Source organism: Nitratireductor sp. StC3, from assembly GCF_003015025.1.
Taxonomy (GTDB): domain Bacteria; phylum Pseudomonadota; class Alphaproteobacteria; order Rhizobiales; family Rhizobiaceae; genus Mangrovimarina; species Mangrovimarina alexandrii.
In genome coordinates this window covers 336,019-559,027 of record NZ_PYBP01000001.1, presented here as the reverse complement: position 1 = coordinate 559,027, position 223,009 = coordinate 336,019, and the positions used below count along the sequence as shown (strand labels likewise).

Annotated in this window: 233 protein-coding genes, 2 tRNA genes and 1 pseudogene (1 of these 236 cut by a window edge); 170 read left to right on the top strand and 66 right to left on the bottom strand. The window is 65.2% G+C overall.

Translation table 11 applies throughout. The annotated features are described in order from the left end of the window. Both rnr and topA read right to left on the bottom strand, forming a co-directional pair. Positions 1–605, bottom strand: the 5' end (the start) of a protein-coding gene (rnr, locus tag C7T96_RS02830) for a ribonuclease R (RefSeq protein WP_106569625.1). It extends 1,684 nt beyond the left edge of the window; 605 of the gene's 2,289 nt are visible here — the first part of the coding sequence; it begins with the start codon at positions 603–605; its stop codon lies beyond the left edge, outside the window. Further along, complete coding sequence (gene topA, locus C7T96_RS02825) at positions 602–3,223, bottom strand: type I DNA topoisomerase (RefSeq protein WP_106569624.1); 2,622 nt, start codon at positions 3,221–3,223, stop codon at positions 602–604. The genes rnr and topA overlap by 4 nt, the downstream gene beginning before the upstream one ends. Positions 3,224–3,583: 360 nt before the next feature. Between topA and C7T96_RS02820 the strand changes: the two genes are divergently transcribed. After that, positions 3,584–3,808, top strand: coding sequence for a hypothetical protein (locus C7T96_RS02820; protein ID WP_106569623.1), 225 nt, complete (start codon positions 3,584–3,586; stop codon positions 3,806–3,808). Between the two features lie 215 nt (positions 3,809–4,023). After that, positions 4,024–4,437, top strand: coding sequence for a DUF6481 family protein (locus C7T96_RS02815; RefSeq protein WP_275068993.1), 414 nt, complete (start codon positions 4,024–4,026; stop codon positions 4,435–4,437). Between the two features lie 131 nt (positions 4,438–4,568). Here the strand turns inward: C7T96_RS02815 and C7T96_RS02810 are convergent, their stop codons facing one another. Then, on the bottom strand, positions 4,569–5,771 hold the full coding sequence (locus tag C7T96_RS02810; RefSeq protein ID WP_106569975.1) for a winged helix-turn-helix domain-containing protein: 1,203 nt from the start codon (positions 5,769–5,771) through the stop codon (positions 4,569–4,571). A 345-nt stretch (positions 5,772–6,116) separates the two neighbouring features. Here C7T96_RS02810 and C7T96_RS02805 point away from each other — a divergent pair, with 345 nt between their 5' ends. The 22 genes from C7T96_RS02805 (at position 6,117) to C7T96_RS02700 (ending at position 25,985) form a co-directional block, all read left to right on the top strand. Beyond that, the gene (locus C7T96_RS02805) at positions 6,117–6,482 is read left to right on the top strand and encodes an NADH-quinone oxidoreductase subunit A (RefSeq protein WP_106569622.1); all 366 of its coding nucleotides are present in this window, start codon (positions 6,117–6,119) and stop codon (positions 6,480–6,482) included. Next, positions 6,473–7,054, top strand: a complete 582-nt coding sequence (locus C7T96_RS02800; RefSeq protein ID WP_106569621.1) for an NADH-quinone oxidoreductase subunit B — start codon at positions 6,473–6,475, stop codon at positions 7,052–7,054. Before C7T96_RS02805 ends, C7T96_RS02800 begins: the two co-directional genes overlap by 10 nt. A 16-nt stretch (positions 7,055–7,070) precedes the next feature. Then, positions 7,071–7,670: an NADH-quinone oxidoreductase subunit C gene (locus C7T96_RS02795; protein ID WP_106569620.1), complete on the top strand. Its 600-nt coding sequence runs from the start codon at positions 7,071–7,073 to the stop codon at positions 7,668–7,670. 15 nt (positions 7,671–7,685) lie between these two features. Beyond that, the gene (locus tag C7T96_RS02790; protein WP_106569619.1) at positions 7,686–7,871 is read left to right on the top strand and encodes a hypothetical protein; all 186 of its coding nucleotides are present in this window, start codon (positions 7,686–7,688) and stop codon (positions 7,869–7,871) included. Positions 7,872–7,878: 7 nt separating this feature from the next. Next, entirely contained in the window at positions 7,879–8,310 is a 432-nt protein-coding gene (locus tag C7T96_RS02785) for a GFA family protein (protein WP_106569618.1), read from the top strand. Then, entirely contained in the window at positions 8,307–9,497 is a 1,191-nt protein-coding gene (locus C7T96_RS02780) for an NADH-quinone oxidoreductase subunit D (RefSeq protein WP_106569617.1), read from the top strand. The genes C7T96_RS02785 and C7T96_RS02780 overlap by 4 nt, the downstream gene beginning before the upstream one ends. Then, the gene (locus C7T96_RS02775; RefSeq protein WP_106569616.1) at positions 9,497–10,693 is read left to right on the top strand and encodes an NADH-quinone oxidoreductase subunit E; all 1,197 of its coding nucleotides are present in this window, start codon (positions 9,497–9,499) and stop codon (positions 10,691–10,693) included. The genes C7T96_RS02780 and C7T96_RS02775 overlap by 1 nt, the downstream gene beginning before the upstream one ends. A gap of 10 nt (positions 10,694–10,703) precedes the next feature. After that, positions 10,704–12,008 (top strand): NADH-quinone oxidoreductase subunit NuoF, encoded by a 1,305-nt coding sequence (gene nuoF, locus C7T96_RS02770; RefSeq protein WP_106569615.1) that lies wholly within the window; start codon positions 10,704–10,706, stop codon positions 12,006–12,008. Positions 12,009–12,087: 79 nt separating this feature from the next. Beyond that, positions 12,088–12,771 (top strand): NADH-ubiquinone dehydrogenase, encoded by a 684-nt coding sequence (locus C7T96_RS02765; protein WP_106569614.1) that lies wholly within the window; start codon positions 12,088–12,090, stop codon positions 12,769–12,771. Between the two features lie 65 nt (positions 12,772–12,836). Further along, on the top strand, positions 12,837–14,918 hold the full coding sequence (nuoG, locus tag C7T96_RS02760) for an NADH-quinone oxidoreductase subunit NuoG (protein WP_106569613.1): 2,082 nt from the start codon (positions 12,837–12,839) through the stop codon (positions 14,916–14,918). Between the two features lie 9 nt (positions 14,919–14,927). Continuing rightward, entirely contained in the window at positions 14,928–15,974 is a 1,047-nt protein-coding gene (gene nuoH / locus C7T96_RS02755) for an NADH-quinone oxidoreductase subunit NuoH (protein ID WP_106569974.1), read from the top strand. A 1-nt stretch (position 15,975) separates the two neighbouring features. Next, the gene (locus C7T96_RS02750; protein ID WP_106569612.1) at positions 15,976–16,167 is read left to right on the top strand and encodes a hypothetical protein; all 192 of its coding nucleotides are present in this window, start codon (positions 15,976–15,978) and stop codon (positions 16,165–16,167) included. A 2-nt stretch (positions 16,168–16,169) separates the two neighbouring features. Then, complete coding sequence (nuoI, locus tag C7T96_RS02745; protein WP_106569611.1) at positions 16,170–16,661, top strand: NADH-quinone oxidoreductase subunit NuoI; 492 nt, start codon at positions 16,170–16,172, stop codon at positions 16,659–16,661. A gap of 115 nt (positions 16,662–16,776) precedes the next feature. Further along, positions 16,777–17,397 (top strand): NADH-quinone oxidoreductase subunit J, encoded by a 621-nt coding sequence (locus C7T96_RS02740; RefSeq protein ID WP_106569610.1) that lies wholly within the window; start codon positions 16,777–16,779, stop codon positions 17,395–17,397. Positions 17,398–17,408: 11 nt separating this feature from the next. Next, positions 17,409–17,717, top strand: coding sequence for an NADH-quinone oxidoreductase subunit NuoK (nuoK, locus tag C7T96_RS02735; protein ID WP_106569609.1), 309 nt, complete (start codon positions 17,409–17,411; stop codon positions 17,715–17,717). 1 nt (position 17,718) lies between these two features. Further along, a complete protein-coding gene (gene nuoL, locus C7T96_RS02730) occupies positions 17,719–19,719 on the top strand; it encodes an NADH-quinone oxidoreductase subunit L (RefSeq protein WP_106569608.1) in 2,001 nt (666 codons plus the stop codon). A gap of 3 nt (positions 19,720–19,722) precedes the next feature. Continuing rightward, entirely contained in the window at positions 19,723–21,240 is a 1,518-nt protein-coding gene (locus C7T96_RS02725; protein ID WP_106569607.1) for an NADH-quinone oxidoreductase subunit M, read from the top strand. Positions 21,241–21,252: 12 nt separating this feature from the next. After that, complete coding sequence (nuoN, locus tag C7T96_RS02720; RefSeq protein ID WP_106569606.1) at positions 21,253–22,689, top strand: NADH-quinone oxidoreductase subunit NuoN; 1,437 nt, start codon at positions 21,253–21,255, stop codon at positions 22,687–22,689. A 4-nt stretch (positions 22,690–22,693) separates the two neighbouring features. After that, positions 22,694–23,524: a biotin--[acetyl-CoA-carboxylase] ligase gene (locus tag C7T96_RS02715; protein ID WP_106569605.1), complete on the top strand. Its 831-nt coding sequence runs from the start codon at positions 22,694–22,696 to the stop codon at positions 23,522–23,524. Positions 23,525–23,541: 17 nt separating this feature from the next. Continuing rightward, entirely contained in the window at positions 23,542–25,215 is a 1,674-nt protein-coding gene (locus C7T96_RS02710; RefSeq protein WP_106569604.1) for a ribonuclease J, read from the top strand. A 65-nt stretch (positions 25,216–25,280) separates the two neighbouring features. Next, positions 25,281–25,685, top strand: a complete 405-nt coding sequence (mce, locus tag C7T96_RS02705; RefSeq protein ID WP_106569603.1) for a methylmalonyl-CoA epimerase — start codon at positions 25,281–25,283, stop codon at positions 25,683–25,685. Between the two features lie 30 nt (positions 25,686–25,715). Further along, a complete protein-coding gene (locus C7T96_RS02700) occupies positions 25,716–25,985 on the top strand; it encodes a DUF1467 family protein (protein ID WP_106569602.1) in 270 nt (89 codons plus the stop codon). Between the two features lie 232 nt (positions 25,986–26,217). On the opposite strand, the gene C7T96_RS02695 is transcribed toward C7T96_RS02700, so the two are convergent. After that, complete coding sequence (locus C7T96_RS02695) at positions 26,218–26,406, bottom strand: hypothetical protein (protein WP_106569601.1); 189 nt, start codon at positions 26,404–26,406, stop codon at positions 26,218–26,220. 20 nt (positions 26,407–26,426) lie between these two features. On the opposite strand from C7T96_RS02695, the gene proS reads away from it, so the two are divergent. Genes proS through C7T96_RS02680 form a run of 3 tightly spaced genes read left to right on the top strand, consistent with a single transcriptional unit; the run spans position 26,427 to position 29,718 of the window. Then, positions 26,427–27,755, top strand: coding sequence for a proline--tRNA ligase (gene proS, locus C7T96_RS02690; protein ID WP_106569600.1), 1,329 nt, complete (start codon positions 26,427–26,429; stop codon positions 27,753–27,755). Then, positions 27,752–29,035: a lipoprotein-releasing ABC transporter permease subunit gene (locus C7T96_RS02685; RefSeq protein WP_106569599.1), complete on the top strand. Its 1,284-nt coding sequence runs from the start codon at positions 27,752–27,754 to the stop codon at positions 29,033–29,035. The genes proS and C7T96_RS02685 overlap by 4 nt, the downstream gene beginning before the upstream one ends. After that, on the top strand, positions 29,035–29,718 hold the full coding sequence (locus C7T96_RS02680; RefSeq protein WP_106569973.1) for an ABC transporter ATP-binding protein: 684 nt from the start codon (positions 29,035–29,037) through the stop codon (positions 29,716–29,718). The genes C7T96_RS02685 and C7T96_RS02680 overlap by 1 nt, the downstream gene beginning before the upstream one ends. Before the next feature lie 507 nt (positions 29,719–30,225). On the opposite strand, the gene ggt is transcribed toward C7T96_RS02680, so the two are convergent. Further along, positions 30,226–31,986 carry a gamma-glutamyltransferase gene (ggt, locus tag C7T96_RS02675; protein ID WP_106569598.1) on the bottom strand — a complete coding sequence of 587 codons (1,761 nt, stop codon included), beginning with the start codon at positions 31,984–31,986 and terminating at the stop codon, positions 30,226–30,228. Further along, positions 31,987–32,730, bottom strand: a complete 744-nt coding sequence (gene lipB / locus C7T96_RS02670) for a lipoyl(octanoyl) transferase LipB (RefSeq protein WP_106569972.1) — start codon at positions 32,728–32,730, stop codon at positions 31,987–31,989. Between the two features lie 271 nt (positions 32,731–33,001). Between lipB and C7T96_RS02665 the strand changes: the two genes are divergently transcribed. After that, positions 33,002–33,086, top strand: a tRNA-Leu gene (locus tag C7T96_RS02665). A 160-nt stretch (positions 33,087–33,246) separates the two neighbouring features. Beyond that, positions 33,247–33,873: a LysE family translocator gene (locus C7T96_RS02660; RefSeq protein ID WP_106569597.1), complete on the top strand. Its 627-nt coding sequence runs from the start codon at positions 33,247–33,249 to the stop codon at positions 33,871–33,873. Between the two features lie 360 nt (positions 33,874–34,233). Here the strand turns inward: C7T96_RS02660 and C7T96_RS02655 are convergent, their stop codons facing one another. Both C7T96_RS02655 and C7T96_RS24525 read right to left on the bottom strand, forming a co-directional pair. After that, positions 34,234–34,578 (bottom strand): transcriptional regulator, encoded by a 345-nt coding sequence (locus tag C7T96_RS02655; protein WP_199190393.1) that lies wholly within the window; start codon positions 34,576–34,578, stop codon positions 34,234–34,236. Between the two features lie 13 nt (positions 34,579–34,591). Further along, on the bottom strand, positions 34,592–35,176 hold the full coding sequence (locus tag C7T96_RS24525; RefSeq protein ID WP_348627219.1) for a type II toxin-antitoxin system RelE/ParE family toxin: 585 nt from the start codon (positions 35,174–35,176) through the stop codon (positions 34,592–34,594). A 106-nt stretch (positions 35,177–35,282) separates the two neighbouring features. On the opposite strand from C7T96_RS24525, the gene C7T96_RS02645 reads away from it, so the two are divergent. Both C7T96_RS02645 and mgtE read left to right on the top strand, forming a co-directional pair. Next, a complete protein-coding gene (locus tag C7T96_RS02645) occupies positions 35,283–36,056 on the top strand; it encodes a hypothetical protein (protein ID WP_106569596.1) in 774 nt (257 codons plus the stop codon). 271 nt (positions 36,057–36,327) lie between these two features. Beyond that, a complete protein-coding gene (gene mgtE / locus C7T96_RS02640; RefSeq protein WP_106569595.1) occupies positions 36,328–37,746 on the top strand; it encodes a magnesium transporter in 1,419 nt (472 codons plus the stop codon). 24 nt (positions 37,747–37,770) lie between these two features. On the opposite strand, the gene C7T96_RS02635 is transcribed toward mgtE, so the two are convergent. After that, positions 37,771–38,181: a DUF6455 family protein gene (locus tag C7T96_RS02635; RefSeq protein WP_127598315.1), complete on the bottom strand. Its 411-nt coding sequence runs from the start codon at positions 38,179–38,181 to the stop codon at positions 37,771–37,773. A 197-nt stretch (positions 38,182–38,378) separates the two neighbouring features. On the opposite strand from C7T96_RS02635, the gene C7T96_RS02630 reads away from it, so the two are divergent. Further along, entirely contained in the window at positions 38,379–38,765 is a 387-nt protein-coding gene (locus C7T96_RS02630; RefSeq protein WP_106569593.1) for a MerR family DNA-binding transcriptional regulator, read from the top strand. 23 nt (positions 38,766–38,788) lie between these two features. Here the strand turns inward: C7T96_RS02630 and C7T96_RS02625 are convergent, their stop codons facing one another. Both C7T96_RS02625 and C7T96_RS02620 read right to left on the bottom strand, forming a co-directional pair. Further along, positions 38,789–39,265 (bottom strand): isoprenylcysteine carboxylmethyltransferase family protein, encoded by a 477-nt coding sequence (locus C7T96_RS02625; RefSeq protein WP_106569592.1) that lies wholly within the window; start codon positions 39,263–39,265, stop codon positions 38,789–38,791. Then, complete coding sequence (locus C7T96_RS02620; RefSeq protein WP_106569591.1) at positions 39,262–40,239, bottom strand: heparan-alpha-glucosaminide N-acetyltransferase; 978 nt, start codon at positions 40,237–40,239, stop codon at positions 39,262–39,264. The genes C7T96_RS02625 and C7T96_RS02620 overlap by 4 nt, the downstream gene beginning before the upstream one ends. 146 nt (positions 40,240–40,385) lie before the next feature. On the opposite strand from C7T96_RS02620, the gene C7T96_RS02615 reads away from it, so the two are divergent. From C7T96_RS02615 to C7T96_RS24460, 4 genes are all read left to right on the top strand, one after another. After that, positions 40,386–41,336: a fatty acid desaturase gene (locus tag C7T96_RS02615; protein ID WP_106569970.1), complete on the top strand. Its 951-nt coding sequence runs from the start codon at positions 40,386–40,388 to the stop codon at positions 41,334–41,336. A 3-nt stretch (positions 41,337–41,339) separates the two neighbouring features. Then, a complete protein-coding gene (locus tag C7T96_RS02610; RefSeq protein WP_106569590.1) occupies positions 41,340–42,188 on the top strand; it encodes an aldo/keto reductase in 849 nt (282 codons plus the stop codon). A 90-nt stretch (positions 42,189–42,278) separates the two neighbouring features. Further along, a complete protein-coding gene (locus C7T96_RS02605) occupies positions 42,279–42,608 on the top strand; it encodes a hypothetical protein (RefSeq protein WP_106569589.1) in 330 nt (109 codons plus the stop codon). Between the two features lie 217 nt (positions 42,609–42,825). Beyond that, entirely contained in the window at positions 42,826–42,960 is a 135-nt protein-coding gene (locus C7T96_RS24460; protein ID WP_275068994.1) for a hypothetical protein, read from the top strand. A 29-nt stretch (positions 42,961–42,989) separates the two neighbouring features. Here C7T96_RS24460 and C7T96_RS02600 read toward each other — a convergent pair whose 3' ends face one another. Then, on the bottom strand, positions 42,990–43,805 hold the full coding sequence (locus C7T96_RS02600; RefSeq protein WP_238719812.1) for a DUF72 domain-containing protein: 816 nt from the start codon (positions 43,803–43,805) through the stop codon (positions 42,990–42,992). Between the two features lie 420 nt (positions 43,806–44,225). Next, positions 44,226–45,077, bottom strand: coding sequence for a hypothetical protein (locus tag C7T96_RS02595; protein WP_106569587.1), 852 nt, complete (start codon positions 45,075–45,077; stop codon positions 44,226–44,228). An 866-nt stretch (positions 45,078–45,943) separates the two neighbouring features. Here C7T96_RS02595 and C7T96_RS02590 point away from each other — a divergent pair. Together C7T96_RS02590 and C7T96_RS02585 are read left to right on the top strand one after the other, a co-directional pair. Beyond that, a complete protein-coding gene (locus tag C7T96_RS02590) occupies positions 45,944–46,312 on the top strand; it encodes a DUF559 domain-containing protein (RefSeq protein WP_106569586.1) in 369 nt (122 codons plus the stop codon). Positions 46,313–46,561: 249 nt separating this feature from the next. Further along, positions 46,562–46,930, top strand: a complete 369-nt coding sequence (locus C7T96_RS02585) for a DUF559 domain-containing protein (RefSeq protein ID WP_106569585.1) — start codon at positions 46,562–46,564, stop codon at positions 46,928–46,930. Between the two features lie 441 nt (positions 46,931–47,371). On the opposite strand, the gene C7T96_RS02580 is transcribed toward C7T96_RS02585, so the two are convergent. The 3 genes from C7T96_RS02580 to uvrA are packed head-to-tail and all read right to left on the bottom strand — an operon-like array spanning position 47,372 to position 50,836. Further along, positions 47,372–47,617, bottom strand: coding sequence for a hypothetical protein (locus C7T96_RS02580; RefSeq protein ID WP_106569584.1), 246 nt, complete (start codon positions 47,615–47,617; stop codon positions 47,372–47,374). Beyond that, the gene (locus tag C7T96_RS02575; RefSeq protein ID WP_106569583.1) at positions 47,586–47,909 is read right to left on the bottom strand and encodes a DUF4258 domain-containing protein; all 324 of its coding nucleotides are present in this window, start codon (positions 47,907–47,909) and stop codon (positions 47,586–47,588) included. The genes C7T96_RS02580 and C7T96_RS02575 overlap by 32 nt, the downstream gene beginning before the upstream one ends. 2 nt (positions 47,910–47,911) lie before the next feature. Next, a complete protein-coding gene (gene uvrA, locus C7T96_RS02570) occupies positions 47,912–50,836 on the bottom strand; it encodes an excinuclease ABC subunit UvrA (RefSeq protein WP_106569582.1) in 2,925 nt (974 codons plus the stop codon). 1,009 nt (positions 50,837–51,845) lie between these two features. On the opposite strand from uvrA, the gene C7T96_RS23810 reads away from it, so the two are divergent. From C7T96_RS23810 to C7T96_RS02560, 3 genes are read left to right on the top strand one after another with little or no spacing between them, the layout of a single operon-like run. Continuing rightward, positions 51,846–52,373 carry a hypothetical protein gene (locus C7T96_RS23810; protein WP_158264291.1) on the top strand — a complete coding sequence of 176 codons (528 nt, stop codon included), beginning with the start codon at positions 51,846–51,848 and terminating at the stop codon, positions 52,371–52,373. After that, complete coding sequence (locus C7T96_RS02565; RefSeq protein ID WP_146149131.1) at positions 52,354–52,761, top strand: helix-turn-helix transcriptional regulator; 408 nt, start codon at positions 52,354–52,356, stop codon at positions 52,759–52,761. Before C7T96_RS23810 ends, C7T96_RS02565 begins: the two co-directional genes overlap by 20 nt. Then, positions 52,751–53,146 (top strand): hypothetical protein, encoded by a 396-nt coding sequence (locus tag C7T96_RS02560; RefSeq protein WP_146149130.1) that lies wholly within the window; start codon positions 52,751–52,753, stop codon positions 53,144–53,146. Before C7T96_RS02565 ends, C7T96_RS02560 begins: the two co-directional genes overlap by 11 nt. 569 nt (positions 53,147–53,715) lie before the next feature. Here the strand turns inward: C7T96_RS02560 and C7T96_RS02555 are convergent. After that, positions 53,716–53,994, bottom strand: a complete 279-nt coding sequence (locus C7T96_RS02555) for a hypothetical protein (protein ID WP_106569969.1) — start codon at positions 53,992–53,994, stop codon at positions 53,716–53,718. 266 nt (positions 53,995–54,260) lie between these two features. Here C7T96_RS02555 and C7T96_RS02550 point away from each other — a divergent pair, with 266 nt between their 5' ends. Genes C7T96_RS02550 through C7T96_RS02540 form a run of 3 tightly spaced genes read left to right on the top strand, consistent with a single transcriptional unit; the run spans position 54,261 to position 55,611 of the window. Further along, positions 54,261–54,755 carry a single-stranded DNA-binding protein gene (locus tag C7T96_RS02550; RefSeq protein ID WP_106569579.1) on the top strand — a complete coding sequence of 165 codons (495 nt, stop codon included), beginning with the start codon at positions 54,261–54,263 and terminating at the stop codon, positions 54,753–54,755. Positions 54,756–54,765: 10 nt separating this feature from the next. After that, on the top strand, positions 54,766–55,182 hold the full coding sequence (locus tag C7T96_RS02545; protein ID WP_106569578.1) for a VOC family protein: 417 nt from the start codon (positions 54,766–54,768) through the stop codon (positions 55,180–55,182). An 18-nt stretch (positions 55,183–55,200) separates the two neighbouring features. Next, positions 55,201–55,611, top strand: a complete 411-nt coding sequence (locus C7T96_RS02540; RefSeq protein ID WP_348627218.1) for a hypothetical protein — start codon at positions 55,201–55,203, stop codon at positions 55,609–55,611. A 133-nt stretch (positions 55,612–55,744) separates the two neighbouring features. Here C7T96_RS02540 and C7T96_RS02535 read toward each other — a convergent pair whose 3' ends face one another. After that, positions 55,745–56,374 carry a MarC family protein gene (locus C7T96_RS02535; RefSeq protein WP_106569967.1) on the bottom strand — a complete coding sequence of 210 codons (630 nt, stop codon included), beginning with the start codon at positions 56,372–56,374 and terminating at the stop codon, positions 55,745–55,747. Positions 56,375–56,725: 351 nt separating this feature from the next. Between C7T96_RS02535 and gyrA the strand changes: the two genes are divergently transcribed. Then, positions 56,726–59,536 (top strand): DNA gyrase subunit A, encoded by a 2,811-nt coding sequence (gene gyrA / locus C7T96_RS02530; protein WP_106569577.1) that lies wholly within the window; start codon positions 56,726–56,728, stop codon positions 59,534–59,536. A gap of 131 nt (positions 59,537–59,667) precedes the next feature. Here gyrA and C7T96_RS24125 read toward each other — a convergent pair whose 3' ends face one another. Then, on the bottom strand, positions 59,668–59,808 hold the full coding sequence (locus C7T96_RS24125; protein ID WP_164749818.1) for a hypothetical protein: 141 nt from the start codon (positions 59,806–59,808) through the stop codon (positions 59,668–59,670). A gap of 198 nt (positions 59,809–60,006) precedes the next feature. Between C7T96_RS24125 and coaD the strand changes: the two genes are divergently transcribed. The 7 genes from coaD to C7T96_RS02495 all read left to right on the top strand — a co-directional run bounded on the left by coaD (position 60,007) and on the right by C7T96_RS02495 (position 64,802). Next, the gene (gene coaD, locus C7T96_RS02525; RefSeq protein WP_106569576.1) at positions 60,007–60,507 is read left to right on the top strand and encodes a pantetheine-phosphate adenylyltransferase; all 501 of its coding nucleotides are present in this window, start codon (positions 60,007–60,009) and stop codon (positions 60,505–60,507) included. A gap of 80 nt (positions 60,508–60,587) precedes the next feature. Beyond that, entirely contained in the window at positions 60,588–61,106 is a 519-nt protein-coding gene (locus tag C7T96_RS02520) for a peptidylprolyl isomerase (protein WP_245414055.1), read from the top strand. Positions 61,107–61,139: 33 nt separating this feature from the next. After that, complete coding sequence (locus C7T96_RS02515; RefSeq protein WP_106569575.1) at positions 61,140–61,649, top strand: peptidylprolyl isomerase; 510 nt, start codon at positions 61,140–61,142, stop codon at positions 61,647–61,649. Then, positions 61,649–62,044 carry a hypothetical protein gene (locus tag C7T96_RS02510; RefSeq protein WP_106569574.1) on the top strand — a complete coding sequence of 132 codons (396 nt, stop codon included), beginning with the start codon at positions 61,649–61,651 and terminating at the stop codon, positions 62,042–62,044. Before C7T96_RS02515 ends, C7T96_RS02510 begins: the two co-directional genes overlap by 1 nt. Further along, entirely contained in the window at positions 62,041–63,120 is a 1,080-nt protein-coding gene (gene queA / locus C7T96_RS02505) for a tRNA preQ1(34) S-adenosylmethionine ribosyltransferase-isomerase QueA (protein ID WP_106569573.1), read from the top strand. The genes C7T96_RS02510 and queA overlap by 4 nt, the downstream gene beginning before the upstream one ends. A 55-nt stretch (positions 63,121–63,175) precedes the next feature. After that, positions 63,176–64,306, top strand: a complete 1,131-nt coding sequence (gene tgt / locus C7T96_RS02500) for a tRNA guanosine(34) transglycosylase Tgt (protein ID WP_106569572.1) — start codon at positions 63,176–63,178, stop codon at positions 64,304–64,306. Positions 64,307–64,394: 88 nt separating this feature from the next. Then, positions 64,395–64,802, top strand: coding sequence for a DUF2177 family protein (locus C7T96_RS02495; RefSeq protein WP_158264290.1), 408 nt, complete (start codon positions 64,395–64,397; stop codon positions 64,800–64,802). A 12-nt stretch (positions 64,803–64,814) separates the two neighbouring features. Here C7T96_RS02495 and C7T96_RS02490 read toward each other — a convergent pair whose 3' ends face one another. After that, positions 64,815–65,234: a DUF4864 domain-containing protein gene (locus C7T96_RS02490; RefSeq protein WP_106569570.1), complete on the bottom strand. Its 420-nt coding sequence runs from the start codon at positions 65,232–65,234 to the stop codon at positions 64,815–64,817. 264 nt (positions 65,235–65,498) lie between these two features. Here C7T96_RS02490 and C7T96_RS02485 point away from each other — a divergent pair, with 264 nt between their 5' ends. From C7T96_RS02485 to C7T96_RS02410, 16 genes are all read left to right on the top strand, one after another. Next, positions 65,499–66,914, top strand: coding sequence for a circularly permuted type 2 ATP-grasp protein (locus C7T96_RS02485; RefSeq protein ID WP_164749820.1), 1,416 nt, complete (start codon positions 65,499–65,501; stop codon positions 66,912–66,914). A 17-nt stretch (positions 66,915–66,931) separates the two neighbouring features. Then, positions 66,932–67,873 (top strand): alpha-E domain-containing protein, encoded by a 942-nt coding sequence (locus C7T96_RS02480; protein WP_106569569.1) that lies wholly within the window; start codon positions 66,932–66,934, stop codon positions 67,871–67,873. Positions 67,874–67,888: 15 nt separating this feature from the next. Then, positions 67,889–68,683, top strand: coding sequence for a transglutaminase family protein (locus C7T96_RS02475; RefSeq protein WP_106569568.1), 795 nt, complete (start codon positions 67,889–67,891; stop codon positions 68,681–68,683). A 36-nt stretch (positions 68,684–68,719) separates the two neighbouring features. Continuing rightward, the gene (locus tag C7T96_RS02470; protein ID WP_106569567.1) at positions 68,720–69,448 is read left to right on the top strand and encodes a peptidase; all 729 of its coding nucleotides are present in this window, start codon (positions 68,720–68,722) and stop codon (positions 69,446–69,448) included. An 89-nt stretch (positions 69,449–69,537) separates the two neighbouring features. After that, positions 69,538–70,302, top strand: coding sequence for a DeoR/GlpR family DNA-binding transcription regulator (locus tag C7T96_RS02465; RefSeq protein ID WP_106569566.1), 765 nt, complete (start codon positions 69,538–69,540; stop codon positions 70,300–70,302). 109 nt (positions 70,303–70,411) lie between these two features. Next, a complete protein-coding gene (gene glpD / locus C7T96_RS02460) occupies positions 70,412–71,941 on the top strand; it encodes a glycerol-3-phosphate dehydrogenase (protein WP_245414042.1) in 1,530 nt (509 codons plus the stop codon). Positions 71,942–71,955: 14 nt separating this feature from the next. Continuing rightward, complete coding sequence (locus C7T96_RS02455) at positions 71,956–73,062, top strand: ABC transporter ATP-binding protein (RefSeq protein ID WP_106569564.1); 1,107 nt, start codon at positions 71,956–71,958, stop codon at positions 73,060–73,062. Next, positions 73,049–74,140, top strand: coding sequence for an ABC transporter ATP-binding protein (locus tag C7T96_RS02450; protein WP_106569563.1), 1,092 nt, complete (start codon positions 73,049–73,051; stop codon positions 74,138–74,140). The genes C7T96_RS02455 and C7T96_RS02450 overlap by 14 nt, the downstream gene beginning before the upstream one ends. Beyond that, on the top strand, positions 74,137–75,003 hold the full coding sequence (locus tag C7T96_RS02445; RefSeq protein WP_106569562.1) for a sugar ABC transporter permease: 867 nt from the start codon (positions 74,137–74,139) through the stop codon (positions 75,001–75,003). The genes C7T96_RS02450 and C7T96_RS02445 overlap by 4 nt, the downstream gene beginning before the upstream one ends. Before the next feature lie 22 nt (positions 75,004–75,025). Continuing rightward, on the top strand, positions 75,026–75,880 hold the full coding sequence (locus C7T96_RS02440; protein ID WP_106569964.1) for a carbohydrate ABC transporter permease: 855 nt from the start codon (positions 75,026–75,028) through the stop codon (positions 75,878–75,880). Positions 75,881–76,020: 140 nt separating this feature from the next. After that, positions 76,021–76,287: a DUF2160 family membrane protein gene (locus C7T96_RS02435; protein WP_338036300.1), complete on the top strand. Its 267-nt coding sequence runs from the start codon at positions 76,021–76,023 to the stop codon at positions 76,285–76,287. A gap of 68 nt (positions 76,288–76,355) precedes the next feature. Further along, positions 76,356–78,077 carry an ABC transporter substrate-binding protein gene (locus tag C7T96_RS02430; RefSeq protein WP_106569560.1) on the top strand — a complete coding sequence of 574 codons (1,722 nt, stop codon included), beginning with the start codon at positions 76,356–76,358 and terminating at the stop codon, positions 78,075–78,077. 110 nt (positions 78,078–78,187) lie between these two features. Beyond that, positions 78,188–79,678: a glycerol kinase GlpK gene (gene glpK, locus C7T96_RS02425; protein ID WP_106569559.1), complete on the top strand. Its 1,491-nt coding sequence runs from the start codon at positions 78,188–78,190 to the stop codon at positions 79,676–79,678. Between the two features lie 184 nt (positions 79,679–79,862). Next, the gene (locus C7T96_RS02420) at positions 79,863–80,810 is read left to right on the top strand and encodes a glycine betaine ABC transporter substrate-binding protein (protein WP_106569963.1); all 948 of its coding nucleotides are present in this window, start codon (positions 79,863–79,865) and stop codon (positions 80,808–80,810) included. Further along, positions 80,795–81,484, top strand: coding sequence for a L,D-transpeptidase (locus C7T96_RS02415; RefSeq protein ID WP_106569558.1), 690 nt, complete (start codon positions 80,795–80,797; stop codon positions 81,482–81,484). The genes C7T96_RS02420 and C7T96_RS02415 overlap by 16 nt, the downstream gene beginning before the upstream one ends. Positions 81,485–81,590: 106 nt before the next feature. After that, positions 81,591–81,923 (top strand): hypothetical protein, encoded by a 333-nt coding sequence (locus C7T96_RS02410; RefSeq protein ID WP_106569557.1) that lies wholly within the window; start codon positions 81,591–81,593, stop codon positions 81,921–81,923. 21 nt (positions 81,924–81,944) lie between these two features. Here the strand turns inward: C7T96_RS02410 and C7T96_RS02405 are convergent, their stop codons facing one another. Further along, positions 81,945–82,472 (bottom strand): GNAT family N-acetyltransferase, encoded by a 528-nt coding sequence (locus C7T96_RS02405; protein ID WP_158264289.1) that lies wholly within the window; start codon positions 82,470–82,472, stop codon positions 81,945–81,947. A 301-nt stretch (positions 82,473–82,773) separates the two neighbouring features. Between C7T96_RS02405 and C7T96_RS02400 the strand changes: the two genes are divergently transcribed. Then, positions 82,774–82,983, top strand: coding sequence for a hypothetical protein (locus C7T96_RS02400; protein ID WP_106569555.1), 210 nt, complete (start codon positions 82,774–82,776; stop codon positions 82,981–82,983). A 237-nt stretch (positions 82,984–83,220) separates the two neighbouring features. Then, complete coding sequence (locus tag C7T96_RS23805) at positions 83,221–83,406, top strand: hypothetical protein (protein WP_146149129.1); 186 nt, start codon at positions 83,221–83,223, stop codon at positions 83,404–83,406. On the opposite strand, the gene C7T96_RS02395 is transcribed toward C7T96_RS23805, so the two are convergent. From C7T96_RS02395 to C7T96_RS02380, 4 genes are read right to left on the bottom strand one after another with little or no spacing between them, the layout of a single operon-like run. Further along, entirely contained in the window at positions 83,388–84,266 is an 879-nt protein-coding gene (locus C7T96_RS02395) for a metal ABC transporter permease (protein ID WP_106569554.1), read from the bottom strand. The two genes, C7T96_RS23805 and C7T96_RS02395, sit on opposite strands and share 19 nt — an antisense overlap. Beyond that, positions 84,263–85,126: a metal ABC transporter permease gene (locus C7T96_RS02390; RefSeq protein ID WP_106569553.1), complete on the bottom strand. Its 864-nt coding sequence runs from the start codon at positions 85,124–85,126 to the stop codon at positions 84,263–84,265. The genes C7T96_RS02395 and C7T96_RS02390 overlap by 4 nt, the downstream gene beginning before the upstream one ends. Continuing rightward, positions 85,123–86,070: a manganese/iron ABC transporter ATP-binding protein gene (locus C7T96_RS02385; protein WP_106569552.1), complete on the bottom strand. Its 948-nt coding sequence runs from the start codon at positions 86,068–86,070 to the stop codon at positions 85,123–85,125. Before C7T96_RS02385 ends, C7T96_RS02390 begins: the two co-directional genes overlap by 4 nt. Further along, on the bottom strand, positions 86,067–86,960 hold the full coding sequence (locus tag C7T96_RS02380) for a metal ABC transporter substrate-binding protein (protein WP_106569551.1): 894 nt from the start codon (positions 86,958–86,960) through the stop codon (positions 86,067–86,069). Before C7T96_RS02380 ends, C7T96_RS02385 begins: the two co-directional genes overlap by 4 nt. 157 nt (positions 86,961–87,117) lie before the next feature. On the opposite strand from C7T96_RS02380, the gene C7T96_RS02375 reads away from it, so the two are divergent. Further along, entirely contained in the window at positions 87,118–87,549 is a 432-nt protein-coding gene (locus C7T96_RS02375) for a Fur family transcriptional regulator (RefSeq protein WP_106569550.1), read from the top strand. A 124-nt stretch (positions 87,550–87,673) separates the two neighbouring features. Beyond that, positions 87,674–88,327: an OmpA family protein gene (locus C7T96_RS02370; RefSeq protein ID WP_106569549.1), complete on the top strand. Its 654-nt coding sequence runs from the start codon at positions 87,674–87,676 to the stop codon at positions 88,325–88,327. Positions 88,328–88,538: 211 nt separating this feature from the next. On the opposite strand, the gene C7T96_RS02365 is transcribed toward C7T96_RS02370, so the two are convergent. Beyond that, positions 88,539–89,003 (bottom strand): hypothetical protein, encoded by a 465-nt coding sequence (locus tag C7T96_RS02365; RefSeq protein ID WP_106569548.1) that lies wholly within the window; start codon positions 89,001–89,003, stop codon positions 88,539–88,541. Between the two features lie 2 nt (positions 89,004–89,005). After that, a complete protein-coding gene (locus C7T96_RS02360; RefSeq protein ID WP_106569547.1) occupies positions 89,006–89,272 on the bottom strand; it encodes a hypothetical protein in 267 nt (88 codons plus the stop codon). A 52-nt stretch (positions 89,273–89,324) separates the two neighbouring features. Here C7T96_RS02360 and C7T96_RS02355 point away from each other — a divergent pair. After that, positions 89,325–90,271, top strand: a protein-coding gene (locus C7T96_RS02355) for an IS630 family transposase (protein ID WP_245414041.1) whose coding sequence is annotated in 2 segments (ribosomal slippage) — positions 89,325–89,664 and positions 89,664–90,271 — 948 coding nt in all. Because the reading frame shifts where the segments join, the coding sequence is not laid out codon by codon here. Here C7T96_RS02355 and C7T96_RS23800 read toward each other — a convergent pair. The 5 genes from C7T96_RS23800 to C7T96_RS02330 form a co-directional block, all read right to left on the bottom strand. Next, the gene (locus C7T96_RS23800; RefSeq protein WP_146149128.1) at positions 90,216–91,124 is read right to left on the bottom strand and encodes a hypothetical protein; all 909 of its coding nucleotides are present in this window, start codon (positions 91,122–91,124) and stop codon (positions 90,216–90,218) included. The genes C7T96_RS02355 and C7T96_RS23800 overlap by 56 nt on opposite strands. Before the next feature lie 143 nt (positions 91,125–91,267). Next, positions 91,268–92,398 (bottom strand): DNA-processing protein DprA, encoded by a 1,131-nt coding sequence (gene dprA / locus C7T96_RS02345; RefSeq protein WP_106569545.1) that lies wholly within the window; start codon positions 92,396–92,398, stop codon positions 91,268–91,270. Next, complete coding sequence (gene plsY, locus C7T96_RS02340; RefSeq protein WP_106569544.1) at positions 92,398–93,012, bottom strand: glycerol-3-phosphate 1-O-acyltransferase PlsY; 615 nt, start codon at positions 93,010–93,012, stop codon at positions 92,398–92,400. Before plsY ends, dprA begins: the two co-directional genes overlap by 1 nt. A gap of 30 nt (positions 93,013–93,042) precedes the next feature. Next, complete coding sequence (locus tag C7T96_RS02335) at positions 93,043–94,326, bottom strand: dihydroorotase (protein ID WP_106569543.1); 1,284 nt, start codon at positions 94,324–94,326, stop codon at positions 93,043–93,045. Further along, positions 94,323–95,285: an aspartate carbamoyltransferase catalytic subunit gene (locus C7T96_RS02330; RefSeq protein WP_106569542.1), complete on the bottom strand. Its 963-nt coding sequence runs from the start codon at positions 95,283–95,285 to the stop codon at positions 94,323–94,325. Before C7T96_RS02330 ends, C7T96_RS02335 begins: the two co-directional genes overlap by 4 nt. Before the next feature lie 273 nt (positions 95,286–95,558). Between C7T96_RS02330 and C7T96_RS02325 the strand changes: the two genes are divergently transcribed. Further along, positions 95,559–97,187 (top strand): acyl-CoA dehydrogenase family protein, encoded by a 1,629-nt coding sequence (locus tag C7T96_RS02325; protein ID WP_106569541.1) that lies wholly within the window; start codon positions 95,559–95,561, stop codon positions 97,185–97,187. Here the strand turns inward: C7T96_RS02325 and C7T96_RS02320 are convergent. Continuing rightward, on the bottom strand, positions 97,169–98,107 hold the full coding sequence (locus C7T96_RS02320; RefSeq protein WP_106569540.1) for an AEC family transporter: 939 nt from the start codon (positions 98,105–98,107) through the stop codon (positions 97,169–97,171). The two genes, C7T96_RS02325 and C7T96_RS02320, sit on opposite strands and share 19 nt — an antisense overlap. A 186-nt stretch (positions 98,108–98,293) precedes the next feature. Here C7T96_RS02320 and C7T96_RS02315 point away from each other — a divergent pair, with 186 nt between their 5' ends. Both C7T96_RS02315 and C7T96_RS02310 read left to right on the top strand, forming a co-directional pair. Beyond that, complete coding sequence (locus C7T96_RS02315) at positions 98,294–98,875, top strand: hypothetical protein (protein WP_127598399.1); 582 nt, start codon at positions 98,294–98,296, stop codon at positions 98,873–98,875. Then, complete coding sequence (locus tag C7T96_RS02310; RefSeq protein ID WP_106569538.1) at positions 98,875–99,186, top strand: DUF6105 family protein; 312 nt, start codon at positions 98,875–98,877, stop codon at positions 99,184–99,186. Before C7T96_RS02315 ends, C7T96_RS02310 begins: the two co-directional genes overlap by 1 nt. Here C7T96_RS02310 and ruvX read toward each other — a convergent pair. Further along, positions 99,153–99,638 carry a Holliday junction resolvase RuvX gene (gene ruvX, locus C7T96_RS02305; protein ID WP_106569537.1) on the bottom strand — a complete coding sequence of 162 codons (486 nt, stop codon included), beginning with the start codon at positions 99,636–99,638 and terminating at the stop codon, positions 99,153–99,155. The genes C7T96_RS02310 and ruvX overlap by 34 nt on opposite strands. A gap of 84 nt (positions 99,639–99,722) precedes the next feature. Between ruvX and C7T96_RS02300 the strand changes: the two genes are divergently transcribed. From C7T96_RS02300 to C7T96_RS02280, 5 genes are all read left to right on the top strand, one after another. After that, the gene (locus C7T96_RS02300; RefSeq protein WP_106569536.1) at positions 99,723–100,430 is read left to right on the top strand and encodes a metal-dependent hydrolase; all 708 of its coding nucleotides are present in this window, start codon (positions 99,723–99,725) and stop codon (positions 100,428–100,430) included. Positions 100,431–100,542: 112 nt separating this feature from the next. Next, a complete protein-coding gene (gatC, locus tag C7T96_RS02295; protein ID WP_106569535.1) occupies positions 100,543–100,830 on the top strand; it encodes an Asp-tRNA(Asn)/Glu-tRNA(Gln) amidotransferase subunit GatC in 288 nt (95 codons plus the stop codon). 5 nt (positions 100,831–100,835) lie between these two features. Continuing rightward, a complete protein-coding gene (locus C7T96_RS02290) occupies positions 100,836–101,306 on the top strand; it encodes a GNAT family N-acetyltransferase (protein ID WP_106569534.1) in 471 nt (156 codons plus the stop codon). Beyond that, the gene (gatA, locus tag C7T96_RS02285; protein WP_199190390.1) at positions 101,303–102,790 is read left to right on the top strand and encodes an Asp-tRNA(Asn)/Glu-tRNA(Gln) amidotransferase subunit GatA; all 1,488 of its coding nucleotides are present in this window, start codon (positions 101,303–101,305) and stop codon (positions 102,788–102,790) included. Before C7T96_RS02290 ends, gatA begins: the two co-directional genes overlap by 4 nt. A gap of 99 nt (positions 102,791–102,889) precedes the next feature. After that, positions 102,890–104,350, top strand: coding sequence for an amidase (locus C7T96_RS02280; RefSeq protein WP_106569533.1), 1,461 nt, complete (start codon positions 102,890–102,892; stop codon positions 104,348–104,350). A gap of 23 nt (positions 104,351–104,373) precedes the next feature. Here C7T96_RS02280 and C7T96_RS02275 read toward each other — a convergent pair whose 3' ends face one another. The 3 genes from C7T96_RS02275 to gloA all read right to left on the bottom strand — a co-directional run bounded on the left by C7T96_RS02275 (position 104,374) and on the right by gloA (position 107,068). Next, positions 104,374–104,877 (bottom strand): Gmad2 immunoglobulin-like domain-containing protein, encoded by a 504-nt coding sequence (locus C7T96_RS02275; RefSeq protein WP_238719816.1) that lies wholly within the window; start codon positions 104,875–104,877, stop codon positions 104,374–104,376. Positions 104,878–104,959: 82 nt separating this feature from the next. Further along, positions 104,960–106,492: an acyl-CoA carboxylase subunit beta gene (locus tag C7T96_RS02270; RefSeq protein WP_106569532.1), complete on the bottom strand. Its 1,533-nt coding sequence runs from the start codon at positions 106,490–106,492 to the stop codon at positions 104,960–104,962. A 135-nt stretch (positions 106,493–106,627) separates the two neighbouring features. Beyond that, on the bottom strand, positions 106,628–107,068 hold the full coding sequence (gloA, locus tag C7T96_RS02265) for a lactoylglutathione lyase (protein WP_106569531.1): 441 nt from the start codon (positions 107,066–107,068) through the stop codon (positions 106,628–106,630). A 301-nt stretch (positions 107,069–107,369) separates the two neighbouring features. Here gloA and C7T96_RS02260 point away from each other — a divergent pair, with 301 nt between their 5' ends. Genes C7T96_RS02260 through C7T96_RS02245 form a run of 4 tightly spaced genes read left to right on the top strand, consistent with a single transcriptional unit; the run spans position 107,370 to position 110,139 of the window. Next, positions 107,370–107,966, top strand: coding sequence for a cold-shock protein (locus C7T96_RS02260; RefSeq protein ID WP_106569530.1), 597 nt, complete (start codon positions 107,370–107,372; stop codon positions 107,964–107,966). Positions 107,967–107,981: 15 nt separating this feature from the next. Continuing rightward, positions 107,982–108,491 (top strand): DUF192 domain-containing protein, encoded by a 510-nt coding sequence (locus tag C7T96_RS02255; protein ID WP_106569529.1) that lies wholly within the window; start codon positions 107,982–107,984, stop codon positions 108,489–108,491. 26 nt (positions 108,492–108,517) lie between these two features. Further along, complete coding sequence (locus C7T96_RS02250) at positions 108,518–109,273, top strand: alpha/beta fold hydrolase (RefSeq protein ID WP_106569528.1); 756 nt, start codon at positions 108,518–108,520, stop codon at positions 109,271–109,273. Continuing rightward, positions 109,270–110,139 carry an alpha/beta hydrolase gene (locus C7T96_RS02245; protein ID WP_106569527.1) on the top strand — a complete coding sequence of 290 codons (870 nt, stop codon included), beginning with the start codon at positions 109,270–109,272 and terminating at the stop codon, positions 110,137–110,139. Before C7T96_RS02250 ends, C7T96_RS02245 begins: the two co-directional genes overlap by 4 nt. Before the next feature lie 9 nt (positions 110,140–110,148). Here the strand turns inward: C7T96_RS02245 and C7T96_RS02240 are convergent, their stop codons facing one another. After that, on the bottom strand, positions 110,149–110,961 hold the full coding sequence (locus C7T96_RS02240; RefSeq protein WP_106569526.1) for a dienelactone hydrolase family protein: 813 nt from the start codon (positions 110,959–110,961) through the stop codon (positions 110,149–110,151). Between the two features lie 147 nt (positions 110,962–111,108). On the opposite strand from C7T96_RS02240, the gene C7T96_RS02235 reads away from it, so the two are divergent. The 13 genes from C7T96_RS02235 (at position 111,109) to C7T96_RS02175 (ending at position 123,078) form a co-directional block, all read left to right on the top strand. Next, positions 111,109–112,101, top strand: a complete 993-nt coding sequence (locus C7T96_RS02235) for a 2OG-Fe(II) oxygenase family protein (protein ID WP_245414040.1) — start codon at positions 111,109–111,111, stop codon at positions 112,099–112,101. Positions 112,102–112,243: 142 nt separating this feature from the next. Then, positions 112,244–113,518 (top strand): phosphopyruvate hydratase, encoded by a 1,275-nt coding sequence (eno, locus tag C7T96_RS02230; protein WP_106569525.1) that lies wholly within the window; start codon positions 112,244–112,246, stop codon positions 113,516–113,518. Between the two features lie 89 nt (positions 113,519–113,607). Further along, on the top strand, positions 113,608–113,934 hold the full coding sequence (locus tag C7T96_RS02225) for a septum formation initiator family protein (RefSeq protein ID WP_106569524.1): 327 nt from the start codon (positions 113,608–113,610) through the stop codon (positions 113,932–113,934). Between the two features lie 181 nt (positions 113,935–114,115). After that, entirely contained in the window at positions 114,116–115,168 is a 1,053-nt protein-coding gene (gene pdhA, locus C7T96_RS02220) for a pyruvate dehydrogenase (acetyl-transferring) E1 component subunit alpha (protein WP_106569523.1), read from the top strand. 12 nt (positions 115,169–115,180) lie between these two features. Continuing rightward, a complete protein-coding gene (locus C7T96_RS02215; protein WP_106569522.1) occupies positions 115,181–116,629 on the top strand; it encodes a pyruvate dehydrogenase complex E1 component subunit beta in 1,449 nt (482 codons plus the stop codon). Positions 116,630–116,642: 13 nt separating this feature from the next. Next, the gene (locus C7T96_RS02210; protein ID WP_106569521.1) at positions 116,643–118,046 is read left to right on the top strand and encodes a pyruvate dehydrogenase complex dihydrolipoamide acetyltransferase; all 1,404 of its coding nucleotides are present in this window, start codon (positions 116,643–116,645) and stop codon (positions 118,044–118,046) included. Positions 118,047–118,103: 57 nt separating this feature from the next. Beyond that, positions 118,104–118,661: a DUF308 domain-containing protein gene (locus tag C7T96_RS02205; RefSeq protein WP_106569520.1), complete on the top strand. Its 558-nt coding sequence runs from the start codon at positions 118,104–118,106 to the stop codon at positions 118,659–118,661. A 15-nt stretch (positions 118,662–118,676) separates the two neighbouring features. Further along, complete coding sequence (locus tag C7T96_RS02200) at positions 118,677–119,315, top strand: SGNH/GDSL hydrolase family protein (RefSeq protein ID WP_106569519.1); 639 nt, start codon at positions 118,677–118,679, stop codon at positions 119,313–119,315. Between the two features lie 81 nt (positions 119,316–119,396). Continuing rightward, positions 119,397–119,666 (top strand): YdcH family protein, encoded by a 270-nt coding sequence (locus C7T96_RS02195; RefSeq protein ID WP_106569518.1) that lies wholly within the window; start codon positions 119,397–119,399, stop codon positions 119,664–119,666. Positions 119,667–119,761: 95 nt separating this feature from the next. Beyond that, on the top strand, positions 119,762–121,207 hold the full coding sequence (gene lpdA / locus C7T96_RS02190) for a dihydrolipoyl dehydrogenase (RefSeq protein ID WP_106569517.1): 1,446 nt from the start codon (positions 119,762–119,764) through the stop codon (positions 121,205–121,207). Positions 121,208–121,299: 92 nt separating this feature from the next. Then, positions 121,300–121,584: a GlsB/YeaQ/YmgE family stress response membrane protein gene (locus tag C7T96_RS02185; protein WP_106569516.1), complete on the top strand. Its 285-nt coding sequence runs from the start codon at positions 121,300–121,302 to the stop codon at positions 121,582–121,584. A 39-nt stretch (positions 121,585–121,623) separates the two neighbouring features. Continuing rightward, entirely contained in the window at positions 121,624–122,595 is a 972-nt protein-coding gene (lipA, locus tag C7T96_RS02180) for a lipoyl synthase (RefSeq protein WP_106569515.1), read from the top strand. 6 nt (positions 122,596–122,601) lie between these two features. Further along, positions 122,602–123,078 (top strand): type II toxin-antitoxin system RatA family toxin, encoded by a 477-nt coding sequence (locus tag C7T96_RS02175; protein WP_106569514.1) that lies wholly within the window; start codon positions 122,602–122,604, stop codon positions 123,076–123,078. On the opposite strand, the gene C7T96_RS02170 is transcribed toward C7T96_RS02175, so the two are convergent. Together C7T96_RS02170 and C7T96_RS02165 are read right to left on the bottom strand one after the other, a co-directional pair. After that, positions 123,053–123,541, bottom strand: a complete 489-nt coding sequence (locus tag C7T96_RS02170) for a CinA family protein (protein ID WP_106569513.1) — start codon at positions 123,539–123,541, stop codon at positions 123,053–123,055. The genes C7T96_RS02175 and C7T96_RS02170 overlap by 26 nt on opposite strands. Continuing rightward, entirely contained in the window at positions 123,538–124,749 is a 1,212-nt protein-coding gene (locus C7T96_RS02165; RefSeq protein ID WP_106569512.1) for a bifunctional 2-C-methyl-D-erythritol 4-phosphate cytidylyltransferase/2-C-methyl-D-erythritol 2,4-cyclodiphosphate synthase, read from the bottom strand. The genes C7T96_RS02170 and C7T96_RS02165 overlap by 4 nt, the downstream gene beginning before the upstream one ends. A gap of 251 nt (positions 124,750–125,000) precedes the next feature. Here C7T96_RS02165 and dusB point away from each other — a divergent pair, with 251 nt between their 5' ends. The 10 genes from dusB to C7T96_RS02115 all read left to right on the top strand — a co-directional run bounded on the left by dusB (position 125,001) and on the right by C7T96_RS02115 (position 137,913). After that, positions 125,001–126,026, top strand: coding sequence for a tRNA dihydrouridine synthase DusB (gene dusB / locus C7T96_RS02160; protein ID WP_106569511.1), 1,026 nt, complete (start codon positions 125,001–125,003; stop codon positions 126,024–126,026). Next, positions 126,023–127,156: a nitrogen regulation protein NR(II) gene (locus C7T96_RS02155; RefSeq protein ID WP_106569510.1), complete on the top strand. Its 1,134-nt coding sequence runs from the start codon at positions 126,023–126,025 to the stop codon at positions 127,154–127,156. Before dusB ends, C7T96_RS02155 begins: the two co-directional genes overlap by 4 nt. Further along, a complete protein-coding gene (ntrC, locus tag C7T96_RS02150) occupies positions 127,153–128,622 on the top strand; it encodes a nitrogen regulation protein NR(I) (RefSeq protein WP_106569509.1) in 1,470 nt (489 codons plus the stop codon). Before C7T96_RS02155 ends, ntrC begins: the two co-directional genes overlap by 4 nt. Before the next feature lie 117 nt (positions 128,623–128,739). Further along, complete coding sequence (locus tag C7T96_RS02145) at positions 128,740–131,019, top strand: PAS domain-containing sensor histidine kinase (RefSeq protein WP_106569508.1); 2,280 nt, start codon at positions 128,740–128,742, stop codon at positions 131,017–131,019. Continuing rightward, positions 131,009–132,370 carry a sigma-54 dependent transcriptional regulator gene (locus C7T96_RS02140; RefSeq protein WP_106569507.1) on the top strand — a complete coding sequence of 454 codons (1,362 nt, stop codon included), beginning with the start codon at positions 131,009–131,011 and terminating at the stop codon, positions 132,368–132,370. Before C7T96_RS02145 ends, C7T96_RS02140 begins: the two co-directional genes overlap by 11 nt. A 22-nt stretch (positions 132,371–132,392) precedes the next feature. Further along, positions 132,393–133,769, top strand: a complete 1,377-nt coding sequence (gene trkA, locus C7T96_RS02135; protein WP_106569506.1) for a Trk system potassium transporter TrkA — start codon at positions 132,393–132,395, stop codon at positions 133,767–133,769. A 43-nt stretch (positions 133,770–133,812) separates the two neighbouring features. Further along, on the top strand, positions 133,813–134,676 hold the full coding sequence (locus C7T96_RS02130) for a D-amino-acid transaminase (protein WP_106569505.1): 864 nt from the start codon (positions 133,813–133,815) through the stop codon (positions 134,674–134,676). 138 nt (positions 134,677–134,814) lie between these two features. Continuing rightward, positions 134,815–135,063 carry an RNA chaperone Hfq gene (hfq, locus tag C7T96_RS02125; RefSeq protein WP_106569504.1) on the top strand — a complete coding sequence of 83 codons (249 nt, stop codon included), beginning with the start codon at positions 134,815–134,817 and terminating at the stop codon, positions 135,061–135,063. A gap of 6 nt (positions 135,064–135,069) precedes the next feature. Next, entirely contained in the window at positions 135,070–136,410 is a 1,341-nt protein-coding gene (hflX, locus tag C7T96_RS02120) for a GTPase HflX (RefSeq protein WP_245414054.1), read from the top strand. Positions 136,411–136,647: 237 nt separating this feature from the next. Further along, a complete protein-coding gene (locus C7T96_RS02115) occupies positions 136,648–137,913 on the top strand; it encodes a Glu/Leu/Phe/Val dehydrogenase (RefSeq protein ID WP_106569502.1) in 1,266 nt (421 codons plus the stop codon). Between the two features lie 112 nt (positions 137,914–138,025). Here the strand turns inward: C7T96_RS02115 and mazG are convergent, their stop codons facing one another. Together mazG and C7T96_RS02105 are read right to left on the bottom strand one after the other, a co-directional pair. After that, the gene (mazG, locus tag C7T96_RS02110; RefSeq protein ID WP_106569501.1) at positions 138,026–138,862 is read right to left on the bottom strand and encodes a nucleoside triphosphate pyrophosphohydrolase; all 837 of its coding nucleotides are present in this window, start codon (positions 138,860–138,862) and stop codon (positions 138,026–138,028) included. 75 nt (positions 138,863–138,937) lie between these two features. Further along, entirely contained in the window at positions 138,938–139,381 is a 444-nt protein-coding gene (locus C7T96_RS02105; RefSeq protein WP_158264288.1) for a MarR family transcriptional regulator, read from the bottom strand. Positions 139,382–139,739: 358 nt separating this feature from the next. Between C7T96_RS02105 and C7T96_RS02100 the strand changes: the two genes are divergently transcribed. From C7T96_RS02100 to C7T96_RS02075, 6 genes are all read left to right on the top strand, one after another. After that, complete coding sequence (locus C7T96_RS02100) at positions 139,740–141,128, top strand: hypothetical protein (RefSeq protein ID WP_106569499.1); 1,389 nt, start codon at positions 139,740–139,742, stop codon at positions 141,126–141,128. Between the two features lie 158 nt (positions 141,129–141,286). After that, a complete protein-coding gene (locus C7T96_RS02095; protein WP_106569498.1) occupies positions 141,287–142,591 on the top strand; it encodes an ABC transporter substrate-binding protein in 1,305 nt (434 codons plus the stop codon). Between the two features lie 139 nt (positions 142,592–142,730). Further along, positions 142,731–143,612: a branched-chain amino acid ABC transporter permease gene (locus C7T96_RS02090; protein WP_106569497.1), complete on the top strand. Its 882-nt coding sequence runs from the start codon at positions 142,731–142,733 to the stop codon at positions 143,610–143,612. Then, positions 143,612–144,574 carry a branched-chain amino acid ABC transporter permease gene (locus C7T96_RS02085; protein WP_106569496.1) on the top strand — a complete coding sequence of 321 codons (963 nt, stop codon included), beginning with the start codon at positions 143,612–143,614 and terminating at the stop codon, positions 144,572–144,574. Before C7T96_RS02090 ends, C7T96_RS02085 begins: the two co-directional genes overlap by 1 nt. Beyond that, positions 144,571–145,323: an ABC transporter ATP-binding protein gene (locus C7T96_RS02080; protein WP_106569959.1), complete on the top strand. Its 753-nt coding sequence runs from the start codon at positions 144,571–144,573 to the stop codon at positions 145,321–145,323. The genes C7T96_RS02085 and C7T96_RS02080 overlap by 4 nt, the downstream gene beginning before the upstream one ends. Next, complete coding sequence (locus C7T96_RS02075; RefSeq protein WP_106569495.1) at positions 145,316–146,023, top strand: ABC transporter ATP-binding protein; 708 nt, start codon at positions 145,316–145,318, stop codon at positions 146,021–146,023. The genes C7T96_RS02080 and C7T96_RS02075 overlap by 8 nt, the downstream gene beginning before the upstream one ends. Before the next feature lie 21 nt (positions 146,024–146,044). On the opposite strand, the gene pncA is transcribed toward C7T96_RS02075, so the two are convergent. Further along, on the bottom strand, positions 146,045–146,644 hold the full coding sequence (gene pncA / locus C7T96_RS02070) for a bifunctional nicotinamidase/pyrazinamidase (RefSeq protein WP_106569494.1): 600 nt from the start codon (positions 146,642–146,644) through the stop codon (positions 146,045–146,047). A gap of 173 nt (positions 146,645–146,817) precedes the next feature. Here pncA and C7T96_RS02065 point away from each other — a divergent pair, with 173 nt between their 5' ends. From C7T96_RS02065 to C7T96_RS02040, 6 genes are read left to right on the top strand one after another with little or no spacing between them, the layout of a single operon-like run. Then, on the top strand, positions 146,818–147,675 hold the full coding sequence (locus C7T96_RS02065) for an FAD binding domain-containing protein (protein WP_106569493.1): 858 nt from the start codon (positions 146,818–146,820) through the stop codon (positions 147,673–147,675). A 5-nt stretch (positions 147,676–147,680) separates the two neighbouring features. Then, positions 147,681–150,431, top strand: a complete 2,751-nt coding sequence (locus C7T96_RS02060; RefSeq protein WP_106569958.1) for a molybdopterin cofactor-binding domain-containing protein — start codon at positions 147,681–147,683, stop codon at positions 150,429–150,431. Then, complete coding sequence (locus tag C7T96_RS02055; protein WP_106569492.1) at positions 150,428–151,957, top strand: 6-hydroxynicotinate reductase; 1,530 nt, start codon at positions 150,428–150,430, stop codon at positions 151,955–151,957. Before C7T96_RS02060 ends, C7T96_RS02055 begins: the two co-directional genes overlap by 4 nt. Continuing rightward, on the top strand, positions 151,954–152,832 hold the full coding sequence (locus tag C7T96_RS02050) for a UPF0280 family protein (RefSeq protein WP_106569491.1): 879 nt from the start codon (positions 151,954–151,956) through the stop codon (positions 152,830–152,832). Before C7T96_RS02055 ends, C7T96_RS02050 begins: the two co-directional genes overlap by 4 nt. Beyond that, positions 152,825–153,409 carry an amino acid synthesis family protein gene (locus C7T96_RS02045; RefSeq protein WP_106569490.1) on the top strand — a complete coding sequence of 195 codons (585 nt, stop codon included), beginning with the start codon at positions 152,825–152,827 and terminating at the stop codon, positions 153,407–153,409. The genes C7T96_RS02050 and C7T96_RS02045 overlap by 8 nt, the downstream gene beginning before the upstream one ends. Further along, complete coding sequence (locus C7T96_RS02040; protein WP_106569489.1) at positions 153,406–153,861, top strand: MarR family transcriptional regulator; 456 nt, start codon at positions 153,406–153,408, stop codon at positions 153,859–153,861. Before C7T96_RS02045 ends, C7T96_RS02040 begins: the two co-directional genes overlap by 4 nt. 26 nt (positions 153,862–153,887) lie before the next feature. On the opposite strand, the gene C7T96_RS02035 is transcribed toward C7T96_RS02040, so the two are convergent. Both C7T96_RS02035 and C7T96_RS02030 read right to left on the bottom strand, forming a co-directional pair. Then, positions 153,888–155,600: a hydantoinase B/oxoprolinase family protein gene (locus C7T96_RS02035; protein WP_106569488.1), complete on the bottom strand. Its 1,713-nt coding sequence runs from the start codon at positions 155,598–155,600 to the stop codon at positions 153,888–153,890. Positions 155,601–155,603: 3 nt separating this feature from the next. Further along, a complete protein-coding gene (locus C7T96_RS02030) occupies positions 155,604–157,676 on the bottom strand; it encodes a hydantoinase/oxoprolinase family protein (RefSeq protein WP_106569487.1) in 2,073 nt (690 codons plus the stop codon). A 210-nt stretch (positions 157,677–157,886) separates the two neighbouring features. On the opposite strand from C7T96_RS02030, the gene C7T96_RS02025 reads away from it, so the two are divergent. The 4 genes from C7T96_RS02025 (at position 157,887) to C7T96_RS02010 (ending at position 161,460) form a co-directional block, all read left to right on the top strand. Beyond that, positions 157,887–158,714: a ferredoxin--NADP reductase gene (locus tag C7T96_RS02025; protein ID WP_106569486.1), complete on the top strand. Its 828-nt coding sequence runs from the start codon at positions 157,887–157,889 to the stop codon at positions 158,712–158,714. Next, positions 158,707–159,147, top strand: a complete 441-nt coding sequence (locus C7T96_RS02020; RefSeq protein ID WP_158264287.1) for a hypothetical protein — start codon at positions 158,707–158,709, stop codon at positions 159,145–159,147. Before C7T96_RS02025 ends, C7T96_RS02020 begins: the two co-directional genes overlap by 8 nt. 460 nt (positions 159,148–159,607) lie before the next feature. Next, on the top strand, positions 159,608–160,987 hold the full coding sequence (locus tag C7T96_RS02015) for an integrase family protein (RefSeq protein WP_106569484.1): 1,380 nt from the start codon (positions 159,608–159,610) through the stop codon (positions 160,985–160,987). A gap of 77 nt (positions 160,988–161,064) precedes the next feature. Beyond that, positions 161,065–161,460, top strand: a complete 396-nt coding sequence (locus tag C7T96_RS02010) for a hypothetical protein (protein WP_106569483.1) — start codon at positions 161,065–161,067, stop codon at positions 161,458–161,460. A gap of 825 nt (positions 161,461–162,285) precedes the next feature. Here the strand turns inward: C7T96_RS02010 and C7T96_RS02005 are convergent. Beyond that, positions 162,286–163,884 carry a hypothetical protein gene (locus C7T96_RS02005; protein ID WP_106569482.1) on the bottom strand — a complete coding sequence of 533 codons (1,599 nt, stop codon included), beginning with the start codon at positions 163,882–163,884 and terminating at the stop codon, positions 162,286–162,288. Positions 163,885–164,003: 119 nt separating this feature from the next. Here C7T96_RS02005 and C7T96_RS02000 point away from each other — a divergent pair, with 119 nt between their 5' ends. From C7T96_RS02000 to C7T96_RS01990, 3 genes and pseudogenes are all read left to right on the top strand, one after another. Beyond that, a complete protein-coding gene (locus tag C7T96_RS02000) occupies positions 164,004–164,876 on the top strand; it encodes a WYL domain-containing protein (RefSeq protein ID WP_106569481.1) in 873 nt (290 codons plus the stop codon). 20 nt (positions 164,877–164,896) lie between these two features. After that, positions 164,897–165,754, top strand: a complete 858-nt coding sequence (locus C7T96_RS01995; protein WP_158264286.1) for a cyclic nucleotide-binding domain-containing protein — start codon at positions 164,897–164,899, stop codon at positions 165,752–165,754. Positions 165,755–165,802: 48 nt separating this feature from the next. After that, positions 165,803–165,970: pseudogene (locus C7T96_RS01990) on the top strand (transposase); the annotation flags it as partial. Between the two features lie 174 nt (positions 165,971–166,144). On the opposite strand, the gene C7T96_RS01985 reads toward C7T96_RS01990, so the two are convergent. Beyond that, positions 166,145–167,185, bottom strand: coding sequence for an NAD(P)-dependent oxidoreductase (locus C7T96_RS01985; RefSeq protein WP_158264285.1), 1,041 nt, complete (start codon positions 167,183–167,185; stop codon positions 166,145–166,147). A gap of 179 nt (positions 167,186–167,364) precedes the next feature. Then, the gene (locus tag C7T96_RS01980) at positions 167,365–167,967 is read right to left on the bottom strand and encodes a hypothetical protein (RefSeq protein WP_106569478.1); all 603 of its coding nucleotides are present in this window, start codon (positions 167,965–167,967) and stop codon (positions 167,365–167,367) included. A 1,061-nt stretch (positions 167,968–169,028) separates the two neighbouring features. On the opposite strand from C7T96_RS01980, the gene C7T96_RS01970 reads away from it, so the two are divergent. The 15 genes from C7T96_RS01970 to C7T96_RS01895 all read left to right on the top strand — a co-directional run bounded on the left by C7T96_RS01970 (position 169,029) and on the right by C7T96_RS01895 (position 181,853). Beyond that, positions 169,029–169,898 carry a phage integrase N-terminal domain-containing protein gene (locus C7T96_RS01970; protein WP_106569476.1) on the top strand — a complete coding sequence of 290 codons (870 nt, stop codon included), beginning with the start codon at positions 169,029–169,031 and terminating at the stop codon, positions 169,896–169,898. After that, complete coding sequence (locus C7T96_RS01965; RefSeq protein ID WP_106569475.1) at positions 169,898–170,200, top strand: hypothetical protein; 303 nt, start codon at positions 169,898–169,900, stop codon at positions 170,198–170,200. Before C7T96_RS01970 ends, C7T96_RS01965 begins: the two co-directional genes overlap by 1 nt. 379 nt (positions 170,201–170,579) lie before the next feature. Beyond that, the gene (locus tag C7T96_RS01960) at positions 170,580–171,110 is read left to right on the top strand and encodes a hypothetical protein (protein ID WP_146149127.1); all 531 of its coding nucleotides are present in this window, start codon (positions 170,580–170,582) and stop codon (positions 171,108–171,110) included. Positions 171,111–171,192: 82 nt separating this feature from the next. Next, complete coding sequence (locus C7T96_RS01955) at positions 171,193–171,423, top strand: hypothetical protein (RefSeq protein ID WP_106569473.1); 231 nt, start codon at positions 171,193–171,195, stop codon at positions 171,421–171,423. Next, positions 171,420–172,874 (top strand): TolC family protein, encoded by a 1,455-nt coding sequence (locus tag C7T96_RS01950; protein WP_106569472.1) that lies wholly within the window; start codon positions 171,420–171,422, stop codon positions 172,872–172,874. The genes C7T96_RS01955 and C7T96_RS01950 overlap by 4 nt, the downstream gene beginning before the upstream one ends. Before the next feature lie 17 nt (positions 172,875–172,891). Further along, positions 172,892–174,250, top strand: coding sequence for a copper oxidase (locus C7T96_RS01945; RefSeq protein WP_106569471.1), 1,359 nt, complete (start codon positions 172,892–172,894; stop codon positions 174,248–174,250). 38 nt (positions 174,251–174,288) lie between these two features. Beyond that, positions 174,289–174,765, top strand: coding sequence for a cupredoxin family protein (locus C7T96_RS01940; RefSeq protein WP_106569470.1), 477 nt, complete (start codon positions 174,289–174,291; stop codon positions 174,763–174,765). A 19-nt stretch (positions 174,766–174,784) separates the two neighbouring features. Continuing rightward, a complete protein-coding gene (locus C7T96_RS01935; protein WP_106569469.1) occupies positions 174,785–175,069 on the top strand; it encodes a copper-binding protein in 285 nt (94 codons plus the stop codon). A 188-nt stretch (positions 175,070–175,257) separates the two neighbouring features. Next, positions 175,258–175,935, top strand: a complete 678-nt coding sequence (locus C7T96_RS01930; RefSeq protein ID WP_106569468.1) for a response regulator transcription factor — start codon at positions 175,258–175,260, stop codon at positions 175,933–175,935. After that, positions 175,922–177,325, top strand: coding sequence for a HAMP domain-containing sensor histidine kinase (locus C7T96_RS01925; protein ID WP_106569467.1), 1,404 nt, complete (start codon positions 175,922–175,924; stop codon positions 177,323–177,325). Before C7T96_RS01930 ends, C7T96_RS01925 begins: the two co-directional genes overlap by 14 nt. Before the next feature lie 825 nt (positions 177,326–178,150). Continuing rightward, the gene (locus C7T96_RS01920) at positions 178,151–179,245 is read left to right on the top strand and encodes a porin (protein WP_158264284.1); all 1,095 of its coding nucleotides are present in this window, start codon (positions 178,151–178,153) and stop codon (positions 179,243–179,245) included. A gap of 114 nt (positions 179,246–179,359) precedes the next feature. Next, positions 179,360–179,722 (top strand): hypothetical protein, encoded by a 363-nt coding sequence (locus C7T96_RS01915; RefSeq protein ID WP_106569465.1) that lies wholly within the window; start codon positions 179,360–179,362, stop codon positions 179,720–179,722. A 570-nt stretch (positions 179,723–180,292) separates the two neighbouring features. Further along, positions 180,293–180,568 (top strand): metal-sensitive transcriptional regulator, encoded by a 276-nt coding sequence (locus tag C7T96_RS01905; protein WP_106569957.1) that lies wholly within the window; start codon positions 180,293–180,295, stop codon positions 180,566–180,568. 20 nt (positions 180,569–180,588) lie between these two features. Continuing rightward, positions 180,589–181,329 carry a glutaredoxin family protein gene (locus C7T96_RS01900; RefSeq protein WP_106569956.1) on the top strand — a complete coding sequence of 247 codons (741 nt, stop codon included), beginning with the start codon at positions 180,589–180,591 and terminating at the stop codon, positions 181,327–181,329. 14 nt (positions 181,330–181,343) lie between these two features. Next, positions 181,344–181,853 (top strand): DUF305 domain-containing protein, encoded by a 510-nt coding sequence (locus tag C7T96_RS01895; protein ID WP_106569463.1) that lies wholly within the window; start codon positions 181,344–181,346, stop codon positions 181,851–181,853. Positions 181,854–181,937: 84 nt separating this feature from the next. Here the strand turns inward: C7T96_RS01895 and C7T96_RS01890 are convergent, their stop codons facing one another. Further along, positions 181,938–182,483 (bottom strand): recombinase family protein, encoded by a 546-nt coding sequence (locus C7T96_RS01890; protein ID WP_106569462.1) that lies wholly within the window; start codon positions 182,481–182,483, stop codon positions 181,938–181,940. 275 nt (positions 182,484–182,758) lie between these two features. Here C7T96_RS01890 and C7T96_RS01885 point away from each other — a divergent pair, with 275 nt between their 5' ends. The 4 genes from C7T96_RS01885 (at position 182,759) to C7T96_RS01870 (ending at position 184,966) form a co-directional block, all read left to right on the top strand. Then, positions 182,759–182,941, top strand: coding sequence for a hypothetical protein (locus C7T96_RS01885; RefSeq protein WP_106569461.1), 183 nt, complete (start codon positions 182,759–182,761; stop codon positions 182,939–182,941). Next, entirely contained in the window at positions 182,938–183,408 is a 471-nt protein-coding gene (locus C7T96_RS01880; protein ID WP_106569460.1) for a hypothetical protein, read from the top strand. Before C7T96_RS01885 ends, C7T96_RS01880 begins: the two co-directional genes overlap by 4 nt. Positions 183,409–183,514: 106 nt before the next feature. Then, on the top strand, positions 183,515–183,817 hold the full coding sequence (locus C7T96_RS01875) for a hypothetical protein (protein WP_106569459.1): 303 nt from the start codon (positions 183,515–183,517) through the stop codon (positions 183,815–183,817). Positions 183,818–184,019: 202 nt separating this feature from the next. Then, positions 184,020–184,966 (top strand): IS630 family transposase gene (locus C7T96_RS01870; protein ID WP_245414039.1). Its coding sequence is split into 2 segments (ribosomal slippage): positions 184,020–184,359 and positions 184,359–184,966, totalling 948 coding nucleotides; the frame shifts between segments, so codons are not numbered across the junction. 28 nt (positions 184,967–184,994) lie between these two features. Here C7T96_RS01870 and C7T96_RS01865 read toward each other — a convergent pair. Beyond that, positions 184,995–186,911, bottom strand: coding sequence for a ParB/RepB/Spo0J family partition protein (locus C7T96_RS01865; RefSeq protein ID WP_106569458.1), 1,917 nt, complete (start codon positions 186,909–186,911; stop codon positions 184,995–184,997). 1,497 nt (positions 186,912–188,408) lie between these two features. Further along, positions 188,409–189,233, bottom strand: a complete 825-nt coding sequence (locus C7T96_RS01860; RefSeq protein WP_106569457.1) for a TIGR02391 family protein — start codon at positions 189,231–189,233, stop codon at positions 188,409–188,411. A gap of 400 nt (positions 189,234–189,633) precedes the next feature. Between C7T96_RS01860 and C7T96_RS23795 the strand changes: the two genes are divergently transcribed. The 5 genes from C7T96_RS23795 (at position 189,634) to C7T96_RS01840 (ending at position 193,618) form a co-directional block, all read left to right on the top strand. Beyond that, positions 189,634–189,861 carry a hypothetical protein gene (locus tag C7T96_RS23795; RefSeq protein ID WP_146149126.1) on the top strand — a complete coding sequence of 76 codons (228 nt, stop codon included), beginning with the start codon at positions 189,634–189,636 and terminating at the stop codon, positions 189,859–189,861. Between the two features lie 127 nt (positions 189,862–189,988). Further along, positions 189,989–190,963 (top strand): endonuclease/exonuclease/phosphatase family protein, encoded by a 975-nt coding sequence (locus tag C7T96_RS01855; protein ID WP_106569456.1) that lies wholly within the window; start codon positions 189,989–189,991, stop codon positions 190,961–190,963. Positions 190,964–190,981: 18 nt separating this feature from the next. Further along, entirely contained in the window at positions 190,982–191,638 is a 657-nt protein-coding gene (locus tag C7T96_RS01850) for a hypothetical protein (protein WP_106569455.1), read from the top strand. Continuing rightward, positions 191,635–192,291, top strand: a complete 657-nt coding sequence (locus C7T96_RS01845) for a hypothetical protein (protein ID WP_106569454.1) — start codon at positions 191,635–191,637, stop codon at positions 192,289–192,291. Before C7T96_RS01850 ends, C7T96_RS01845 begins: the two co-directional genes overlap by 4 nt. 154 nt (positions 192,292–192,445) lie before the next feature. Beyond that, positions 192,446–193,618: a Fic family protein gene (locus C7T96_RS01840; RefSeq protein ID WP_106569453.1), complete on the top strand. Its 1,173-nt coding sequence runs from the start codon at positions 192,446–192,448 to the stop codon at positions 193,616–193,618. 15 nt (positions 193,619–193,633) lie between these two features. Here C7T96_RS01840 and C7T96_RS01835 read toward each other — a convergent pair whose 3' ends face one another. The 3 genes from C7T96_RS01835 to C7T96_RS01825 all read right to left on the bottom strand — a co-directional run bounded on the left by C7T96_RS01835 (position 193,634) and on the right by C7T96_RS01825 (position 195,278). Continuing rightward, on the bottom strand, positions 193,634–194,233 hold the full coding sequence (locus tag C7T96_RS01835; RefSeq protein WP_146149125.1) for a hypothetical protein: 600 nt from the start codon (positions 194,231–194,233) through the stop codon (positions 193,634–193,636). Between the two features lie 410 nt (positions 194,234–194,643). Then, the gene (locus C7T96_RS01830; protein ID WP_106569451.1) at positions 194,644–194,991 is read right to left on the bottom strand and encodes a DUF2958 domain-containing protein; all 348 of its coding nucleotides are present in this window, start codon (positions 194,989–194,991) and stop codon (positions 194,644–194,646) included. Next, a complete protein-coding gene (locus tag C7T96_RS01825; RefSeq protein ID WP_245414038.1) occupies positions 194,988–195,278 on the bottom strand; it encodes a hypothetical protein in 291 nt (96 codons plus the stop codon). Before C7T96_RS01825 ends, C7T96_RS01830 begins: the two co-directional genes overlap by 4 nt. A 283-nt stretch (positions 195,279–195,561) precedes the next feature. Here C7T96_RS01825 and C7T96_RS01820 point away from each other — a divergent pair, with 283 nt between their 5' ends. Continuing rightward, complete coding sequence (locus tag C7T96_RS01820) at positions 195,562–195,771, top strand: hypothetical protein (protein WP_106569450.1); 210 nt, start codon at positions 195,562–195,564, stop codon at positions 195,769–195,771. Positions 195,772–195,826: 55 nt separating this feature from the next. On the opposite strand, the gene C7T96_RS01815 is transcribed toward C7T96_RS01820, so the two are convergent. Then, positions 195,827–197,281, bottom strand: a complete 1,455-nt coding sequence (locus C7T96_RS01815) for a MobA/MobL family protein (protein WP_106569449.1) — start codon at positions 197,279–197,281, stop codon at positions 195,827–195,829. Positions 197,282–197,551: 270 nt separating this feature from the next. On the opposite strand from C7T96_RS01815, the gene C7T96_RS01810 reads away from it, so the two are divergent. Then, complete coding sequence (locus C7T96_RS01810; protein WP_106569448.1) at positions 197,552–199,183, top strand: type IV secretory system conjugative DNA transfer family protein; 1,632 nt, start codon at positions 197,552–197,554, stop codon at positions 199,181–199,183. Next, positions 199,180–200,145, top strand: a complete 966-nt coding sequence (locus C7T96_RS01805) for a M48 family metalloprotease (RefSeq protein ID WP_106569447.1) — start codon at positions 199,180–199,182, stop codon at positions 200,143–200,145. The genes C7T96_RS01810 and C7T96_RS01805 overlap by 4 nt, the downstream gene beginning before the upstream one ends. On the opposite strand, the gene C7T96_RS01800 is transcribed toward C7T96_RS01805, so the two are convergent. Together C7T96_RS01800 and C7T96_RS01795 are read right to left on the bottom strand one after the other, a co-directional pair. Continuing rightward, the gene (locus tag C7T96_RS01800; protein ID WP_106569446.1) at positions 200,081–201,262 is read right to left on the bottom strand and encodes an integrase; all 1,182 of its coding nucleotides are present in this window, start codon (positions 201,260–201,262) and stop codon (positions 200,081–200,083) included. The genes C7T96_RS01805 and C7T96_RS01800 overlap by 65 nt on opposite strands. Before the next feature lie 85 nt (positions 201,263–201,347). Beyond that, a tRNA-Lys gene (locus tag C7T96_RS01795) sits at positions 201,348–201,423 on the bottom strand. Positions 201,424–201,663: 240 nt separating this feature from the next. Here C7T96_RS01795 and C7T96_RS01790 point away from each other — a divergent pair. Next, on the top strand, positions 201,664–202,410 hold the full coding sequence (locus C7T96_RS01790; RefSeq protein WP_106569445.1) for a cytochrome c biogenesis protein CcdA: 747 nt from the start codon (positions 201,664–201,666) through the stop codon (positions 202,408–202,410). A gap of 88 nt (positions 202,411–202,498) precedes the next feature. Next, positions 202,499–203,890 carry a bifunctional UDP-N-acetylglucosamine diphosphorylase/glucosamine-1-phosphate N-acetyltransferase GlmU gene (gene glmU / locus C7T96_RS01785; protein ID WP_106569444.1) on the top strand — a complete coding sequence of 464 codons (1,392 nt, stop codon included), beginning with the start codon at positions 202,499–202,501 and terminating at the stop codon, positions 203,888–203,890. A 22-nt stretch (positions 203,891–203,912) separates the two neighbouring features. On the opposite strand, the gene C7T96_RS01780 is transcribed toward glmU, so the two are convergent. From C7T96_RS01780 to C7T96_RS01755, 6 genes are all read right to left on the bottom strand, one after another. After that, a complete protein-coding gene (locus C7T96_RS01780; RefSeq protein WP_106569443.1) occupies positions 203,913–204,461 on the bottom strand; it encodes an alpha/beta hydrolase in 549 nt (182 codons plus the stop codon). A 90-nt stretch (positions 204,462–204,551) separates the two neighbouring features. Continuing rightward, on the bottom strand, positions 204,552–205,859 hold the full coding sequence (purB, locus tag C7T96_RS01775; RefSeq protein ID WP_106569442.1) for an adenylosuccinate lyase: 1,308 nt from the start codon (positions 205,857–205,859) through the stop codon (positions 204,552–204,554). Positions 205,860–205,916: 57 nt separating this feature from the next. After that, positions 205,917–206,447: a hypothetical protein gene (locus tag C7T96_RS01770; protein ID WP_106569441.1), complete on the bottom strand. Its 531-nt coding sequence runs from the start codon at positions 206,445–206,447 to the stop codon at positions 205,917–205,919. Next, positions 206,444–207,172: a DUF2259 domain-containing protein gene (locus C7T96_RS01765; RefSeq protein WP_106569440.1), complete on the bottom strand. Its 729-nt coding sequence runs from the start codon at positions 207,170–207,172 to the stop codon at positions 206,444–206,446. The genes C7T96_RS01770 and C7T96_RS01765 overlap by 4 nt, the downstream gene beginning before the upstream one ends. A 189-nt stretch (positions 207,173–207,361) precedes the next feature. Continuing rightward, a complete protein-coding gene (locus tag C7T96_RS01760; RefSeq protein ID WP_106569439.1) occupies positions 207,362–208,366 on the bottom strand; it encodes a P1 family peptidase in 1,005 nt (334 codons plus the stop codon). Beyond that, positions 208,363–209,427: a branched-chain amino acid ABC transporter substrate-binding protein gene (locus C7T96_RS01755; protein ID WP_245414037.1), complete on the bottom strand. Its 1,065-nt coding sequence runs from the start codon at positions 209,425–209,427 to the stop codon at positions 208,363–208,365. Before C7T96_RS01755 ends, C7T96_RS01760 begins: the two co-directional genes overlap by 4 nt. Before the next feature lie 170 nt (positions 209,428–209,597). Between C7T96_RS01755 and C7T96_RS01750 the strand changes: the two genes are divergently transcribed. From C7T96_RS01750 to C7T96_RS01715, 8 genes are all read left to right on the top strand, one after another. Continuing rightward, positions 209,598–210,092 (top strand): flavin reductase, encoded by a 495-nt coding sequence (locus tag C7T96_RS01750; RefSeq protein ID WP_106569437.1) that lies wholly within the window; start codon positions 209,598–209,600, stop codon positions 210,090–210,092. A gap of 50 nt (positions 210,093–210,142) precedes the next feature. After that, the gene (locus tag C7T96_RS01745; protein WP_106569436.1) at positions 210,143–211,072 is read left to right on the top strand and encodes a MoxR family ATPase; all 930 of its coding nucleotides are present in this window, start codon (positions 210,143–210,145) and stop codon (positions 211,070–211,072) included. A 14-nt stretch (positions 211,073–211,086) separates the two neighbouring features. Further along, positions 211,087–212,346 (top strand): VWA domain-containing protein, encoded by a 1,260-nt coding sequence (locus C7T96_RS01740; protein WP_106569435.1) that lies wholly within the window; start codon positions 211,087–211,089, stop codon positions 212,344–212,346. A 28-nt stretch (positions 212,347–212,374) separates the two neighbouring features. Beyond that, complete coding sequence (locus C7T96_RS01735) at positions 212,375–212,713, top strand: XdhC family protein (RefSeq protein WP_106569434.1); 339 nt, start codon at positions 212,375–212,377, stop codon at positions 212,711–212,713. Positions 212,714–212,725: 12 nt separating this feature from the next. Further along, positions 212,726–213,436: an XdhC family protein gene (locus C7T96_RS01730; RefSeq protein WP_106569433.1), complete on the top strand. Its 711-nt coding sequence runs from the start codon at positions 212,726–212,728 to the stop codon at positions 213,434–213,436. Beyond that, positions 213,433–215,055 (top strand): molybdopterin-binding/glycosyltransferase family 2 protein, encoded by a 1,623-nt coding sequence (locus C7T96_RS01725; protein ID WP_106569432.1) that lies wholly within the window; start codon positions 213,433–213,435, stop codon positions 215,053–215,055. Before C7T96_RS01730 ends, C7T96_RS01725 begins: the two co-directional genes overlap by 4 nt. 61 nt (positions 215,056–215,116) lie before the next feature. After that, positions 215,117–215,983, top strand: coding sequence for an alpha/beta hydrolase (locus C7T96_RS01720; RefSeq protein ID WP_245414053.1), 867 nt, complete (start codon positions 215,117–215,119; stop codon positions 215,981–215,983). A 31-nt stretch (positions 215,984–216,014) separates the two neighbouring features. Next, a complete protein-coding gene (locus C7T96_RS01715) occupies positions 216,015–216,434 on the top strand; it encodes a DUF1330 domain-containing protein (RefSeq protein WP_106569431.1) in 420 nt (139 codons plus the stop codon). Between the two features lie 12 nt (positions 216,435–216,446). Here C7T96_RS01715 and C7T96_RS01710 read toward each other — a convergent pair whose 3' ends face one another. Next, a complete protein-coding gene (locus C7T96_RS01710; protein WP_106569430.1) occupies positions 216,447–217,487 on the bottom strand; it encodes a DUF1176 domain-containing protein in 1,041 nt (346 codons plus the stop codon). Positions 217,488–217,695: 208 nt separating this feature from the next. On the opposite strand from C7T96_RS01710, the gene C7T96_RS24295 reads away from it, so the two are divergent. From C7T96_RS24295 to C7T96_RS01695, 3 genes are all read left to right on the top strand, one after another. Beyond that, the gene (locus C7T96_RS24295; protein ID WP_238719820.1) at positions 217,696–218,160 is read left to right on the top strand and encodes a hypothetical protein; all 465 of its coding nucleotides are present in this window, start codon (positions 217,696–217,698) and stop codon (positions 218,158–218,160) included. Positions 218,161–218,251: 91 nt separating this feature from the next. Continuing rightward, positions 218,252–218,551 carry a DUF2218 domain-containing protein gene (locus tag C7T96_RS01700; protein WP_106569429.1) on the top strand — a complete coding sequence of 100 codons (300 nt, stop codon included), beginning with the start codon at positions 218,252–218,254 and terminating at the stop codon, positions 218,549–218,551. Positions 218,552–218,635: 84 nt separating this feature from the next. Next, positions 218,636–219,691, top strand: coding sequence for an aldo/keto reductase (locus tag C7T96_RS01695; protein WP_106569428.1), 1,056 nt, complete (start codon positions 218,636–218,638; stop codon positions 219,689–219,691). 50 nt (positions 219,692–219,741) lie between these two features. On the opposite strand, the gene C7T96_RS01690 is transcribed toward C7T96_RS01695, so the two are convergent. After that, on the bottom strand, positions 219,742–219,999 hold the full coding sequence (locus tag C7T96_RS01690) for a YjhX family toxin (protein ID WP_106569427.1): 258 nt from the start codon (positions 219,997–219,999) through the stop codon (positions 219,742–219,744). 273 nt (positions 220,000–220,272) lie between these two features. Between C7T96_RS01690 and C7T96_RS01685 the strand changes: the two genes are divergently transcribed. Both C7T96_RS01685 and C7T96_RS01680 read left to right on the top strand, forming a co-directional pair. After that, positions 220,273–220,899 carry a hypothetical protein gene (locus C7T96_RS01685; RefSeq protein ID WP_106569426.1) on the top strand — a complete coding sequence of 209 codons (627 nt, stop codon included), beginning with the start codon at positions 220,273–220,275 and terminating at the stop codon, positions 220,897–220,899. Positions 220,900–220,937: 38 nt separating this feature from the next. After that, positions 220,938–221,759, top strand: coding sequence for a YdcF family protein (locus tag C7T96_RS01680; RefSeq protein WP_106569425.1), 822 nt, complete (start codon positions 220,938–220,940; stop codon positions 221,757–221,759). 113 nt (positions 221,760–221,872) lie between these two features. Here the strand turns inward: C7T96_RS01680 and C7T96_RS01675 are convergent, their stop codons facing one another. Continuing rightward, positions 221,873–222,565 (bottom strand): DUF599 family protein, encoded by a 693-nt coding sequence (locus tag C7T96_RS01675; protein ID WP_106569952.1) that lies wholly within the window; start codon positions 222,563–222,565, stop codon positions 221,873–221,875. 284 nt (positions 222,566–222,849) lie between these two features. On the opposite strand from C7T96_RS01675, the gene C7T96_RS24455 reads away from it, so the two are divergent. After that, positions 222,850–222,978: a hypothetical protein gene (locus C7T96_RS24455; protein WP_275069001.1), complete on the top strand. Its 129-nt coding sequence runs from the start codon at positions 222,850–222,852 to the stop codon at positions 222,976–222,978. Positions 222,979–223,009 lie beyond the last annotated feature (31 nt).

Here is a 223,009-nt window from a genome sequence, read left to right as displayed (position 1 = left end):
AGGTCGCCGGTTTGGGCGCCGTTCAGGAAGGACGCGTCGATCTCGACTTCCGGCTGGCGCCGTTCGACCGGCTGGGCGACAAAACCCCCGTCCTCGCGCTTGGCGATCACGCCCAGGATGGCGTCGCGGCGCTTGTCGAACACCTTCATCACCCGCGCGGTATAGGCGGGCCCGTCCGGCCGCTCGCGCATGAAAAGACGCGCCAGAACGCGGTCGCCGACGCCTGCCGTGGTCGCCTTGCCGCCGCGCGCCTGACCGACCGAGATCACCACGGGCTCCCCGTCTTCCTCGCGGCTTTCCGACGGGCGGGCCAGCAGGCCGCCATCGGCATCCCGGCCAAAGATGTCGAGCACGGCGACCGGCGGCAGCGCGCCCGGCCGGCTCAGATTCTTGCCCTGCTTGGCCAGCAGGCCCTCGGCCTCGAACTCGCGCAGCAACTGCTTCAGCCAGATCCGGTCCTGGCCCTTGAGCTTGAAGGCCTTGGCGATATCGCGCTTGGTCGCCCGTTCGGGATTGTCGGCGATGAAGCGCAGCACGTCCTCGCGCGCCGGGCGGGCGACGTCCTTGCCGCCGCCTGGTTGGGATCCTTTCGCGCCGCGGCTCACGAAGCGTCCGAGAGGCCGCCCGCCTTGGCGGTTTTCTTGGTCTTCGCGCCGGTCTTGCCGGCGGCGGGCTTCTTGGCCTTGCTTGTCTTCTTCGCGCCGCCCGACTTTGTCTTGCCGGCCCGTTCGGCGATCAGCGCGACCGCCTCCTCGAGCGTGACGCTGGCCGGATCCTTGCCTTTCGGCAGGGTGGCGTTGACCTTGCCGAAATTCGCGTAAGGCCCGTAGCGCCCGTCGCGCACGGTCACCTTGCCGCCGCCGTCTGGATGGTCGCCGAGATCCTTCAAAACCGTGGCCGCGCCGCGCCGCGCGCCGCCCTTGGCCTGCTTTTCGGCCAGCACCGTGACGGCCCGGTTGATGCCGACGCTGAAGACGTCCTCGACCGATTCGAGATTGGCATAGGTGCCGTCATGCAACAGGAACGGCCCGTAACGGCCGATTCCGGCCGAGATCATTTTTTGCGTCTCGGGGTGTTGGCCGACATCGCGCGGCAGCGACAGCAGCGCGAGCGCGCGCTCCAGGTCGATCGTGTCCGGCGTCCAGCCCTTGGGCAGGCTGGACCGTTTGGCCTCCTTGCCTTCGCCGCGCTGGACATAGGGGCCGAACCGGCCCGATTTCAGCGCGATCGGCTCATCCGTGTAGGGATCGACGCCCAGCGCCTTGTCGCCGGTGTCGCCGCTCGCGCCGTTGCCGTCGGCGCCGTCGCCGAGCTGGCGCGTATAGCCGCATTCGGGATAGTTGGAGCAGCCGACGAAGGCGCCGTAGCGTCCGAGCTTCAGCGAAAGCTGGCCTGTGCCGCAGCGCGGGCAGGCGCGGGGCTCGCCCCCGTCCTCGCGGGCCGGAAACACCAGCGGCGCCAGTTCCTCGTTGAGCGCGTCGAGCACCTCGGTGACGCGCAGTTCCTTGATGTCGGCGACCGCGGCCGAAAAATCGCGCCAGAATTCGCGCAGCACGTCCTTCCAGGCGAGCTTGCCGTCGGAAATCTCGTCGAGCTTTTCCTCCAGCGCGGCGGTGAAGTCGTATTCGACGTAGCGCTCGAAAAAGCTTTCCAGAAAGGCGATCACCAGCCGCCCCTTGGCCTCCGGGATCAGCCGGCGCTTGTCGATCTCGACATAGCCGCGATCCTCCAGCGTCTTCAGCGTCGCGGCATAGGTCGAGGGCCGGCCGATGCCGAGCTCTTCCATCTTCTTGATCAGCGAGGCTTCCGAATAGCGCGGCGGCGGCTCGGTCGTGTGCTTGGTGACATCGATTTTGTCGCGGGCGACGCTCTCGCCGGCCTCGATCTGCGGCAGCCGGCGGTCCTCGTCGTCGTCGCTGTCCTCGTCGCGCCGGTCGGCATAGGCGGCCAGGAACCCGTCGAACTTGACCACCGAGCCGACGGCGCGCAGCCCCGCCATGCGGGCGCCCTCGCGCGCCTCGATCTCCACGGTCGTGCGCTCGATCTCGGCGGCGTTCATCTGGCTGGCGATGGCGCGTTTCCACACCAGGTCGTAAAGCCGCGCCTGGTCGCTGTCCAGGATCGCGCGCATCTGCTCCGGCGTGCGCGAGAAATCCGTTGGGCGGATCGCCTCGTGCGCCTCCTGGGCGTTCTTGGCCTTGGTCGAATAGACCCTGGGCTTGTCGGGCACGTAGGAGGCGCCGAACGTGTCGGTGATCGCGCCGCGCGCGGCCTCGATCGCCTCCGGCGCGATCTGGACGCCGTCGGTTCGCATATAGGTGATCAGGCCGGTGGTTTCGCCGTCGACGTCCAGACCTTCATAAAGCCGTTGGGCGACCTGCATGGTGCGCGAGGCCGAAAATCCCAGGCGCGAGGAGGCCGCCTGCTGCAGCGTCGAGGTGGTGAAGGGCGGCGGCGGGTTGCGGCGGGTGGGTTTGGCTTCGACGTCGGCGACCGTGAACGAGGCCGCGTCCAGCATCGCCTTGATGGTGTCGGCCTGCTCCTGGCTGTCGATGTCGAGCTTTTGCAGTTTTTTGCCGTCGAACGCGGTCAGCCGGGCCTCGAAACCTTCCTGGCGCGGCGTCGTCAGGCTGGCGGCGATCTGCCAATAGTCCTGGCGCACGAAACGCTCGATTTCCGCCTCGCGGTCGCACACCAGCCGCAGCGCCACCGACTGCACGCGCCCGGCCGAGCGGGCGCCGGGCAGCTTGCGCCACAGCACCGGCGACAGCGTGAAGCCGACCAGATAGTCGAGCGCCCGCCGGGCGAGATAGGCGTCGACCAGCGGCACGTCGATGTCGCGCGGATTGGCCATCGCGTCGAGCACGGCCTTTTTTGTGATCGCGTTGAAGACCACGCGCCGCACGGGCTTGTCCTTCAGGGCGCGTTTCTGGCGCAGCACCTCCAGCACGTGCCACGAAATGGCCTCGCCTTCGCGATCCGGGTCGGTGGCGAGCACCAGGCCGTCGGCCTCCTTGACCGCCTTGGCGATATCGCTCAGCCGCTTGGAGGCGGGGCCGTCGACTTGCCAGGACATCGAAAAATCCTCGTCCGGCAGCACCGAGCCGTCCTTGGCCGGCAGGTCGCGCACATGGCCGAACGACGCCAGAACCTTATAATCCCGACCGAGATATTTGTTGATTGTTTTCGCCTTGGCCGGCGATTCGACGATGACGACGTCCATATCTATGCGATGTCCCTGTGGCGCCGCCGGCGCCGGAATGTGTCCGTGCACGCCGTTCTTGGGCCAAATCAGTGCGTCACATGGCGGGGCTTTCGGGCGGGGTCAAGTCCCGGCACCCAAATTGGAGCTTCGGCAACCAGGGATTTGCATCGGGGTGCGCGCATGGAGATTTACAACCCAAAGTGACGATGCTAAGTGTAGTTGTAGAAGTGCAAAAAGGGCGACAAGTCGTCGCCAGGCAGGTCCTGCCGGGGCGGATCGCCCTTGTGCCGACGCATACTTCAACGCACGGATCAACGACTATCGAAACGGACCAACGATTATCGAATAAGAAAAACAAAAGGTGCTGGCCATTTCGCAATGACGCAGAACCGGACCTACCGCAGAACCGAGACGCTGGACTTCATGCAGTCTATGCTGGCACAGTTGCGGACCATGGCCGAGGCGGAACAGTTGGAAATGCTCGCATATCTGATCGAAATGGCCTATGTCGAAGCCAGCGACATCAATCGCGGCGAAAGATCCCGGCGCAACAATGGCGGCGACGACCCCTATTCGAGCCCGCACGGCACGCGCCGGCAATAATCCCGCAATAGTTTTGTCGAGGCGCCGTCGCGCCGCCGGGCCTGTCCTTCCGGATTGACGGCCGGCCGGCTTGTGTCGCCGTGACGCGGCGGCGATAGGCGGTGTTTCGCCGTCCAAATCGGTGGAGCGGTCAAAAAGATCGCCTTGGGGGCTTGATCCGGAGTTCCCCTCGCAGCATGTATGCGCCGCAATCGGATCAGCAGAAAGATTAAAGGTTGGAATTGAAGAAGCAGGACAAGGATTTCGTCCAAAGACGCAACGACGCGATGGCCGCCAAGGCCGCGCTTCTGGAAAAGTTCAAGAACAGACCCAGCGAAGACGACCCGGCCGTGCAGGCGCGTATCGCCGAGCGCAAGGCGATTGCGGAGGCGCGTGAACAGCGCCGCAAGCAACGTGAAGCCGAGCGGCAGGCCAAGCGCGCCGAGGAAGCGCGCCTGAAGGCCGAGCGCGAGGCCGCGCTCGAGGCCGAGCGACTGGCGCGCGAGGAAGAAGAGCGTCGTCTGGAGCAGCAACGCCGCGCCGAGGAATTGGCCAAGCGTGCCGAGAGTCTCGTCGACGACGCCGCCCTCAAGGCCAAGCGTGACGCGCGTTACGCCGCCCGCAAGGCGCGGGTGCGCAAGATCGGCTGAGGTCCGCTCTGCGGCGGCTCCCCGCTGTCGCGGTCGACTATCCCCGTCGTTTGGCGCACGGTCCGAAGACCGGCGTGGCGATCACGGTCGCCGCGCGTCTTGGCGTTGCCGCGGGCTCGGCCGAGCCGGCCTCAGCCTGACCGCAGCGCGTCGGCAAGCGGGCCGGCCAGGTCGCCCTGCGCCCGTGTTTCGACGCGCTCCAGGCCCAGCCAGTGCGCCAGGCTGCGCAGTTCGCCGGCCAGCGCCTCGGCGGTATGGGCCGGCGCGTGCGGCTCTGCGAAGGCGGTATTGACCCGCAGCGTCGACGCCGCGCGGTCGGCCTTGACGCACAGGCGCGCCACGATCGCTTCGCCGAGCCGGAACGGCAGCACGTAATAGCCGTGCACCCGCTTGTCGGCGGGGGTGTATATCTCGATGCGGTAGCGGAAGCCGAACAGTCTTTGCGCACGCCCGCGTTCCCACACAAGCGGATCGAACGGCGCCAGCAGTGCCTGGCCGCCGACCCGTCGCGGCGTGCGCGCATCCTTGGTCAGGAAGGCTTTCTGCGACCAGCCCTCCACGCGCACCGGCAACAGGTCGCCGGTCTCGACCAGTTCGTCAAGCCGCGGGTCGGCGTCTTTGGGCGACAGCCGGAAATAGTCGCGCAGATCGGCGGCCGTGGCCACGCCGAGCCCGCGCGCCGACACGCGCAGCAGATGGCGTATCGCGTCGGCCGGCTCGGGTGTTTTGGCGTCGTGGATCGCGGCGGGAATGACCCGTTCGGGAAGGTCGTAGCAGCGCTCGAACCCGCGACGCGTCGCGGTCGTGATCCGGCCGACCCAAAAAAGCCATTCCAGCGCCTGTTTGACCTCGCTCCAGCCCCACCAGCCGCCGCTGCCCTTCTGGTCCTCGAAATCGGACGCCGCGATCGGTCCGCGCGCGGCGACCTCCTGGTAAATGCGCTCGATATAGGCGCGGTTTTCCCGCGCGAACGCGGCCAGGCCTTTGTAGATGCCCTGGTTGCGGCGCGCCTTGTCCATCCGCCACTGCATATAGGGCCACATCTCCACCGGCAGCAGCGAGGCTTCGTGCGCCCAATATTCGAACAGCCGGCGCGGCCGCTTCCAGGCGGCCCGATCGATCAGCGCCATCGGGTAGGGGCCGAGCCGCGAGAAGGCGGGCATGTAGTGCGCCCGCACCACGGCGCTGACGGAATCGATCTGCAACAGGCCGGTATGGCGCAGCACCCGGCCTATTGGCCGGAAGTCGCCGACCTGTGGCGGTCGCGAATCGGCAAAACCCTGGGCGGCGAGTGCGATGCGCCGGGCGGCGGCGAGCGACAGGCTGTCTTTCATGATGCGCGGCATGGTTTCCGGGGGCGATGACGGTTCGTGCGACGAGACGACGCGTATGCCCTCCCGTCAACCCGAAAGCGGCGGCGGCGCGGCCGTCTGCTGCCAATCCTGTCATCAGGCCCGGTGCGGGCTTGTGGCGCGCCCCGCCGTCCGCCTCGCGGTTGGGGGGCGAGGCGGGCTACCGCGATTTTGCCAAGGTTTGACTTGCTTCGCTGTGATGGCTGCGCTAACCGTCGCCGCGTTGCAACATGAGCATGAACTCCGTCGCGTCGCCCGACGATTTTCGGCGCCTTGAGCGCGCCGAAGGGCGGCAAAAGGCGCGGAAAGGCTCCGGAAGGCTGGGCAATGAACGAACTCCTCGTTTCATATCTCCCGATCGTGATTTTCATCGGCGTGGCGCTTGTCATCGGCATTGCCCTGCTGGCGGCGCCCTTCATCGTCGCCTACCAGAACCCGGATCCCGAAAAGCTCTCTGCCTATGAATGCGGCTTCAACGCCTTCGACGACGCGCGCATGAAGTTCGACGTGCGGTTCTATCTGGTATCGATCCTGTTCATCATCTTCGACCTCGAGGTCGCGTTCCTGTTTCCCTGGGCGGTGTCGTTCGGCGAGATCGGCTGGCTCGGCTTCTGGTCGATGATGGTCTTCCTTGCCGTCCTGACGATCGGCTTTATCTACGAATGGAAAAAGGGAGCGCTGGAATGGGATTGACCTCCGGTTCAGACACCCTCGTCGCCCCGCGGCCCAAGGGCATCATCGATCCGAACACGGGCAAGCCGATCGGCGCCGACGACGCGTTTTTCGGCGACATCAACAGCGAGCTGGCCGACAAGGGTTTTCTCGTCACCTCTTCGGAATCGCTCGTCACCTGGGCGCGCACGGGGTCGCTGATGTGGATGACCTTCGGCCTGGCCTGCTGCGCGGTCGAGATGATGCATGTGTCGATGCCGCGCTACGACGCCGAGCGCTTCGGCGTCGCCCCGCGCGCCAGCCCGCGCCAGTCCGACGTCATGATCGTGGCCGGCACGCTGACCAATAAGATGGCGCCGGCGCTGCGCAAGGTCTATGACCAGATGCCCGAGCCGCGTTACGTCATCTCGATGGGCTCGTGCGCCAATGGCGGCGGCTACTACCATTATTCCTATTCGGTGGTGCGCGGCTGCGACCGGGTGGTGCCGGTCGACATCTACGTGCCCGGTTGCCCGCCCACGGCGGAGGCGCTGCTTTACGGCATCTTGCTTCTGCAAAAGAAGATCCGCCGCACCGGCACGATCGAGCGCTAGATTTCGGGATCGGCAAATGAGCGAAGCGCTGAAAGACCTGGCCGCCTACGTGTCCGAACGCCTCGACGGGCGTATCGAGGATGCTGTCGTGGCCTTCGGCGAACTCACGCTGACGGTGGCGCCGGGCGACGTGCTGGAAGTGCTCGCCTTCCTCAAGCGCGACGTCCAGTGCCAGTTCGTCTCTATGATCGACATTTGCGGCGTCGACTATCCGGCGCGCGAAAAGCGCTTCGACGTGGTCTATCACCTGTTGTCGCCGCGCCAGAACCTGCGCGTGCGCCTTCGTGTCATGACCGACGAGGACACGCCCGTTCCCTCCGCCACCCCGGTCTATCCGGGGGCGGACTGGTTCGAGCGCGAGGCCTACGATCTCTACGGCATCCTGTTTTCGGGCCATCCCGACCTGCGCCGCCTGTTGACCGATTACGGCTTCGAGGGCCATCCCCTGCGCAAGGATTTTCCGCTCACCGGCTTTGTCGAGGTGCGCTACGACGACGAGGCCAAGCGCGTCGTCTACGAGCCGGTCGAATTGAAGCAGGAATTCCGCAATTTCGACTTCCTCTCGCCCTGGGAAGGCACCGACTACGTGCTGCCCGGCGACGAGAAGGCCAAATGATGGGGATGAACCGCCATGGCGCGCCTTGTAGTCCTTATCCTTCTCGCGGCGATCGTGGTCGGCGCGGTGTGGTATGTGTGGACGCGGATCGCGGGTCGGCCGTTCGTCAACGACACGGTCGGCAAGATTTTGGTGGCGTTGACCGTCGCCGGTCTGGCGCTGTGGCTGTTTGGCGGCGGCGCGCTGTTCGGGCAGGGGTGATCGGCCGATGACGACGCTCAGCGGACAATGTCTTTGCGGCGCGGTGCGTTTTACCGCCACCCCGGTCGGTGAGACCATGGGCGTGTGTCATTGCGGCATGTGCCGGCGCTGGACGGGCGGTACCTTCATGTCGACCGACTGCGGCTCGAGCGTGCGCTTCGAGGCCGAAGAGGCGCTCGGCCGTTATCGCGGCTCGGATTGGGGCGAGCGGCTTTTCTGCCGGTCCTGCGGCGCGACCCTTCTGTGGCAGACCCAGGACGGCGCCAACCAGCACGTGTCGATCCACGCTTTCGACGATCCGGAGGCGTTCCGCTTCGACAGCCAGATCTTTATCGATCGCAAGCCCGCCAATTACAGTTTCGCCAACGAGACGCGCACCATGACCGAGGCCGAAGTTTTCGCGCTGTTTGCGCCGAATTCCAGCGAGGGCGCGCAATGACCGAGCATTCCGTCCGCAACTTCAACATCAATTTCGGCCCGCAGCATCCCGCCGCGCACGGCGTTCTGCGCCTGGTGCTGGAGCTCGACGGCGAGGTGGTCGAGCGCGTCGATCCGCATATCGGCCTTTTGCATCGCGGCACCGAAAAGCTGATCGAGCACAAGACCTATCTGCAGGCCGTGCCTTATTTCGACCGGCTCGACTATGTCGCGCCGATGAACCAGGAACACGCCTTCGCGCTCGCCGTCGAGCGGCTGCTCGAGATCGAGGTGCCCAAGCGCGGGCAGGTGATCCGGGTGCTGTTTTCCGAGATCGGCCGCATCCTGTCGCATCTGTTGAACGTCACCACCCAGGCGATGGACGTCGGTGCGCTCACCCCGCCTCTGTGGGGCTTCGAGGAGCGCGAGAAGCTGATGGTGTTTTACGAGCGCGCCTGCGGGGCGCGCATGCATGCCGCCTATTTCCGCCCCGGTGGCGTGCATCAGGACATTCCCGACCAGCTCGTCGAGGATATCGGCAACTGGATCGATCCGTTCATGACCACGGTCAAGAATCTCGACGATCTCCTGACCGACAACCGCATCTTCAAGCAGCGCAATGTCGACATCGGCGTGGTCAAGCTCGACGACGCCTGGGACTGGGGTTTTTCCGGCGTCATGGTGCGCGGGTCGGGCGCGCGCTGGGACCTGCGCAAGGCGCAGCCCTACGAATGTTATTCGGAGATGGAGTTCTCGATCCCGATCGGCAAGAACGGCGATTGCTACGATCGCTATCTGATCCGCATGGAGGAGATGCGCCAGTCGGCCGCCATCATGCGCCAGTGCGTCGACCGGCTGCTCGGCACGCAGAAGACCGGACCGGTTTCCAACACCGACGGCAAGGTCGTGCCGCCCAAGCGCGCCGCCATGAAACGGTCGATGGAAGCCCTGATCCATCATTTCAAACTGTATACCGAGGGCTACCGGGTGCCCGAGGGCGAGGTTTATGCCGCCGTCGAGGCGCCGAAGGGCGAGTTCGGCGTCTATCTCGTCTCCGACGGCTCCAACAAACCCTATCGCTGCAAGCTGCGCGCGCCGGGCTTTGCCCATTTGCAGGCGATGGATTTTCTGTGCCGCGGCCACATGCTGGCCGACGTCTCCGCCGTTCTCGGTTCCCTCGACATCGTTTTCGGAGAGGTCGACAGATAATGAGCGTCCGCCGTCTCGCAGAGCCAGCCGTTCAGCCAGCCGCCTTCGCCTTCAACCGGGCGAACGCGGCGGAGGCGAAGAAATGGGTCAAGAAATATCCCAAGGGGCGTGAGCAGTCCGCCGTCATCCCGCTTTTGATGATCGCCCAGGAGCAGGAGGGCTGGGTCACGCGCGCCGCGATCGAGACGATCGCCGACATGCTCGACATGCCCTATATCCGCGCGCTCGAGGTTGCCACCTTCTACACTCAGTTCCAGTTGAAGCCGGTCGGCACCCGTGCCCATATCCAGGTCTGCGGCACGACGCCGTGCATGCTGCGCGGCTCCGAGGCGCTGATGCAGGTGTGCCGCGACAAGATCCACCCCGAGCCGTTCCACACCAATGCCGACGGCACCTTGTCGTGGGAAGAGGTCGAGTGTCAGGGCGCGTGCGTGAACGCGCCGATGATCATGATCTTCAAGGACAGCTACGAGGATTTGACGCCCGAGCGGCTCGGCGAGATCATCGACGCCTTCGCGGCCGGCAACGGCAAGGACGTCAAGCCCGGCCCGCAGACCGAGCGTTTCTTCTCCGCGCCCGAAACCGGTTTCACCAGCCTGACCGACGAGAAGGCGGTTTTGAAGGCGACGCGCGCCAAGCCGTCCGCGTCGCGCAAGGCCAAGGGCGATCCGGTGCCGCCGTCGAAGTCGGCAAAGCCGAAGACCGACGCCATCGAGACCAGCCCGGCGGTCAAGACCCCGTCCAGGGTCAAGGCGAGCGCCAATGGCGAGAAGGCGGCCAGCGTGTCGGCGCCGAAGGCCGATCGGCGCGCGGCCAACAAGGCCGAACCCGCCGTGGAGGGGGCCGACAAGCCGCGCAAGGCCCGCACGGCCCCCGCCAAGTCGGCGAGCGCCAAGCCGCAAAAACCGTCTCTGCTCGACAAGGACCGCCCGATCGGCATGGAGCGCCCGGCCGCCCCCGACGATCTGCGCCTGATTTCCGGAGTCGGACCGAAGATCGAAAAGACCCTGCACGAGCTCGGCATCTTCACCTATGGCCAGGTCGCGCGCTGGACCAAGGCCGAGCGCGCCTGGGTCGACGGGTTCCTGAAGTTCCACGGCCGCATCGAGCGCGAGGAGTGGATCAAGCAGGCCAAGGCGCTCGCCAAGGGCGGCGAGGCCGAATATGTCCGCGTCTTCGGCAAGAAGCCGAGGTGAGGAGACAGTCATGCTGCAAGACAAGGACCGCATCTTCACCAATATTTACGGCCGCTTCGACACCTCGTTGAAGGGCGCGATGGCGCGCGGCCACTGGGACGGCACCAAGGGCCTGATCGCCAAGGGCCGCGACTGGATCATCGACGAGATGAAGGCCTCCGGCCTGCGCGGCCGCGGCGGCGCCGGCTTCCCGACCGGGCTGAAATGGTCCTTCATGCCCAAGCAGTCGGACGGCCGGCCGCATTATCTGGTCGTCAATGCCGACGAGTCCGAGCCCGGCACCTGCAAGGACCGCGACATCATGCGCCACGACCCGCATACGTTGGTCGAGGGCTGCCTGATCGCCGGCTTCGCCATGGGCGCGCATGCCGCCTACATCTATGTGCGCGGCGAGTTCATCCGCGAGCGCGAGGCGCTGCAGCGCGCCATCGACGAGGCCTATGACGCCGGCCTGCTCGGCAAGAACAACAAGAACGGCTGGGATTTCGACGTTTTTGTCCATCACGGCGCCGGCGCCTATATTTGCGGCGAGGAAACGGCGCTGCTGGAAAGCCTCGAGGGCAAGAAGGGCCAGCCCCGGCTGAAGCCGCCATTCCCGGCCAATGTCGGTCTTTATGGCTGCCCGACGACCGTCAACAATGTCGAATCGATCGCGGTCGCGCCGACCATCCTGCGCCGCGGCGCGGCCTGGTTCTCTTCCTTCGGCCGCCAGAACAATGCCGGCACGAAGCTGTTTTGCATCTCGGGTCACGTCGAGACGCCCTGTACGGTCGAGGAGGAGATGTCGATTTCCTTCCGCGAGCTGATCGAGACCCATTGCGGCGGCATTCGCGGCGGCTGGGACAATCTGCTCGCCGTCATTCCCGGCGGCTCGTCGGTGCCGCTGGTGCCGGCGCACGAGATCGTCGACGCGCCGATGGATTTCGACGGGCTGCGCGACCTGAAATCCGGTCTCGGCACCGCCGCCGTCATCGTCATGGACAAGTCGACCGACATCGTGAAGGCGATCGCGCGGCTGTCTTATTTCTACAAGCACGAAAGCTGTGGCCAGTGCACGCCCTGCCGCGAGGGCACCGGCTGGATGTGGCGCGTGATGGAGCGGCTGGTGCGCGGCGAGGCGCAAAAGCGCGAGATCGACATGCTGCTCGACGTCACCAAGCAGGTCGAGGGCCACACGATCTGCGCGCTGGGCGACGCCGCCGCCTGGCCGATCCAGGGCCTGGTGCGTCATTTCCGCCCCGAGATCGAGCGCCGCATCGACGAGTTCTCGCGCAATGCCGATCGCGCCCGCCCGGCGCTGGCGGCGGCGGAATAAGGATCGACAAGACGTCACGGACACGCGCAGGAAGGGACGGGAAACGACCGGGGGAAACCGAAACGGAAGGAGACAGGCCATGTCGCCCTATTTCATGCCCCACGCGTTGCTGCCTGATGTGAAGGAAGTGGAAGCCGGATTGGAAAAGATGTCGCAGGATTTTTCCGAGCTGATGCCGAAGGAATTTCGCGGTGCCGTCAATCTGGCCGCGCATCCGCTGGCCGCCGGCGCGGCGATGACGGCGATCGGCATCGGCGTTGCCGGACAGGCTTTCGGCCTGTGGATGGGCGCTGTCGCCGGCTCGATGGAGGCGGCCAGGCGGATGTCCGAGCACGGCCTTGCCGGCGATGACGGGTCTGCCGGCGAACCGGCCTATAAGGCGCCGGCCTCGCCGCGCGCGCGCATGCGCGCCGCCGTCGAGACGCTGGCCGCCGATGTCGAGCATGTGGCCCGCGACCTTGCCGAAACCAGCGGCAAGGTGGCGCGCGCGATCGCCGACGACACGGCGCGGGTGAGCGAAGCCGGCACGGATGCGGCGTCGCCGGGCCGGGCGGCCGCCGACGATCTCAAGGCGATTTCGGGCGTCGGCCCGAAACTCGAGCAGGTCTTGAACCGGCGCGGCATCCGCAGCTATGCGCAGGTCGCCGCGCTGACCGACGACGAGATCGCGCGCCTCGACGAGGCGCTCGGTTTCAAGGGCCGCATCGAGCGCGACGACTGGCGCGGCCAGGCGAAGAAACTGTCTGCCGGCAACGGCAACTAGGCGAAGGGCCGGGCTTTGCCCCGGCGATTGAAAGGCGAAACGGCGCTCGGCGTCGGGGGCACGAGATGACGAAACTCAAGGTCGACGGCAAGGAAATCGAGGTGCCCGATCACTACACGCTGCTTCAGGCGGCGGAGGACGCGGGCGCGGAAGTGCCGCGCTTCTGCTTCCACGAGCGGCTGTCGATCGCGGGCAATTGCCGCATGTGCCTGGTCGAGGTGAAGGGCGGGCCGCCCAAGCCGGCCGCCTCCTGCGCCATGGGCGTGCGCGACCTGCGTCCGGGCCCGAACGGCGAGCTGCCGGAAGTGTTCACCAACACGCCGATGGTCAAGAAGGCGCGCGAGGGGGTGATGGAGTTCCTGCTCATCAACCACCCGCTCGATTGCCCGATCTGCGACCAGGGCGGCGAATGCGACCTGCAGGACCAGGCCATGGCCTTCGGCGTCGATTCCTCGCGCTTCAAGGAAAACAAGCGCGCCGTCGAGGACAAATATATCGGCCCGCTGGTCAAGACGATCATGACGCGCTGCATCCACTGCACGCGCTGCATCCGCTTCACCACCGAGGTCGGCGGCATTTCCGAGCTCGGCCTGATCGGCCGCGGCGAGGATGCCGAGATCACCACCTATCTCGAAAAGGCGATGACCTCGGAGCTTCAGGGCAACGTCATCGATCTGTGTCCGGTCGGCGCGCTGACCTCCAAGCCCTACGCTTTTCAGGCCCGGCCGTGGGAATTGTCGAAGACCGAATCGATCGACGTCATGGACGCGGTCGGCTCGGCGATCCGGATCGACACGCGCGGCCGCGAGGTGATGCGCATTCTGCCGCGCGTCAACGAGCAGGTGAACGAGGAGTGGATTTCCGACAAGACCCGCTTCGTGTGGGACGGCATCCGCACCCAGCGCCTCGACCGGCCCTATATCCGCCGCGACGGCCGGCTCGCGCCGGCGTCGTGGAACGAGGCCTTCGCCGCGATCGCCGAAAAGGTCGCCGCCGCCCCGGCCGAGCGCATCGGCGCGATCGCCGGCGATCTGTCGACGGTCGAGGAGATGTTCGCGCTCAAGCAGCTCATGGCCGCGCTCGGCTCGGGCAATATTGACTGCCGCCAGGACGGCGCCGCGCTCGATCCGAAAAAGGGCCGCGCCGGCTATCTGTTCAACCCCACCATCGAGGGCATCGAACAGGCCGACGCGCTGTTGATCGTCGGCGCCAATCCGCGTTTCGAGGCCTCCGTGCTCAACGCCCGCATCCGCAAGCGCTGGCGCATGGGCGGCTTTCCCGTCGGCGTCGTCGGCGAGGTCGGCGATCTGCGCTACGATTACGAGGCGCTCGGCTCCGGCGGCGAGGCGCTCAAGGAGCTTGCCGGCGGCAAGGGCAAGTTCTTCCAGGTTTTGAAGAAGGCCAAGCGGCCGATGGTGATCGTGGGGCAGGGCGCGCTTTCCCGTTCCGACGGCGCGGCCCTGCTCGGGCTCGCCGCCAGGGTCGCCGACCAGTGCGGCGCACTCGGCGCGGACTGGAACGGGTTTGGTGTGCTCCACACCGCCGCCGCGCGCGTCGGCGGGCTCGATCTCGGCTTCGTGCCGCAGGCCGGCGGCAAGAGCGCGGCCGAGATGATGGGCGCGCTCGACGTCCTGGTCCTGCTCGGCGCCGACGAGTTCGACATGAACCGGATCGGCGACGCCTTCACCGTCTATATCGGCAGCCACGGCGATGCCGGCGCGCATCGCGCCGACGTCATCCTGCCGGGCGCGACCTATGCCGAAAAGTCCGGTACCTATGTCAACACCGAGGGTCGGGTCCAGATGACCAATCGCGCCGGCTTCGCGCCGGGCGAGGCGAAGGAGGACTGGGCGATCCTGCGGGCGCTGTCCGACGTGCTCGGCAAAAAGCTGCCGTTCGATTCGCTGCAGCAATTGCGCGCCGCGCTCTACCGGGATCATCCGCATTTCGCCGAGATCGACCGGATCGCGGCCGGCGACCCGGCCGATGTCGCCAGGCTGGCCTCGGCCGGCGGGCGCCTCAACAAGAGCGCGCTCACTTCCTCGGTGGCCGATTTTTATCTCACCAACCCGATCGCCCGCGCCTCTGCCGTGCTGGCGGAATGTTCCGCCATGGCCAGGGGCGGCTTCAAGCAGGCGGCTGAGTAAGGCATGACGATGGACCTCTTCTTCACCACCTACGTACTGCCGGGGCTGATCATCGTCGGCCAGTCCCTGCTGGTCATCGTCGCGCTTTTGGTCTTCATCGCGTTCATCCTCTACGCCGACCGCAAGATCTGGGCGGCGGTGATGCTGCGGCGCGGTCCCAATGTCGTGGGCCCCTGGGGGCTGCTCCAGTCCTTCGCCGATCTGCTGAAATTCGTCGTCAAGGAGCCGGTGATCCCGTCGGGCGCCAACAAGGGCGTGTTCCTGCTGGCGCCGCTCGTTACCACCGTGCTGGCGTTGGCCACCTTCGCGGTGGTGCCGTTCGACGAAAACTGGGTGATCGCCAACATCAATGTCGGCATTCTCTACATCTTCGCCATCTCCTCGCTCGAAGTCTATGGCGTGATCATGGCCGGCTGGGCCTCGAACTCCAAATATCCCTTCCTCGGCGCGCTGCGCTCGGCCGCGCAGATGGTGTCCTACGAGGTCTCGATCGGTTTCGTCATCGTCACCGTGCTTCTGGCCGTCGGCTCGCTCAACCTGACCGACATCGTCCTGTCGCAACGCGACGGCCTGGGCACCATGGCCGGCCTGCCCAACAGTTTTCTGGACTGGCACTGGCTCGGCCTGTTCCCGATGTTCGTGATCTTCTTCATCTCCGCCCTGGCGGAGACCAACCGGCCGCCCTTCGACCTGGTCGAGGCCGAATCGGAGCTCGTCGCCGGTCACATGATCGAGTATTCCTCGACGCCGTACCTGCTGTTCATGCTCAGCGAATACGTCGCCATCATGCTGATGTGCGCGTTGATGACGATCCTGTTCCTGGGCGGGTGGCTGCCGCCGTTCGATTTCGCGCCCTTCACCTGGGTGCCCGGCATCGTCTGGTTCATGCTCAAGATCTGCTTCGTCTTCTTCTTCTTCGCCATCGTGAAGACGATCGTGCCGCGCTATCGCTACGACCAGCTGATGCGGCTCGGCTGGAAGGTGTTTTTGCCGATTTCGCTGTTCATGGTGGTCGCCACCGCCGCCTTCCTGAAATTCACCGGACTGGTGGCTTAGGATGGGCGCGGGTCTCATCGGCGCCCTTGTCGGGCTCGTGATCGCGGTGGCCGACCTCGTGCTGCTGCGGCTTCTGGCCCAGCGCGTCGATCTGCCGGAGACCAAGCGCGTCTTGAACATCACCGGCCTGAGCCAGCTCGTGCTCTTGCCGATCGTGGGCTTTTTCATCGCCCCGTTGATTGCTGGAGAATAGTCATGTCAGCGCTCGCCCAAGCTGCAAAGTCGCTGCTCTTGAAGGAATTCGTCGGCGCGTTCTTCCTGGCCATGCGGCAGTTCTTCGCGCCCAAGCACACGCTCAACTATCCCCACGAGAAGGGGCCGGTGTCGCCCCGCTTTCGCGGCGAGCATGCGCTGCGCCGCTATCCCAACGGGGAGGAGCGCTGTATCGCCTGCAAGCTGTGCGAGGCGATCTGCCCCGCCCAGGCGATCACCATCGAGGCCGGGCCGCGGCGCAATGACGGCACCCGGCGCACCGTGCGCTACGACATCGACATGGTGAAGTGCATCTATTGCGGCTTCTGCCAGGAGGCCTGCCCGGTCGACGCGATCGTGGAGGGACCGAATTTCGAGTTCGCGACCGAGACGCGCGAGGAACTCTACTACGACAAGGACAAGCTGCTCGCCAACGGCGACCGCTGGGAACGCGAGATCGCGCGCAACATTGCGTTGGACTCGCCCTACAGATAGCCATTCGACATGGACGGGCGCGGACGGCTGGTCTAAGGACAACGCGGTTTTCGCCTGGCGCGAAAGGCCGGAATGATGCGGGGCGTTTCCCCGCTGCGGAGAATTGGGGGAACCCATGCTGACAGGACTCGAGGCGATCTTTTTCTATCTGTTCGCCTTCATCGCGGTGGCGGCGGCCTTCATGGTCATCGCCGCGCGCAATCCCGTGCATTCGGTGCTCTATCTGATCCTGACCTTTTTTAACGCCGCCGGGCTGTTCCTGCTCACCGGCGCCGAATTTCTCGCCATGATTCTGCTGGTGGTCTATGTCGGCGCGGTGGCGGTGCTGTTCCTGTTCGTCGTCATGATGCTCGACGTCGATTTCGCCGAGATGAAGCGCGGCGCGCTGCAATATGCGCCGATCGGGGCGCTTGTCGGGTTGATCCTGGCCGCCGAGATCGTCGTGGTGGTCGGCGGCTACGCCTTTGTACCCGAGCTCGCCACCGCGGTCGCGCAGCCGACGCCGGCGCCGGACGTGCGCCACAACACGGCCGCGCTCGGCGACATTCTCTACACAGACTACATCTATTTCTTCCAGATCGCCGGCCTTGTCCTGCTGGTGGCGATGATCGGCGCGATCGTGCTGACGCTCCGCCACAAGGAGGGCGTCAAGCGCCAGTCGGTCCCGGCTCAGGTGGCACGCACGCCAGAGACCGCGATCGAGGTCGTCGACGTGGAAACGGGCAAGGGCATCTGACGGGGGCAGTCATGACGATCGGTATCGCGCATTTCCTCACCGTCTCGGCCGTGCTGTTCACGCTCGGCGTGTTCGGCATCTTCCTCAACCGCAAGAACGTCATCATCATCCTGATGTCGGTCGAGTTGATCCTGTTGGCCGTCAACATCAATTTCGTCGCCTTCTCGGCGGTGCTCGGCGACCTCGTCGGTCAGGTCTTTGCCCTGTTCGTGCTGACGGTGGCCGCCGCCGAGGCGGCGATCGGGCTTGCCATCCTTGTCGTTTTCTTCCGCAACCGCGGCTCCATCGACGTCGAAGACGTCAACATGATGAAGGGCTGACATGTATCACGCCATCGTCTTTCTTCCGCTTTTCGGCTTCCTGATCGCCGGCCTGTTCGGCCGCTCGATCGGCGCCAAGGCGAGCGAATACATCACCTCCGGCTTTCTGGTGATCGCGGCCGTCCTGTCCTGGGTCGCGTTCTTCACCGTCGGCTTCGGCGATGGCGAGGCGTTCACCGTGCCGGTGATGCGCTTCATCCAGTCCGGCACGCTCGACGTGGCCTGGTCGTTCCGCATCGACACGCTGACCGTGGTCATGCTGGTCGTCGTCAACACGGTCTCGGCGCTGGTCCACATCTACTCGATCGGCTACATGCACCACGACCCGCACCGGCCGCGCTTCTTCGCTTATCTGTCGCTGTTCACCTTCGCCATGCTGATGCTGGTGACGTCCGACAATCTGGTGCAGATGTTCTTCGGCTGGGAGGGCGTCGGCCTCGCCTCCTATCTGCTGATCGGCTTCTGGTACAAGAAACCGACCGCCAACGCCGCCGCCATCAAGGCCTTCGTCGTCAACCGGGTCGGCGATTTCGGCTTCATCCTCGGCATTTTCGGCGTCTTCGTACTGTTCGGCTCGGTCAATTTCGACACCATCTTCGCCAACACCCAGTCGTTCATGCCGGCCGCCGAGTCGGCGGGCGAGGCGGGCGCGCAGGCCGGTTCGGTGCTGAATTTCTTCGGCTACGAACTCGACCGGCACGCCGCGCTGACGGTGGTCTGCCTGCTTCTGTTCCTGGGCGCGATGGGCAAGTCGGCCCAGGTGCCGCTGCACACCTGGCTGCCGGACGCCATGGAAGGCCCCACGCCGGTCTCCGCTCTGATCCATGCCGCCACCATGGTCACGGCCGGCGTGTTCATGGTCGCGCGCCTGTCGCCGATCTTCGAATTGTCGCACACCGCGCTCCTGGTGGTCACCTTCGTCGGCGCCTTCACCGCCTTCTTCGCCGCAACCGTCGGCCTGGTGCAGAACGATATCAAGCGCGTCATCGCCTATTCGACCTGTTCGCAGCTCGGCTACATGTTCGTCGCGCTGGGGCTCGGCTTTTATTCCGCCGCGATCTTCCATCTGTTCACGCACGCCTTCTTCAAGGCGCTGCTGTTCCTCGGCTCCGGCTCGGTCATCCACGCCGTCTCCGACGAACAGGACATGCGCAAGATGGGCGGGCTCAGGAAGCTGATCCCGACCACCTACTGGATGATGATCATCGGCACGCTGGCGCTGACCGGCGTCGGCATTCCCGCGACCGTCATCGGCACGGCCGGCTTCTTTTCCAAGGACGCCATCATCGAGGGTGCCTTTGTCGGCCACAACGCCATGGCCACCATCGCCTTCACGCTGCTGGTCGTGGCCGCCGTCTTCACCAGCTTCTATTCCTGGCGGCTGATCTTCATGACCTTCCACGGCAAGCCGCGCGCGTCTGCCGACGTCATGCACCACGTGCACGAATCGCCGCCGGTCATGCTCCTGCCGCTGTTCCTCCTGGCGGTCGGCGCGCTGTTTGCCGGCGTGGTCTTTTACGGGGCCTTTGTCGGCGACGGCTACGACGCGTTCTGGAAGGGGGCGCTGTTCACGCTGCCCGACAACCACATCCTGCACGACTTCCACGAGGTGCCGCTGTGGGTGAAGCTGTCGCCCTTCGTGGCCATGCTGTTGGGGCTGCTGGTCGCCTACCAGTTCTACATCCGCTCGCCGGAGACGCCCAAGCAGCTCGCCGCGCAGCACCGGGGCCTCTACGCCTTCCTGCTCAACAAATGGTACTTTGACGAGCTCTACGATTTCGTGTTCGTCAGGCCGGCCATGCGGCTCGGCCGCTTCCTGTGGAAGACCGGCGACGGCAAGGTGATCGACGGGCTCGGGCCCGACGGGGTCTCGGCCCGCGTCATCGACGTCACCAACAAGGTGGTCAAGCTGCAGACCGGCTATCTCTACCACTACGCCTTCGCGATGCTGATCGGCGTCGCCGCCCTCGTCACCTGGATGATGCTCGGGAGCTCGTTCTAAATCATGACCGAATGGCCCATCCTCACCACGGTCACGTTCCTGCCGCTGGTCGGCGCCTTCCTCATCCTGATGATCCGGGACGAGGGGGCGTCCGCGCGCCGTAACATCCGCAACGTCGCCCTGTTCACGACCGGCTTCACCTTTTTGCTGTCGCTGTTCATCTGGGCCGGTTTCGACAATACCAATCCCGGTTTCCAGATGGTCGAGAAGACCGAATGGCTGGGCGGCGGCATCGCCTATCACATGGGCGTCGACGGCATCTCGATGCTGTTCGTCATCCTCACGACCTTCCTGATGCCGCTGTGCATCCTGGCCTCGTGGGAATCGGTCGACAAGCGCGTCAAGGAGTACATGATCTCCTTCCTGATCCTGGAGACGCTGATGATCGGCGTGTTCTGCGCGCTCGACATCGTCTTGTTCTACGTCTTCTTCGAGGCCGGCCTGATCCCGATGTTCATCATCATCGGCGTGTGGGGCGGCAAGCGGCGCGTCTATGCCAGCTTCAAGTTCTTCCTCTACACGCTGCTCGGCTCGGTGCTGATGCTTCTGGCCATCATGGCGATGTACTGGCAGGCCGGCACGACCGACATCCCCACGCTGCTCGCGCACGATTTCCCCGCCGGCATGCAGACATGGCTGTGGCTCGCCTTCTTCGCCTCCTTCGCGGTCAAGATGCCGATGTGGCCGGTTCACACCTGGCTGCCCGACGCGCATGTCGAGGCGCCCACGGCGGGCTCGGTCATCCTGGCCGGCATCCTGTTGAAGATGGGCGGCTACGGCTTCCTGCGCTTTTCGCTGCCGATGTTCCCGCTCGCCTCGGCCGATTTCGCGCCCCTCGTGTTCGCGCTGTCGGTGGTGGCCATCATCTACACCTCGCTGGTCGCGCTGATGCAGGAGGACATCAAGAAGCTGATCGCCTATTCCTCGGTCGCCCATATGGGCTACGTCACGATGGGCATCTTCGCGCTCAACCAGGAGGGCATCCAGGGCGGCATTTTCCAGATGCTGTCGCACGGCTTGGTCTCCGGCGCGCTGTTCCTGTGCGTGGGCGTCATCTACGACCGCATGCACACCCGCCAGATCGAGGCCTATGGCGGGCTGGTCAACAACATGCCGAAATACGCGGTGGTGTTCCTGATCTTCACCATGGCCAATGTCGGCCTGCCGGGCACGTCCGGTTTCGTCGGCGAGTTTTTGACGCTGCTCGGCGTGTTCAAGGTCAATACCTGGGTGGCGCTGTTTGCGGCCACCGGCGTCATCCTTTCGGCGGCCTACGCGCTGTGGCTCTACCGCCGCGTCATCTTCGGCAAGCTGACCAAGGAAAGTCTGAAGGGCATGCTCGACCTGTCGATGCGCGAGAAGATGGTGATCTATCCGCTGGTGATCTTCGTCATCTTCTTCGGCGTCTATCCGGCGCCGATCTTCGACGCCACCGCGGCCTCCGTCGAGGCTCTCGTCAACAACGTCACCGCCTCGATCGAGGCGGGACAGTCCACCGCAGCGGCCGGGCTGGCGCAGTAGGGGTTTCACACGATGTCGGCTGAACTTTCCCAAAGCCTGATCCTCGCGACGCCCGAACTGTTTCTGGCGGTGGCGGCGATGGCGCTGTTGATGGTCGGCGTCTTCGGCGACGAGCGCTCCAACACGCTGGTCACCGGCCTGGCGGTGGCCGTTCTGGCCGGCGCGACCGCCTGGATGCTGTTTTTCGGCGGCGACGGCGCCGCCTTCAACGGCGCCTTCGTCAGCGATCCGTTCGCCCGCTTCATGAAGTTCCTCACCTTCGTCGGCGCCATCCTGACGCTGATCATGTCGGTCGGCTTCGCCAAGGCGGAAAAATTCGACAAGTTCGAATTTCCGGTCCTGATCCTGCTGGCAACGCTCGGCATGGCGCTGATGGTGTCGGCCAACGACATGATCGCGCTTTATCTCGGCCTCGAGCTGCAGTCGCTGGCGCTTTACGTGATCGCGGCCATCAACCGCGACAATGTCCGCTCCACCGAGGCCGGCCTGAAATATTTCGTCCTCGGCGCGCTGTCCTCCGGCATGCTGCTTTACGGCATGTCGCTGGTCTACGGATATACCGGCCACACCGGCTTCGACGAGATCGCGGCCGTCCTGTCGGGCGGCGAGCGCCAGCTCGGGCTCGTCTTCGGCCTGGTCTTCGTGCTGGCCGGCCTCGCCTTCAAGATCTCCGCCGTGCCGTTCCACATGTGGACGCCCGACGTCTATGAAGGCGCGCCGACGCCGGTGACCGCGTTCTTCGCCGCAGCACCCAAGATGGCGGCGATGGCGCTGATCGTGCGCGTCACCGTCGGCGCCTTCGAGCCGGTCGCCCCCGACTGGCAGCAGATCATCGTCTTCGTGGCCATCGCCTCGATGCTGCTCGGCGCCTTCGCCGCCATCGGCCAGCGCAACATCAAGCGGCTGATGGCCTATTCCTCGATCGGCCATATGGGCTACGCGCTGGTCGGGCTTGCCGCCAACACCGAGGCCGGCGTGCGCGGCGTGGTCATCTATATGCTGATCTACCTGGTGATGACGCTCGGCACCTTCGCCTTCATCCTGGCCATGCGCCGCAAGGAGGGCAATGTCGAGCAGATCGACGAGCTCGGCGGCCTGGCCTCGACCAATCCGGTCATGGCGACCATCCTCACCATCTTGATGTTCTCGCTCGCCGGCATCCCGCCGCTCGCCGGCTTCTGGGGAAAATGGTACGTGTTCCTGGCCGCGATCGACGCCCAGCTCTACGCGCTCGCGGTGATCGGCGTGCTCGCCTCGGTGGTCGGCGCCTATTATTATCTACGCATCATCAAGATCATGTGGTTCGACGAGCCGGTCGGCGCCTTCGTGCCGATGGCGGGCGAGTTGCGGCTGGTCCTGGGGCTTTCCGGCGCCTTCGTCCTGTTTTACGTGCTGATCGGCGGTCCGGTCGGCACCATGGCCGAAGCGGCGGCAAAGACCTTTTTCTGACCGGATGAGCTTCGTTCTGTCTCCGCCGGCCGCGGCCGCCGGATTTCGCCTCGAAGCGTTCGACACGATCGGCTCGACCAACGCGACCGCGCTCGAGCGGGCGCGGGCTGGCGATCCGGGCCGGCTGTGGGTCGTGTCGTCGCAACAGGAGACCGGGCGCGGCCGTCGCGGACGGGTCTGGGCGACGCCGCGCGGCAATCTCGCCGCGACCCTGCTTCTGGTCGATTGCTGCCCGCTGCCGCAGGCCGCCACGCTCGGCTTCGTCGCCGGCCTGGCGCTCGGCGATGCGCTGGAGGCGTGCGTGCCCGCAGCCGGGCGGATCGCGATCGGCGCCGATGGCGGCGATGCGCGCGGCGGGGGGCGCTTCGAGCTCAAATGGCCCAACGACGTGCTTGCCGGCGGCGCCAAGCTTGCCGGCATCCTGCTGGAATCGACCATGCTTGAGACGGGCGGCTTCGCGGTCGCGATCGGCATCGGCGTCAATGTGGTTGCCCATCCCGCCGAGGTGCCGTATCCGGCGACGTCGCTTGCGGCGCTCGGCGCCGGCTGCGACGCGCACACGCTGTTTCTGGCGCTGTCGGACGCCTGGCTCGCGGCCGAACGGATCTGGGATGCGGGCAGGGGCCTCGACGCCGTGCGCCGGACCTGGCTCGAGCGCGCCGCCGGGCTCGGCAGCGAGGTGGCCGTTCGCGTCGACGGAGAGATCGTGCGCGGGGTTTTCGAGACCATCGATGCCGAATGCCGCTTCGTGGTGCGCGACCGGCACGGTAAACAGTGGAAGATAGCGGCCGGCGACGTCCATTTCGGAGTGATCGCCTCGGCTGCCGCGGATTAAGCGGAAGGACGCAACGCATGGCGAAAAAAGACAAGAACGAGCTCGTCTTCCTGCCTCTCGGCGGCGTCGGCGAGATCGGCATGAATTTCGGTCTTTACGGCTACGGTCCGCCGCATGCGCGCGAGTGGATCGTCGTCGATTGCGGCGTTACCTTTCCCGGCCCGGATCTTCCCGGCGCCGACCTTGTCCTGCCCGACATCAGCTTTCTGGAAGGCCAGAAGGACCGCCTGCGCGGCATCGTCATCACCCATGCCCACGAGGACCATTACGGCGCGCTGCTCGACCTGTGGCCGCGGCTCGGCGCGAAAGTGTGGATGACGCCGTTCGCCGCCGGCCTGCTGGAAGCTAAGCGCGACTATGAACAGGGCCGCCAGCCGAAAATCCCGATCGAGATCTACCGCGCTGGCGACCGGTTTACGGTCGGCCCGTTCGACATCGAGGCGGTCACCGTCACCCATTCGATCCCCGAGCCGGTCTCGCTCGCCATCACCTCGCCGCTCGGCACGGTGATCCACACCGGCGACTGGAAAATCGATCCGGCGCCGACCATCGGCGAAAAGACCGACGAGGCGCGGTTCAGGGCGCTGGGCGACGCGGGCGTGCTGGCGCTGGTCTGCGATTCGACCAATGCCATGCGCGAGGGCGACTCGCCGTCCGAGGAGGCCGTCGGCGACGGTCTGCGCGACCTGATCGTCAAGGCCGAGGGGCGCGTCGCCGTCACCAGCTTCTCCTCCAATGTCGGGCGCATCCGCTCGGTCGCCGAGGCCGCCCACGAGGCCGGCCGCCGCGTCATCGTCATGGGCTCCTCGATGAAGCGCGTCATCAACGTCGCCACGGAGCTCGGCTATCTCGACGGTCTGCCCGACTTCGCCGACGAGGAGGAATACGGCCAGATCGCGCGCGACAAGCTGGTCATCCTGTGCACCGGCAGCCAGGGCGAGCCGCGCGCCGTTCTGGCCAAGCTCGCCCGCGAGGAACTGCGCAACGTCGCCTTGGCGCCGGGCGACACGGTGATCTATTCCTCGCGCACGATTCCGGGCAACGAAAAGGCGATCTTGGACATCAAGAACCGGCTGATCGACCAGGGCATCCGCATCATCGAGGACGACGACGCGCTCGTGCATGTGTCGGGCCATCCCCGGCGCAGCGAGCTCAAGCGCATGTACGAATGGGTCCGGCCGCAAAACCTGGTGCCCGTGCACGGCGAGGCCGCCCATCTGGTGGCGCAGGGTTCGCTCGCGGCCATGGCCGGCGTGCCGTCGGTCTCGCAGATCCGCAACGGCGACATGCTGCGCCTGGCGCCTGGCGCGCCCGAGATCGTCGACGAAGTCGAGGCCGGCCGCATCTACAAGGACGGCTATCTGCTGGGCAGCGAGGAGGCGGTCGGCATCCGCGCCCGGCGCAAGCTGTCCTTCGTCGGCCATGTCGCCATCAATGTCGTGCTCGACGAGCGCTACGAGCTTGCCGGCGATCCCGACATCGTCTCCTACGGCGTGCCGGGGGAGGACCGCAACGGCGAGCTCCTTGAGGATGTGATGCTCGACGCGGCGATCGGCGCGGTGGAATCGATCCCGCGCGTGCGGCGTAAGAACCTCGACCAGCTTCAGGAATCGGTCCGCCGCGCGGTACGCAACGCCGCCCGCGACGGCTGGGGCAAAAAGCCCGTGGTGACGGTGTTCGTCACGCGCTAAACCATGGCGTGCGAAAAAGGCCGTCGCCTTCGGGGCGACCGGCCGGGGCCAAAAGGACGAAGCGGATGCTGGGAAGACTGAACCACGTCGCCATTGCCGTGCCGGACCTTGCCGCCGCCAGCGCGGTCTATCGCGACACGCTCGGCGCGAAGCTGTCCGAGCCGCGGGCGCTGCCCGATCACGGCGTCACCGTCGTCTTCGTCGACCTCGGCAACACCAAGGTGGAGTTGCTGGAACCGCTCGGCGATGCGTCGCCGATCGCCGCGTTTCTGGCCAAGAATCCCGCCGGCGGCATGCATCATCTGTGTTACGAGGTCGACGACATCGTCAGCGCGCGCGACCGGCTGAAGGCCGACGGCGCGCGCGTGCTGGGCGATGGCGAGCCGAAGACCGGCGCCCACGGCAAGCCGGTGCTGTTCCTGCATCCGAAGGATTTTGCCGGAACGCTGGTCGAGCTGGAGCAGGCCTGAGCCGCCGGTCGCTGGAAAGGAATTTTGACGATGAGCTGGGTTTCCGGATTCGCGGTCTATTTCATCATCTGGTGGGTGACGCTGTTCGTCGTCATGCCGTTCGGCCTGAAGACCCAGGAGGAGGACGGCGACGTCACCTTGGGCACCACCGCCAGCGCGCCCAAGGGGCCGCATATGCGCCGCGCCGCCTTGCGCGCCACGGTGATCTCGCTGCTTGTCTTCGCGCTGCTTTACGTGCTCACCCGGCAATTGGGCTACAGTTTCGAAGACATCCCCTCATTCATTCCGGACTTCCAATAGGAAAAGCTTGCGCGCTGCGATAATTTCGGCAGTCAAACTTCTGTTTTTCCAAAAAAAATGCAAGGCCGAAGCCTTGCAATTTTATCACGCGTCCGATCTGTTTCCGGTGTTCGGCGGCTGCGGAAAATCGCGCCTAGATCGCATCCTCCCAAGACTTTGACCGCGCAGGAAAGCGGTTGAATTTCCGCTCCTCTTTATGCGGCCGCACACTAACCCAACGGTGTTTGCGATGTCACGATTTTTTTTGCACTGAAACGATCAATCCTTTGCTGCAACGCACAATGAAAAGCTGGTCGCGAACTTCCGTTACATGCGGCGATCTTGCGCCGGTCGCCTCGGGTTTCCAACCTGCCTTGAAATGGCTATGAAACGCGTGCAGACGAGCCAGCGTCATGCGGCCGATTCCGGCGCCCGTGTCCATTCCATCCAGCGGAAGATTTCATGCGACTGTCGCGCTTTTTCCTGCCCATCCTGAAAGAGAACCCGCGCGAGGCCGAGATCGTCTCGCATCGCCTGATGCTGCGTGCCGGCATGATCCGCCAGCAGGGGCAGGGCAGCTTCTCCTGGCTGCCGCTCGGCAAGCGCGTGCTCGACAAGGTCAACCGCATCATCCGCGAGGAGCAGGACAGAGCCGGCGGACAGGAAATCCTGATGCCGACCATCCAGTCGGCCGACCTGTGGATCGAGAGCGGCCGTTACGAGGATTACGGCAAGGAGATGCTGCGCATCACCGACCGGCACGAGCGCAATATGCTTTACGGGCCGACCAACGAGGAGATGGTCACCGACATCTTCCGTGCCTACGTCAAGTCGTACAAGGATCTGCCGCTCAACCTCTACCACATCCAGTGGAAGTATCGCGACGAGGTGCGGCCGCGCTTCGGCGTGATGCGCAGCAGAGAGTTCCTGATGAAGGACGCCTATTCCTTCGATCTCGACTACGAGGGCGCAAAGGCGGCCTATAACCGCATGTTCGTGGCTTATCTGCGCACCTTCGCGCGCATGGGCCTGCAGGCGATCCCGATGCGCGCCGACACCGGGCCGATCGGCGGCGATCTCAGCCACGAATTCATCATCTTAGCCTCGACCGGCGAGAGCGAGGTGTTCTGCCGCAAGGATTTTCTCCAGTTCGAGGTACCCGGCGCGGATGTCGATTTCGGCGATGACGCGCAGATCGCCGACATCGTCGCGACCTGGACGACGCCCTATGCGGCCACCGACGAGATGCACGACGAGGCCGCCTGGGCGGCGATCGCCGACGACGAGAAAGTGTCGGCGCGCGGCATCGAGGTCGGCCACATCTTCCATTTCGGCACCAAATATTCCGAGCCGATGAACGCGCGCGTCACCGGCCCGGACGGCAAGGAGCATTTCGTCTCGATGGGCTCCTACGGCATCGGCCCGAGCCGGCTTCTGGCGGCGATCATCGAGGCGAGCCACGACGACAACGGCATCGTGTGGCCCGAAAGCGTGGCCCCGTTCGACATCGCGCTGATCAACATGAAGGCGGGCGACGCGGCCTGCGACCGGGTCTGCGAGGAGCTCTACGAGAAGCTGCGGGCGGCCGGCCTAGACGTGCTTTACGACGACACCGACCAGCGCGCCGGCGGCAAGTTCGCCACCGCCGACCTGATCGGCCTGCCCTGGCAGGTGATCGTCGGCCCGCGCGGGGTCGCCGCCGGCGAGGTCGAGGTCAAGAACCGCAAGACCGGCGAGCGCCAGGCGCTTCCGGTCGCGGACGTGCTGGCACGGTTCGGTAGCGACCGATGAGCAGCGCCGCCGACATCAAGCCGGGCGCGGGTCCGTTCTCGCCCTTCGAGCGGATGGTGGCCTGGCGTTACCTGCGCTCGCGGCGCAAGGAGGCCTTCATCTCGGTGATCGCCTCCATCTCCTTCGTCGGCATCATGCTCGGCGTGGCCACGCTGATCATCGTCATGGCGGTGATGAACGGCTTCCGCGCCGAACTGCTGACCCGCATTCTGGGCGTCAACGGCCATGTCGTCGTCCAGCCGATCGACCGGCCGCTCGACGACTACGCTGAGGTTGCCGCGCGCATCAACGATGTCGACGGCGTGCGCTACGCCATCCCGATGGTCGAAGGCCAGGTCCTGGCTTCGGGCAATGTCGGGCGCGGCACCGGCGCGCTGGTGCGCGGCCTGCGGGCGGAGGATCTGGGAAAGATCGAGCTGGTGGCCGGCAATGTGCGCAACGGCACGCTCGACGGCTTCGACGGGGGCGAGGGCGTTGCGATCGGCGTGCGCATGGCCGAAACGCTGGGGCTGGTCGTCGGCGACGCGATCACGCTGACCTCGCCGGAGGGCGACGTCACCCCGTTCGGCACGGTCGCGCGCCAGAAGGCCTATCCCGTCACCGCGATCTTCCAGGTCGGCATGTCGGAATACGACGCCACCATCGTGTTCATGGCGCTGTCGGAGGCGCAGCTTTATTTCAATGCCGAGGGCCGCGCCCAGACCATCGAGGTGTTCGTCGACGACCCCGACGCGATCGACGCCCTCAAACCGGCGATCGAGGCGGCCGCCCGGCGCCCGCTTTTTCTGATCGACTGGCGCCAGCGCAACGAGACCTTCTTTTCCGCGCTCGAGGTCGAGCGCAACGTCATGTTCATGATCCTGACGCTGATCGTTTTGGTCGCCGCGCTCAACATCATCTCCGGCCTGATCATGCTGGTGAAGGACAAGGGCCACGACATCGCCATCCTGCGCACCATGGGCGCGACGCGCAACGCCATTTTGCGCATCTTCGTCATGACCGGCGCGGCGATCGGCATCACCGGCACGCTCGCTGGCGTGGTCCTGGGCGTCGTCGTGTGCCTCAATGTCGAATCGATCCGGCAGTTCTTTTCCTGGCTGTCGGGCACGACCCTTTTCAACCCCGAACTCTATTTCCTGAGCCAGCTTCCGGCCAAGATGGATGTCGGCGAAACCGTGTCGGTGGTCGTCATGGCGCTGGTGCTGTCGTTCTTCGCGACGCTGTTTCCGGCCTGGCGGGCGGCCCGGCTCGATCCCGTCGAAGCGCTGAGGTACGAATGATGGCGCAGACCGCCGTGCTTGTGCTGAAGGGCGTCGAACGGCGCTACCAGCAGGGAACGAAGACGCTCGTCATCCTCAACGGTGCCGAATTCGAGCTGAAGCGCGGCGAGACGGTGGCGCTGGTCGCGCCGTCGGGGGCGGGCAAATCCACGCTCTTGCACACCGCCGGCCTGCTCGAGCGGCCCGATGCCGGCGAGGTCATCTTGAACGGGCGCGCCTGCGGGCGCCTCGGCGACGACGACCGCACCGCCATCCGGCGCAACGATGTCGGCTTCGTCTATCAGTTCCACCATCTGCTGCCGGAATTTTCGGCGCTGGAAAACGTCATGATGCCGCAGCTCGTGCACGGGCTTGCGCCCAAGCAGGCCGAGGAGCGCGCGCTGCAGCTTCTCGACTATATGAAGATCGGCAAGCGCGCCCATCATCGTCCGTCGGAACTGTCCGGCGGCGAACAGCAGCGCGTGGCGATCGCGCGCGCGGTCGCCAACGCGCCGCTGCTTCTGCTCGCCGACGAGCCGACCGGCAATCTCGATCCGACCACGGCGTCTTATGTCTTCGACGCGCTCGAGGCGCTGGTGCGCCATTCCGGCCTGTCGGCGATGATCGCCACCCACAATCACGATCTGGCCGCGCGCATGGACCGTCGCGTCACCCTGGTCGACGGCAAGATCGCGCCGCTGTGATCCGGCAGGCCGCGCGCCGCTGAACGGGGCCGGCCGTCCCCGATCGCCTTGCGGCGGCCGGCATCGGCCGGCGGGGCGGACACGACCGAAAACGGCGTAGAACGCCGAACCGGCGCCGCGCCCGTTCTTTCCAACACACGTTTACCGTTGATTCACCGAAACTGGCAGCAGCCGGCGGCATGGTCGCCGGCGCCGGTTGAGCGGGCTTGCAAACAGAACAAAAATAGAACATAAAATAAACATAAGCGGAATAGGAGAGATCGTGATGACCGACATGCTTCAGGATGTGGCCGCCCTGGTTTCCGTCAGTGTTTTTGTCGTGTCGCTGGCGATGTGGATCGGCGCCTATTGATCGCCGCGGCGGTCGGGCCGCCGCGTCGCGGAAAATCGCGCAGAGAAGTGTTTTTTTTTCCGGCAACGCGTCGGTCCGGCCGTCTTGGTCGGCACCGGCCGGATCGGGCTTTGGCACAACAAGCGGGACGGCGGTCGGCCTTGCCCGCGCCTGTCTCAGTCGCCAACGGCGACGCCCTCGCGGCGCGGGTCGGCGCCGCCCGCCAGCGTGCCGTCCTCGTTGAAGGTGATGCCGTGTAGGCCCGAATTCAGCGCGCCGATTTCGACCGTGTAGCCGAGTGCCTCCAGCGGGGCGGCAAAGTCTTCGGCCGCCGTGCCGGCCTCGAGCTGGAACGTGCCGAACCGGTTGGTCAGATGCGGCAGCGCCACCGCCTCTTGCATGTCCATTTCCCAGTCGATCAGCGCGATCAGCGTCTTGGTGACATAGGGAATGATGTTGCTGCCGCCGGGCGAGCCGAGCGCGTAGAGCGGCTTGCCGTCGTGCAGCACGATGGTCGGCGACATCGACGAGCGCGGCCGCTTGCCGCCCTGCGGGCGGTTGGCCACCGCCGCGCCGTCGCGCTGCGGGACGAAGGAAAAATCGGTAAGCTGGTTGTTGAGCAGGAACCCCTCCACCATCAGCCGCGCGCCGAAGGCGTTTTCGATCGAGCTGGTCATCGAGGCGATATTGCCGTCGTCGTCGACGATGACGAAATGCGATGTCGATTGCCTTTCCAGCGTTATGCCGTCGCGGCGCAGCGCCGCCTTTTTCCAGGGCGGCTCACCGGGCGCGACATCGGAAGCGGGCAGGGCGGTCGGCCGCCGCAAAAGCGCCGCGCGCGCGGCGAGATAGGCCCGGTCGAGCAGACCTTCTGGCATGCGGGTGAAGTCGCTGTCGGCGACATAGCGGCCGCGATCGGCGAAGGCGAGCCGGGTGGCGTCGCCGATCAGGCGCCAGCTTTCGGGCGCCTCGGGCCCGAGCGCGGGCAGGTTGAACCCTTCCAGCAGGCCGAGAATCTGGCCGACGGCGAGCGCGCCCGAGGACGGCGGGCCCATGCCGCATACGTCGTGGCCGCGATAGGAGATACACACGGGCGCCCGCTCCCTGGCCTGGTAGGCGGCGAGGTCGGCGCGCGACAGCGCGCCCGGATTGTCGTCATGGCCGGTTACCGCCGCCACGATCGCCGCCGCGATCGCGCCCTCGTAAAAGGCGTCGGCGCCCTCGCGCCCGATCCGGCGCAGCGTGCGCGCATAGGCGGGATTGGCCAGCCTGTCGCCTTCCTTCAGCGGCGTGCCGTCGTCGTGGAAGAAATAGGCACGGGTCGACGCCTGTCCGGCGAGCCGGTCGGCGTCGTCGGCGATCAGCGCCGCAAGCCGCGGCGAGACGGCAAAGCCCTGTTCGGCGAGCGCCGCGGCCGGTTCGAACAGCCCGGCCCAGTCCTTGCGGCCGTAGCGGCCATGCACCGTCTCCATCAGCCGCACCACGCCCGGCACGCCGACCGAGCGGCCGCCGACCACGGCCTCGAAAAAACCCATCGGCGCGCCGTCCGGCTTCACGAACAGCGTCTCGGTCGCCGCTTCGGGCGCCGTCTCGCGCCCGTCGAACGTCGTCACCGTGCCGCTTGCCGCGTCGTACCAGACCAGGAAGGCGCCGCCGCCGATGCCCGAGGATTGCGGCTCGACCAGGCCGAGCACGGTCTGCACCGCGACCAGCGCGTCGGCGGCCGTTCCGCCCGCGCGCAGCACCGCCAGTCCGGCCTCGGCCGCCAGCGGATTGGCCGCCGCCACCATGCGCCGGCTGGCCGCCGCCGCTGCGCGCGCCTTGGTGCCGCTGGCGATTTCCGGGGCGACCGTGTCGGCCGCCTGCTGGGCGATGGCCGCGCCGGGCGCGGCGGCCATGGCTAGGGCGAGAACATAGCCGGCGAGGCGGGTTTTCATCTATGCGCTCCTGGTCTCGGCGGTTGCCGCCGCCGTCTCCACCGGCCCGAAAATCTCGACAAAGGCCGCCTTCAGCGCCACGTCGAGATCGGCCATCGTCACCGGCAGGCCGAGATCGACCAGGCTGGTGACGCCGTGGCCGGCGATCCCGCACGGCACGATGCCGGAAAAATGCGACAGGTCCGGTTCCACATTGATGGCGATGCCGTGAAAGCTGACCCATTTGCGCAGCCGGATGCCGATCGCGGCGATCTTGTCCTCGGCCGGCGACCCGTCGGCCAGCGGCGGCTTGTCGGGGCGGGCCACCCACACCCCGACCCGGTCTTCGCGGCGTTCTCCGCGCACGTTGAAGCGCGTGAGCGTGCGGATGATCCAGTCCTCCAGCGCGCCGACGAACACGCGCACGTCCGGCCGCCGCCGCTTCAGGTCGAGCATCACATAGGCGACCCGCTGGCCGGGGCCGTGATAGGTGTATTCGCCGCCCCGGCCGGCGTCGAAAACCGGAAACCGCCCCGGCTCGAGCAGGTCTTCGCGCCGGGCGCTGGTGCCGGCGGTATAAAGGGGGGCGTGTTCGACCAGCCACACCAGCTCGCTTTCCCGGCCGTCGCGAATCGCCGCCGCGCGGTCTTCCATGAAGGCGAGCGCGTCGGGATAGGAGACCGGGCCGGGCGCGATCTCCCAGGCGACCGGCCCCGCGCCGGGCAGGGCCAGAAAGGTGGTGTCGAGGCTTTGGCGTTCGGCCATGACGGGATCCTTGCCGCGAAAAACCATGCCCGCCGGGCGCTGCCGACCGGCTCCGGCGCAGGGGCGTTGGGAAACGACTCTAAAGCGCGCGCGGCGAATCCGAAAGATCGCCGCGCGTTTTCCCGTGCCGCACGCGGGCGCGGCGCAGCCGGCGCCCGGCCGTGCTCGCGCCCGGCCGCCGAAGCCCGCAAAATGCCGTCTCACGGCACTTGTTTCCCGACAGGCGATTTGCTACACGCGCCGAGCCGGTCGAAACCGGCTTCTACCACGTGCGGTCGTGGCGGAATTGGTAGACGCGCAGCGTTGAGGTCGCTGTGGGGCAACCCGTGGAAGTTCGAGTCTTCTCGACCGCACCATCCGACCCGGGGAGTTTTCCCGGGCGACAAAGAGACTTTTCAAAAAGAGTGCAGGCGTCCGGAGCGACAGGCTCTTTGCGACAGGTGTTGGATCGCGCTTGCTTTTTCAATGGCGTTCGCTTTCCATTGGCGGCGAATACCATCGGAATGGCAGCACCACATGACGGACGGTCTGAATCTCTGGTTGATCTTGGGGGGTGCGTTCATCGCCGTCGCCAGTCCCGGTCCAGGCACCCTGGCAATTGCCGGTGCGTCGATGCGTGCGGGGCGGCGGAGCGGTCTGGCGCTTGCGTCGGGCATGACGACGGGCTCGTTCGTCCTGGGAACTTCAGCTGCCCTCGGACTGGGGACCCTGTTGGCAGCCAATCAGGTGTTTTTTGAGATATTCCGATACGTTGGTTCGGGCTATCTGCTCTATCTGGCCTATCGGTCCCTCAGGGCGTTCCTTTCCGCGGGACCAAGCGAATATCGAGGCAGAACATCGACCTCCTTGCGCTCCGCTTATCTTACTGGTTTGGCGGTCCACCTCACCAATCCGAAGGCCATCCTGTTCTTCGGTGCACTTTACGCGATAGGAGTTCCGGCAGACGTCACGGCACCGGGGCTGGCGATCGTGGTCGTTGCGGTCAGCTTGCAGACCATGCTCATTCTCCACGCTTACGCGCTGTTGCTTTCCATGCCGAAGGTGATGAATACATATCTCAGAGCAAGGAAGTGGTTCGAAGGCTTGTTCGCTTTGACCTTCGGGGCCGCCGGTCTGCGGATTTTTCTTTCGAGGTTGAATTAGCGGCGTCCGGAAGACGATCCTAGCAGGTCGAATATGCCTACGCTCCTCTGTCGGCTCTGTCCGCCCGGCAACGGTTCCACGAAAGCCTTGGCGGTGTGTCGCGTGGGCCACGCGAGGGGGGCGGCCTATCGTGCCGGTCTCTCCCCTCAGGCGAGCACGATGCGGCACAGGGCAACATGCGCCGCGTGCCGGATTTTCCAAGGGTTTGCGAGAGAGGCGAGGGCCGGTTCCAGCTCTTGCTTGAATTTCCCTCTTGCACGGGGGCGTAAGCCTGCTTGCCAAGGTGGATTCGTGTCACGAAACACGACTTGCCTTTTGGCGTGAATGACCTTGCTCTCCGGCAGGTCTTCTTGAAGCAGCCTATAGGATCGGAGCGCGATCCGCCGCACCCGGCCGGATCACGCGCGCGGCCACGGTGACGCCTTCGGCCTTCATGCAGGCCTGGATGATCTGGAACAGATTGGCGGCGGTCGGGCTTCCGCTGGGACCGAGCGTGCGCATCAGGTTCTTGTCGGCCTTGCCGGTGCGGCGGGCCAGTTCGGGAAAGCCGATGGTCGCGTTGACGTACTGGCGGAGCAAAAGCCGCCCCTCGTCCAAATCGCCCGCCAGCAAGGCGTTGATGGCATCTTCGAGCATTTCGGTTGCCATGTCGGGATTGCGTTCCACCATGGCCCTCATACTGTCTTTGTAGAGTGTTGTTGGCATTTTCACTTTTCCTTCAACGGTTGCGCTCCACCTGACACATGCGCCAAAGCCGCTTGGCTTTGGCAATGTCGTCGCTTTGGCGTTTTTTTGTGCCGCCGTGGAGCAGGATCACAAGGCGGTGGCCTTCCCGGCCGAGATAAACCCGGTATCCGGGGCCGTAAATCAGCCTGATCTCGTGAACACCTTCGCCCACGGATCTGAGGCTTCCGGTGTTGCCTTCTTCAAGGCGTGCCAGAGCGATGTTGACCCGACGCCGTGCTTCCCGATCGATGGCCTCGAGCCATCTGATGAATGGCTGTCTTCCGTCCGGCGTCGTGTAGACTTCGATCTCGAGCAGCAGAGATATGGTATCAAATTTGATACCATATACAATAGTTTTTTCCTTTCTCCGCTTTCTTTCGATCCGCGTTGGCGGACCTGACGCAAGAGCCGGGCCGTGTGGCAGCGTCTGGCAATGCGCGGGGCGCGCGCGCGGAGCCCGCTCTGCAAAGATGCGCTCCGCGCGTGCCGTGCTGCCGGCGAACCGGCATTGAAGACCGCTCGACGACCGCGGTCCCGTGTTGCACCTGTCAGCTGCACCATCCGGATTTCGGCACACTCCCCAACTTTCCGGCCATCGGGCCCGCCGGCTTTGCGATTCGCCTTGCCCTCTGCCGGGCCGGCGGTCGAAAATGGATCGAGGATCAGGGGCCGGGGAGGAACGCATGCGGTTGGCATGGCGCGGGGGACTGCTTCACGCTGTTCTTGTTTTTGCGCTGGCGGGCTGCGCGAGCCTGCCGGACTTCGCCGACGACGACTACGTCAAGGTCGAATCGCTGTTCTACACGGTCGAGCAGGAACTGTGCGAGGCGCTGGTTCTGATCAAGGCGGAACCCCGCCTGGCCGAGCGGCTGCGCGAGGCCGGCATCACCGTCGGTCGGCAATACGCCAAGGCGACCGCCGGGTTGAAACTGGTCCGGATCGTCGATGGCGGCGGCAACGCCAATTTCGTCATTCCCGTCACCAACGGCACCGCCGCTCTCGGCCTCGGGGCGAGCCGGCGTCACGTCAACTCCGTCGACACCACGGTCTCGGTCTATTACCCGTTCACCGAACTGGCCTGTTCGGGCGAGATCGCCAACCCGCCCGAACGTATCGCCGGCGGGCTCGGCCTGAAGGAGTGGATCCTGCAGACCACGGTGGCGCTGATCAATGTGCGCGAGACCCCGGCCGCCTATTCCTACGACGTCGCCTTCCAGGTCACCCAGGACGGCCGCGCACGGCCGAGCATCGCCGTCGCCACGCCGGGCCTGAGCCTGCTCGGCGCCGATATTTCGTTCGGGGCCGCCAGGCAGGTCACCCACACGCTGAGCGTGACGATCCGCGACGTCGCGCTCGACGCGGCGGCGGGCAAGGGCGGGGCCGGCGTGCCCGACGTGGTGCGCGACGCGCTCGACCGCGAGGAGAGCCTGACCATCCTGCGGCGCATCCGCGACTGACCGCGCGCGGCGCGCCGCCCGCCTGGAGCGCCCTTTGCTCGCGCCGCCTGTCGCGCATCCGGCCGACCGCGTGGCGCGCCGAGATTGCCGCGTCGGTGACGAAAATCCGTATGGCCCCGCTTCCATTTGGCGCGCAACGGCTCTAGGTCGGGGGCGGGGAGAACGTCGTTCGCGCGGGGGGCACATGTTGCTTCGTGTCGCGGCACATACGCGTCCCCGTGCGAGATCCGGATAAGGCAGACATCACGAAACACGATTGCGGAGTTGGTCGGTGGTCGGTCCTCAAAACGAAAGCGTCGGCGAAACCCCGCAGGAACCGGTCGAGATCGGTCTCTACAGCGATGACGGTTTCATCCGGCCCTCCTTCCTGACCCATATCGGCGCGGCGATCGCCGATCGCGACGTCCTGACGCTGAAACGGGATGTGGCGGGGCTTCACCAGTCCGAGCTCGGCGACCTGATCGAGGCGCTGTTGCCGGACCAGCGCCGGGCGCTGGTCGACCTGCTGGGCGAGGATTTCGATTTTTCCGCGCTGACGGAGGTCGACGACGCCATCCGCATGGAGATCGTCGACGATCTGCCCAACGAGCAGATCGCCCTGGCGATGCAGGAGCTCGATTCCGACGACGCGGTCTATATTCTCGAGGATCTCGACGCGCAGGACCAGGACGAGATCCTGGCCAAGCTGCCGTTCACCGAGCGTATCCGGCTGCGCCGCTCGCTCGACTATCCCGAAGAGACCGCCGGCCGGCGCATGCAGACGGAGTTCGTCGCCGCGCCGCCGTTCTGGACCGTGGGCCAGACCATCGACTACATGCGCGACGACCAGAACCTGCCGGACGAGTTTTCGCAGATCTTCGTCGTCGATCCGACCTTCAAGCTGCTCGGCGCCGTCCATCTCGACCAGATCCTGCGCACCAAGCGCGCGGTCAAGATCGAGGACATCATGCACGAGACGCGCCACGCCATCCCGGCCACGATGGACCAGGAAGAGGCGGCGCGCGAATTCGAGCAATACGACCTTCTCTCCGCCGCCGTCGTCGACGAGAACGAGCGCCTGGTCGGGGTTCTGACCATCGACGATGTCGTCGACGTCATCCAGCAGGAGGCCGAGGAAGACCTGTTGCGCATGGGCGGCGTCGGCGACGAGGAACTCTCCGACACGGTGGTGGCGACCTCGCGTTCGCGCGCACCCTGGCTGCTGGTCAATCTGGCCACCGCCATCCTGGCCTCGCTGGTGATCGGCCTGTTCGACGCCACGATCTCCGAGATGGTGGCGCTCGCCATCCTGATGCCGATCGTCGCCTCGATGGGCGGCAACGCCGCCACCCAGACGATGACGGTGACGGTGCGCGCGCTCGCCACCAAGGATCTCGATATCTACAATGCCGCGCGCATCGTGCGCCGCGAGACCCTGGTCGGCATCATCAACGGCGCGCTGTTTGCCGTCGTCATGGGCGTGGTCGCCGCCTTGTGGTTCGGCAGCACCGGCCTCGGCGGGGTGATCGCGGTGGCGATGGTGGTCAACATGCTGGCCGCCGCCCTGGCCGGCATCCTGATCCCGTTGCTGCTCGACAAGCTCGGCGCCGACCCGGCGATCGCCTCGTCCGTCTTCGTCACCACCGTCACCGACGTCGTCGGCTTCTTCGCCTTTCTCGGCCTGGCGACGCTGTGGTTCGGCTTCGGCTAGGCCGCCCCGCTGCCGCGCCCGGACCTAGCGCGTGTCGGCCAGGCTGAGCTCGGCGAACTGCTCGGCATTGGGGCAGAAGCCGCCGGCCTCGGCGCGTGCGGTGACCCGCTTGAGCGTGCTGGCGCAGCGCCTCTTGGCGCCGCAATTCGAACAGGCGAGCTCGATGTCGCGCATCAGCTCCGGGCTGTCATGCGCCAAAAGCTCCGGGTCGAGCCCGTAGGCCGCCATCATGCGCTGCATCAACGCGTCGGAGCCGGTACCCTTGGCCACCACCTGTTTGAGCTCGCGCGTCGACAGCCCGCATTCGCCGGCCGTGCGCGCCAGCGCCTCGGGATGGCGCGCGGCGAGGTCGCGCAGCTCCGCCATCGCCAGCCGCCTTTGACGCCATCCGTAAAAGGCTGTCGACAGGGTTTGAAATACCGCTTGCCTGGTCATCGCATCGTCCTCCATGGCCGCATGCTAGCCCGCGCCGCGGCAAGAACGTTGATGCAGGTCAAACAAAACGCCGATCGCCGCGGCGCCGGCCTGCGCCCGCAAGCGCCTCGCCGCCCGGGCCGGAAGGGCGAATAATTGACTTTTACGTAAACGCCGTGTCACATCCTGATCCAAGGAATCGACGGCGGGACCACGGGATGCGCGACTATTATACGATCACGGAACTGACTCGTGAGTTCGGAATTTCGACGCGGACCTTGCGTTTCTACGAGGACGAGGGGCTGATCCATCCGCTGCGCCGCGGCCGCACCCGGCTGTTTCGTCCCTCCGACCGGGTTCTGGTGCGCCAAATCATGCGCGGCAAGCGGCTCGGCTTCTCGATCAGCGAAATCCGCCAGATCATCCAGATGTACAAGGAGCCGCCGGGCGAGGTCGGCCAGTTGAAGATGATGCTGACGCGGATCGAGGAAAAGCGCGGCGATCTGCGCCAGAAGCGCAGGGACCTGGAGGAGACGCTGGCCGAACTCGATCAGGCCGAGGAATCCTGCCTGGAACGGCTCGCCGAGCTCGGCGTGACGACCTGACGCGACCCTTTTGCGCCCGCCCGTCAGATCCAGCGCCGGACCTTTTTGGCGTAATCGCGATATTTCTTGCCGAAACGCGCGGTAAGGTGGCGTTCCTCCCGCTCGATCGCAAGTTTCTGCGTCGCGAAGGCGGCGACCACGGCCAGCACCAGGAACCACACGATCCCCGTCATCAGCCCGATGCCGATCATCAGCAGCGTGTTGGCGAGATAGATCGGGTTGCGCGTGAAGGCGAACGGTCCGCCGGTGACGAGATGGTCGCTGCCGCGATGCGGCATGATCGTCGTCTTGGCCCGCGCCAGAGTGCGCATCGCCGACACGTCGATCAACACCACCCCGATCAGCGTGACCGCGCCGACGGCGAACAATATGTCGGACAGCGGCGGCCCGATCCACGGCAGCGGCACCAGCCAGGCCAGCACCAGGCTGGCGCCGATCGCCGCCAGATAGAGGACGGGCGGCCAGGGAAAGCGGTTCGGTCTCGTGTCCAGTTCGCTCATCGCACATCACTCCCGCCTGAATTGGATTGCGTCTCGGCCGTACAGCTTTCCGCCATCGCCGCCATCGCCTGTTCCATGGCGGCGTCGGCCCGCCCGGCCAACAACGGGTCGAGCATCCCGTTTTCCTCGACCGCGTCCAGCATGCACAGGCAATAGGCCGTGCAAAACGCCGCGTCGCGCTCTTGCGTGCAGCGGACCTCGCAGGCTTGTTGAAACCGCATCTCGGCGGTCTGGCTCGCGGCCGGAAAGAACTGCGAGAACAGGAACACGCAGGCGATCAGCACCGGCTGGTGCAGCAGGTAGACGGACAGGCTGTAGCGCCCGGCAAGCGAAAGCACGCCGCTCCAGCGCGGCATCGCGATGGCGGCGAGGCCGGCCAGCGCGCCGGTTCGCAGGCCGAGCTGGGCCAGTGCCATGCCGGCCAGGCCGGCGCCGAACCAGGGAAAGACCGGCACGTAGTCGTTGGAGCGCGGCAGGGTCTCCGACAGGCCCGTCCACCACCAGGCCGGATGATCGAGCAGCGGCGTCGTGAGCACGCTCGGCGCGGCGATCACCAGCGCGGCCGCGACCGCGGTCACGAACCATGGCACGCGCAGAAAGGCGAGGCCGAGCACGCTGGCGACGGCGATCTGATGCAGGATACCGAAAAAGATGAAGCTCTCCGGCATGGCCAGATAGGTCGCGACGCTGATCGCGGCGGCGGCGGCGCCGACCTTGGCCAGCCGGCGCGCGAAGGACGGCCAGCGGATGCCGCGGCTGTGGGCCAGAACCAGGCTGAAGCCGGCCAGGGCCAGGAAGGACGAGGCGATCGACCGGGCAAAGAGCTTCCACCCGCCCACCGCCGTCATGCCGGGCTCGGCATAGCCGAAAAATTCCAGATCCCAGGCGAAATGATAGATCGCCATCGCCACCAGCGCCGCGCCGCGCAAAACGTCGATCAGGGCGATGCGGGCAATCGTGGGGGGCTGCGTCATCGAGCGTGCTGCCACGGACAGGCGGCGGCGGCCCCGGCAAAAACCGCATGGCGGTTTTTCGGCCGGCGCCGGTGGGCTGGATTGACATCAAACGGGCTGTGCTGGACTTTGTTGCGGTGTCGCGTCGGGCAAGGGGGGCAATCGTCATGCAAGCAGGCTCGCCGTCGAGCGGACGGATCGTCCGGCCGCCCTACGAACTCAACTGGCTCAACATCGTCAGCATCGGGGTCTTCCATCTCGTCGCCCTGCTCGCCTTCGTTCCCTATTTCTTCGACTGGCGCTCGGTCGTCGTGTGCATGGCGGGCACGGTCGTCTTCGGCACGCTCGGCATCCAACTCTTCTATCATCGCTGCCTGACTCACAAGGGCTTCCAGTGCCCGAAATGGCTGGAACGCTGCCTCGCCGTGCTGGCGGTATGCTCGTTTCAGGACACGCCCGCCCACTGGGTCGCCGTGCATCGCAAGCATCACGAACACGCCGACGACGCGCCCGACCCGCATTCGCCGATCCGCAGTTTCCTGTGGGCCCATATCGGCTGGCTGCTGGTCAAGGCGCCGGACATGTCGCGCTACGAGATCTATGCGCGCTATGCCAAGGACGTGCTGCGCGATCCGTTCTACCGCCGGCTGGAAAGCCAAAAATACTATCTCGGCATCATCGGCGCGCAGATGGTCGTGTTCCTGGCGGCGGGGTTTGCGATCGAGTTTTTTGCCGGCGGCACCGTTTCGCAGGCGCTGCGCTTCGCGCTCAGCCTGCTGGTGTGGGGCGTGTTCGTGCGCACGGTGCTTTACTGGCACAATTCCTGGGCGATCAACTCGGTCACCCATCTGTGGGGCTACCGCAACTACGAGACCGGCGAGCACAGCCGCAACAACATCCTGTTCGGCCTGATCGCGCTCGGCGAGGGCTGGCACAACAACCATCACGCCGATCCGCGCTCGGCCCGCCACGGCCATCGCTGGTGGGAGATCGACGGCACCTATCTGATCATCCGCCTGCTCGGCGCGCTCGGCCTGGCCTGGCGCATCACCGAGCCCAATATCAGTCCGAACCCGACCATGACGCCGCGCCCCGTGCGCGCGGCGCGCGAGGGCTGAGCCGTGACCGAGCCTGTCGAAGCCGCCACTATCCAAGCCAACGGCGCGTCGATCCCGGCGATCGGGCTCGGCACCTGGACGCTGCGGGGCCGGGCCTGCGCCGATCTGGTCGCCGAGGCCCTGGCGCTCGGCTACCGCCATGTCGACACCGCGGCCATGTATGAGAACGAGGCCGAGGTGGGGGCGGGGCTGCGCGCCGCCGGCCTGCCGCGCGGCGACGTGTTCGTGACCACCAAGGTCTGGTACACCGACATCGCGCCCGGCGCGCTGGAGCGCTCGGCCGAGGCGAGCCTGCGCCGGCTCGGCCTCGATCATGTCGATCTGCTGCTGATCCACTGGCCCAACCCGGCCGTGCCCGTCGAGCACAGCATGCGCGCGCTGGGGGCGGTGCGCGAGGCCGGCATGGCGCGCCATATCGGCGTGTCGAACTTTCCCACCGGCCTGCTGCGCCGGGCGCTGGCGGCCAGCGCCCATCCGCTTGTCGCCAACCAGGTCGAACACCATCCCCGCCTGGCGCAAGACAAGCTTCTGGCGGCGTGCCGGGCCGCGGGCATGGCGATGGTGTCCTATTGTCCGCTCCATCGCGGCGGCGCGCTGCTGGACGAACCGGCCATCCGCCAGGCCGCCCGGCGCCACGGCCGCAGCCCGGCCCAGATCGTGCTGCGCTGGCATGTCCAGCAGCCCGGCGTGGCCGCGATCCCGCGCACCACGCGCCGGGACAGGCTGGCGGAAAACCTGGCCGTGTTCGATTTCGCCCTGTCGGATGCGGAGATGGCGGCGATCTCGGCGCTGGGACGGGCGGGCGACCGCCTGTGCGACTACGCCTTTTCGCCGCAATGGGACGAGGCCTGAGGCCGGGCCTGGGGCGGAAGCAATGGTTAACGGCGCGTTAACCGAATCGGGCGGATGATTTTTCACGGGAGGAAACCTTGGAGAACCGCGATGTTCTTTGCAGGAAAACCTCTGCTGGCCGCCGCCGCGCTGTGTACCGCCGGCACCGCGCTCGCCCATGACGCGCTGCCGAGCGCGGCCCAGCCGCAAGGCTGGAAATATCCCTTCGCCTGCTGCTCGGGCTTCGACTGCCGCATGGTGCCGACCAAGGCCGTGAGCGAGCGCCCGGAAGGCTATGTGATCGCCACCACCGGCGAGGTGGTGGGATATGGCGACACAAGGGTGCGCAATTCGCCGGACGGCGATTTCCACTGGTGCTCGGTCGCCGGCAGGAATGACGGCCGCACGATCTGCCTGTTCGTACCGCCGCGGGCGTTTTGACCGGCCGGTCACGGAAGGTAACCGCTTCTTGAACGCAAGTGCGCGGCCCGCGCCGCGCGCGGGCTTGAAGCGCGGCCCGGCCGTGCCCATGTGATCGCGACCGGCACGATGTGGCGCGCGCCGGACCGGCGGCGGCCCGAGCACGGGCCCCGGCGGCGGACGGAACAGGGGACGGGTGAAGCCAGGGCCCGCGGGCCCGCAGCAAGGAGTGCCTGTCGTGACCCATGCGCAGATTGCGTCGAGACGAAACCGCAGCGCCTATCCGAGAAGCCCGGCCCGGCCGGTGCGGCCGGGCGAGGCCGCGTTCGGCGGCATCCTTGCGGCCATCGCCCTGGTGCTGGTGCTGGTCTAGCGCCCGGGGCCGCCGGCGGGCCGGTTCGCTCATGCCCCGCCGTCGACCCGCCGCATCAGCGCCATGGCGCCGAACGGCGCGCGCAGCTTTCCCTCGGTGATGAAATAGACGAACACGTCGCGCGGTTTCTTCTCCGGCGCGAAGGCCGGGTCGGCGCGCGGCAAATCGTCGGGCACGCCGCCGGCGGCCCAGATCTTGGCGCGCGCGGCCCAGCCGTCGAGCGCGGTCTCGGGATAGCAGTGCGCATTGTCGTCGGCGCCGGTCTGCAGCCTTGCATAGACGAAATCGCCGGTGACGTCGGCGATCGCCGGATATTTGGCGTGGTCGGCGAAAACGATCGCCACCTTGTGGCGGTGCGCCAGCGCGACCAGCTCCGGCACAACAAAACTCGGATGGCGCAGCTCGATCGCGTGGCGCAGCGCGACCCCGTCATGGGTTGCCGGCAGCAGGGCCAGAAACGCGGCGAAATCCTCCGGGTCGAATTTCTTGGTCGGCGCGAACTGCCACAAAAGCGGCCCGAGTTTTGGGCCGAGCGCGGCGACGCCGGAGCCCAAAAACCGCGCCAGCGACTCGCCCGCCTCGGCCAGCACCCGGCGATTGGTGATGAAGCGGTTGCCCTTCAGCGACAGGACGAAATCGTCGGGCGTCTCGGCCGCCCATTTCATGAAGGTCGGCTCCTTGAAGCTCGAATAATAGGTGCCGTTGACCTCGATCGTCGGCACCTGGCGCGCGGCGTATTCGAGCTGGCGCTTCTTGGCGAGTTTTTCGGGATAGAACGTGCCCTCCCAGGGCGCGTAGGTCCAGCCGCCCATGCCGGCGCGGATTGTTCCCATGGCCGAACTCATGGCGCGGGGCTCCGGTTTTGTTGTCCGGCCCCGCGCGCCGGCGGGCGCATCCGCGCGCTTGGCTTTCCGCGCCGGGAGGCGCGATACCGGTTCAAGCCCGGGGCGGGCCGGCCGGCCGGCCTTGCGCTCGCTGCGCGACCGGAGCCGGAGAGAAGAGGGATCACGGCGTGCATTATTCCGTTCCTGAGAGTTTTGCCCGGCGAAGATGCGGGCTTTGCCGGCGCCTGTCCATCCGAAAGCGGCGGTCTGCTGACAGGGGCAGGCGGGAATAGGGAATAGGGGTGCCGGGTCCCGGCTGTGGTGGCGCCGCCGTGGCTGCCGCCGTTTTGCGGGGCGCGGCAAGGCGAAGGCGCGCGAAGGCGGGCGCGGCGAAGGGGTTTTCGCCGCGCGAAGCGCTGCCGGGGGGGGGCGGGAGACCGGTCACGACGTGTCGGGCGCCTCCAGCGCCCAGAAGGCGAGGCCGTGGACGTCGGTCAAAATTGTCTGGATTTCGTGCGAGGGCCGGCGGCGCTCGGCCCGGCTCTGGCCGGGCGGCCGCCCGGTGCGCAACGGCCAGACGCGGCGGTTGCGGTGTCGTGGGGCGCGTTGAGGATCCCCAGCCCGGCGCGCCGGGCTCGGCTGCGTCTCGGGGCCGCGCCGATCCTGCCCGAAAACCGGCGGGCAAGCCGCGGGAGCGGCCGTGGGCGCGCTGTCGCCGCGCGCGTCGCGGGCCTCGCGGGTCGCGCGCCAGCGGGCGAAGCGGCGGGCCTGGGCCGGGATGTCGTCAAGGGCTGCGGCAAGGGCTTCCAGCCGCAGGCGAAGCCGGGTGGCGTCGATCGGGTCGTGGCGCGACGGCGGCCGGCGTTCGGCAAGCGCAAACGGCGCCGCCGCGCCCGGCACCCAGATGCGCGGCACGAGGCTTTGCGTCGGCCGCGCCGGGCGCGGCAGCCGTCGCGGCGGGTCGAGCAGCCGGAAGGCGGGGCGGCGGGGCAAGCCGGCGCCGCACGCAGCGCAGGCCTTGCCCGGCGTCGTGTCCCGGCCGGCGGCGGAGGCTGCGCGGCCGTCTTCGGCGCCGGTGTGGACAGGAGGGTGGGGCGGCAGGGACGCGAGGCGCGAGGGCTGGCGGCACCCGCGCCGTATCCACACACCGGTGCCGCCGGGGCGGCGCAGGATGGTTGGCGCCGGCTTCGGCCGGCGCGGGCGCGGCGCCGGCGGCGGCACGACCAGGCCGCGCGCGGCGACGATGATAAGCCGCCGCACGGCCGCTTCGGCCGGGCGCAGCACGCGCAGCACCGCGCGGTGGCGATGGCGGGGCAGGGTGAGGCCGGCTTTTCTTTCCCTTTGTTGGGGCGATGGCCGGCAGGCCAGAGCGCGGGGTGGCTGTCGCCGAGCCCGGCCATGGCCACAAGTGCTGAAAGCACCCGCCGCAGCGCGTCGCGATGTTTGTCGATCGCAGCCTGCCAGTCCATCGCCGCCTCCGTTTTCGGGTGGCGGGAGTGTGGGCGAGGTTGGGAGGGGGGTGGATCGATTTTTGCGCCGGCGGGGCTATTTCCCGAAACCGATCCCCCCTCTTGCAAAATCTGACACTTGGCTGCGCCAAGATATCGATTTTGCTTTCTCCCCCGCATGGGGGGAGACGAAGCCGGTGTCCGCGTTTGTGCGAATCGCCGAGGTCGAAGACTGGGTGCTGCGTCGCCGCCGCGCGCCCTATCTCCCCCCTTTGCGGGGGAGAAAGCGAAGTCTTGGCCCTGGCGAAGCCAGGCCTTAGCTTCGCAAGAGGGGGGAACGGCGCGGTGTTGCAGGATCAAGCGACAGCCGGCCGCGCCTCCGTCCGATCCCCCCTCTTGCAAAATCTGACACTTGGCTGCGCCAAGATATCGATTTTGCTTTCTCCCCCGCAATGGGGGGAGATGAAGCCGGTGTCTCCGCTTGTTGCAAATCGCCGAGGTCGAAGACTGGGTGCTGCGTCGCCGCCGCGCGCCCTATCTCCCCCGCAATGGGGGGAGATGAAGCCGGTGTCCGCGTTTGTGCGAATCGCCGGGGTCGAAGACTGGGTGCTGCGTCGCCGCTGCGCGCCCTATCTCCCCCCTTTGCGGGGGAGAAAGCGCAGTCTTGGTCCTGGCGCAGCCAGGCCTTAGACTGCGCAAGAGGGGGGATCGATGCAGGGGGAGCCCGTGCGTTACCAGCCGCCGGCAAGCCACCGCAGCCATGCGCGGGAAATGCGCAAGGATGCCACCAAGGCGGAAAACCTGCTTTGGCAAGCGGTGCGCCGGAGCCAGCTCGAGGGGCTGAGCTTCCGCAGGCAATATCCGCTCGACGGCTATATTCTGGATTTCGTCTGTTTCCGGCCGAAGCTGATCGTGGAGGTCGATGGCGGCCAGCACGCGGGGTCGGCCTCGGATACAAGGCGCGACGCGCATTTTCGCCAAAACGGGTTCACGGTGCTGCGGTTCTGGAACGACGACGTGGTGCGAAATATCGATGGGGTGTGCGCGCAGATCCTGGCGGCGGTGGGGAAGCGACGGTGATCGGTGGGAGCGGGCCTCCGATCCCCCCTCTTGCAAAATCTGACACTTGGCTTCGCCAAGACGTCGATTTTGCTTTCTCCCCCGCAATGGGGGGAGATGAAGCCGGTGTCCGCGTTTGTGCGAATCGCCGGGGTCGAAGACTGGATGCTGCGTCGCCGCTGCGTGCCCTATCTCCCCCCTTTGCGGGGGAGATAGCGCAGTCTTGGTCCTGGCGTAGCCAGGCCTTAGACTGCGCAAGAGGGGGGATCGATGCAGGGGAAGCCCGTGCGTTACCAGCCGCCGGCAAGCCACCGCAACCGCGCGCGGGAGATGCGCAAGGATGCCACCAAGGCGGAAAACCTGCTTTGGCAAGCGGTGCGCCGGAGCCAGCTCGAGGGGCTGAGCTTCCGCAGGCAATATCCGCTCGACGGCTATATTCTGGATTTCGTCTGTTTCCGGCCGAAGCTGATCGTCGAGGTCGATGGCGGCCAGCACGCGGGGTCGGCCTCGGATACAAGGCGCGACGCGCATTTTCGCCAAAACGGGTTCACGGTGCTGCGGTTCTGGAACGACGACGTGGTGCGAAACATCGATGGGGTGTGCGCGCAGATCCTGGCGGCAGCGGGCAAGCGGTGGTGATCGGCGGGAGCGGGCCTCCGATCCCCCCTCTGGCAAAATCTGACACTTGGCTTCGCCAAGACGTCGATTTTGCTTTCTCCCCCGCATGGGGGGAGATAGGGGGCTGCGGCCTTGGCGCCGATCGCCGGCGTTGGCGGTCGGTCACGGTATCGATGCGGGGTTTTTTCTCCCCCCGATGCGGGGGAGAAAGCGAAGTCTTGGTTCTGGCGCAGCCAGGCCTTAGACTGCGCAAGAGGGGGGAACAGCGCGGTGTTCCTGGAGCACGCGAAGACCGGCCGCGCCTCCCGTCCCCTGATAGTTTCTTGGCCCCTCTACTCCGCAGCCACCCGCTTGCGTCCCCCCGGCCGGCGTTCCAGGAGTTCCTTCAAAAACTGGCCGGTATAGCTGCGCTCCTCGGCGATGATGTCGTCCGGCGTGCCCGAGGCGACCAGTTCGCCGCCGCTACGCCGACACCGGTAACAGCTCGAAAATCTCACCGTGGCGGGCAGCGCCGGCTATGTCGCCGCGCCTCAACGCGCTGCGCACCGCGTCGAGCTTGAGCGCGTCATCGGCCGACAGATACGGGCCCCAATTGGTCGGGTCGTCGGTTTCGTAGATCAGCGTGACGCGAATCTTGGCGACATAGCCGCCTTCCTCAACGAGCCGCGTTACTTCCTCACGCCTTGCGTCGGATCGTGAACTGCTCATCCCACAGCTCCTTGTCAGGCAGATAGACCGTCACGAGAACGGCATGAACCGCATTTTCGTTTATCATACCCCAGACAGCATGGATCGGACCACCCGGCAACACGTGCCTTGCGAGGAGGGACGGTCCCATGCGGCCGCTTTCATATGTTTCGATGACAGACCACGACGCGACGCTTGCCAGAATATCCGAAAGCAGCAGGCGTCTTTCATCCAACCGCCCCTGCGCGTGATCCGAGATCCTGAACGCGCCGCTCGCGATCCGGTTGCGTATCCGATCGGCGAGATCGTCCATCCCTACTCCGCAGCCACCCGCTTGCGTCCCCCCGGCCGGCGTTCCAGGAGCTCCTTCAAAAACCGGCCGGTATAGCTGCGCTCCTCGGCGATGATGTCGTTCGGCGTGCCCGAGGCGACCAGTTCGCCGCCGCCGTCGCCGCCTTCCGGGCCGAGATCGAGGATCCAGTCGGCGGTCTTGATCACCTCCAGATTGTGCTCGATGACGACCACGGTGTTGCCCTGGTCGACCAGCTCGTGCAGCACGTCGAGCAGTTTGGCCACGTCGTGGAAATGCAGGCCGGTGGTCGGCTCGTCGAGAATGTAGAGCGTCTTGCCGGTCGCCTTGCGCGACAATTCCTTGGCGAGCTTGATGCGCTGCGCCTCGCCGCCCGACAAGGTGGTGGCCTGCTGGCCGATATGGACGTAGCCGAGGCCGACCTTGGCGAGCGTCTGCAGCTTGTCGCGCACCGCCGGCACGGCGGCGAAGAACTCCGCGCCTTCCTCGACCGTCATGTCGAGCACGTCGGCGATCGATTTTTCCTTGAACGTGACCTCGAGCGTCTCGCGATTGTAGCGCTTGCCGTGGCACACGTCGCAGGTGACGTAGACGTCGGGCAGAAAATGCATCTCGATCTTGATGACGCCGTCGCCCTGGCAGGCCTCGCAGCGCCCGCCCTTGACGTTGAAGGAGAAGCGGCCCGGCTGGTAGCCGCGCGCCTTGGCCTCGGGCAGGCCGGCGAACCAGTCGCGGATCGGGGTGAAGGCGCCGGTATAGGTGGCCGGGTTGGAGCGCGGCGTGCGGCCGATCGGCGACTGGTCGATGTCGATCACCTTGTCGAGGAATTCCAGCCCCTCGATGCGCTCGTGCTCGGCCGGATGCTCGCGCGACCCCATGATGCGGCGCGAGGCGGCCTTGTAGAGCGTCTCGATCAGAAAGGTCGACTTGCCGCCGCCCGACACGCCGGTGACGCAGGCAAACGTGCCGAGCGGGATCTCGGCGGTGACGTCCTTCAAATTGTTGCCGCGCGCGCCGACGACCTTGATGCGGCGGCCCTTCTTCAGCGGCCGCGGCGCGTCGCGCGTCGGGATCGCCAGCGCGCCCGACAAATATTGCCCGGTCAGCGAGCCGGGGTCGGCCAGAATGTCGGCCGGCGTGCCCTTTGCGACGACGCGCCCGCCATGGATGCCGGCGGCCGGGCCGATGTCGACCACGTGGTCGGCGGTCAGGATGGCGTCCTCGTCGTGCTCGACCACGATCACCGTGTTGTCGAGGTCGCGCAGATGCTTGAGCGTGTCGAGCAGGCGGGCATTGTCGCGCTGATGCAGCCCGATCGAGGGTTCGTCGAGCACGTAGAGCACGCCGGTCAGGCCCGAACCGATCTGCGAGGCGAGCCGGATGCGCTGGCTCTCGCCGCCCGACAGCGTGCCGGAATTGCGCGACAGGCTGAGATAGTCGAGCCCGACATCGTTGAGGAAGGCGAGCCGCTCGCGGATTTCCTTCAGGATGCGCCCGGCGATCTCGTTCTGCTTGTCGGTGAGCCGGGCCGGCAGCGCCTCGAACCAGGCGCCGGCCTTGCGGATCGAAAGCTGGGTGACCGCGCCGATATGCTGCCCGTCGATCTTGACCGCCAGCGCCTCCGGTTTCAGCCGGTAGCCCGAACAGGCCGGGCAGGGGCTGGAGGCCATGTAACGCTCGATCTCCTCGCGGCTCCAGGCCGACTCGGTCTCCTTCCAGCGCCGTTCCAGATTGGGGATCACGCCCTCGAAGGTTTTTGTCGTCTGGTAGGAGCGCAGCCCGTCATCGTAGGAAAAGACGATCTGGCGCTCGCCGGTGCCGTGAAGGATCGCCCGGCGCGCCGGCTCGGGCAGGTCGCGCCAGCGCTGGCCGATCTTGAAATCATAGGCCTTGCCGAGCGCCTCCAGCGTCTGGGCGTAATAGGGCGAGGTCGAGCGCGCCCAGGGCGCGACCGCGCCGTCGCGCAGGGTCAGCCCGTCATCGGGCACCACCAATTCGGGATCGATGGCGCGCTGGCTGCCGAGCCCGTCGCAGGACGGGCAGGCGCCGAACGGGTTGTTGAAGGAGAAAAGCCGCGGCTCGATCTCGGGAATGGTGAAGCCCGACACCGGGCAGGCGAATTTTTCCGAAAACAACAACCGCTCGTGGGTGTCGTTCTTCGACTTGTTGGCGGCTTCGCCCGACTGGGTTTCCGGCGGCAGCGGCCGGTCGGCGAACTCGGCCACGGCGAGCCCGTCGGCGAGCCGCAGGCAGGTCTCCAGACTGTCGGCCAGCCGCGCGGCCAAATCGTCGCGCACCACGACGCGGTCGACGACGACGTCGATATCGTGCTTGAACTTCTTGTCGAGCGCCGGCGCCTCGGCGATCTCGTGGAAGACGCCGTCGATCTTGACGCGCTGAAAGCCCTTTTTCTGCAGCTCGGCCAGTTCCTTGCGGTACTCGCCCTTGCGCCCGCGCACGATCGGCGCCAGGAGGTAGAGCCGCGTGCCTTCCTCCAGCGCCAGCACCCGGTCGACCATCTGCGACACGGTCTGGCTCTCGATCGGCAGGCCGGTGGCCGGCGAATAGGGCACGCCGACGCGCGCGAACAACAGCCGCATATAGTCGTAGATCTCGGTCACCGTGCCGACCGTGGAACGCGGATTCTTCGACGTCGTCTTCTGCTCGATCGAGATCGCCGGGCTCAAGCCGTCGATCTGGTCGACATCGGGCTTCTGCATCATCTCCAGGAACTGGCGCGCATAGGCCGACAGGCTTTCCACGTAGCGGCGCTGGCCCTCGGCGTAGATCGTGTCGAAGGCGAGCGACGATTTGCCCGAGCCCGACAGGCCGGTCATCACGGTGAGGCTGTTGCGGGGAATGTCGAGGTCGACATTTTTGAGATTGTGCTCGCGCGCGCCGCGAATGGAGATGAATTTCTGATCGGCCATGCCGCAATGCCGTTCCGTGTTGCGATGGGAAGGCGCGGACGGGAATCCGCGCCAGCCTCCAAGCTAGGTCGCCGCGCCGCCATGTCGAGGGGCTTTTCGTCAAACCGAGTTAGACTCCTTTGCCGGGCGAGGGCAAGGGTAAAGAACAAACATCGAACGCATTCCTGACATGGCTGGCGCCCGGCCTGACATTGGCTGGCGCCCGGCGCGGCGGCCCCGGCCGCCCGCGATCACATTTTGCCCATCGCGCGCCGCCGATATTGACAGCGGCACCGGCCGGGGCGCAGACTTGAAACCGTTCCGAGGGCGGCCTCGAAATCATCCCCGGAGGCGGGATTTTCGCGAGGCGCCGCGAAGGCGAGGCTGCGGACGGAACGGTGTCGGTGCAACCAGCAGAGGAGGGAGGCATGACCCCGCCGGACAGTCCCTGCCGGCTCCGCTTGCACAGCGGAGCCACGGTGAGGCCGATCGGACGCTGAGCGGCTGATCGCGCGCGCCGTCAAATCAACTTACATCGCTGACCAATGCGAAGGGTGCCATCCTTGAGTGGATGTCCCTTGACGATCACCTGATATCCTCGGAGATCGGGGAAACCCAAAGGCCTCGCGCGCTCGAAACGGTAGCGGCGAGGCCGTTCTCTTGCGAGCGTGGCGGCGGGCGGACGAAGGCGTGCAGTTTGACGGGTCACGCGTCGAACCGCGGCGTCGTGTCGGCTGGCGCAGCGGGGCCGGGTGGCGTGTGCGTGGCTGGAGGCGGTTCAGCCTGTGATCGCAATTTATCAGGTCTCAGCGCTTGGCGACCGGCCTTTGAACTGCCGACGATGGTTCGCTCGACCTCAGGGCTGCCCCCCTTCACTCAACGCGCTCCATTGTCCCGGGACCGCTTCTGGTCTGGGAGCGGAAAATCGACCTAATCATTCAGGTTTCGCAGGCCACCGATGGGAATTCCTTGCATTTGCGTGACGAATTTATCAGCCTTGATCACTTTAACCCATCGGCTATTGACTTATATGTCAATTCGAGACGAAATTAACATCGCAGTCAATGCAGGCTGGCTCGTCAACATGCAGCCGACGCTGCCGTCGATACCTCATCGTAGAATCATATTGGTAAGCAGTTCGCTGCAGTATGAATTGGAGACAGAACTTCAGGACCAGGCCACCGCGCATAGGGCGGGTCTTCTACTCAACACGCTGGACACTTTCATAGGCGGAGGGCTGATAACCGTCGGTGGTAGGAATGACGACGCTTACATAAAGCTGCTGGAACCAGAAGATCGGCAAGTGTGGGAGATTCGCAGCGTCGATCCAAAACCCAGCATCAGAGTCTTTGGCCGGTTTGCAGAACCGAACGTTTTTGTAGCGACAAACAAAGGTTTTCGACGTGACTTAGGTGCCTTTGGATCAGCGGCATTCCAGCGAGCGATGACTGATTGTACGAGAGAATGGGTAAAATGCTTTCACACACGGCCAGCGCATACGGGAAAAAGAGTCAATGACTTTATCACCGAGAACGTTGTTGACCTGCGCGATCTCTGAGGACGAGCCGCTTACGATTGCGCAGTGCTCCTATTTTCGTGCTCGATTTCGCTCGCGTATTCACGAAGCGATGTTGCGCATCTTTCTGGATGAGAAATCCAAGGGGCTGACGAAAGCCACGCTCGCTCGTCGGCTCGGAAAAGCACCCGAGCAGATAACGCGCTGGCTGGCTTCACCCGGCAATCTGCGCCTCGATACGGTGAGCGATATCCTGCTGGCGATGAGGCACGAGTTATCGTTTGACGTAACACCGATCGAGCTCGGGGTGAGGCGAAATGAATTTCATGAACTGGCTTCGTTGAAACCCACTGTTGCTGGCAATCAAGAGAATGCAACCATAACCATCCGTCACGCTTCACAATCTGTCGAGGCGTTACATGCAAATTAAGGTCGAGTCTGTTATCGTATGCGAAGATATACGAAAAGAGATAAATAACAAAGAGATATTGATAGGCGTATACAGCGGAAATATTGTTGTTGCGTCCTATCCGGCGATGCTGAAGCTTGCTTTTTGGGTGGAGTTGGTTCCAGATTCAATGGATGTCCATCATTTAGGTTTAAAAATAGAAAGCCCTTCAGTCAATCCGCCGATTGAAGTGGAATTCGACCTGAGCGTGAAGGAAGCGAATACTGCCGCGACAATCGCCTTCGGCAACTTGCCAATCGCCATCGAGAGGGATGGCGAACTCAAAGTGAGCTTTAAAGAGGGCGACGGCGACTGGTCCGTGATAAAACAGAAAAAAGTTCTACGAGGACCGGTCCCATCTGCGTAGTGCAGCCTTCCTAGCACACTACGCGCGCAGCTGTGGCGAAAGATTGGCAGCGCGCTCTTGCCCGCCTTCGCGCGGAATTCCTTCGCAGCCGCGTTCTTCTTCTCGCGCCTGTCGCAGCCTAAATGAGGCGCATTCCAAATCGTCCTTTGAGAACTCTTCTGGAAACTTCTCGACAGCAGCTTCGATGGTCCAATCGAGCAGATCGAGCTTGTTGAAGCGCTTGAATCCGCTTTGCAGGTCAGCGCTCTGAACAAGCTTGGAGATAGCTGGAATCGTGCCGTTTGACTATCTCATGCCGATGAAGACAGTCGGGTGATAGCCCTTAACTGCACCGCGCTTGATCGTTTCGTCGATGAATGTCTCTAACCGATTGCTGGCTTTGTTCACGTGATTAATCCGATGCCTTTCCCATAAGCATATGGAGGAGCGACTGCCTACACAACAGGAGTGTCACGAGCAGAGGCTTCAATGGGACATCACCACCGGCGCAGGGGCCGTGCGATGTTTTATGATCGGCGTTTTTAGCATTCTGCCCGAACGACCGGACGAGGGCGCCCGTTGCCGGTGCCTCAGCGGCCGTTGCGGTAGCCGCCGGTGCCGATCTCGTAGGAAATGCTGCCGGAGATGGTCACGTCCCAGTCGCCGACCTTGAACGAGCCCGGCGTGGAGCCGACCGGCAGCCGCTCGTCGGGTTCGGGCAACGGCGCGTCGGTGGCGCCGGTGCCGAGCGTGCGGTCGACGCCGGGCAGGCCGTCATCGGCCTTGCCCGCATCCGGTCCGGCCAGGGCCGGCAGGCCCGCGGCGGCGACAAAAGCCGCCAGAACGGCGATCATCAGGGGTCGCGACATGATTTCGGCTCCGATCACGCTTCGTCCCGACATAAGCGCGCGCGCCGCCGCTGCCAAGAGCGCGCCGCTTCACATTTTGCGCACGGCTTGCGATCCGCACCGCTCGCGGTTGAAATCGAACCGGAAACCGAATAGAACAAAAAAAGAACAAAACCCTTGTGGACAGCGCAAGGAATCTGCCCCGCCGGGGCGCGTCGGCCGGGGCGATCGGATAGAATGCGCGCCGATCAGAAATGTCCCGGGCGGACGAGCGTGGAGATAATGTGATGGCGGGAAGCGTCAACAAGGTGATTTTGGTCGGCAATCTGGGCGCCGATCCGGAAATCCGCCGCCTGAATTCCGGCGATCCGGTCGTCAACATGCGCGTGGCGACCTCCGAGACCTGGCGCGACCGCCAGTCCGGCGAGCGCCGCGAGCGCACCGAATGGCACAATGTCGTGATCTTCAACGACAATCTGGCCAAGGTCGCCGAGCAATATTTGAAAAAGGGCATGAAGGTCTATCTTGAGGGCCAGCTGCAGACCCGCAAATGGCAGGACCAGACCGGCAACGACCGCTACACGACCGAGATCGTGCTGCAGAAATTCCGCGGCGAGCTGCAGATGCTGGATTCGCGCGGGCAGGGCGAGGGTGGCGGCCAGTACAACGCCCCGGCCGCGCGCGGCTCCGATTTCGGCGCGTCCGGCCCGAACGAAAGCCAGGGCGGCGGCGGTGGGGGCGGCGGTTTCTCGCGCGATCTCGACGACGAAATCCCGTTCTGATCGGCCGCCGATGCAGCGCATCGCGCATGTCATGGTCGTGGTGCGCGATTATGACGAGGCCATCGCCTTTTATTGCGGCAAGCTCGGTTTCGAGCTTGTGGCGGATACGCACCAGCCCGAGCAGGACAAGCGCTGGGTGGTCGTCGCGCCGCCCGGCGGCGGTACCTCGCTGGTGCTTGGTCGCGCGGCGGACGAGGCGCAGGCGGCGGCGATCGGCAACCAGACCGGCGGCCGCGTCTTCCTGTTCCTGCAGACCGACGATTTCGCGCGCGACCATCGGCGCTTTCTCGGCCAAGGGATCGATTTCGTGCGCGCGCCGACGGTAGCGGAGTACGGCACGGTCGCCGTGTTCGCCGACCTCTACGGCAATCAGTGGGACCTGATCGAGTTCGCGCCCGGCCATCCTCTGGCCGTGGCGAACACCTGACGCGTTCGTGACTGGTACGTGAGCGCGCGCTGGCGCAAGAACGTCGCCATGCCGACGATCGAACGTGTTTTGGCCGCGTGTTGCGTGGCCCTGCTGGCGGCGGCCGGGCCCGCCCATGCCGGCGAGGCCGACGTGACGGCGGTCGACATCTCGCCGCGCGCCGACGGCACCTATCGCTTCGACGTCACCGTGCGCCATGCCGATACCGGCTGGGACCATTATGCCGATCGCTGGGAGGTGGTCGGCGAGGACGGCGCGGTGCTGGCCACGCGCGTGCTGGCCCATCCCCATGTCGACGAACAGCCTTTCACCCGCAGCCGGGACGGGGTGACGGTGCCGCCCGGACTGCGCACGGTGACGGTGCGCGCGCATGACAGCGTGCACGGTTTTGGCGGGCGCGCGATGACGGTGGTCCTGCCGGACCGCTAAGCCGTTCCGCTTTTCACGGCTGCGCAGACCGGCTCCACCTGGCTGTTTTGACGCGTTTTTCGCATGGCGAGCCGGCGTCCACTTTGCCTGCGAACGCTTTGGCGCGGCGCGCCGAGGCGCTCGCGAGGGCCGTTTACGCCGCCATCAGCGCCTTGACCCCGTCGGCGACGAACTGGACGGCGAGCGCGGCCAGGATCACGCCCAAAAGCCGGGTCAGGATCGAGCGCCCGGTCTGGCCCAAAAATCCGTCGACGCGCTCGGCCAGCAGAAAGACGAGATAGGTCGCCACGATCGCCGCCAGGATGACGGCGACCAGCGTCGCCTGGCCGACCGGGCCCGAAAACGAGCCCGACAACAGCACCGTGGCCGAGATCGCGCCGGGCCCGGCGATCAGCGGGATGGCCAGCGGAAAGGCGGCGATGTTGTGGATCATGTCGCGGGTGATCGCCACGTCGGCGCTCTTTTCCTTGCGCTCCTGGCGGCGCTCGAACACCATTTCGAAGGCGATGAAAAAAAGCAGCAGCCCGCCGGCGACCCGGAAGGCGGGCAGGGTGATGCCGAACACCGACAGGATCGCCGCGCCGGCGAGCGCGAACAGCGCCAGAAGCAGGAAGCCGATGATGGAGGCGCGCAGGCCGACCTGCTGGCGCTCCGAGCGGTTCATGCCGCGCGTCAGCGCCAGAAACAGCGGCGCCAGGCCGGGCGGGTCGATGGTGACCAAAAGCGTCACGAAGGCGTTGAAGATCTGGTCCAGGCTCGGCATCGGCGCGTCCTCGTCGGCCGGCAACCTAGCGCCGCGCGCCGGACAAGGCCAGCGGGGGCTGGGAAAGGCGCGGACGATCGCCCTGACGCCGCGCCGGCCGGCCCGGTTGCGGCGGCGCTTGCCGCGCGGTCAACGGCATGGTCGGGGCACGGTCAGCCGCACGGTCGGGGGCGCGATTCGCGCCGTTGCGGGCCGGTTGCCGGGCAACATTCGGCCGGGAAAATCATTTATCCGGTAAGATATTGTTTTCAATGCGATATCGGCGGTCGAAAATCGACCGGACGGTTTGGCGAATTGTGCCGGCATCCTATATAAGGAGCGACATGATTCCTCTATCGAACGTGATCCGTTTTGACTGACCAGACGACCCCGCGCGCGCCAGACGATCCCAACGGTATCGAGCCGGTTTCCATCATCGAGGAAATGCAGCGCTCCTATCTCGACTACGCGATGAGCGTGATCGTGAGCCGCGCGCTGCCGGACGTGCGCGACGGGCTCAAGCCAGTGCATCGGCGCATCCTGTTCGCCTCGCACGAGAGCGGCTACCACTGGAACCGCAAATACGTGAAATCCGCGCGGCCGGTCGCCGACGTGATGGGTAAATACCACCCGCACAGCGACGCCTCGATCTACGACGCCCTGGTGCGCATGGCCCAGGACTGGTCGATGCGCCTGCCGCTGATCGACGGCCAGGGCAATTTCGGCTCGATCGACGGCGATCCGCCGGCGGCGATGCGCTACACCGAGGCGCGGTTGACCAAGGCCGCGCACGAGTTGCTGGAGGATATCGACAAGGAAACGGTCGATTTCCAGGACAATTACGACGGCTCGGCCAGCGAACCGAAAGTGCTGCCGGCGCGGTTTCCCAACCTGTTGGTCAGCGGCTCGGGCGGCATCGCGGTCGGCATGGCGACCAACATCCCGCCGCACAATCTGGGCGAGGTCTGCGACGCCGCCATCGCCCTGATCGACAATCCGGCCATCGAGCTGCCGGCCTTGATGGAGATCGTGCCCGGTCCGGACTTTCCCACCGGCGGCCTGATCCTCGGCCGCGCCGGCATCTACAGCGCCTACGACACCGGCCGCGGCTCGATCCAGATGCGCGGCAAGGTGCATGTCGAGCCGGCCCGCAACGACCGCGAGGCGATCATCATCACCGAGGTGCCCTATCAGGTCAACAAGGCGACGATGATCGAGAAAATGGCCGAGCTGGTGCGCGACAAGCGCATCGAGGGCATTTCCGACATTCGCGACGAAAGCGACCGCCAAGGCTACCGGGTGGTGATCGAGCTGAAGCGCGACACGGTCGCCGACGTCGTGCTGAACCAGCTCTACCGCTATACGCCGCTGCAGACCTCGTTCGGCGCCAACATCGTCGCGCTCAACGGCGGCAAGCCGGAACTGATGACCCTGCGCGACATCCTGCGCGCCTTCGTGTTCTTCCGCGAGCAGGTGGTCAGCCGGCGCACCAAATATCTTTTGAAGAAGGCGCGCGAGCGCGCCCACGTGCTGGTCGGCCTGGCGATCGCGGTCGCCAATATCGACGAGGTCATCAAGCTGATCCGCACCGCGCCGGACCCGCAGACGGCGCGCCAGCAATTGATGGAGCGGCGCTGGCCGGCCGCCGACGTGGAGGCGCTGATCCGCCTGATCGACGATCCGCGCCACCGCATCAACGAGGACGGCACCTACAATCTGTCGGAAGAACAGGCGCGCGCCATCCTCGAACTGCGCCTGCAGCGGCTGACGGCGCTCGGCCGCGACGAGATCGGCGACGAGCTCAACACGATCGGCACCGAGATCAAGGACTATCTCGACATCTTGTCGTCGCGCCTGCGCATCCAGCAGATCGTCAAGGACGAGCTGACCGCCGTGCGCGACGAGTTCGGCACGCCGCGGCGCACCCAGATCGTCGAGGGCGGTCCGGACATGGACGACGAGGACCTGATCCAGCGCGAGGACATGGTCGTCACCGTCACCCATGAGGGCTATCTCAAGCGCGTGCCGCTGTCGATCTACCGGGCCCAGGCGCGCGGCGGCAAGGGCCGCTCGGGCATGGCGACCAAGGACGACGATTTCGTCACCCGGCTGTTCGTGGCCTCCACCCACACGCCGATCCTGTTCTTTTCCTCGCGCGGCATCGTCTACAAGGAAAAGGTCTGGCGCCTGCCGATCGGCACGCCGCAATCGCGCGGCAAGTTCCTGCGCAACATGCTGCCGCTGGAGGAGGGCGACCGCATCACCGCGATCATGCCGCTGCCCGAGGACGAGGAGCGCTGGGGCGAACTCGACGTGATGTTCGCCACCACCCGCGGCACGGTCAGGCGCAACAAGCTGTCGGATTTCGTCCAGGTCAACCGCAACGGCAAGATCGCCATGAAGCTCGACGCCGACGACGCGATCCTGAACGTGGCCACCTGCACCGAAAACGACGACGTGCTTTTGACCGCCGACAGCGGCCAGTGCATCCGCTTCCCGGTCACCGACGTGCGGGTGTTTGCCGGGCGCAACTCGGTCGGCGTGCGCGGCATCGCCATGGGCGAGAACGATCGGGCGATCTCGATGACGATCCTGGAAAGCGTCGAGGCGAACGCCCCGCAGCGGGCGGCCTATCTGCGCCGCGCCGCCGCCGAACGGCGGCTCGCCACCGGCGAGGACGAGGAGATCAGCCTGACCAACGAGGAGGTCAGCGAGGTCGAGGAGCTTTCCGACGAGTTCTACGAGTTCATGAAGCAGCACGAGCAATTCGTTCTGACCGTGACGGAATTCGGCTACGGCAAACGCTCGTCGTCCTACGATTTCCGCGTCACCGGCCGCGGCGGCAAGGGCATCCGCGCCACCGACGTCTCCAAGGCCGAGGAGATCGGTCGGCTGGTGGCGACCTTCCCGGTGGCCGACGACGACCAGATCATGCTGGTCTCCAATGGCGGCCAGGTGATCCGCGTGCCGGTTGGCGGCATCCGCATCGCCAGCCGCGCCACCAAGGGGGTGAAAGTGTTCAACACCGCCCAGGGCGAGCGCGTGGTGTCGGTCGAGCGCATTTCGGAAGCCCAGGACGAGGCCGTTGACGACATCGACGCGGAGGCCCCCGACGTCGAGGCGGCGACGGCCGCGCCGGCCAGCGATGGACCGGCTCCCGAGACACCCGACGGCGAGGCCTGAGGCGCTCAATCCGCGCGCCGGACAAGAACCTGCGTTTAAAAAGCCGAAAGCCGCCCCAGGGGCGGCTTTCGGCATCATGGTGTCGAAGACAGACGTGGCGTTTCGCCCGCCGCGAAACCGGCGCCGGACGGTCAGCGGCGCGAGAGCTGGAACGAGTTCTTTTCGGCGGTGCGCAGCTCGATCTTGGCCCGCTGAGCTTCCTCGTAGAATTTGAACGCGGTGGCGATCAGCATGGCAATGGTCATCGCTGCGGCAAGCAAGGTGATCAGCATGGTATCGTCTCCTTCGTCCTTAACAACGAACCAAAGCGGGTTTGGTTTCATCCGTCTGTGCGCTGTCTTACACAGGCCCGTTTGAATGCCGGCTGATCGTTGCGTTCATATTCGGTTCATGTTGGGGTGAGGCGGCCTCGATCGGCGTCCTCCCAGCCGATTGCCTTTGCCAACCAACGGACTTAAAAGCCTGCATCCATGACCCAGCACGTCGCCATCTACGCCGGTTCCTTCGACCCCCTGACCAACGGGCATCTCGACGTGCTCAAGGGCGCCTTGTCGATCGTCGACCGCGTCATCGTCGCCATCGGCATCCAGCCGGGCAAGAAGCCGGTGTTTTCCTTCGACGAGCGCCTGGAACTGATCCACAAGGTCGCGGCCAGCGAATTCGACGGCGACAGCGCGCGCATCGAGGTGGTGTCGTTCGACCGGCTGCTGGTCGACGCCGCGCGCCGCCACGGCGCCACGATCATGATCCGCGGCCTGCGCGACGGCACCGATCTCGACTATGAAATGCAGATGGCGGGCATGAACGAGACCATGGCGCCGGAACTGCAGACCGTGTTCATTCCCGCCAGCCCGTCGGTGCGCACCATTACCGCCACACTCGTGCGCCAGATTGCCTCCATGGGCGGCGACATCAGCGCGTTCGTGCCGGACGTGGTGAAGGCGGCCCTGGACGAAAAATTCCCCCGTTGAAGGAACATCTTATGCTGCGAACGATCTTTTCTCGCACGCTGGCCGCAGCCCTGCTGGCCGGCGGACTTTCCTCCGGCGCCATGGCGGCCGAGCCGGAAAACACCATGATCATCACGCTCAAGGACGGCGACGTGACCATCGCGCTCAAGCCCGAGATGGCGCCCAAGCATGTCGAGCAGATCAAGGCGCTGGTGCGCGAGGGCGCCTATGACAACGTCGCCTTCCACCGCGTCATCGACGGTTTCATGGCCCAGACCGGCGATGTCGAGTTCGGCGACATGAAGGACGGGTTCGATGCCGCCCGCGCCGGCACCGGCGGTTCGGCGCGCAGCGACCTGCCGGCCGAATTCTCCGACGCCAATTTCGTGCGCGGCACGGTCGGCATGGCGCGCGCCCGCGATCCGAACTCCGCCAATTCGCAGTTTTTCATCATGTTCGCGCCGGCCCCCAATCTCGACGGCGCCTATACGATCGTCGGCGAGGTCGAGGACGGCATGGACAAGGTCGACGCCATCAAGCGCGGCGACCCGGCGCAGAACGGCGTGGTGGCAGAGCCCGACCGGATGCTGAAGGTTCGCATAGCCGCCGACGGCGAGTGATCGCGGCGACAATAACCAAGGAAAGGACGACTTATGGCCGAGATCAAGGATCCGGAAAACACCATCGTGATGGAGACCACCCAGGGGCAGGTGGTGATCGAGCTTTTGCCCGACCTGGCGCCCGGCCATGTCGGCCGCATCAAGGAGCTGACGCGCGAGGGCGCCTATGACGGCGTCGTCTTCCACCGCGTCATCGACGGTTTCATGGCCCAGACCGGCGACGTGCGCTACGGCAAGTCGGGCGGCGCGTCCTTCGACCCGTCGCGCGCCGGCATGGGCGGCTCCGACAAGCCGGACCTGAAGGCGGAGTTCTCCAACGCCAACCATGGCCGCGGCGCCTGCTCGATGGCCCGCTCGCAGAACCCGAACTCGGCCAATTCGCAGTTCTTCATCTGCTTCGGCGACGCCTCGTTCCTGAACCGGCAATATACGGTCTGGGGCCAGGTCATCGAGGGCATGGACAATGTCGACAAGATCAAGCGCGGCGAGCCGGTGCAGGATCCCGACAAGATCGTGTCGATGAAGGTCGCGGCGGACGCGTGATGAAGACCGGCGCCGCCGCCCTCGCGCTCCTTGCCGCCGCGACGGCCACGCCGGCCGTGGCCAGCGGCGGGATCGCGTGCACGGGCGACGGCGTTGCGGTCGATCTGTCGGTCGGCCGGCTCGCGGTGATCTCGGTGCTGCGGGCCACGGTCCGGATCGGCGACACGGTCTGGTCGACCGATCCCGAAATCGTGCCCGGCACGCCGATCGCCGTCGGCCAGGCGTTCGAGGACGAAAGCCGGTTGCTGGTCGACTTTACCGACGAGGCGGTCAACGCGATCGTCGGCCGCCTGCGCGTGTTTTTTCTGACGGAGGGCGACGGTTACGCCGCCGGAGGCGTGGTCTCGTTCAAGGACGAGGGCGCCTTCGTCGTCGACTGTTCCGAACGCGGATGAAGGTCGATCAGTTCGATTTCGCGCTGCCCGAAGAGCGCATCGCCTTGCGGCCGGCCGAGCCGCGCGACGCGGCCCGCATGCTGGTGGTGCGGCCCGGCGCCGGGCTCGACGACCGCGGCGTCGGCGAGCTGCCCTCCTTCCTGAAGCCGGGCGACGTCGTCGTCTTCAACGACACCAAGGTGATCCCGGCCAGGCTCAGCGGCATCCGCCGGCGCGGCGAGAACCAGGCGCATATCGAGGCGACGCTGCATAGGCGGGTCGGACCCGATCGCTGGAAGGCGTTCCTGAAACCGGCCAAGCGCGTCGAGGCGGGCGAGCGCATCCAGTTCGGCCATGACGGCGCGGTATGCCTGACCGGCAGTCTCGACGCCACCGTGGCCGAAAAGGGGCAGGGCGGCGAGGTGCTTTTGACCTTCGACCTGTCCGGACCGGTGCTGGACGAGGCCCTGGAGGCGGTCGGCCACATTCCGCTGCCGCCCTATATCGCGGCGCGCCGGCCCGACGACGCGCGCGACCGGCACGACTACCAGACGATTTTCGCACGCGAGGAGGGGGCCGTGGCCGCCCCGACGGCGGGGCTGCATTTCACCCCGGCGCTCTTGTCGGCGCTCGACGCGGCCGGCGCGGAACGGCACTGCGTGACGCTGCATGTCGGCGCGGGCACGTTCCTGCCGGTCAAGACCGACGACACCGACGACCACGTGATGCACGAGGAGTGGGGCTCGATCTCGGCCGAGACGGCGGCAGCGCTCAACCAGGCGCGGGCGCGCGGCGACCGGATCGTGGCGGTCGGCACCACCACGCTCAGGCTTTTGGAAAGCGCGGCCGGTGCCGACGGGCGTTTCGCCGAATGGGCGGGCACGACCGACATCTTCATCACCCCGGGCTACCGCTTCCGCGCCGTGGACGTGCTGATGACCAATTTCCACCTGCCGCGCTCGACGCTGGTCATGCTGGTGTCGGCCTTTGCGGGCGTGGAAACGATCCGCGACGCCTATCGCCACGCCATCGAGAGCGGCTATCGGTTCTATTCCTACGGCGATGCGTGCCTGTTGTTCCGGGCGCGCGCAGAATGATCCACTACTGCGGCGCATTCCAAGACGCCTGCCTTTCAGCCGGTTGAAGATCGCGATGACGCAAAGCTTTGAGTTTTCCCTGCTCGCCACCGACGGCGCGGCGCGACGCGGCGAAATTTCCACGCCGCGCGGCACGATCCGCACGCCCGCCTTCATGCCGGTCGGCACCGCCGGCACGGTCAAGGCGATGTATATGGACCAGGTGCGCGCGCTCGGCGCCGACATTATCCTGGGCAACACCTATCATCTGATGCTGCGCCCGGGCGCCGAGCGGGTCGCCAGGCTCGGCGGACTGCACGCATTCGCCCGCTGGCCGCATCCGATCCTGACCGATTCGGGCGGCTTCCAGGTGATGTCGCTGGCGCAATTGCGCAAACTTTCCGAAAAGGGCGTCACCTTCAAGTCGCATATCGACGGCGCGGTGCACGAGATGTCGCCGGAGCGCTCGATCGAGATCCAGGGCCTGCTCGGCTCCGACATCCAGATGCAGCTCGACGAATGCGTGGCCCTGCCGGCCGAACGCGACGTGATCGAACGGTCGATGGAACTGTCGCTGCGCTGGGCGGAACGCTGCAAGACGGCCTTCGGCGACCAGCCCGGCCGGGCGATGTTCGGCATCGTGCAGGGCGGCGACGACGAGGCGCTGCGCGTGCGCTCGGCCGAGGCGCTGACCGCGCTCGACCTGAAAGGCTATGCCGTGGGCGGGCTGGCGGTCGGCGAGCCGCAGCCGGTGATGCTGGCCATGCTCGACGCGGTGTGCCCGGCGCTGCCGCACCAAAAGCCGCGTTACCTGATGGGCGTCGGCACGCCCGACGACATCGTCAAATCGGTGCAGCGCGGCATCGACATGTTCGACTGCGTCATGCCGACCCGCGCCGGGCGCCACGGGCTCGCCTATACCCGGCACGGCAAGATCAATCTGCGCAATGCCCGCCATGCCGAGGATCCGCGCCCGCTCGACGCCGAAAGCGACTGTCCGGCCGCGCGCGACTATTCCCGCGCCTATCTGCACCACCTGGTCAAGGCGGGCGAGGCGCTGGGCGGCATGCTCCTGACCTGGAACAACCTGTCCTACTACCAGACGCTGATGCAGGGTCTGCGCGACGCGATCGAGGCCGGCCGGCTTGCCGACCACGCCGCCGGGCTGGCCGAAGGCTGGGCGCGGGGCGACCTGGCGCCGGTGTGAACCGCCGCCGGCCGGCCTGCGTAGGAAGAGGAGACGCCCAGGGCGTCGCCCGCCGCCGCGCGGGAAACCCTTATCCTTCGAGGTTCTCTTGGCCGACCATCTCGTTGCCTATGGTGTCGCGCTCGTACTGTTCCTGATCGCCGACGGGCTGTGGCTCGGCATCGTCGGCCCGCGCGTCTACCGCCCCCGCATCGGCGCGATCCTGCGCGACAGCCCGCTGATTGCGCCGGCGGCGGTGTTTTACCTGCTCTACGTCGCCGGGCTGGTCTATTTCGCCGTTGCCGGCAACCTTGCCGGCGGCACGGTCCTCGCCGGCGCCCGCGACGGGGCGCTGTTCGGTTTTTCCTGCTATCTCACCTTCAACGCCACCAGTCTCGCCCTCATTCGCGGCTACGACCGGACGATCGCCGTCCTGGACACGGGCTGGGGCGCCGTCCTCGGCGCGCTGGTCGCCGGCGCGACGCTGGCGATCCTCAACGCGGCCGGTTTCGCGTGAGCCGGCCGGGCCTCAGGTGCTGAGCGCGTTCGAGGCCCGCAGGCTGCAGCCGGAAATGCGAAAGACGCCGTCCGCCTGCAGTTCGAGCGTGTAGACGGCGACATAGTTGCGCCCGTCGGGGCCGACCAGATGGACCTTTTGCAGGATCGTGGTCCGATCGAGTTCCTTCGCGGCGCCGAAGGCATAGCTTTGCGGCTGCCGCACGGGCGCGTAGCCGCGTTCGACCATGGTCATGAAGGCGCCGACCGTGGGGTAGAGTTTCTTGATCGTCGGAGAGGCATGGCTGTAGGCGGCCGCGCCGTCATCGGCCAGAAACGCCTGCAACTGCTTGTCGATCGTCGACTGGGCGGCCTGGATCTCGGCCTCGCCGGCAAGCGCCGGACCGGCGCCAAAAAGGGTCAGGATGAGGGCGATTACGCGATAGTCGGGCATTGTTTCGCTCCGGGCTTGGGCCGTCCGGGCGGCGGTGGCGGACCGGGCGGCCGTCTTGGCTATAAAACCATATACGGTTTCAGGCCGTTTGCGGTTTCACGGCGCCGGCGGCCGGGCTGTGACCCGTGCGACCCCGACATATCGACCGCTGGAAAAGACCGGTTGCCGCGTTTGCCCGGCAGCGACGGGAAAGGCTTTTTCCCGCCCTGCGCTTGATTTCGTCCGGCGAACCCTTTGTTATGCAAGCCACAGGGGAATTGTTGCGTGGTTGCATTCGATGAGATGCGGCCCGACGGCACCACGGTCCGCGGGCCATATGCGAACTACAATGACTGGCTGAAAGCGCAGGACGCGGCGCGTCTGGCGGAAAAGGCGAGCGACGCCGAACAGGTCTTTCGAAAAACCGGCATCACCTTCGCCGTCTACGGCGAGGCCGAGGCGGCCGAGCGGCTGATCCCGTTCGACATCGTTCCGCGCATCATTTCGGGCGCCGAGTGGCGCCGCCTGACCCAGGGCATCGAGCAGCGCGTGATGGCGCTGAACGCCTTTCTCGACGACATCTACCACCGCCAGGAAATCCTGCGCGCCGGGCGCGTGCCCAAGGAGCTGATCGCCAACAACGAGGCGTTTCAGCCCGAAATGATCGGCGTGCGCCCGCCGGCCGGCGTCTACACCCACATCATCGGCGTCGACATCGTCAGGACGGGCGAGAACGAGTTCTTCGTGCTGGAGGACAATGCGCGCACGCCGTCGGGCGTGTCCTACATGCTGGAAAACCGCGAGACGATGATGCAGCTCTTTCCCGAGCTGTTCCAGTCGATCAGCGTGCGGCCGGTGGAAAACTATCCGCACTTGCTGCGCCAATCGCTGGCGCGCGTCAGGCCGCAGGGCTGCCGCAAGGACACGCCGCGCGTGGCGGTGCTGACGCCGGGCATCTACAACTCGGCCTATTTCGAGCATGCTTTTCTGGCCGACCAGATGGGGGTCGAGCTGGTCGAGGGCTCCGATTTGAGGGTCGTCGACGGCCGGGTCGCCATGCGCACCACCGAGGGCTACAAAGAAATCGACGTGCTCTACCGCCGCGTCGACGACGCCTTCCTCGACCCCTTGACCTTCAGGCCCGATTCCGCGCTCGGCGTGGCCGGCATCATGGACGTCTACCGCGCCGGCAACATCACCATCGCCAACGCGCCCGGCACCGGCATCGCCGACGACAAGGCGATCTATTCCTACATGCCCGAGATCATCGAGTTCTACACCGGCCGCAAGCCGCTTCTGGGCAATATTCCGACCTGGCGCTGCTCGGAAAAAGACAGTCTCGCCTATGTGCTGGACCATCTCGACGAGCTGGTGGTCAAGGAGGTGCACGGCTCCGGCGGCTACGGCATGCTGGTCGGGCCGGCGGCCTCGAAAAAGGAGCGCGAGGCGTTCGCCAAAAAACTCGTCGCCAGGCCGGGCAACTATATCGCCCAGCCGACCCTGTCGCTGTCGACCTGCCCGGTCCTGACCGGAGCCGGCCTGGCGCCGCGCCATGTCGACCTGCGCCCGTTCGTGCTGGTCTCCGACAGGATCCAGATCGTGCCCGGCGGGCTGACGCGGGTGGCGCTGAAGGAGGGCTCGCTGGTGGTCAACTCCTCCCAGGGCGGCGGCACCAAAGACACCTGGGTGCTCGATGATTGAGGCGCGAAAGGGCTGCCATGCTGCTCGGTAGAACCGCCAACGGGCTCTACTGGATGAACCGCTATATCGAGCGGGCCGAAAACATGGCCCGGCTCGTCGATGCCGGCCTGCGCCTGTCGCTGACGCGCACCACCACGCCGGCCGAGGAATGGGCCTCGGTGATCGGCAGCGCCGGCCTGCAGGCGGATTTCCAGGCCCGTCACACCGAATCCACCGTGGAGACCGTGTCGGAATTCCTGCTGCGCGACCTGACCAACCCGTCGAGCGTGATGGCGTCGATCGAGACGGCGCGCAACAATGGCCGCATGGTGCGCACCGCGCTGACGCGCGAGACCTGGGAAAGCCTCAACGAGGCCTGGATGGCGATGAAACGCATGCTGGCGCGGCCGGTCGACGCGCGCGAGCTGCCCAAGGTGCTGGGCGCCATCAAGCGCGAGACGGCGCTGATCCGCGGCGCCTTCTACGGCACCATGCTGCGCAACGAGATTTTCGATTTCGCCCAGATAGGCACGTTCGTGGAGCGCGCCGACAACACCGCCCGCATCATCGACGTGAAATATTACGTGCTGTTGCCGTCGCTGTCCTGGGTCGGCTCGACGCTCGACAATTACCAGTGGGAATCGATCCTGCGCTCGGTGGCGGCGCATCGCTCCTATGGCTGGGTCTACGAGGGCGAATACAAACCCAGCAACATCGCCGATTTCCTGATCCTCAACAGCCGCATGCCGCGATCGCTGGCGTTTTGCTACCGCAACATCGCCGAAAGCCTGAACTATCTGGCGGCCGAATACGGCGCCCGCCATGCCTGCCACGACATCGTCGAGACCACGCTCGGCAAGATCAAGGGCAACACGATCGAGCGCATCTTCGATATCGGGCTGCACGAGTTTTTGTCCGACTTCATCGTCGAGAACAACCGGCTGGGCAACGAGATCGCCCGCGACTACCGGTTCTACTGAACAGGGGCGGGCCGAATGCGTCTGAAAATCAGCCACCACACCGAATATCGCTACGATACGCCGGTGGGCTACGCGCTGCAGCGGCTGCGGCTGATCCCCAAGCAGGGGCCGGTGCAGACCGTGCACGGCTGGGACCTGTCGATCGACGGCGCGCGCGAGGAGGTGCGTTTCCGCGACCAGTTCGCCAACGACACCGTGCTGATCAGCGCCGAGGGCGGCCAGCACGCCATCACCGTTGAAGCGCGCGGCGAGGTCGAGACCAAGGACACGGCCGGCGTGGTCGGCGAACATCGCGGCTTCGCGCCGCTATGGCTGTTTCGCCGCGAAACGGCGCTGACCAAGGCCGGGCCCGGCGTGGCGCGCCTCGTCGAGCAGATGGGCGCGGCCTCCGATGTGGAGCGCCTGCACGCGCTGATGGCCGCGATCGCCGACACCGTCGCCTACCAGACCGGGACCACCGACGCCGAAACGCCGGCCGAAGAGGCGATCAAGCGCGGCACCGGGGTGTGCCAGGACCATGCGCATATCTTCGTGTCGGCGGCGCGCCGCACCGGCTTTCCGGCCCGTTATGTCAGCGGCTACCTGCATATGGACGGCACCGACGTGCAGGCGGCCAGCCACGCCTGGGCCGAGGTCCATGTCGACGGCCTGGGCTGGGTGGGCTTCGACCCGGCAAACCGCGTCTCGCCCGACGCGCGCTACGTGCGCGTGGCCACCGGCCTCGACTATCGCGATGCCTGCCCGGTTTCCGGCATCCGGCACGGCAGCGGCGAAGAACTGCTTGCGGTTCGTGTCACTGTCGAGCAGTAATCGCAGCGCATCGATTTTTCCGGGCGGATTCTCCCCATGACCTATTGCGTCGCCCTCAGCATGGATTGCGGGCTAGCCTTCATGTCCGACACGCGCACCAATGCCGGCGTCGACAGCATCTCCACCTTCAAAAAAATGTTTTCCTGGACGAAGCCGGGCGAGCGGGTGATCGTCCTGCTGGCGGCCGGCAATCTGGCGACCACCCAGTCGGTCGTCAGCCTGCTCGACGAGCGCGCCAAGGCGCCGCACGACCGTTCGCCCTCGCTTCTGGAAACGCCGTCCATGTACCAGACCGCGCGCGTGGTCGGCGATCTGCTGAAGGAGGTCATCACCGGCTCCGCGCCGGCCGGCCAGAGCCAGGACGCGTTCGGCGCCTCCTTCATCCTCGGCGGCCAGATCCGCGGCACCGAACCGCGGCTGTTCATGATCTATCCCGAGGGCAATTTCGTCGAAGCCGGCGCCGACACGCCGTTTTTCCAGATCGGCGAGATCAAATACGGCAAGCCGATCCTGGTGCGCGCCTTCGACGCCGGCATGAGTTTCGCCGAGGCCGCCAAGCTGTTGCTGGTTTCGTTCGATTCCACCGTGAAATCCAACCTGTCGGTGGGATTGCCGCTCGACATGCAGTTCTACGAGCGCGACAGTTTCGCCCTCGGCAAGCAAATCCGCATCACCGCAGACGATGCCTATTATCGCAGGATTTCAGACGGCTGGTCGGACGCGCTGAAGACGGCCTTTCGCCAATTGCCCGACTTCCCGCTCTAGGCGCGGGCGGCAGCGGCCAAAAATTCCTTGCAATCGGCTGACTTTCGTTTTTCTTTATTCGAAAGGAAAACGAAAGAGACGAAACGCCGATGTATCTGACCCCGCGCCACACCGCCATCATCGACCGGGCCAAGCAGGACGGGCGGGTCACCGTGGAGGAGCTGGCGGCGGAATTCGGCGTCACGCCGCAGACGATCCGCAAGGATCTCAACGATCTGTGCGATCAGCGCCATCTCACCCGCATCCACGGCGGCGCGCTCTACCCGTCGGGCATCGAGAACATGCAATACGAGGCGCGGCGCAAGATCGCGGCCGACGAGAAAGCGGCGATCGGCCGGGCTGCCGCGCGCCTGATCCCCGACAGCGCCTCGCTGTTCATCAATATCGGCACCACGACGGAGGCGGTGTCGCGGGCGCTGCTCGATCACAACGGATTGATGGTCATCACCAATAATATCAACGTTGCCAACAGGATGCGGGTCTATCCCTCGATCGAGGTGGTGATTGCCGGCGGCGTCGTGCGCGGCTCGGACGGCGGCATTGTCGGCGAGGCGGCGGTCGATTTCATCCGCCAGTTCAAGGTCGACTATGCCGTGATCGGCACGTCGGCGATCGATCAGGACGGCGCGCTGCTGGATTTCGACTTTCGCGAGGTCAAGGTCGCGCAGGCGATCATCGCCAATGCGCGCCACGTCATCCTGGTCGCCGATTCGACCAAGTTCGAGCGCACCGCGCCGGTGCGCATCGGCCATCTGTCGCAGGTCGACACCTTCATCACCGACCAGTGCGGCTTCAAGGCGATCCGCGCCATCTGCGCCGAAGCCGAGGTGCGGCTGATCGAGTCGGGCCAATAGCGGCACGCTGACGGCAACTTTCGTTTGACACGCGCTTTTATTTCGATTTAGTTCTTTTTAACGCTTTCGTCTCGCGTCTATGTTGCATTGCGAAAGCCGGGAGGATTTCTTGAGCGACGACCGGCTCTACGACATCGCCGTCATCGGCGGCGGCATCAATGGCTGCGGCATCGCCCGCGACGCGGCCGGGCGCGGCTATTCGGTGTTTCTGGCCGAAATGAACGATCTCGCCAGCGGCACCTCGTCGTGGTCGACCAAGCTCATCCATGGCGGCCTGCGTTATCTGGAGTTTTACGAGTTCCGGCTGGTGCGCGAGGCGCTGATGGAACGCGAGGTGCTGTGGCGGCTGGCGCCGCACATCATCTGGCCGATGCGTTTCGTGCTGCCGCACCACAAGGGCCTGCGCCCGGCCTGGCTGCTGCGGCTCGGCCTGTTTTTGTACGACCACATCGGCGGGCGCAGATTGCTGCCGGCGACCAGGACGCTCGACATGCGCCACGACGCGGCCGGCAAGCCGCTGAAGCCGCTGTTCTCGCGCGCCTTCGAATATTCCGACTGCTGGGTCAACGACGCCCGCTTCGTGGTGCTCAACGCCCGCGACGCGGCCGATCGCGGCGCCGACATCCGCACCCGCACCAAGATCGCGCGCGCCGCCCGCGACGGCGCGGTCTGGCGCATCGAGGCCCAGGATCGCGACACCGGCTTCAAGCAGACGCTGCGCGCGCGCATGCTCGTCAACGCGGCCGGGCCCTGGGTCGACGAGGTGCTGGCGGGCGCGCTCGGCAAGAACGGCGTCGCCAATGTGCGGCTCGTCCAGGGCAGCCACATCGTCATCAAGCGCAAATTCGACGATCCGCGCGCCTATTTCTTCCAGAACCGCGACGGCCGCATCATTTTCGCCATCCCCTACGAGGAGGATTTCACGCTGATCGGCACCACCGACCGCGATTATGACGGCGAACCCGGCAAGGCGGCGATCAGCGACGAGGAAATCGACTATCTGTGCGCGGCGGCCAGCGAATATTTCGCCGAGCCGGTTCGCCGCGCCGACATCGTGTGGACCTATTCGGGCGTGCGCCCGCTCTACGACGACGGCGCCTCCAAGGCCCAGGAGGCGACCCGCGACTACGTGCTGAAGGGCGAGGGCGGCGACGGCCAGGCGCCGCTGGAGAATATTTTCGGCGGCAAGATCACCACCTATCGCCGGCTCGCCGAGGCGATGCTGGAGCGGATCGGCGAGCGGATCGGCAAGAAGGGCGCGCCGTGGACGGCCGACGCAAAGCTGCCCGGCGGGGATTTTCCGGTCACGGGGTTTGCCGAGGAGGTCGAGCGGCTGCGCGCGGATTACGGCTTTCTGGAAGCCGCGCACGCGCGCCGCCTGGTGCGTCTTTACGGCACGCGCGCGCGTGTCATACTCGGCGCCGCGCGCACGCAGGCCGATCTGGGCCGCTGTTTCGGGGCGGACCTTTACGAGTGCGAAGTGCGCTACCTGATGGAAAACGAATGGGCGTTCAGCGCCGAGGACGTGCTGTGGCGCCGGACCAAGCGGGGGCTGCGGCTGTCGGGCGAGGAGGCGGCCGCGCTGGAGGCGTTCATGCACGAGGCCGGCGGCCGGGCCGGCAGTGCGGCCGCGGGCTAGGCTGGAGCGGACGGATGCTTGAACTGAGGAACGTGTCCAAGATCGTCGGCGGCGACACGCATATTCGCGACGTGTCGCTGGCGATCGAGCGCGGCACGCTCAACGTGCTGCTCGGCCCCACGCTCGCCGGCAAGACGACGCTGATGCGGCTGATGGCCGGGCTCGACGTGCCGACCGCCGGCAGCGTGTGGTTCGACGGCGCCGACGTGACCGGGGTCGCGGTGCAAAAGCGCAACGTCGCCATGGTCTACCAGCAATTCATCAACTATCCGGCGATGACGGTCTACGAAAACATCGCCTCGCCGCTGAGGGTGGCCGGCGCCGCCGCCGACCGGATCGACAAGGAGGTGCGCCGCGCGGCCGAGCTGTTGCGTCTGTCGCCCTATCTCGACCGCACCCCGCTCAATTTGTCGGGCGGGCAGCAGCAGCGCACCGCGCTGGCGCGCGCGATGGTCAAGAATGCCGGCCTGGTGCTGCTCGACGAGCCGCTCGCCAACCTGGACTACAAGCTGCGCGAGGAACTGCGCGACGAACTGCCGAAGATTTTTGCCGAATCCGGCGCGATCTTCGTCTACGCCACCACCGAGCCGCACGAGGCGCTGCTTCTGGGCGGCAACACCGCCACGCTGTCGCAGGGCCGGGTGACGCAGTTCGGCCCGACGATCGAGGTGTTCCGCAACCCGGTCGACCTCGTCACCGCGCAAACCTTTTCCGATCCGCCGCTCAACACGATCGACGTGGTCAAGACGGGCGCGGCCTTCGAACTCGGCGACGGCGTGCGCCTGAAAGCCGTCGACGGGTTTGCAGCACTCGCCGACGGCGCCTATCGCGCCGGTTTCCGTCCCCACCATCTGACGCTGCAAAGCCCGTCGCCGGAGGCCGGCGAACTGACGGCGACGGTGACGGTGACCGAACTCACCGGCTCGGAAAGCTTCGTGCATCTCGATTTCGCCGGCCAGAGCTGGGTGATGCTGGCGCCCGGCATTCATGATTTCGAGGTCGGCAGCCAGATCAGGGCGTTCATCGACACGCGCCACGTGATGATCTTCGACGCGCACGGCCGCACGGTGGCCGGCGTCGACACAGGGGCGGGGCGGGGAGGACACGATGGCCAGGATTGAACTCGACCATATCCGCCACTCCTATCTCGCCCAGCCGGCGAGCGACGACGACTACGCGCTGAAGGAAGTGCACCACGTCTTCAAGGATGGCGGCGCCTACGCGCTGCTCGGCCCGTCGGGCTGCGGCAAGACGACCTTGCTCAACATCATCTCCGGGCTGCTGCACGCGTCCGAAGGCCGGCTTCTGTTCGACGGCGAGGACGTCTCGCACTACCCGACCGAAGCGCGCAACATCGCCCAGGTGTTCCAGTTCCCGGTCGTCTACGACACGATGACGGTCTACGACAATCTCGCCTTTCCGCTGCGCAATCGCGGCGTCGGCGAGGCCGAGGTCGAGCGCAAGGTGCGCGAGACGCTCGACATGATCGACCTGAACGACTGGGCCCACCGCAAGGCCCAGGGCATGACCGCCGACCAGAAGCAGAAAATCTCGCTCGGCCGCGGCCTGGTGCGCTCCGACGTCAACGCCATCCTGTTCGACGAGCCGCTAACGGTGATCGACCCGCATATGAAATGGGTGCTGCGCTCGCAGCTCAAGCTGCTGCACAAGCGGTTCGGCCACACCATGGTCTATGTCACGCACGACCAGACCGAGGCGCTGACCTTCGCCGATTCCGTCGTGGTGATGTATGAGGGCGAGATCGTCCAGATCGGCACGCCGGCCGATCTGTTCAAGCGGCCCAGGCACACCTTCGTCGGCTATTTCATCGGCTCGCCGGGCATGAACGTGATGCCGGTCTCGGTGGCCGGCCGCCAGGCGCGCTTCGGCGACGAAACCATCGAGCTGCCCGGCATCCCGAAAACGCCGATGGGCGGGGCGATCGAGCTCGGCGTGCGGCCCGAATTCGTCCGCATCGGCCGCCAGGGCATGCCGGCGACGATCCAGAAGGTCGAGGATATCGGCCGCCAGAAGATCGTGCGCGCCGTGGTCGACGGCCACGCGTTGGCGGCGGTTCTGCCGGAGGACGGCGAGATTCCGGCCGAGCCGCGCGTCAGCTTCGCGCCCGAGGGCATCAACATCTATGCCGGCTCCTGGCGCGTCGACTACGACAACGCGGCCGAGGGAGAAACGGCATGAACAAGCCCTGGAACAACAAGGCCTGGTTCCTGGTGCTGCCGGTGCTGGCGCTGGTGGCGTTTTCTGCCGCGATCCCGCTGATGACGGTGGTCAATTATTCGGTCCAGGACACGTTCGGCGGCAACCAGTTCTTCTGGGCGGGCACGGAATGGTTCGAGGAAATATTGTCGTCGGACCGGTTCTGGGCCGCGATGGGCCGCAATCTGGTGTTTTCGGCGATCATTTTGGCCATCGAGGTGCCGCTCGGTATCCTGATCGCGCTCAACATGCCGCGCCGGGGCTGGGGCGTGTCGGTGTGCCTGGTGCTGATGGCCTTGCCGCTGCTCATTCCCTGGAACGTGGTCGGCACGATCTGGCAGGTCTTCGGCCGCATCGATATCGGCCTTCTCGGCCGGGCCACCTGGGCGCTGGGCATCGACTACAATTACGTCAACGACCCGTTCGACGCCTGGATCACGGTGATCGTGATGGATGTGTGGCACTGGACCAGCCTGGTGGTGCTGTTGTGTTATGCCGGCCTGGTCTCCATTCCCGACGCCTATTACCAGGCCGCGCGCATCGACGGCGCCTCGCGCTGGGCGGTGTTCCGCTACATCCAACTGCCGAAGATGAAGCGGGTTTTGACCATCGCCATCCTGCTGCGCTTCATGGATTCCTTCATGATCTACACCGAGCCGTTCGTCGTCACCGGCGGCGGGCCGGGCAATTCGACGACGTTTTTGTCGATCGACCTGGTCAAGATGGCGATCGGTCAGTTCGACCTCGGACCGGCAGCGGCGATGTCGCTGATCTACTTCCTGATCATCCTGCTTTTGTCGTGGGTGTTCTACACCGTCATGACCAATTACGACGCGGAGAAGTGAGATGGCCGCGACCGACAACACGATGACCGCAAGCCGCGCCCCGGCCGCGGCCGCGCGCATCCGCCGGCGCGGCGAGCGCGCGCGCTTCGCCTGGCTGGTGCCCACGCTCTACATCGTCTTTTTGATGCTGCCGATCTACTGGCTCGCCAATATGAGCTTCAAGACCAACCAGGAAATCCTCGGCGCGTTTTCGCTGTGGCCGCAGGAGCCGACGCTGCGCAACTACGCCGTGATCTTCACCGATCCGTCCTGGTATTCGGGCTACATCAACTCGATCATCTACGTGGTCTTGAACACGGTGATCTCGGTCACCGTGGCGCTGCCGGCGGCCTATGCGTTCTCGCGCTACCGCTTCCTCGGCGACAAGCACCTGTTCTTCTGGCTTTTGACCAACCGCATGGCGCCGCCGGCGGTGTTCGCGCTGCCGTTCTTCCAGCTCTATTCGGCCTTCGGCCTGATCGACACCCATATCGCGGTGGCCATCGCGCACTGCCTGTTCAACGTGCCGCTGGCGGTGTGGATCCTGGAGGGTTTCATGTCCGGCGTGCCCAAGGAGATCGACGAGACCGCCTATATTGACGGCTATTCGTTCCCGCGCTTCTTCGTCAGGATCTTCATGCCGCTGATCGCCTCGGGCATCGGCGTGGCCGCCTTCTTCTGCTTCATGTTTTCGTGGGTCGAGCTGCTGATCGCGCGCACGCTGACGACCACCGACGCCAAGCCGATCGCCGCGACCATGACGCGCACCGTGTCGGCCTCCGGCCTCGACTGGGGCGTGCTGGCGGCCGCCGGCGTGCTGACCATCATCCCGGGCGCGCTCGTGATCTGGTTCGTGCGCAACTATATCGCCAAGGGCTTCGCCCTGGGGAGGGTGTGATGGAGCGCACGCGCAACTGGAAACTGCCGCTGGCCGGCGTGCTCGCCGCCTATGCCGCGACCGCCTGGCTGCTGGCCAACCGGCTGCCGGTCAAGGACGGCGCGATCGACTGGCAGGCCTCGCTGTTTCCCGGCTCGTGGATGGCGTGGTCGTTTCCGACCGCCTTGTTCTTCCTGAGCATCTTTCTGTTTCTGGCGCTGATGGCGATCTGGGAATATGCGCGCCCCGGCGGCCATCCGCGCGTCGGCATCCTGCGCTTCGAGACGACGCGCGGGGACCGGCTTTTCGTTTCGCTGCTCGGCAGCGCCTTCATCCATCTCGCTTGGCTGGGTCTTGTCGGACCCGGCCTGTGGTGGGCTCTCGCCCTGTCGGCGGTCTACGCGATCGGCGTATTCCGTTTCGTCTAGGGCGGGGAACTGACCGGCCGGGCGCAAGGCCCGCGTTCGGATTTCATCGGTAACCTTGGGAGGAATTGATGAGACGCCATTTGATGACATCGACCGCGGCGCTGGCGCTGCTTTTGACGGCGGGGCCGGCTTTCGCCGACATGGAGGCCGCCAAGGCCTTCCTCGACGCCGAGATCGGCGACATGTCGACGCTCGACCGCGCCGGGCAGGAAGCCGAGATGCAATGGTTCATCGACGCCGCCGAGCCGCTGGCCGGCATGGAGATCAAGGTGGTGTCGGAAACGATCACCACGCATGAATACGAATCCAAGGTGCTGGCGCCCGCCTTCACCGCCATCACCGGCATCAAGGTCACGCACGACCTGATCGGCGAGGGCGACGTGGTGGAGAAGCTGCAGACGCAGATGCAGTCGGGCGAGAACATCTATGACGGCTACATCAACGATTCCGACCTGATCGGCACCCATTGGCGCTACCAGCAGGCGCGCAATCTGAGCGACTGGATGGAAAACGAGGGCAAGGACGTCACCAACCCGAACCTCGACATCGACGACTTCATCGGCAAATCGTTCACCACCGCGCCGGACGGCAAGCTTTACCAGCTTCCCGATCAGCAGTTCGCGAACCTCTACTGGTTCCGCTACGACTGGTTCAACGACGAGAAGAACCAGGCCGATTTCAAGGAGAAATACGGCTACGATCTCGGCGTGCCGGTCAACTGGTCGGCCTATGAGGACATCGCCGAGTTCTTCACCGGCCGCGAGATCGACGGCAAGAAGGTCTACGGCCATATGGACTATGGCAAGAAGGACCCGTCGCTGGGCTGGCGGTTCACCGATGCGTGGCTGTCGATGGCCGGCAACGGCGACAAGGGCATCCCCAACGGGCTGCCGGTCGACGAATGGGGCATCAAGGTCGACGAGAATTCGCGTCCGGTCGGCTCGTGCGTGGCCCGCGGCGGCGACACCAACGGCCCGGCCGCCGTCTACGCCATCCAAAAATATCTCGACTGGATGGAGGCCTACGCCCCGGCCGCCGCGCAAGGCATGACCTTCTCGGAGTCCGGTCCGGTGCCGGCCCAGGGCGAGATCGCCCAGCAGATGTTCATGTACACCGCCTTCACCGCCGACATGGTCAAGGACGGGCTGCCGGTGGTCAACGAGGACGGCACGCCGAAATGGCGCTTCGCCCCGTCGCCGCACGGCGTCTACTGGAAGGACGGCATGAAGCTCGGCTATCAGGACGCCGGTTCCTGGACGCTGATGAAGTCGACGCCCGACGACCGCGCCAAGGCGGCCTGGCTCTACGCCCAGTTCGTGACCTCGAAGACCGTCGACGTGAAGAAGAGCCATGTCGGCCTGACCTTCATCCGCCAGTCGACGCTCGATCATGAGAGCTTCACCGACCGCGCGCCCAAGCTCGGCGGCCTGATCGAGTTCTACCGCTCGCCGGCGCGGCTGCAATGGTCGCCGACCGGCACCAACGTGCCCGACTATCCCAAGCTGGCGCAGCTCTGGTGGCAGGCGATCGGCGATGCCTCGTCGGGCGCCAAATCGGCCCAGGAGGCGATGGATTCGCTGTGCGCGGAGCAGGAGCGGGTTCTGGAACGCCTGGAACGGGCCGGCGTGCAGGGCGAGTTCGGCCCCAAGCTCGCCGAGGAGCACGATCTCGAGTACTGGAACAAGGACGCGGTCGAAAAGGGCAACCTGGCGCCGCAGCTCAAGGTCGAGAACGAGAAGGAACAGCCGCAGACCGTCAATTACGACGATCTGGTCAAGAGCTGGCAGTAAGTCCGGTCCAGCCGGCGGACGGGGGCGGCATGGCCGCCCCCGTTCCTGTCCCGCGCCGGGCGACCCGGCGGGGGCTGCGTCCTTCAACTTGCATGTGATACGACCGTTCCATGAGCAGACATATTCTCGCCATCGACCAGGGCACCACCTCCTCGCGCGCCATCGTCTTCGACGCCGACATGAAGATCGTCGCGATCGGCCAGGAGGAGTTCGCCCAGCATTATCCGGCGTCGGGCTGGGTCGAGCACGACCCCGAGGACATCTGGGCGACCGTGGTGTCCACGGTCAAGACGGCGCTGGAAAAGGCCGGGCTCGCGGCCGGCGACATCGCCGCGATCGGCATCACCAACCAGCGCGAGACCGTGGTGGTGTGGGACAAGGCGACCGGGGAACCGATCCACAACGCGATCGTGTGGCAGGACCGGCGCACGGCGCCTTTATGCGCGCGGCTGAAGAAGAAGCGGCTGGAGCCGACATTCACCCAAAAGACCGGGCTGCTGCTCGACCCCTATTTTTCCGGCACCAAGATCGCCTGGCTGCTCGACAAGGTGAAGGGCGCGCGCGCCCGCGCCGAGCGCGGCGAGCTTCTGGCGGGCACGATCGACAGTTTCCTGATCTGGCGGCTGACCGGCGGCACCGTGCACGCCACCGACGCCACCAACGCCTCGCGCACGCTGGTCTACAACATCGCCGACAATCGCTGGGACGACGAGCTGCTCGAAATTCTGGGCATTCCCGCCGCCATGCTGCCGACCGTCAAGGACTGCGCCGACGATTTCGGCGCGACGCGCAAGGATTTGTTCGGCGCCGAAATCCCGATCCGCGGCGTGGCCGGCGACCAGCAGGCGGCGACGATCGGCCAGGCCTGTTTCGAGCCGGGCATGATGAAGTCGACCTACGGCACCGGCTGTTTCGCGCTGCTCAACACCGGCGCCGACATGGTGCGCTCGAAGAACCGGCTCCTGACCACCATCGCCTACCGGCTCGACGGCCGTACCACCTATGCGCTGGAGGGCTCGATCTTCATCGCCGGCGCGGCCGTGCAATGGCTGCGCGACGGGCTAAAAATCATCGACAAGGCGGAGGAGACCGGAAAACTCGCCGCGCAGGCCGACCCGACCCAGCACGTCTATGTGGTGCCCGCCTTTGTCGGGCTCGGCGCGCCGCACTGGGACGCCGACGCGCGCGGGGCGATTTTCGGCCTGACGCGCAATTCGGGACCGGCGGAACTGGCGCGCGCGGTGCTGGAATCGGTCGCCTACCAGACCCGCGACCTTTTGCAGGCGATGCGCAAGGACTGGAAGGCGGGCGCCTCGCAGACCGTGCTGCGGGTCGACGGCGGCATGGTCGCCTCCGACTGGACGATGCAGTGTCTGGCCGACATTCTCGACGCGGCCGTCGACCGGCCGCAGATCCTGGAAACCACCGCGCTCGGGGCGGCGTGGCTGGCCGGCTCGCAGGCCGGCGCGTGGCCGAACGCGCAGGCCTTCGCCGCCAGTTGGGCGCTCGACCGCCGTTTCGAGCCGCGCATGGAGGCGGCCGAACGCAAGCGCAAGATCCGCGGCTGGACGGACGCGGTCAAACGCACGCTGTCGCGCTAGGGGCAGGGCCCCCGACCCTCGGCCCGCGCGCGGCGCAGCCGTCACAATTGCTGTTTCGGAACAAGCCCGAGGCGATCTTTTCCGCTACCAAAGGCAAAACCCCGCCATCGCCGCAAGCGGCTTGACATGCCGCGTCCCGAACCTACCCTTTGGGGATCGGAGGATGGAGCAGATGCGGATTGGCATGTCGGCTGCGGCGGTTTCGGCCCTGGCCTCGTTTTTCGCACTCGCCGGGCCCGGCCTGGCGGCGGATTTGGTGGTCGCCGAACCCAACTGGCCGTCCGGGCGGGCCACCGCCCATATCGTGTCGGCGGCGATCGAGCGCGAGTTCGGCCTCGATGTCGAGACTCGCGAACTCGGCACGCTGACGGCGTTTGCCGGGCTGGATTCGGGCGAGGTCGACATTCACCCCGAAGTCTGGCGCCCCAATCTGGACGATCTGATCAAGCGCTACGCCGCCGATCGCGGCAGCGTGACGGTGAGCCTTTTCGGCGTGCCGGCCTGGCAGGGCCTGTGCGCCACGCCCGATGCGGCGGCGGCCGGCCTGCGCGACGTCAAGGATCTGAGCGACCCCGAAAAGACCGCGATCCTCGATACCGACGGCGACGGGCAGGGCGAGATGTGGGTCGGCGCGGCGACCTGGTCGTCGACCGGCATCGAGAAGGTACGCGCCAACAGCTACGGCTATGCCAAGAACCTGACGCTGGTCGAGGCCGAGGAGGATGTCGGCATGGCCGCCGTCGACGCCGCGGTCGCGACAGCACGGCCGATGGTGTTTGCCTGCTACGCGCCGCATCACGTCTTCAAGCTGCACGATATCGTGCGGCTGAGCGAGCCGGATTTCGACCGGACGAAATGGAACATCGTCTCGCCGGCCGAGGACCCGCTGTGGATTTCCAAATCGAGCGCGCCGGTCGCCTGGAACATCGCCCATTTCCACATCGCCTACGCCACGGCGCTGGCAACGCAGCGGCCCGAGATCGCCGCGTTTCTGGAAAAGATCGATTTCACGCCGGCCGAGATCACGGCGATGACCTATGCGCTGCAGGTCGACCGCGTCGAACCGCAGGCGCTGGCCGCGCAGTGGATCGGCGCGCATGAGCAGCGGGTGAAGGGATGGGCCAAACCATGAGCGTGAGCAGAACCTTTTCCCGGCGCCCGGTGGCGGTGGCGCTGCTGGCGGCCGCGCTCGGGCTGGCCAGCGTGGCCGTGGTCGCCGCGCAAACCCAGATCTTCGATCCCATCACCCGCAAATGGATCGATTACGACCGCAAGAAGGCGCATAAATATTATGCCGCGCACAAGCAGGTGCCGGAAGCCTTCCGGCGCCAGGTGGTGAAATTCCGTACCGCCGAGAGGCCAGGCACCATCATCATCGACGGCAACCAGCATTTTCTCTATCTGGTCCAGCCCGGCCACCAGGCGATCCGCTACGGGATCGGCGTCGGCCGCGAGGGGTTCGGCTGGGCGGGCATCGTCAAGATCGGGCGCACTGCGGAATGGCCGACCTGGACGCCGCCGGCCGAGATGGTGGCGCGCGACCCGAACGCGGCCAAATGGGCCGGCGGCATGCCCGGCGGACCGAACAATCCGCTCGGCGCGCGCGCGCTCTATCTCTATGAGGGCGGCCGCGACACGATCTACCGCATTCACGGCACGCCGGAACCGTGGACGATCGGCCTCGACGTGTCGTCGGGCTGCATCCGCATGAACAATGACGACATCGTCCATCTGCACGAACGGATCGAAGTCGGCGCCAAGGTGATCGTGCTGATGCAGGGGGCCGCGCTCTACAAGGGCGTGTGAGGCCGGGTTCGCGAGACGGGTTGTGCCGTGCGGACCCGACACGGCGGAGCGCCATGCAGAAGGCGGCCGCAAGGCAGACAGGCAAAACAGGCCGCGAGAGGGGACAATGCAGCACACAGCAAGATCGGGCCGGGCGAGGTCGGTGTCGGCGGCGCTGGCGACAGCCGCCCTGGCGGTTGCGCTTTCGGCATGCGCGACCAGCGATCCCGAACCCGACCAGCGCGCGCGCACCACGCTCAACACCGCACCGGCCGATTTGCAGTTGCTGTGCGCGGGGGCGGCCGCCGAGGCCACCGGCGCGCCGGGCGACAAGGTGTTGCCGGTCTCCTCGCGCCAGCTCGATTCGCAGAATTATCAGGTCGAGGTCGACGCCAACGGCCAGCGCACGAGCTGCATCGTCGACAGCGACGGCAACGTGAAATCCGTGCAGCCGGTGTGATCGGCGCCTGCGGCGGGACGCTCAGGCGATCGCGGCCCGCATCAGCACGCCGGCAAATGCCGTGCCGTCCGGCAGTACGATGGTGCTCGCCGCGACGCGCGCGAAGCCGAGCCGGCGGTAGAACGCCTCGGCCGGCAGGCTCGACTGGCATTCCAAGCGCGTGAAGCCGCGCGCGCGGGCCTCGTCGCGGCAGCGCCGGTAAAGCGCGCGCCCGAGACCGCGGCGCATCGCTGCCGGGTCGACGGCGAAATGGCGCAGATGCGCCGTGCCGGCCCGTTCCCGTCCGTCGGGCGCGCAGGGCGACCAGCCGCCGCAGCCGGCAAGCCGCCCGTTCAAAAAGGCGACATGGAAGGTGCCGGACGCGATCAGGCCGGGATTGGCGCGGGTCATGAAGGGCAGGGCGCGGGCAAGCAGACCCGCTTCGTACCAGCCGGCATAGGCGGCAGGGTAGGAGCGCGCCAGGAGATCGGATATCGCCGCGCTGTCGGCCGCCGTTGCCGGGCGCACCGTGACCGTGCCGCTTTCCTCGTCGCGCCGCTTCTCGCCCATCGTTTCGTCCCGCTGGCCGGCGGCGATGATAACGCGCCTTTGCCGCGCCGGCATCACGCCTCTTCGCCGCGCGGCCCGTACGGAGTTGTGCACGGGGGACCGGCAGCGCCGCGAGGGGGCGAATGGCGCTGCCGGCCGTTGCCTGTCCTGACAAAAAGAGGCCAGACGCGATCCAACGCGCGACCGGCGCGTAAAGTTCCCGACAGGCCCGCCGGCAGCCGCTTTGACGGACAGGCCTTGGTAACGATGCGCGCGCGGCCTATCTTAACGCCGTAGCCGCGTCGTTGCGAAGGAGAGGCCCATGTCCGGCAAGAAGCCCGTCCGAAAACCCGAAACGCCGCGCGCCTCGCCGGCCGCCGACGCCTTCCGCAAGGCGCGCGCCGCCGGCGGCAACGATCTTGCCGAAAATCTGGAAGAGGAACTGCAGGAAGGGCTGGAGGACACGTTTCCCGCCAGCGATTCCATTTCCGCGATTTCCTCCTCGGTGGCCGGCGGACGTCGCAAGACGTAGAGCGCCCCGTCCCAGGTCGGCGCTGAAGGCGGTTTGCCGTACTCGGGGAGATGACTATACTTCGCCGGGTCCGGTACCGGCGCGCGACCCCGACCGGCCGCGCGGCAAGCCCGGGTGCCGGAGCCGTCCTGCTTTTCGCGGATTTGCGGACCGGTTCTGACTTGTTGTTTTGACGCGTTTCCGAGCGGCGAACCGGCTTCCACTTCGAGGGGAACGCACCAGGCGGGAGAGTGTGCGTTGACGTTCGACATCCCTCATATGATCGCCACGGGGGCGATCGTCTTTCTCGTTATCTGGATCACCGATCACACATCCGCATGCGACGGCATGAGCAAGGGACGCAAAACCCTGGTCAAGACCGTCGCGATCTTCGTTCTCGTGGTCATGCTGAACATCTTCTGGCCCTACGGGTCCGGTGTGTGAACCGAGCCGTGAGCGCCCTGGCCGCGGGCGGCCGCGCGCTCGGTGCGCGCCGCCGCAAGACGGGTGCGCACGAAGGCGGCGAGGAAGGACGCCGTCATCAACAGCACGATGGTCGGGGCCGGCGCGCTGTCGATGAAAAACGACAGATAGACGCCGAAAAAGCTCGACAAGACCCCCACCAGGGCCGCGATCGCCATCATCGGGCCGAAGCGGCGCGCCAACAGGAAGGCGGTGGCGCCCGGCGTGATCAGCATCGCGATCGCCAAAATGATGCCGACGGCCTTGAGCGCGCCGACGATGGTCAGCGACAGCACCGCGAGCAGCCCGTAATGCAGCAGACGCACCGGCAGGCCGATGGCGCGCGCGTGCTGTTCGTCGAAGGACAAAAGCAGCAGGTCGCGCCGGCGCAGCATGAGCAGGCCGCACACCAGCGCGGCGATCACCGCGCTTTCGGCCACGTCGGCCCACACCACACCCAGCATGTCGCCGAACAGGATATGGTCGAGATGCACGTCGGTCTCGATCGACAGATAAAGCACGATGCCGAGGCCGAACATGCCCGAAAACACCACACCCATGACGGTGTCTTCCTTGACGCGGCTGTTTTCCTTGAGGAAACCGGTGGCAATGGCGCAGACCATGCCGGCGGCGAACGCGCCGACGGCCAGCGAAATACCGGCCATGTAGGCCAGCACGACGCCCGGCAGGACGGCGTGCGAGACCGCGTCGCCCATCAGCGACCAGCCCTTGAGCACCAGGAAGGTCGACAACAAGGCCATCGGCAGCGCCACCAGCACGGCGATGACGAAGGCCTGTTGCATGAAGGGAAAGGCGAACGGCAAAAGCAGCGTGTCGATCATGACGGCGTGGCCTCCAGGACGGCGCGCGCCTTGCGGCGGGCGGCCAGCATGCCGTGCTTGGGCGCGAAGACGAAGGCGGCAAGAAAGACCAGCGTCTGCAGGACGACGATGATGCCGCCGGTGGCGCCGTCGAGAAAATAGGACAGATAGGCGCCGGTCAGGCTGGTGAGCGCGCCGATGGCGACCGAGACCAGGATCAGGCGCGGAAAGCGGTCGCACAGCAGATAGGCGGTGGCGCCGGGCGTGACCACCATGGCGATCACCAAAAAGGCGCCGACGGTCTGCAGCGCGGCGACCGTGGACGCCGACAGCAGGGTGAAAAACACCGCCTTGAGCCAGAACGGGTTGAGGCCGATCGAACGGGCGTGGTTTTCGTCGAAAAACACCACCATCAAATCCTTCCACTTGGCCAGGAGCACGGCCAGCGAGACGCCGGAGATCAGGACGAGCTGCAGCGTGTCGCCGGGCGTGATCGCCAAAATATTGCCGAGCACGATGGTCTGGATGTTGACCGAGGCAGGCGACAGCGAGACCATGAACAGGCCGAGGCCGAAGAACGAGGTGAAGATCAACCCGATGACGGCGTCCTCGCGCAGCTTGGTGCGCTGGTTCAAGAACAGCATCGCGCCGGCGGCGAGCCCGCCCGACAGGAACGCGCCGAGCGAAAACGGCAGGCCCAGCATATAGGCGCCGGCCACGCCGGGCACGATCGAGTGGGACAGCGCGTCGCCGATCAGCGACCAGCCTTTCAGCATCAGATAGGCCGACAGGAAGGCGCATACACCGCCGACCAGCGCGCTGACCCAGATGGCGTTGATCATGTAGCCGTAGGAAAACGGCTCGAGCAGGGTCGCGATCATGATTTCGCCTGCCCGGTCGTGTCGTCGGCTTCGGTTTCGGCGTCGAGCGCCGTCGGCCGGCTCGGCGCGCCGTCCTCGCCCTTTTCTCCGTAAAGCACGAACGGGCGTTCGTCGTCGGTGATGACGGTGACCTGGCGGGTATCGGCGTCGTCGTGCAGGTCGGCGCCGCCAAGCACGAAATGGCGCAGCACGCCGCCGAAGGCGGCTTCGAGGTTGGCCCTGGTGAAGACTTTTTCGGTCGGTCCGGCGGCCAGAACCGTGCGGTTGATCATGATCGCGCGGTCGCAGAATTCCGGCACGCTGCCCAGATTGTGGGTCGACACCAGCATGACGCGGCCCTCGTCGCGCAGTTCCTTCAACAGCGTGACGATGGTGGCCTCGGTGGTGACGTCGACGCCGGTAAACGGCTCGTCGAGCAGGATGACCTCGCCCTCCTGGGCGAGCGCGCGCGCCAGGAAGACGCGCTTTTTCTGCCCGCCGGAGAGTTCGCCGATCTGGCGCTTGCGAAAGGCGCTCATGCCGACGCGCTCGAGCGCGGCGTCGACCAGGCGGCGGTCCTGGCGCGAGGCGAGGCGCAGAAAGTTCATGTGACCGTAGCGGCCCATCATGACCACGTCCTCGACCAGGACCGGAAAATTCCAGTCGACCTCCTCGGATTGCGGCACATAGGCGACCACGTTGCGCTTGAGCGCCCGGCCGGCCGGCTCGCCCAGGATGGAGACCGAGCCCCGGGCGAGCGGCACGAACCCCATGATCGCCTTGAACAGCGTCGACTTGCCGCTGCCGTTGACGCCCACCAGCGCGGTGATCGTGCCCCGGGGGATGGCGAAATCGACGTCGAACAGCGCGGTGTGGCCGTTGCGGTAGGTCACGGTGACCTTGTCGGCGACAAGACCGCTTTGGCCGGCGCGTGTCCTGGTTTCGGGCAGTGCGGCCAGATTCATTCCGAAAGCCCCTCGGCGATCGTCTCGGTTGTCACCCGCAACAGGTCGAGATAGGTCGGCACCGGCCCGTCCGGTTCGCTGAGCGAATCCACGTACAGTACCCCGCCATAGGCCGCGCCGGTCTCGCGCGCCACCTGCCTGGCCGGCTTGTCGGAGACGGTGTTTTCGGAAAAGATCGCGGGCACGTTGTTGTCGCGCATGATGTCGATGACCTTGCGGATCTGCTGCGGCGTTCCCTGGCTGTCGGCGTTGATCGGCCAAAGATAAAGCTCTTTGAGATCGAAATCACGCGCCAGATAGCTGAACGCGCCTTCGCTGGAGGCCAGCCAGCGCCGCTCCTCGGGAATCTGCTGCAGTCGCTCGCGGATCGGCGTGATGGTGGCGGTGATTTCGTCGGCATAGGTTTTCGCGTTGGCGTCGTAGGTCGCCGCGTTCTGCGGGTCGCGTTCGACCAGCGCCTTGCGGATATTGTCGACATAGATCAGCGCGCTGGTCGGCGACATCCAGGCATGCGGGTTCGGCTTGCCGGAATAGGGGCCCTCGGCGATGCCCATCGGCTCCACGCCCTCCGACACGATAACGCCGGGCACGTCGCGCAGATTGCGGAAGAAGCGTTCGAACCACAATTCGAGATTGAGGCCGTTCCACAAGATGAGATCGGCGTCCTGCGCCTTGAGGATGTCGCCCGGCGTGGGCTGGTAATTGTGGATTTCGGCGCCCGGCTTGGTGATCGACACCACGTCGGCGGCCTCGCCGGCGACGTTGCGGGCCATGTCGGCGATCACCGTGAAGGTGGTCACGACTTTCAGGCGTTCGGCGGCGGCGGCCGCGCCGGGCAGGGCGCCGGCGATGGAAATAAACGTGGTAAAGGCCAGGGCGGTCAGACGCATTCATGTCTCCAGTTCGGATCGGCAAGCGTGATGTCGGCCGCGACAATAGCGTCCCGATTTCGCCTGTCAATGCAAATGCAAATCGTTTGCAATAAAAAACATGGGACGGTGCCGCGTGCCATTTGCAACTGATTGTCATCTGGACCATAGTCCGGCCATGACGAAGAACGCGACAGGACGGATCGACCACGAGGCGGAGCTGCGCAAGGCCGGCATCCGCATCACGCGCCCGCGCCGCATCATCCTGCGAATCGTTTCCGAAACCGACGACCATCCCGACGCCTACGAGATTTTTCGCCGCGCGGTGCAGGAGGACAAAAACATCTCCCTGTCGACCGTCTACCGGACGATGAAGCTTTTGGAGGAGCACGGCACGATCCAGCGCCACGCCTTCGCCGGCGGGCCGTCGCGGTTCGAACATGCCGGCGAGGAGCATCACGACCATCTGATCGACGTCGAGACCGGCGACGTGATCGAGTTCCGCTCCGACAAGATCGAGAAACTGCAGGACGAGATCGCGCGCGAACTGGGCTACGACATCCTGCACCACAAACTGGAGCTTTACGGCCGCAAGAGGCGCTCCGCATGAGTTTTCCGCCCGTGGTCCAGCACCCGTAAAACCAGCCGAGGCCGGGTTTTCGCCGTAATTTGGCGGTACCGGCCACACTTGAAGCATCGACCGTCACAGGCGGTCGACGAGGAGAGGGATTTTGATGATCAACAAGAAAATCGTGGCCGCCACCTTTGTCGCGGCCTTCGCGGCCAGCGCCTGCACCACCGACCCCTATACGGGCGAGCGCAAGGTCTCCAACACCGCCGGCGGCGTCGCGCTCGGCGCGCTCGCCGGCGCGGGCCTGGGAACGCTGGCCGGCGGCAACGACCGCCGCAACGCCCTGATCGGCGCCGGCATCGGCGCGCTCGCCGGCGCGGCCGTCGGCTCCTATATGGACCAGCAGGAAGCCCAGCTGCGCGCCGATTTGCGCGGCAGCGGCGTCAGCGTCACCCGCCAGGGCGACCTGATCGTGCTCAACATGCCCTCCAACATCACCTTCGACAGCGACCAGGATGCGGTCAAGCCGGCCTTCTACGGCACGCTCAATTCGGTGGCGCTGGTGCTGAAGAAATACAACCGCACCATTGTCGACGTTTACGGCCACACCGATTCGACCGGCGACGACAATTACAATTTGAACCTGTCGCAGCGCCGCGCCTCGTCGGTGGCCGGCTATCTGAGCGGCCAGGGCGTCGATCCGCGCCGCTTCGCCATCGTCGGCCTCGGCGAGACCCAGCCGATCGCCTCGAACGCCTCGGCGGCCGGCCGGGCGCAGAACCGGCGCGTGGAAATCCACCTGGCGCCGATCACCTGACGCCGCGCCGCACGGCGCTTTTTCCGACGACAAGAGGGCCGCTCCGCGCGGCCCTTTTTCATGGCCGCCGGCGGCAGGGATTCGCTACGCCTCGTAAAGCATCGAAACCCGGTTGCCGGTAGCGCGCCGACGTTCAACAGGCATCTGGAGCAGGCGGCGAGACCGTGGTCTGCGGCGGTCAGGCGCGCGCAACCGGCCGAAACCTAGTTGATCAATCCCCGGCGGCTTTTTCCGTCGTGCCGGTACCAACCGGGCGGTCGCCGCTTCCCGCAAGGAGCAGCGCGAGTATCAGAAGCCCGGATGAAAAAAACACCGCAATATAGGAAAGAACCCAAGCTGCCCGAACAAGCCATTGGATAGCCAAGCTTGGAAAAAAGTCGACTCCGACCCTGATATTCAAGACAAAGCATACAGCGAAAGTGGCAACGAATACCAACAAAGCCCGCAGCGCCCACCTGCGTTGCGTTCGTCTTGGCTGGTCATGTAGGAAGGCATACGCGAACATTGCCCCCAGCGCACCAGACACCGAACAAAATGCGTTCAATGCGGGTTGCCAATAATCTGAGATCAATTTCAGCCCTGTCAGGGCATCCTGCCAGGGTGCCAAGAGTTCAACGAGTGCGGGAATTCCCCAGATTTTCCAGCCCGCGAAGACTTCCTTGACTGAAAGCGCCATGGTCAGTTTCCGCTGGCCATTCCGAACGGCAACGCCAGTCGGGCCAAGCCATCACCGAATTCAACGACCAGAACGCCTTCCGTCCGTTTCGCCGGGAAAAGGACTGGAACCGGAGACGACTCCTCCGCGACAAGTCTCGGTTCGGAGAGTTGGAGGTCGCTCAAGCCCAAGCGCTTGGTCAGGCTTTCCATCTCGGTGCTCAGAACGATTTCGGGCAGCTTGTAGCCTAGAGCATCTTCGAAGAACGCAGAGTCGGTTTTGGGATTCACGCGGTCGTGTTTGTCTGATTCACTGACGCTGGTGATTTGCCAGGAGGTGAAGATGACGAGGAGCCTGAGCGGCGACCTTCGCGGTCGGGTGATTGCGGCGATCGAGGATGGGGTTTCGACGCGGGAGGCGGCGCGTCGCTTCCGCATCGGGATCTCGACGGCCGGGGCCTGGTATCGCCGCTATCGCGAGACTGGCGAGACCGAGGCGCGCAAGCAGGGCCAGCCGTCGCGCTCGAAGCTCGATGCGCACGAGGCTTTCATTGTGGGCCTGATCGAGGCGGCGCCGGACATCACGCTTGCCGAGATCGGCGAGCGCCTTGCCGCCGAGCGCGGCGTGCGGGCTGCGCCCTCGACAGTCTGGCTGTTCCTCGACCGGCGCGGCGTCACGTTCAAAAAAAGTCGGCGCATGCCGCCGAACAGCAGCGCCCCGATGTCCTGCGTCGCCGCATAGCCTGGTTCGACGGCCAGCTCGATCTCGATCCCGAGCGGTTGATCTTCATCGACGAGACCGCGGCATCCACGAAGATGGCCCGGCTGCGAGGGCGAGCGCCTTGCGGCGAGCGATGCCGAGCGGCCGTTCCCCATGGCCATTGGAAGACGACCACCTTCACCGCCGGCCTGCGACTGTCCGGCATGTCCGCAACGATGCTGCTCGACGGTCCGATGAACGGTGCAGCCTTCCTGGCCTATGCCGAGCAGGTTCTCGCGCCCGAGCTTCGCCCCGGCGATGTCGTGGTCATGGACAATTTGCCGGCCCACAAGATCAGCCGTGTGCGCGAGGCCATCGAGAAGGTCGGAGCGCGGCTCCTGTTCCTGCCGCCATACTCGCCGGACTTCAACCCCATCGAGATGGCCTTCTCCAAGCTCAAGGCCCTGCTCAGAAAGGCCGCCGCGAGAACCGTTGACGAATTGTGGTCAGTTGTCGCCGATTGCCTATCCGCCTTCACAGCCGAGGAATGCCGGCACTATTTCGAGGCAGCCGGATATGACCCGGATTAAGTCGAATCTGCTCTAGTTCAAGCATTCTGGAGAACTCGGGACCGTCGACGCTTGCGACGAACCTCAGGCGGGCGACGGGCTCTTGATTTTCGTCGAGAGAGAATATCTCGGCAATAGACACGTTTACGGAGACGAAGTCGTCATTGGTAACCTGACTTTCTGAATCAACAAGATCCGACAACGCATCGTCTCGCACCGGGACCGCAATTCTTCCCCCAGAGCTCAAGGTCAACAACCCGTCTGCGGCAGACTGTGTGAGGTAGCCGACAAACAGCTCCTTATCAGCGAAAGCCTGCACCAGCCCGTCAGACTGGCGAACCTGAGCCTTCCAGACCACCGCGCCGTCAACAGGCATCCAGCTGATCTCCGACGGTCGCAACACGGTCGTCGGCTCTATTTTTTCGGGGCGTGGCCCATACCAGAATTCCGTTGCTCGGTCGTCCTTGTCTTGAAGCACTTCATCGAAATAGATTCGGCTAGCGTCATCCCCTTTCACAACACCTGCGGAAAATCCCGCCGATTTCCATGTGAACCAAAGCGGCCGGACGTGACTGTTGCGAACGCATCTCTCGAAGCGCCATTTGCCAGTGTCCGTCCGCTCCTTGATCCATGACTCATAGGTGAAATCGAAACCACCGCTTGTCACTCCCCCGGTTTCAGGCCCTTCACATGTTTCTCCGGCCCACCCGAGGGAGCAAAAGGCAGACATCAAAAACCCCGAGAAAGCAAGTATTTTTCCGATCATGGCATTCACCGAATGGATCGTCCGGATAATAATATCAATCAGAAAATTAAAAATTTCAAGATGCTTTGAGTTTCTTACGGAATGATATGTTTTGTATTTTGATGTCAATCATAGAAATATTGAATGTCGCCAATCAAGTGAATGATGACACCAATTCGGTTTCGGCAAAAGGGTCTGGAGTCGCGACCGGCGGCGTTTCTCAAATAGTCCCCGGATTTTACGCAAGTTGTAGAGCAGGCAGCGGCGAACCGCTACGCCTCGTAAAGCATCGAAACCCGGTTGCCGGGATGGCGTTCGATGCGGCCGGCGAGGTCGAGCTCCAGCAGGATCATGAACACCTGGGCGGCGTGCAGGCCGGTATGGCGGATGATGTCGTCGACGCCGGTCGGCGTCGGCCCGAGCGCCTCGACAACCCGGGCGCGGTCGGCGTCGCCGGGCGGCGGCGTGGCGGCGAAATCGGGCGGTTCGTCGAGCGCGTCGGCCGGCGGGACGGCGCGGCCGAGCAGCGGCGCGACATGGGCGAGAATGTCGTCGGCGTCGGTGACAAGCAGCGCGCCGTCCTTCAAAAGCCCGTTGGTGCCCGCCGCGCGCGGATCGAGCGGCGAACCGGGCACGGCGAAGACCAGCCGGCCCATCTCGCCGGCGAGCCTGGCCGAAATCAGCGAGCCGGAGCGCCGCGCCGCCTCGACCACGACCAGGCCGTGGGCGAGCCCGGCGATCAGCCGGTTGCGGCGGGGAAAGTCGCGCGCCCGCGGCTCCCAGCCGAACGGCATTTCCGTCATGACCGCGCCGCCATGGACGGGGATGGCCTCGTAGAGCCCGCGATTTTCGGGCGGGTAGGGCTTGTCGATGCCGCCGGCCAGAACCGCGATCGTGCCCGTCGACAGCGCGCCCTCATGCGCGGCCGCGTCGATGCCGCGCGCCATGCCGGAGGCGACCGCGTAGCCTTCGCGGCCGAGCGCGGCGGCAAACGCGCGGGCGAGCTTGACGCCGGCCAGCGAGGCATTGCGGGCGCCGACGATGGCGACCGTGGGCAGGGCGAACACAGCCGCCACGCCGAGCATCGTGATCAGCGGCGCGGGATGTTCCATCACCCGCAGCAGCGGCGGATAGTCGGGTTCGCCGACGGCGATCATGCGCGCGCCATAGGCGGCCGTCGCCTCCATCTCGGCCTCGGCCGCCGCGACCGTGCACACCGCCACCCGGCGCGCGCCGCCACTGCGCATCAGCTCCGGCAGCGCCTCGAGCGCGCGCTCGGCCGAGCCGAACCGGTTGATCAGGTCGCGGAACGTGGCCGGTCCGACATTGTCGGTGCGGATCAGGCGCAGCCAGGCGAGGCGCTGGCGGTCGCTCAGGCGACCGGCACCAGCGCCGCCGGCCATTACCCCTTGGCCCCGATGCGCGTTTCGGTGCCCTTGAACAGGCGGGCGATGTTGGCGCGGTGCTTGAAAAACACGATCACGCTCATCAGCGTGAACAGTTCGGCGGCCTGGACGTGGTTGGTGAGGTAGAGGGCGACCGGCACCACGATCGCCGCGACCAGCGCCGCCAGCGAGGAATAGCGGGTGAGGAAAGCGACCGACAGCCAGGCAAGCGCGAAGGCGAGCGCCCCCTGCCAGGCGAGCGCGATCAGCACGCCGAGATAGGTCGCGACGCCCTTGCCGCCCTTAAAACCGAGCCAGACGGGAAACAGATGGCCCAAAAAGGCCCCGAGCCCGGCCGCGACCGCCTGGTCGGGCCCGTAGAGCCCGGCGACGAGCACGGCGACGACGCCTTTCAGCGCGTCGGCCAGCAGGGTGAGCGCCGCCAACCCCTTGCGGCCGGTGCGCAGCACATTGGTGGCGCCGATATTGCCGGAGCCGATCTTGCGCACGTCGCCGAGGCCGGCGAGCCGGGTGATCACAAGGCCGAACGGGATCGAGCCGAGAAGATAGCCGAAGACGAGCGCGGCGACGAGATAGGGAAGGGCCAATTGCCAGCTGATCGGGTCGGGCATGACGGTTCCTGTGAGGGGCAGCGCCCGATGTCAGGCTGCAAACACTGTGCGGCCTGCCACCATGGTTTGCAAGACCCGGCCCTGCATGCGCGCGCCCTCGAACGCGGTGTTCTTGGACTTGGAGCTTATGTCATTTTCGCGCACGATCCACGGCGCGTCCAGATCGACGACGATCAGGTCGGCCGGCGCGCCGGGCGCGAGCCGCCCGCCGGGCAGGCCGAAGCGCCGCGCCGGGGCGCTCGACAGAAGCTCGGCCAGGCGCAGGAGCGGCACCTCGCCATTGTGGTGAAGCCGCAGCGCCGCCGCCAGCAGCGTTTCCAGGCCGATGGCGCCGTCGGCCGCGTCGGCGAACGGCAGCCTTTTGGTGTCGACGTCCTGGGGATCGTGCGAGGACACGATCATGTCGATCGTGCCGTCGCGCACCGCCTCGACCATGGCCAGCCGGTCCTCCTCCGCGCGCAGCGGCGGCGACAGGCGGAAGAAGGTGCGGTATTCGCCGATATCGAGCTCGTTGAGCGAAAGATGATTGACGGTCACGGCCGCCGTCACGTCGGCGCGGTCGTTCTTGGCCCGGGCGACGGCGTTGGCCGACAGGGCGGTGGAAATCGCGGCGGCGTGATAGGCGCCCCCGGTCAGCCGCGCCAGATAGAGGTCGCGCTCGAGCGGGATCACCTCGGCCTCGCGCGGGATGCCGGGCAGGCCGAGCCAGCTCGCGAACAGGCCCTCGTTCATCACCCCCGACGAGGCGAGGTCGACATCGTGGGTGTGATGCGCCAGCACGATGCCGAAATCGCGCGCATAGGTGAGCGCGCGGCGCATCACCAGCGCGTTGGCGATCGTGCGGCGTCCGTCGGTCAGCGCGACCGCGCCGGCCTGGCGCAGCAGGCCGAATTCGGTGATCTCGCGCCCGTCGAGGCGCCGCGTGACGGCGGCGGCCGGCCACACATTGACCATCGCCGTGTCGCGCGCCGTGCGCAGCACGAACTCCACCAGCGACACGTCGTCAATCACCGGGTCGGTGTCGGGCATCATCACGATCGAGGTGACGCCGCCGGCCGCCGCCGCCGCGCTTGCCGAGGCGATGGTTTCGCGGTGCTCGGCACCCGGCTCGGACACGAACACCCTGGCGTCGACCAGCCCGGGCATGACGACGTGGCCGCCGCAATCGACGGTTTTCGCCCCTTCGGGCAGGCCCTGGTTGCGGGCCTCGGCGCCGGCGGCGGAAATCACGGCGCCGTCGACGATCACCGTGCCCGGCTCGTCGAGGCCGCGCGACGGATCGACGACCCGTGCGTTGGTGAAGGCGGTGATCATGCCGCCTCGTCCCGGTTGCGGCGCGGGTCGAGCAGCGCCTCCATCACCGCCATGCGCACCGCGACCCCCATCTCCACCTGTTCCTCGATCACGCTTTGCGGGCCGTCGGCGATCTCGGAGGCGATCTCGACGCCGCGATTCATCGGGCCGGGATGCATGACCAAGGCGCCCTCGGCCGCGCATGCCAGTTTTTCGGCGTCGAGGCCGAAATAGCGGAAATATTCGCGCACCGACGGCACCAGCGCCCCGGCCATGCGCTCGCGCTGCAGCCGCAGCATCATGACCACGTCGGCGCCGGCGAGGCCTTCCGCCATCGAGCGATGCACCTCCACGCCCATCCGCGCGATGCCGGCCGGCAGCAGCGTCGACGGCGCGACGACGCGCACGCGCGCGCCGAGCGCGTTCAAGAGGATGATGTTGGAGCGGGCGACGCGCGAATGCAGCACATCGCCGCAGATCGCCACCGTCAGGCGGGCGATGCGCCCCTTGGCGCGGCGGATGGTGAGCGCGTCGAGCAGCGCCTGGGTGGGATGTTCGTGCGCGCCGTCGCCGGCATTGACCACCGAGCAGCCGACCTTTTGCGCCAAAAGCGCGGCCGCGCCGGCCGAGCCGTGGCGGATGATCAAGATGTCGGGCCGCATGGCGTTGAGCGTCATCGCCGTGTCGATCAGGGTTTCGCCCTTTTTGACCGAAGAGCTGGCCACCGCCATGTTCATGACGTCGGCGCCGAGCCGCTTGCCGGCGAGCTCGAACGAGGACTGGGTGCGGGTCGAGGCCTCGAAGAACAGGTTGATCTGGGTGCGCCCGCGCAGGCTCGAGGTCTTTTTTTCCGGCTGGCGCGAAATCGCCACGGCGCGGTCGGCCCGGTCGAGCAGCAGCTCGATATCCTGCGGCGACAGCCCCTTGATGCCCAACAGATGGCGGTGCGGGTAAAGCGGAAGGGCCGGGTGCTGGGTCATCTCAAGGCGCTGCTATAGGGCCGGGCGCGGCCTGCCGCAAGCCGCCGCCGCCGCGCCGACGGCTTCTCCCCAGGGAATCGACCGGGAAGGGGGCGGGGCGGGCTTGCGTTGGCGACGGAATAGTGTTCGCGTAAAAGACGATGCCTACGCTATAACAGCCTGACCGGTGTCGCGAATCCGCAAAGCGCCGTCCGATCCGGGGCGACGGTCGGGTTCAGGCGACCGGGTCAACGGCGCCATGCGCGCCGCGCCGCATATGAAGGGGATTCGTCGTTGACGCATGAGGTGACCAACCAGCCTCCGCCCTTGTCGGGCGCCAATGCCTGGCGCGGCGACCCGCTGCTGGTGCAGCTTTGCGAGGATTTCTCCGCCGAAGTGCGCAAGGATCTCGACGCCGTCGGCCGCTTCGCGCTGTCGGCCGAGGCGCAGGATCTGGCGCGGCTGGCCAATTCGGAAGCGCCGCGGCTGCGCACCCACGACCGCTACGGCCACCGGCTCGACCAGGTCGAGTACCACCCCGCCTTTCACGCGCTGATGCGCCGGTCGGTCGCCAACGGGCTGCATGCCTCGATCTGGGAGAACGGCCAGGCCGAGACCGGCCAGCGCCACCAGGTGCGCGGCGTGCGCTTTTTCATGACGGCGGGCCTGGAATGCGGCCATCTGTGCCCGATCACCATGACCAGCGCCTCGCTGGCCGCGCTGATGGCCTCGCCAAAACTGTTTCGCGAATGGGCGCCGCGCGTCACGACGCGCAAATACGACCAGTCGCACCGTCCGCCGGTGGAAAAGGCCGGCCTGACGCTCGGCATGGGCATGACGGAAAAACAGGGCGGCACCGACGTGCGCGCCAACACCACCAAGGCCGAACCGGTCGGCAAGGGGTTTTACCGCATCACCGGCCACAAATGGTTCATGTCGGCGCCGATGTGCGACGCGTTCATGGTTCTGGCGCAGGCGCCGGAAGGCCTGTCCTGCTTCCTGGTGCCGCGGCTGCTTGGCGGCGGCGAGGGCAACGGCTTCCGCTTCCAGCGCCTGAAGGACAAGCTCGGCAACCGCTCCAACGCCTCCTCGGAGGTCGAGTTCGTCAATGCGATCGGCGAGCTGGTCGGCGAGCCGGGCGGCGGCGTGCGCACGATCATGGACATGGTCACCATGACCCGGCTCGATTGCGCCCTGGCCTCGGCCGGCATCATGCGCGCGGCGGTGAGCGAGGCCGTGCACCATACGCGGCACCGCGCCGTGTTCGGCGAAAAGCTGGTCGAGCGGCCGCTGATGATTCGCGTTTTGGCCGATCTCGCCCTCGACGTCGCCGCCGCGACGGCGCTGTCGTTCCGCCTGGCCCGCGCCTTCGACGAGGCGGCCGAGGATCGCGGCGCGGCCGCCTTTGCCCGCGCCATGACGCCGGTGGTCAAATACTGGGTGTGCAAGATCTGCCCGAGCATCGTCTACGAAGCGATGGAGTGTCTGGGCGGCAACGGTTATGTGGAAGAGGCGCCGTTGGCGCGCCATTACCGCGAGGCGCCGATCAACGCCATCTGGGAAGGGTCCGGCAACGTCATGGCGCTCGACCTTCTGCGGGTGATCCAGCAGGCGCCGAGCCTGCTGGAAGCGGTTCTCGACGGCATCGCCGCCGATCTGGGGCCGAGTGGGCCGGGCACGACCGAGGTGCTGCGGGCGGCGATCGGCGTGGCGCGCTCGGACGAGGGGGCGGGCCGGATCCTGGCCGAGCAGCTCGCGCTCGCCGCCGCGGCCGCCGAACTGCGCCGGCTGGGCGCCGGCCACATCGCCGACGCCTTCGTGGAAACGCGGCTCGCCGGCCAGTGGCGCAGCACCTACGGCATGCTCGATGCCCGCCACGACGCGCGCATGATCGTCGATACGCTTTATCCCGAGCCGATATAGTCGGCCGCCGCCAGAACGGCCGGGATCGACAGGAACGACACCGCCGTCTGCATCGTGGTGACGGTGGCGTAGAGTTCTGCGTCGCCACCGAGCTGGCGCGCCAGCAGGAACCCGTTCATCGCCGTCGGCACCGCCGCGCACAGCGCCAGATAACGCAGCTCCGGCCCGGTGACGCCGCACAGTATCGCCAGGCCGAGCAGCAGCGCGGGATAGACGGCGAGTTTCAAGACGACCGGCACCCAGACCGCCACGCGCAGGCGCAGCAGGTCGGCCGGACGCAGGCCGGCGCCGATCGTCAGCAACCCCATGCCCAGCGCGGCGCGGCCGACCAGATCGAAGGTCTGGTTGAGCGGGCCGTAGAGCTCGAACGGCAAGACACGCAGCAAGAGCGCCGCCGCCGAGGCCAGAATCAACGGGTTGCGCGCCATCGAGCGCACGACATAACCCCACGGCGCGCCGCGCTCGGCGAAACGCGTCACCACCACCACCGACTGGACATTGATGGGAATGATGATCGCCGCCATCACCAGCGCGACCACGGCAACGCCGGCGGCGGGAAAGATGCGCTCGGCGATCGCCAGCGCCATGAAGCCGTTCCAGCGCACCGAGGTCTGGAAGATGGAGGAAAATTCCGGCGCCGTCGCCAGGCCGCGGGCGCGTAGCGCCGGCCACAGCGCCAGCGTCAGCGCGCCCATCGCCACGATCGACAGGATCAGCGCGGCGATCATGGCGTCGAGCTGCAGGCCGGCAAAGTCGGCGTTCAAGATGGTGACGAACAGGAGCGCGGGATAGAGGAACCAGAAGCCGAGCTTCTCCAGCCCCGGCCAGGCCGCCTCGTCGACCAGCGGCAGCCGGCGCAACACATTGCCGGCGACCAGAAGCAGAAAGATCGGCAGGGTGCTTTCGAAGGTGGCGAGCATGGGGGCAGGGGCTTTCGGTGGGTATCCCCGGCTTTTAGAGAGGTTGATCGCGAAATGGAAACGCCCGCCGGCGGGCGGGCCCGTCCCGATCGATACGCGCGCCACCGTCGCCGTTAACCTTAACAATTGGTTTGCGTTGCGGCCGCGCGGCCGGCCCGGCACTGTGCCGGGACGGAACGGATGACGATGAAGAAGATTCTCTGCCTTTTTGTTCTGGCCTTCTGGTCGGCCTTTTTCGGCGCCCTGGCCTTTATCGCGCTCACCGATGACGGCGGCGCGGCCGCGCTCGTCCATCGTGCGCTCGATATCGACCCGAGGGTGGCCGGGCCGACGCCGATCGATTCGCCGTTTTACGCCAGCGTGCTCGCTTTCGGCCTGATCCTTGCCGCGGTGCTGTTCGTCTGGGCCCTCCTGTCGGCGCTGTTTGAAAGGGCCGAGGGCACGCGCGATGCCGACGAGCTGGCGCGGCTGGCCTTCGGCGCGGGAACCGGCATGATGATGGTGCTGATGGCGGCAGGTGCCGCGATCGGCGGGCAGGGCGCGTTCGTTGCCGCCTCGATCCACGTCGCCGCGCTGACAGTCTCCTATATCGCCATGCGCGCGGAGGCGCGCCGTGCCGCCGAAGCCGCCATGCCCAGCCCGCAGACCCATCCCGACGGCCTGTCGCAGCAGCCGGCCGTGCGCCTGATGGCGCTGGGCGCGGCCCACAATTCCATGCTTTCGAAACTCTCAGGACGCTCCGAGGCGGGCGGGGAACGGCAGAGCTGATGCGCTACATCCTGGGATTCTGGGCCGTGCCGATGGGACTGTTCTGGTCCTGGTTCCTGCTCGCCTATAATGACTGGAATTTCGGCATGCTGTTTTTCAGCCGCGTGCTCTACGACCATGTCTTTTCGATCTATGGCGAGATCACCGGGATCGCGCCGGACCAGTTGCCGGTGCTGATCGCCCGCGCCTGCATCGTCGACACGTTCTTGATCTTCGGCATCCTGGCCTTCCGCCGCAGGAAAAAGATCGCCGCCTGGATCGCGGCCCGGCGCGCCGCTCAGCCGCAGGAAGCGGCCGCGCCCAGGGCCTGAAGCCTGTCGAGCACGCCCTGCAGGATGAAGGCGGCCGCGGCCGAATCGATGCGCCCGCCGCGTTTCTTGCGCGACACGTCCATTTCGATCAGCGCGCGCTCGGCCGCCACCGTCGACAGTCTCTCGTCCCAGAACACGAACGGCAGCACGCTCACCCGCTGCATGTTGCGCACGAAGGCCCGGCTTGCCTGCGCGCGCGGTCCCTCGCTGCCGTCCATGTTGATGGGCAGGCCCATGATCACCGCGCCGACATCGTCGGCGGCGAAGGCGCGCGCCAGCGCCTCGGCGTCGCGGGTGAACTTTCCCCGCGCCAGCACCTGACGCGGATGGGCAAAGGACAGGCTCTTGTCGGACACGGCGAGCCCGATCGTCTTTTCGCCGAGATCGAGCGCGGCGAGCGTGCGCCCCGGCGAAAGGGCGGCGGGCAGGTCGTCGATCGAAATTATCGGCATCGGGCCGAGCCTCCTTTTCTCCGCGCGCCATCATGGTCTAAACCCTAAGCGGCGCGACAATCATAGTCATAGTGGAGAGGTTCGATGAAAATCACCTGGTACGGTCATTCGGCGTTTCGCGTCGAGGCGGGCGGGGCAACAATCCTGATCGACCCGTTCCTGACCGGCAACCCGTCCTGCAACGCAACCGTGGACGATGTCAGCGAAGGGGTCAGCCACGTGCTGTTGACCCATGGCCACAACGACCATGTCGGCGACGCACTCGCCATCCTGGAAAAGACCGGCGCGATGCTGGTCGCGAATTTCGAGATCTGCATGTATCTGGTCGGCCAGGGCGTCGACGACGGCAAGATCAACCCCGGCAATCACGGCGGCACCGTGGATTGCGGCGGTTTCACCACCACCTTCGTCAACGCGCTGCATTCCTCGTCCTTCGGCGGCGAGGGCGGCACCAACACCTATCTGGGCAACCCGGCCGGCCTGGTGCTGCATTTCCCGGACGACAAGACGCTCTATCACATGGGCGACACCGACATCTTTTCCGACATGGCGCTGATCAACGAGCTGCACGCGCCGCAGGTCGGCCTGGTGCCGATCGGCGACCGTTTCACCATGGGCGGGGCGGTGGCCGCGCTCGCCTGCCAGCGCTTTTTCAAGTTCGAGACCGTGATCCCGTGCCATTACGGCTCCTTCCCGGTCATCGACCAGACGCCGGACAAGTTCGTCGCCGGCATGGACGGGTCCGGGGTCAAGGTCGTCGTGCCGCAGAGCGGCGAAGCGGTGCAGCTTTAACGGCCGTTCCGGCGCCGGCGCACGCGGTTGCACCGGCCGGCGCCGACGGCTATAGCGCGGCTGGTGCCGTGCGCCGCGAGGCGGGCGGCTCAGGTCCGTTGAGGAGAACAGAATGTCCGTCGATCCCGACACCGTCAAACGCGTGGCGCGCCTTGCCCGCATCGCCGTGACCGGCGAGGAGGCCGAACGCATGACCGGCGAGCTCAACACGATCCTGGGTTTCGTCGAGCAGTTGAACGAGGTGGACGTGAGCGGCGTCGAGCCGATGACCTCGGTGATTCCGATGACGATGAAAAAGCGCCGCGACGTCGTCACCGACGGCGACCGCGCCGAGGACGTGGTCGCCAACGCGCCGGCCTCGGAGGAAAATTTCTTCCTGGTTCCGAAGGTCGTCGAGTAGCGCCGATGGAGGTGTCGATCGCCGTCGAAACCCCGCTCCAGGACGATGTGCGCGCGCTGGTCGCCGAACTCAACGCCTCCATGATGCCGCTGACGCCGCGCGAGTTCCAGTTCCAGCTCACCGTCGAAGAGATGGCGGCCTCCGACGTCACGCTGTTCGTGGCCCGGGACGCCGAGGGCCGGGCGGTCGGCATGGGCGCGCTCAAGGATCACGGCCAGGGGCTGGGCGAGGTGAAGCGCATGTATACGCTGCCGCACCTGCGCGGCCAACGGCTCGGCGCCCGGCTGCTGGAGGCGATCGAGGCGCTGGCGCGCAAAAAGCGGATCGGGCGGCTCGTGCTGGAGACCGGCGACGCGGCGGGCTTCGAGCCGGCCTGGCGGCTTTACGAGCGCGGCGGGTTCGCGCCCTGCGGCGCGGTGCTCGACTATCCCGATTCCGGCTATTCGAAATTCTATCAGAAAAGCATTGGCCAATGACCGTGAGCGAACTGACCCGACTGACCATTGCCGAGGCGCGCGCCAGGCTGCGCGGACGCGACGTCTCCGCCGCCGAGCTGACCGAGGCCTATCTCGAAGCGATCGACGCCGCCAACCCGGCGCTCAACGCCTATGTGGTCGTCACGCACGACAAGGCGCGCGCCATGGCGGCCGCCTCCGACGCGCGGCTGGCCGCCGGCGAGGGCGGCGCGCTGGAGGGAATCCCGCTCGGCATCAAGGACCTGTTCGCCACCGAGGGCGTGCACACCCAGGCCTGCAGCCATGTTCTCGATTCCTTCAAGCCGCGCTACGAATCCACCGTGACGGCCAATCTGTGGGCCGACGGCGCGGTCATGCTCGGCAAGCTCAACATGGACGAGTTCGCCATGGGCTCGTCGAACGAGACCTCCTATTACGGCCCGGTCAAGAACCCGTGGCGGGCCAAGGGCTCCAATCTCGACCTGGTGCCGGGCGGTTCGTCGGGCGGCTCGGCATCGGCGGTGGCCGCGTTGTTGTGCGCCGGCGCGACCGCGACGGACACCGGCGGCTCGATCCGTCAGCCGGCCGCCTTTACCGGCACGGTCGGCATCAAGCCGACCTATGGCCGCTGCTCGCGCTGGGGCACGGTCGCCTTCGCCTCCTCGCTCGACCAGGCCGGTCCGATCGCCCGCGACGTGCGCGACGCGGCGATCCTGCTCGGCTCGATGGCCTCCGTCGACGACAAGGACACGACCTCGGTCGACCGGCCGGTGCCCGACTACGAGGCCGCGATCGGCAAGTCGGTGAAGGGCATGCGGATCGGCGTGCCGAAGGAATACCGCCTCGACGGCATGCCCGAGGAGATCGAGGCCCTGTGGCAAAAGGGCATAGACTGGATGCGCGATGCCGGCGCCGAGATCGTCGACATCTCGCTGCCGCACACCAAATACGCGCTGCCGGCCTATTATATCGTTGCCCCGGCCGAGGCCTCGTCGAACCTGGCGCGCTACGACGGCGTGCGCTACGGGCTGCGCGAGGCCGGCACCGACATCACCGCCATGTACGAAAAGACGCGCGCGGCCGGCTTCGGCCGCGAGGTCAAGCGGCGCGTGATGATCGGCACCTATGTGCTGTCGGCCGGCTATTACGACGCCTATTACGTGCGCGCGCAAAAGGTGCGCACGCTGATCAAGCGCGATTTCGAAATCGTGTTCGCCGACGGCGTCGACGCCATCCTGACGCCGGCGACGCCGTCGGCCGCCTTCGGCATCGCCGACCAGGACATGGCCGCCGATCCGGTGAAAATGTATCTGAACGACATTTTCACGGTGACGGTCAACATGGCCGGCCTGCCGGGCATCGCCGTGCCCGCCGGTCTCGACGCAAGCGGCCTGCCGCTCGGCCTGCAACTGATCGGGCGGCCGTTCGAGGAGGAAACGCTGTTTCAGGCCGGCCACGTCATCGAGCAGGCGGCGGGCCGGTTTTCGCCCGAGCGCTGGTGGTAGGGCCGGTAGGGCCGGCCTGAACCGGTCCGGTCGCCGCGATCGCGGCCTCTTCAATCCGGCACGGAAAGGTTTTAGCGTGCCGGCGAGGGAGGATCGCCGATGCCGAAAAACACCGCGCCGCAACCGGGCGAGGGGCGCTTTGCGCCCGTGGACGAGATCTGCCGGCTGGGCGTGGCCGATCTGGTCAAAAAAATCCGCGGGCGGTCCGTGTCGGTCGCCGAGGTCGCGGCCGCCTATCTCGATCGCATCGAGACCGTCAACGGCCACGTCAACGCGCTGGTCTCGCTGCGCCCGGCCGGCGACGTCCTGCGCGAGGCGGACCGCGCCGATGCGCGGCTGGCCGCCGGCGAGAGCGTCGGCGCCCTGTTCGGCGTGCCGCTCGCGGTCAAGGATCTCGCCCAGACCAAGGGGCTGCGCACCACCTTCGGCTCGCCGCTTTTTTCCGCCCACGTGCCGGATGTCGACGACTATTTCGTCGAGCGACTGCGCGCGGCCGGCGCGATCCTGATCGGCAAGACCAACGTGCCGGAATTCGGTTTTGGCTCCAACACCTACAATCAAGTCTTCGGCGCGACGGCGAATGCCTACGATCCCGCGCTGACGGCCGGCGGGTCGAGCGGCGGCGCGGCGGTGGCGCTGGCGCTGCACATGCTGCCGGTCGCCGACGGCAGCGACATGGGCGGCTCGCTGCGCAACCCGGCCGCCTACAACAATGTCTACGGCTTTCGCCCCTCGCAGGGCCGGGTGCCCGGCGGCCCGGCGCCGGACGCCTTCGTGGCCCAGATGGGCGTCGACGGGCCGATGGGCCGCAGCGTGCGAGACATGGCGCTGCTGTTGTCGGTGCAGGCCGGCCACGACCCGCGCGCGCCGCTGTCGCTCGGCGGCGACGGCGATTTCGCGACCGGGCTCGCGCCGCGGGTCGAGGGTGCGCGGATCGCCTGGCTGGGCGATCTGGGCGGGCATCTGGCGCTCGAGTCCGGGATTGCCGAACTGTGCACGGCCGCGCTGCGGCTTTTGCAGAACGAAGGCGCGCAGGTCGATGAATTCACGCCGAAATTCGATTTCGAGGCGCTGTGGCAGGCCTTCGTCACGCTACGCCATTTCACCAGCGGCAGCGCGCTCAAGATCCACTATGACGACCCCGAAAAACGCGCCCTGATGAAGCCGGAGGCGATTTTCGAGGTCGAGGGCGGGCTCGACCTGCGCGCCGAGCGGATTTTTGCCGCCTCGCAGCGGCGCACGGAGTGGTACCGCCATGTGGTCGGCCTGTTCGAGCGCTTCGATTTTTTGGCCGCGCCGACGGCGCAGGTGTTTCCGTTTTCCCTGGAGCGCCACTGGCCCGACGCGATCGCCGGCCGGGCGATGGACAGCTATCATCGCTGGATGGAGGTCTGCGCGCTCGCCACCATGGCCGGCTGTCCGGCCGTCAACGTGCCGGTCGGCTTCGACGCGCGGGGACGGCCGATGGGCATGCAGCTGATCGGGCGCCCGCGCGGCGACCAGGCCGTGCTCGACCTCGCCGCCGGCTACGAGCGCCTCACGCCCTGGGGCGTGCGCTGAGGCGCTTCGGCAACGGGCGCGGCTCAGGCGCCGATCGGCACTTTCAGCTCCTGGCCGACGACGATCAGGTCGGGGTCGCCGATCAGTTGCGGATTGGCGCGCGCGATCCGTTGATAGAGGCCGGCGTCGCCATAAGCGTCGCGGGCGATCTTCGACAAGGTGTCGCCGGCTTCGACGACATGCAGCCGGTAGCCGACATAGTTGGCCACGATGCGCGGGCCGTAGATCACCGGCACGATCACCTTGTTGATCTCGGCGCCGTCGCGCGCGCTCGTCTCGAACAGTTCGACGAACAGCCGGTCGAGCTGGAAGGCGGCGTCGCCGATCGCGGCCGCGACCTGGAACTGGCCGTGTTCGCCGGTGCCGCCGCCGACGGTGACGAAACCCGTGCGTTCGTCGTGGCCGTCATGGACGCGCCAGTCGAGCGTCGCCTCGAAGCCGCTGCCCGTGCCCGCGATCAGCACCGGATCGCCGACGAGGTCGAAGGGCTGCGGTTGCTGGACGCGATTCTTCACGATCAGGGACATGGCGATACCTCCATGCCCCGACCTTAAAACCCGGCGTGCGTCCGTCTGCGACAAACTTCACGCATGGCGGCGGCGAAGCCGCTCACAGCGGGATGTTGTCGTGTTTCTTCCAGGGATTTTCGAGGTCCTTGTTGCGCAGCATCCTGAGCGCGCGGGCGACGCGCTTGCGGGTCGAATGCGGCATGATCACCTCGTCGACATAACCGCGCTCGGCGGCCACGAAGGGCGACAGGAACCGGTCCTCGTACATTTTGGTGTGGGCGGCGATCTTGTCGGGGTCGCCGAGATCCTTGCGGAAAATGATCTCCACCGCGCCCTTGGCGCCCATCACCGCGATCTGCGCCGTCGGCCAGGCATAGTTGATGTCGCCGCGCAGATGCTTCGAGGCCATCACGTCGTAGGCGCCGCCGAAGGCCTTGCGGGTGATGATGGTGATCTTGGGCACGGTCGCCTCGGCATAGGCAAACAGGAGCTTGGCGCCGTGCTTGATCAGCCCGCCATATTCCTGGCTGGTGCCGGGCAGGAAGCCGGGCACGTCGACGAAGGTGACGATCGGAATCGAGAAACAGTCGCAAAACCGCACGAAACGGGCCGCCTTGCGGCTGGCGTCGCTGTCGAGCACGCCGGCCAGCACCAGCGGCTGGTTGGCGACGAAGCCGACCGTGCGGCCCTCGACGCGGCCGAAGCCGGTGACGATGTTTTTGGCGAAGGCTTCCTGGATTTCGAAGAAATCGCCCTCGTCGCAAGTTTTCAGGATCAGTTCCTTGATGTCGTAGGGCTTGTTGGCGTTGTCGGGCACCAGCCGGTCGAGCGAATGGTCCGGCTCGTCGATCGGCTGATGGACCTCGATCTCCGGCACGGGCGCGGTGTTGGAGGCCGGCAGAAGGTCGATCAGGCGGCGCATCTGCAACAGCGCCTCGACATCGTTGTCGTAGGCGCCGTCGGCGATCGAGGATTTGACCGTGTGGACCGAGGCACCGCCGAGTTCCTCGGCCGTCACCGTCTCGTTGGTGACGGTCTTGACCACGTCGGGACCGGTGACGAACATATAGGCGGTGTCGCGTACCATGAAGATGAAGTCGGTCATCGCCGGCGAATAGACGTCGCCGCCCGCGCACGGGCCCATGATCACCGAAATCTGGGGGATGACGCCGGAGGCCAGCACGTTGCGCTGAAAGATCTCGGCATAACCGCCGAGCGCGGCCACCCCTTCCTGGATGCGCGCGCCGCCGGCGTCGTAGATGCCGACGATCGGCGCCCGGTTGCGCAGCGCCATGTCCTGGACCTTCTGCACCTTCTCGGCATGCGCCTCCGACAGCGAGCCGCCGAACACGGTAAAATCCTTGGCGAAGATGAACACCGTGCGGCCGTTGACGGTGCCCCAGCCGGTGACCACGCCGTCGCCGGCGATTTTGGTCTTTTCCATGCCGAAATCGGTCGAGCGGTGTTCGACGAACATGTCGAACTCCTCGAACGAGCCCTCGTCGAGGAAAATGTCGATGCGTTCGCGCGCCGTCAGCTTGCCGCGCTTGTGCTGGGCGTCGATGCGCTCCCGGCCGCCGCCCTGGCGGGCGATGCCGCGACGACGCTCGAGCTCTACCAGGACTTCCTTCACCGACGATCCTCCCCTCACGAATGGTCCTGGCCTTCGTCTAGCATGCGCACCGCCATTGGCAAGCGCACAGCCGGTGGGCGACCAACGAAAACCCGGCCGGGCGGGCCGGGTTGGGAACGGGATGCGGGGCGTTTGCTACCAGGTGCCGGTGTTGGGCATCGACGCCCACGGCTCCTTCACCGGCAGGGGCGCGCCCTCCTGCAGCAATTCGATCGAAATTGCGTCGGGCGACTTGACGAACGCCATGTGGCCGTCGCGCGGCGGGCGGTTGATCGTCACGCCCTTGTCCATCAAATGCTGGCAGGTCTGGTAGATATCGTCGACCCGAAAGGCGAGATGGCCGAAATTGCGCCCGCCCTGATAGGTCTCGGGATCCCAATTATAGGTCAGCTCCAGCAGCGGCGCGCTGGTTTCGGCCGCCTGTGCCTTGTCCTTCGGCGCGGCCAGGAAGATCAGGGTGAAGCGGCCCTTGTCGTTGTCGATCCTGCGCACTTCCTCCAGTCCGAGCTTGTCGCAATAAAAATCCAGCGATCGATCGATGTCGGAAATCCGGACCATCGTGTGCAGATAACGCATGGCGTGCTCTCCTGTGGCGGTTGAAGGCGATGCCGCTGATATGGGCCGGACCGGCCGGCTTGGCAACACGCCGCGCGCCAGGGCGAGCGGCGGCGCCTTGTCGCCGCGGCGGTCGAACGTTCGACCGACAAACGTTCGACCGGGGCGCGCCGTCAAGGACGAAATCTTGGCGAAGCTTGCGCGGAGCTTGTAAGAACTGGCGATAACTTCAAAAAAATGATGCCAAGCTGCTGACAGCGGCCGGCAGGGTGGTATCCTTTCATCAAGAATCAGTCGGGTCTGTGATGGAAGGTGCGTTCGGATGGGGGACAAGTCCTCTTCTCGGGAGAGGGATGCGGTCAGGTCCGCGGCGCTCGGCGCAGCGGATAGCGGACAGGCCACCGACCTTGTCGAAATTGCCGGATCGATTAAATGGTTCGATGTCGCCAAAGGCTATGGCTTCATCCTTCCCGACGAAACCCGTTACGGCGACGTTCTCATCCATGTGACATGCCTGCGCCGGGACGGCTACAGCACCGCCATGGAGGGCGCGCGCGTGGCCTGCCTGATCAGGCGCGGCGAGCGCGGTTTCCAGTGCTTCAAGGTCCTGTCGATGGACGTGAGCACCGCCACGCATCCCCAGGACCAGGAGAGCGCGCGCACGCGCACGACGGTGACGCCGGAAAGCGGCATCGAGCGCGCCATCGTCAAATGGTTCAACCGCACCAAGGGCTTCGGATTCCTGACCCGCGGCGAGGGGACGGAGGACATTTTCGTCCACATGGAGACGCTGCGCCAATACGGCATTGCCGAGTTGCGGCCGGGCCAGGTGGTGCTGGTGCGCTACGGGCAATCCGACAAAGGCCTTATGGCTGCCGAAATCTACCCGGATGTTGGGACGCTTCCGCTCACCAACTGATCGGGTCCGAACCAAATGACACTGTTTTTCCGGCTGGCGCTCGCGGTGGCGTTGCTCGCCTTTTCGGCGCTGGCGGCGCCGATCTACCGCCCCGCCACGGCCCAGACCGGCGGCCGGGCCCAGCAGCTCGCCGTCCACCCGTCGCCGCTGCTCGTCGAGGCGGCCGGCGGCGAGCGGGCGTTTTCGGTCGAGATCGCGGCCCGTCCCGACGAGCGCAGCCGGGGGCTGATGTATCGCAAGACGATGCCGGCCGACCGCGGCATGCTGTTCGTGTTCGAACAGACCCGCCCGGTCGGGTTCTGGATGCAGAACACCAGCCTGCCGCTCGACCTCTTGTTCATCTCCGAGCGCGGCCGTATCCGGGCGATCCTGCCGGGCCGGCCGTTTTCCACCGATCTGATCTCGGCGGACGAGCCGGTCCGATTTGTGCTTGAACTCAATGCCGGCATTGCGCAAAAGACGGGGATCAAGGTCGGCGATCGTGTGCGGCACCCGGTGATCGAGTCGGTTACGCGCGGGCGTTGACCGCACGCACGGAAGCCGGATCGCGCATGCAGCATTTTTCCCATGACGGTTTCGATCTGGCCTTTCTGGACGAGGGGGCGGGCGACCCGGTCCTGCTCATTCACGGCTTCGCCTCCAATATGCGCGTCAACTGGGTCTCGCCCGGCTGGGTCAAGACGCTGACGGACGCCGGCTACCGGGCGATCGCGCTCGACAATCGCGGCCATGGCGCCTCCTCAAAGAGCCATCGCCCCGCCGACTACCATCCCGACAGGATGGCCGCCGACGCAGCCGCGCTGCTCGACCATCTCGGTCTCGAGCGCGCGCATGTGATGGGCTATTCGATGGGCGCGCGCGTCGCCGCCTTCATGGCGCTGGCCTTTCCCGACAAGGTGGCCACGCTGGTGCTCGGCGGGCTGGGCAGCGGCATGGTGGAGGGCGTGGGCGCTTGGGATACGATCGCCGCCGCGCTGACCGCCCCCGATCCGGCGACGATCACCGATGCACGCGCCAAAATGTTCCGCAGCTTCGCCGACCAGACCAAGAGCGACCGCCAGGCGCTGGCGGCGTGTATCGAGACCTCGCGCCAATTGCTGGCGCGCGAGGATGCCGCGCGCATCGCCCAGCCGACCCTGGTCGCGGTCGGCACCACGGACGACATTGCCGGCTCGCCCGAGGCGCTGGCCGGTCTGATGGCGAACGCCAGCGCCTTTGCGATCGAGGGCCGCGATCACATGCTGTCCGTCGGCGACCGTACGTTCAAGAAACGGGTTTTGGCGTTTTTCGAGGAGAATGCGCTGTGAGCGAACCGCATCGGCTGGAATTTTCCGGCGTCGAGAACAACCGGCTCGTCGCCGATTTCTGGGACGGGCGCGGGCACCCGGTGCTGTTTTTCCACGGCGGCGGCCAGACCCGCCGGGCCTGGGACCTGACCGCGCGCCGCGTCGCCCAGGCAGGCATGCGCGCCATCACCGTCGACCTGCGCGGCCATGGCGAAAGCGCCTGGGTGAACAGCGGCAAATACCGTTTCTCCGATTTCGCCGACGACGTCGCCGCCGTCATCCGCCAGACGGCGGAGCGTTTTCACGCCGCGCCCTCGGCGGTCGGCGCCTCGCTGGGCGGCCTGTCGGCGCTTGCCGCCGAGGTCCGCAGCGGGCCGCTGCTGGAGGCGCTGGTGCTGGTCGACATCACCCCGCGCATGGACCCCGACGGCGTGGCCAAGATCCAGGGTTTCATGGCCGAGCGCATGGACGAGGGGTTCGCCACGCTGGAGGACGCCGCCGACGCCATCGCCTCCTATCTGCCGCACCGCAAGCGGCCGCGCTCGCTCGAGGGGCTGCGCAAGAATCTGCGCCTGGGCGAGGACGGCCGCTATCGCTGGCACTGGGACCCGGCCTTCATGCGCGGCGACAACACCATCAACGACAATGCGCGCGAATTCGCCGAAGGCCTGATCGGCGCGCTGCCGCAACTGCACCTGCCGGTGCTTCTGGTGCGCGGCATGAATTCGGAACTGGTGCAGGAGGATTTCGCGCGCGAATTCGTCGAGCAGGCGCCGAACGCGTCCTATGTCGACGTGTCGGGAGCCGGCCACATGGTGGCGGGCGACAAGAACGATCTGTTCTGCAGCGCGGTGCTGGAGTTCCTGACCGACCGCGAGGCGGCCTGAGGGGTTTCCTCAGCGTCGGTCTTCCAGCCTCTCTTTCAGGAATGCGAGATAGCGCCGGCGGCTGTCGGCGGCCGCCGCCGGATTGCCGCCGACAGTCTTCGCGCCGCCCACGCCGGGAACTTTTTGCCGCGGCAGGCCGGGCAGGTCGAAAGAATGATGCGCGCCGCGATAGGCAACGATGCGCGCCGGACGGGAGCCCGAAACCGGGCGCAGGCGCGTGCAGCGTTCGGCCGGCGTCCAGTCGTCGGCGAGGCCGGCCAGGATGAGCACCGGCGCGGCGAAACGGCTTTTGCCGTTCCCGCCATAACCGTCGGCGCACCAGGGATAATAGGCCACGATCGCCGCGAAGCGGCCGCCGGCGCCGGCCGCGATCTCGAGCGCGACCGAACCGCCAAAACTCTGGCCGAGAAAGGCCAGCCGCCGGGCATCGATGCGCCGAAGCCGTCCGAGCCGCGCCGCCGCGTCGGCGATGTCGGCTGGAACCGCTTGCGTCAACCGCGCCAGCAGGGCCGGGCGGGCGCAGATCGTGTCGAGCCCGCGCGGCGACAACACATCGACGATCGCCGCCGCGAGGCCGGCCGCATTGAGCGCGCGGGCATGGGCGCGCAGACCGCGCGCGACGGCCGGCGGGCGGTTGCCGCTGCAGCCCGGCATGACGATCACGGCCGGAACCGTGCCGTCGCCGGCTGGATAATGCACCGTCATCGCCCAGCCGTCGCCAGCGATCCGTTCCGACGCGGCCGCAGCCGGCGGCATTGCGGCGCCCAGCCCCAGAACAACGACCAGGATGAAAAACGATGTCAGGCGTTCGGGTCTGCTCATGCGGTTTTAAACCACGGTTTGCCTCCTGGCGCACGCCGTCCCGGTAGAGCCGGGTCGCGGACGCTTTTCGGCTTGGACCAAGCACCGATGCTTTCGCGACGTCGGTCCGGGTTCTAAACTCACGCCAACACTCGCAAGAAGGATGACATGATGCCCGCTCCCGATTTTCCCGTCTTCGACCTGTCGCGGTTCGAAAACGCCGCGCCGGACGAGCGCCGGCGGCTCGGCGCCGAGGTCGACGCGATCTGCCGTAACACCGGCTTTCTGGCCGTCAGCGGCCACAGCGTTCCGCAGGCGATTATCGACAAGGCCTGGAACGCGGCCCGCGATTTCTTCGACCGCCCGGCCGAGGAAAAGAACCGGGCGCGCGCGCCCTATGCCGGTTATCCCTACGGCTATCTCGGGCCGCAATCCGAGGCGCTCGCCAAGTCGCGCAATGTCGACACGCCGCCCGACCTGAAGGAGAGTTTCAACGGCGGTCCGGCCGCGGTGCCCGGCGGGCTGACCGACAAGGACGCACTCGCCTTCTGCTATGCCGAGACGATCTGGCCGGTGGCGCCGGACGGGTTTCGCGACGCCTGGCAGGCCTATTACGCGGCGATGGAGGATCTGGCCGCGCGCATCATGCGCGTCTTCGCCGTGGCGCTCGACCTGCCGGAAAGTTTTTTCGCCGCCGCGATCGACCGGCCGATCAGCGCCCTGCGCGCGCTCAACTATCCGGACCAGGAGACGCCGCCGGAGCCGGGACAATTGCGCGCGGGCGCCCATACCGATTACGGCAGCCTGACCATCCTGCTGCCGCAGGCCGGTTCGGGCGGGCTGGAGATCTTTACGCCGGAAGGCGAGTGGCGCGCCGTGCCGCCGGTGCCGGGCGCCTTCGTCATCAATATCGGCGACCTGATGGCGCTGTGGACCAACGATCGCTGGGTCTCGACCCTGCACCGGGTGGTCAACCCCGAGCCGGACGGGTCGGGCTCGTCGCGCCGCCAGTCCTTCGCCTTTTTCCACCAGCCGAACTGGGACTACGAGATCGCCTGCATCCCGTCCTGCCTGGAACCCGGTACGACGCCGAAATACGAGCCGGTTCTGTCGGGGCCCTATCTGATGGGCAAGTTCAAGTCGACGGTGAAGGCGGCCTGACGGAGGCTGTCCGGGGCCGGCCAGTCCCGCAGCCGCAGGCGGGGACCGTTTCGGACCCGGCGGTGGCGCGCCGCGCATTGCCTTTTGACCGGCTTGCGTTAAGACAAGCGCGATTTTCCGCCGCAGCGAGGGATACCCGACCATGACCGCCATCATCGACATTATCGGCCGCGAAATTCTCGACAGCCGGGGCAATCCGACCGTCGAGGTCGACGTGGTGCTGGAGGACGGCTCGATGGGCCGCGCCGCCGTGCCCTCGGGCGCCTCGACCGGCGCGCACGAGGCGGTCGAGCTGCGCGACGGCGGCCCGCGTTATCTCGGCAAGGGCGTCGAGCGCGCCGTGGACGCGGTCAATGGCGAGATTTTCGACGCGCTGTCGGGAATGGAGGCCGAACAGCAGCTCCATCTCGACCAGATCATGATCGAGCTCGACGGCACGCCCAACAAAAGCCGGCTGGGCGCCAACGCCATTCTGGGCGTGTCGCTGGCGCTGGCCAAGGCGGCGGCCGAGGCGTCCGGCCTGCCGCTCTACCGCTATGTCGGCGGCGCCGGCGCGCATGTTTTGCCGGTGCCGATGATGAACATCGTCAATGGCGGCGCGCATGCCGACAATCCGATCGACTTTCAGGAATTCATGATCATGCCGCTCGGCGCCGACAGTTTCCGCGAGGGGCTGCGCTGGGGCGCGGAGATCTTCCACACGCTGAAAAACGCCCTCAAGGACGCCGGCCACAACACCAATGTCGGCGACGAGGGCGGGTTCGCCCCCAACATCAAGAACGCCCAGGCCGCGCTCGATTTCGTCATGGCCTCGATCGAGAAGGCCGGTTACCGGCCCGGCGAGGACGTGGCGATCGCGCTCGACTGCGCGGCGACCGAGTTCTTCAAGGGCGGCGACTATGTCTATGCCGGCGAGAAAAAGACCCGCACGCCCAAGGCGCAGGCCAAATATCTGGCCAAACTGGTGGCCGACTATCCGATCATCTCGATCGAGGACGGCATGGCCGAGGACGACTGGGAGGGCTGGAAGCATCTGACCGATCTCGCCGGCAAGAATTGCCAGCTCGTCGGCGACGATCTGTTCGTCACCAATTCGGCGCGGCTGCGCGACGGCATCAAGATGGGGGTCGCCAACTCGATCCTGGTCAAGGTCAACCAGATCGGCACGCTGTCGGAAACGCTTGACGCGGTCGAGACCGCGCACAAGGCGCGCTACAGCGCGGTGATGTCGCATCGCTCCGGCGAGACCGAGGATTCCACCATCGCCGACCTGGCCGTGGCCACCAATTGCGGACAGATCAAGACCGGCTCTCTGGCCCGCTCCGACCGGCTGGCCAAATACAATCAGCTGCTGCGCATCGAGGAAGAGCTGGGCCGCCAGGCGCGCTACGCCGGCACGTCGATCCTGCGCGGCTGACCCGTGTTTTTGCGCGGCGCGGGCCGCGCCGCGTAACCGGGTGTTAAGCACGCCGGGGGCATGGTGCGGGGGAAAGGATTCCCCCGCCCATGTGGACGCGTCAGCACAAGAAGCGCAACAGCGGCAAGTTGATCGTGCCGGCGCTGACCGCGCTGTTTTTGAGCTATTTCGGCTATCATGCCTTCAACGGCGAATTCGGCATCTATGCCAAATATCGCCTGGAGGCGCGCACCGCCGAGATGCAGAAGACGCTCGCCGAAACCACCGCGCGCCGGCTGGCGCTGGAGGAGCGCGTGGCGCTGATGCGCGACGGCACGCTGGAGCGCGACATGCTCGACGAGCAGGCGCGCCGCGCGCTCAACATGTCGGCCGCCGACGAGATCACCATCATGCGGCCGTTCGGCGGCCTCAATTAACTTGAATTCAGTTAATTGATAAGAGTGTCAAGAATTAGAACGGTTTAGCTGCATGTCAGCCATGCGCTTTTCCGCATGGCTGTTTTCGTTCGCGCGTGATAGCCTCCCTTCAAGAATGTGGGAGGTAGGATCATGCCGCCTCCCGTGTGTCCGCCAAAGAGACGCCATCAGGGAGTGATGCATGACCGCAGCGCCGAAACGGACCAAGCGCGGCCCCTCGAAATCCAAATCCGAAAGCGGCCTGGCCCCGGCCATAAGCGTGCCCAAGCCCGCCAATTTCTCCAAGCAGGACGAACTCGATGCCTATCGCGGCATGCTGTTGATCCGCCGCTTCGAGGAAAAGGCGGGCCAGCTTTACGGCATGGGCTTCATCGGCGGCTTCTGCCACCTCTATATCGGTCAGGAGGCCGTGGTCACCGGGCTGAAGATGGCGATGGAGGACGGCGATCAGATGATCACCGCCTATCGCGACCACGGCCACATGCTGGCCATGGACATGTCGCCGCGCGGGGTGATGGCCGAGCTCACCGGGCGCCGCGGGGGCTACTCCAAGGGCAAGGGCGGCTCCATGCACATGTTCTCCAAGGAAAAGAACTTCTACGGCGGCCACGGCATCGTCGGCGCGCAGGTCTCGCTCGGCACCGGGCTTGCCTTCGCCAACCGCTACCGCGACCTGAAAGCGGTGTCGCTGACCTTCTTCGGCGACGGCGCGGCCAATCAGGGCCAGGTCTACGAAAGCTTCAACATGGCCTCGCTTTGGAAGCTGCCGGTGATCTACGTCATCGAGAACAACCGCTACGCCATGGGCACCTCGGTGGCGCGCTCCTCGGCCGAGACCGATTTTTCCCATCGCGGCATTTCCTTCAAAATCCCCGGCATCCAGGTCGACGGCATGGACGTGCGCGCCGTCAAGTCGGCCGGCGAGATGGCGCTGGCGCATTGTCGCGACGGCAAGGGGCCGATCATCCTGGAGATGATGACCTATCGCTATCGCGGCCATTCCATGTCCGACCCGGCAAAATACCGCTCCAAGGACGAAGTGCAGAAAATGCGCTCCGAGCACGATCCGATCGAGCAGGTCAAGGCGCGTCTCGTCGACAAGAAATGGGCCGACGAGGACGAGCTGAAGGCGATCGACAAGGAGGTGCGCGAGATCGTCGCCGACGCGGCCGAATTCGCCCAGACCGATCCGGAGCCGGACGTGTCCGAGCTCTATACCGACATCGTGATCTGAGGGAGGGGCGCCATGCCGATCGAAATTCTCATGCCGGCCCTGTCTCCGACCATGGAAGAGGGCAATCTGGCCAAGTGGCTCAAGAAGGAAGGCGACGCCGTCAGCGCCGGCGACGTGATCGCCGAGATCGAGACCGACAAGGCGACCATGGAGGTCGAGGCGGTCGACGAGGGCACGCTGGGCAAGATCCTGATCGAGGAAGGCGCGGAGGGCGTCAAGGTCAACACGCCGATCGCCGTGCTGCTTGAAGAGGGCGAAAGCGCCGACGATATCGGCAAGGCCGGCGGCGCCAAGCCGGACGGCAAGGCCGAGCAAGAGGCCTCCGCGCCGGCCGAGGCCGAAAAACCGGCCGCCGCAGCCGGCGATGACGCCGTCGCCGACATGGACGCGCGCCGCGTGCCCGGCGAAGGCAAGGTGCATCCCGAGCCGAAAAAGGTGGATGTGGCCTCCGATCCCGACATTCCAGACGGCACGGAGATGGTCGCGACCACCGTGCGCGAGGCGTTGCGCGACGCCATGGCCGAGGAGATGCGCCGCGACGAGGAGGTCTTCGTCATGGGCGAGGAGGTCGCCGAGTACCAGGGCGCCTACAAGATCACGCAAGGGCTCTTGCAGGAATTCGGCGCGCGGCGTGTCGTCGACACCCCGATCACCGAACACGGTTTTGCCGGCGTCGGCGTCGGCGCGGCGATGGCCGGCCTGAAGCCGATCGTGGAATTCATGACCTTCAACTTCGCCATGCAGGCGATCGACCAGATCGTCAATTCCGCCGCCAAGACGCTTTACATGTCGGGCGGGCAGATGGGCGCGCCGATCGTGTTTCGCGGCCCGAACGGCGCCGCCGCGCGCGTCGCCGCCCAGCATTCGCAGTGTTATGCCGCCTGGTACAGCCACATACCCGGGCTGAAAGTGGTGCAGCCTTACACCGCCGCCGATGCCAAGGGGTTGTTGAAGGCGGCGATCCGCGATCCGAACCCGGTGATCTTCCTGGAAAACGAGATCCTCTACGGCCAGACCTTCGACGTGCCCAAGCTCGACGATTTCGTGCTGCCGATCGGCAAGGCGCGGATTCAAAAGCAGGGCACGGACGCCACCATCGTCTCGTTCGGCATCGGCATGACCTATGCGGTCAAGGCGGCCGAGGAACTGGCGGGCGAGGGGATCGACGTCGAGGTGATCGATTTGCGGACCATCCGGCCGCTGGACCTCGATACGGTGATCGAGTCGGTCAAGAAGACCAACCGCCTGGTGACGGTGGAGGAAGGGTTTCCGCAATCCTCGGTCGGCGACCACATCGCCAGCCAGGTCATGCAGCGCGCCTTCGACTGGCTCGACGCGCCGGTGGTGACGATCTGCGGCAAGGACGTGCCGATGCCCTATGCCGCCAATCTGGAAAAGCTGGCCCTGCCCAACGTGGCCGAGGTCGTCCAGGCGGTGAAGGCCGTCAGCTACAAGGCCTAGGGAGGGCGAGACGATGCCGATCAACATCACCATGCCGGCGCTGTCGCCCACCATGGAAGAGGGCAATCTCGCCAAATGGCTGGTCAAGGAGGGCGACCAGGTCGCCCCCGGCGACGTGATCGCCGAGATCGAGACCGATAAGGCGACCATGGAGGTCGAGGCCGTCGACGAGGGCACGGTGGCGAAAATCGTCGTGCCGGAAGGCACCGAAGGCGTGAAGGTCAACGCGCTGATCGCCGTGCTGGCCGGCGAGGGCGAAGACGCCGCCGACGCGGCCAAGGCCGCCGGCAACGGCAAGGACAAGGCCGAAGCCGCGCCGGAGCCGAAATCGGACGCCAAGGCCGAACCGAAGGCGGAAAAATCCGACGCGGCGCCGTCAAAACCGGCCGCCGACGCCGGCGGGGCCAAGGAAGCCGAAGCCAAAGCCGCGATCCCCGACGACGTAAAGGCCGGCCCGGCGCCGAGCAGGAACGGCGAGCGCGTCTTCGCCTCGCCGCTCGCCCGCCGCATCGCCCAGAACGAAGGGCTCGATCTGGCCGCCATCAAGGGGTCGGGGCCGCACGGGCGGATCGTCAAGGCGGACGTGGAAGCGGCCGCCGCCGACGGTGGCGCCCGGAAGCCGGCCGAGGCCAAGGCCGCGCCGGCCGCCGCTCCGGCGGCCAAGCCGATGTCGGACGACGCGGTGCTGAAACTGTTCGAGGACGGCTCCTACGAACTCGTCCCGCACGACAATATGCGCAAGACGATCGCGCGCCGGCTGGTCGAGGCGAAGTCGACGATCCCGCATTTCTACCTGACGATCGACTGCGACATCGACGCGTTGCTGGCGCTGCGCAAGCAGCTCAACGACGCCGCGCCCAAGGTCAAGACCGACAAGGGCGAAGAGCCGGCCTACAAGCTGTCGGTCAACGACATGGTCATCAAGGCGATGGCCCTGGCGCTGAAGGCGGTGCCGGAGGCGAACGTGTCGTGGACCGACGCCAACATGGTCAAGCACAACCATGCCGATGTCGGCGTGGCTGTGTCGATCCCCGGCGGGCTGATCACGCCGATCGTCAGACACGCCGAGCAAAAGACGCTGTCGACCATTTCCAACGAAATGAAGGACATGGCCGCGCGCGCCAGGACCCGCAAGCTCAAGCCAGAGGAATATCAGGGCGGCACCACGGCAGTGTCCAATCTGGGCATGTTCGGCATCAAGGACTTTTCCGCCGTCATCAACCCGCCGCACGCCACGATCCTGGCGGTCGGCGCCGGCGAAAAGCGCGCGGTGGTCAAGGACGGGGCGGTGGCGGTGGCCACGATCATGTCGGCGACCTTGTCGACCGACCATCGCGCCGTCGACGGCGCGCTGGGCGCCGAATTGCTGGCCGCCTTCAAGGGGTTCGTCGAAAATCCGATGTCGATGCTGGTCTGACAACGTTCCTCTCCCGAGCGGGGAGGGGCGCCGTTTCAACCATCCGGGGAGACGATCATGAGCGAGACGAAAACACACGGCGCGACGGCCGGCCGCTCGTGGCTATGGATGGCGGTGTTCGCCGTCATCTCGCTGATCGGCGGCGTGATGGCGCTGTTCAACCCGTTCGCCGCGACGATGGCGGCGACGCTGCTGGCCGGCTGGACTTTCGCGCTGGTCGGCATCCTGCAGATCGTTCAGTCCTTCCAGGACAAGGGCTGGGGCGGGTTCGTCTGGGCGCTTTTGTTCGGTATCCTGACGCTGGTCGTTGGCCTGTCCCTGATCTTCAATCCGCTCGCCGGCATGGTGTCGCTGACCCTGCTGGTCGCGGTGCTGTTTCTGGTCATGGGCGCGATCAAGCTGATGTACGCGTTTTCGCTGCGGCCGCTCTCGGGCTGGGGCTGGGTGCTCGCCTCCGGCCTGCTGGCCCTGGCGCTCGGCATCATGATCCTGGCCGATTTCCCGTCCTCGGCCGCTGCGATCCTCGGCATCCTGCTCGGCGTCGAGCTGGTGTCGAACGGCATCCTGTTCCTGTTCGTCGCGCTCGGCCTGCGCCGGCTGCGCCAAATGGCCTAGAGGAGCGGGAGCCGCGTGAAAACGATCCTTGCCTACGGCGATTCGCTGACCTGGGGCTACGACCCCGACGGACCCTGCCGCCATGCGCTTGCCGATCGCTGGCCGAGCGTGCTGGAAAAGGCGCTCGGCGGCAAGGCGCAGGTGATCGCCGAGGGGCTGAACGGACGCACGACGGCCTTCGACGACCATGTCGGGCCGGCCGACCGCAACGGCGCGCGCCTGTTGCCGAGCCTGCTCACCACGCACGCGCCGGTCGATCTCGTCATCATCATGCTCGGCACCAACGACATGAAGCCGTTCCTGGCCGGGGCCGCGATCGCCGCCAAGCAGGGCATGGAACGGCTGGTCGACATCGTGCGCGGCCACGCCTGGCCGCTCGACCAGGAGACGCCCGAAATCCTGATCGTGGCGCCGCCGGCGATCCGCGAGACCGGCGATCCCGATTTCGCCGCGCTGTTTGCCGGCGCCATACAGCAGTCGCACATGCTGGGCAGTCTCTATGCGGATCTCGCCGACGTCGCCGGCTGCGGTTTCTTCGACGCCGGATCGGTGGCCGAGACCTCGCCGCTCGACGGGGTCCACCTCGACGCCGCCAACACCCGCGCCATCGGGCGCGGCCTGGAGCCGCTGGTGCGCATGATGCTGGGGCTGTGACGGGCGTGAGACTTGTTCGAAATCAAAGAAAGAGGCAGCAGACGCGGTAGCGTGAGGCCATTCCAACCAAGGAGAAACGGAATGTCGCACACGCCGCACGAATTGGCCGAGGAGTTTCCCGAGTTCGTCGCAGTCATCCGCCATTTGCGCGAGAAGGACGGGCATTTTCACCGGCTGTCGAACGCGTATCACGACGTCAACAAGGTGATACACCGCGCCGAGACCAATATCGAGCCGCTCGACGACCTGCACGTCGCCGATCTGAGGAAGGAACGCCTGCGGCTGAAGGACGAAATCTACGGGATGCTGGTCAGGCACGAGCCGGTGCCGGCATCCGTGGCGAAGGAGTAGAGCCGGCCGGCTTGCACGCCTTCGCCGTACGCCGGCCGGGCGGTCCGCACGGGCCCCGGCCGGCATAGGAACGCCGCAAAGGAGTGGAAGCAGCAATGTCGGAAAGCTATGACGTCATCATCATCGGCGGCGGTCCGGGCGGTTATGTCACGGCCGTGCGCGCCGCGCAGCTTGGCTTCAAGACCGCGCTGGTGGAACGCGAGCACCTGGGCGGCATCTGCTCCAACTGGGGCTGCATTCCCACCAAGGCGCTGCTGCGCTCGGCCGAGGTGATGCATCTGGGCGAGAACGCCGCCGATTACGGGCTGAAGCTGGAAGGCAAGCTGACCGCAGACCTGAAGGCGGTGGTCGAGCGCGCGCGCGGCGTTGCCGGACGGATGAACAACGGCGTCGGCTTCCTGATGAAGAAAAACAAGGTCGACGTCATCTGGGGCGAGGCCAAGCTGAAGGGGCGCGGCGAGATCGTCGTGTCGAAACCGACCAAAAAACCGATGGAGCCGCAGCATCCCGCGCCCAAGAACACCAAGGGCGAGGGCACCTACACCGCCAAGCACATCATCGTGGCCACCGGCGCGCGCCCGCGCGCGCTGCCGGGCATGGAGCCGGACGGCGAGCTGATCTGGACCTATTTCGAGGCGATGGTGCCCAAGGCGATGCCGAAATCTTTGATCGTGGTCGGCTCCGGCGCGATCGGCATCGAGTTCGCCTCCTTCTACCGCACGCTCGGCGTCGAGGTGACCGTTGTCGAGCTGATGCCGACAATCCTGCCGGTGGAAGACGCCGAGATTTCGCAGCTGGCCAAGAAGCGTTTCGAAAAGCAGGGCATGAAATTCCTGCTCGAGGCCAAGGTGGTCAAGGTCGACAAGGCCAAGGATGCCGTCACCGCCCATGTCGAGACCAAGGGCGGAAAGGTGGAAAAGATCACCGCCGAGCGGATGATCTCGGCCGTCGGCGTCACCGGCAATATCGAAAATCTCGGGCTGGAGGAGCTCGGCGTGAAGACCGATCGCGGCTGCATCGTCATCGACGATTACGGCCGCACCAATGTCGAGGGCGTCTACGCGATCGGCGATGTCGCCGGCCCACCGATGCTGGCCCACAAGGCCGAGCACGAGGGCGTGATCTGCGTGGAAAAGATCGCCGGCGAGAAGGGCGTGCACCCGCTCGACAAGAACCTGGTTCCCGGCTGCACCTATTGCCACCCGCAAATCGCCTCGGTCGGGCTGACGGAGGCCAAGGCCAAGGAAGCCGGCCGCGACATCCGGGTCGGACGGTTTCCGTTCGTCGCCAACGGCAAGGCGGTCGCGCTCGGCGAGGACCAGGGGCTGGTCAAGACCATCTTCGACAAGAAGACCGGCGAACTGCTCGGCGCGCACATGATCGGCGCGGAAGTGACCGAACTCATCCAGGGTTTCGTGGTGGCGATGAACCTGGAGACCACCGAGGCCGAGTTGATGCACACCATCTTCCCGCATCCGACCCTGTCGGAGATGATGAAGGAAAGCGTGCTCGACGCCTACGGCAAGGCGCTGAATGCCTAGGCGCGGGCGGTTCAATCGGCGCGCAAATGCCTTATATGCACAGTGTGATGCAAAGGCCCGGACGGGCGAAGGCCGACTGACGGGATGAAAGAATGCAGGAGATGCAAGGTTTGATGGGCATGCCGGGCGTCGGCTTCTTCGGCATGCTTCTGGTCGGGTTCCTCGCCGGCTACGTCGCCGAGCGGACGATGAACCGCGATCACGGCCTGTTCACCAACGTCTTGGTCGGGATCGCCGGCTCGTTCGTCGGCGGCACGCTGGCGGGCTTGCTCGGCATCCAGTATCAGGGCTTTCTCGGCAATCTGGTCGTCGCCATTGCCGGCGCGATCCTGATTCTTTGGATTTTCGGGCGCTCCCAAGCCCGCCCGCGTCGCTAATGCCCGGTAACGTCGCCCAATAAGTCGCAAGGACAAGCAATGGTCACCGTCATCGACACCCTCGCCAACCGGCCGCGCCCGCGCCATCCCGAAAAGGCGCACCGCCCGGACCAGGATGTGGCGCGCAAGCCGGACTGGATCCGGGTCAGGGCGCCGACCTCGCCCGGCTATCTGGAAACCCGCGACATCGTGCGCACCAACAAGCTGGTGACGGTGTGCGAGGAGGCCGGCTGCCCCAATATCGGCGAGTGCTGGGACAAAAAACACGCCTCCTTCCTGATCATGGGCGAGATCTGCACGCGCGCCTGCGCGTTTTGCAACGTCACCACCGGCCTGCCCAACGCGCTCGACGCCGACGAGCCGCAAAACGTCGCCTCCGCCGTACGGCAGATGGGGCTCAACCATGTCGTCGTCACCTCGGTGGACCGCGACGACCTGGCCGATGGCGGCGCGCGCCATTTCGCCGAGGTGATCCGCGCGATCCGCGCCGAATCGCCCGAAACCACCATCGAGGTGCTGACGCCCGACTTCCTGCGCAAGGACGGCGCGCTGGAGATCGTGGTCGAGGCCAAGCCCGACGTCTTCAACCACAATCTGGAGACCGTGCCGTCGCACTATCTCACCGTCAGGCCCGGCGCGCGCTATTTCCATTCGATCCGGCTGTTGCAGCGCGTCAAGGAGCTCGACCCGACCATGTTCACCAAGTCGGGCATCATGGTCGGCCTCGGCGAGGAGCGCGCCGAGGTGCTGCAGCTGATGGACGATCTGCGCACCGCCGATGTCGACTTCTTGACCATCGGCCAGTACCTGCAGCCGACGCGCAAACACCATCCGGTCAAAAAATTCGTCACCCCGGAGGAGTTCAAATCCTACGAGACGGTCGCCTACACGAAAGGCTTCCTGCTCGTCTCGGCCAGCCCGCTGACGCGCTCGTCGCACCATGCGGGCGAGGATTTCGCCCGGCTGCAGGCGGCGCGCGCGGCGCAACTGGCGAAAACCGCCCACCAGTAGGTCGCCATGCCGAAATACGAAACCGTCCGCAACGTCGCCCACGCGCCGCAGCAGATGTTCGCGCTGGTCGCCGATATCGAGCGCTATCCGGAATTCCTGCCGATGTGCGAGGCGCTTTCGGTGCGCTCGCGCAAGCAGGCGCATGGCGTCACCGTGTCGGTCGCCGACATGACGGTGGGCTACAAGGCGATCCGCGAGACCTTCACCAGCCAGGTGATCGCGCGCGAGGCCGACAACGCCATCAACGTCAAATATCTCGACGGGCCGTTCCGCTTCCTCGACAATCGCTGGCGTTTCGAGCCGGACGGCGCGGGTGGCACGAACATCAATTTCTACATCAACTACGAGTTCAAGAGCCGGATTCTCGGCGCCATGATGGGGGCGATGTTCGACCGCGCCTTCCGCATGTTCGCCGGCGCCTTCGAACAGCGCGCCGACCAGATCTACGGCAAGCCGGTCAGCGCCTCAGCCTCGCAAGGATGAGTTCGAGCGCGGTCCCGACGGTGTTCTGGCGCACCGCGTCGCGATCCTGGCCGGCGAATATTTTCCGGTGCGTTTCCGTCTCCCGACCCTTTTCCGCGACCCCGAACCAGACCAGCCCGACCGGTTTTTCCGCCGAGCCGCCGCCGGGACCGGCGATGCCGGTGACCGATAGGGCGAGACCGGCCCGCGAGCGGGCGAGCGCGCCGGCCGCCATTGCGCGCGCGGTTTCGGCCGAGACCGCGCCGTGGGCGGCGAGGGTCGCGCCGGTCACGCCGAGCATCTCCATCTTGGCCTCGTTGGAATAGGTGACGAAACCGCGATCGACCACCGCCGAGGAGCCGGCGATGTCGGTCAAGGCGGCCGCGATCATGCCGCCGGTGCACGATTCGGCCGTGGCGAGCATCAGGCCCCGCCGCTTGCAGGCCGCCAGCACCGCCTCGGCCAGCGCGTTGTGCGGGCTCATGCCGGTACCGCGCCCGGATAGACCACGCTGGCCGTGGCGATGGCGGCGATGCCCTCGCGCCGGCCGACGAAGCCGATCCGCTCGTTGGTGGTGGCCTTGACCGACACCCGGCCGGCCTCGAGACCGAGCATCGCCGCCATCGCCGCCACCATCGCCGCGCGATGCGGGCCGATCTTCGGCGCCTCGCAGATCAGGGTGACGTCGACATTGGCGATGCGGCCGCCCTTGTCGCGCACCAGCCGGGCGGCGTGTTCGAGGAAGATGTGCGAGGCGGCACCCTTCCACTGCATGTCGGAAGGCGGAAAATGCGTGCCGATATCGCCGGCCGAACAGGTGGCAAGCAAGGCGTCGGTCAGCGCGTGCAGGCCGACATCGGCGTCGGAATGTCCCGACAGCGCCCTGTCGTGCGGGATCGCCACGCCGCACAGCGTGACGTGGTCGCCCGGGCCGAAACTGTGCACGTCGTAGCCATTGCCGGTCCGGACGTCGGGAAAGCCGGTTCGAGCCGTGCCGAGGCGTTCGTCCGCCATCGCGATCTCCCGTGCGAAAGTGAGTTTGACGTTGTCGGGCGCGCCGGCCACGATCCGCACCGGGATCCTGGCCCATTCGGCGATCGCCGCGTCGTCGGTGAAGTCGGCGAGGCCCGCCGCGTCGGCGCGCCGGTGCGCGGCCAGGATCGGCGCGAAGGAAAAACCCTGCGGCGTCTGGGCCGAAAACAGGCCCGCGCGCGGCACGGTCTCCACCACCAATCCGGCGCCGTCGGCCTTCTTCAACGTGTCGGCGACGGCGAGCGCCGGCAGCACGGCGTCGCACTCGGCCAAGCCGCCCACGACCCGGTCGATCAGGGCGGCATCGACGAACGGGCGCACGCCGTCATGGATCAGGACATGGGCGGGCGCGGCCTCGGCCAGGTTTTCCAGCGCCAGGCGCGTGGAGGCCTGACGGCTGGCGCCGCCATGCACGAGCGAGACCTGGCGGCCGGGATCGGCGACGGCGTCGCGAAACAGCATCCGGTCGTCGGGGTGGATCGCCACCACGATGCGGCCGACCGCCGGATGGTCGCGAAACGCGGCAATAGTGCGGTCCAGCACCGCGCGGCCGCCGATACGGCGATATTGTTTCGGCCCCTCGGCCGATTGTCCGGCGCGCTCGCCGCGTCCGGCCGCCACGATCACGACGGCGACGCCGTCGGTCTGCGGATCGAGCATGACCCTTATCCCTGTTCGTTCGCGCGAGGCGCAAAGCCCGGTCTGCCGAAACCGGAAGCGCCGGACCTCCGGGCAGTCGCGGTCCCGACCGTCGCACTGCTAGCATCCCGAGACGAACGGCTCTAGCGAGCGGGTCGGACAATGGCCAGCGATTTGTACGGCCCGACGTCCGCCGCGCGCGTTTTGCATTGCAACATGGTGGGTGTTTGTCTAAAGAATATGCAGATTGATTGACTGCGTGGAAATTGTGCATGTCGAGTTTCGAGGCCCTGGCGCGACCGCTGGCGATCGGTGCGGTGGAACTCCGCAACCGGGTGTTCCTGGCGCCGCTGTCGGGGGTCAGCGACAGCGCCTTTCGCGCCCGGGCGGCCGCGCACGGCGCCGGGCTGGTGGTGTCGGAAATGATCGCCAGCGGCGAGCTGGCGCGCGGGCGGTCTGAATCGGCGCGTCGGCTCGCGCCGGCCGGCGACGGGCCGCATGTGGTGCAACTGGCCGGCCACGAGGCGCGCTGGATCGCCGAGGGCGCGCGCATCGCGGCCGGCGAGGGGGCCGAGATCGTCGATATCAATATGGGCTGCCCGGCCAAGAAGGTGACCGGCGGTTATTGCGGCTCGGCGCTGATGCGCGACCTCGATCATGCCGAGGCGCTGATCGCGGCGGCCGTCGAGGCCGTGCCGGTTCCCGTCACCGTCAAGATGCGGCTCGGCTGGGACGACACCGAACGCGTCGCGCCCGAGCTAGCGCGCCGGGCCGAGGCTGTCGGCGCGCGCATGGTGACCGTACACGGGCGCACGCGCTGCCAGTTCTACAAGGGCAAGGCCGACTGGCGCGCGATCGGTGAGGTCAAGCAGGCGGTGACGATCCCGGTGGTGGCCAATGGCGACGTGGCGAGCGCCGCCGACGCTGCCGGCATCCTCGAACAATCGGGCGCCGACGCGATCATGATCGGCCGCGCCCATTACGGGGCGCCGTGGACGGCCGGCGCGATCGCGGCGGCGGCCGCGGGCGGCACCGCTCCCGCCATTCCGGCGACGCCGGCCGCGCTCGTCGACTATGTCGGCGCGCATTACGAGGCGATGCTGTCGCTCTATGGCAGCGCCCGCGGCGTGCGCCACGCCCGCAAACATCTCGGGTGGTATTTCGACCGGCACGCGCCCTCCCTGCGCGCCACCGACCGGCAGGCGATCATGACCGCCGACGATCCGGCCGCGGTGCTGGCGCGGCTTGGGAACCTGTTCGAGGCCGGCGCCGATCGCGGCGCGCGGATCGCGGCATGAGACCGGCGCCGACGCCACAGCCCGACCTGGCCGAGATCGTGCTCAACACGATCCGCCATCCCGTCATCATGCTCGATGCCGACGGCCGGATCGTGTTTGCCAATGCCGACGCGGAGGTGTTTTTCCGCTCCAGCGCGGTGATCCTGGCGCGCAACACGCTCGATCATTTCGTGCCGTTCGGCAGCCCGCTGCTGACCCTGGTCGAAGAGGTGCGCGCGCGCCAGTCGCCGGTCAACGAATACCGCGTCGACATTTCCTCGCCGCGGCTCGGCACAGACAGGCTGGTCGACATCCTGGTCGCGCCGGTGCCCGAAAGGCCGGGCGCGGTCGTGGTGATGTTCCAGGAACGCTCGATGGCCGACAAGATCGACCGCCAGATGACCCATCGCGGGGCGGCGCGCTCGGTGACCGGCCTGGCGGCGATGCTGGCGCACGAGATCAAGAACCCGCTTTCGGGCATACGCGGCGCCGCCCAGCTTCTGGAGACCGCCGCGTCCGACGAGGACCGCGCGCTGACGCGGCTGATCACCGACGAGACCGACCGCATCGTCGCGCTGGTCGACCGCATGGAGGTGTTTTCCGACGAGCGGCCGATCGAGCGCGGCGCGGTCAACATCCATGTCGTGCTCGACCACGTCAAGGCGATCGCCCGCAACGGCTTCGCCCGCGACATACGCCTGGTGGAGGATTACGATCCCTCGCTGCCGCCGGTATTCGGCAATCGCGACCAGCTCGTCCAGGTGTTCCTGAACCTGGTCAAGAACGCGGCCGAGGCGATCGCGGCGCGTCCGGACGGCGAGATCACGCTGTCGACCGCCTTCCGGCCGGGCATCCGGCTGGCCGTGCCCGGCACGCGCGACCGGGTGTCTCTGCCGCTCGAGTTTTGCGTGCGCGACAATGGCGCCGGCGTGCCGGACGATATTCTGCCGATCCTGTTCGACCCTTTCATCACCAGCAAGCCGAACGGCTCCGGCCTCGGGCTCGCCCTGGTCGCCAAGATCGTCGGCGAGCACGGCGGTGTGATCGAATGCGATTCCTCGCCGCGCGGCACCACCTTCCGGGTGCTGATGCCGGCCTGGAAGGGCGAGGCGCGGCGGGGCGACGAACACCGCACGGGAGAGACGCCATGACGCAAGGCAGCATTCTCGTCGCCGACGACGACGCGGCGATCCGCACCGTGTTGAGCCAGGCGCTGTCGCGGGTCGGCCACACCGTGCGCGTCACCTCGAACGCGGCCACGCTGTGGCGCTGGGTGTCGGCGGGCGAGGGCGACCTGGTGATCACCGACGTGGTGATGCCGGACGAAAACGCCTTCGACATGCTGCCGCGCATCAAGAAGGCGCGGCCGCAGCTTCCCGTCATCGTCATGAGCGCGCAAAACACCTTCATGACCGCGATCCGTGCCTCGGAGAAGGGCGCCTACGAATATCTGCCGAAGCCGTTCGACCTGACCGAGCTGTTGGCGATCGTAAACCGCGCCCTGGCGGAGCCGAAACAGGCGGCGCAAAAACCGCGCGCCGACGACCAGCCCGAGACGATGCCGCTGGTCGGCCGCTCGGCCGCCATGCAGGACATCTACCGCATGCTGGCGCGGATGATGCAGACCGATCTGACGGTGATGATCACCGGCGAATCGGGCACCGGCAAGGAGCTGGTGGCGCGCGCGCTGCACGAATACGGTCGCCGCCGCAACGGCCCGTTCGTGGCCATCAACATGGCCGCGATCCCGCGCGACCTGATCGAATCGGAACTGTTCGGCCACGAAAAGGGCGCCTTCACCGGCGCCCAGCACCGCTCCACCGGCCGCTTCGAGCAGGCCGAGGGCGGTACGCTGTTCCTCGACGAGATCGGCGACATGCCGATGGAGGCGCAGACCCGGCTGCTGCGCGTGCTGCAGCAGGGCGAATACACCACCGTCGGCGGGCGCACGCCGATCCGCACCGACGTGCGCATCGTGGCCGCGACCAACAAGGACCTGAGCACGCTGATCCATCAGGGCCTGTTTCGCGAGGATTTGTTTTACCGCCTCAACGTCGTGCCGCTGCGGCTGCCGGGCCTGCGCGAACGGGCCGAAGACGTTCCCGACCTGATCCGCCACTTCTTCGCCATCGCCGAACAGGAAGGCCTGCAGGCCAAGCGCATCCTGCCGGCCGGGATGGAGCTGCTGAAGACCTATGCCTGGCCGGGCAATGTGCGCGAGCTGGAAAACCTCGTGCGGCGGCTGGCCGCGCTCTATCCGCAGGAAGAAATCGGCGCCGAGATCATCGAGGCCGAGCTGAACGGGTCAGGCAGCCCGCAAGGCGATGCCGGCCCGCACCTGACCACCGAAACCGTCACGATCGGCCAAGCCGTCGAGGACCATTTGCGGCGCTATTTTTCGTCCTTCGGCGAAGATCTGCCGCCGGCCGGGCTCTACCAGCGCGTGCTTGCCGAGGTCGAGTATCCGCTGGTTCTGGCCGCCATGACGGCGACGCGCGGCAACCAGATCCGCGCCGCCGAACTGCTTGGCCTCAACCGCAACACGCTGCGCAAGAAGATCCGCGAACTCGGCATCAACGTCTACCGCACCTCGCGCGGCGGCAGCGCCGCGTCCTGATCGCGCCTCTGATGGCGGGCCGGCGGCGCGCGGTGCAATAAATTTCCGCGCGCCCCGATTTTGTTGCAGAATCGCCACAATGCGTTGCATCATTGCCACGCAACCGCGTGGCAGGGAATGACGACTCAAAGCGAAATCATGCCGGCCGGCACCATGCTGGAGCCGGCGGCGCCGGAAGGGCGCAGGCTGATGGCCTTGCCCGGCATCGTCGCCGTCGCGGCGGCGCTGATCTGCGCGGCCGTCTCCTTCACCATTCTCGTCGGGCTGGGGCCGATCGCGCCGACCAAACAGGTCACGCTGACGCTGATCGCCATCAACGTGCTGCTGATTCTGGCGCTGGTGCTGCTGATCGGCCGCGAGGTGCATCGCATCGTCGCCGCCCGGCGGCGCGGCAAGGCGGCCTCGCGGCTGCACGTGCGCATCGTGGCGCTGTTTTCGCTGGTCGCGGCGGTGCCGGCGCTGGCGGTGGCGATCGTGGCCTCGATCACGCTCGATATCGGTCTCGACCGCTGGTTCGAGATCAAGACCAAGGCGATCGTCAATTCCTCGCTGTCGATCGCGGAGGCCTATGTCCAGGAAAACGCCCGCAATCTGCAGGGCACCGCCTTGTCGATGGCGATCACGCTCGACCAGAACCGCACGCTCTACGGCCTCGACCGCACCGGTTTCCTGCGGCTGATGACCCAGCAGGCGGTCGGGCGCGGACTGGCGCACGCCGCCCTGATCCGCGACGACGGCAGCGTCATCCTGCAGGCCGACACACGCGCCGAGTTTCCCATGCCCGAGCCGCCGGCCGGCGCAGTGCGCGACGCCTCCGGCGGCGATCCGGTGCTGATCGAACCGCGCACGCGCAACATCGTCGGCTCGATCATCAAGCTGCGCGACATCGAGGGCAGTTATCTCTACACGATCCGCCTGATCGATCCGCAGGTGATCCGCGCGCGCCAGATCGTGCGCGCCAATTCCAGCGACTACCGCGAGCTGGAGGTCAGCCGCACCACCGTGCAGGTGGCGTTCGCGCTGGTCTATCTGGGGCTGACGCTGATCATCGTGCTGTCGGCGATCTGGACCGGCATCGCGGTCGCCGACCGGCTCGTGCGTCCGATCCGCCAGCTGATCGGCGCGGCCGACGAGGTGGCGACCGGCAATCTCGACGTGGCTGTGCCCGTGCGCGCCTCCGACGGCGACGTCGCCTCGCTCGGCGATACGTTCAACAAGATGCTGCAGCAGCTCAAATCGCAGCGCAACGAACTGATTTCCGCCAAGGACCAGATCGACGAGCGCCGCCGCTTTTCCGAAGCGGTGCTGGCCAGCGTGACCGCCGGCGTGATCGGCGTCGACCCCGACGGCATCATCACCATCGTCAACCGCTCGGCCGAAACCATGCTTGCCCTGAAGGCGCAAAAGGCGCTCGGCCAGAAACTGTCGACGGTGCTGCCGCATATCGGCCGCGCGTTCGAGATGGCGCGCAGTTCCGGGCGCCCTGTCTATCGCGAACAGGTGACGTTTTTCCGCACCGGCGCCGAGCGCACCTTCAACGTCCAGGTGACGATCGAGGAAGGCGACAAGAATTCCGAGCTTCCCGCCTATGTCGTCACCATCGACGACATCACCGACCTGATGCAGGCGCAGCGTGCCTCCGCCTGGGCCGACGTCGCCCGGCGGATCGCGCACGAGATCAAGAACCCGCTGACGCCGATCCAGCTTTCGGCCGAACGCATCCGCCGGCGCTACGGCAAGGTGATCACCGACGACCGCGAGGTCTTCGACCAGTGCACCGACACCATCATCCGCCAGGTCGGCGATATCGGCCGCATGGTCGACGAGTTCTCCGCCTTTGCGCGCATGCCCAAACCGCTGATGGAGGTCACCGATCTGCGCGAGGCGCTGCGCGAGGCGACTTTCCTGGTCGAGGTCGGCCATTCCGAGATCAAGTTCGAGCACGATTTCGGCAAGCGGGCCCTGACCGGGCGTTTCGACATGCGCCTGATGAGCCAGGCCTTCGGCAATATCGTCAAGAACGCGGCCGAGGCGATCGAATCCGACGCCGATGCGGGCGGAAGCGACGGCGGGGGCGAAATCCGCGTCACGGCGAGCAAGGCCGGCGACTGGATCACGGTCGACGTGGTCGACAACGGCAAGGGCCTGCCGCGCGAGAACCGCCAGCGCCTGCTGGAGCCCTATATGACGACGCGCGCCAAGGGCACCGGTCTCGGCCTGGCGATCGTGCGCAAGATCGTCGAGGACCACGGCGGGCGGCTGGAACTGCACGACGCACCGAAAGATTTCCACGGCGGCAAGGGGGCGCTGGTCCGCATCGTCCTGCCCGCGCTGGAGGAAGGCGCCGCCAAGGGCGACGCGAACACGACGCAAAAGAAGGTCGACCATGACGTCTGATATTTTGGTCGTCGACGACGAAGAAGACATCCGCGAACTCGTCGCCGGCATTCTGGAAGACGAGGGCCACGACGCGCGCACCGCCCACGACAGCGACAGCGCGCTGGCCGCGATCGCCGAGCGCGTGCCCTCGCTGATCTTTCTCGACATCTGGTTGCAGGGCTCGCGGCTCGACGGCCTGGCGCTGCTCGACGAGATCAAGACCATCCACCCGCACGTGCCGGTGGTGATGATTTCCGGCCACGGCACGATCGAGACCGCGGTGTCGGCGATCAAGCGCGGCGCCTACGATTTCATCGAAAAGCCGTTCAAGGCGGACCGGCTGATCCTGATCTGCGAGCGGGCGCTGGAAACGCTGAAGCTGAAGCGCGAGGTGAGCGAGCTGAAGAAGCGCACCTCCGACACGTTCGACCTGATCGGCATGTCGGCGGCGATGAACCAGCTGCGCCACGCCATCGACCGGATCGCGCCCACCAACAGCCGGGTGATGGTGATCGGGCCGTCGGGTTCGGGCAAGGAGGCGGTGGCGCGCGCCATCCACGCGCTGTCGGCGCGCAAGGAGGGGCCGTTCATCTCGCTCAACGCCGCCACGATCACGCCGGAGCGCATGGAGATCGAGCTGTTCGGCACCGAACCGAACGGCGCCGAGCGCAAGGTCGGCGCGCTCGAGGAGGCGCATCGCGGCACGCTCTACATCGACGAGATCGCCGACATGCCGCGCGAGACCCAGAACAAGATCCTGCGCGTGCTGGTGGAACAGAAATTCGAGCGCGTCGGCGGCGCCAAGCGCGTCAAGGTCGATGTGCGCATCATTTCCTCGACCGCGCAGAACCTGGAAGCTATGATCGCCGAGGGGCGGTTCCGCGAGGATCTCTACCACCGTCTGGCGGTGGTGCCGGTGATCGTGCCGGCGCTGTCGGAGCGGCGCGAGGACATTCCCTATCTGGTCGACCATTTCATGAAGCAGATGGTGCGCCAGTCGGGGATCAAGCCGCGGCGGATCGGCGACGACGTGCTTGCGGTGCTGCAGGCGCACAACTGGCCCGGCAATGTTCGCCAGTTGCGCAACAATGTCGAGCGGCTGATGATCCTGGCGCGCGGCGACGAGGCCGACATGCCGATCACCGCAGAGCTTCTGCCGGCCGAGATCGGGGACGTTATGCCACGGGCGCCAAATCAGTCCGACCAGCACATTCTGGCACTGCCGCTGCGCGAGGCGCGCGAGCATTTCGAAAAGGAATATCTGATCGCCCAAATCAACCGTTTTGGCGGCAACATCTCGCGCACGGCCGAGTTCATTGGTATGGAACGGTCCGCACTGCATCGGAAGCTGAAATCGCTCGGCGTTTGAGGCCGGCTGGACGAGATAGACTATGCGCGTGATCATCTGCGGCGCCGGCCAGGTCGGCTACGGCATTGCCGAGCGGCTCGCCGCCGAGCAAAACGACGTCTCCGTCATCGACACCTCGCCCGAGCTCGTGCGCACGATCCGCGACCAGCTCGACGTGCGCGGCTTCGTCGGCCACGGCGCCCATCCCGACGTGCTGGAAATGGCCGGCGCCCAGCAGGCCGACATGCTGATCGCGGTCACGCTCTACGACGAGGTCAACATGACCGCCTGCCAGGTGGCGCATTCGATCTTCAACGTGCCGACCAAGATCGCGCGCATCCGCGCCCAATCCTATCTGCTGCCGCATTATCAGAACCTGTTCTCGCGCGAGCACCTGCCGATCGACGTCATCATCTCGCCGGAGATCGAGGTCGGCGAGATGGTGCTGCGCCGCATCGCGCTGCCGGGCGCCAACGACGTGGTGCGCTTCGCCGACAGCAAGGTGGCGATGGTGGCGATCGAGTGCCTGGAAGAGTGTCCGGTGATCGACACGCCGCTGTCGCAATTGACCGAGCTTTTCCCGGACCTGCCCTCGACCGTGGTCGGGGTGTCGCGCAACGGACGCCTGTTCATTCCCCATTCGGCCGACCAGCTGGTGGCCGGCGACCTTGCCTATGTGGTGACGACCACCGACCAGGTGCGCCGCACGCTCGGCCTGTTCGGCCACGAAGAGGTCGAGGCGATGCGCATCGTCATCGGCGGCGGCGGCAATATCGGCCTTTACGTCGCCCAGGCGCTGGAGGCGCGCCAGTCGCGCACCAAGGTCAAGATCATCGAGGACACGCGCGAGCGCGCGGTGGCGATCGCCGACAAACTGCGCCGCACGATCGTCCTGAACGGCAGCGCGCTCGACCAGAAAGTGCTTCTGGAGGCCGATATCCAGGACGCCGACCTGATGGTGGCTTTGACCAACAACGATCAGGTCAACATCCTGTCGAGCGTGATGGCCAAACGGCTGGGATGCAAGTCGAACCTGGCGCTGATCAACAATCCGACCTATCAGGATTTCACCCGCACGCTCGGCATCGACGCCCACGTCAACCCGCGCACCGTCACGATCTCGCGCATTCTCCAGCATGTGCGCCGCGGCCGCATCCGCGCCGTGCACAGCGTGCAGCGCGGTTCAGCCGAGATCATCGAGGCCGAGGCGCTCGACACCTCGCCGCTGGTCGGCTCGCCGCTGCGCGACCTGGACCTGCCGGACGGCATGCGGCTGGGCATCGTCTATCGCGACGGCCGGGCGATCAAGCCCAGCGGCGCGTTCGTGGTCCGGCCCGGCGACCGGATCGTGATTTTTGCGCTCGCCTCGGCCGTGCGCCAGGTCGAACAGATGTTCCGGGTCAGTCTCGAATATTTCTGAAATTGCAAAGACCGGCCCGCGCCGGGGCGAAACGAGGGGAACCATGCCGCGTATTTCCTATGTCAACGGGCGCTATCTGCCCCACGCCGACGCCAAGGTCCACATGGAGGATCGCGGCTACCAGTTCGCCGACGGCGTCTACGAGGTGTGCGAGGTGGCGCGCGGCCACATCATGGACATGAGCGGCCATCTCGACCGGCTCGACCGCTCGCTGCGCGAACTGGCGATTGCCTGGCCGCTCGAGCGCCGGGTGCTGCCGGCGATCATGCGCGAGGTGGTGACGCGCAACCGGGTGCGCGACGGGCTGGTCTATCTGCAGGTCACGCGCGGCGTGGCCCCGCGCGACCACGTCTTTCCCGCCGCCGGCACGCGTCCCTCGCTGGTGGTGACCGCCAAGCGCTCCGATCCGCAGGCCGCGCGCCGGCGCGTGGAGAGCGGCATCGCGGTCGTCACCGTGCCCGAGAATCGCTGGGAACGGGTCGACATCAAGACCGTGGGCCTGCTGCCCAACGTGCTGGCGCGCCAGAAGGCCAAGGAGGCCGGCGCCCAGGAAGCCTGGTTCGTCGATCCCGACGGCACGGTCAAGGAGGGCGCCGCGACCAATGTGTGGATCGTCACCGCGGACGGACATCTGGTCACGCGCCCGGCCGACAAGGGCATCTTGCGCGGCATCACGCGCGCGACGGTGTTCCGGATCGCCGAAAAACTGGGTTACACGGTGGAGGAACGCGCCTTTACCGTCGCCGAGGCGCTGAAGGCGCGCGAAGCCTTCGTCACGGCGGCCACGACGGTGGTGATGCCGGTGGTCAGGATCGACGACAAGCCGGTCGCCAACGGCCATCCCGGCACGGTCGCGCTTTCCCTGCGTGAGGCCTTTTTTGACGTTGCGGAAAAAACCCAAGCCTGATAACCGCTGAGGGACATGCAATTCCATGCATGCGGGACAGGTCGGTTCCGGCGCCCGGTTTGTGCGTGTTGCGAACGATGAGGTTCGTCCACGGCGCCCCATTTGACCGACGACAGGGTACGGCGGAAGAGAAGAACAATGGCGGAAAGATCGCAAAACCTTCAGGACCTCTTCCTGAATACGGTTCGCAAAAGCAAAAACCCCCTGACGATATTTCTGATCAATGGCGTGAAGCTCACCGGGGTGGTGACGTCGTTCGACAATTTCTGCGTGTTGCTGCGGCGCGACGGGCACTCGCAGCTCGTCTACAAACACGCCATCTCCACCATCATGCCGAGCCAGCCGGTTCAGATGTTCGATGGTGAAGACAATGGCCGGGACGGTTGATTGGACATAGCCGAGCCGGGCGGCGGCGCTAAGGCCGTCCAAGCGCAGGCCGAAGGCGAGGGGGCGGCGACGCGCGCGGCCGTGATCGTTCCGGTCCTGTCGCGCCAGCAATCGCTTGCCCCCGCCGATCCGTCGAGCCGGCCGCGCACGCCGCGCGTGCCCGAGGCGCGCCTGGCCGAGGCGATCGGCCTGGTGCGGGCGATCGACCTCGATCCCTGCCATACCGAAATCGTCACCCTCGCCGCGCCGCGCCCCGGCACGCTGCTGGGCAGCGGCAAGATCGAGGAGCTGGCCGCACGGCTGCATGACGACGCCATCAAGCTGGTGATCGTCGACCATCCGCTGACGCCGGTGCAGCAACGCAATCTCGAACGCGCGCTTAGCGCCAAGGTGCTCGACCGCACCGGTCTCATCCTGGAGATTTTCGGCCGCCGGGCCCGCACCAAGGAAGGCGCGCTGCAGGTCGAACTGGCCCATCTGAACTATCAGCGCGGCCGCCTGGTGCGCAGCTGGACCCACCTCGAACGCCAGCGCGGCGGCGCCGGATTTTTGGGCGGGCCGGGCGAAACCCAGATCGAGGCCGACCGCCGGCTTCTGCAGGAGCGCATCACCCGCCTCAAGCGCGAGCTGGAAACGGTGCGTCGCACCCGCGACCTGCATCGCGCCAAGCGCAAGAAGGTGCCGTTTCCCGTGGTCGCCATCGTCGGCTATACCAATGCGGGAAAGTCGACCCTGTTCAACCGTATGACCGGCGCCGGCGTGCTGGCCGAGGACATGCTGTTTGCCACGCTCGATCCGACCTTGCGGCGCGTGCGTCTGCCGCACGGCACGATCATGATCCTGTCGGACACGGTCGGCTTCATCTCCGACCTGCCGACCCATCTGGTCGCCGCCTTCCGCGCCACGCTGGAAGAGGTGGTCGAAGCCGACCTGATCATCCATCTGCGCGACCTGTCCGATCCCGACGCCGCCGCCCAGGCCGAGGACGTGGAGGAGATCCTGCGCGACCTGGGCATCGACGCGTCCGACGAGACCAGGGTTCTGGAAGTCTGGAACAAGCTCGACGCGGTTGAAACGCAGCCCGCCGGCGGCGGCGGCGCGATCGTCATTTCGGCGCTGACCGGGGCGGGGATCGAGACGCTGACGGCCGCCATCGAGGAACGCCTGTCGGGACATTTGCGTGAAACCATGATCGTGCTGCGGCCTTCGGAGATGAGCCAGCTCGACTGGCTCTACCGCAACGGCGCGGTGCTGGGCCGCGAAGATCTCGACGATGGCGGCGCCAGATTGACCGTACGCCTGACGCAAGCCGCCGCACGGGAACTGGCGCGCCGCCGCGAAGACTGACGCCGGTCGCCGCCATCCAGATTCGTCGCCCGGCCGGGCCCTTGGCAAACATACGAACGCGCGAAAAGGCCGGTTTTGGGTTTGCCCCGATATTCACATGGGCCAGCCAAAGGCTTGTATTTGCAACCTAAAACCGTCATTGCCCGATATGACGGCCGTTCTGACGCCCCTGGCCGGTCCCACCCGCCCGGGCATTCGCCACCCGCTTCACAATCGCAACGATCCGAAGGAGAGATAATGTCCGAAGACAGCCTGCTCGACCACGCGCTGGTTCGCCTAGATCAGGCCGCGAGCCATCTCAACATTGATCCGGACGTGATCGAGAAACTGAAATATGCGCGGGAGACCACCAAGGTGCGTCTGATGATCCGCATGGATGACGGCTCGCGCAAATCCTTCCTCGCCTGGCGCTGCCGTTACGACGACACGCGCGGCCCCACCAAGGGCGGCATCCGCTTCCATCCCGAATCCACCGCCGACGAGGTCGAGACGCTGGCCTTCTGGATGACCTTCAAATGTGCGGTGATGAACCTGCCTTACGGTGGCGGCAAGGGCGCCGTCCAGGTCGATCCGCGCACCCTGTCGAAGGCCGAGCTCGAACGCCTGTCGCGCGCCTATATTCAGGCGTTTTCCCGCATTATCGGGCCCGACCGGGACATTCCGGCTCCCGACGTCTACACCAATTCCATGATTATGGGCTGGATGGCCGACGAGTACGCCCAGATGGTCGGGCAGGCAGAGCCTGCGGTGATCACCGGCAAGCCGATCGCGCTCGGCGGTTCGCTCGGGCGCGGCGACGCGACCGCGCGTGGCGGCTTTTATCTCGTGCGCCATCTGGCGGAGAATCTGGGGCTTGGGCAGACCATGCGCGTCGCCATCCAGGGCTTCGGCAATGCCGGTCAGCACATTGCGCGCCTTTTGGCCGGCGACGGCCACAAGATCGTCGCGGTGTCGGATTCCGAAGGCGCGGTCTATTCGGAGGCCGGGCTGCATGTCGACATGCTGTTCGACGCCAAGGCCGCGGGCCACTCGGTCGCCAGCACCGCCGGGCAGGGTGGGCACGAATGCATGCCGGCGGCCGATCTGGCCGGGGTCGACTGCGATCTTCTGGTTCCGGCGGCGCTGGAAAACATGATCCACACCCGCAACGCGGCCTCGGTCAAGGCAACGTTGGTCCTGGAACTCGCCAACGGCCCGATCACGCCGGAAGCCGATGCGATCCTGGCCCAAAACAACGTCATCGTGCTGCCCGACATCCTTGCCAATGCCGGCGGCGTGACCGTCTCCTATTTCGAATGGGTGCAAAACCGCCAAGGTTATTACTGGACGGAAGAGGAGATCCACGACAAGCTGCGCGGGATCATGGAGCGCGAGGGCCGCGCCGTCTGGGACGTGTCGCGCGCCAAGGACGTGACCATGCGCACGGCGGCCTATGTCCACGCGCTCGGCCGGCTCGCCGAGGCGATCGAGGCGCACGGCACGCAGAACTTCTTCACCAGCTAAACCGTTCGCGCATCATTCCCGCGGCCGCGCGTCGCGGGAATTTCTCACCGCATGGCGACGGCGGCGCCATGCGTCGCCGTGCAAGACCCGAAAGACCCGGCGCAGGCGCGCTTCAGGGCCCGGTTTCCTCGCCGGCCTTGGCCTCCTGCCAGAGGGCTTCCATTTCCTCCAGCGAGGCCGCGTCGAGCGTTCGTCCGCGCGCGGCGAGCGATCGTTCGACATGGTGGAAGCGCCGGCGGAACTTGTCGTTGGTACCGCGCAGGGCGGTTTCGGCGTCGGCGCCGACATGGCGGCCGAGATTGACCAGCGCGAACAACACGTCGCCGAACTCGTCTTTCACCCGCGCCTGATCCCCGCGCTCCAGCGCCTCCCGCAGCTCGCCGATCTCCTCGCCGATCTTTTCGAGCACCGGACCGGCCTCCGTCCAGTCGAAGCCGACCCTGGCCGCCCGCTGCTGCAGTTTCAGCGCGCGCGTCAACGCCGGCAGGCCGAGCGGCACGTCGTCGAGATAGCCGCCGCCGGCTTCCGACGCCTCCAGGTTCCGGGCGTCGCGCCGGCGCTTGCGCTCGGCCTTTTCCTCGGCCTTGATCGCTTCCCACATGCCTTTGGCCGCACCGGCCGCGCGCGCCTCGGCGTCGCCGAACACATGCGGATGGCGGCGGATCATCTTGGCGGTGATGGCCTCGACCACGTCGCCGAACGAAAACGCTTCCCGTTCCTCGGCCATACGGGCGTGGAACACGACCTGCAAGAGCAGGTCTCCCAGTTCCTCGCGCAGATCGTCGAGATCGCCGCGGGCGATCGCGTCGGCGACCTCGTAGGCTTCCTCGAGCGTATAGGGCGCGATGGTGGAAAAATCCTGCTCGATGTCCCACGGGCACCCGGTATACGGGGTGCGCAGCGCGGCCATGATCTCGATCAGGCGCGAAATGTCCTTGGAGGCTTGCATGGCGCCGAGACTACGCCGCCGGGCGCGAAACGCCATCGGCGCGGCCACGCCGCTGCGGATTATCCACAGACGGGACTATTGCTCGGTCAGGCCGAGCCGGACTTTTTCCAGCAGGCGACGAAATTCCTGCTGTTCGGCCTCGCTGAGATTCGAGCCGATGGTGCGGTCGCCGTCCTGTACCGCCGGTATCGCGCCGGCAAGCACCTCGCGGCCGCGTTCGGTGATCCAGATCGTGCGGATGCGCCTGTCGGTCGCCAGCGGCCGGCGCTCAACCAGGCCGTCGCGTTCGAGCCGGTCGATCATCGGCACCAGCGTCGATTTGTCGAGCCCGCGCGCCTTGGCCAACAGGCTCTGACGCGAACCGGGATTGCGCTCGACGATGGTCAGAAGCGAAAATTGCTGCGGCGTGATGCCGAAGGCGGCGAGCCGGTTTTCCACCAGCCGGAACGCGGCCAGATAGGTCAGCCGGATCTGGCGGCCGAGCAGGCCAGGCAGAATGCCCTGATCCAACTCTTCCATGACACTCTCAGGAGCGGTGGTGTCGTGCGGTGCGCCGAACATGATGCCTCAACCGTTGTCGTCCAAGGAATTGGATAGCCATTTTTACGTGTAATGACCATCGCTTATTTAGCAATCTCTTGCATTCATCCCCAGTCCGAATGCATTGCGATCATATTTGCGGCCATGGGACGGTGGGCACATCGCAAAAGACCGGACACGCCCCATGCTTTCCGTTTAAGATAGGTATCTTCAGTGCAGCCGACAAATCATGCCAATCAGCCACACCGACCGAGATGATCGGCCACGCGCCGGGCGACGGGGCCAATTCCTAGCCGGCTTTGCACGCCCGCGCCGGGGCGCGTTCGCGGCGGCCGCCTTGCTGCTTGCCGCGACCGCGGTGCCGGCGCTGGCTCATGTCTCGGACCGGGCCTATGTGCTGTTGCTGCCGACCGGGTATTATCTGATCGGCGGCGGGCTGGCCGTGTGGCTGAGTTTCGCGGTGCTGGCGCTGGTGCCGCCGGCGCCGCTCGACCGGCTCGCGCGCTGGCGATCGGCCGGCGCGGCAACGTGGCTCGATCTGCGCGCCGTCACCAGCACCATCTCCTTTCTCGTGCTGCTTGCCTTGCTGACGGCCGGATTTTTCGGCAGCCGCGACCCGCTCTCCAATCCGCTGCCGCTGGTGTTTTGGGTGTTCGTGTGGATCGGCGTGGTGCTGGTCCAGGGGCTTTTCGGCGATCTGTGGCGATGGATCGAGCCCTGGTACGGGCCGTGGCGCCTGGTCATGCGCCTGCTCGGCCGCCCCGACGCGCGGCCGTTTTTGCCCTATCCGCGACGGGCTGCGAGCTGGCCGGCCTTTGCCGGCTTCGCGGCCTTCGTCTGGTTCGAACTGGTCTATATCGCGCCGGCCGATCCCGAAAAGCTGGCGCGCGCCATGGCCGTCTACTGGGCGGTCGCCTTTTGCGGCATGGTCGTGTTCGGACACCGCCGCTGGAGCCGGCGGGCGGAGTTCCTGTCGCTGCTGATGACGATGGTGGCGCGCATGGCCTTTGTCGACATCCGCCGCCACCGCTCGGGCCGGGTCTCGCTGCGGCTTTGTCTGCCCGGCGCCCGGCTGGTGACCGCGCCGGCTTTGTCGGCAAGCGCGGCCGCCTTCCTGCTGCTGGCGTTGAGCGCGATATCCTTCGACGGGCTGATGCGCACCTTTTTTTGGCTCGGTCTGTTCGGCGTCAATCCGCTGGAATTTCCGGGCCGCTCGGCGGTGGTGTGGTCGAACAGCGTCGGGGCCGCCGGGGCCTTCGTCGCCTTGTGGGCGCTGTTTCACGGCGCGGTGCGGCTCGGGGCGCGCATGGCCGGGCAGGGGCCGGACCAGGCCGTTCTCTCCGGGCGGCTGGTCTGGTCGCTGATGCCGATCGTGCTCGGCTATCACTATTCCCACCACCTGCCGGCGCTGCTCGTCGATGGACAATACGCGCTGGCGGCGATTTCCGATCCGTTCGCGGCGGGCTGGAACCTGTTCGGCACCGCCGGGCTGCACGTGGCGGCCGCGCTGACGGCCGGCGCCGACACGGCCTGGCTGATCTGGAATATTCAGTCGGCGGCGATCGTCGGCGGGCATCTGCTGGCCGTGGCCGCAAGCCACGTCATCGCCTGGCGCTGCTACGGCTCGGCCCGACGCGCGGCCATCAGCCAGATACCGCTTGCCGGGCTGATGGTGGCCTACACGGTTTTCGGGCTGTGGCTTTTGTCGACACCGACCGGCTATTGACATGCGCGCCGACTCCTTCCTTACGCAGGGTGAGCGGCAGTTGCCATGCCCAGGGATTGATGATTTGATTTGTGTACAATCGAGTTTCCATCCGCGTCGCGGCCCGGCTCCGGCAAGCGCCGCTGTCGAACGAAACCGGAAATCATGAGGGATACGGCATGAGCGAAAAACGCAGCAAAACCAGCATTCTGACGGGTAATGTCAGCCGCCGGACCGCCCTCAAGGGGCTCGGCGCGTCCGCCGGCCTGACGCTGGCACCGGGTTTCGTGCGCTATGCCCAGGCGCAGTCGTCGGAACCGATCCGCATCGGCTTTCAGGCCCATCGCACCGGTATCGGCGCCGCCTATGGCCGCTGGTACGAGCGCACCACCATGGCGGCCGCCAAGGCGATTAATGCGGCCGGCGGCATCAACGGGCGTCCGCTGGAGATCGTGACCGAGGACGACGGCACCGATCCCAAGCGCGGCGCGGAAGTGGTGGAGAAATTCGCCAATCAGCACAAGGTCGACGTCGTTTACGGCACCTTGTTCAGCCATGTCGTTGTCGGCGCGGCGCCGACGGCGGGCGAGTTGAAAATGCCCTATTACGTCGTCAGCGAGGGCTATCACGTCGCCTCCGGCAAGCTCAATCGCTACGTCTTCCAGCCCGGCATCACCGACGTCAAGGCGCAGGTCTCCTCGATGGCGCCATGGGTGACGTCCAATCTCGGCAAGAAGGTCACGATGATCTTTCCCGACTACGCGTTCGGTCACGATCACCGCGATTTCTTCACCGAAGCGGTCAAGGCGCAGGGCGGCGAGGTGATCAAGCACGTGCCGATTCCGCCGACGGAAAGCTCGTTCACCCGCTATTTCCCGCAGATCCCGTCCGACACCGAGGTGCTCTACCACGTCATGGTCGGCCCGGCCGTTTTGACCTTCGTCAAGGAACTCGGCGAGTTCTACGGCGGCGGCGGCCCGAAACTGTTCGGCTTCATCGATTCGCTCGAGGCCGTCGACATGGCCAGCCCTGGCCTGGAATTCCTCGACGGCAGCCATTTCTGGGAAGGCATGCCGCGCTACCTGCAGGCCGACGCGCCGGACTACGTCAAGGCCTATCGCGACGCGGTCGGCATCGACCAGAACGGCGCGTCCGTCGACGATCCCAAGGACGTGTCGACGGCCGCCCACATGTTCGGCTGCTGGGAGACGCTTTACGTGATCAAGGCGGCGATGGAGGCGGCCGGCTATCAGGGGCCCGGCGACCGCCAGAAACTGATCGAGGCGACCGAGGCGATGACCGAGTTCGCGGCCGGCCCCGAGCATCCGCAGGGCAAGAAGATCTTCAACGGCAAGCTGCACCAGTGTTTCGGGCACCAGTACATCTCGCAGGTTTCCGGCGGCAGGCTGGAGGTCGTGCACCGCACCGAGATCGAGGACAGCATGTACGAGCCGGAAGGCGACTACACCACGCAGTCGCTCTGACGCCGCGCCCGGCGCCCCGCTGCACGCCGCACGGGGCGCCGGAAGACGGCGGCGATCGCGAAAAGCCCGTCCTTTTCCGCCGCGCCCGCCCTTCTTCAAAACGCACCGCAACCCTCGCAGGTGCCGAGACCGGTTCGTCATGTCCTTTGGCCCCCATCTTCTTCTAGCCACCCTGGAAGGCCTGGTGACCGCCGCCGTGCTGGCGCTGACGGCGCTCGGCCTGTCGCTGGTGTTCGGCGTTATGCGCGTGGTCAACGTCGCCCATGGCGAGTTCTTCATGCTGGGCGCGGTGCTCGCCTGGTTCTTTTCCACCCTGGTGACCGGCAGTCCGGCGACGGGGTTCCTGCTGGCGCTGGTGCTGTCGCCGCTGGTGGTCGGGCTGGTTGCGCTGGTTTGCGAGCGGACGGTGCTGCGCCGGCTCAATTACGATCCCGAGGCCACGATCGTGGCCACGATCGGCATGCTCTACATCATCCAGCAACTGGCGCTGACCTTCTACGGGCCGGAAGCGCGGCCGGTGCAGGCGCCGTTCAGCCTGCGCATCGCGCTGCCCTGGTTCGGGTATTCCGGTTACAAGCTGGCGGTGATCGCCGCCTCGATCGGGCTGATCCTGGCCACCTGGCTGGTGCTGACGCGCACCCGCATCGGGCTGATCATGCGCGCGACCCAGTTCGACCGCGAGACGGCGCAGAATTTCGGCATTCCCGTCGACAAGGTCTATGCGGCCGTGTTCGCGCTTGGCGCCATGCTGGCGGCCGTCGCCGCGGTGCTGATCGTGCCGATCCAGCAGGCGCATTACCTGATGGGGCTCGACCCGCTGCTTCTGTCCTTCATCGTCGTCATCATCGGCGGGCTGGGCTCGCTGCGCGGCACGGTGGTGGCCGCGGTGCTGATCGGCCTGTCGGACGGCATCATCTCGGTGTTCTTTTCGCCGACGCTCGCTAAGATGATCGCCACGCTTCTGGTCGCCCTGGTGCTGGTCTTCCGACCGCAGGGCCTGTTCGGCCAGGCCGCGCGCTGATGGCGGGCCGGGCGACGACGCGCGCGCTGCTTTTGCACCTGGCGGTGCTGGCGGCCCTCGTGGTGCTTTACTGGCTTTTGCCCGACTATCATCGCGGCGTCCTGGCCAGGGTGCTGGTGCTGGCGGTGTTCGCCGCCGGCTACAATATCGTGTTCGGTTATGCCGGGCTGCTCAGCCTCGGCCATGCGATGTTCTTCGCCGCCGGCATCTACGGCGCCGGATTGCCCGTCTACCATCTCGACTGGGGCGTCGGCGCGGCCTTCGCCACCGGCGTCGGCGCCGGCGCGCTGCTGGCGCTGGTGGTCGGCATGCTGGCGCTGCGCACGACCGGCGTCGCCTTCATGATCGTGACGATGATGTTTTCGCAGGTGTTTTACCTGACCACGCTCTATTTCACGCAATGGACCCGCGGCGAGGAGGGGCTGGTGCTGCCGCAAGCCGCGCGCCGGCTGGCGCTGCCGGGCCTGGAGATCGACCTGAGCGACCCCGCAAGCCGCTATTTCATCGCCGTGGCGCTGTTTTCGGTCGTGCTGATGGCAAGCTTCGCCATCGTGCGCGCGCCGTTCGGGCGCGTGCTGGTGGCGATCCGCGAAAACGAGGAGCGGGTGCGCATGCTCGGCTACGACGTGTTTTCCAACAAGCTCGCCGCCATGGTGATTTCCGGCGCGTTCTGCGCGGCCGCCGGCGCCGCCTATGCGGTGCTGTTCGGCTATATCGGTTCCACCTTCGCCACGATCCAGTATTCGATCCTGCCGCTTTTGTGGGTGCTGCTCGGCGGTGCCGGCACGGTGCTGGGCCCGCTTCTGGGCACTGTGTTCATGTTCTACGTGGTCGACATCACGTCGGGCTACACCTCCGCCTATCTGCTGATCGTCGGCGTCGCGCTGATCGTTCTGGTACTGTTTTTCCCCAAAGGCGTGCTCGGCACGATCCGCGAAAGGTGGCTTAGATGGCTGCCGTGAGCCCATTGCTGCAGACGCGCGGCCTGAGCCGGTCCTTCGGCGGGTTGCGCGCCGTCGACGGTGTCGATTTTTCGCTCAACGCCGGCGAGATACGGGCGATTATCGGCCCGAACGGCGCCGGCAAGACGACCTTCGTCAGCCTTGTGTGCGGCCGGAGCGCGCCGAGTGCCGGCACGATCCTGTTCGAGGGCGTCGACGTGACCCGGCTGCCCGCCCATCAAAGGGTCAAGCGCGGCATCGCCTACACGTTCCAGATCACCTCGATCTTCGCCAATCTGAGCGTGTTCGACAATGTGGCGCTTGCCGCCCAGCGCCGGCTGATCGACCATGCCGAGCGCGGCGGCAGCCGGTTTTCGCCGGCCGATCTGCGCCGGGGCGTGGCCGAGGCGCTGGAGCGCGTCGGGCTGGCCGACCGCGCCGAGCAGGCCGCCGGCAAGCTCGCCTACGGCCACCAGCGCCTGCTCGAGGTCGCCATGGGCCTGGCACTCGAACCGCGGCTGTTGATCCTGGACGAGCCGACGCAGGGCCTGTCGGATGCCGAGATCGACGGCTTCATCGCGCTGGTGCGCGACATCGCCCGCTCGGCGACCGTGCTTCTGATCGAGCACAACATGCCGGTGGTGATGGCGCTCGCCGACCGGATCACGGTGATGAACAATGGCGCGGTGCTGGCCGAGGGCACGCCGGCCGAAATCCGCGCCGACAGCGCCGTCCAGCATGCCTATCTCGGGACACCCGACGATGACTGACATCCTCATCATCAACAAGATCAATTGCTTTTACGGTGATGTTCATGTGCTGCGCGATTTTTCTCTGACCCTGCGGCAAGGCGAGGTCCTGTGCCTGCTTGGCCGCAACGGCGCCGGCAAGACCACCGCGCTAAAAGCGGTCATGGGGCTGGTGCCGGTGCGTTCGGGCGAAATCCTGCTCGGTTCGGACGATCTCGCGCGCCTGCCCGCGCACGAGGTGCCGCGCCGGGGCGTGGCCTATGTGCCGCAGGGAAGGCGGCTGTTTTCGGAACTGACGGTGGCTGAAAATCTCGAGATCGGCCTGATGACGCGCGGCCGCGGCGGCGACACCCGCGAGGCGGTTTTGGCGCTGTTCCCGGTTTTGCGCGAGCGGCTGGCCCAGCGTTCGGGCACGCTGTCGGGCGGCGAGCAGCAGATGCTGGCCATGGCGCGCGCGCTGTGCGTGGAGCCCTCGGTGCTCCTGCTCGACGAGCCGACCGAGGGGCTGATGCCGTCGATGATCGCGCGCATCCGCGAAACGGTGACGCGGCTGCGCGAACAGGGCGTGTCGACGATCCTGGTCGAGCAGCGGGTCGACGCGGTGCTGCCGGTCGCCGACCGCGTTGCCTTTATCGAAAACGGCGTCAACCGCGACGTGGTCGAGGTCGAACGGCTGCGCACCGAGCCGGAACTGGTACGCCATTATGTCGGGCTGGGATAGGGAGCTGCCGCTGAAACCGGCTCAGACCAGGCGTACCCCGGCCTCCTTCATCATGCCGGTCATCGCCGCCAGCGAGCCGCCGAGATCGATCGCCCGGCAGGCCTCCAAGATCACGGTGACCGAAAACCCTTCCTGGACCGCATCGAGCGCGGAATAGGCGACGCAGAAATCGGTCGCCAGCCCGACCATGGTCAGATCGGCGATGTTGCGCTCGCGCAGATAGCCGGCAAGCCCGGTCGGCGTTTCGTGATCGTTTTCGAAAAACGCCGAATAGCTGTCGATCTCGCGGCGGAACCCCTTGCGCACGACGAGCTCGGCCTTGGTCCAGTCGAGCCCGGCGTGAAAGGCGGCGCCATCGCTGCCCTGCAGGCAATGGTCCGGCCACAAGGTCTGCTCGCCATAAGGCATGGCGACCGTCTCGAACGGCGCCTTGCCGGCGTGCTCGGAGGCGAAGCTGGAATGGCGCGGCGGATGCCAGTCCTGGGTCATGACGACGTGATCGAAGGTCTCGATCAGCCGGTTGACTACCGGCACGATCTCGTCGCCGCCGGTAACGGCGAGCGCGCCGCCCGGGCAGAAATCGTTTTGCAGATCGATCACGAGCAGGGCTTTGTCGGCCATTTCCGTCCTCTTGTGGCTGGGCTGGAGCGGCGCGCGGCAGGCGCGACCGGCGCCATGGTGACGGCAGCGGCCGGCTTTGACAAGTCACGGCGGACTGATATCATTTGCATACGAATGAATTTGCCGCGTCGGAAACGCCTGTTCGAAACCGGCGGAAATGAGGGAAAACCCCGTTGGCAAACTACGCTCGACCGCAGGGTCTGGAGGAGGCTCTCGATCTGCTCGCCGAGGGGCGGTGGCGGGTCCTGGCCGGCGGCACCGATTTCTATCCGGGGCAGGGCGCGCGCCCGATTCGCGAAAACATTCTCGACATCAACCGGCTCGATGCATTGCGCGGCATCTCCCGGACGGACGATGCCTATGTCGTGGGCGCCCGAACCACATGGTCCGAGCTGATCGCCCACGATCTGCCGCCGTCCTTCGACGCGCTGAAGGCGGCCGCCCGCGAGGTCGGCTCGGTCCAGATCCAGAACGCGGCCACGGTGGCCGGCAATCTGTGCAACGCCTCGCCGGCCGCCGACGGCGCGCCCCCGCTGCTGGTGCTCGACGCCAGCGTGGAGATCGCGGCCAGGGCCGGCCGCCGCCGGGTGCCGCTCGGCGCCTTCGTGCGCGGCAATCGCGAGACCGCGCTGGCGCCGGACGAAATGGTGGTCGCCCTTGTCGTGCCCAGAACCGCGACGGCCGGTGGGAGCGGTTTCGTCAAGCTCGGCGCGCGCCGCTATCTGGTGATCTCGATCGCGATGGCGGCCGCGCGCGTCGCGTTTGCCGAAGACGGCACGATCGGCGAGATCGCGCTGGCGCTCGGCGCCTGCTCGCCCGTCGCCCGGCGCATGACGGGGCTCGAACACGCGCTGCGCGGCCGCCGCCCGGAGACCGCGCTCGATTTCGGCCCCGACCAGCTTGTCGAACTGACGCCGATCGACGACGTGCGCGCCAGCGCCGCCTATCGGCGCGAAGCGGCCGCCGAGATTTTGCGCCGGGCGATCCGGCAGGCCTGCGACGATGGCGCGGGCAAGGAGAAGGCAGCGTGAGCCCGGTGCGCGAAACGATCGGCTTTACCCTCAATGGCGCGCCGGTTTCAGCCGAAGTCTCGCCGGTGGCCCGGCTTTCCGCCGTGCTGCGCGACGAATTCGGCGCGACAGGCACCAAGCTCGGCTGCGACGCCGGCGATTGCGGCGCCTGCACGGTGCTTGTCGACGGCGCGGCGGTCTGCGCCTGCCTGATGCCGGCCGCGACCGCCGCGGGCCGGCGCGTCACCACGGTGGAGGGGCTCGCCAACGGCCGGCTGTCGGCCCTGCAAGCCTCGTTCCTACGCCATGGCGCGGCCCAGTGCGGCATTTGCACGCCGGGCTTTCTGGTCGCCGCGACCGCGCTCCTGGACCGCAATCCCGCCCCGAGCGAGGAAGAGGTGCGCGACGCGCTCGGCGGCGTGTTGTGCCGCTGCACCGGCTACCGCAAGATCATCGCCGCCGTGATCGACGCCGGTCTGCCCGAAACCGGCCGCGACAGCCCGCCGCCCGAAACCGGCCGCGCGGTCGGCGCGGCGGTCATGCGCCTCGACGGGGTGGCCAAGGTGACGGGCACCGACAGGTTCGGCGCCGATGAACGGCCGGCCGACGCGCTTTCGGTGCTGGTGATCCGCTCACCGCACTGGCATGCGCGTTTTTCCTTCGGCGACCTCGACGGGTTCGTGGCCGCGCGCCCGGGCCTCGCCGCCGTCTTCACCGCCGCCGACATTCCCGGCCGCAACCGCTTCGGCGTCATCGGCCCGTTTGCCGACCAGCCGGCACTGGCCGAGGGCACCGCGCGGTTTCGCGGCGAGGCGGTGGCGTTGGTCGCCGGCGAGCCGGCGGCGATCGCGGCCCTCGACCCGGCCGAGTTCCCGGTTGAATGGCACGAACTGCCGCATGTGCTCGCTCCGGCCGAAGCCGTCGCGGAAGGGGCCGGCCTCGTGCACGAGGATCGTCCGGGCAATATCCTGACGCAGGGCCTGGTCGCACGCGGCGACGCCGAGGCCGCGATCGCGGCCGCGGCGGTGTCGGTCTCAGGCACGATCGAAACGGCCTATGTCGAGCACGCCTATATCGAGCCGGAAGCAGGATATGCCGTGTTCGACGGCGACACGCTGGTCGTCAGGGCCTGCACCCAGGCGCCCTATATGGACCGCGACGACACCGCCGCCGTGCTCGGCCTTCCGCCGGACAAGGTGCGCATCGTGCCGGCGGCGACCGGCGGCGGGTTCGGCTCCAAGCTCGACGTCTCGCTGCAGCCGCTGGTCGGGCTGGTGGCGCTGAAGACCGGGCGGCCGGCGGTGCTGGCCTATACGCGCGCCGACTCGATGGCCTCGACCACCAAGCGCCATCCCGCCTCAATGCGCGCCACGCTGGCCGCCAATGCCGAGGGACGCATCGCCGGGCTGGCATTTGCCGGCGATTTCAACACCGGCGCCTATGCGAGCTGGGGCCCGACAGTCGCCAACCGCGTGCCGGTGCACGCCTGCGGGCCCTATCTGACGCCCAATTACCGCGCCAGCGCGCGGGCGATCCACACCAACGGGCCGGTCGCGGGCGCGTTTCGCGGTTTTGGCGTGCCGCAGGCCACGATCATGCTGGAAACGCTCTACGACGCGCTCGCCGCGAAGCTCGGCATCGACCGGCTGGAACTGCGGCGCCGCAACGCGCTTGCCGACGGCGACAGGACCGCGACCGGGCAGGTGCTGGCGTCCGGCGTCGGCATCGGCGCCTGCCTGGCCGCGCTCGAACCGCATTGGCGGCGCGCGCTGGCCGACGCCGAAACGGCCAACGCGGCGGCCGGCGACGGGACGGTGCGGCGCGGCGTCGGCATCGCGTCGTGCTGGTATGGCTGCGGCAACACCTCGCTGCCCAACCCCTCCACGATCCGGGTCGGCATTTCGCCCGCCGGCCGGGTTGTCCTGCACCAGGGCGCGGTCGATATCGGCCAGGGCTCCAACACGGTGATCGCCCAGATCTGCGCCGACGCCGCCGGCCTGCCGCTGGCCGCCTTCAGCCTCGTCGACGGCGACACCGCGCATACCCCCGACGCCGGCAAGACCTCGGCCTCGCGCCAGACCTATGTCAGCGGCAAGGCGGCCGAAAAGGCCGGCCGCGCCCTGCGCGACGAAATCCTGCGTTATGCCAATGTCTCCCCGCAGGCCCGCATCGAGATCGAGCCCGGCCTGCTGGTCGTGCGCGAGGGCGAGGCGCGCCGGCAGATCGCGCTCGACACGCTGCCGCTCGATGGGCGCGGTTACGTGTTTTCGGCCGAGGAGAGCTACGACCCGCCGACGACGGCGCTCGACGAGAACGGGCAGGGGGTGCCCTATGCCGTTTACGGTTACGGCGCGCAGATCGTCGAGCTCGCTGTCGACCGCAGCCTCGGCACGGTCGCGCTTTTGAAAATCACCGCCGCGCACGATGTCGGCCGCGCCATCAACCCGCAGCTCGCCGAAGGCCAGATCGAGGGCGGCATCGCGCAGGGGATCGGCATGGCGCTGATGGAGGATTACGTGCCCGGCCGCACGGAAAACCTGCACGATTATCTGATCCCGACCATCGGCGACGTGCCGCCGATCGAGACCATTCTGGTCGAAATCGCCGACCCGGAAGGCCCGTTCGGCGCCAAGGGGCTGGGCGAGCATGTGTTGATCCCGACCGCGCCGGCGATCCTGAACGCCATTCGCGACGCCACCGGCGTTTTGGTCGACAGGCTGCCGGCGACGCCGAGCCGGGTTCTGGCGGCGATCCGGGCGGCGGAGGCGGGGCGATGAGCGAATTGTCGGAACGGTTCGAGCCGTCGCCGGAAAGGCCCGACCCCACCGGCGAAAAGGTCCGCTGCGATGCCTGTCCGGTGATGTGCTACATCGCCGACGGGCGCACCGGCGCCTGCGACCGCTACGGCAATGTCGGCGGCAAGATCGTGCGCACCGATCCGCTGACCATCCTGCACCACGCCGCCGAGGAGGGCACGCCGCTGGTGCCGTTCCTCGACCCGGAGGAGCCCTGGGACGGCGAACTGGTCAATACCGGCCGCCGCTTCGTCTCCGCCATCGGGGCCGGCACCACCTATCCCGACTACAAACCCGCCCCCTTCATCGTCAGCCAGGAGGTCGAGGGCGTCGACCTGGTGACCGTGGTGACGGAAGGGATTTTTTCCTATTGCGGCGTCAAGGTGAAGATCGACACCGATCGCCATATCGGGCCCGAGACGGCGACTGTGCGGGCCAACGGCGAGCCGGTCGGCCACGTCACGACCGCCGAATACGGTTCGCAGATGCTCTCGCTCGGCGGCGTGCGCCACCTGACCGGCGGCTCCAAGGCCGAGGGACGGGTGACCTGCGACACGCTTTTGGCGCTGTGCAATCGCCAGCCGGTCGAACTGACGATCGACGACGGTGCGACGCTGGTGGTGGAGGCCGGCAAGGCGCCGGTGATCGACGGCCGCCAGGAACAGCGCATGCGCGTCGGCTGCGGCTCGGCGACGATCGGCATGTTCGCCACCCAGTGGCGCGACCTGGTCGACGAGGTGGTGGTGGTCGACGACCACATCACCGGCGTGGTGTCGGAACATCAGGCCGGCAAGGTGCTTGGCTGGCCCGACACCGGCATCAAGATCATCGGCCGACGCTCCACGCCCGGGCGCTATTTCAAAGTCTCCGAACCCGGCCTCGGCTGGGGCGGCACCACCATCGCCGACCCGCTGGAGATTCTCGGTCCCTTCAACGCCAACAAGGGCGCCCGGCCCGGCCTGTCGCTTTTGATGGTGTCGACCACCGGCGAGCAATTCGCCTATTACGAGCTCGACCAGGATTTAAAGCCGGTTGCGAAGCCTTTTCCGGATCGCTTGAAGAAATCTGTCGATCTTATTGAAGATAATTGCGAACCGGCTTTGTGTACGGTGCTGTTCATGGGCGGTGCCGGCGGGTCGCTCCGCGCCGGCGTGACAGAAAACCCGGTCAATCTCACCCGCTCGGTCCAGGGTCTGAACACCTATGTCACCTGCGGCGGCGCGCCGGTCTATGTCTGGCCGGGCGGCGGCATCACCATCATGGTCGACGTCACCCGCATGCCGCAAAACGCCTTCGGCTACGTGCCGACCCCGGCGCTGGTGGCGCCGGTCGAATTCACCCTGCGCCGCGACGACTATCTCCGGCTCGGCGGTTATGCCGAGGAGATCCGTTCGGTCGACGACATCGCGGCGCGCGGCGGCGCGTATCACAATCCGCGCCGGGATAGGCCCGCGCCGGGCGGCAATCCCTGGCCGCCGCTCCGCCAGCGGCGGCGGGAACGGCCATGAGCGGGCCGCGGATCGCCTGGCTGCCGGACGGGCGGCGCCTGCACATGCAGCACGGCCCGATCGACCTGATCGTCGAGGCGTTCGGCGTGCCGGCCGAGCGCGCGGCCGGCTACCGGCAGGCGGCGGCCCGCTTTTCCACCGTGCTCGACGAGCTGGTCGGCGAGCTCGGCGCCCTGCGCGCGCCGTCAACAAACATCCCGCGCCATTTCGCCGGCGCCACCGCGCGCCGGATGGAGCAGGCGGCGTGCCGGCATGCCGGCCGTTTCGTCACCCCAATGGCCGCCGTCGCCGGCGCGGTCGCCGACGAGGTGCTGACCGCCCTGGTGACCGGGCGCGAACTGGAGCGGGCTTATGTCAACAATGGCGGCGACAGCGCCATTTTCCTCGCGCCCGGGCAAATGATCCGTCTTGCCGTCGCCGGCACCGGGCACGGTTTTTCCGACCGGGTGACGATCGACGCCGACGATCCGGTGCGCGGGATCGCGACCTCGGGCTGGCGCGGCCGCAGCCATTCGCTGGGTATCGCCGACGCCGTCACCGTTTTGGCCGCCGACGCGGCCGCGGCCGACGTCGCCGCGACGCTGATCGCCAACGCCGTCGACCTGCCGGGACATCCCGCGATCGCGCGCGCGCCGGCCAATACGCTGTCGCCCGAGAGCGATCTCGGCGCGCGGCCGGTCACGACCGGGGTCGGCGCGCTGGATGCGGTGGAGATCGACACGGCGCTGGCGCGCGGTCTCGCCGAGGCGGAGTCCTGCCGCGCGCGCGGCCTGGTTGTCGCGGCGGCGCTTTTTCTTCGCGGCGCCCGCCGCCTGTCCGGTTCCTTCGGCGCGATGCCGGCCGGGACCTTTCAAGGAGATTTGCTCGATGCCTGACTTTCCAATCCGCAAGCTGGCGGTGTTTTTCGAGGAGATCGTCCACGACGGCGGCCCGGCGGCGGCCGAACCGCGGCGGCGCGCGGCGGCAATGGCGCTGGTCAAGAACCCGTTCGCCGGCCGTTATGAAGAAGACATCGAAGCAGCGATGGACGACCTGAAACCGCTCGGGGCGACGTTGACGGAACGGTTGATCGCCGCGCTCGGCGGCGACGCGGAGAAGATCGACGGCTACGGCAAGGGCGCGATCGTCGGCACGCAGGGCGAGATCGAGCACGGCGCGCTGTGGCACGTGCCGGGCGGATACGCGATGCGCGAGCGGCTGCCGAAATCGATGGCGATCGTGCCCTCGGCGATGAAGGTGGCAGGCTTCGGGGCGACGCTCGACATTCCGCTCGGCCACACCAACGCCGCCTATGTGCGCAGCCATTTCGACGCCATCACCGTCAGCGCGCCCGACGGGCCGCGCCCCGACGAAATCCTGTTCTGCCTGGGGATGAGCCGCGGCGGGCGCGTCCACGCCCGCATGGGCGGGCTCACCGCCGGCGAGGTCAAGGGACTGGACGGGTTGCGATGAGCATTGCGGCGAAGGCGGCCCGACCGGAAAGGGCGGCGGCGGAAGAAGACTACAGGCTCGAAGACCATATCGGCTTCGTGCTGCGCAAGGCCAACCAGCGCCATCTGGCGCTGTTTTCGGCCCGCATTTCCGACCTGACGCCGCCGCAATTCGCCGCGCTCGCCAGGCTGGAGGAGGTCGGCGAGACCTCGCAGAACCAGCTCGGCGCCCTGATCGCCATGGACGCGGCCACGATCAAGGGCGTCATCGACCGGCTGAAGGCGCGCGGCCTGGTCGAGCTCGACACGCACAAGCAGGACCGTCGCCGGCTGGTGGTGCGGCTCACCGGCGAGGGGCGCGAGACGCTGGCGCGGCTGCGGCCGCTTGCCTTTGCCATCACCGAGGAGACGCTGGCGCCGCTGACCGGGCGCGAGCGCGCCAGCCTGATGCGGCTTTTGGCCAAGATCGGCTGAACGGGCGACGGCACGCCCGCCGCGCTTCAGGCCTCGTCGTCGGCGAGCAATTGGGCCGTGACGCCGAATTTCTCCATCGCTTCGGCTTCGGTGTAATAACCGAGCGCCACGTCGCGGCGCACCAGGGCGGGATGGCGTTCGCGCGGGTTCCCGTAACCGCCGCCGCCCGGCGTGCCGACACTGACGCGGTCGCCGGGTTTGAGCGCGATGTCCTGTTCCTTCGACAGATGTTGCGGCACGTGGGCGATCCCGTCGCGCCACACGGTGACGGTGTTGACGCCGCCGTCGGCGCCGCCGAGCACGCCCTGCGGGCCGAACCGGCCATGGTCCATGACGAAGGAGGCGCGCGCCTCGCCGCGCAGGAGCTCGACCTCGTAGGCGAGCCCGAAGCCGCCGCGATGCCGACCGGCGCCGCCGGAGCCCTCGCGCAGCGCGTAGTGGCGGTAGAGGATCGGATAGGCCTGCTCCATCACCTCGATCGGCGGCGATTTGGAGATGCCGATGGTCGAACAGCCATTGCTGAGCCCGTCATGGTCGCTGTTGCCGCCATAACCGCCGCCGGAAATCTGGTACATGACGTAATCGCGCCCGCGCGCCGGATCGTGGCCGCCAAGCGCAAAATTGCCGGACGAGCCGGCCGGTGCGGCCGTCACGTGTTCGGGCAGGGCCTGGACCAGGGCGGCGAACACCGCTTCGGCGATGCGCTGCGAGACCTCGGCCGCGCAGCCGGAGACCGGGCGCGGATAATGCGCGTCGAGAAACGTGCCTTCGGGGCGGCGGATCTCCAGCGGCTCGAACGCGCCGGCGCTGAGCGGCACGTCGGGGAAGATGTGGCGCATGGCGAGGTAGACCGACGACAGCGTGGTGGCGAGCACGCTGTTCATCGGCCCCGCGCAGGGCGGGCTCGAGCCGGCAAAGTCGAACACCAGCCGGTCGCCGGTTTTTTCGACCGCCAGCGCGATGGTCAGCGGCCGGTCGACGACCCCGTCGGAATCGACATGGGCCGTCGCGCGATAGACGCCGTCGGCGATGTCGGCGATACGCGCACGCATCTGCTCGGCCGCGCGCCGGCGCAATTCGGCGATCGCGGCCAGAACGGTGTCGTCGCCATAGCGGTCGAGCAGGGCGCAAAGCCGCTCCTCGCCGACCATCAGCGCGGCGGCCTGGGCCTTGATGTCGCCGATGCGCTGGTCGGCGACGCGGATATTGGAGGCGATGATGGCGTGGATTTCGGGATCGAGTTCGCCGCGCTTGAAAAGCTTGACCGGCGGCAGCCGCAGTCCCTCCTGCTCGACGGCGGTGGCCGACGCCGAAAACCCGCCCGGAACCGAGCCGCCAATATCGGGCCAGTGGCCGGTATTGGACAGCCAGCAGAAAATCTTGCCGTCGCGCCACACCGGCCGGGCAAAACGCACGTCCATCAAATGCGTGCCGCCGAGATAGGGATCGTTGACGATATAGATGTCGCCCGGCTCGGGCGGCAGGCAGCGCCCGTCGGCGATCATCTCGATCAGCGTGCGGGTGGAATATTCCATCACGCCGACAAAGACCGGCAGGCCGCCGACGCCCTGGGCGATCAGCGCGCCGTCGTCGGCCGCATAGATGCCGTCGGAGCGGTCATTGGCCTCGGCGATCACCGGCGAGAACGCCGCGCGCGAAAAGGCCAAATCCATCTCGTCGCAGACCTGCTGCAGCGCGGCCTGGATGACGGTCAGGGTGATCGGGTCGAGCTCGGCCATGGCTCACGCCTTTGCAACGGTGATGATCAGATTGCCGTCGCCGTCGCTCACGGCCCGGTCGCCGGGTTCCAGCACGGTGGTGGCGTCCATCTGTTCCAGGATCGCCGGGCCGTCGATGCGGGCCGCAAGCGGCAGTTGTTCGCGGGCGTAGACGGGCGTGTCCAGCCAGTCGCCGGCAAACCAGACCGGCCGCGTTGTCGCCAGCGCGCCGGCGAGCGTGTCGGCCCGCCCGGCCGGATCGATCAGCGTCGACAGGTCGAGTTCGGGGCGGATACCGATCACCGAGGTGTTGAGATTGACCAGATTGGCGCGGATTTCCGGCAGTTTTACCTTGAAACGGGCGAAATAGGCCTTTTCGAACAAGGCCTGCAGCGTGGCGCGCTCTACGGCGGGGCCGGGCAGCGCGACATTGAGAAGATGGGTCTGGCCGACGAACTGCATGTCGGCGGAATGGACGATCTCGATGCGTTCGGGCCGCACCGCCTCGCGCGCGATCAGGTCGCGGCCCTCGCCGGCCTGTTCGTTGAGGATCGCCTGCACCGCCGCCATGTCGAGATCGGCCAGCGGCCGGTTCAGCGTGCGCACGAAATCGTGCCTGAGATCGGCGACCACGCAGCCGAGCGCGTTGGTGATGCCGGGCCGGGCCGGCACGATGACGCGCGGAATGCCCAGCTCGCGGGCGAGCGCGCAGGCATGCAGCGGGCCCGCGCCACCGAAGGCGAACAGCGAAAAATCGCGCGGGTCGTGCCCCTTGGCGATCGAGACCATGCGGATGGCGCCGGCCATCCTGAGATTGCCGATCCTGAGCACGGCGCCGGCCGCCCCGGTCGCGTCGAGGCCGAGCGGCGCGCCGAGCGTGCGCGCAAACACGTCGCCGATCGCGTCAAGATCGGCCGCCCCGTCGACGGAAAGCAGCTTTTGCGCATTGAGCCGGCCGAGCAGCAGATTGGCGTCCGACACGGTCGGCCGGGTGCCGCCGCGGCCGTAGCAGATCGGCCCGGGCAGCGCGCCGGCGCTCTCGGGGCCGACCTCCAAAAGCCCGGCATCGTTGACGCGGGCGATCGAGCCGCCGCCGGCGCCGACGGTGCGCACGTCCACCATCGGCACGTGGATCGGCATGGCGTATTCGATCTCGATCTCGTTGGAGACCGCCGGGCGGCTGGCGCGCACCATGGCGACGTCGGTCGAGGTGCCGCCCATGTCGTAGGTGACGATGTCGCCGAAGCCGGCGCGCCGCGCGGTGTGGGCGGCCGCCATCACGCCGGAGGCCGGACCCGACATCACCGTCTTGGCGGCCTCGCGCGCCACCAGTCCGGCCGAAATCATGCCGCCATTGCCGTTCATGACCAAAAATTCGCGCTTGTAGCCCTTGCCGCGCAGGTCGCGGCGCAGCCGCTCGACATAACGCTGCAGGATCGGCTGCACGGCGGCGTTGACGGCGGCCGTCACGCCGCGTTCGAACTCGCGCGCCTCCGACAGCAATGCGTGCGCCATGGTGATGTGGTCGTTGGGCCAGAGCTCGGCCGCGATCTCGGCGGCGCGCAATTCGTGGCGGGGATTGGCGTAGGCGTGCAGAAAATGAATGACGAGCGCCTCGCAGCCGCGGTCGCGGAGCCGGACGACGGCGGCGCGCAGTTCGTCCTCGTCGAGCGGCGTGTGTACCGTGCCGGCCGCCGTCATGCGCTCGCCGACTTCGAGCCGCAAATCGCGCGCGATCACCGGCTCGAAACGGCCGGTCATGCCGTAGGGCTGCGGCCGGGTGCGCCGGCCGAGCTCGATAATGTCGCGAAAGCCGCGCGTGGTGATCATGCCGGTGCGCGCCAGCCGGCGTTCCAAGACCGCGTTGGTGGTGGTGGTGGTGCCGTGCACGATCAGGTCGATCGCCTCGACGGGAAATCCGGTCTGGGCGAGCGCGTCGACCACGCCCTCGGCCTGGTTGGCGCCGGTGGTGGGGGTCTTGGCGAGCCGCACCCGGCCGCCCGATGCCGCGTCGATCAGGATCAGGTCGGTAAACGTGCCGCCGACGTCGATGCCGGCCACGGTTGAGGCGGGGCCGGCGCGATTTTTTTCGTCCATCTCGGTTTTCCCGAACGCGCGGCCTAACAATGGCCGGCAATTTGGAACAGCTCTCCCGGTCTCGATCTTGACCCGATATTCATTTGTATACTAATTAATTTCGCGAGCAAGACACAGGGTCGAACATCCCACGGACGGGCCCGGCACCGTCCGCCACAGCCGGCCGCCGCGCGGCCATTTCAACCGACGCTTGCCAGGAAGGTGCACCGGATGACAAATGTCGCCGCCAACAGCAATGAGACCGCCCGCAAGCCGGACTTTCCGATTCCCGCCGGCGTGCATGCCGAGACCGTGGTCTCGGTGAAACACTATACCGACCGGCTGTTCTCCTTCCGCATCACCCGCCCGCAGAGCTTTCGCTTCCGCTCGGGCGAATTCGTGATGATCGGCCTGCCCAACGCCGAAAAGCCGGTGTTCCGCGCCTATTCGATCGCCAGCCCGGCCTGGGACGAGGAACTGGAGTTTTATTCGATCAAGGTGCCGAACGGCCCGCTGACGTCGGAATTGCAGAAGATTGTGCCCGGCGACACCGTTTTGTTGCGCCAGAAATCGACCGGCACGCTGGTCAACGACGCGCTGAGCCCGGCCAAGAGGCTCTACATGATCGCCAGCGGCACCGGCATCGCCCCCTTCGCCAGCCTGATCCGCGATCCCGACACATATGAGAAATTCGACGAGATCGTGCTGACCAACACCTGCCGGGATATCGCCGAGCTCGCTTATGGCGACGAGCTGATCGCCGCGTTGCGGGCCGATCCGCTGATCGGCGAGCTGGTCGCCGGGCGCGTGCATTATTATCCCACCACCACGCGCGCGGACGGCGCGCGGACCGGCCGCATCACCACGCTGATCGAATCGGGCAAGCTGTTTTCCGATCTCGGCGTCGCGCCGTTCGACCCCGCCAGCGACCGGGTGATGATCTGCGGATCGCTCGATATGATCCGCGACGTCAAGGCGCTGGTGGAAAAATCCGGCCTGGTCGAGGGCTCCAATGCCGCGCCGGCCGATTTCGTCGTCGAGCGCGCCTTCGTTGGCTGAGCGGCGGCTCCGAACGAAGCCGCAGCAACATCGCAAAAACCGCCTGGCGTCGCCCGACGCCGGCGGTTTTTTCGTGAAAGGCCCTGCCCATGCCTCGTCCATGGGCAGGGAACGGACCGTGCCTCCCGAATGTTGCCAGATCGCGTGGGAGATACGCTTTCAGGAATCACGGTCCGCAGCCTCGAACCTCGCCCATGAAGCCCGCCGCGTGTATGGTGCGATCACGCACCCCGCCGTCGCGGCGTGCGGGGCGACGCCGGGCGGTCCTGCGTTGAATCACCGGCGGCCGGACTTGGGCGATCCGGGCGGGATCGGGACAGAATGGCGTCACGGCTGCCGCGGCGGTGCGAAAAACCAGGAAACCTGGCGAAAGTCTTTGATTTTGAAGAAAATTCTGGTGAGCGCGCAGGGGCTCGAACCCTGGACCTACTGATTAAAAGTCTACGTAGCCAAGATATAAATATCTGATACTAAATGCATTTGGCCGTCAGAACATCGTATGTGTCCAATTCTGTGTCCGAAATATGTGGCCACTCGTTCCCATGCTGGACTGATTCGGAGCGCCGCCGCCATATCGCGCGACGTTGGCCGGAAGTGGCAGGTGAGGGCGGCCAGCCGCGAATTTGATCGGAACCGGAGGCGCGTTACACGAAAGTTACATGGCGGGTTTCGCTTGCGACCGAAGCGTGGGTAAATCATTGAAATTTCTGGTGCTGCTGGGCAGGATTGAACTGCCGACCTCGTCATTACCAACCGGGATCAGCCTAATTTGTAACTTCAATAAACTGCGGGATATGTTTATAACATCATCATTTTTTCAATATTTGTCACAGTTAATACTTTAATTTTCATGTAGCATTTGGTATAAATCCGTTACATGGAAGTTACATTGAATGCCAAGTTTATTTCTCACTGACGCCTTCGTCTTTAATGCCCATTGCCCGTCTGGAAAAGACCAAGAGATTTACTGGGATCACCCTATCGCTGAAGGTGGGCGCGTGCGCAACGGCTCCGTCTCGGGGCTTGGATTGCGCGTCACCGCATTGGGACGCAAGGCGTTTGTTCATGCCTATCAACTCAACGGCCGGAGATACCGGAAGGCGATTGGTTCGACCGTTTCGATGAACGTTGGCGAAGCGCGCCTTGCGGTCATCGAGCGCCAGCAGGAGCTGGATGCTGGCGAGAACCCGGATATCAATCGCGTCGATCCCCGCCGGAAACACTTTCTGACGGTACGCGAGGCCATCGATAGCTATTGGGAGGAGCACGTACAAGGGCTATCCGAGGGGTACAAGGCCGCGTTCGCGCGATACATGGCGAAATGGCTGCACGCGTCGCCGAAGGTAGAAAGCCGGAGAGGGCGCAACAAACGGAAGGCATACATCGATTTCGGGAGCATGTTTGCCGACAGCGCGCTCTCAGCGATCAAGCCATTGGACGTTGAGCGGTTCCAGAAACAATTCTCGGCTCCGCACAGTTACAACTCGGCTCTGACGCGCGTCTCGGCTCTCTTCAACTGGGCCATCCGCATGCAACTGGTGGACATGCGGAACCCGTGTACGCCAATCCGGCCGCGCAAGACCGTGCGCCGGCGGAGGGATTACTCAACCGAGCAGATCAAGCAGATCGCCGCACACATCTTCAACCCGCCGATCGAGGTCCTGCCGGACGTCGAAGGGCTGGAGGGCGTCGAAAAGCGAGACAAGGCCCTCGCCAAGGCCCGCCTGGTCATCGCTAACGATCAGATGACGGAGCTCTGCCGACTCATGGGGATCCTCTTCCTGACGATGGCACGGCCGAGCGATCTGGCCACAGCCAGGTTCGAACATTTCGATCTCGAGAAGCTCGTCTGGCACAAACACAACACCAAGGGCATCAAACTCTCTCGGGCGGCCTATGAATACGCCTACCGTTCCGTGCCGATCCACCCGAAGGTCGCCGAACTGGTTTGGGCGCAGCGATCCCGCTGGCCAGCGAGTGAGCTGCTGTTCCCATCCCATACCGATCCAACACGTCCGCGCGACAACTTCCGCAAGGGGCTGGAGCGGTTCAAGGCGCTGCCGGGCGTTCCCGCGTATTTCCAACTGTACGACCTCAAACGCATCGCCATCTCGCTTATGCTGACGGGGCAGGGCGTGTCACACGAGGCGATCTCGCATTACGTCGACCACAAGGGGAACCTGGAAACGACGATGATCTACGATCTGGGCCTGGTTGACCCGCTACGGCCAGTCACAGAACGCCTTGGTCATTTGCTGGGCTTGCAAGGTTGACGTCATTTTCGGCCTGTGCGGCAATTGTCCCGTCGGTAATTCCCGACGCACAATCCCACCGATGAAAGCCGATCGCCATGGAAGCCATGCAGGCTGTGGTGTTGACCCACACCCAACTCACCGAACTCCTCGAACAAACCGGGCGCCGCGCTGCGCAAACGGTCGTCGAGGAACTAAGGTCGGAACTGAGAGAGGGACCGGACGAACGGACGCTGCACCAGCTCCGGGCCTTTCTCGATGACCCAGCCTCGATTCCCAACCCTCATGAACATTGGGCCCATAGCGGCATCATCCGCGCCGTTCGGCCAACGCCTCGCGGCAAACCCAAATCCGTCGCGTGGTTCATGAAATTTCAGCGCGAGTCTGGTCTGGCCGGCTGCCGCCACCGCCCCAGCCCCGCGCATGGCAGACGCAAAGAGTGGTCCTTTACAGATATCCGGCTCGCGTGGACGACGTACTACCACCGCCGGTGATTTGCGTCCCTCATTTCTCATCAGCTTGGGTACGGTCGCGCACTGGGCAGATTCTCATTGTGCCGCAACAGCGGAGGCCTTGCTGAATTAGATGATCAATGATTTCAGCCTCGATGCGGCGCCGCCGGTATTCGCGGAGCACCAGTTCCTCAACGACTGACCTATGGGGGCAGCTCGCTCGCACCAAAGGGACATGGCGTCGGACGCAACCGGGATTGCAGGTCACAACCTCACACGATTGTTTTCGAAGCAGTTTATGTTTCCGGGTGCAGCCTCGCGGACATGGGGCCCGGACGTTGAGCACTCGGTCAAGGGATTTCGATGCTCGCGGGAGCTTCCCGGCTAGCCAACCTTTTCCGCGAAACAGAGCTTTCAGTATTTCGTCTTTCCATCCCGGTAGGGATTCGACGAGAGCTTCCATCGCGAGTTGCTCTTTGGCCGCGTCCCCATGACTCAGGCCGCGTTCGAGAGGCCATACTGCCCGCTTCTCCGCGTAGATTTGATTGCTCAAGAAGACCTCCAAGCACCCCCACCACGAAATGGCGGCATCCGCATCATCAAGCGCAGCCTCGGAGCCAAAATAGATACAAAATGTGCCGTCGCCATTGATGTGGCGCTCAAGGCAAAACGATGGTAACGCCCGCGAAACAGGCAGTTCCTTGACCTGGACTCCACCTTTGTCTGACTTGGCCAATTCAAGCTGGAACTGTCGTCCTAAGTCAGAGGCGGCTGAAGGCAAGCTTGCTGTGATACGCGCGCGGGCTCCTTGATACTCCTCAAGCTTCACCCAGGCCGGAATGTTATCCAGAAGCAGCCTAAGGGACGTCATTCGACCTTCAAATGTGCTCGCGGTTCAGGTGCGGTTGGCGGCACATGGGCGCGGGCGTAATTCGGAGCTGCTACTGCGGGTGCCGTAGCCGACAGGCAGGTCGCGACGTCGCCGTAATCAAGCACAGAGGTATGACCGTTCTCATCAACAAGGTCCTCCAGCGCAGCTGGCGCGGCTTGAAGCGCATTTGGACCCAGCTTGAGTCCGTTGTCTTCACAGTCCCGCTGCATTTGTTCGGAGCGTGTCGTGGCGATGCTGGATGCGACCCGAACGGAGCGGTCCCCCCCGATGCCGATCCTGGATATCGGTGTGGAGCCGAGTTCGATGCCGACTGCCAGGCCAAGGCTGTCAAGGTGGCCCAAAACCGACTTACACAATCCGAACGAAGAGTGGAGCCCACCAGCGCAAAGCGCGGCCGTCGAGACGCTTCGTCGCTCATCCGTGTCCGTTCGTGAGCCTTCGGCCAAGACGGCGTGAATGCAGTCGCCAATGAAACGTACCTTGCGACCGCCAAAATCCTGCTCGACCACGTTCTGGAATTCTTGTCGGATCACAAACAGGGCCCGGACGGCATCGCGGATATCGCCCAATCTGACGGCAGTGTCGATGTAGTCCGTGTAACCGCACAGATCCGCGAAAAGCGATACAAGCGGCATCCTGATCGATTTGCTGGGCTGCAACTCAGCGTAATCGATCTCGCGCAAGGGTGGTTCCTTGTGGAAGAATTGGAAGCTGGGATTGGTGAAGTCCGGAGCCTGTTCCCGCCGGATGTCCTCGCGCCACTTGTTCACAATCTGGTCGGCGAATTCACCCCGATCAAGCGAGCCTTCCATAAGTCCGCTTGCATATTGCCGGGCTGCATTCAGCTTCACTTCGTCATCGGTGAGGCTCAGGAAATCGGTGAGAATGCCTGTTTCCTGCTTTCCGAGCAGCTTCCGAACGCGGCTGGAGACATAGACACCAGGTTCATTGCCGAAAGCGAGCTTGGCCGCGTGGTTCGCCGCGCTGCCTAGGAACATCGGCTCTTGCTCACAACCTGTGCCGTTGTTGATTGCGACGCAGGTCCCGATGTCAATCCCGACACGGAAGGATATGCCGAACTCGCCACCGGCGAGTTCCTTGTTTGCTGTCTCGGCGACCTTCTTGAAGTCTTCGACAAAAGCGAAGGCTTCAGCGAGTGTTTGGCGGGTCACGCCACCTTTTTCCCTCTCAACAATAACGGTGTGAACTCGTCCGCTGTGGAAATCGACCCGTTGGGCCGCCGATGCTTCAATGACCCGATCGGCGGCGCTGTAGTAAAGGTGCAGGAGCCGCATGGCGCGCTCATGAGACCTTTCTGTCTCCCGGCCTTCGTGAAGCCGGTATTCGTCGTAGTTTGTGATCGCGATATATATCTGCACCGTATCGACCACGACAGCCTTGTTCTTGGGAAGGCTGAACAGCGGTGGCGTTGTAGGGAGCTTTTTCAAGGCCCTGATGGCCTTCTCCTCGTCGTAGACACGCCGATAGTCCTCGAAGCGTTGAACGTCCAATTCTGGCGTATTTTTCGCCAGTTTGCTGATGCGCGCGAATGCCGCCGCCCTGTTCCATGTCATATCAATCGTCCTTCCCGATGCGAGCCGCTGGACGGCACACAAAGTGTGATACTCCTATGTATTAGGACTATCCTAATCAATGTCAAGACGCTAGTATTGCGGATCGAGGACGCCGACTCATGAAGCACGACACCATCAAACCCAGCCTACGCAGACGATACGAGTTCATCGAGTTTCAGCTTATGTGGGACGGGACGGTTGGACGCAGGCGGCTCCAGGACCAGTTTGAGATTTCTCCTCAACAGGCCACTCTTGACCTAACCTCATACTTAGAAATCGCCCCCCGAAACATGGTCTATGACCCCCGGCAGAGGACCTACGTCGCGACTGCTCATTTTCGGTCGATTTTCTTGAAGGGAGAGGCCTCAGAATATCTCCAGCAGTTGGAGATGGTGCATCGGGGGTATCGACATATCGGTGAAGTCTGGCCTGCCGAGATGCCGTCTTTCGACGCGGTTGATGTCGCCACAAGACGAATCGCACCGGCGACGCTGAAGTCGGTCCTTCACGCGATCCGCACCCGGAAGTGCACCGAAGTTACCTACGTTTCACTGAGTTCCGAAACCGAAGGCCCGCGACACCTTTTTCCTCACGCGATCGCCAGCGATGGCCATCGCTGGCACATGCGGGCGTTTGATGCGGACAAAGGTCGCTATTCCGATTTTGTGCTATCGCGCGTCGACAAAATCAAAATCGTTGAGCATGAGCGGGATGAGTTGCCGGAGGACCTTAGCTGGCAGACATTTGTGGCTCTCAGACTTCAGCCCGATCCAGCACTTCCCCGGCGACAGAAGGAGCAGCTTCAACTCGAATACGACATGGACAATGGAGAGCTATGCGTCAACGTCCGCAAGGCGATGATGTTTTACTATTTGCGGCACTACGGTTTCGATCCTCTCGAAATGGAGGGCAGTTGCATGCGCAACAAGAGCAGTTTCCACCTATCGATTGCCAACCTTGTGGAAGTAGAAGAAAGCCTCGGCCGAAGATGACGCGAAGCCTAGAAACTCCCATGTCAGCTGATACGGACATAGCGGAACGTCGGCGGGCTGTTCTGCTGCAGAACGATTTCATCGGAGGCAACGCTGAGATTGTGACACGCATTTTGGCGTGTGCCCAACCCAGGACGTTCTTAAAGGGCCATCACCTCATTCAGAAAGGCGCGGCCGATGATTGCGTCTATTTCATCACCTCTGGAAGTGCAGACGTGCGGATCCACGGGCGCCATATCGACACGAGAAGCGCACCGAACACCGTGGGTGAAATGGCAGCAAAGAGGGCCGGAAAACCTCGCACGGCCGATGTCATAGTTTCCTCGAACGCGCTCGACGCTTTGGTAGTGTCAGGAAGTGAGTTCCGAGGGCTGATGAGAGATTTCCCGTACTTCCAGGCCAAGCTGGACGATTGGATTGATGAACTGTCTCGCACTAAGATCTCCCAACTGGCTGACAAGCAAGTTGGCTGGTTCTCTTGGCCTGTCTTATCGGGCATTGCTGCCAGCGTTATTGCCGCAGTTGCCGCCCTCACAATGTGGTTGGCTGACTTTATCGGGTGGCAATGTGTGGCTGGAGGTCTTGCATTCGGTACATTTACTTATATCGGCCTCTTACTCGCGAACCCCGCTCATCGGTATCGTAACATGTCGCGCGCTGCTAGTTTGGCGCTATTCGGACTTATCCTATACGGTGGGATAAGTTTCTCGGTGACTGTAGATGGAGAAAAGTCGACCGTCCCATTTTTCATAAACTTTGATGCCGGGCTACAAGTCAACCTTGGATTCTTTGCCGTCAGCTGTGCTGCATTGCTCGCGATAGCCTGGTTAGGGGCTCACTTCGACGCGAAAATCAGCCAATCAGATGGTACGCACTAAGTTTTCGCTTCTGCTTCTCACTGTTGCCGGCGCTGCAAGCCAACCCTGCGGGCGGAATGCTTGAACGCCCATTGGTTCCTGAGCCTTGCGGATGCCCGCGAAAAGATGGAGGATTGGCGTCGATACTACAATGAGGTTCGGCCTCACTCGGCGATCGGATACAACGTCCCGATCGCGCTGCAGAGTCCCGGTGACGCAGCCAGCCCGTCACCGTGACAGAAGCCGGAAATCTCCAGCCTCCGGCGGTCCAAAGCCCAGAGCAACACCCCTGAAGTTCCGGTTCCAGGTATAACTTTTAGACGCGGACAAAACGTGGAGCAGGTCAACACAGATGCCATAGTCGGTCAAATGTGCGCGCCATCAGCGACCGCTTGCGGCGCGAACCTTTTACTACAGGAAATGCTCGATCCAGATTTCGGCAACCTCGCGGCGTTCTCTATGACTTAATCCGGGGAGGTGACCGTTACTCGGCGGTACCTCGCCGTCGATCAGTGCCTTGATAGCACGCAGCTTTTCGCCCTCGATGAGCTGAATTGCAGGCCCAATCACCGCGCCGTGTAGAAAATTTGCTGCGTTGCCGTCAGCGATCAAAAAGAAGTGTCTACCACCCGGGCGATTTTCTTGGTAGCGTACTAAGTTGTCGCCAACCGGTTCGCGAACGTACCCCTTCTCAAGCACACTGAGATCGAACTCGTCGTCCGCCGAAGTTACGCTAGCAATCACGCAACCTGACTGCAGCATCCCGAAACCACGGAGATCGAACGCTTTTTGGCCCGTGGCGCACACCACCAGTGACGCTCGTTCAAGGGCGTCATCAAGCCGTACATTAGCCTGGAACCCGCGGGCTGCAGCTTCTGCGAGCTTCGCGGGATCGGTGTCGTATACAACTGTGTTGATTCCACGCCCCCGAAGGATGTCGGCTATGGAACTGCCGACACGTCCATATCCCACTACAGTGGCGGATCGCGTTTGGAGTATCTCAGCCTGATCTCGTAGGACTGCTTCGATCGAAAACACCATACTGGATCCGACCAAGTAGTCTTCGGGCAACTTTAGGGGGCTGCGGGCTACGGTGATCACAGGTGTCTTGCGGTCACCGTGTTCCTCGTATTTCGCGGCGCCGTTCTCGGTCCCCTCCATTACGCCTAGGATATTACCATCGAATCGCGCCGCGATGGTGTCGACCGAGGTGGCAAAGTAGCCACCGATGTCCACGAGCACAACCTTGCGGCCCGCGAGGCCGAGATCATCGAATGTAGCGAGTACTGCGTCAACATCCGCCGCCCAGCCACGGGACAGGCTTGGTGTCTTGTACTTCCGTGAGAGAATGCCATACTCGGGACGCCCCACAGACTTAGGCTTCGCGAGAATGGCCGCTAACGTCAAGAAATCATCAAGCGCCGGCGCGAAAGAAAGAGTATTTGGCACCATGTGAGCGATCGCTACACAGTGTATATCTCGGAATGAGCCAAGACGACTCACAAGGTGCGAGAAGTATGCCGATATTCTGCCAGAATTTGCGGACATTCTTCTTGCGGCACTTAGGTGTGATCGCCCATATTTCGGCTCCTTGCTTTAGGTGAATTCATAGCACCAGGTTTGTTCTATGTCTAGTCTTGAGAAGAATGCGTCCATTCGATGCGGTGACCCATATTATTCCTGTTTGGCTTAAAGATCTCCTTTTCAAACACAAGTCGTCCTTCACACGCAGACCTGCCCATGATTTCCTCCGACTCGATGACCTTTTCTGTGTCGTGGGTAAAGCGAAGATACTGGACACGCAAGCCCGACCATTCGGGGAGCACGACAGTTAGTCGCAAGACGTTCTCGATGGCCTTCGTTGGCCTGACTCGCAAGAATGGCCTGAAGGATCCACCCAAGTCCTTCATTTTGTGTCGGAACACGAGAGTTTCCTGTTCTCCCACATTGATCGTCCGTCCTAGATCAACCAGGACGATTCGTGCTTGTCCCTCCACAATCAAGGGGCCATGGATGCGCTGCAGCGGAAAACCCCAAGCGTCGATGTCCGAGACCAATTCGGGAACAGGCTCCTTTTCCACGCCGGACCCGGTCCAATAGTACTCACGAACGAAAAATCGGCTAGGCAAGGTCGCTTCCACCACGAAAGTATGCTCAGAGCGGAAAGTCGTGGAGCTTCGGTCTACAACTTCCAGCTGATGGATCGCGTCAACGACCTTAAACGACGACGACATTCTATTTTCTTCGAACTAGGTTAGAAATGCAGGCGCGCGAAATTTCCCGATCGACTACCCTGCAGCGAACTTGCCGAAGAAGCCATCTTAAGCACTTACTTGGCAATTTTGCGAAGAGCACCCTCCCAGGTACTCGATGAGTGTCAGTGACTGTCATCGACGCCAAGGTCCTCCACCCGAATACGCTCAAACCAAAATTGTCAAAGAAGCAAGTCATCTTGGCTCTTTACGTGATCGCGTACAGAAAAAATACGGGAAATGGGCTTTAACCCCCAACGTGATGCGGGCCATCCCGCAGAATCAATAGAATGCGCGCTCCGATGCGCCTTCGCGCAACTCGGCATGCCTCGGCCGCATTCCTCATCGGAATATGAGGCAAAGGCCTGCCCAAGAAAGGCGTTCCGCAAGCCTCTGCTCGGGAGACCGCGTAGCGGCGGCAGACGGCTTGCGGGTTGCCGAAGGCAGGTCAACCTCGCCGCCATTCCGATGAACACTGCGGCCTGTAGCGTTCGGGCCGGGCAGGTGCGCGAGCGAAGGCGCCAGCGTTTGTCGGACGTCTGACAATCGGCGTGCGCGGCGGGTGCCGTCACTACCCGGAGCATCCGGTAGTGACGGCACCCCACTTTGCCAAGCTCATCCGCGCCTTTCTGTCAATGAACGCACGTGCCACCCGCGTGATCGGACACACGAAGTCCTCTAACTTCATCATTTTCCGCACCTTTTTCTCGCTTTCATTTTCTTGCTCTCCCAACGTGAACCCGATCCGCAACAGCCGATCAAATCTCACATCCCTTTTTCCAACCACAGGAGAGCAGCATGCGCGCTCTATCGATCAGGTCGCCGCCGCGCGACCACCCAACCGGATTCAACGATCCGGTTCGCCCATCCGGGCAACCCACACCGGCCGGTCTCCAGACCGGCTCTAGGAGGCTCTTACCGCTTGAAAGGAGTTCATCACGTCTTCGGTCCTGAGCCGCAGACACGCTCTGCGGGTCGCTTTGGCTACGGCCATGGCGACGGCCATCAACACTCACCGACAAGAACAATACTGGAAGAGACTGATGGACGATCTCACGATGGACCTGGGCCGCATGTGCCGTCATAACCGCGACGGCGCCTACGGCACACAGAAGAACCGATTGCGCGGCCTCACCGCGATGGCCGCTGATCTGCGGCGACTTGGCTACCGCCTGCCGGGTGCCCGCTCTCTCAAGACACGGCACGTCAACGCGCTGGTCGAACACTGGCAGGGTAATGACCTGGATGACGCCACCATCCGCAACCGCCTTTCCTGGCTCAGATGGTGGGCCGATCGCATCAACAAGCCCAACATCGTCGAACGTGACAATGCCACCTACGGACTGGCCAAGGAGACCGAAGCGCCGATCAACCGTGCCCGCAAACTCGATCCCGCTAAGTTCAAGCAGATCGCGTGCCCATTGATCCGGGCATCTGTCCTGCTCCAGGTCGCGTTCGGCTTGCGCCGTGAAGAGGCGATCAAGTTTCAGCCGGCGTATGCGATCCAGGCACACCGCATCGTGCTCAAGTCCAGTTGGACGAAAGGCGGTCGCGCACGATCGGTACCCATTATTGCGGAAGCCCAGCGCCGAGTGCTGATGGACATCCGCCGCCTGATCCCGGGCCACGGCTCGCTGATCCCGACCAACAGCACCTACGCCGAACAACTCAGACGCTATGAATATCAAACCCTCCAAGCGGGACTGCGCAACACGCACGGGTTCCGCCATGCCTACGCCCAGCAGCGCTACCTCGCCCTGACGGGCCAAGCCTGCCCCCTGCAAGGTGGTAAACGCCGCGGGGACATGTCCGAAGACGAGCGACAGCAGGATCGAGCCGCACGCCTCAAGATTTCCGGGGAGCTTGGCCACGCCCGCCTCGCCATCACCGATACCTACCTGGGGAGGGCCTGATGATGTCTGATGCCAAAAGCAACTGGGAACTCACCACTCAAGCCAGGGAGCGCTACGCGGTCCAACTGTTCGATATCATCCGTGTCGTGGAGGCTATTGAGGAACGGGCGAGGGAAGGGTACCGCGATCTCCGGCTCAGCCAAATCTATCCGTTCGATCTGTCCCGCACGGAGCCGGCGCGCCAGTTGGAAGGTTGGCTCGAGGTCGGCCACTACCGCTATGTCTGGTATCCGACGGTGCCAATCCCCGACCCGCTGAATTCCTCGCAGGACGATTATCCTGAGTTGGTTATCTTCTGGTGAGCTCGCTGATTCTGCTAGCGCTGCTACCACTGGTGCTGGGGAGCCTGCGCATCGTATTGACCCTGACTGGATGGATAATTTGGCTTCTGTGCGTGGCGACCTTGCTGACTTTGGCCTTTATCCTCTTTGATCAGGGACATGCCGTGTGGTGGAAGCCATATTGATGTATCGCACGCCGGCTCCGCCGGCCTGAACAGCACAACCCTTTGCAGGACATGCCTTGCGGCACGCTCACGCGAGAGCTGTGTCGAGACGGTTGGGCGAGTCTTGAACGGGGACATCAAGATATTGCCTGTCACCGGCGAGTCGAAGCAATGGTACCATCGACGTTCTGGTCCTATCTGTGGACCGGAATGATCAAAGGTGTCTGGTGAGGACGATGCTGATTGCTTCGAACATAGAGCCTCATCTCAGCCGGCGCCCGGATGTGGCCCAAATATCCCACTTGACATGCGGCACGCGGATCAAGCTTATTCGCGCCATGCAAATCGGGCATGCCATCAAGCTCATGTATGCCGCGCCGCTCCGGCTGGCGCTCGCGATTCTTTTTCTCGCCCTCACATCGGTGCAGCCTGGCCTGTTTTCTCTGGCGAGCGCCAAGGGTCTGGCTGTCAAGCCCGCCGAAGTTGCACAGGGCCACACACCGCATGCCGTTGCGGACCACGCGCATGAAGACGGCCATCACGCTGGCCCCGATACCGGACACGCGCAAAGCAAGGTCCAGCATCACAAGAGCGGCAAGTTCTCGGACGGCGGCTGCGAAGTCCATTGCGCGCCGGTCACCGCGGTGCCGGTCGACTGCCCGTTCCCGCAATGGCCGGCCAGCAGTGGCCACGGTGCGATATGCATCGTCGCGCTCGTCGACGGCGAGACCAGCGTCCTCGCAAAACCTCCCAGATACCTGAACTGACGCGCCCGCATCGGGCGGAGCCTGCCGCGTGACGTTTCGTGTCACGACGGCGCGATCCCTCGTTCAGTTCAGGTAATTCAGGATGAAACTTGCATTTGTTGCGGTGCTCGCGCCGCTTTCGGTGACCGCATGTGCGGCGACACCGCCGGTCGTGCTGCCGGCCTACAACGCGGCCGACCCGGCGATGGGCGTTCGCGAAACCAGCTATCGTCCCGTCGTGGGTGATTATCACCACCGCCAGCCGGTCGGCCCGCAGGATTGGCGGCGGCTCAACGAGCGGCTGTCGCCGGCTTCGAAAGGAGCCGGGTCATGAGGACTGGCATTCCCAGGATCATCGCCCTTGCGGCCCTGCCTCTTCTAACCGCCGGCTGCGCCACGACGGGAGCGGTCGACACCGATCCCTTGAGCGCCTTTGCGCCCGTTTCCGACCGGACCGCGTCGGTGACGGGCAAGCAGACGGTCTGGCTCCAGTCCGCCGAAGAGGCACGCAAGGTCGGCGAACGTGTACAGGCGCTTGTCCGAAACAGGACGGTCGGACCCGACACGGCCGTGCAGGTGGCGCTCCTCAACAACAAGGGGCTTCAGGCCGCCTATGCCGATGTCGGCCTGTCGCAGGCCGAGGTCTGGCAACAGAGCCTGCTCGTCAACCCGACCGTCTCGGTCGGGCTGACCGGCGTCGACCCGGTCCGCTCCATCGAGGCGACGGTGGCCAACAACATCCTTGCCGTGATCACGCGCCCGAAGCGCATGGCCATCGCCGATACCCGGCTGAGGCAGGCTCAGTTGCGCGCCGCCGAAGAAACCTTGCGCGTGGCCGCCGACACGCGGCGCGCGTGGATCGACGCGGTTTCGGCATGGGAAAGGGTTGCCTATCTCAACCAGGCCCAGGCGGCCGCCGATGCCGCCTCGGAACTTGCCCAGAAGCTCGGCGAGACCGGCGCCTTCACCAAATCGGGCCAGGCGCGGGAGCACGTGTTCTACGCCGAATTGGCGGGCCAGACCGCGGAAGCGCGGATGCAGGCGCGCATGGCCAAGGAGGCGCTGACCCGCCTGATGGGCCTTTGGGGCTCCGACCTCGACTATCAGGTGCCCAATGCGCTGCCTTCGCTGCCGAAGCGTCCAACGGCAAAGCGGGCGATCGAGGCGGAGGCGCTGCGCAACCGCGTCGACCTGGAGGTGGCGCGGCTGGAACTGGAAGCCCTTGCCCGCGCCTACGGGCTGACCTCGGCGACCCGCTACCTGACCGATCTCGATATTGTCTCTGGGGCCGAAGTCGAGCGCGAAAAAGAGGATGACGGCACCACCACCACAACAACCACACCGAGGATCGAGCTGGACTTCGTAATCCCGATCTTTGACAGCGGCCAGGCACGCCTGCGCAAGGCCGAACTCGCCTACATGCGGGCGGCGAACCTCTTGGCGGAGAAAGCGGTGAACGTTCGTTCCGAGGCCCGCGGCGCCTATGACGGCTATCGATCGAGCTACGACATCGCCCGGCATTACCGCAACAATGTCGTGCCGTTGAGGACCACCATCGAGGAAGAGGCGGTGCTGACCTATAACGGCATGATCACCAACACATTCGAGCTGTTGGCCGACACCCGCGCCAGGATTGGCGCGATCATGCTGTCGCTGAACGCCAAGCGTCAGTTCTGGCTGGCCGACGTCAATCTGGGCACCGCAATTCATGGCGGCGGTCCGGGATCGTCCCCGGCCGTTGCGACGGAGGTCGCGGCGGCTGGCGACGGCGGCGGCGGACATTGAGCAGGAGAACCGAAAAAATGATCACCAGACGACAAATCCTCGGTGGCGGCGCGTTCCTTGCCGGAGCGGCCGCCTGGACGAAGACCGCAGCCATGGGCCTGCCCGAAGCGCCGATCATGGAATCGGCCGACATGCAGCCGCCATTGTTCCCGTCAAGCGGGCCGGACTACCAGCCCGTCGTCACCCTCAACGGCTGGACACTGCCGCATCGCATCAACAACGGGGTCAAGGAGTTCCATCTCGTGGCCGAACCGGTCGAACGCGAGATGGCGCCCGGCATGACGGGTTATCTGTGGGGTTACAACGGACAGTCGCCCGGCCCGACCATCGAGGCCGTGGAAGGCGACCGGGTGCGCATCTTCGTCACCAACCGGCTGCCGGAGCACACCACGATCCACTGGCACGGCATGATCCTGCCCAACGGCATGGACGGGGTGACCGGGCTGACCCAGCCCGGTATCCCGCCCGGCAAGACCTTCGTCTACGAGTTCGATCTCGTGAAGAGCGGCACCTTCATGTACCACCCGCATGCCGACGAGATGGTGCAGATGGCGATGGGCATGATGGGCTTTTTCGTCATCCACCCGAAAGATCCGGCGGAGCATCGGGTCGACCGTGACTTCGTCTTCCTGCTCAACGCCTTCGACATCGACCCCGGCTCCTACGTGCCGCGTGTCATGGAGATGACGGACTTCAACATGTGGTGCTGGAACAGCCGTCTCTTCCCGGCCATCAGTCCGCTGGTGGCGGCCAGGGACGACCGGGTTCGGGTGCGCGTCGGCAATCTGACGATGACCAATCACCCCATCCACATGCATGGCTACGACTTCGAGGTCACCTGCACCGACGGCGGCTGGGTTCGCCCCGAAGCGCGCTGGCCGGAGGTCTCCATCGACATTCCCGTGGGCGCCATGCGCGCCTACGAGTTCGACGCGACCTATCCCGGCGATTGGGCCATCCACTGCCACAAATCGCACCACACCATGAACGCGATGGGCCACGACGTGCCGACCTTCATCGGCGCCGACAAGACCGAGGTGGCCAAGAAGATCCGGCGGGTGCAGCCGGAATACATGGCCATGGGCACTCGCGGCATGGCCGACATGGGCGAGATGGAGATGCCGCTGCCTGACAATACTGTCAAGATGATGGAAGGCTGGGGACAATTCGGCGCGATAGAGATGGGCGGCATGTTCTCCGTCGTGAAGGTTCGCGAGGGATTGGCCTCCGACGATTATGCCGACCCAGGCTGGTACGAGCACCCGGCCGGCACCGTCGCCTACGAATGGACGGCCGACACGCCCGAGCCAACAAGATCAGGCAACACAAAAGAGATGCCCCCGGCCGATCCGCATGCGGGGCACAAACAGGGATGAAACTCCTTCAACCGACAAGCAACCAGGAAAGGAACAGCATGAGACATCTGATCATTGCGCTCACCGCGTCGGCGCTCGCAGTGGGCGCGGCGCATGCCGCTGGCAAACACGCTGGTGGACACGACGAAATGGCGATCGGCAAGCCGGCGGACGCTGACAAAGCGAAGCGGACTGTGACCATCACCATGTTCGAAAACGACGACGGCGCGATGCTGTTCGAGCCGGCGTCGTTGGAAGTGAAGGAGGGAGAGACCATCCGCCTCAGCTTCGTCAACAAGGGCGAAACCGACCACGAGTTCGTCATGGACGACCATGAGGAACTCATGAAGCACAAGGAGATGATGGCGAAGTTCCCGGAAATGGAACACGACGATCCCAACTCCGTCCGGCTGGCGCCGGGCGAGAAGGGAGAGATCGTCTGGACCTTCGCCAAGACCGGAAATTTCGAATTCGCCTGCCTCATTCCAGGCCACTACGAGTCCGGCATGAAGGGCGAGATCACGGTCAGCAATTAAGCAGAAAGGAAAGACAGCCATGAAATCCATCGCAACCGCGATAGCCGCCCTCGGCCTGGCAATCTCGCTCGGCGGTGCAGCCTCGGCCACCGAATACACCAAGGGCGAGGTGACCAAGATCGACGCCAAGCAGAAGAAGCTGACGATCAAGCACGAGGAACTGAAGAATCTCGACATGCCGGCCATGAAGATGGTGTTCGTCGTCGCCGACGACGCCATGATCGACAAGGTCAAGGAAGGCCAGCCGATCGAGTTCGTCGCCGAACGCGTAAACGGACGACTCACGGTCACCGAGATCAAGTAGCAAATGCCTTTTCTCGGTCCGACGAATCGGACCGAAGCGATCCAGCCCATCCCAATAACCAAGAACGGTCTAACCCGTCGATAGAGATGCAGCGTACCCGCCGCCGGGCGCCGCCGGGCGCGGTGGGTACGCTTGCCCCTGCCAGAGGTCACCATGTCGGCATAACTACAACCGAGAAGGCGACCACAATGAAAATACTCCTGGTCGAGGACGATGACCGGACCAGCAACTACATTGCCAGCGGATTGCATTCGTCGGGACACACGGTTGATATTCTGAAGGATGGCCGCGATGCACTCGGTATCGGCCTTAGAGAGCCCTATGACGTGGCCATCGTTGACCGCATGCTACCCGGGTTGGATGGCCTTGCGCTTGTAAAGAGCCTACGTGCAGCCGGTGGCAAGATTCCAATCTTGTTTCTCACGTCCCTTGGAGGAGTGGAAGATCGTGTCGCGGGACTGGAAGCGGGCGCAGATGACTATCTGGTGAAACCGTTTGCGTTTTCCGAGCTAACGGCGCGCGTCAGTGCCCTTGCACGCCGCCCTCCGATGTCCGGCGAGAAAACTCACCTGCAGGTGGCAGACCTCGAATTGGACCTCGTGCGACGAGTGGCCAAGAGACAAGGCAAAGTAATTGATCTTCTGCCCCGAGAATTTGCCCTGCTGGAAATTCTCATGCGCAACGAAGGTCGCATCCTGACCAAACACATGCTCTTGGAACGTATATGGAATTTCAATTTCGATCCTCAGAGTACGGTCGTCGAGACGCATGTCAGCAGGCTCCGGAGCAAGATCGATAAGCCGTTTGAGGTTCCTTTGCTGCACACGACACGAAACACCGGTTACAGCATTCATGTCCCAAGGTAGTATCGCGCGCACTACGTCGTTCCGCCTTGCAATACTTTATTTGGCTCTCTTTCTGGTCTGCTATCTTGGGGTGAATTTGGTCGCCTACAATATGGTCGCCAGTCACCTCAGCCAGCGTCTTGATTCGCACGTGATGGAGCGCTTCCGAGAAATCCAAACAGCTTTCGACAAGCGAGGACTAGCCGGCGCCAGCGCGATGATTGAAAACCACGGTCCCGCTATCCGAGGTCAGGAAACAATCTATTCGCTACGCGCACCGGATGGCACTCTGCTCGCCGGGAACATCGACATCACTGACGCATCGCCAGGCTTTTCTACCCTTGATGCGAGTAATCACAATGCCATCCCAGTCAATTATCGACTCTATCGGAACGCGCTCGGCCCAGCGGAACTCATCATAGGCGTAAGCTACGATGATACCAACAGCCTGCGCAGCATCGCCCTGACGAGTTTCGGTTGGGCGACGGCCATACTGCTCGCGACCGGTTTAGGCGGGGGCGCCTTTCTTGCCCTGAGGACGCGAAAGCGGATCGCAGCATTGTCGGCCGTCATGCGCGAGGTAGCTTCCGGTAAGCTTTCGACGCGCTTGCCAGTCTCGTCGCGCATGGATGACATTGACGCGCTGGCAGAAGAGGTAAATGTGTCACTTGCGTACCTTGAAGCCAGCGTCAATGCCATGCGGCAGGTTACCACCGACATTGCTCATGATCTCAAGACTCCAATCTCCCGCTTGTTCCTGCTGCTGGAGGCAGCGGCACAAGCCTCAACCCTTAGCGCCGCCCATCCGCTGATTCAAACGGCCTTAACTGATATCCGCGCGATCACCGCAACGTTCGATGCGCTCTTGCGCATTTCCCAGATCGAGGCCGGGGTGCAACGCCAACGGTTTCGGCGAATTAACGTGAATGAACTTCTCCAGGATGTATTCGAAGTTTATGCTGATATTGCGGGCAACAACGATCGTCACATTCGTCTTGCCATGGAGCGAGGCGGCCAAACCATGCTACGGGGTGATCCGGATCTGCTTAGACAGATGCTGGCCAATCTAGTCCAAAATGCCATTAGTCACACGCCGCCAGGTTCGCAGATCGAAATTGGAAGCGAAACGCAGAAGGGGGAAGTCGTTGTTGTGGTCAAAGACAACGGCCCTGGCATTCCGGTTGAAGAGCGATTGAATGTTCTCAAACGCTTCTATCGATTGGACAAGAGCCGACGGACGGAAGGCTCGGGGCTGGGACTGAGCATGGTAAAGGCCATATCTGATCTACATGGTGCTACGCTTCACCTAGCAGACAACAAGCCGGGGTTGGCCGTTCACATTCGGTTTCCGAAGCCGGGCGATAGTTTATGGAAAAACCCGCCCGCGGAGGTCAGATACGCGGGCGGGTAAAGGGCATCACATGGAGATGCTTTTTCATCTAGAGATGCGGGTGTACCCTTACAGAGCGAGTTAAGCTGCGCTTTTCTCCGTGTTTACATCTCTGTAAAAATGCTCGCCGACGAACTACCGCCCCCCCCGGTAGTCAAAACCACGCTCCCACGGTGCGAGGGGTCGAATGTATTGGACTGTGCCGTAGCGATCGTTCCTTCTTTCAACCAGTCCATTTTCCATCACAGTAAACGTAACGTTCGGATCAGAAACTGAGGTCACCGAGTCACCGGGTCTGCCCTCTCCCTGCAGCAACGCTTCTACGCGCTGCGCGTTTGAGACAGCTGAAGTCGTCAAAGGATCGACCGTCTGCTGGTGAGGGAAAGCCAGAGATGCTGAGCTAAGCAAAAGGGCGGTAGTGATTGCGGAAATGCGGGTCATTGTTTTCTCCAGTTTCTACGGGGTGACGGGTTGCTCACCCAGACTACTGCTCCGGCGGCCGCCGCAACGTTCTCTCAGAGAGGGTATCGACCCTTGCTTCCTGAAGAACGCGGAGCTCAGTACCGATGCGTGAACGAATCTAGAGGCCGCGGTTCACCTTGCCTTTTCGTCCGACTTACGAATCTGACAAACGCCATGATCGGCCGGAGAAACGGTCCATGCGAATGTTGCCACTCGGCAACAGCATTCGTGCAAGACGGCGAATGCAACGTATCTTACGCAGATGTAAAGTTGGAGGAAAAATCTCGACAGGCTTCCGCCCCCTATTTCTCCGGCAGTCGGGATGGACGCTTGTGGCACCTCTGTCTTCGGCTGGTTAACCCGCAAACAACGGAGGTGGGCAACGTGAAGAAAACATTGGTACTTTTGTCATTCGCAGCAAGCGCTGCAGGGATTACATCGGCGAGAGCAGCCGACCCGATCATCATTGCCGAACCGGAACCGGTTGAATATGTACGCGTCTGTGACGCTTATGGTGCCGGCTTCTTTTACATTCCCGGCACCGAAACGTGCCTACAGATCTCGGGCTACGTCTATTATCAGATCGGCGCTGAAAGCCGTGATGTTGGAGATACGCCACCGCTCACCTTTCACCCAGGTGATCCGGTCACCGAAGGCTTTTACAAGACGGTACGAGCCCGGTTGAACTTCGATGCTCGTTCGCAGACGGAATGGGGTTTGCTTCGATCGTTCATTCGGCTCGAATCAAGTTGGAACGGTGTAGGAGACGGCCCAGCGGTTTTCGACCAGGCCTATTTGGAACTCGGCGGTCTGCGCATGGGATATACCGAGTCAGCCTGGACAAGAACCCAAGGCGGCGGTGTGTCCAACTTCCCAGGCTCCCACTCCTGGTCAGGCTTGGGCTATGGCTATCAGCAACGAGCGCAGGTTTCCTACACGTTCAGGGGCGGCCCCGGTTACTACGGGACGGTCTCGCTAGAGGATGATGCACTAGCGGGTGACGGATATCTGCCAGATGTCGTTGTCAAGGCCGGCGTTAACCAAGGCTGGGGCGGCGCGTGGGCACAATTCGGCTACGATGAATCGTTTTTGGGTACGGACGGATGGGCTGCCAAGCTTGGTCTGCATGTCAATATGCCAAACATGCCTGGTTCGTCACTTCGCCTGATCGGGACGTATGCCAACAACGCCAATATCTATTCTACAGGCCAGTTCGACGCCATCAGCGCCGAATGGTCAGCGCTGGCATCCTACAACCATCAGTTTAGTGAACAACTCGGCATTTCCGTGGCTGGGCACTACTACAGCAACTTGCATGCCGGCCTGGTGACCACTGGTATCGATGCTTTCGCGGCAGAAATCTCGACGGTTTGGATGCCTGTTGAGAATTTCGAGGTGCGCGGCGAACTTGCCCACAGCAAAATCGAAAATCTCGGCGGAACGACGTCGGGCTTCCTCCGATTTACCCGGTACTTCTAGAAGCGTTGGTAGGGCAAATACCCGCATGAGAAAAGTGACGAAATCGCTCTTGATGTAACCCGAAAAGCGCGGCCGCAGCCATCGGAAAGCTGCGGCCGCCAAACCGGTGATTTAATGGATATTCCAACGGTCTTGGTCATCTCTTCGGGGGCGAATGCCGCGTCGCAGCTATTGCTGAAACTGGAAGCCAGATCATCGTTGCACGCAGAGAAGATCGATATCGCAATTATCATTCGCCTATTAACGAGAGCGCGCTTTATTGGCGGGCTATTTTTATTTGCGCTATCTCTTTCGGGTTATGTTTTGCTCATATCTCAATATGACATCATGATAATATTTCCAGGGATGGGTTTAACCTATGTCTTCGTCTCCCTGTTAAGCGCGTTTGTTCTGGATGAAAGGTTCGATAGCATTCGGATCGCGGGCGTCGCTCTCATCGTCGTCGGTCTTGTATTCTTGATGGCCGGCAGCCAGTAAGGTGAAACGGAATATGCGACGCCGCTTCATCATCATTCCACCCAACAATTCGACCCGGTATAGCTTCGAATTCTTAACTGCGCTTGAGGCCGCGTTGCGTGATCAGCTTCCGGAGCATAATATCTGCATCGCGAAAATTAAACAACAAAGATACGATAAGTTCATGGTTTTTTGCTATCCATCCTACAGAAATGATACTAAAAGTGCAGCTATTATTCAGACAATTGAGATAGCGCTATCTGATATTATTGAACAGAAGAGGTGATATTCTGATGGACCTCGGAAGCAGCCCACGCAGCCATCCATGTCCATCGTCGCGAAGACTATCTCTTCTGAGGTTTCTGTCGCGCCCATGGCTAGGCCATTCACGACGCCGAAAGCGAGGGCAACGACGATCAGCGCAGCAAGCAGGGCGCGAAGAGATGACATCGCACGAGAGGTACGCTTTTCGGTCACTCAAGTCGACATCTTTGCCAGACAAGCTCGTCATCGCAGCGGTACAGGTAGCTTTTCCGGAACCTTCTCCTGCTTCTCGGGTTCTCCATACTCCCGCAGGGTATGGAGATCGTGATGCCGGGCGACCGGAAAAAGCAGAAGGTTGACCGTCTCAACCGGATCGCCGGCCAGGTGCAGGGCCTGGCGCGCATGGTCGCCGGTGATCGCTACTGCATCGACATTCTTCACCAGATCCAGGCCGTGAAGGCAGCACTGGCGCGAGCGGAAAGCGAAATCCTGCGCGACCACGCCGCACATTGCGTCGCCGATGCGATCGCTTGCGGGAGCCCGAAAGAACAGACCGAGAAGGTCGACGAACTCGTCGACCTGTTCGATCGGGCCCGGCGCTGAGCGACAATGAAGGACACATGATGACGACAGCAACCAGGCAAGCATCACTCTACCGCATGGTCATGCCGCAGCACGTCTGCCCGTTCGGGCTCAAGTCGCTCGCCCTCTTGAAGCGCCAGGGCTACGCCGTGGACGATCATTGGCTCGAAACGCGTGAGCAAACCGACGCCTTCAAGGCGGAACATGATGTCGATACCACCCCGCAGACATTCATCGACGGGGAACGCATCGGCGGCCACGACGATTTGCGCCGCCATTTCGGCAAGTCGGTGCGCGATCCCGAAGCCGTCACCTACCAGCCCGTCATCGCCGTCTTCGGCATGGCCGCCCTGATGGCGCTGGCCGCGAGTTGGCGCGCTGACGGGGAACTTCCCACGATCCGGGCGGCGGAATGGTTCGTCGCCATCTCGATGTGCGTTCTCGCCATCCTCAAGCTGCGCGATCTCGAAGGCTTCTCCAACATGTTCCTGGGCTATGACCTGCTGGCACAGCGCTGGGTCAGGTACGCCTATCTCTACCCGTTCGCCGAGGCTCTGGCGGGTGTTTTGATGATCGCCGGCGCGCTTCTTTGGCTTGCGATCCCGGTGGCACTCCTGATCGGAAGCATCGGCGCCGTCTCGGTGTTTTATGCCGTTTATGTCGAGCGCCGCGAGCTCAAATGCGCCTGCGTCGGCGGCGACAGCAACGTGCCGCTCGGCTTCATCTCCCTCACCGAGAACCTGATGATGGTCGCGATGGCGATCTGGATGCTCATCAAATAGGAAAGGAGAAGTGCATGTCCTACAGGCGTTTTGGCGCGATGATTGCCACCTCGACGGTGGTGATGTTCGCTCTCATGTACCTTAACACCTATGCGGTGGATCACATCACCTTCAGCCAGACAAGGACGTGGATGGCCCTGTTGATGGGCGCCGTCATGGCCGTGGTCATGATGGGTTTCATGTGGTCGATGTATCGAAACAGCACTCTGAATGCGGCGATCATCGGCGGCGCCGTCCTCGTCTTCGCGGCATCCTTGTGGCTCGTTCGCAGCCAGGAGACGGTGGACGACGTCAGCTACATGAAGGCGATGATCCCGCATCACTCGATCGCCATTCTGACCAGCGAACGCGCCCATATCCGCGATCCGCGCGTGCGCCAGCTGGCTGACGAGATCATCGAGGCGCAGGTGCGCGAGATCGACGAGATGCACCGGCTGATCGCCGACCTAGAGGCCAATCCGGTTCCCGAAGATGCGCCAGATCTGCCTCCCTATCGCCAGGACGGCCCAGGCACACAGGAGTGAAACGGAAATATCGCGGCCGCCGCCCGCCGCGCGGGGGCGAAAAGAACCGGTGCCCCACATCGCGTGCGATATGGGGAAGGCTTCCTACCGCGACAGTCTGCCGATCGTACTCCGACTGACACGATAATCACTTGCGACAGTTTTCCGCGGCTCCCCTGCCGCCAGCCGCGCGAGGGCATCGCGACGCTGTATGTCGTTCAGTTTTGGCTTCCGCCCGAACTTTATGCCCAAAGCCCGAGCGCGCGCGCGCCCCGCGGCCGTGTTTTCAAGTATCCGCCGCCGATGCCATTTGGCAGCCCAACCGACTACGAACAGGATGAGGTCGGACATTTCCGATGTGGTGTCGATAAAGGGCTCGTCCAGCAGCTTGAGGCCCGCGCCCTTCGCGGTGATCCGGCGCAGAATGTCCAGCATGTCGAACGGGTCGCGTGCAAGCCGGTCGGTCACCACCGCCAATACGATATCGCCGGTACGGAGCGCGCTCAGCATCCGCTGGAGTTGGGGGCGGTTCGCGTCCGCGCCGCTTCGTTTCTCGCAGTAGATGCGCTCGCAGCCCGCCTGCCGCAACCGGCCGATCTGGACCTCCAGGTCCTGGCTTTCGGTTGATACGCGGGCATATCCGTAGATCACTTGTGGTCTTCCCTGGGTGCAAAAATCACGAGTTTTGCAAGGCCCAATCGTCTGGCGATGTTCATGTTTGCACAAGGCCAAGCGGTAGGGATTTGCCTAAAACGCCAGCAGAAAACCAAACGGCTGATTAGAAAAGCACGCCTATCTTACCCCGTTCAAAACTCGTGATTTTTGCGTACGCCATGGCGAAGGGACGATCGACAGGGTGAGCGCGGCCACACCGGGAGGACTGATGGATTCGGTCCTTTGGTGGATTGGCCGTCACGGGAGATTCCATGGTCATTTTGATATTGATCGGGCTTGTGTTCGCGGGCGTTGGCGCCGCATGGGCAAGTTCAAAGAACCTGAGCCCGTTTCTGTGGGGGTTACTGTGCTTTTTCACCGGGTTCATTGGGCTGATTATCCTGGCGTTCCGGAAGCCCGCGATCGCACCTGTTCGCCCCGGTGAAAGCGCATGAGGCGTCGGTACCTCGCCGCCGCTTTCGCCGTGGCCTTCTCCGCTTGTTCCGTCGGCAATCAGAGCGTTGGTGCGCCGGCTTCCGGCCCGCTACCTTCCGACCTCAACGAGTTGGTTCGGTTCCTCGCGCACAAAGACGCAACTTGCGAAGCTAAAGGCAAGTATGGCGACGTTTCTTGCAGCATCGGCAACCGATCGGGAACCTTGGCGATCATCCGCTCGCGGGACAACCTCGTCATCGAACAGACGATCGCCTTCGATGCCGGCAATGACACGATGATGTTCTTTGCGATCCATCTCGGCGATATCGTGCAAAGATTGGGCATGAGACCGGCGCAAAGAGAGGAATGCACCAACAGCCCGCTCTCGGGCGCCGTTATTAGATACACGCTGCCGCGCTTCTACGTTCGGTGCGAGGGGACGGCGCGATCGAACATCCACCTCGTTGTGTGGTTCACGCCCAAATAGCTCGGCCCGGACGATCTCGGGCACCGGGAACATTCACTCGAGAACAGTATGCGCGCCTGCGTGGTGAGACCCTTTCCCGGCGGAGGGTCTGCGATGGGAGACTCCGATGCACAAATACCTAAGAGTACTACCAGCCTGCCTTGCCGGCCTGGCAACGGCGTGTTCTTTCGATGCCCCGAAGCCCCAGGATGCGATCAACTACCTGACCCAGAGGGCAGGCTACATGGGCTGGCAGGACGTTAAGGTCAGCGATTGCAGCGGTCCGAAGACCCTGACCACGTGCGTGATCTCGTACAACCGCACAACGGGCGGCTACCGCTTCTATGAAGAGCTCAAGATGGAGTTCACGAAGACGCCATCGGGCTGGACGCCGCAGGGCTACCAGGTCCTCAAGACACAGCCTCTATAGAACGATTCCCGACCGGGGCGGGAAGGGTGCGCGAGGGAAAGGGCAGGGGTTTCCCTCGCCTAACGACAACGAGAAGCGCCCCAAGGCCAGTGGCCCTGGGGCGTGCGCTAGAGCATCTTCGAAGAACGCAGAGTCGGTTTTGGGATTCACGCGGTCGTGTTTGTCTGATTCACTGACGCTGGTGATTTGCCAAGAGGTGAAGATGACGAGGAGCCTGAGCGGCGACCTTCGCGGTCGGGTGATTGCGGCGATCGAGGATGGGGTTTCGACACGGGAGGCGGCGCGTCGCTTCCGCATCGGGATCTCGACGGCCGGGGCCTGGTATCGCCGCTATCGCGAGACTGGCGAGACCGAGCCTCGCAAGCAGGGCCAGCCGTCGCGCTCGAAGCTCGATGCGCACGAGGCTTTCATTGTGGGCCTGATCGAGGCGGCGCCGGACATCACGCTTGCCGAGATCGGCGAGCGCCTTGCCGCCGAGCGCGGCGTGCGGGCTGCGCCCTCGACAGTCTGGCTGTTCCTCGACCGGCGCGGCATCACGTTCAAAAAAAGTCGGCGCATGCTGCCGAACAGCAGCGCGCGGACGTCCTGCGCCGCCGCATAGCCTGGTTCGACGGCCAACTCGATCTCGATCCCGAGAAGCTGATCTTCATCGACGAGACCGCGGCATCCACGAAGATGGCCAGGCTGCGAGGGCGCGCGCCTTGTGGCGAACGATGCCGGGCGGCCGTTCCCCATGGCCATTGGAAGACAACCACCTTCACCGCCGGCCTGCGACTGTCCGGCATGGCGGCGCCGATGCTGCTCGACGGTCCGATGAATGGTCCCGCCTTCCTGGCCTATGCCGAGCAAGTGCTCGCGCCAGAGCTGCGCCCTGGTGACATCGTGGTCATGGACAATTTGCCGGCCCACAAGATCAGCCGTGTGCGCGAGGCCATCGAGAAGGTCGGAGCGCGGCTCCTGTTCCTCCCGCCATACTCGCCGGACTTCAACCCGATCGAAATGGCTTTCTCGAAGCTCAAGGCCCTGCTCAGAAAGGCCGCCGCGAGAACCGTCGACGAACTCTGGTCCGTCGTTGCCGATTGCCTCTCCGCCTTCACAGCCGAGGAATGCCGGCACTATTTCGAGGCAGCCGGATATGACCCGGATTAAGTCGAATCTGCTCTAGGTACAGGGTTCGTCAGGCGGCTTCCGATTGAACCTCATCGGTGGCGTTACGCAGCACAGGCGGCAGCCATCCCTTGCCGTCCAGCGCCTTCACCGCCAGCACCACTGCCTCAACCTTGGGAGCTTTCTCGACCGCTTTGGCGACGTCCTCCGGGCATCCGGCTTCGCGCATTGCCTCGGCGATATCCGCCTTGGAAAGCCGCGACAGGAACGTTTCCTGCGGGGTCCACCAAGCTTTCATGTCCAGCGCAACGGCTTCGGCCACCTGCGCCGCCTGCGCCAGCCGGGCAGGGGAGGCGTCATGCCTTGCTTCGACGCCGTTGAGGTTGGCGGCGGTGACGACCGCCAGAAGGTCGGTCAGTGTCGCCATGTCCTGCGCAAGCAGCCACGGCCACAGATCGGCGCTATCGCCGGGAATACGGTCGCCCCACGGTTCCACGACCGCGAGCCAGCCCTTGAGCGCCTCACAGGCGTCCGGCTCCTTGACCGACGGTTCCAGCGCTTTCCTTTGGCCACGCACCTCCACCGCCGAACCGATACGGACGTGATAAGGATGGAACACCTCCGCCACGAGAGGATGAAGCAAGGCGGCGAGGGCAACCTCCGGCTTGTTTGCCAGTACCACGCGCAGCGCGGCAGTACGAACAGCGGTCAGTTCCTCAACGAGCGCGGCGGACATGCCTCGCGTCTCGGGTTCTTGCCGTTCATCGACGCTGCCGTCGCCGGGTTCGCCCTCGGCGTGCAGCGCTGCTAGCGCCTTCCGGTCTTCGGGCTTCACGACGCCCCGCACGACCTGCAGGGTGCCGTCATAGGCGATGCCAACTAGACAACCCGACAGCGCCTGTTCCTCGGCTTGGTAGCTCGCCGTCCCGTTGCGGATGGCCTCGATGCGCTGCTCGACTTCCACCTGCTGGGCTTCGGTGACCGCGATGTCGGGGTCGCCTTCGGCGTAGCCCTCAAGCACGTCCGCCAGTTCGTCGAACCGTGCCGAAAGTTCAGCCAGTTCGGCGTTCTCGGCCTCGGTCAGCGCCCGCCGTACAGGGTGGATGCGCCCAAACCCGCCCTGATGCAGGATATTGGCGTCCAGGCTGACCTCCACCCATTTCCAGCCATGGTCACGGAGTTCGTCGGCAACCAACTGAAGGCTGTTGTTGGCCAGCCGCACGAGGGTGTCCCGGTCGGTGAGGTAGGTGTCACCGTCTTCGCCGAACAAGTCGCGCAGCACCGTACCGCCCGCTTGTTCGTAGGCTTCCATGCCCACGAACCGCACCAGCCGTTCGCTCGGCCGCACATGGTCGCTGGTCAACTGGGCACGCAGGTTGGCAGGCGTGCGGCTCCACCCGTCCCGTTCAAACCACGCCGCCTCCTGCGCGGCATGGTCATCGGTGATGGCGAGCGCCTTCGCCTGTTCGAGCGTGACGTTGCCGTCGCGCATTTCGTCGAGGATACGCGGCGACAGGCTGGCCAGCTTCAACCGCTGTCTCACGGTCACAACCGACTGGCCGAACCGCGCGGCGATATCCTCCACCGCCATGCCGCCGTCGACCAATTCGCGGTAGGCCACCACCTCGTCAACCGGGTGCATGGCCTCGCGCTGGACATTTTCCGCGAGCGAGAGTTCGGTGTCGTTGCCCTCCTCCTGCACGACCACCCGCACGGGATAGTCCTTGTCGACGGCGACGCCGTCGACGCTGCGCCCGTCCTTCAACAACTGGCGCAACGCGCCGAGCCGCCGCCCTCCGGCGACAACCTCGAATTTGCTGCCCTTGGCTGCTTTCCTGACGACGAGGTTCTGGATAAGGCCATGCGCCTCGATGCTGGCCGCCAGCGCCGCCTTACCGGCATCGCCGTTCACCCGCCGCACGTTGAAACGGCCCGGTACCAACCGGCCCAGCGGCACGGTCTGTTCATGGTTTTGCGTTGTGGTCATCTTTTTCTCTCCTTGATTGTCCGTTCAGACAACCCAACCCTCAAAAGGAGGGTTCAGGCCGCCTGAACCCTTGCCTCGTGGCGAACAGCGGGGAGAGTGGGGGGCAAGCCCCGGGACCGGAGGGGTCTCCCCGGCCTGCACGAAGCAAAAGCGGAGGAAGGTAGGGGAAACCGGGGCCGGGACTTGCTGGGGAGAGAGGGCCGCGCGCCTCTCTACCCTTGGTGCCGTTCGAAGAATGTTGGCAGGCCCGCAACCAGAAAGTGCGGTCTCGGCGACTTGGTTGACTTTTCCACAGACATATCCTTCAATTTACACTTTCTTAGCAAACCGAGAAAACGTAGCGGGCGTGGCATGGAAAACGAGGATCGTGTGCTAAGACTCCAGCACAAGCTTCCGGCAAGTATAATGGAAGCTCTCAATAGAGATTTTGTAAATTCACACCACATGCAACTCAGTGAATACTTTGAGAGCGTGTTAGAGCACGGATTTCAATCAATAAAAACTAATCCGAATGCAAATGAAATGCTGGCCAAGCGTATTGAGCAGCTAAGACATACACAGCAGCAAAGGAAGAGATGGTTGATGTAAAAATCAACACAAAATACAGTGATCAAGCCAATAAACTAAAAGAACTAATACCCCGCCAATATGGAAGAAAAGGAAGAATATATAGAGAATCTCTTTACAGATATTTGATCGAGAAGGGGATAATATCTATTGATGGTGACATCTTGGTGGTTAATATTTAGGAGCTGAAAGTTATTTTCCTGTTAATGAGGGTGTGTTAGGCTTGATTCGTTTGAAAGAGAAGCCACATCTGTTCGCCTTGACAAAGGCGCTATAAAGTTTATATCTGTGACTGCATCTACAGGTGGCGTTGACCACCGTGGGCCCCGATGTTACCAGCTCGGGGCCTTTTTTGTGCGAGCTCCGAAAGGAGTCGGACCTGCATCTCGGTTTGCCTGCCCGACTCCCCGCATCACCTTGCGGTGTCTGCCCGCACGCATCAGCGGCTGCTATGCAGCATGATCGCGATCTGGGTCAACATCAGCATGATGATGACTGCATCTACAGGCGTCATTAGACCTCCTTGTCAACGCCAGAGGTTTAGATTTCTCAACATCGTTTACCAGCCGATGCATGAGAGCCTCCGACCACTCCCCGTGATAACCAGTTCCCGAGGCGACCGGTCTCCAGCTTGCGCCTAATGGTTGCGGCGGCGCCAACAAACACAAGTAAGCGCATTTAGACGAAAAGGCCAAGCATGAATCTGGGGTTGCGTTGGGTATGAATTTAATGTCGCCACGTCGATTCTGAAGCGTCGGCTGCGTGGTTATTGCTAGTAAAAGCGCTGGTTTGAACAAGTTTTCAATTGTTAGTTCCGCATCGACGCGCGACCTGGCGGACGCCGAGCATTGATGTGATCGCCCTTCCATACAACATACTGATTGATTGCATTGAGCTGCATTCTCGCGGTAGCGGGGCCGTCGGTATTTCCTACCTTCGGTCTTTATCGTTTATGCTGGATGGTTGTCGTTCGACAATGGCAGTCGGCATCCCCTTGCCTCCCGAGATGGCGACTGCCCGTGCATCGACAATCCGTAGGAGGTGATTGGCAAGAAGGATAATCTCGAGCGCCTCGGCTGGGTCATTCATGTCAACGTCCCGATGTGAATTCGGGTTCTTGTAGGAGCCCATGGCGCCGCAAAACAGCTGCATGCGGCTCACCTGTTCGCCCCCCTCACTGTCGTTGTCCGTCAGAGGTCCATCTTTTGGCTTAAAGGCCTCCTGCATCAATTTCACACCTAGCAAATCTTGGCCGAAGCCCCCAGCCTCCCGGACATAGACCTCAACTGCTTTCATCGCCTGGAAGACTGCGCCGTCAAACTCGCCACGGAGAAATGCGGACCATACGCGATCCGCAATGCGTCTGTGCAGCAGTTCCTTGCGAAGCATCCGAGTCGCTTGAAACTCCGCGAAGGTACTCGCATCGGCGATGTGTTGTGCTCGGCGGCCGAGAACGCGGAAACCGCTTTGGCCATTGGAACCTTCGGCAGCGATTAGCAGTCCGTTAACTTCAAGCCAATTCCAAGCCTCAGCAATTGCGACACGCAGTTCTTCGCGCCTCTCGAGTGGATACGGGTAGTTGCCGTTCCGATCCTTCGTTGTGAGTTCGTTGATGTAGTTGCCCAGGTGAGCATATGGATGATCGCCTGCGGACAACCGCTGCTTGATCAAGAATAATAGCTTTGCAGCCAGTTCTTCTGGTTCCATCGCAAGGACCAGATCGGGGTCCGGGATCGCTTTGGCGAGATCAAACATCAGCTAACCTTACCTTAGGTAAAGACATTACCATAGGAAGAGCGGAAACGTGTCATAACTCAAAAAATGAGAACGGCGCGGATCCGCTAACAAAGCGCGAAGTACAACACGGCCGCCTGACGTTGCGATGGAGGATGGCGTCTCTCCGAGGACGCCATCCTTGCTCGCGCGAGGCTTGGCTAATGATCTGCGAAAAAAGAAGGGGCCGAAGGCCCCAAGGTGTTACCGAAAACCATCGGTTGATGGTAAGAACCAAGCTTCGCATGCTAAAGAAAGATAAGCAATAGACACTCTAACGCAAGAAAATCGATCTACCGATCTGTTTTCACCACCGCGCAGAACGTCACGAAATCGCCACCGGCGCGACATAAGAATGATAGGTCATCGGGTAGGGGATCTCATGCACCGTCCGAAATCATCAAATGAATACAATGGTCGCAATCTGGATTGCCAGGACGCGATGGAGGCGAAATTCACCGCGCTTTGCGAAGACGCCATCCGTTCCGGCTGGCGCGATACCGACATCACGAGGGCACTCGCCGAACTGATGAACGATTGGGTTCTGTACCGGCGCACAAAGCAGATCGAAGGGACGGCTTCGTCAGTTACGGTGGGCTCCAAGCATTAGCACACGGCTGACGTTTACGCGTGCGACGAATGTGGAGTCTTTCACATTGCAATCTTGACGCGATGCTACCCTAGCGTTTGGCAACGTTTTCTCACGCGTGAGCGACATTCCGTCGGAGGACGGCCTAATGCGAACCCTGCTTATTGCTCTAGTGGCCTCGCTCAGCCTATCAACCGCGACCGCCGCCGACACCCTCCGGATTGGCTCCTGGAATATTCAGGATCTCCACCATGAGGAGGGGGTCAACCTGCGGAGCTTTGACGGGATCTCCAGCGTAAAGCGCACGCCGCAGGATTTCGCGCTGCTGGAGAAGTACCGCGACCTCTTTGGCCGCGACGGCACTGCGGCCGACGTGATTGCGCTCCAAGAAATCGGCACGAAGGCCGCGCTGGAGCGGCTGTTTCCGAAGGATACTTACGACATCCTCATGTCACCGCGTTGGCGTGACGACGACGCGCCCGCAGGGGAGGGCGACGTCTACACAGCTGTTGCGGTGCGCAAGGATAGCGGTGTTGCGCTCGTGAGAGCTGATCCGTTCCCTGAGTTGTCTGTCCTCCATAGCGACGGCCGTGCCACGCGGGCTGGAACAGGGGCCTTGCTCGAGGCTGGCGACGAGCAGTTCTGGTTCCTGTCCGTCCACCTGAAATCCTCGTGCGCGACGAACAAGAACATCCACACGTCGTCGGACGATGATTGCGAGACCTTGTGGAAGCAGGTGCCGCTCCTGGCTGACTGGGTCCGGGCAAAGCGTGAGAGCGGGATTCCGTTCGTCATCGCGGGCGACTTCAACCGGCGCTTCCGTCAGATGAACTTTGAAGGAACGTTGTGGGAAGCGATCAACGGCGTCGGCCCGGACGATCCTATCGAAACGCCTTGGGTTGTACCCCATCCTCAAACGGTGACCCGCCTTTGCCCCACCCGCAAAGGGACAAGCACACAACCCATCGACTGGATTGTGCTCGATACGGGGCTTGCGGGTCGATTTGTCGAAGGTTCTTTTTGGGAGCGCCGGTTCGCCCGCGACGATATCAATGCCGCGCAAGGCGGAAGCGGCTTGAGTGATCACTGTCCGATCAGCATCGACCTCGACCTGCCTGGTTAATGGTTCCCGGAGCGCATCATGAGAGGAATCGCATTCGTAGCACTTCTTGCAACCATCGCCGTGAGCGCGACGTCGGCCAGGGGCCAGACTTTGCCGCCGATCGTCATCGAACACACAGTCGAGGGGATCAGGTTCGCGACGCCGATTACGGTTCAAATCGATCCAGCAAACGATCAAGCCGTACCCTTTACGGCCCGTGCCCAGCTTGATGAGTTCATTGGCGTTCTCAACACGCTCGCCAACCGTCACGCCGGTGGTGATATCAGCCACACGGGGACGCAGTTATGGGCCGAGGCTGGCTTGCTCAAGGTGAAGGTCCACGTTCGGTACGATGGTGGGTTTCTGGGCTCGACCAATGGGAGCGTAGTTGCGCTTTTTCAGGCGGCCGTCACTGACAACACGGTTTCGCTGTCGTCGCAGTCGGTAGAACTCAACATTTCTAACGATGCCATACGAATCGGATCGGACCTGAGCGGTTTTCGAGACGAGATGCAGGCGCAGATCTTGAACGGGCTCAACAAAGCCCTCTCCACGAAGGACGCTGTGTTAGCGCTGCCCGAAGAGATCCAAAGTCTTGGTATTTCGCTCGACGGTGCGCACTTCGAAAGCCGGGACGGTGGATTGTTCGCCGTACTTTCCGGGACTCTTCCGCTGGAAATCAGAGTGTCGCGATGAATCCGACGTCGATCCAAAGGGCGTGGCTGGCTGTAGCTCTTATTCAACTTGCGTTCGCACTGACCGTGATGGGCGAGACGCAGAATTCACCGGTTTACTTTGGGCTGAAATCCCTGCTCGGCATTACCTTCGCGAAGGACACGCCGGACGCCATCGTGGCCCTATGGGGGATTCTGTGTCTCTCGGTCCTGCTTACGATCTCGCTCGGATTGGTTGCCGAGCATGCGCGCATCGAGGGCACGACCTGGCGCGCCCGATTTCCGTTGCGCATATTCGATTTCGAGCCGGGTTCGAGCATCGGCAAATGGTTCACCTTTAGCGGCATCGTGCTCGGGGTTGGTGTGCCGATTTGGGCATTGGGGCACTCGTGGCGCGTCATGCACAACGAAGGTACGCTCTGCGCTTCGGTAAGTGGGCAGCCGCTCGAAGAGATTGGGCGCGGCGGGTTGTCCCTGTGGTCAGTTCCCGATGGCGCTAGCTTCAGCTCCCTTTTGGCCGACGGTTATCGCATGGCTGGGGAAGCGGGCTGTAGTTCGCAGGCGACGACGTTCTTCCCGCTTGTTGAGCCATTGATCTTTCTGCTGCTGACGATATGGGCGGTATGGAACCTGGCGCGGGCTGGCCGGGCTGTCTTTAAGCAGGGCGATCGCTAGCTAGGTGCGTACGCACGATCACCACAGAGTTGCGCATCCGTTGAGTCGCACCTGCTCGAAAAAGCGGCAAAAAAACCGGCAAAATGTATGCGCGGCTTTATGCTTATGTTATTGCTGGTAAACGCTAATCAACCGGCAACGAAAGCGGCAAAGAATGACCGATATCGCAGCTATGGAGCCGCTGTTCCCTGATATAGGTCGTGAAATCGAGGACACCGTAATCGACCTTATAGAGGCCGCCAGCGCCTTTGGTAGCCGGCTGCACCCGATCATGCGAGCGTCGTTGGGTGATCTGGTTCGCTCAATGAACTGCTATTACTCGAACCTCATCGAGGGTCACCATACGCACCCCGTTGATATCGATAGGGCACTTGCCGGTGATTACGCTCAAGAACCGGAACAACGAAATCTGCAGCGCGAAGCCAGAGCCCATATCGAAGTTCAGGCGATGATTGACCGGGGGGAGATGCCGTACCCAATCCTCTCTGTGGACGCCGTTAGGTGGATGCACCGGGAATTCTGCTCTCGTTTGCCCGAAGAGCTATTGGTTGCCAAGGATCCGAAAACGGGGGAGGAGGTTCGCGTTGTCCCAGGAGAATTGCGCACCAGGCACGTGATTGTCGGTCGCCATATTGCTCCCGAGCCCGAAGCACTGGAACGGCTCTTGCTGCGATTTGCTGAAGGCTACGACCCGGCGCGCCTGTCTCGCATACAGCAGCTGGTAGGTGTTGCCGCGTCCCACCACCGCCTCGTCTGGATCCATCCATTCATGGATGGCAACGGCCGTGTCTCGCGCCTGTTTTCTCACGCCCTGCTGCGCGAGTTCGGCGTGGGCTCAGAACTCTGGTCGGTGTCTCGCGGCCTTGCCCGGGACGTTCAATCCTACAAAAGCCTGCTCACCGCGGCCGACGAGCCCCGCCGCGGTGATCTCGACGGCCGCGGCAACCTAACCGAGGCTGGGCTATCCGAGTTCTGCCGGTTCTTCCTCGCGGCTTGCCTCGATCAGGTGCGCTTCATGGAAAAGCTTACAGAGCCACAGGAATTGCTCAATCGGATGGAAATCTGGACAGATGAGGAAATCAGGGCAAAGCGCCTTCCCAAGGGGAGCTGGTCACTTCTGCGCGAGGCCGTTCTTACCGGCGAGTTCCAGCGCTCTCAAGCGGAAGCGTTGACGGGCTATCAAGAGCGCCAGGCTCGCTCTGTCTTATCGGCGCTTCTCGACAAAGGCCTGCTGACCTCCCCATCGCCAAAAGGCAAGGTCAGGCTTGCCTTTCCTGCGACTGTCGTCGAACGCTGGCTCCCAAGACTTTATCCTGTCGGTGGCTAGAAACGAACGCAGGGTTCACCTGTGCCGAGAAAACCGGTGCACTCTCAAACGTCGCATCAAGGTTGCCAGGCGATGAAAGGCTCTACGGAACTGGCCGTGACTGGCTCCCAGATCGCGATTCTTGTTTTCGGCTATGACGCGCACGGCATCTCGTAAGTCCGCTGGTCGGATGGAGCGCAGGTTCAGGCGCGACGGGAAATACATGATATTGCCGGCGCTGTTTTTGAGCTCGGTTTGAAGCTCGGCGATGGCCATGCCGAAAACAAGCGCGATCAGTTCGTTTGGGTTGCGATGGGCGATGGCGTCAAGCAAGCCGACAGGCTTGTCGTCGGCATAAACAAAGAGCGGTCTTGAGATTGGGGGGTGAAGGGCGATCGCATGGATCGCCAGTGCGACGGCCAGGATGGATCGTTTGGATTCGCGGAGCTCACCGCTCCATTCTATCTGCATGTAATGATAGGCGAAGTATTTTTGGGCAGCGTCATCCTGAATAAGGTTGTTATCGTTGATTTCAAAATCTGCTGCCAGCGCGGTTTCTTCGACCGCGCTGGCAAGTATTTTGTAGAAGATTTCGGGGTTCACGAGAGATTGAACGCCGGTATACTCAAAAGCCACTCAGTCTAACCTCGGCCTCGTCGAAAGGGGGTGTGGAGCAGGTTTTCGGCGGTCTCGCGAACGATCGACCGCACCCGTTTCTCCGACAGCGATACGTTATGTCCGGCGACAAAAGCCTTATCTGCGGCGGCAAGCTTAGTGATCAGCGCTTCACGCTGAGCCACACTGAGTGCAGGCGGTTCAGGCGGCCTCCGTTTTGGCGGAGGATAGCGGTAGGGTTTTCCCATGAGGTTCTCCGTTCGGTTGCCCCGTGCGGGCAACCGCCCGACAAAAAAGGGCGGATTGATTCCACATGAACTGTTTTACAGTTCTCTAAATATGACAAGGAAAAAGTTTCCACGCGAAAGTACAACAAGCGCGCGCGACCGCGCTTGTGTAATAGGCGGGCCGCGTGAACCGCGGCCCCAAGGTCAGGCGCAAATGCGCCCAATCCGTGAAGCCTCAGCCGCATAAGCCGACAGAGGCTTCGCGCCACTGAACCATCGGTCCCGCTCCACCGACAATCCCAACCTGCCGCGGATGGTTTTGATCTCGGACAGTCGGACCGAGCCCAGTTCGGGGCAACCGAGACCGAGATCGCAAAGCCCGAACGCGATATCCGGGTCGTCCGGATCCAGTTCGGTGAGAAGCCAGGTGGCCCCGGCGTCCGGCGTGAACAGCTTCACGACCGGCTTAGGGTCAAGATCCTCGCCGGCCGCCGACCGGCGGCCGTTGGCGAGGAGCGCAGTACGCTGCGCGACGGTGAGCAGAGGGCTCATGCCTCTGCCTCCTGCGGGGCCTTGATCCGGCGAACCACCGTCCGGCCTTCAACCAGCGGCGTGTAGTTGATGATCAGGTTCATGCCTTCGCCGTCCTGATGCTGCCAACCGATGCCGATTTTGGTCCAGCGGGCTTTGTCCTTGTCGCCCACCACGTGGAAGACCTCGTGGGTGGGAACTTTGGGTGTGTTGGTTTTTGACATGGTGTTGTCTTTCGTTGGTTGCTCCGGCCACCCCTTGCGGCCGGTCGCCAACGGGTAGGACTGATCTTCGAGGGACAGGGGCATGGTTCTTCTCGGGAGACCGCTTGCGGCGGAAGACCATTGCGCATGGGCCGGATCGGGCCAGTTTGGCGAACCTACCGGCCATTGGGAGCGCCGGCGCCCAACGATCGGTGCAACAGCGACAAAAGCCGAGGCAGCGAAAGCAGCCCTGCCGATCGACACCGGTGGGAGAGGATTGCCTGCGAACCGTTCGGGGGGCGGCATTCAGGACACGATGGCCAGTCCCTGTTCACGGCCGCGACCACAAATATGCGGGCGGATACCCGGTACCCGGTTATGATGAGGCATGGCAAAAGAGATCAAAATCAGCCGCTCTGCGACAACCGGCAGGTTCGTCACAAAGCCCATCGGTAAAGGCAAAGCGGAAAAGTTCACCGCCGTCGAAGGCATGAAGAAAAGCGCCGCGGCAAAGGCCGTGTCGAAGGAACTCACGGGCCGTGGCCTCAAGGGCGACGCTTATCGCGCGGAACTTGTGAAGGCATTCAAGAAAGCCTGACGGGTGACCCGATAGCTCCTGTCGAATCCTGCTAAATTGTCGCCATGGTGGGCACCTACCGTTCCGGCTCGCCCCAATCCTCTTCACGCTCATAGTCTTCGATCATGCGCGTACGGGCCCGTTCCAACGCATCGCGCGACACCTCACGCTGCGGCGGCTCCGGTTCGGCCTCGCGGTGACTGTCCTCAAGCATGCGGTCCCGCGCCTGATCCATTTCCCGACGAAAACGAGGCTCCCGATCCGGTCCCGGCTCGGGGAGCTCGTGCTCCCAATCGAGGTATTGGGGCCGTAAGGGCTCGAGTTTGGCGCGGAGCTCCGGTTGGACCTGCTCCAGCCGCCGGGCGAGATCCTGGTCACGGATGGTCTGCATACGCCCGTGCAGGATAAATTCCTGAACAAAGCGGCGGGTTTCGACAGGTTCGTGACGAACCGCCCGAAAGGCCTCGTTCTCCTCACGGGTGGCTTTCATCTCGATCGCACGCTTGCGAACATCGGCATCGTAATCTTCATGGGACCAGGTCTGCTCGCGAAGGGTTTCAGGGTTGACGTCCTCGTGCCGGATACGCTCTGCGTCGGGCACGTGACCGGCTTCGGCCCGGGCCCGGTCCAGCGCCTGCTCAAACCAGGGCGCGTCCGGTTCAACCTGCTGCGCGCTTTCAAGACGGTCCAACTGACGGTCCTGCCAATAGCGATGATGTTCATCCCGCTCCTGTTCGGTCATATCGGGAGACGGCTCCGGTTCCGGGGGCCATGTCTCCCGTGTGCTGAGCAAGGGATAAATGCGCCTTTCATGAACATCGGGTCGGCTCATGGTGGTCTCCTCTCTTACGCGCCGCGCGTGTTCACGCTTGATCCGGCGCTCCATCGGATTAGGCCCGCGATGCACGGTCGGTTCCGCCTCGATGCCGCGGGCACGGTAACTGCGGTGATCCACCCGGATCGGTGAACCGGCTTTCTCAAGATACCGGTTGCTGAGGTCGGCCCAGCGTTCGCGGGTCCTCTTGACGAAGCTGCGCTGTTCCAGCGCGGTCAGCTTGTCGCCGAACCCGTCCGGGGTCAGGCGACGCGTGGTCAGCAACACATGCAGGTGAGGATTGTGGTCGGTGCCGTCCTCATGGATGGCCACATCGGCGATACAACCGAGCGCCACGAAGGGCGCCACGAAGTCGCGCACAAGTGCGACCCGACGGTCCTGCGGTATATCCCGCGTGATCGCGGCCACGATGCTCTTGGCGAGCCGGGCATCCTTTCTTCGGGCGGTGAGGTCGACGGTGTTCCAAAGCGCCGCGCGATCCGCCACCCAGGCGGGCGCCCCCTCAGGGCGTACGATCTCGGAAAAGACGACGTCCTCCCGCATGCTGAATTCCACGAACCGCTGCTCGACCTCCGACCAGATCCGCTGCCCGGAAAGGTAGGCGGCGGACGCCACCGCCACGCGGGTGCCGTGGTTTCGGTCGCGCCGCGAGACGTTGTCGATATGGCAATGGATGTTGCCATCCTGCATGCCCATGTCTCCCACCCCAACGGACAGGGCACGGACGTTTCCGATGGCACGGAGGGGGGTGCAGGGGGTTTCCCCTTGCCGCACTTTGGCGGTTCGGGGCGTCCTTTGCGCAGAGCCCAAACCCGCCCCGACCGCCACAATGTTGGCTTAACCTGTATGAGTACAAGTCAGCCAACATGTAAGTGCGCTGTACGCGTTCGTACACCTTAGAGTTGACGGGATCGCATTTCAATTTCTAATGTCCACCCGGGAGTAACGCGTACCGGGGGTTGCGGGGTGGCGAAGGGCCCGTTCGACGTTTCAAAACAACTGGGCGTGCCCGGCGAGATCACCGGCGCAATCCGCACGGGCTGGCAGCTGGGCCGCTCGTTCACCGCGTGGCGCGTCAAGCAGCGCCTCGAAAGCGAAGGCTACGACCCTCTCACGATTGAAACGGCGGTCGATGCCATCAAGGAGGGCCGCGACCCAACGGGCATTCTGCAGCGGGCGAGGGAGGCCTACGAACTGCGCGAGCGGCAGGCCGAGATGCGCACCAATCCGCCACCGATCCACGGTTCCGCGCGCTGGTCCAACCTCGCCGACCTGGAAACCGCAGGGCTGCTCCGCCCGGCAAGCGGACGCAGCATCGTCTTAGGAAATGTCGAAAACCACCCCGTGTCCTGGGATGGCGAGAGCCATCTCCTGACCGTGGCGCCGACTCGCACCGGCAAGAGCGTCTTGCAGATCATCCCGACGCTTCTGACCTACCGGGGTGCCGCCGTCGTCCTGGATCCCAAGGGAGAACTCTACCAGCACACGGCCCGCTGGCGCGAAGCCCATGTCGGACCGGTGCACGTGGTCAACCCGTTCCGCGTTCCCGGCATACCAGCGTCAACGGCCTTCAACCCGCTCGATGCCGTCACCGACAGCCAGAGCGCGCTCGAACTGGCCGAGATCCTGTACCCGCGCACTCACGAGGAAAAGCAGCAGTTTTTCGAGAACGAGGCGGTCGCGTTCCTCACCGCCGTTGTGGAATTTACCGCGCGGTTCGCGCCGGAGACGCACCGCAACCTCGGCACCATCCGCGACACACTGTCCACGTTGGACAAGAACCTCAGCGGGCTCGTGGCCGCTATGGGGGATGCCGCGATGCCGAGCTCGATCCGCAACCCGGCCGCCAACTTCCGTACCAAGAGCCGCGACACCGGCCAGCCGCGCGTCCTCGATAGCCTCAACAACCATCTGCGTGTGTGGGATACCGAAGGCCTGCGCCAGGCGACGCGGCGGAGCGATTTCGACTTTAAGAACCTCAAGGATAGCCCAGCCACGGTCTACCTCGTCCTGCCGTTCAATCAGATCGCACCCTATTCCACGTTCGTGCGCATGCTGTTCGCGTCGGCCCTGGACGCCATGCTCATCAACCCGAACAGACCGGAGATTCCGGTGCTGTTCGTACTCGATGAATTCCTGATGCTCGATCGCGACGACCGCTTTGTCGGCGCCCTGCGTACCCATGCCGGGGCGGGCGTACGCTTGTGGTTCTTCCTGCAGGACCTGCCAACCCTCGAGCAGAAATATCCCACCACCTGGAAGTCCTTTCTCCAGGCGGAGGTGAAGTCGTTCTTCGGAACGGACGATCCCCACACTGCCGAACTGGTGTCCCGTTACCTCGGCGATACCACCATCGCCTACGAGGTGCCCAACATGTCGGCGTCCGTCAGTGGCGGGCACGCGACGTCCAGCAGCTTTTCGATTTCGGAGAACCTGCACCTGGCCGCGCGCAAGCTGCTCCTGCCGGACGAGGTGATAGCCGTCATGCGCGGGAACGCTCAAGGCCGTAGGGCCGTGCACTTCGTGCGCGATGTGCCGCCCGTCCAGGCCGACCTCACGCCGTGGTTCGCTAACGATGACTTGAAGGCCCGCTTATGACCGCCAAACGACACCAGTTCCCATGCTACCCAGTCTGGCCCACCGTCGTCTTCCTGATCGTTCTTGCGCTCGTAGGCGGCGGCTTCTGGACCATGGTTTCCTTTGGCGCAAATTCCACAGCCATCATGGCGAGCGGCCCGTTCGCCTGGATAACCCTTGGACCACCCATGATCGCCGTGCATGTGTCGGTCGCGACCTTGGGTGCTTGCATCTTGCCGATCTGGTCCATCATCGGAGGGCAACTGTTCACGAATAATGCCAGCCATAGTGCGGCAAGGCAGATGGGCGTGACGTTCTTTTCCGATACGCATCCGATCGCCAGGGTCACGCAGCGCCTGGCCGAAACCATGGGCCTTCCCCGCGTCGCCCATATTGGATGGTTCCCGAACGAGGATATCAATGCCTTCGCCATGGGCGACAGCCCATCGAATGCCCTCATCGCCGTGAGCAAGGGCGCCGTCGAACGTTTGACTAAGGAACAACTGGTCGCTGTGATCGGCCACGAGCTAGGGCACGTTGCAAGCAACGATATGGCGAGGATGACCCGGGCCCGAAGCATTCAGGAGTCGCTGACGTTCTTTCTACTGCTCCGCGGCCTCAAGACGTTCGCACGCTGGGTGTTCACGCCGCTTTCCGAGCTTGAGATCCTGCGCCTGTCCCGTGCGCGCGAGTTCACCGCCGATGAGATCTCTGCCATCGTGTTCAGCCGCGAGCATATGATCTCCGCGTTGGAGCGCCTGAAGAAGGAGAAGAAGCCTCCTCAAACCAACGGATTTGCCAACGTCATGATGTGGGCTGGTCTGGGGGAAGGACACTTGTTCAGTACCCACCCATCGCTCGAGATGCGGATCGCCCGCCTCAAGACCCTGCAAATGGCAAAGGAACCAGAGCACCACGTCAACCTTGGGCGCCAATGGTCGCTTTTGGGTCCGCCCGTCTGCGTCCCGACCGCTTCACGTTAATCGCCCTGGCATCAAGCGTGTTCTTCAAGTGTACGGCGTAGTGCTTTTCGATCATTTCCACGCTGGTGCGGCAGTTTTTGGCTATCTGATAGATGTCTGCGCCTTCAAGCAGGCGCAGGCAGATGTAGGTGTGCCGCAAGCTGTAGGCCGAGCGACGGTTCCCCTCGCGATCGAACTTGAGCGCGCAATCGGTCAAGGCGCGGTTGAACTGCTTCTTGTGGTCCTGCGGAAAGACAAGATCGTTGGGTTCCGGATCGTTGCGCTTCTTCAGCCGCAAGAACGGATAGACGGCACCCGTCGTGCTTTTGCAATAACCAACGCCACGCTTGCCCCGCACCTCGATCAGGAGGATGCGCTCACCACCTTCCTGGTCCCGTTCAACGGTCACGTCGCGATACTCGAGCCGGTTGGCCTCGTCAGGCCGCAGGCCCGTATTGGCCATGAAGAGGATATAGTCGTGCAACTGTTCTGCGGCGTGTTCCCAGTTCAGTCCCTTGGCCTGTTTCGCCCGCTCGCGGGTGTAAGTGTAGAGGGTCTTGTATTCCTCCGGCGAGAACCAAGCCCGATGGCTGATCTTACCCGACGTTCGGTAGGGCGCCGAGAAGTCGGGCAGATGGTTGATCCACCCATGCCGCAACGCCGTCTTCATCACCTGCCGGAGGGTGACGGTCTCATGGTGCAACGTGCTGCGTGATGGCACCTTGCCGGTTTCCTCGTTCGGCTGGAGCCGCATCACCCGGTAATCCTGCACCAACCCGGCGGTGAAGGTACTCAATCCCTTGTCGCCGAAGTAGGGAAGCAAGTGGTTGTCGAGCCGCGCGGCATGGTCCTTGACATAGCGCGGGTTCCGCTCGCCGAGCGTGATGGCCTCGTACTCCTGAAGGAACTGCTTGGCCGCATCCGCGAAGGTCTTTTCCTGCGTAAGCTCGCCAACGCGGCTCTTGCCGCGCAACTCAAAATACCAGTCTTCGGCGATCTCCTTGGCCTGCGAAAGGCTGTCCGTTTTGGTGCTGACACGCCACTTTTTGCCTTCCAGGCGGGCCTGCGCCTGCCACGCAGTGCTGTTCTCGCGCTGATAGAGCCGTACGCGGTCCCCAAGAATGTAATGCGTCGCCATTCCGCCCTCCAGACTGTGTCCACAGTGTGTCCGGCGATTTTGGCTATTCTTTGACGGAAGAGGAAGGCTAAGTCGTTGATTTTTCTGGTGAGCGCGCAGGGGCTCGAACCCTGGACCTACTGATTAAAAGTCAGTTGCTCTACCAACTGAGCTACGCGCTCCCGCAGGGCCGTTGCCGCCCCGAAAGTGGGCGGAAAATAGGGAGGCGCCACCCTCGGGTCAACCGCAAAAGCGCGTCCGCGGCGATCTTGTTGGTGAAAGGTCGCGCGCCGGGCGCGGACCGGGACAATTCGCCCACAAAAGGGTGATTGGCACAGCCCGGTCGGCGAGGGTATAGCCGGGTCACGGCGGCGCGGCCGGCACGGGCCGGGCGCGCGCGGACACGAGGTGCAAGGGCCGTCATGGCGATCGATGTCGGATATGCGAGCGCGGTCGGGGCAGGGGCTCTGTCCTTCCTGTCGCCCTGCGTCCTGCCGCTGGTGCCGCCCTATCTATGTTATATGGCCGGGGTTTCGGTGGAGGATTTCCGCGACGGCAACGCCGCCGCACAGGTCACCCGCACCAAGCTCGCCCTGCTCGGCGCGGCCGCCGCATTCGTGCTCGGCTTTTCCACCGTCTTCGTCGCACTGGGCGCCGGCGCCTCGACCATCGGCGGCCTGTTGCGCGCCTGGCAGCAGGAACTGGCGATCGTCGCCGGCATCCTGATCATCCTGATGGGGCTGAATTTTCTCGGCTTGATCCGCATTCCCTTCCTGTCGCGCGAGGCCCGTTTCCAGACCGGCGGGTCGCAGGCCGGGCCGGCCGCGGCCTATCTGATGGGGCTGGCCTTCGCCTTCGGCTGGACGCCGTGCATCGGTCCCGTGCTCGGCCCGATCCTGACCCTGGCCGGCGGACGCGGCACGGTCGGCGAGGGGGCGACGCTTTTGTTTGCCTATTCGCTCGGCCTCGGCATTCCGTTCCTGCTGGCGGCCCTGTTTTCGGGCGCCTTCATGCGCTTCCTCGGCCGTTTCCGCCTGCATCTTGGACGGGTGGAAAAGGTGATGGGCGGACTGTTGGTGATTGCCGGCGTGCTGTTTCTGACCGGCGGCATCCAGGCCGCCTCCTACTGGCTTTTGGAAACCTTTCCCGCGCTCGGTCAACTGGGATAGGCCGCCGGCCCGCCGGGGCGATTGGATTGCCGGGCGCGCAATGATAAAGACGGCGCGACCCGTCCCCAATCGCGATACGGAAATCTCCATGAGTGAACGCAGTTGCCTGTCGATCATCCTCGCCGCCGGCGAGGGCACGCGGATGAAAAGCGATCTGCCGAAAGTGCTGCACCCGGTCGCCGGCCTGCCGATGGCCGCCCATGTGCTCGGCGCGGCGCGCGCGGCCGGCAGCGGCGCGCTCGCCCTGGTGGTCGGCCATGGCGCCGAAACCGTCTCCGAGACGCTGAAGTCCCACGCCGCCGGCTGCCGGACCTTTGTCCAGGCCGAACGGCTGGGCACGGCCCATGCCGTACTCGCCGCCCGCGACGCGATCGCCGACGGGTTCGACGATATTTTGGTGATGTTCGGCGACACGCCGCTGATCGAGGCCGAGGCGCTGGCCGAGGCGCGACAAGGCTTGGCCGACGGCGCCGCGGTGGTGGTGATGGGTTTTCGCACCGACAAGCCCGCCGGTTATGGCCGCCTGGTGGAACAGTGCGGCGAGCTGGTGGCGATCCGCGAGGACCGCGACTGCAGCGCGGCGGAACGGGCGATTACTTTTTGCAATGGCGGGCTGATGGCGATCGACGGCGCCCGGGCGCTCGGCCTGCTCGACGCGGTCGGCAACGACAACGCCAAGGGCGAATATTACCTGACCGACATCGTCGAGATCGCGCGGGCGCAGGGCTTGCGCGTGGTCGCGGCCGAAGTGGCGTTCGAAAACGTGCTCGGCATCAACAACCGCGCCGAACTGGCCGAGGCCGAGGCGATCTGGCAGACCCGCCGGCGCCGGCGCATGCTGCTCGACGGCGTGTCGATGACGGCGCCGGAGACGGTGTTTTTCGCCCACGACACGGTGATCGGCCGCGACACGGCGATCGAACCGCATGTCGTGTTCGGACCCGGCGTGCGGATCGGCGACCGGGTGCGCGTGCGCGGCTTTTCCCATATAGAGGGCGCCACGATCGCCGACGGCGCCGAAGTGGGTCCCTTCGCGCGGCTGCGGCCGGGCGCGGATCTCGGCGCCGGCGCCAAGGTGGGCAATTTCTGCGAGGTCAAGGCCGCCGAGATCGGTCCCGGCGCCAAGGTCAACCATCTCACCTATATCGGCGACGCCACGATCGGCGCCAAGGCCAATATCGGCGCCGGTACGATTACCTGCAACTATAACGGCTTTACCAAGGACCGCACCGAGATCGGCGCCGAGGCCTTCATCGGCTCGAATTCCTCGCTGGTCGCGCCGGTTTCGATCGGCGCCGGCGCCTATGTCGCCTCCGGCAGCGTGATCGTGGCCGACGTGCCCGACGACGCGCTCGCCTTCGGCCGCGCCCCGCAAACCGTCAAGGAAGGACGGGCATCGAAGCTGAAGGCGCGCTATCAGGCCGAAAAGCAGCGCCGCGCCGCCGAAAAGGCCGCCAAGGACCGGGCCGCGCGCGGCTGAGCCGCCGCTACCGCCGTGGGCTCTACAGCCGCGACAGGAATTTCGCCAGGAGAAGCGAACCCTCGGGCCAGGGCCCGTATCCCGATTCGGCGTTGAGATGCCCGGCCTCGCCGGCATCGACGAACAGCGCACCCCAGGCACCGGCGATGTCCTCGGCGACGTCGAAGGCGCAGAACTCATCGTTGCGGCTCGCCACCACCACCGAGGGAAACGGCAGCGGCTCGCGCGGATAGGGACCGAACGTCATCAGATGTTTCGGGCGGATCTTTGGGTTGGCCACGTCCGGCGGGGCGACGAAGAACGCGCCCGCGACCGGCTTTTCGATCGCCTGCAGGGCATGGATGGCGGTCGGAATACCGAGCGAATGGGCCACGAGCAGGATCGGCCGCTCGGCCCGGTTGGCCTCCTCGGCGACGCGGGCGATCCAGTCGTCGCGCACCGGCTTCGACCATTCGCGCTGCTCGACCCGGCGCGCCGTCGACAGTTTCGACTGCCAGCGGCTCTGCCAGTGGCCGGGGCCGGAATTGGTGTAGCCGGGGATGATCAGGATATCGGTGTCTTTGGCCTTCATGGCCGCCCATGTAGCGAGGCGGTCCGCGCCGGGCAAGGCCGCCCGGACGCGAAACGGCACGGCGGCTCCGTTGCCGGCGCGGCGATCGCCTTAGGCCTGACCGAACACGCGGGCAAAAATCGTGTCGACATGCTTGGTGTGATAGCCGATGTCGAATTTCTCGCGGATCGCGTCTTCCGAAAGCGCGGCGCGCACCTCGGCGTCGGCGAGCAATTCTTCAAGGAAATCCTTGCCTTGCTCCCAGACTTTCATGGCGTTGCGCTGCACCAGCCGGTAGGCGTCCTCGCGCGACACCCCGGCCTGGGTCAGCGCCAGCAGCACGCGCTGCGAATGGACCAGCCCGCGGAACCGATCGAGATTGTTCTGCATCGCCTCGGGATAGACCAGAAGCTTGTCGACGACCCCGGTCAACCTGGCCAGCGCGAAATCGAGCGTGACGGTGGCGTCGGGCCCGATCATGCGCTCGACCGAGGAATGCGAGATGTCGCGTTCGTGCCAGAGCGCGACGTTTTCCATCGCCGGCAGGGCGTAGGCACGCACCATGCGGGCAAGCCCGGTGAGATTTTCCGTCAGCACCGGATTGCGCTTGTGCGGCATGGCCGAGGAGCCTTTCTGGCCGGGCGCGAAATATTCCTCCGCCTCCAGCACCTCGGTGCGCTGCAGATGACGTATCTCCACGGCGAGGCGCTCGACCGACGAGGCGATCACGCCGAGCACGGCAAAAAACATCGCGTGCCGGTCGCGCGGGATCACCTGGGTCGACACCGTCTCCGGTTCCAGCCCCATCTTGGCCGCCACGTGTTCCTCCACGCGCGGGTCGATATTGGCGAACGTGCCGACGGCGCCCGAGATCGCGCAGGTCGCGATCTCCCTGCGGGCGAAGACCAGCCGCTCGCGGCAGCGCGAAAACTCCGCATGGGCCTGGGCGAGCTTGACGCCGAAAGTGGTCGGTTCGGCATGAATGCCGTGCGAACGGCCGATGGTGATCGTGTCCTTGTGCTCGAAGGCGCGTTTTTTCAGCGCCGCGAGCAGGGCGTCGAGATCGGCCAACAGCAGATCGGCGGCGCGCACCAGTTGCACGTTCAGGCAGGTGTCGAGCACGTCGGACGACGTCATGCCCTGGTGGACGAATCGCGCCTCCGGCCCGACGATCTCGGCCAGATGGGTCAAAAAGGCGATGACGTCGTGCTTGGTCTCGGCCTCGATCTGGTCGATGCGTTCAATGTCGAACGTGGCCGCGCCGCCCTTGTCCCAGATGGTTTTGGCGGCCTCTTTCGGGATCACGCCGAGTTCTGCGAGCGCGTCGCAGGCATGCGCCTCGATCTCGAACCAGATGCGGAACTTCGTCGCGGGCGACCAGATTGCGACCATTTCGGGCCGCGAATAGCGCGGGATCATGCTTGCATCCTGTTTGCGGAATAGGTGGCTGCGTCGTAACAGAGCCGCCGCCGCGGCTCAACGCGCTTTCGCCGCATGCCACAGGGCAAACAGGCAAAGCGCCGGGATGCCGAGCGGCAGGTAGAGCCGCATGCCGAACGCGGCGAACTGGTAGAACGCGCCGGCCACGGTGAAAAAATACTGGATCGACCAGGTGACGGTGAACGGCGCGGCGTGCCACTGCGAGAAATAGGCGCGATGGTCGAGCCCGTAAAACGCCGCCGTCAGCCCGAGCGTGCCGGCGCCGAGCAGGAAGAGATGGGCGGCAAGCCGCGTGTCGAATTTCTTGCCGCCGCTCGCCCAGCCGGCCAGGATCACGGCAACGGGATAGGCGAGGAAGGCCGCCAGACCGAACAAGACCGCCACCGCGCGGATATGGGCCGGCTCCTGCCAGCCGTCGCGGTAAAGCGTCAAAACGGCGCTGGCCGCCATCAGCAGCGACCACAAAAGCGCGCCCGCCGCCAGGCCCGCCAGGGTTCGTTTGCCGGCGACGGCGGCATAGAGGCCGGCAAACGCCCCGGCCGGCGCGGTGCGTCTTTCAGGGGTCACAGCCGGCCGGTCACGGCCAGCCAGCGGATGTCCGGCCCCTCGAAGCCCAAGCCGCGCACCGCGATCATCACCGCGAAGGAGGGCGGTCCGCCCTGCGGATAAACCGTCTGCACCGCGCCGAGCCGGTATCCGAAGGGGCAGCCGCGGCTTTGCGGGATCGCTTCGTCTTGATGCAGGCGAACGAACGTGCCGCCCGGTTCCAGATCGACGCGCGACAGGCGGTAGCCGACGACGGGACCGAAGGCGGCGCATCGTTCCGGCGCGGCGATGCCGATCTCCTCGAGATGGAAGGCGACCGCCGTGTCGATCGGCGGCAGAACCGGGCGCGGATTGACCACCATCCGGCCCGGCTCGCCCGACAGTTCGGTGACGGGATTGTACCCGGCAAGCCAGCCCCTGTTGCGTGCCAGCTCGTCGTCGGCGACGATGGTTTCGGCCGCGGCCTTGACCTGGGCGCGGGCGGTATCGAGGCTAACCGTTTCGTCCCTGATAAGCACGCGAAACGGCGAACCGGGCAAAAAACGGTCGTTCTCGACGTCGATGTAATAGCGGTTGGCATAGGGAAAACCCGAGCCGTCCTGGATGCCGTACTCCTCGAAGGCGAAGATCGAGGCGTCATCCGAGAAGCCGAGAATGTCGAGCTCGGCGACATCGCCGGCCGAGGCCGCCGGCGCGCCCAGGAAAAGGGCTGCGGCACACAGCATCGCGGCGGCACGGTAGAACATGACGAAATCCTTGTTGCGGGCCGATCCTGGATCGATTCTGAGGCGAGTCTATCACGGGCAGCCGCCGGGCAGGAACGGTGCGGCCAACCCCGTGCGCCGGCTTTTCGCAACCAGAACCGTTCGGCCCCAAGCTATTGTTTTGACGTGTTTTTGAACGGCGGCCCGGTTTCCATTTCGCCTGCCGACGCCTCAGCCCAGCGTCGACCAGGCCGGCATCGGGTCGCGCGGTCCGGGACGGGCGGCATAAACGCCACGCGCGATGGCGCGCGCCAGCGTGGCCGCGCCCGCGGCATAAAGCTCCATCATCGCCACGCTGTCGGGCGCCGGCCGGGCGCCGGTCGCAAGCGCGAAGACCAGATCGCCGTCGGCCGGCGTGTGCGCGGGCCAGATCGCACGGGCGATCCCGTCATGGGCGGTGACGGCCAAGCGCTTGGCCTCGGCCTTGGTCAAGGCGGCATCGGTGGCCACCACCGCGATGGTGGTGTTGGCGGCGAGCCCCGGATCGCGGAACTTCAGCCGCACCCGGCCGGCATCGTCGGGCAGCGGGCTTGGCAGGCCGAGGCCGCCGAACTCGGAGCCGGCCTCAAACGGGGCCGCCCAGAAATGGCGCGTGCTGCCGACGGTCACCGAGCCGACCGCGTTGACCGCGACCAGGGCGGCGACCGTGGTGCCGTCGGCAAGCCGCGTCGAGGCCGAGCCGAGGCCGCCCTTCAGACCGGCCGTCAGCGCGCCATAACCGGCGCCGACCGTGCCGAGTTCGAAGGCCGTGGCCGCGTTCTGCGCCGCCTGGTAACCGAGCTCGCGATAGGGCGGGTAGCGTCCCCAACCCTTGTCACCGCCATTGACGAGGTCGAACAGGATCGCCGCCGGCACGATCGGCACGCGCTGGTCGTGCACCTGGAGCCCGATATCGTGCTCGCGCAGCCAGGCCTGGACGCCGGACGCCGCGTCGAGACCGAAGGCAGACCCGCCCGAAAGCACAAGGGCATTGACGGTCTCGACGCTGTTGTGCGGTTCCAGAAGATCGGTCTCGCGGGTGCCGGGCGCGCCGCCCATCACCTGCACCGAGGCCACGGCGGGCGTGTCGCACAGAACCGCGGTGACGCCTGAATTGAGGGCCTCGTCGTGAGCCGCGCCGACGCGCAGGCCGGCGATGTCGGTCAAAAGGTTGCGGGGACCGGGGGTAAAACTCATTCCAGATCGACCTGCTTGAAATCCTGGCCGTCATAGCGAAACAGCCGGTAGCGTGTGCCGGCCCAGTCGCCGATATCGTTGAAGCGCACGGCGCCGAGCGCGGTCTCGAAGCGCGTCGCCGCGAGCACGCCGGCGAGCGGCGCGTCGGCGGCGGCGCGTTTTGCCGCCAGCGCGACCTCGACGGCGGCATAGGCCGGCAGGACGTAGCCGTCGGGCTCGGTGCCGGCCTGGCGCAGGGCGGCGACGATTGCCGGGTCTGCGATGTCGGCCCAGTCGGGCGGCGCGACCATCAAGGTGCCGGCGACAAGGTCGACCTCGTCGCGCGCGGCGCGCAGGGCCTCGCCGCCGGCGATCTGCACGTCGTAGCCGAGTTCGGCCGCCGCCTGGCCGAGAAGGGCGATGTCGGCCCGGTCGCCGCCGGCAAACACATGCGTCGCGCCCGCCTTGCGCAACCGGCCGGCGAGCGCGATCTGGTTGGGCAGTTGCGGCCGGAACGTATCGATGAACACCGGCTCGAGCCCGGCCAGTTCGGCCGCCACGCGCAGGCTTTCGGCCAGTTCGCGCCCGTAAATGGTGCCGTCGTCGATGATCGCGAACAGCTCGCCGCGCCACGCCCGGGTCAGCATGCGGGCAACGGCCTGCGCCTCCGCGTCGGCGCGCGGGGCGAGGCGAAACACCGGCCAGCCGGTCTTGTCGCGCCGGTCGGTGAGGGCGTCGACGCGCACGCCGGTGACGATGACGGGAATGCCGGCTTGGGAGAGGACCGGCATCGCGGCCTCGACCGCCGCCATACACACGAAGCCGGTGACGAGATCGACGCCCTCGGCGACCAGCGCGCCGGCGGCGCGCGCGCCGCCCTCGGCCGAACAGCCCGTGTCCTCGACCACGAGCGCGGCCTTGCCGTCGGCGGCGACGGCCGCCGCCGCGCCGGCTTCCATCTGCGCGCCCAGCAGCGCGCTCGCGCCCGACAGCGGCGCGGCCAGGCCGAGCCGCGGCTCGGCCGCGCGGGCCGGCAGCGCGCCCAACATGGCGGCAAAAAGGATCGCCAATCGCTTCGACATGCGCATCGCGTGATGGTTTCCGCTCGCGGGACCGCTTTCGCCGTTTCGTAAAGAAGCCGCCGGACCAGCGCAACTCGTCTTGCGCCTACCCGGCTTGTGGCGTAAGCGCACGGGCCTATATTGCATGTCAGCAGGGCCAGCGCAGCGCTGGCGGAAAGGCCGGGCGGCAGGTGTTGAAGAAAAGCGAAATCGAACCGCGCCATTATCGCGATGCGATGGCGCAATTCGCCGGCGCGGTGCATGTGGTCACGACCGACGGGCCTTTCGGCCGGCGCGGCGTGACGGCGATCGCCGCCTGTTCGGTCACCGACAACCCGCCGACGATCCTGGTCTGCCTCAATCGCGAGAACGAAAACAACGACTGCTTCCTGCGCAACGGCGTGTTTGCGCTCAACACGCTGACGGCCGCCCACGAGGCGCTGTCGTCGGATTTTTCCGGCCTGACCGGCAAGAGCCAGGACGCGCGTTTCGCCGCCGCCGACTGGGACCGTATCTCGACCGGCGCGCCGGTTCTCAAGGGCGCGCTGGCGGTGTTCGACTGCGAAATCGTCGACACCAAGGAACTGGGCACCCACCGGGTCTATTTCGGCAGGGTGACAGGCCTCGATATCGGCGATAGCCTTGAGCCGCTTCTTTACCACAACCGCACCTACCGCGTGCTCTGACGGTCGGGCGGTACACCGCTTCCAGGGTCGATCCCTTATCCGGAGACGCAATGACGCGCCCGACACCGCCCGCCCTTCCGCAGTCGATCGACGACACGCTTGCCCTTTTGCAAGGCGCCGACTACGTCGCCGATCGCGCACTGGCGACGGTGCTTTTCCTGGCCCTGCGCATGCAGCGGCCGCTGTTCCTGGAAGGCGAGGCCGGCGTCGGCAAGACCGAGATCGCCAAGGTTTTGGCGAGCGCGCTCGACCGGCGCTTGATCCGTCTGCAATGCTACGAGGGCCTCGACGTCGCCTCGGCCGTCTATGAGTGGAACTACGCCGCCCAGATGATCGAGATCCGCATGGAGGAGGCCGCCGGCGCGGTCGACCGCGGCACGATGGAAAAGAACGTCTTTTCCGAAAAATACCTGATCCGCCGGCCGATCCTGGACGCGCTCTCCGGCACGGACGGCCGCGCGCCGGTGCTGCTGATCGACGAACTCGACCGCACCGACGAGGCTTTTGAGGCCTTTTTGCTCGAAATCCTGTCCGATTTCCAGGTCACCGTGCCCGAACTCGGCACGATCCGCGCCGCCGAACCGCCGATCGTGGTGATCACCACCAACCGCACGCGCGAGATTCACGATGCGCTCAAGCGCCGGTGCCTCTATCACTGGGTCGACTATCCCGATGCTGCGCGCGAGCTGGAGATCGTCCACCGCAAGGTGCCGCAGGCCAATCAGCGCCTGTCGCAGGAAGTGGTCGCCTTCATCCAGAAACTGCGCCAGATGGACCTGTTCAAGGCGCCGGGCGTGGCCGAGACGATCGACTGGGCGAGCGCGCTGACCGAACTCGACAAGGTCGCGCTCGATCCCGAAACCGTGTCGGACACGATCGGCGTGCTTTTGAAATATCAGGACGACATCGCCCGCATCGAGGAAGGCGAGGGGCGCAAGCTGCTCGACGAGGTGCGCAGCGAACTCGCGGCGAGCGACTAGGGCCGGCCGGGGCCATGGATCAGCAGGTTTCCGCTCCCCGCACGCCACCGCCGGACGGCCGCATCGCCGACAATATCGTCTATTTCGCCCGCGCGCTGCGCAAGGCCGGCATGCGCGTCGGCCCGGCCGCGGTCAAGGAGGCGATCGAGGCCGTGCTGGCCGGCGGCATCGGCACGCGCGACGATTTCTACTGGACCCTGCATGCGGTGCTGGTGACGCGCCGCGAGGACCACGCTGTCTTCGACGAGGCGTTCCGGCTGTTCTGGAAATCGCGCGAGCTGGTGGAAAAAATGCTGGCGATGTTTTCGCCGCAGGCGGTCGACCAGCGCGAGAAGGAACGGCCGCGCGCGGCCGAATCGCGCGTCGCCGACGCCATGTTCGAGGGACACGAGAAAAACCGGCCGCGCGAGGAAATTCCCGAGATCGAGGTCGACGCGCGGCTGACCACCTCGACCAGCGAGACCCTGCGCGCCAAGGATTTTTCGCAGATGACGGCCGCCGAACTGACCGAGGCGAAGCGGGCGATCGCGGCCCTGCGGCTGCCTTTCGACCAGGTGCGCACCCGCCGCTGGCGCCCGGACCCCCGCGGCGCGCGCACCGATCCGCGCGCCATGCTGCGGGCCGGCTTGCGCACCGGCGGCGAACTCATTCTGCCGAAATTCCGTTCCGTGCGCGAAGTTCATCCGCCGCTGGTGGCGATCGCCGATATTTCCGGCTCGATGAGCCAGTATACCCGCATCTTCCTGCATTTCCTGCACGCGTTGACCGAGCAGCGCCAGCGGGTGCACTCCTTCGTGTTCGGCACCAGGCTGACCAATCTGACCCGGCAGATGCGCCATCGCGATCCCGACGCGGCGCTGGCCGACTGCGCGGCGGCGGTCAAGGACTGGTCGGGCGGCACGCGCATCGGCCATACGCTTTACGAGTTCAACCGGCTGTGGTCGCGCCGCGTGCTCGGCCAGGGTGCGATCGTGCTTTTGATCACAGACGGGCTCGAGCGCGACGATATCGATCTGCTCGGGCGCGAGATGGAGCGGCTGCACAAATCCTGCCGGCGGCTGATCTGGCTCAATCCTTTGTTGCGCTTCGACGGGTTCGAGGCGCGCGCCCGCGGCGTGCGCGCCATGCTGCCGCATGTCGACGAGTTCCGCGCCGTGCATACGCTGGAGGCGCTGGACGATCTGTGCGCGGCGTTGTCGACACGGCGCGGCGCGCGTGCGGCCGATCCGCGCCGTTTTCTGGACGCGGTTTCCCTTGGCAAGCGTGCGGCGTGATCCTAGTGTCGAGCAAAGGAGTGCAGTCATGGAGAACCTCTCGGCCCTCGACGACCGTCGCGATCCGCTGCTGATCGCCGAACGCTGGATAAAGGACGGGCGCGCACTCGCGCTCGCGACCGTGGTCGAAACCTGGGGCTCGGCGCCGCGCCCGGTGGGCAGCCATCTGGTCATCGACACCGAGGGCAATTTCGAGGGCTCGGTCTCCGGCGGCTGCGTGGAAGGCGCGGTGGTGGCCGAGGCCGCCGACGTGATCGAGACCGGCGCGCCGCGCCTGCTCGAATTCGGCGTCGCCGACGAGACGGCCTGGGAGGTGGGTCTGTCCTGCGGCGGGCGCATCAAAGTCTATGTCGAACCTCTCGGCTGAGCGGAGGACGCCATGCGTGCTGAAGCCCTGAGAGCGCTGAATGCCGAACGGCGCGCGCGCCGCGCCGCCATCCTGGTCACCGACCTCGCGGACGGGAGCGACCGGCTGGTGCGCGAGGGCGATGTGCTCTCAGGCCAGCTCGGCGAGGCGCTGCAGCGCGCATTCCGCTCCGGAAAATCCGGCACGGTCGAGGCCGAGGGCGGGTCGTTCTTCCTCAACGTCCATCTGCCGCCGCCGCGCATCGTGGCGATCGGCGCGGTCCATATCAGCCAGGCGCTGGCGCCGATGGCCCGGATCGCCGGTTTCGACATCGAGATCATCGACCCGCGCACCGCCTTCGCCACGCCGGAACGCTTTCCCGAGACCCGGCTTGCAGCCGAATGGCCCGAGGACGTCTTCAAACGGCGGCCGCTCGATGCCTATACCGCGCTCGCCGCACTCACCCACGATCCCAAGATCGACGATTTTCCGCTCAAGGCGGCGCTGGAGACGGGCTGTTTTTATGTCGGCGCGCTCGGCAGCCGCAAGACCCACGCCAAGCGCCTGGCCCGGCTCGCCGAAGCCGGCGTGACGGACGAGGCGAGCGGACGCATCCATGCGCCGATCGGCCTCGATATCGGCGCGGCAAGCCCGGCCGAGATCGCCGTGGCGGTCCTGGCCCAGATCGTCGCCGCCCTGCGCTCGCGCGGACTGGCGGCAGTGACCGAAAGCCGCGCGGCATGAAGTTCGGTCCCGTACCGCTCGACCGGGCCGAGGGCGCGATCCTCGCCCACGCCACCCAGGCCGGGACGCGCCGGATCAAGAAGGGCACCCGCCTCGGCGCGGCCGAGATCGCGGCCTTGAAGGAGGCCGGCATCGCGGAGGTCGCGGCCGCCGTGCTCGACCCCGGCGACCTGGACGAAAACGAGGCCGCCCGCCGGATCGCCGCAGCACTCAAAAGCCGCGGCGTGGAGGTCCGGGACGCGGCGACCGGACGGGTCAATCTGCATGCCGGGCCGGCAGGGGTGTTTTGCGTCGACCGCGCGCTGATCGACGCCATCAACGCCGTCGACCCGGCGATCACCATCGCGACGCTGAACGACCATGTGCGCGTCGAGCCGGGCCGGATGGTGGCCACGGTAAAAATCATTCCGTTCGCCGTCGCCGGCACGCTGGTCGACGCGGTCGAGGCGATCGCCGCGCGGGGCGCGGTGTTTGGCGTGCATCCGTTCGCGGCCCGACGCGTCGCCCTGATCCAGACGAGCCTGCCGGGCACCAAGCCGAGCGTGCTCGACAAGACGGTCAAGACGATGCGCGCGCGGCTGGAGCCGTCGGGCAGCGCGATCGCCTTCGAGCGCCGCACGCCGCACGACGAGGCGAGCCTGGCGCGCGCACTCGCCGACGCCACCGCCGGCAGCGACATCGTGATCGCCTTCGGCGCGTCGGCCGTCAGCGACGGCGACGACGTGATCCCCGCCGCGATCCGCGGCGCCGGCGGCACGGTCGAACGCTTCGGCATGCCGGTCGATCCCGGCAATCTGCTGGTCAAGGGGCACATCGGCGCGGTGCCGGTGCTCGGCGCGCCGGGCTGCGCCCGCAGCCCGAAGGAAAACGGCTTCGACTGGGTGCTCGACCGCATGCTGGCCGGTCTGGACGTCGATGCCGGCACGATCGCCGGCATGGGTGTCGGCGGGCTGTTGATGGAGATCGCCACCCGGCCGCAGCCGCGCGAGGCGCGCCCGCCGGCAGACACCCAGACAAAACCGGCAAACGTGCACGCCGTGCTGCTGGCGGCCGGACGCTCGAGCCGCATGGGCGGACCCAACAAGCTTCTGGCCTCGTTCGACGAGACACCGCTGGTGCGGCGCAGCGCCGAGCGCGCGCTGGCAAGCCGCGCGGACGGGCTGACGGTGATCCTCGGCCATCAGGCCGAGCGCGTGGCCGCGGCGCTTGCCGGGCTTGCCGTCGAGACCCGCCGGAACCCCGATTTCGCCCAGGGCCTGTCGACCTCGCTGAAGGCGGGCCTGCACGCCGTGCCGGAGGCGGCCGACGGCGCGCTGGTGCTGCTTGCCGACATGCCCGCGATCGGCACGGCGGCACTCGATGCGCTGATCGACGCCTTCGAGCGGTCCGGCGGGCGCGCCGTGGTGCGCGCCACCCATAACGGCAAGCGCGGCAACCCGGTTATCCTGCCGCGGGCGGTGTTTACCGCCGTCGACGGGCTCGCCGGCGACACCGGCGCCCGCCATCTGGTCGAAAGCGGGCTCGCCGAGGTGATCGACGTCGAAATCGGCGCGGCGGCGAGCATCGATGTCGACACGCAGGATGCGCTCGCCCGGGCCGGCGGCGTGCTCGAGGAATAGCAGCGCGGCAACGCCCATGCCGGGCTTGCCAAGCCCGGCAGCGGACGGCACAGTCGCGGCGATGATCGCGACCCTTTGCCGTTTTCTGCTTGTCGCCGCCTTGTCGCTTGCCGCCGGCGGCGCTGGCGCGTTCGAACTCGCCCCCCACAAGGACCGGCTGTTCGCCTATCCGGCAACCCTCGGCTCGGCCGACGGCGGCCGATACCGCGTCGTCGACTATCGCGAGATGCGCGACATCAACGGCCGCGACGCGGTGCCGGAACGGCGGGTGCGCGACGACTATGTGTCGCTGCGCGTGCGCGCGTTCCAGCAGCAATACGCGCTCGGCGATCTGCGCCACTACGCGGTCGGCCGGCGCGAGGGCGCCAAGATCATCACCATCTATCTGCACGGCCAGGGCGGCAGCCGCCGGCAGGGTGTCGACGATTTCACCTTCGGCGGCAATTTCAACCGCATCAAGAACCTGATGACGCGCAATGACGGGCTTTATCTGTCGCCCGATTTTCCCGATTTCGGCGCCGGCGGCAAAAAGGCGATCGCGATGCTGATCGATCACTACGCCGCGCGCTCGCCGGCCGCGCCGGTCTTCGTTGCCTGCGGCTCGATGGGCGGGGCGCTGTGTTATGCGTTGGCAGAGGACGAGCGTGTCGCGTCGCGGCTGGGCGGGCTGCTTCTGCTCGGTTCGCACTGGGATACGGGTTTCTTGAAAAGCCCCGCCTTCAAGCGGAAGGTTCCCTTCTTCATCGGCCAGGGCAGCCGCGACACGGTGTTTCCGGTCGAAAAGCAGGAAACGTTCTTCCGCGCGATCCTGGCGGCGGCACCGGACTATCCCGTGCGCTTCGTGCGCTTCGAAACCGGCACCCACGGAACGCCGATTCGCATGACCGACTGGCGCGAGACGCTCAACTGGATGCTGGCGCAGCGCTGACACGACCCGTTTGATTTTTTGGAGATCGCCCATGGCCGGCTTCGTCGATCCGACCCGCGAGACATTCGGCACTTTCCGGAAAATGGCGGAGGAGGGGCCCGTCCACATGCTCAATCTGGTGCGGCTGCGCGCGCAGGCGGCCTATCCGGACGGGCGCCAGGCGACCGGCGCGCAGGCCTATGCCGCCTATGGGCGCGAGAGCGGCCCGATCCTGCGCCGGGTCGGCGGCAGGGTGGTGTGGGCCGGAGATTTCCGGCTGATGCTGATCGGCCCCGAGGACGAGCACTGGGACCGGTGCTTCATCGCCGAATATCCGTCCGCCGCCGCCTTCGTGGAGATGGTCAAGGATCCCGACTACCAGAAGGCGGTCGTGCATCGCCAGGCGGCGGTCGCCGATTCCCGCCTGATCCGCCTGGCGCCGAAAGCGACCGGCAGCGGCTTCGACGGCTGAATTTCTGGCCGGCTACGGCGCGGAATAATAGTCCAAAAGTAGTTCGGGATTGACCGCGCCGTCATAGGTCGCGTCAACCTCGTATTTGACCAGCGAGAACTGGCCCTGGCGGAACAGCCACGTGCCGGAGGCGGCGGCATCGCCCAGCCCGCGCCATTTGGCGTAGGCGGTGACGACGAAGTTTTCCGGGTCGTAATCCGAGTTCACGAGCTGATTTTCGGCGGTGAAACCGACGATGCGCATCGAATCGACCGGACCCTCGCTGTCGTCGTCCCGATAGCGGATGTCGAGCTCGGGCATGGCAAAATGCAGTTCGCGCACGCCGTCGATCTCGTCCTCCCGGTAATAGACATGCATCTCGTTGTAGGCGCCGGCCCGGCAGTAGAACCGGAACAGTCGCATTTGGCGTTCCGGCGCGTCGGCGTCGTCGGTGCTGTAGCGGAAGCCGATCGTGTGCACATCCGGCGCGCGCGGTCCGTCGCTGCCGGGCGGCGCCCCGCCGCAACTCTGGGCGTAACTCGCCTGAAACAGCGCCTTGGCGCGCTCGAGTCCGGCATCGCCGGCCGGCCCGGCCGGTGCATCGCCGCATTGCGCCGGCAGCGCATCCTCCAGCGGTTCGGAGGCGGGCTCAAGGCTGGCTGCGACGATGAACAGCGGGCGGAACGGCTCGTCCTGGATCTGCGGATCGATCAGCCGCGCCGTGTAGCAGCCGGCAAAGAGTTTTGGGGTGCCGCCGTCTTCCGTCGCCCGGATCGCGACCGGGACCCGGTAAAACACGCTACCGGCCGCGCCTTCCGCGGCCGCGGCCCCAACAACGAGCGCGACGCTTTCGGTCGCAGCATAGCCGGCTGCGAAATCGTCGAGCGTGGCGGCCGGCTTGTCGTCGCCGAAATAGCTCCAGGCGCGGGCATATTCCTTGCGGTTGACGGCGTTATAGTAGGAGGCGATCAGCGCCGCCGCATCGGAACGGTCGTCCAGATAGGGCCGGTCCTGCGCGGCGGCCGGCGCGGCGGCCGCCATGGCGGCGACAAGGCAAGATAGACCGGTGCGCATGCTGTTTCTCCTGCGGTCACGGTGTTGCGCTCGCACCCAGCATAGGCAGCCATCGGGGCGATGCTGTGAACAGTCTCACCCAGCGCGCGCGAGACGCAAGCCCTCCGCCGGGCAATGACTCAATTTGGTCCGGTTTTTCAGTCAGCTTGTTAATCCCTTGCGCCTATCGTGTCGGTGCGTTCGTGGCGAAACCCTTGGAGCAGGTGGTTTGAGCGGCTTCTCGACCAGCGAGTTTGCAACCCTTCTCGACGAACTCATCGCCGCCAAGGCCGACGAGGGCGAGGCGGAGCGCGCCGGACCGTCAGTGCCGTTCGGCTTCGTGCCGTCCTCCGAGGCGGTGGAGGAATTGTGGGCCAATGTTCCCGGCGAGGTGGTGGCGAGCCTTTACCGCCGCACCGGCCTGGAGAGCCTGGCCGAGAACGCGCCCGGCATCGAAACGCCCGATCCGCCCGAAGACCCGTTGCCGCCGGCCGATCCGGGCGCGATCGCGGCCGAACTCAAGATCGCCTATGCGCGCTGGCCGAAGGATTTCGACCGGATCCGGCGCGAGTTCGCCCGCGACAACCACCCCGACAAGGTGGCGCCGCATCGCCGCGAGCGGGCGCTGGTGCGCATGCAGATCGCCAACATGCTGATCGACCGGGCCAAGCGCAACGCGGCGGCCAAACGCTGACCGTTGTAACTTGAGTAATTTTGTCAGATTTAACTTGCTTTCCGGACCGCGCTGACCGATCTCTCCTGGCTGACATCAACAGGAGACGATCATGACAGCCCCGCAAGACGCTTCGCTGAGGGCCACCGCGACGGTGGCGACCGACAAGGCCAGCCGCTATCTGCAGCAATTGTGCAAGCATTTCGGGCACAAACGTCCCGTCACCTTCACCCCCGAACGCGGCTCGATCGCCTTCGATTTCGGCGCTTGCGAGCTTGAGGCCGGGGACGAGACGCTGACCATGACGGTGAACGCCGGCACGCCGGAAGACCTCGAGCGCATGCGCACGGTGATCGCCAGCCATCTCGAGCGTTTCGCCTTCCGCGAACCGCCGGCGATCGACTGGCGCTGAGGCGAACGCTTTTACGCGCATCGATCGGCCGTTATAGTCGGCTCTCCAAGATCCGCCCGGATCGATCACTCCCGGAGAGTTTTTATGCAAAAGCGCCGCATCGGCCGCACGGACCTGCTTGTTTCGCAAATCTGCCTCGGCTCGATGACCTGGGGCGAGCAGAACACCGAGGCCGAGGGCCACGCGCAGATGGATCTGGCCTTCGCGCGCGGCGTGAATTTCATCGATACGGCCGAGCTCTATCCGATCCCGCCCAAGGCCGAGACCCAGGGCCGAACGGAAGCGATCATCGGCAGCTGGATGAAGGCGCGCGGCAATCGCGGTGATGTGGTTCTGGCCTCGAAAGTCGTCGGGCGCACGGCCAACGACTGGTTTCGCGGCGGCCGGCCGTCGAAACTCGTGCGTGCCGACATTTTTGACGCGATCGACAAGTCGCTGGCGAAACTGCAGACTGACTATCTCGACCTCTACCAGATCCACTGGCCCGAACGGCCGATACCCTGGGGCTCCAACCCGACCCGCGTCGGCGCCGCTGACAAGGCCGACGGGCCGGCGGACGAGACCCCGATCGCCGAAACGCTGGCCGTGTTCGACGAGCTGGTGACGGCCGGCAAGATCCGCCATGTCGGTCTGTCGAACGAAAGCAGTTGGGGCCTGATGCGCTTCATCGCCGAAAGCGAGCGGCAGGTCGGGCCGCGCGTGGCCTCGATCCAGAACGCCTACAATCTCGTCAACCGGACCTTCGAGGTGAACCTGGCCGAGGTCTGCCGCCGCGAAGGGGTCGCGTTTTTGGCCTATTCGCCGCTGGCGCAAGGCTATCTGACCGGAAAATATGAGGGCGGTGCCTTGCCGAAGGGCTCGCGCAAGCAGCTTTTCGACCGGCTGCAACGCTACGAGACGCCGAACGCGGCCGAGGCGTTCGACGCCTACAACGCGCTCGCGCGGCAATTCGGTATGGAGCCGGCCCTGTTTGCCAACGCGTTCGTCACCCACAGTCCCGTCGTGACGTCCAACATCATCGGCGCCACCTCGATCGCCCAGCTCGAGACCGCGCTGGCGTCGGCCGCGGTGGACTGGACCCAGGAGATGCAGGACGCCGTCGACGCTGTGCACCAGCGCCTCGGCAATCCCTGTCCGTGACGGCGCCGCCCGTTCCGGCCGCACGGCGCGGCGGCCGGAACGGGCGCGACTCAGCGATTGTCCATCTGCGCGCGCACCAGGGCGAGCCCACGGCGCGTGATGCGGTAGGGACCGCCGCGGCTGGAGGCGATGGCGCGCTTGCGCCGGAGCTTGCCGAACAGAAGCGGGTCGAAACGCGTCAGCCGCCAGCCTTCGCGGCTATAGCACTCGATGTCTTCGACCTGTCCGTCTTCGTCGCGCAGCAAACGGATGAAACCGCCCTGCGCCAGCACGTGCAGAACGCGCTGTTCCTTGCGTGAAATGTCCATTTTTCGGTGAAATCCACGATGCGCGGCGCCAGGCGCCGCGACCACGACAGGCAGCGCCGCGCCCCGGGGGCGCGCCGTGCCGGCTCATGGGTGGGCCCGATCCGCGAGCGGATCGGGCTTTATCGGGATTCACAAAATGTGGACATAAAAACTCCGAACTGCCGGGTGATAGACGAAAACCGCCTCGGGTCAATCCGGTACGGCAGGCACGAATTGTCGTAAGCCGCGCGCGTTGATAATTTGCAACAGGGTCACGGGTGGGAAATCGGACATATGAGTGATGCGACGGATCGGGCCGAGCGCGTGCCGGCGCGCCGACAAGGGCGGATCGTCATCCGCGAAACCGAGGATGGCATCGGCGTCTACAACCCCGCCCGGCGCGAGCCGCTGGCGATCGGGTTCTTGTCTTTTTGGCTGATCGGGTGGGCGGTGGGCGAAGTCTTCGTCGTGACCCAGGTGCTCGGCGGCGGCCCGCAGGCGCTCGACATCTTCGTGCTGCTCTGGCTGGCGGTGTGGACGGCGGCCGGTTTCCTGATCGGCGGGGTGGTGCTGTGGCAATTGGTCGGCGTCGAAAAACTGTTTTTGGTCGGCGCCGGCGCGATCGTGGTCGAACGCGGCTTCCGGCCCTTCGGCCGCAGGCAGGTCTATCCGGTCGAAAAGGTCTCCTCGGTCGGGTTGATGCCCGACAAGCCGCCGGAAGTGTCGAGCATTTTCGCGCCGCGCCGGATCGGATTCGTCGTCGACGGCACGACGCGGAGCTTCGGCATCGGGCTCGACGAAGCCGAAGCCGCCGCCGTGCTTTCCGAACTGCGGCAGTTCGTCGACCGGTTCGCCCCGCCGGAACCGGAGAGGACCGAGCGGCCGAAAACGGACGAACGAGAAAACCCGGCTCGGCCCTGAGCCGGTCGGGCGCCGATGCGCCAGGGGAGAAATCCAGCTTGTTTTACGTCGTATCGAAGATCTTCTGGGCGCTGGCCAATCCGTTGAGCCTGGCGGTCCTGCTGCTGATAGCCGGGCTGATCGCCGCCTTGGCGGGCTGGCGGCGCAGCGCCGGAACCGCGACGGCCGCCGCGGCCATGATTCTGCTTCTCGGCGGGTGGACGACGACGGGCGCGCTTGTGCTGCAACCGCTCGAGGACCGGTTTCAGCGCCCCGGCGCGCTGCCCGACACCGTTACCGGCATCGTGGTGCTCGGCGGCGGCTTCGAGGGCGGGGTCAACCGGGTGCGCGGCGGCTACGAACTGAACCGCGGCGGCGACCGTTTCGTGGAAACCGCGATCCTGGCCCGGCGTTTGCCCGAGGCCAAAATCCTGATCTCGGGCGGCAGCGGCGCCTTGCGGCTAAAAGGCGAAGGCGACGCCGACACCGCGCCGCGGCTCTTGCAGGCGCTCGGCGTCGACCCGCAGCGGCTGATCCTGGAGAACCAGTCGCGCAACACCTACGAAAACGCGCAATTCTCACTGCGGCTGGCCGATCCCCAACCGGGCGAGCGCTGGCTGCTGGTGACCTCCGCCTTCCACATGCCGCGCGCCATGGGCCTGTTTCGCCAGGCCGGTTTTGCCGTCATCCCCTGGCCGGTCGACTACCGTACCAGCGGCCTGGAAACGCCGGGCCTCGCCCAGGACAACCCGATCGATTCGCTGCATAATATGGTGATCGCCGTACGCGAATGGATCGGGCTTGCCGCCTACCGGCTGGCCGGCTGGACCGACGCCCTGCTGCCCGCGCCGCGCCAGGACGAGATGGCCGAACGAGGCTGACGGGGCCAAACCTGGAGCCGTTCTGCTTTTCGCGGAAGCGCAGACCGGCTCCACCTTATCGTTTTGACGCGTTTTTGAACGGCGAACCGGCGTCCACTTCGCCTGGAAATGCTTTAGACGTGCGCCGCGAGCGCCTCGCGCGCCTTGGAAAAATATTGCCGCCGGACCAGCACCGTCAGAATGAACAGGGTCGTTGCCGCCAGCGCGATCGGCCCCAGGAACCAGCCGAGATACCCGATCGAAAAGAACATCGCCCGGAGGCCGGCATTGAAATGGCCGCCGGCCACGACATTCATGCCGATGGCGCGCGCGACGCTGCGCTCGACCGTGTCCGCGTCGGCCGTCTCGCCGGCCTGCGGCACGGCGCCGATCAGGATCGAGCAATAGTTGAACAGCCGGTAGGCCCAGCCGAACTTGAAGAAAGCATAGGCCAGGATGATCATCAGGCCGAGCACCTTGTCCTCGAACAGCGCCCGCGTCGGCTCGGGCGAATAGGGCACGTCGGCCAGCACCGCCACCACCGCGTCGGAGGCCTGCAGCAGCGCGAAACAGCCGCCGAGCGCGATCAGGGAACTGGAGGCGAAAAACGCCGTGCCCTGTTGGAGCCCGGTCATGATGCCGGTGTCGACCATGCGCATCTCGCGTACGGCCATCGTGCGCAGCCAGGCCTCGCGCTGGGCGTTCATCAACTGGCTGAGACAGGGCCGCGAGAAGAAATGCCCGGCCGTCGTCAACGCATGGCCGATCCAGGCGACAAGGAAGAACGCGAACGCGGCCAGGTCGGGGGCGGAAAGGGAATCACCGATCATGGCGACGAGCATAGTCCGATCCGGTCGAAAATTCCGTTCTTCTCGCCGCCTTGATTTGGACCAAACCGTTGCGCTTTCGTTACCGGGTGTAAAATTTTAATCTATTGATAAAGAAGGATGTTTTTAGGAGGGACGGGCTGGCGCCACCGCTTTTGGCCGCAATTGCGCCGCTTTTGGTGTTGCAGTGCGGCAGGCGAGGGGCTAAAGCACGGGCCTCGAAGCGGCGCGTGCGGGACACGACGGTGGCGCGCCGGGGGCAAACACGGAAAATACGGAACATCATGGACGATAGCGTTCAAAAGTCGTGCTGGGGTGTGACTGCCAAGGCCATTGCGGGCTTTGCCTTCGTCATTCTCGTCGCGTGGCTGATCGGCGGCGCCGAAACGGCCGTGATCGCGACCGCGGGGTAGGCCTGAGCCCGATCCAGAGAATTCACAAAGA

Bases quoted from the DNA above. Each gene is read 5' to 3' on its own strand.
- topA (WP_106569624.1), bottom strand. From the start codon at position 3,223: ATGGACGTCGTCATCGTCGAATCGCCGGCCAAGGCGAAAACAATCAAC.
- C7T96_RS02820 (WP_106569623.1), top strand. From the start codon at position 3,584: ATGACGCAGAACCGGACCTACCGCAGAACCGAGACGCTGGACTTCATG.
- C7T96_RS02810 (WP_106569975.1), bottom strand. From the start codon at position 5,771: ATGAAAGACAGCCTGTCGCTCGCCGCCGCCCGGCGCATCGCACTCGCC.
- C7T96_RS02805 (WP_106569622.1), top strand. From the start codon at position 6,117: ATGAACGAACTCCTCGTTTCATATCTCCCGATCGTGATTTTCATCGGC.
- C7T96_RS02800 (WP_106569621.1), top strand. From the start codon at position 6,473: ATGGGATTGACCTCCGGTTCAGACACCCTCGTCGCCCCGCGGCCCAAG.
- C7T96_RS02795 (WP_106569620.1), top strand. From the start codon at position 7,071: ATGAGCGAAGCGCTGAAAGACCTGGCCGCCTACGTGTCCGAACGCCTC.
- C7T96_RS02790 (WP_106569619.1), top strand. From the start codon at position 7,686: ATGGCGCGCCTTGTAGTCCTTATCCTTCTCGCGGCGATCGTGGTCGGC.
- C7T96_RS02785 (WP_106569618.1), top strand. From the start codon at position 7,879: ATGACGACGCTCAGCGGACAATGTCTTTGCGGCGCGGTGCGTTTTACC.
- C7T96_RS02780 (WP_106569617.1), top strand. From the start codon at position 8,307: ATGACCGAGCATTCCGTCCGCAACTTCAACATCAATTTCGGCCCGCAG.
- C7T96_RS02775 (WP_106569616.1), top strand. From the start codon at position 9,497: ATGAGCGTCCGCCGTCTCGCAGAGCCAGCCGTTCAGCCAGCCGCCTTC.
- nuoF (WP_106569615.1), top strand. From the start codon at position 10,704: ATGCTGCAAGACAAGGACCGCATCTTCACCAATATTTACGGCCGCTTC.
- C7T96_RS02765 (WP_106569614.1), top strand. From the start codon at position 12,088: ATGTCGCCCTATTTCATGCCCCACGCGTTGCTGCCTGATGTGAAGGAA.
- nuoG (WP_106569613.1), top strand. From the start codon at position 12,837: ATGACGAAACTCAAGGTCGACGGCAAGGAAATCGAGGTGCCCGATCAC.
- nuoH (WP_106569974.1), top strand. From the start codon at position 14,928: ATGGACCTCTTCTTCACCACCTACGTACTGCCGGGGCTGATCATCGTC.
- C7T96_RS02750 (WP_106569612.1), top strand. From the start codon at position 15,976: ATGGGCGCGGGTCTCATCGGCGCCCTTGTCGGGCTCGTGATCGCGGTG.
- nuoI (WP_106569611.1), top strand. From the start codon at position 16,170: ATGTCAGCGCTCGCCCAAGCTGCAAAGTCGCTGCTCTTGAAGGAATTC.
- C7T96_RS02740 (WP_106569610.1), top strand. From the start codon at position 16,777: ATGCTGACAGGACTCGAGGCGATCTTTTTCTATCTGTTCGCCTTCATC.
- nuoK (WP_106569609.1), top strand. From the start codon at position 17,409: ATGACGATCGGTATCGCGCATTTCCTCACCGTCTCGGCCGTGCTGTTC.
- nuoL (WP_106569608.1), top strand. From the start codon at position 17,719: ATGTATCACGCCATCGTCTTTCTTCCGCTTTTCGGCTTCCTGATCGCC.
- C7T96_RS02725 (WP_106569607.1), top strand. From the start codon at position 19,723: ATGACCGAATGGCCCATCCTCACCACGGTCACGTTCCTGCCGCTGGTC.
- nuoN (WP_106569606.1), top strand. From the start codon at position 21,253: ATGTCGGCTGAACTTTCCCAAAGCCTGATCCTCGCGACGCCCGAACTG.
- C7T96_RS02715 (WP_106569605.1), top strand. From the start codon at position 22,694: ATGAGCTTCGTTCTGTCTCCGCCGGCCGCGGCCGCCGGATTTCGCCTC.
- C7T96_RS02710 (WP_106569604.1), top strand. From the start codon at position 23,542: ATGGCGAAAAAAGACAAGAACGAGCTCGTCTTCCTGCCTCTCGGCGGC.
- mce (WP_106569603.1), top strand. From the start codon at position 25,281: ATGCTGGGAAGACTGAACCACGTCGCCATTGCCGTGCCGGACCTTGCC.
- C7T96_RS02700 (WP_106569602.1), top strand. From the start codon at position 25,716: ATGAGCTGGGTTTCCGGATTCGCGGTCTATTTCATCATCTGGTGGGTG.
- C7T96_RS02695 (WP_106569601.1), bottom strand. From the start codon at position 26,406: ATGGACACGGGCGCCGGAATCGGCCGCATGACGCTGGCTCGTCTGCAC.
- proS (WP_106569600.1), top strand. From the start codon at position 26,427: ATGCGACTGTCGCGCTTTTTCCTGCCCATCCTGAAAGAGAACCCGCGC.
- C7T96_RS02685 (WP_106569599.1), top strand. From the start codon at position 27,752: ATGAGCAGCGCCGCCGACATCAAGCCGGGCGCGGGTCCGTTCTCGCCC.
- C7T96_RS02680 (WP_106569973.1), top strand. From the start codon at position 29,035: ATGGCGCAGACCGCCGTGCTTGTGCTGAAGGGCGTCGAACGGCGCTAC.
- ggt (WP_106569598.1), bottom strand. From the start codon at position 31,986: ATGAAAACCCGCCTCGCCGGCTATGTTCTCGCCCTAGCCATGGCCGCC.
- lipB (WP_106569972.1), bottom strand. From the start codon at position 32,730: ATGGCCGAACGCCAAAGCCTCGACACCACCTTTCTGGCCCTGCCCGGC.
- C7T96_RS02660 (WP_106569597.1), top strand. From the start codon at position 33,247: ATGACGGACGGTCTGAATCTCTGGTTGATCTTGGGGGGTGCGTTCATC.
- C7T96_RS02655 (WP_199190393.1), bottom strand. From the start codon at position 34,578: ATGCCAACAACACTCTACAAAGACAGTATGAGGGCCATGGTGGAACGC.
- C7T96_RS02645 (WP_106569596.1), top strand. From the start codon at position 35,283: ATGCGGTTGGCATGGCGCGGGGGACTGCTTCACGCTGTTCTTGTTTTT.
- C7T96_RS02635 (WP_127598315.1), bottom strand. From the start codon at position 38,181: ATGACCAGGCAAGCGGTATTTCAAACCCTGTCGACAGCCTTTTACGGA.
- C7T96_RS02630 (WP_106569593.1), top strand. From the start codon at position 38,379: ATGCGCGACTATTATACGATCACGGAACTGACTCGTGAGTTCGGAATT.
- C7T96_RS02625 (WP_106569592.1), bottom strand. From the start codon at position 39,265: ATGAGCGAACTGGACACGAGACCGAACCGCTTTCCCTGGCCGCCCGTC.
- C7T96_RS02620 (WP_106569591.1), bottom strand. From the start codon at position 40,239: ATGACGCAGCCCCCCACGATTGCCCGCATCGCCCTGATCGACGTTTTG.
- C7T96_RS02615 (WP_106569970.1), top strand. From the start codon at position 40,386: ATGCAAGCAGGCTCGCCGTCGAGCGGACGGATCGTCCGGCCGCCCTAC.
- C7T96_RS02605 (WP_106569589.1), top strand. From the start codon at position 42,279: ATGTTCTTTGCAGGAAAACCTCTGCTGGCCGCCGCCGCGCTGTGTACC.
- C7T96_RS02600 (WP_238719812.1), bottom strand. From the start codon at position 43,805: ATGAGTTCGGCCATGGGAACAATCCGCGCCGGCATGGGCGGCTGGACC.
- C7T96_RS02590 (WP_106569586.1), top strand. From the start codon at position 45,944: ATGCAGGGGGAGCCCGTGCGTTACCAGCCGCCGGCAAGCCACCGCAGC.
- C7T96_RS02585 (WP_106569585.1), top strand. From the start codon at position 46,562: ATGCAGGGGAAGCCCGTGCGTTACCAGCCGCCGGCAAGCCACCGCAAC.
- C7T96_RS02580 (WP_106569584.1), bottom strand. From the start codon at position 47,617: ATGAGCAGTTCACGATCCGACGCAAGGCGTGAGGAAGTAACGCGGCTC.
- C7T96_RS02575 (WP_106569583.1), bottom strand. From the start codon at position 47,909: ATGGACGATCTCGCCGATCGGATACGCAACCGGATCGCGAGCGGCGCG.
- uvrA (WP_106569582.1), bottom strand. From the start codon at position 50,836: ATGGCCGATCAGAAATTCATCTCCATTCGCGGCGCGCGCGAGCACAAT.
- C7T96_RS23810 (WP_158264291.1), top strand. From the start codon at position 51,846: ATGTCAATTCGAGACGAAATTAACATCGCAGTCAATGCAGGCTGGCTC.
- C7T96_RS02560 (WP_146149130.1), top strand. From the start codon at position 52,751: ATGCAAATTAAGGTCGAGTCTGTTATCGTATGCGAAGATATACGAAAA.
- C7T96_RS02555 (WP_106569969.1), bottom strand. From the start codon at position 53,994: ATGTCGCGACCCCTGATGATCGCCGTTCTGGCGGCTTTTGTCGCCGCC.
- C7T96_RS02550 (WP_106569579.1), top strand. From the start codon at position 54,261: ATGGCGGGAAGCGTCAACAAGGTGATTTTGGTCGGCAATCTGGGCGCC.
- C7T96_RS02545 (WP_106569578.1), top strand. From the start codon at position 54,766: ATGCAGCGCATCGCGCATGTCATGGTCGTGGTGCGCGATTATGACGAG.
- C7T96_RS02535 (WP_106569967.1), bottom strand. From the start codon at position 56,374: ATGCCGAGCCTGGACCAGATCTTCAACGCCTTCGTGACGCTTTTGGTC.
- C7T96_RS24125 (WP_164749818.1), bottom strand. From the start codon at position 59,808: ATGCTGATCACCTTGCTTGCCGCAGCGATGACCATTGCCATGCTGATC.
- coaD (WP_106569576.1), top strand. From the start codon at position 60,007: ATGACCCAGCACGTCGCCATCTACGCCGGTTCCTTCGACCCCCTGACC.
- C7T96_RS02520 (WP_245414055.1), top strand. From the start codon at position 60,588: ATGGCGGCCGAGCCGGAAAACACCATGATCATCACGCTCAAGGACGGC.
- C7T96_RS02515 (WP_106569575.1), top strand. From the start codon at position 61,140: ATGGCCGAGATCAAGGATCCGGAAAACACCATCGTGATGGAGACCACC.
- C7T96_RS02510 (WP_106569574.1), top strand. From the start codon at position 61,649: ATGAAGACCGGCGCCGCCGCCCTCGCGCTCCTTGCCGCCGCGACGGCC.
- queA (WP_106569573.1), top strand. From the start codon at position 62,041: ATGAAGGTCGATCAGTTCGATTTCGCGCTGCCCGAAGAGCGCATCGCC.
- tgt (WP_106569572.1), top strand. From the start codon at position 63,176: ATGACGCAAAGCTTTGAGTTTTCCCTGCTCGCCACCGACGGCGCGGCG.
- C7T96_RS02490 (WP_106569570.1), bottom strand. From the start codon at position 65,234: ATGCCCGACTATCGCGTAATCGCCCTCATCCTGACCCTTTTTGGCGCC.
- C7T96_RS02480 (WP_106569569.1), top strand. From the start codon at position 66,932: ATGCTGCTCGGTAGAACCGCCAACGGGCTCTACTGGATGAACCGCTAT.
- C7T96_RS02475 (WP_106569568.1), top strand. From the start codon at position 67,889: ATGCGTCTGAAAATCAGCCACCACACCGAATATCGCTACGATACGCCG.
- C7T96_RS02470 (WP_106569567.1), top strand. From the start codon at position 68,720: ATGACCTATTGCGTCGCCCTCAGCATGGATTGCGGGCTAGCCTTCATG.
- C7T96_RS02465 (WP_106569566.1), top strand. From the start codon at position 69,538: ATGTATCTGACCCCGCGCCACACCGCCATCATCGACCGGGCCAAGCAG.
- C7T96_RS02455 (WP_106569564.1), top strand. From the start codon at position 71,956: ATGCTTGAACTGAGGAACGTGTCCAAGATCGTCGGCGGCGACACGCAT.
- C7T96_RS02450 (WP_106569563.1), top strand. From the start codon at position 73,049: ATGGCCAGGATTGAACTCGACCATATCCGCCACTCCTATCTCGCCCAG.
- C7T96_RS02445 (WP_106569562.1), top strand. From the start codon at position 74,137: ATGAACAAGCCCTGGAACAACAAGGCCTGGTTCCTGGTGCTGCCGGTG.
- C7T96_RS02440 (WP_106569964.1), top strand. From the start codon at position 75,026: ATGACCGCAAGCCGCGCCCCGGCCGCGGCCGCGCGCATCCGCCGGCGC.
- C7T96_RS02435 (WP_338036300.1), top strand. From the start codon at position 76,021: ATGGCGTGGTCGTTTCCGACCGCCTTGTTCTTCCTGAGCATCTTTCTG.
- C7T96_RS02430 (WP_106569560.1), top strand. From the start codon at position 76,356: ATGAGACGCCATTTGATGACATCGACCGCGGCGCTGGCGCTGCTTTTG.
- glpK (WP_106569559.1), top strand. From the start codon at position 78,188: ATGAGCAGACATATTCTCGCCATCGACCAGGGCACCACCTCCTCGCGC.
- C7T96_RS02420 (WP_106569963.1), top strand. From the start codon at position 79,863: ATGTCGGCTGCGGCGGTTTCGGCCCTGGCCTCGTTTTTCGCACTCGCC.
- C7T96_RS02415 (WP_106569558.1), top strand. From the start codon at position 80,795: ATGGGCCAAACCATGAGCGTGAGCAGAACCTTTTCCCGGCGCCCGGTG.
- C7T96_RS02410 (WP_106569557.1), top strand. From the start codon at position 81,591: ATGCAGCACACAGCAAGATCGGGCCGGGCGAGGTCGGTGTCGGCGGCG.
- C7T96_RS02405 (WP_158264289.1), bottom strand. From the start codon at position 82,472: ATGGGCGAGAAGCGGCGCGACGAGGAAAGCGGCACGGTCACGGTGCGC.
- C7T96_RS02400 (WP_106569555.1), top strand. From the start codon at position 82,774: ATGTCCGGCAAGAAGCCCGTCCGAAAACCCGAAACGCCGCGCGCCTCG.
- C7T96_RS02395 (WP_106569554.1), bottom strand. From the start codon at position 84,266: ATGATCGACACGCTGCTTTTGCCGTTCGCCTTTCCCTTCATGCAACAG.
- C7T96_RS02390 (WP_106569553.1), bottom strand. From the start codon at position 85,126: ATGATCGCGACCCTGCTCGAGCCGTTTTCCTACGGCTACATGATCAAC.
- C7T96_RS02385 (WP_106569552.1), bottom strand. From the start codon at position 86,070: ATGAATCTGGCCGCACTGCCCGAAACCAGGACACGCGCCGGCCAAAGC.
- C7T96_RS02380 (WP_106569551.1), bottom strand. From the start codon at position 86,960: ATGCGTCTGACCGCCCTGGCCTTTACCACGTTTATTTCCATCGCCGGC.
- C7T96_RS02375 (WP_106569550.1), top strand. From the start codon at position 87,118: ATGACGAAGAACGCGACAGGACGGATCGACCACGAGGCGGAGCTGCGC.
- C7T96_RS02370 (WP_106569549.1), top strand. From the start codon at position 87,674: ATGATCAACAAGAAAATCGTGGCCGCCACCTTTGTCGCGGCCTTCGCG.
- C7T96_RS02365 (WP_106569548.1), bottom strand. From the start codon at position 89,003: ATGGCGCTTTCAGTCAAGGAAGTCTTCGCGGGCTGGAAAATCTGGGGA.
- dprA (WP_106569545.1), bottom strand. From the start codon at position 92,398: ATGGCCGGCGGCGCTGGTGCCGGTCGCCTGAGCGACCGCCAGCGCCTC.
- plsY (WP_106569544.1), bottom strand. From the start codon at position 93,012: ATGCCCGACCCGATCAGCTGGCAATTGGCCCTTCCCTATCTCGTCGCC.
- C7T96_RS02335 (WP_106569543.1), bottom strand. From the start codon at position 94,326: ATGATCACCGCCTTCACCAACGCACGGGTCGTCGATCCGTCGCGCGGC.
- C7T96_RS02330 (WP_106569542.1), bottom strand. From the start codon at position 95,285: ATGACCCAGCACCCGGCCCTTCCGCTTTACCCGCACCGCCATCTGTTG.
- C7T96_RS02320 (WP_106569540.1), bottom strand. From the start codon at position 98,107: ATGCTCGCCACCTTCGAAAGCACCCTGCCGATCTTTCTGCTTCTGGTC.
- C7T96_RS02315 (WP_127598399.1), top strand. From the start codon at position 98,294: ATGAAGAAGATTCTCTGCCTTTTTGTTCTGGCCTTCTGGTCGGCCTTT.
- C7T96_RS02310 (WP_106569538.1), top strand. From the start codon at position 98,875: ATGCGCTACATCCTGGGATTCTGGGCCGTGCCGATGGGACTGTTCTGG.
- ruvX (WP_106569537.1), bottom strand. From the start codon at position 99,638: ATGCCGATAATTTCGATCGACGACCTGCCCGCCGCCCTTTCGCCGGGG.
- C7T96_RS02300 (WP_106569536.1), top strand. From the start codon at position 99,723: ATGAAAATCACCTGGTACGGTCATTCGGCGTTTCGCGTCGAGGCGGGC.
- gatC (WP_106569535.1), top strand. From the start codon at position 100,543: ATGTCCGTCGATCCCGACACCGTCAAACGCGTGGCGCGCCTTGCCCGC.
- C7T96_RS02290 (WP_106569534.1), top strand. From the start codon at position 100,836: ATGGAGGTGTCGATCGCCGTCGAAACCCCGCTCCAGGACGATGTGCGC.
- gatA (WP_199190390.1), top strand. From the start codon at position 101,303: ATGACCGTGAGCGAACTGACCCGACTGACCATTGCCGAGGCGCGCGCC.
- C7T96_RS02280 (WP_106569533.1), top strand. From the start codon at position 102,890: ATGCCGAAAAACACCGCGCCGCAACCGGGCGAGGGGCGCTTTGCGCCC.
- C7T96_RS02275 (WP_238719816.1), bottom strand. From the start codon at position 104,877: ATGTCCCTGATCGTGAAGAATCGCGTCCAGCAACCGCAGCCCTTCGAC.
- gloA (WP_106569531.1), bottom strand. From the start codon at position 107,068: ATGCGTTATCTGCACACGATGGTCCGGATTTCCGACATCGATCGATCG.
- C7T96_RS02260 (WP_106569530.1), top strand. From the start codon at position 107,370: ATGGGGGACAAGTCCTCTTCTCGGGAGAGGGATGCGGTCAGGTCCGCG.
- C7T96_RS02255 (WP_106569529.1), top strand. From the start codon at position 107,982: ATGACACTGTTTTTCCGGCTGGCGCTCGCGGTGGCGTTGCTCGCCTTT.
- C7T96_RS02250 (WP_106569528.1), top strand. From the start codon at position 108,518: ATGCAGCATTTTTCCCATGACGGTTTCGATCTGGCCTTTCTGGACGAG.
- C7T96_RS02240 (WP_106569526.1), bottom strand. From the start codon at position 110,961: ATGAGCAGACCCGAACGCCTGACATCGTTTTTCATCCTGGTCGTTGTT.
- C7T96_RS02235 (WP_245414040.1), top strand. From the start codon at position 111,109: ATGATGCCCGCTCCCGATTTTCCCGTCTTCGACCTGTCGCGGTTCGAA.
- eno (WP_106569525.1), top strand. From the start codon at position 112,244: ATGACCGCCATCATCGACATTATCGGCCGCGAAATTCTCGACAGCCGG.
- C7T96_RS02225 (WP_106569524.1), top strand. From the start codon at position 113,608: ATGTGGACGCGTCAGCACAAGAAGCGCAACAGCGGCAAGTTGATCGTG.
- pdhA (WP_106569523.1), top strand. From the start codon at position 114,116: ATGACCGCAGCGCCGAAACGGACCAAGCGCGGCCCCTCGAAATCCAAA.
- C7T96_RS02215 (WP_106569522.1), top strand. From the start codon at position 115,181: ATGCCGATCGAAATTCTCATGCCGGCCCTGTCTCCGACCATGGAAGAG.
- C7T96_RS02210 (WP_106569521.1), top strand. From the start codon at position 116,643: ATGCCGATCAACATCACCATGCCGGCGCTGTCGCCCACCATGGAAGAG.
- C7T96_RS02205 (WP_106569520.1), top strand. From the start codon at position 118,104: ATGAGCGAGACGAAAACACACGGCGCGACGGCCGGCCGCTCGTGGCTA.
- C7T96_RS02195 (WP_106569518.1), top strand. From the start codon at position 119,397: ATGTCGCACACGCCGCACGAATTGGCCGAGGAGTTTCCCGAGTTCGTC.
- lpdA (WP_106569517.1), top strand. From the start codon at position 119,762: ATGTCGGAAAGCTATGACGTCATCATCATCGGCGGCGGTCCGGGCGGT.
- C7T96_RS02185 (WP_106569516.1), top strand. From the start codon at position 121,300: ATGCAGGAGATGCAAGGTTTGATGGGCATGCCGGGCGTCGGCTTCTTC.
- lipA (WP_106569515.1), top strand. From the start codon at position 121,624: ATGGTCACCGTCATCGACACCCTCGCCAACCGGCCGCGCCCGCGCCAT.
- C7T96_RS02175 (WP_106569514.1), top strand. From the start codon at position 122,602: ATGCCGAAATACGAAACCGTCCGCAACGTCGCCCACGCGCCGCAGCAG.
- C7T96_RS02170 (WP_106569513.1), bottom strand. From the start codon at position 123,541: ATGAGCCCGCACAACGCGCTGGCCGAGGCGGTGCTGGCGGCCTGCAAG.
- C7T96_RS02165 (WP_106569512.1), bottom strand. From the start codon at position 124,749: ATGCTCGATCCGCAGACCGACGGCGTCGCCGTCGTGATCGTGGCGGCC.
- dusB (WP_106569511.1), top strand. From the start codon at position 125,001: ATGTCGAGTTTCGAGGCCCTGGCGCGACCGCTGGCGATCGGTGCGGTG.
- C7T96_RS02155 (WP_106569510.1), top strand. From the start codon at position 126,023: ATGAGACCGGCGCCGACGCCACAGCCCGACCTGGCCGAGATCGTGCTC.
- ntrC (WP_106569509.1), top strand. From the start codon at position 127,153: ATGACGCAAGGCAGCATTCTCGTCGCCGACGACGACGCGGCGATCCGC.
- C7T96_RS02145 (WP_106569508.1), top strand. From the start codon at position 128,740: ATGACGACTCAAAGCGAAATCATGCCGGCCGGCACCATGCTGGAGCCG.
- C7T96_RS02140 (WP_106569507.1), top strand. From the start codon at position 131,009: ATGACGTCTGATATTTTGGTCGTCGACGACGAAGAAGACATCCGCGAA.
- trkA (WP_106569506.1), top strand. From the start codon at position 132,393: ATGCGCGTGATCATCTGCGGCGCCGGCCAGGTCGGCTACGGCATTGCC.
- C7T96_RS02130 (WP_106569505.1), top strand. From the start codon at position 133,813: ATGCCGCGTATTTCCTATGTCAACGGGCGCTATCTGCCCCACGCCGAC.
- hfq (WP_106569504.1), top strand. From the start codon at position 134,815: ATGGCGGAAAGATCGCAAAACCTTCAGGACCTCTTCCTGAATACGGTT.
- C7T96_RS02115 (WP_106569502.1), top strand. From the start codon at position 136,648: ATGTCCGAAGACAGCCTGCTCGACCACGCGCTGGTTCGCCTAGATCAG.
- mazG (WP_106569501.1), bottom strand. From the start codon at position 138,862: ATGCAAGCCTCCAAGGACATTTCGCGCCTGATCGAGATCATGGCCGCG.
- C7T96_RS02105 (WP_158264288.1), bottom strand. From the start codon at position 139,381: ATGGAAGAGTTGGATCAGGGCATTCTGCCTGGCCTGCTCGGCCGCCAG.
- C7T96_RS02095 (WP_106569498.1), top strand. From the start codon at position 141,287: ATGAGCGAAAAACGCAGCAAAACCAGCATTCTGACGGGTAATGTCAGC.
- C7T96_RS02090 (WP_106569497.1), top strand. From the start codon at position 142,731: ATGTCCTTTGGCCCCCATCTTCTTCTAGCCACCCTGGAAGGCCTGGTG.
- C7T96_RS02085 (WP_106569496.1), top strand. From the start codon at position 143,612: ATGGCGGGCCGGGCGACGACGCGCGCGCTGCTTTTGCACCTGGCGGTG.
- C7T96_RS02075 (WP_106569495.1), top strand. From the start codon at position 145,316: ATGACTGACATCCTCATCATCAACAAGATCAATTGCTTTTACGGTGAT.
- pncA (WP_106569494.1), bottom strand. From the start codon at position 146,644: ATGGCCGACAAAGCCCTGCTCGTGATCGATCTGCAAAACGATTTCTGC.
- C7T96_RS02055 (WP_106569492.1), top strand. From the start codon at position 150,428: ATGAGCGAATTGTCGGAACGGTTCGAGCCGTCGCCGGAAAGGCCCGAC.
- C7T96_RS02050 (WP_106569491.1), top strand. From the start codon at position 151,954: ATGAGCGGGCCGCGGATCGCCTGGCTGCCGGACGGGCGGCGCCTGCAC.
- C7T96_RS02045 (WP_106569490.1), top strand. From the start codon at position 152,825: ATGCCTGACTTTCCAATCCGCAAGCTGGCGGTGTTTTTCGAGGAGATC.
- C7T96_RS02040 (WP_106569489.1), top strand. From the start codon at position 153,406: ATGAGCATTGCGGCGAAGGCGGCCCGACCGGAAAGGGCGGCGGCGGAA.
- C7T96_RS02035 (WP_106569488.1), bottom strand. From the start codon at position 155,600: ATGGCCGAGCTCGACCCGATCACCCTGACCGTCATCCAGGCCGCGCTG.
- C7T96_RS02030 (WP_106569487.1), bottom strand. From the start codon at position 157,676: ATGGACGAAAAAAATCGCGCCGGCCCCGCCTCAACCGTGGCCGGCATC.
- C7T96_RS02025 (WP_106569486.1), top strand. From the start codon at position 157,887: ATGACAAATGTCGCCGCCAACAGCAATGAGACCGCCCGCAAGCCGGAC.
- C7T96_RS02015 (WP_106569484.1), top strand. From the start codon at position 159,608: ATGCCAAGTTTATTTCTCACTGACGCCTTCGTCTTTAATGCCCATTGC.
- C7T96_RS02010 (WP_106569483.1), top strand. From the start codon at position 161,065: ATGGAAGCCATGCAGGCTGTGGTGTTGACCCACACCCAACTCACCGAA.
- C7T96_RS02005 (WP_106569482.1), bottom strand. From the start codon at position 163,884: ATGACATGGAACAGGGCGGCGGCATTCGCGCGCATCAGCAAACTGGCG.
- C7T96_RS02000 (WP_106569481.1), top strand. From the start codon at position 164,004: ATGAAGCACGACACCATCAAACCCAGCCTACGCAGACGATACGAGTTC.
- C7T96_RS01995 (WP_158264286.1), top strand. From the start codon at position 164,897: ATGTCAGCTGATACGGACATAGCGGAACGTCGGCGGGCTGTTCTGCTG.
- C7T96_RS01985 (WP_158264285.1), bottom strand. From the start codon at position 167,185: ATGGTGCCAAATACTCTTTCTTTCGCGCCGGCGCTTGATGATTTCTTG.
- C7T96_RS01980 (WP_106569478.1), bottom strand. From the start codon at position 167,967: ATGTCGTCGTCGTTTAAGGTCGTTGACGCGATCCATCAGCTGGAAGTT.
- C7T96_RS01970 (WP_106569476.1), top strand. From the start codon at position 169,029: ATGGACGATCTCACGATGGACCTGGGCCGCATGTGCCGTCATAACCGC.
- C7T96_RS01965 (WP_106569475.1), top strand. From the start codon at position 169,898: ATGATGTCTGATGCCAAAAGCAACTGGGAACTCACCACTCAAGCCAGG.
- C7T96_RS01960 (WP_146149127.1), top strand. From the start codon at position 170,580: ATGCTGATTGCTTCGAACATAGAGCCTCATCTCAGCCGGCGCCCGGAT.
- C7T96_RS01955 (WP_106569473.1), top strand. From the start codon at position 171,193: ATGAAACTTGCATTTGTTGCGGTGCTCGCGCCGCTTTCGGTGACCGCA.
- C7T96_RS01950 (WP_106569472.1), top strand. From the start codon at position 171,420: ATGAGGACTGGCATTCCCAGGATCATCGCCCTTGCGGCCCTGCCTCTT.
- C7T96_RS01945 (WP_106569471.1), top strand. From the start codon at position 172,892: ATGATCACCAGACGACAAATCCTCGGTGGCGGCGCGTTCCTTGCCGGA.
- C7T96_RS01940 (WP_106569470.1), top strand. From the start codon at position 174,289: ATGAGACATCTGATCATTGCGCTCACCGCGTCGGCGCTCGCAGTGGGC.
- C7T96_RS01935 (WP_106569469.1), top strand. From the start codon at position 174,785: ATGAAATCCATCGCAACCGCGATAGCCGCCCTCGGCCTGGCAATCTCG.
- C7T96_RS01930 (WP_106569468.1), top strand. From the start codon at position 175,258: ATGAAAATACTCCTGGTCGAGGACGATGACCGGACCAGCAACTACATT.
- C7T96_RS01925 (WP_106569467.1), top strand. From the start codon at position 175,922: ATGTCCCAAGGTAGTATCGCGCGCACTACGTCGTTCCGCCTTGCAATA.
- C7T96_RS01915 (WP_106569465.1), top strand. From the start codon at position 179,360: ATGGATATTCCAACGGTCTTGGTCATCTCTTCGGGGGCGAATGCCGCG.
- C7T96_RS01905 (WP_106569957.1), top strand. From the start codon at position 180,293: ATGCCGGGCGACCGGAAAAAGCAGAAGGTTGACCGTCTCAACCGGATC.
- C7T96_RS01900 (WP_106569956.1), top strand. From the start codon at position 180,589: ATGACGACAGCAACCAGGCAAGCATCACTCTACCGCATGGTCATGCCG.
- C7T96_RS01895 (WP_106569463.1), top strand. From the start codon at position 181,344: ATGTCCTACAGGCGTTTTGGCGCGATGATTGCCACCTCGACGGTGGTG.
- C7T96_RS01885 (WP_106569461.1), top strand. From the start codon at position 182,759: ATGGTCATTTTGATATTGATCGGGCTTGTGTTCGCGGGCGTTGGCGCC.
- C7T96_RS01880 (WP_106569460.1), top strand. From the start codon at position 182,938: ATGAGGCGTCGGTACCTCGCCGCCGCTTTCGCCGTGGCCTTCTCCGCT.
- C7T96_RS01875 (WP_106569459.1), top strand. From the start codon at position 183,515: ATGCACAAATACCTAAGAGTACTACCAGCCTGCCTTGCCGGCCTGGCA.
- C7T96_RS01865 (WP_106569458.1), bottom strand. From the start codon at position 186,911: ATGACCACAACGCAAAACCATGAACAGACCGTGCCGCTGGGCCGGTTG.
- C7T96_RS01860 (WP_106569457.1), bottom strand. From the start codon at position 189,233: ATGTTTGATCTCGCCAAAGCGATCCCGGACCCCGATCTGGTCCTTGCG.
- C7T96_RS23795 (WP_146149126.1), top strand. From the start codon at position 189,634: ATGCACCGTCCGAAATCATCAAATGAATACAATGGTCGCAATCTGGAT.
- C7T96_RS01855 (WP_106569456.1), top strand. From the start codon at position 189,989: ATGCGAACCCTGCTTATTGCTCTAGTGGCCTCGCTCAGCCTATCAACC.
- C7T96_RS01850 (WP_106569455.1), top strand. From the start codon at position 190,982: ATGAGAGGAATCGCATTCGTAGCACTTCTTGCAACCATCGCCGTGAGC.
- C7T96_RS01845 (WP_106569454.1), top strand. From the start codon at position 191,635: ATGAATCCGACGTCGATCCAAAGGGCGTGGCTGGCTGTAGCTCTTATT.
- C7T96_RS01840 (WP_106569453.1), top strand. From the start codon at position 192,446: ATGACCGATATCGCAGCTATGGAGCCGCTGTTCCCTGATATAGGTCGT.
- C7T96_RS01830 (WP_106569451.1), bottom strand. From the start codon at position 194,991: ATGAGCCCTCTGCTCACCGTCGCGCAGCGTACTGCGCTCCTCGCCAAC.
- C7T96_RS01825 (WP_245414038.1), bottom strand. From the start codon at position 195,278: ATGCCCCTGTCCCTCGAAGATCAGTCCTACCCGTTGGCGACCGGCCGC.
- C7T96_RS01820 (WP_106569450.1), top strand. From the start codon at position 195,562: ATGGCAAAAGAGATCAAAATCAGCCGCTCTGCGACAACCGGCAGGTTC.
- C7T96_RS01815 (WP_106569449.1), bottom strand. From the start codon at position 197,281: ATGGGCATGCAGGATGGCAACATCCATTGCCATATCGACAACGTCTCG.
- C7T96_RS01805 (WP_106569447.1), top strand. From the start codon at position 199,180: ATGACCGCCAAACGACACCAGTTCCCATGCTACCCAGTCTGGCCCACC.
- C7T96_RS01800 (WP_106569446.1), bottom strand. From the start codon at position 201,262: ATGGCGACGCATTACATTCTTGGGGACCGCGTACGGCTCTATCAGCGC.
- C7T96_RS01790 (WP_106569445.1), top strand. From the start codon at position 201,664: ATGGCGATCGATGTCGGATATGCGAGCGCGGTCGGGGCAGGGGCTCTG.
- glmU (WP_106569444.1), top strand. From the start codon at position 202,499: ATGAGTGAACGCAGTTGCCTGTCGATCATCCTCGCCGCCGGCGAGGGC.
- C7T96_RS01780 (WP_106569443.1), bottom strand. From the start codon at position 204,461: ATGAAGGCCAAAGACACCGATATCCTGATCATCCCCGGCTACACCAAT.
- purB (WP_106569442.1), bottom strand. From the start codon at position 205,859: ATGATCCCGCGCTATTCGCGGCCCGAAATGGTCGCAATCTGGTCGCCC.
- C7T96_RS01765 (WP_106569440.1), bottom strand. From the start codon at position 207,172: ATGTTCTACCGTGCCGCCGCGATGCTGTGTGCCGCAGCCCTTTTCCTG.
- C7T96_RS01760 (WP_106569439.1), bottom strand. From the start codon at position 208,366: ATGAGTTTTACCCCCGGTCCCCGCAACCTTTTGACCGACATCGCCGGC.
- C7T96_RS01755 (WP_245414037.1), bottom strand. From the start codon at position 209,427: ATGTCGAAGCGATTGGCGATCCTTTTTGCCGCCATGTTGGGCGCGCTG.
- C7T96_RS01745 (WP_106569436.1), top strand. From the start codon at position 210,143: ATGACGCGCCCGACACCGCCCGCCCTTCCGCAGTCGATCGACGACACG.
- C7T96_RS01740 (WP_106569435.1), top strand. From the start codon at position 211,087: ATGGATCAGCAGGTTTCCGCTCCCCGCACGCCACCGCCGGACGGCCGC.
- C7T96_RS01735 (WP_106569434.1), top strand. From the start codon at position 212,375: ATGGAGAACCTCTCGGCCCTCGACGACCGTCGCGATCCGCTGCTGATC.
- C7T96_RS01730 (WP_106569433.1), top strand. From the start codon at position 212,726: ATGCGTGCTGAAGCCCTGAGAGCGCTGAATGCCGAACGGCGCGCGCGC.
- C7T96_RS01725 (WP_106569432.1), top strand. From the start codon at position 213,433: ATGAAGTTCGGTCCCGTACCGCTCGACCGGGCCGAGGGCGCGATCCTC.
- C7T96_RS01720 (WP_245414053.1), top strand. From the start codon at position 215,117: ATGATCGCGACCCTTTGCCGTTTTCTGCTTGTCGCCGCCTTGTCGCTT.
- C7T96_RS01715 (WP_106569431.1), top strand. From the start codon at position 216,015: ATGGCCGGCTTCGTCGATCCGACCCGCGAGACATTCGGCACTTTCCGG.
- C7T96_RS01710 (WP_106569430.1), bottom strand. From the start codon at position 217,487: ATGCGCACCGGTCTATCTTGCCTTGTCGCCGCCATGGCGGCCGCCGCG.
- C7T96_RS01700 (WP_106569429.1), top strand. From the start codon at position 218,252: ATGACAGCCCCGCAAGACGCTTCGCTGAGGGCCACCGCGACGGTGGCG.
- C7T96_RS01695 (WP_106569428.1), top strand. From the start codon at position 218,636: ATGCAAAAGCGCCGCATCGGCCGCACGGACCTGCTTGTTTCGCAAATC.
- C7T96_RS01690 (WP_106569427.1), bottom strand. From the start codon at position 219,999: ATGGACATTTCACGCAAGGAACAGCGCGTTCTGCACGTGCTGGCGCAG.
- C7T96_RS01685 (WP_106569426.1), top strand. From the start codon at position 220,273: ATGAGTGATGCGACGGATCGGGCCGAGCGCGTGCCGGCGCGCCGACAA.
- C7T96_RS24455 (WP_275069001.1), top strand. From the start codon at position 222,850: ATGGACGATAGCGTTCAAAAGTCGTGCTGGGGTGTGACTGCCAAGGCC.